This is a genomic window from Microbacterium croceum (assembly GCF_023091245.1).
Lineage (GTDB): Bacteria > Actinomycetota > Actinomycetes > Actinomycetales > Microbacteriaceae > Microbacterium > Microbacterium croceum.
On record NZ_JAHWXN010000001.1, the window covers coordinates 1,923,158 to 2,153,843 of the forward strand.

208 protein-coding genes and 2 tRNA genes (2 of these 210 cut by a window edge) are annotated in these 230,686 nt (G+C 68.1%); 135 read left to right on the top strand and 75 right to left on the bottom strand.

Annotation, left to right across the window (positions count from 1 at the left end; all coding sequences use genetic code 11):
* Positions 1-1,092: the 3' portion of an ATP-dependent helicase gene (locus KZC51_RS09090; RefSeq protein ID WP_247629662.1), read on the top strand. Its footprint begins 630 nt before the window's first position; only the last 1,092 of its 1,722 coding nucleotides appear in the window; its start codon lies off the left edge, out of view; it ends in the stop codon at positions 1,090-1,092.
* Between the two features lie 818 nt (positions 1,093-1,910).
* On the opposite strand, the gene KZC51_RS09095 is transcribed toward KZC51_RS09090, so the two are convergent.
* A complete protein-coding gene (locus KZC51_RS09095; protein WP_247629663.1) occupies positions 1,911-3,329 on the bottom strand; it encodes a zinc-dependent metalloprotease in 1,419 nt (472 codons plus the stop codon).
* Between the two features lie 119 nt (positions 3,330-3,448).
* Between KZC51_RS09095 and KZC51_RS09100 the strand changes: the two genes are divergently transcribed.
* Both KZC51_RS09100 and KZC51_RS09105 read left to right on the top strand, forming a co-directional pair.
* Positions 3,449-4,534, top strand: a complete 1,086-nt coding sequence (locus KZC51_RS09100) for a YlbL family protein (protein ID WP_247629664.1) — start codon at positions 3,449-3,451, stop codon at positions 4,532-4,534.
* 57 nt (positions 4,535-4,591) lie between these two features.
* Complete coding sequence (locus KZC51_RS09105) at positions 4,592-7,513, top strand: UPF0182 family membrane protein (RefSeq protein WP_247629665.1); 2,922 nt, start codon at positions 4,592-4,594, stop codon at positions 7,511-7,513.
* A 250-nt stretch (positions 7,514-7,763) separates the two neighbouring features.
* Here KZC51_RS09105 and KZC51_RS09110 read toward each other — a convergent pair.
* Positions 7,764-7,837, bottom strand: a tRNA-Met gene (locus KZC51_RS09110).
* Between the two features lie 79 nt (positions 7,838-7,916).
* Between KZC51_RS09110 and KZC51_RS09115 the strand changes: the two genes are divergently transcribed.
* Positions 7,917-8,726, top strand: coding sequence for a carbon-nitrogen hydrolase family protein (locus tag KZC51_RS09115; RefSeq protein WP_247629666.1), 810 nt, complete (start codon positions 7,917-7,919; stop codon positions 8,724-8,726).
* A 9-nt stretch (positions 8,727-8,735) separates the two neighbouring features.
* Here the strand turns inward: KZC51_RS09115 and KZC51_RS09120 are convergent, their stop codons facing one another.
* On the bottom strand, positions 8,736-9,938 hold the full coding sequence (locus tag KZC51_RS09120; RefSeq protein ID WP_247629667.1) for an aminotransferase class I/II-fold pyridoxal phosphate-dependent enzyme: 1,203 nt from the start codon (positions 9,936-9,938) through the stop codon (positions 8,736-8,738).
* 100 nt (positions 9,939-10,038) lie between these two features.
* On the opposite strand from KZC51_RS09120, the gene KZC51_RS09125 reads away from it, so the two are divergent.
* Genes KZC51_RS09125 through KZC51_RS09135 form a run of 3 tightly spaced genes read left to right on the top strand, consistent with a single transcriptional unit; the run spans position 10,039 to position 14,371 of the window.
* Positions 10,039-11,637, top strand: a complete 1,599-nt coding sequence (locus KZC51_RS09125; RefSeq protein ID WP_247629668.1) for a S1C family serine protease — start codon at positions 10,039-10,041, stop codon at positions 11,635-11,637.
* 47 nt (positions 11,638-11,684) lie between these two features.
* Positions 11,685-12,938 carry a CDP-glycerol glycerophosphotransferase family protein gene (locus KZC51_RS09130; RefSeq protein ID WP_247629669.1) on the top strand — a complete coding sequence of 418 codons (1,254 nt, stop codon included), beginning with the start codon at positions 11,685-11,687 and terminating at the stop codon, positions 12,936-12,938.
* Positions 12,935-14,371, top strand: coding sequence for a CDP-glycerol glycerophosphotransferase family protein (locus KZC51_RS09135; RefSeq protein WP_247629670.1), 1,437 nt, complete (start codon positions 12,935-12,937; stop codon positions 14,369-14,371). The genes KZC51_RS09130 and KZC51_RS09135 overlap by 4 nt, the downstream gene beginning before the upstream one ends.
* A 44-nt stretch (positions 14,372-14,415) precedes the next feature.
* Here KZC51_RS09135 and KZC51_RS09140 read toward each other — a convergent pair whose 3' ends face one another.
* Positions 14,416-15,438 (bottom strand): glycosyltransferase family 2 protein, encoded by a 1,023-nt coding sequence (locus tag KZC51_RS09140; RefSeq protein WP_247629671.1) that lies wholly within the window; start codon positions 15,436-15,438, stop codon positions 14,416-14,418.
* A 115-nt stretch (positions 15,439-15,553) separates the two neighbouring features.
* Between KZC51_RS09140 and KZC51_RS09145 the strand changes: the two genes are divergently transcribed.
* From KZC51_RS09145 to KZC51_RS09170, 6 genes are all read left to right on the top strand, one after another.
* Complete coding sequence (locus tag KZC51_RS09145; protein ID WP_247629672.1) at positions 15,554-16,837, top strand: CDP-glycerol glycerophosphotransferase family protein; 1,284 nt, start codon at positions 15,554-15,556, stop codon at positions 16,835-16,837.
* Positions 16,837-17,604, top strand: a complete 768-nt coding sequence (locus KZC51_RS09150) for a biotin--[acetyl-CoA-carboxylase] ligase (RefSeq protein ID WP_247629673.1) — start codon at positions 16,837-16,839, stop codon at positions 17,602-17,604. Before KZC51_RS09145 ends, KZC51_RS09150 begins: the two co-directional genes overlap by 1 nt.
* Positions 17,605-17,660: 56 nt before the next feature.
* Positions 17,661-18,215, top strand: a complete 555-nt coding sequence (locus KZC51_RS09155) for a PH domain-containing protein (RefSeq protein WP_372491766.1) — start codon at positions 17,661-17,663, stop codon at positions 18,213-18,215.
* Between the two features lie 78 nt (positions 18,216-18,293).
* Entirely contained in the window at positions 18,294-19,418 is a 1,125-nt protein-coding gene (locus KZC51_RS09160) for a 5-(carboxyamino)imidazole ribonucleotide synthase (protein ID WP_247629674.1), read from the top strand.
* A gap of 118 nt (positions 19,419-19,536) precedes the next feature.
* Positions 19,537-20,004, top strand: coding sequence for a 5-(carboxyamino)imidazole ribonucleotide mutase (purE, locus tag KZC51_RS09165; RefSeq protein WP_247630624.1), 468 nt, complete (start codon positions 19,537-19,539; stop codon positions 20,002-20,004).
* Positions 20,001-21,455: an LCP family protein gene (locus KZC51_RS09170; RefSeq protein ID WP_247629675.1), complete on the top strand. Its 1,455-nt coding sequence runs from the start codon at positions 20,001-20,003 to the stop codon at positions 21,453-21,455. Before purE ends, KZC51_RS09170 begins: the two co-directional genes overlap by 4 nt.
* 254 nt (positions 21,456-21,709) lie before the next feature.
* Here the strand turns inward: KZC51_RS09170 and KZC51_RS09175 are convergent, their stop codons facing one another.
* Entirely contained in the window at positions 21,710-22,282 is a 573-nt protein-coding gene (locus tag KZC51_RS09175; protein ID WP_247629676.1) for a hypothetical protein, read from the bottom strand.
* Positions 22,283-22,435: 153 nt separating this feature from the next.
* Positions 22,436-24,199, bottom strand: coding sequence for a DUF4012 domain-containing protein (locus KZC51_RS09180; protein ID WP_247629677.1), 1,764 nt, complete (start codon positions 24,197-24,199; stop codon positions 22,436-22,438).
* A 121-nt stretch (positions 24,200-24,320) separates the two neighbouring features.
* Here KZC51_RS09180 and KZC51_RS09185 point away from each other — a divergent pair, with 121 nt between their 5' ends.
* The 17 genes from KZC51_RS09185 (at position 24,321) to KZC51_RS09265 (ending at position 43,868) form a co-directional block, all read left to right on the top strand.
* Positions 24,321-25,394: a glycosyltransferase gene (locus KZC51_RS09185; protein WP_247629678.1), complete on the top strand. Its 1,074-nt coding sequence runs from the start codon at positions 24,321-24,323 to the stop codon at positions 25,392-25,394.
* Positions 25,395-25,495: 101 nt separating this feature from the next.
* On the top strand, positions 25,496-27,943 hold the full coding sequence (locus KZC51_RS09190; protein ID WP_247629679.1) for an FG-GAP repeat domain-containing protein: 2,448 nt from the start codon (positions 25,496-25,498) through the stop codon (positions 27,941-27,943).
* A 119-nt stretch (positions 27,944-28,062) separates the two neighbouring features.
* Positions 28,063-29,208 carry a glycosyltransferase gene (locus KZC51_RS09195; RefSeq protein ID WP_247629680.1) on the top strand — a complete coding sequence of 382 codons (1,146 nt, stop codon included), beginning with the start codon at positions 28,063-28,065 and terminating at the stop codon, positions 29,206-29,208.
* 86 nt (positions 29,209-29,294) lie between these two features.
* Positions 29,295-30,212: an ABC transporter permease gene (locus tag KZC51_RS09200; protein WP_372491767.1), complete on the top strand. Its 918-nt coding sequence runs from the start codon at positions 29,295-29,297 to the stop codon at positions 30,210-30,212.
* Entirely contained in the window at positions 30,209-30,946 is a 738-nt protein-coding gene (locus KZC51_RS09205) for an ABC transporter ATP-binding protein (protein WP_247629682.1), read from the top strand. Before KZC51_RS09200 ends, KZC51_RS09205 begins: the two co-directional genes overlap by 4 nt.
* Positions 30,943-32,883 carry a DUF6541 family protein gene (locus KZC51_RS09210; protein ID WP_247629683.1) on the top strand — a complete coding sequence of 647 codons (1,941 nt, stop codon included), beginning with the start codon at positions 30,943-30,945 and terminating at the stop codon, positions 32,881-32,883. Before KZC51_RS09205 ends, KZC51_RS09210 begins: the two co-directional genes overlap by 4 nt.
* Before the next feature lie 32 nt (positions 32,884-32,915).
* Positions 32,916-33,644, top strand: a complete 729-nt coding sequence (locus tag KZC51_RS09215) for a glycosyltransferase family 2 protein (protein WP_247629684.1) — start codon at positions 32,916-32,918, stop codon at positions 33,642-33,644.
* Positions 33,641-34,072 (top strand): DUF2304 domain-containing protein, encoded by a 432-nt coding sequence (locus KZC51_RS09220; RefSeq protein ID WP_247629685.1) that lies wholly within the window; start codon positions 33,641-33,643, stop codon positions 34,070-34,072. Before KZC51_RS09215 ends, KZC51_RS09220 begins: the two co-directional genes overlap by 4 nt.
* Positions 34,069-35,301 carry a glycosyltransferase family 4 protein gene (locus KZC51_RS09225; RefSeq protein WP_247629686.1) on the top strand — a complete coding sequence of 411 codons (1,233 nt, stop codon included), beginning with the start codon at positions 34,069-34,071 and terminating at the stop codon, positions 35,299-35,301. Before KZC51_RS09220 ends, KZC51_RS09225 begins: the two co-directional genes overlap by 4 nt.
* Positions 35,298-35,909, top strand: coding sequence for an acyltransferase (locus tag KZC51_RS09230; protein WP_247629687.1), 612 nt, complete (start codon positions 35,298-35,300; stop codon positions 35,907-35,909). Before KZC51_RS09225 ends, KZC51_RS09230 begins: the two co-directional genes overlap by 4 nt.
* Positions 35,906-37,003 (top strand): DegT/DnrJ/EryC1/StrS family aminotransferase, encoded by a 1,098-nt coding sequence (locus KZC51_RS09235; protein WP_247629688.1) that lies wholly within the window; start codon positions 35,906-35,908, stop codon positions 37,001-37,003. The genes KZC51_RS09230 and KZC51_RS09235 overlap by 4 nt, the downstream gene beginning before the upstream one ends.
* Positions 37,000-37,986: a Gfo/Idh/MocA family protein gene (locus KZC51_RS09240; protein WP_247630625.1), complete on the top strand. Its 987-nt coding sequence runs from the start codon at positions 37,000-37,002 to the stop codon at positions 37,984-37,986. Before KZC51_RS09235 ends, KZC51_RS09240 begins: the two co-directional genes overlap by 4 nt.
* 28 nt (positions 37,987-38,014) lie before the next feature.
* Positions 38,015-39,235 (top strand): glycosyltransferase family protein, encoded by a 1,221-nt coding sequence (locus KZC51_RS09245; protein WP_247629689.1) that lies wholly within the window; start codon positions 38,015-38,017, stop codon positions 39,233-39,235.
* Complete coding sequence (locus tag KZC51_RS09250) at positions 39,232-41,046, top strand: ABC transporter ATP-binding protein (RefSeq protein ID WP_247629690.1); 1,815 nt, start codon at positions 39,232-39,234, stop codon at positions 41,044-41,046. The genes KZC51_RS09245 and KZC51_RS09250 overlap by 4 nt, the downstream gene beginning before the upstream one ends.
* Positions 41,036-42,160 (top strand): glycosyltransferase family 2 protein, encoded by a 1,125-nt coding sequence (locus tag KZC51_RS09255; RefSeq protein ID WP_247629691.1) that lies wholly within the window; start codon positions 41,036-41,038, stop codon positions 42,158-42,160. Before KZC51_RS09250 ends, KZC51_RS09255 begins: the two co-directional genes overlap by 11 nt.
* On the top strand, positions 42,157-42,561 hold the full coding sequence (locus KZC51_RS09260; protein WP_247629692.1) for a hypothetical protein: 405 nt from the start codon (positions 42,157-42,159) through the stop codon (positions 42,559-42,561). The genes KZC51_RS09255 and KZC51_RS09260 overlap by 4 nt, the downstream gene beginning before the upstream one ends.
* Positions 42,558-43,868 carry a glycosyltransferase gene (locus KZC51_RS09265; protein ID WP_247629693.1) on the top strand — a complete coding sequence of 437 codons (1,311 nt, stop codon included), beginning with the start codon at positions 42,558-42,560 and terminating at the stop codon, positions 43,866-43,868. Before KZC51_RS09260 ends, KZC51_RS09265 begins: the two co-directional genes overlap by 4 nt.
* Here KZC51_RS09265 and KZC51_RS09270 read toward each other — a convergent pair.
* From KZC51_RS09270 to KZC51_RS09280, 3 genes are read right to left on the bottom strand one after another with little or no spacing between them, the layout of a single operon-like run.
* The gene (locus KZC51_RS09270; RefSeq protein WP_247629694.1) at positions 43,865-44,998 is read right to left on the bottom strand and encodes a glycosyltransferase family protein; all 1,134 of its coding nucleotides are present in this window, start codon (positions 44,996-44,998) and stop codon (positions 43,865-43,867) included. The two genes, KZC51_RS09265 and KZC51_RS09270, sit on opposite strands and share 4 nt — an antisense overlap.
* 1 nt (position 44,999) lies before the next feature.
* Positions 45,000-46,166: a glycosyltransferase family protein gene (locus tag KZC51_RS09275; protein ID WP_247629695.1), complete on the bottom strand. Its 1,167-nt coding sequence runs from the start codon at positions 46,164-46,166 to the stop codon at positions 45,000-45,002.
* Positions 46,163-47,266 (bottom strand): glycosyltransferase family 4 protein, encoded by a 1,104-nt coding sequence (locus KZC51_RS09280; protein WP_247629696.1) that lies wholly within the window; start codon positions 47,264-47,266, stop codon positions 46,163-46,165. Before KZC51_RS09280 ends, KZC51_RS09275 begins: the two co-directional genes overlap by 4 nt.
* A 57-nt stretch (positions 47,267-47,323) precedes the next feature.
* On the opposite strand from KZC51_RS09280, the gene wecB reads away from it, so the two are divergent.
* From wecB to KZC51_RS09310, 6 genes are read left to right on the top strand one after another with little or no spacing between them, the layout of a single operon-like run.
* A complete protein-coding gene (gene wecB, locus KZC51_RS09285; RefSeq protein ID WP_247629697.1) occupies positions 47,324-48,406 on the top strand; it encodes a non-hydrolyzing UDP-N-acetylglucosamine 2-epimerase in 1,083 nt (360 codons plus the stop codon).
* 2 nt (positions 48,407-48,408) lie between these two features.
* On the top strand, positions 48,409-50,469 hold the full coding sequence (locus KZC51_RS17855) for an acyltransferase family protein (protein WP_247629698.1): 2,061 nt from the start codon (positions 48,409-48,411) through the stop codon (positions 50,467-50,469).
* A 10-nt stretch (positions 50,470-50,479) separates the two neighbouring features.
* Entirely contained in the window at positions 50,480-51,775 is a 1,296-nt protein-coding gene (locus tag KZC51_RS09295; RefSeq protein ID WP_247629699.1) for a nucleotide sugar dehydrogenase, read from the top strand.
* The gene (gene glf, locus KZC51_RS09300; RefSeq protein WP_247629700.1) at positions 51,775-52,911 is read left to right on the top strand and encodes a UDP-galactopyranose mutase; all 1,137 of its coding nucleotides are present in this window, start codon (positions 51,775-51,777) and stop codon (positions 52,909-52,911) included. The genes KZC51_RS09295 and glf overlap by 1 nt, the downstream gene beginning before the upstream one ends.
* Positions 52,912-52,921: 10 nt before the next feature.
* On the top strand, positions 52,922-53,740 hold the full coding sequence (locus tag KZC51_RS09305; RefSeq protein ID WP_247629701.1) for an ABC transporter permease: 819 nt from the start codon (positions 52,922-52,924) through the stop codon (positions 53,738-53,740).
* Positions 53,740-54,474: an ABC transporter ATP-binding protein gene (locus tag KZC51_RS09310; RefSeq protein ID WP_247629702.1), complete on the top strand. Its 735-nt coding sequence runs from the start codon at positions 53,740-53,742 to the stop codon at positions 54,472-54,474. Before KZC51_RS09305 ends, KZC51_RS09310 begins: the two co-directional genes overlap by 1 nt.
* Before the next feature lie 33 nt (positions 54,475-54,507).
* Here the strand turns inward: KZC51_RS09310 and KZC51_RS09315 are convergent, their stop codons facing one another.
* The 3 genes from KZC51_RS09315 to KZC51_RS09325 are packed head-to-tail and all read right to left on the bottom strand — an operon-like array spanning position 54,508 to position 57,967.
* Positions 54,508-55,095 (bottom strand): hypothetical protein, encoded by a 588-nt coding sequence (locus KZC51_RS09315; protein ID WP_247629703.1) that lies wholly within the window; start codon positions 55,093-55,095, stop codon positions 54,508-54,510.
* A 2-nt stretch (positions 55,096-55,097) separates the two neighbouring features.
* Complete coding sequence (locus tag KZC51_RS09320; protein WP_247629704.1) at positions 55,098-56,060, bottom strand: glycosyltransferase; 963 nt, start codon at positions 56,058-56,060, stop codon at positions 55,098-55,100.
* On the bottom strand, positions 56,057-57,967 hold the full coding sequence (locus tag KZC51_RS09325; protein ID WP_247629705.1) for a glycosyltransferase: 1,911 nt from the start codon (positions 57,965-57,967) through the stop codon (positions 56,057-56,059). The genes KZC51_RS09320 and KZC51_RS09325 overlap by 4 nt, the downstream gene beginning before the upstream one ends.
* A 153-nt stretch (positions 57,968-58,120) precedes the next feature.
* Between KZC51_RS09325 and galE the strand changes: the two genes are divergently transcribed.
* Positions 58,121-59,110 (top strand): UDP-glucose 4-epimerase GalE, encoded by a 990-nt coding sequence (gene galE / locus KZC51_RS09330; protein WP_247629706.1) that lies wholly within the window; start codon positions 58,121-58,123, stop codon positions 59,108-59,110.
* Positions 59,111-59,144: 34 nt separating this feature from the next.
* Here the strand turns inward: galE and KZC51_RS09335 are convergent, their stop codons facing one another.
* Complete coding sequence (locus tag KZC51_RS09335; protein ID WP_247629707.1) at positions 59,145-60,443, bottom strand: O-antigen ligase family protein; 1,299 nt, start codon at positions 60,441-60,443, stop codon at positions 59,145-59,147.
* Positions 60,440-61,855 (bottom strand): O-antigen ligase family protein, encoded by a 1,416-nt coding sequence (locus KZC51_RS09340; protein ID WP_247629708.1) that lies wholly within the window; start codon positions 61,853-61,855, stop codon positions 60,440-60,442. The genes KZC51_RS09335 and KZC51_RS09340 overlap by 4 nt, the downstream gene beginning before the upstream one ends.
* Before the next feature lie 68 nt (positions 61,856-61,923).
* Between KZC51_RS09340 and manA the strand changes: the two genes are divergently transcribed.
* The 4 genes from manA (at position 61,924) to KZC51_RS09360 (ending at position 68,198) form a co-directional block, all read left to right on the top strand.
* A complete protein-coding gene (gene manA / locus KZC51_RS09345) occupies positions 61,924-63,054 on the top strand; it encodes a mannose-6-phosphate isomerase, class I (protein WP_247629709.1) in 1,131 nt (376 codons plus the stop codon).
* 183 nt (positions 63,055-63,237) lie between these two features.
* Positions 63,238-63,555: a WhiB family transcriptional regulator gene (locus tag KZC51_RS09350; RefSeq protein ID WP_247629710.1), complete on the top strand. Its 318-nt coding sequence runs from the start codon at positions 63,238-63,240 to the stop codon at positions 63,553-63,555.
* A gap of 114 nt (positions 63,556-63,669) precedes the next feature.
* The gene (locus KZC51_RS09355) at positions 63,670-66,819 is read left to right on the top strand and encodes a glycosyltransferase (RefSeq protein ID WP_247629711.1); all 3,150 of its coding nucleotides are present in this window, start codon (positions 63,670-63,672) and stop codon (positions 66,817-66,819) included.
* On the top strand, positions 66,816-68,198 hold the full coding sequence (locus KZC51_RS09360; RefSeq protein ID WP_247629712.1) for a DUF5719 family protein: 1,383 nt from the start codon (positions 66,816-66,818) through the stop codon (positions 68,196-68,198). Before KZC51_RS09355 ends, KZC51_RS09360 begins: the two co-directional genes overlap by 4 nt.
* 25 nt (positions 68,199-68,223) lie before the next feature.
* On the opposite strand, the gene KZC51_RS09365 is transcribed toward KZC51_RS09360, so the two are convergent.
* Positions 68,224-68,649 carry a hypothetical protein gene (locus KZC51_RS09365; protein ID WP_247629713.1) on the bottom strand — a complete coding sequence of 142 codons (426 nt, stop codon included), beginning with the start codon at positions 68,647-68,649 and terminating at the stop codon, positions 68,224-68,226.
* Positions 68,650-68,729: 80 nt separating this feature from the next.
* On the opposite strand from KZC51_RS09365, the gene KZC51_RS09370 reads away from it, so the two are divergent.
* The 4 genes from KZC51_RS09370 (at position 68,730) to KZC51_RS09385 (ending at position 71,971) form a co-directional block, all read left to right on the top strand.
* Positions 68,730-68,936, top strand: a complete 207-nt coding sequence (locus KZC51_RS09370; RefSeq protein ID WP_247629714.1) for a DUF3499 family protein — start codon at positions 68,730-68,732, stop codon at positions 68,934-68,936.
* 100 nt (positions 68,937-69,036) lie between these two features.
* Positions 69,037-69,963 (top strand): efflux RND transporter periplasmic adaptor subunit, encoded by a 927-nt coding sequence (locus KZC51_RS09375; RefSeq protein WP_247629715.1) that lies wholly within the window; start codon positions 69,037-69,039, stop codon positions 69,961-69,963.
* Complete coding sequence (locus KZC51_RS09380) at positions 69,960-70,760, top strand: ABC transporter ATP-binding protein (RefSeq protein ID WP_247629716.1); 801 nt, start codon at positions 69,960-69,962, stop codon at positions 70,758-70,760. The genes KZC51_RS09375 and KZC51_RS09380 overlap by 4 nt, the downstream gene beginning before the upstream one ends.
* Positions 70,757-71,971 carry an ABC transporter permease gene (locus KZC51_RS09385; RefSeq protein ID WP_247629717.1) on the top strand — a complete coding sequence of 405 codons (1,215 nt, stop codon included), beginning with the start codon at positions 70,757-70,759 and terminating at the stop codon, positions 71,969-71,971. The genes KZC51_RS09380 and KZC51_RS09385 overlap by 4 nt, the downstream gene beginning before the upstream one ends.
* Positions 71,972-72,006: 35 nt before the next feature.
* Here KZC51_RS09385 and KZC51_RS09390 read toward each other — a convergent pair whose 3' ends face one another.
* Positions 72,007-72,816: an RDD family protein gene (locus KZC51_RS09390; RefSeq protein WP_247629718.1), complete on the bottom strand. Its 810-nt coding sequence runs from the start codon at positions 72,814-72,816 to the stop codon at positions 72,007-72,009.
* Between the two features lie 16 nt (positions 72,817-72,832).
* Here KZC51_RS09390 and KZC51_RS09395 point away from each other — a divergent pair, with 16 nt between their 5' ends.
* Entirely contained in the window at positions 72,833-73,825 is a 993-nt protein-coding gene (locus KZC51_RS09395) for a stage II sporulation protein M (protein WP_247629719.1), read from the top strand.
* A gap of 28 nt (positions 73,826-73,853) precedes the next feature.
* Here the strand turns inward: KZC51_RS09395 and KZC51_RS09400 are convergent, their stop codons facing one another.
* The 5 genes from KZC51_RS09400 to KZC51_RS09420 all read right to left on the bottom strand — a co-directional run bounded on the left by KZC51_RS09400 (position 73,854) and on the right by KZC51_RS09420 (position 79,425).
* Positions 73,854-75,161: a DUF58 domain-containing protein gene (locus KZC51_RS09400; protein WP_247629720.1), complete on the bottom strand. Its 1,308-nt coding sequence runs from the start codon at positions 75,159-75,161 to the stop codon at positions 73,854-73,856.
* Between the two features lies 1 nt (position 75,162).
* A complete protein-coding gene (locus KZC51_RS09405; protein ID WP_247630626.1) occupies positions 75,163-76,086 on the bottom strand; it encodes an AAA family ATPase in 924 nt (307 codons plus the stop codon).
* Between the two features lie 98 nt (positions 76,087-76,184).
* Positions 76,185-77,372, bottom strand: a complete 1,188-nt coding sequence (locus tag KZC51_RS09410) for a DUF4350 domain-containing protein (RefSeq protein WP_247629721.1) — start codon at positions 77,370-77,372, stop codon at positions 76,185-76,187.
* Entirely contained in the window at positions 77,369-78,007 is a 639-nt protein-coding gene (locus tag KZC51_RS09415; protein WP_247629722.1) for a DUF4129 domain-containing protein, read from the bottom strand. The genes KZC51_RS09410 and KZC51_RS09415 overlap by 4 nt, the downstream gene beginning before the upstream one ends.
* The gene (locus tag KZC51_RS09420; protein ID WP_247629723.1) at positions 78,004-79,425 is read right to left on the bottom strand and encodes a DUF7847 domain-containing protein; all 1,422 of its coding nucleotides are present in this window, start codon (positions 79,423-79,425) and stop codon (positions 78,004-78,006) included. Before KZC51_RS09420 ends, KZC51_RS09415 begins: the two co-directional genes overlap by 4 nt.
* A 96-nt stretch (positions 79,426-79,521) precedes the next feature.
* On the opposite strand from KZC51_RS09420, the gene mtrA reads away from it, so the two are divergent.
* The 5 genes from mtrA to hpf all read left to right on the top strand — a co-directional run bounded on the left by mtrA (position 79,522) and on the right by hpf (position 85,160).
* Entirely contained in the window at positions 79,522-80,202 is a 681-nt protein-coding gene (mtrA, locus tag KZC51_RS09425; protein WP_247629724.1) for an MtrAB system response regulator MtrA, read from the top strand.
* Positions 80,203-80,208: 6 nt separating this feature from the next.
* Positions 80,209-81,894 (top strand): MtrAB system histidine kinase MtrB, encoded by a 1,686-nt coding sequence (mtrB, locus tag KZC51_RS09430; RefSeq protein ID WP_247629725.1) that lies wholly within the window; start codon positions 80,209-80,211, stop codon positions 81,892-81,894.
* Positions 81,891-83,618, top strand: coding sequence for an LpqB family beta-propeller domain-containing protein (locus KZC51_RS09435; protein ID WP_247629726.1), 1,728 nt, complete (start codon positions 81,891-81,893; stop codon positions 83,616-83,618). The genes mtrB and KZC51_RS09435 overlap by 4 nt, the downstream gene beginning before the upstream one ends.
* A gap of 104 nt (positions 83,619-83,722) precedes the next feature.
* On the top strand, positions 83,723-84,409 hold the full coding sequence (locus tag KZC51_RS09440) for a ComF family protein (RefSeq protein ID WP_247629727.1): 687 nt from the start codon (positions 83,723-83,725) through the stop codon (positions 84,407-84,409).
* Positions 84,410-84,503: 94 nt separating this feature from the next.
* Positions 84,504-85,160, top strand: coding sequence for a ribosome hibernation-promoting factor, HPF/YfiA family (gene hpf, locus KZC51_RS09445; protein WP_247629728.1), 657 nt, complete (start codon positions 84,504-84,506; stop codon positions 85,158-85,160).
* 65 nt (positions 85,161-85,225) lie between these two features.
* On the opposite strand, the gene KZC51_RS09450 is transcribed toward hpf, so the two are convergent.
* Together KZC51_RS09450 and KZC51_RS09455 are read right to left on the bottom strand one after the other, a co-directional pair.
* Entirely contained in the window at positions 85,226-86,548 is a 1,323-nt protein-coding gene (locus tag KZC51_RS09450; protein ID WP_247629729.1) for a hypothetical protein, read from the bottom strand.
* 71 nt (positions 86,549-86,619) lie between these two features.
* The gene (locus KZC51_RS09455; protein WP_247629730.1) at positions 86,620-87,210 is read right to left on the bottom strand and encodes a PadR family transcriptional regulator; all 591 of its coding nucleotides are present in this window, start codon (positions 87,208-87,210) and stop codon (positions 86,620-86,622) included.
* A gap of 183 nt (positions 87,211-87,393) precedes the next feature.
* Here KZC51_RS09455 and secA point away from each other — a divergent pair, with 183 nt between their 5' ends.
* From secA to KZC51_RS09470, 3 genes are all read left to right on the top strand, one after another.
* Positions 87,394-90,204, top strand: coding sequence for a preprotein translocase subunit SecA (secA, locus tag KZC51_RS09460; RefSeq protein WP_247629731.1), 2,811 nt, complete (start codon positions 87,394-87,396; stop codon positions 90,202-90,204).
* An 80-nt stretch (positions 90,205-90,284) separates the two neighbouring features.
* Positions 90,285-90,980, top strand: a complete 696-nt coding sequence (locus KZC51_RS09465; protein WP_247629732.1) for a GntR family transcriptional regulator — start codon at positions 90,285-90,287, stop codon at positions 90,978-90,980.
* Positions 90,981-90,989: 9 nt separating this feature from the next.
* Entirely contained in the window at positions 90,990-92,216 is a 1,227-nt protein-coding gene (locus KZC51_RS09470; RefSeq protein WP_247629733.1) for a pyridoxal phosphate-dependent aminotransferase, read from the top strand.
* Here KZC51_RS09470 and KZC51_RS09475 read toward each other — a convergent pair.
* Complete coding sequence (locus KZC51_RS09475; protein ID WP_247629734.1) at positions 92,140-93,390, bottom strand: CpaE/TadZ family protein; 1,251 nt, start codon at positions 93,388-93,390, stop codon at positions 92,140-92,142. The two genes, KZC51_RS09470 and KZC51_RS09475, sit on opposite strands and share 77 nt — an antisense overlap.
* Complete coding sequence (locus KZC51_RS09480) at positions 93,387-94,007, bottom strand: SAF domain-containing protein (RefSeq protein WP_247629735.1); 621 nt, start codon at positions 94,005-94,007, stop codon at positions 93,387-93,389. The genes KZC51_RS09475 and KZC51_RS09480 overlap by 4 nt, the downstream gene beginning before the upstream one ends.
* A gap of 98 nt (positions 94,008-94,105) precedes the next feature.
* Between KZC51_RS09480 and KZC51_RS09485 the strand changes: the two genes are divergently transcribed.
* The gene (locus KZC51_RS09485) at positions 94,106-94,384 is read left to right on the top strand and encodes a helix-turn-helix domain-containing protein (RefSeq protein ID WP_247629736.1); all 279 of its coding nucleotides are present in this window, start codon (positions 94,106-94,108) and stop codon (positions 94,382-94,384) included.
* Here the strand turns inward: KZC51_RS09485 and KZC51_RS09490 are convergent.
* On the bottom strand, positions 94,372-94,983 hold the full coding sequence (locus KZC51_RS09490) for a hypothetical protein (protein WP_247629737.1): 612 nt from the start codon (positions 94,981-94,983) through the stop codon (positions 94,372-94,374). The two genes, KZC51_RS09485 and KZC51_RS09490, sit on opposite strands and share 13 nt — an antisense overlap.
* 126 nt (positions 94,984-95,109) lie before the next feature.
* On the opposite strand from KZC51_RS09490, the gene KZC51_RS09495 reads away from it, so the two are divergent.
* Entirely contained in the window at positions 95,110-95,496 is a 387-nt protein-coding gene (locus tag KZC51_RS09495) for an Rv3235 family protein (RefSeq protein WP_247630627.1), read from the top strand.
* 24 nt (positions 95,497-95,520) lie between these two features.
* The gene (locus KZC51_RS09500) at positions 95,521-97,008 is read left to right on the top strand and encodes a sensor histidine kinase (RefSeq protein WP_247629738.1); all 1,488 of its coding nucleotides are present in this window, start codon (positions 95,521-95,523) and stop codon (positions 97,006-97,008) included.
* A gap of 112 nt (positions 97,009-97,120) precedes the next feature.
* Here the strand turns inward: KZC51_RS09500 and KZC51_RS09505 are convergent, their stop codons facing one another.
* Entirely contained in the window at positions 97,121-97,369 is a 249-nt protein-coding gene (locus tag KZC51_RS09505) for a WhiB family transcriptional regulator (protein WP_136055103.1), read from the bottom strand.
* A 232-nt stretch (positions 97,370-97,601) separates the two neighbouring features.
* On the opposite strand from KZC51_RS09505, the gene KZC51_RS09510 reads away from it, so the two are divergent.
* Complete coding sequence (locus tag KZC51_RS09510; RefSeq protein ID WP_247629739.1) at positions 97,602-97,988, top strand: hypothetical protein; 387 nt, start codon at positions 97,602-97,604, stop codon at positions 97,986-97,988.
* Positions 97,989-98,000: 12 nt separating this feature from the next.
* Here KZC51_RS09510 and bcp read toward each other — a convergent pair whose 3' ends face one another.
* From bcp to aroA, 3 genes are read right to left on the bottom strand one after another with little or no spacing between them, the layout of a single operon-like run.
* Positions 98,001-98,474, bottom strand: coding sequence for a thioredoxin-dependent thiol peroxidase (bcp, locus tag KZC51_RS09515; protein WP_247629740.1), 474 nt, complete (start codon positions 98,472-98,474; stop codon positions 98,001-98,003).
* A 9-nt stretch (positions 98,475-98,483) separates the two neighbouring features.
* The gene (gene rsgA, locus KZC51_RS09520; protein ID WP_247629741.1) at positions 98,484-99,554 is read right to left on the bottom strand and encodes a ribosome small subunit-dependent GTPase A; all 1,071 of its coding nucleotides are present in this window, start codon (positions 99,552-99,554) and stop codon (positions 98,484-98,486) included.
* Positions 99,551-100,876: a 3-phosphoshikimate 1-carboxyvinyltransferase gene (gene aroA / locus KZC51_RS09525; protein ID WP_247629742.1), complete on the bottom strand. Its 1,326-nt coding sequence runs from the start codon at positions 100,874-100,876 to the stop codon at positions 99,551-99,553. Before aroA ends, rsgA begins: the two co-directional genes overlap by 4 nt.
* A gap of 49 nt (positions 100,877-100,925) precedes the next feature.
* Between aroA and KZC51_RS09530 the strand changes: the two genes are divergently transcribed.
* From KZC51_RS09530 to KZC51_RS09540, 3 genes are read left to right on the top strand one after another with little or no spacing between them, the layout of a single operon-like run.
* Entirely contained in the window at positions 100,926-101,588 is a 663-nt protein-coding gene (locus KZC51_RS09530) for a sigma-70 family RNA polymerase sigma factor (protein ID WP_141872449.1), read from the top strand.
* On the top strand, positions 101,585-101,830 hold the full coding sequence (locus KZC51_RS09535; protein ID WP_247629743.1) for a zf-HC2 domain-containing protein: 246 nt from the start codon (positions 101,585-101,587) through the stop codon (positions 101,828-101,830). Before KZC51_RS09530 ends, KZC51_RS09535 begins: the two co-directional genes overlap by 4 nt.
* A 33-nt stretch (positions 101,831-101,863) precedes the next feature.
* Complete coding sequence (locus KZC51_RS09540) at positions 101,864-103,165, top strand: GNAT family N-acetyltransferase (protein WP_247629744.1); 1,302 nt, start codon at positions 101,864-101,866, stop codon at positions 103,163-103,165.
* A gap of 72 nt (positions 103,166-103,237) precedes the next feature.
* On the opposite strand, the gene KZC51_RS09545 is transcribed toward KZC51_RS09540, so the two are convergent.
* A complete protein-coding gene (locus KZC51_RS09545) occupies positions 103,238-106,906 on the bottom strand; it encodes a multifunctional oxoglutarate decarboxylase/oxoglutarate dehydrogenase thiamine pyrophosphate-binding subunit/dihydrolipoyllysine-residue succinyltransferase subunit (RefSeq protein ID WP_247629745.1) in 3,669 nt (1,222 codons plus the stop codon).
* A 160-nt stretch (positions 106,907-107,066) separates the two neighbouring features.
* On the opposite strand from KZC51_RS09545, the gene guaB1 reads away from it, so the two are divergent.
* From guaB1 to KZC51_RS09560, 3 genes are all read left to right on the top strand, one after another.
* Entirely contained in the window at positions 107,067-108,521 is a 1,455-nt protein-coding gene (gene guaB1, locus KZC51_RS09550) for a GMP reductase (protein WP_247629746.1), read from the top strand.
* A 112-nt stretch (positions 108,522-108,633) separates the two neighbouring features.
* The gene (locus KZC51_RS09555; RefSeq protein WP_247629747.1) at positions 108,634-109,950 is read left to right on the top strand and encodes a hemolysin family protein; all 1,317 of its coding nucleotides are present in this window, start codon (positions 108,634-108,636) and stop codon (positions 109,948-109,950) included.
* Positions 109,947-111,008 carry a hemolysin family protein gene (locus tag KZC51_RS09560; RefSeq protein WP_247629748.1) on the top strand — a complete coding sequence of 354 codons (1,062 nt, stop codon included), beginning with the start codon at positions 109,947-109,949 and terminating at the stop codon, positions 111,006-111,008. Before KZC51_RS09555 ends, KZC51_RS09560 begins: the two co-directional genes overlap by 4 nt.
* Positions 111,009-111,074: 66 nt before the next feature.
* Here the strand turns inward: KZC51_RS09560 and KZC51_RS09565 are convergent, their stop codons facing one another.
* Complete coding sequence (locus tag KZC51_RS09565) at positions 111,075-112,142, bottom strand: NADH:flavin oxidoreductase/NADH oxidase (RefSeq protein WP_247629749.1); 1,068 nt, start codon at positions 112,140-112,142, stop codon at positions 111,075-111,077.
* 56 nt (positions 112,143-112,198) lie between these two features.
* Between KZC51_RS09565 and KZC51_RS09570 the strand changes: the two genes are divergently transcribed.
* Genes KZC51_RS09570 through KZC51_RS09580 form a run of 3 tightly spaced genes read left to right on the top strand, consistent with a single transcriptional unit; the run spans position 112,199 to position 114,634 of the window.
* Positions 112,199-113,047 (top strand): NAD(P)H-hydrate dehydratase, encoded by an 849-nt coding sequence (locus KZC51_RS09570; protein ID WP_247629750.1) that lies wholly within the window; start codon positions 112,199-112,201, stop codon positions 113,045-113,047.
* On the top strand, positions 113,044-114,282 hold the full coding sequence (locus KZC51_RS09575; protein ID WP_247629751.1) for a glycosyltransferase family protein: 1,239 nt from the start codon (positions 113,044-113,046) through the stop codon (positions 114,280-114,282). Before KZC51_RS09570 ends, KZC51_RS09575 begins: the two co-directional genes overlap by 4 nt.
* A 4-nt stretch (positions 114,283-114,286) precedes the next feature.
* Positions 114,287-114,634 carry a thiamine-binding protein gene (locus KZC51_RS09580; RefSeq protein WP_247629752.1) on the top strand — a complete coding sequence of 116 codons (348 nt, stop codon included), beginning with the start codon at positions 114,287-114,289 and terminating at the stop codon, positions 114,632-114,634.
* A 5-nt stretch (positions 114,635-114,639) separates the two neighbouring features.
* Here the strand turns inward: KZC51_RS09580 and KZC51_RS09585 are convergent, their stop codons facing one another.
* Entirely contained in the window at positions 114,640-115,524 is an 885-nt protein-coding gene (locus tag KZC51_RS09585; RefSeq protein WP_247629753.1) for a hypothetical protein, read from the bottom strand.
* 152 nt (positions 115,525-115,676) lie between these two features.
* Here KZC51_RS09585 and KZC51_RS09590 point away from each other — a divergent pair, with 152 nt between their 5' ends.
* Positions 115,677-116,906, top strand: coding sequence for an MFS transporter (locus KZC51_RS09590; RefSeq protein ID WP_247629754.1), 1,230 nt, complete (start codon positions 115,677-115,679; stop codon positions 116,904-116,906).
* A gap of 9 nt (positions 116,907-116,915) precedes the next feature.
* The gene (locus tag KZC51_RS09595; RefSeq protein ID WP_247629755.1) at positions 116,916-117,521 is read left to right on the top strand and encodes an NUDIX hydrolase; all 606 of its coding nucleotides are present in this window, start codon (positions 116,916-116,918) and stop codon (positions 117,519-117,521) included.
* A 14-nt stretch (positions 117,522-117,535) separates the two neighbouring features.
* On the opposite strand, the gene metX is transcribed toward KZC51_RS09595, so the two are convergent.
* Both metX and KZC51_RS09605 read right to left on the bottom strand, forming a co-directional pair.
* Complete coding sequence (gene metX / locus KZC51_RS09600) at positions 117,536-118,744, bottom strand: homoserine O-acetyltransferase MetX (RefSeq protein ID WP_247629756.1); 1,209 nt, start codon at positions 118,742-118,744, stop codon at positions 117,536-117,538.
* 280 nt (positions 118,745-119,024) lie between these two features.
* The gene (locus KZC51_RS09605) at positions 119,025-120,347 is read right to left on the bottom strand and encodes a bifunctional o-acetylhomoserine/o-acetylserine sulfhydrylase (RefSeq protein ID WP_247629757.1); all 1,323 of its coding nucleotides are present in this window, start codon (positions 120,345-120,347) and stop codon (positions 119,025-119,027) included.
* A gap of 147 nt (positions 120,348-120,494) precedes the next feature.
* Between KZC51_RS09605 and KZC51_RS09610 the strand changes: the two genes are divergently transcribed.
* From KZC51_RS09610 to KZC51_RS09620, 3 genes are read left to right on the top strand one after another with little or no spacing between them, the layout of a single operon-like run.
* The gene (locus KZC51_RS09610) at positions 120,495-121,277 is read left to right on the top strand and encodes an SDR family oxidoreductase (protein ID WP_247629758.1); all 783 of its coding nucleotides are present in this window, start codon (positions 120,495-120,497) and stop codon (positions 121,275-121,277) included.
* Between the two features lie 2 nt (positions 121,278-121,279).
* The gene (locus KZC51_RS09615) at positions 121,280-122,005 is read left to right on the top strand and encodes a uracil-DNA glycosylase (protein WP_247629759.1); all 726 of its coding nucleotides are present in this window, start codon (positions 121,280-121,282) and stop codon (positions 122,003-122,005) included.
* 9 nt (positions 122,006-122,014) lie between these two features.
* Positions 122,015-122,635, top strand: coding sequence for a GNAT family N-acetyltransferase (locus KZC51_RS09620; RefSeq protein WP_247629760.1), 621 nt, complete (start codon positions 122,015-122,017; stop codon positions 122,633-122,635).
* On the opposite strand, the gene KZC51_RS09625 is transcribed toward KZC51_RS09620, so the two are convergent.
* The 6 genes from KZC51_RS09625 to KZC51_RS09650 form a co-directional block, all read right to left on the bottom strand.
* Positions 122,632-123,441: an ABC transporter ATP-binding protein gene (locus KZC51_RS09625; protein WP_247629761.1), complete on the bottom strand. Its 810-nt coding sequence runs from the start codon at positions 123,439-123,441 to the stop codon at positions 122,632-122,634. The two genes, KZC51_RS09620 and KZC51_RS09625, sit on opposite strands and share 4 nt — an antisense overlap.
* Positions 123,438-124,229, bottom strand: a complete 792-nt coding sequence (locus KZC51_RS09630) for an ABC transporter ATP-binding protein (RefSeq protein ID WP_247629762.1) — start codon at positions 124,227-124,229, stop codon at positions 123,438-123,440. Before KZC51_RS09630 ends, KZC51_RS09625 begins: the two co-directional genes overlap by 4 nt.
* Positions 124,226-125,095, bottom strand: a complete 870-nt coding sequence (locus KZC51_RS09635) for an ABC transporter permease (RefSeq protein WP_247629763.1) — start codon at positions 125,093-125,095, stop codon at positions 124,226-124,228. Before KZC51_RS09635 ends, KZC51_RS09630 begins: the two co-directional genes overlap by 4 nt.
* A complete protein-coding gene (locus KZC51_RS09640) occupies positions 125,092-126,042 on the bottom strand; it encodes an ABC transporter permease (protein ID WP_247629764.1) in 951 nt (316 codons plus the stop codon). The genes KZC51_RS09635 and KZC51_RS09640 overlap by 4 nt, the downstream gene beginning before the upstream one ends.
* A 17-nt stretch (positions 126,043-126,059) precedes the next feature.
* Positions 126,060-127,571 (bottom strand): ABC transporter substrate-binding protein, encoded by a 1,512-nt coding sequence (locus KZC51_RS09645; protein WP_247629765.1) that lies wholly within the window; start codon positions 127,569-127,571, stop codon positions 126,060-126,062.
* 93 nt (positions 127,572-127,664) lie between these two features.
* Positions 127,665-128,591: an alpha/beta fold hydrolase gene (locus KZC51_RS09650; RefSeq protein ID WP_247630628.1), complete on the bottom strand. Its 927-nt coding sequence runs from the start codon at positions 128,589-128,591 to the stop codon at positions 127,665-127,667.
* A 171-nt stretch (positions 128,592-128,762) separates the two neighbouring features.
* On the opposite strand from KZC51_RS09650, the gene KZC51_RS09655 reads away from it, so the two are divergent.
* From KZC51_RS09655 to KZC51_RS09665, 3 genes are read left to right on the top strand one after another with little or no spacing between them, the layout of a single operon-like run.
* Positions 128,763-129,239: a carboxymuconolactone decarboxylase family protein gene (locus tag KZC51_RS09655; RefSeq protein ID WP_247629766.1), complete on the top strand. Its 477-nt coding sequence runs from the start codon at positions 128,763-128,765 to the stop codon at positions 129,237-129,239.
* The gene (locus tag KZC51_RS09660) at positions 129,236-129,961 is read left to right on the top strand and encodes a tyrosine-protein phosphatase (protein WP_247629767.1); all 726 of its coding nucleotides are present in this window, start codon (positions 129,236-129,238) and stop codon (positions 129,959-129,961) included. The genes KZC51_RS09655 and KZC51_RS09660 overlap by 4 nt, the downstream gene beginning before the upstream one ends.
* Positions 129,962-130,013: 52 nt before the next feature.
* On the top strand, positions 130,014-130,490 hold the full coding sequence (locus KZC51_RS09665) for an SIP domain-containing protein (protein WP_247629768.1): 477 nt from the start codon (positions 130,014-130,016) through the stop codon (positions 130,488-130,490).
* Between the two features lie 3 nt (positions 130,491-130,493).
* Here the strand turns inward: KZC51_RS09665 and KZC51_RS09670 are convergent, their stop codons facing one another.
* From KZC51_RS09670 to KZC51_RS09685, 4 genes are all read right to left on the bottom strand, one after another.
* Positions 130,494-130,931, bottom strand: a complete 438-nt coding sequence (locus KZC51_RS09670; protein WP_247629769.1) for a Fe-S oxidoreductase — start codon at positions 130,929-130,931, stop codon at positions 130,494-130,496.
* Positions 130,928-131,731 (bottom strand): arginase family protein, encoded by an 804-nt coding sequence (locus KZC51_RS09675; RefSeq protein WP_247629770.1) that lies wholly within the window; start codon positions 131,729-131,731, stop codon positions 130,928-130,930. The genes KZC51_RS09670 and KZC51_RS09675 overlap by 4 nt, the downstream gene beginning before the upstream one ends.
* A 63-nt stretch (positions 131,732-131,794) precedes the next feature.
* Positions 131,795-132,538: a PspA/IM30 family protein gene (locus KZC51_RS09680; RefSeq protein WP_247629771.1), complete on the bottom strand. Its 744-nt coding sequence runs from the start codon at positions 132,536-132,538 to the stop codon at positions 131,795-131,797.
* Positions 132,539-132,593: 55 nt separating this feature from the next.
* Positions 132,594-134,636 (bottom strand): TPM domain-containing protein, encoded by a 2,043-nt coding sequence (locus tag KZC51_RS09685; RefSeq protein WP_247629772.1) that lies wholly within the window; start codon positions 134,634-134,636, stop codon positions 132,594-132,596.
* A 122-nt stretch (positions 134,637-134,758) separates the two neighbouring features.
* On the opposite strand from KZC51_RS09685, the gene KZC51_RS09690 reads away from it, so the two are divergent.
* The 4 genes from KZC51_RS09690 to KZC51_RS09705 all read left to right on the top strand — a co-directional run bounded on the left by KZC51_RS09690 (position 134,759) and on the right by KZC51_RS09705 (position 137,666).
* Positions 134,759-135,598: a DUF3097 domain-containing protein gene (locus tag KZC51_RS09690; protein WP_247629773.1), complete on the top strand. Its 840-nt coding sequence runs from the start codon at positions 134,759-134,761 to the stop codon at positions 135,596-135,598.
* 46 nt (positions 135,599-135,644) lie between these two features.
* A complete protein-coding gene (trmB, locus tag KZC51_RS09695; protein WP_247629774.1) occupies positions 135,645-136,370 on the top strand; it encodes a tRNA (guanosine(46)-N7)-methyltransferase TrmB in 726 nt (241 codons plus the stop codon).
* The gene (locus KZC51_RS09700) at positions 136,367-137,200 is read left to right on the top strand and encodes a CPBP family intramembrane glutamic endopeptidase (RefSeq protein ID WP_247629775.1); all 834 of its coding nucleotides are present in this window, start codon (positions 136,367-136,369) and stop codon (positions 137,198-137,200) included. The genes trmB and KZC51_RS09700 overlap by 4 nt, the downstream gene beginning before the upstream one ends.
* A gap of 73 nt (positions 137,201-137,273) precedes the next feature.
* Positions 137,274-137,666, top strand: a complete 393-nt coding sequence (locus tag KZC51_RS09705) for a DUF1304 domain-containing protein (RefSeq protein WP_247629776.1) — start codon at positions 137,274-137,276, stop codon at positions 137,664-137,666.
* 13 nt (positions 137,667-137,679) lie between these two features.
* On the opposite strand, the gene KZC51_RS09710 is transcribed toward KZC51_RS09705, so the two are convergent.
* The 4 genes from KZC51_RS09710 to KZC51_RS09725 all read right to left on the bottom strand — a co-directional run bounded on the left by KZC51_RS09710 (position 137,680) and on the right by KZC51_RS09725 (position 140,113).
* Complete coding sequence (locus tag KZC51_RS09710) at positions 137,680-138,081, bottom strand: RidA family protein (protein WP_247629777.1); 402 nt, start codon at positions 138,079-138,081, stop codon at positions 137,680-137,682.
* A 109-nt stretch (positions 138,082-138,190) separates the two neighbouring features.
* Positions 138,191-139,168, bottom strand: coding sequence for a zinc-binding dehydrogenase (locus KZC51_RS09715; protein WP_247629778.1), 978 nt, complete (start codon positions 139,166-139,168; stop codon positions 138,191-138,193).
* 25 nt (positions 139,169-139,193) lie between these two features.
* A complete protein-coding gene (locus KZC51_RS09720) occupies positions 139,194-139,616 on the bottom strand; it encodes an organic hydroperoxide resistance protein (protein ID WP_247629779.1) in 423 nt (140 codons plus the stop codon).
* A 26-nt stretch (positions 139,617-139,642) separates the two neighbouring features.
* Positions 139,643-140,113: a MarR family winged helix-turn-helix transcriptional regulator gene (locus tag KZC51_RS09725; protein ID WP_247629780.1), complete on the bottom strand. Its 471-nt coding sequence runs from the start codon at positions 140,111-140,113 to the stop codon at positions 139,643-139,645.
* A 100-nt stretch (positions 140,114-140,213) separates the two neighbouring features.
* Here KZC51_RS09725 and KZC51_RS09730 point away from each other — a divergent pair, with 100 nt between their 5' ends.
* Complete coding sequence (locus KZC51_RS09730; RefSeq protein ID WP_247629781.1) at positions 140,214-142,652, top strand: HAD-IC family P-type ATPase; 2,439 nt, start codon at positions 140,214-140,216, stop codon at positions 142,650-142,652.
* On the opposite strand, the gene KZC51_RS09735 is transcribed toward KZC51_RS09730, so the two are convergent.
* Positions 142,629-143,033: a hypothetical protein gene (locus tag KZC51_RS09735; protein WP_247629782.1), complete on the bottom strand. Its 405-nt coding sequence runs from the start codon at positions 143,031-143,033 to the stop codon at positions 142,629-142,631. The genes KZC51_RS09730 and KZC51_RS09735 overlap by 24 nt on opposite strands.
* Before the next feature lie 98 nt (positions 143,034-143,131).
* Between KZC51_RS09735 and KZC51_RS09740 the strand changes: the two genes are divergently transcribed.
* Together KZC51_RS09740 and KZC51_RS09745 are read left to right on the top strand one after the other, a co-directional pair.
* Positions 143,132-144,733, top strand: a complete 1,602-nt coding sequence (locus KZC51_RS09740; protein WP_247629783.1) for a DHA2 family efflux MFS transporter permease subunit — start codon at positions 143,132-143,134, stop codon at positions 144,731-144,733.
* 62 nt (positions 144,734-144,795) lie between these two features.
* A complete protein-coding gene (locus tag KZC51_RS09745) occupies positions 144,796-147,360 on the top strand; it encodes an excinuclease ABC subunit UvrA (protein ID WP_247629784.1) in 2,565 nt (854 codons plus the stop codon).
* A gap of 61 nt (positions 147,361-147,421) precedes the next feature.
* On the opposite strand, the gene KZC51_RS09750 is transcribed toward KZC51_RS09745, so the two are convergent.
* Together KZC51_RS09750 and KZC51_RS09755 are read right to left on the bottom strand one after the other, a co-directional pair.
* A tRNA-Arg gene (locus tag KZC51_RS09750) sits at positions 147,422-147,494 on the bottom strand.
* A 16-nt stretch (positions 147,495-147,510) separates the two neighbouring features.
* Complete coding sequence (locus KZC51_RS09755) at positions 147,511-148,326, bottom strand: SGNH/GDSL hydrolase family protein (protein ID WP_247629785.1); 816 nt, start codon at positions 148,324-148,326, stop codon at positions 147,511-147,513.
* A 70-nt stretch (positions 148,327-148,396) separates the two neighbouring features.
* On the opposite strand from KZC51_RS09755, the gene argS reads away from it, so the two are divergent.
* Together argS and KZC51_RS09765 are read left to right on the top strand one after the other, a co-directional pair.
* Positions 148,397-150,061, top strand: a complete 1,665-nt coding sequence (gene argS / locus KZC51_RS09760; RefSeq protein WP_247629786.1) for an arginine--tRNA ligase — start codon at positions 148,397-148,399, stop codon at positions 150,059-150,061.
* A 40-nt stretch (positions 150,062-150,101) separates the two neighbouring features.
* Positions 150,102-150,956 (top strand): LmeA family phospholipid-binding protein, encoded by an 855-nt coding sequence (locus tag KZC51_RS09765; RefSeq protein WP_247629787.1) that lies wholly within the window; start codon positions 150,102-150,104, stop codon positions 150,954-150,956.
* Between the two features lie 17 nt (positions 150,957-150,973).
* Here the strand turns inward: KZC51_RS09765 and KZC51_RS09770 are convergent, their stop codons facing one another.
* A complete protein-coding gene (locus KZC51_RS09770) occupies positions 150,974-151,705 on the bottom strand; it encodes an alpha/beta fold hydrolase (RefSeq protein WP_247629788.1) in 732 nt (243 codons plus the stop codon).
* 17 nt (positions 151,706-151,722) lie between these two features.
* A complete protein-coding gene (locus KZC51_RS09775; protein WP_247629789.1) occupies positions 151,723-152,772 on the bottom strand; it encodes a YihY/virulence factor BrkB family protein in 1,050 nt (349 codons plus the stop codon).
* A 148-nt stretch (positions 152,773-152,920) separates the two neighbouring features.
* Here KZC51_RS09775 and lysA point away from each other — a divergent pair, with 148 nt between their 5' ends.
* The 5 genes from lysA (at position 152,921) to prfA (ending at position 159,808) form a co-directional block, all read left to right on the top strand.
* Positions 152,921-154,363: a diaminopimelate decarboxylase gene (gene lysA / locus KZC51_RS09780; RefSeq protein WP_247629790.1), complete on the top strand. Its 1,443-nt coding sequence runs from the start codon at positions 152,921-152,923 to the stop codon at positions 154,361-154,363.
* Positions 154,360-155,664, top strand: a complete 1,305-nt coding sequence (locus KZC51_RS09785; RefSeq protein ID WP_247629791.1) for a homoserine dehydrogenase — start codon at positions 154,360-154,362, stop codon at positions 155,662-155,664. Before lysA ends, KZC51_RS09785 begins: the two co-directional genes overlap by 4 nt.
* Positions 155,665-155,666: 2 nt before the next feature.
* On the top strand, positions 155,667-156,605 hold the full coding sequence (gene thrB, locus KZC51_RS09790) for a homoserine kinase (RefSeq protein ID WP_247629792.1): 939 nt from the start codon (positions 155,667-155,669) through the stop codon (positions 156,603-156,605).
* 153 nt (positions 156,606-156,758) lie between these two features.
* Positions 156,759-158,717, top strand: a complete 1,959-nt coding sequence (gene rho / locus KZC51_RS09795; RefSeq protein WP_247629793.1) for a transcription termination factor Rho — start codon at positions 156,759-156,761, stop codon at positions 158,715-158,717.
* 11 nt (positions 158,718-158,728) lie between these two features.
* Positions 158,729-159,808: a peptide chain release factor 1 gene (gene prfA, locus KZC51_RS09800; RefSeq protein WP_247629794.1), complete on the top strand. Its 1,080-nt coding sequence runs from the start codon at positions 158,729-158,731 to the stop codon at positions 159,806-159,808.
* A 22-nt stretch (positions 159,809-159,830) separates the two neighbouring features.
* Here the strand turns inward: prfA and KZC51_RS09805 are convergent, their stop codons facing one another.
* Together KZC51_RS09805 and KZC51_RS09810 are read right to left on the bottom strand one after the other, a co-directional pair.
* Positions 159,831-160,484 (bottom strand): response regulator, encoded by a 654-nt coding sequence (locus tag KZC51_RS09805; RefSeq protein WP_247629795.1) that lies wholly within the window; start codon positions 160,482-160,484, stop codon positions 159,831-159,833.
* Entirely contained in the window at positions 160,481-162,172 is a 1,692-nt protein-coding gene (locus tag KZC51_RS09810; RefSeq protein ID WP_247629796.1) for a sensor histidine kinase, read from the bottom strand. The genes KZC51_RS09805 and KZC51_RS09810 overlap by 4 nt, the downstream gene beginning before the upstream one ends.
* A gap of 145 nt (positions 162,173-162,317) precedes the next feature.
* Here KZC51_RS09810 and KZC51_RS09815 point away from each other — a divergent pair, with 145 nt between their 5' ends.
* Positions 162,318-163,862: a CitMHS family transporter gene (locus KZC51_RS09815; protein WP_247629797.1), complete on the top strand. Its 1,545-nt coding sequence runs from the start codon at positions 162,318-162,320 to the stop codon at positions 163,860-163,862.
* Positions 163,863-163,922: 60 nt separating this feature from the next.
* Positions 163,923-164,327: a phage holin family protein gene (locus KZC51_RS09820; protein WP_247629798.1), complete on the top strand. Its 405-nt coding sequence runs from the start codon at positions 163,923-163,925 to the stop codon at positions 164,325-164,327.
* Between the two features lie 16 nt (positions 164,328-164,343).
* On the opposite strand, the gene epsC is transcribed toward KZC51_RS09820, so the two are convergent.
* Together epsC and cysK are read right to left on the bottom strand one after the other, a co-directional pair.
* A complete protein-coding gene (epsC, locus tag KZC51_RS09825; protein ID WP_247629799.1) occupies positions 164,344-164,907 on the bottom strand; it encodes a serine O-acetyltransferase EpsC in 564 nt (187 codons plus the stop codon).
* A 15-nt stretch (positions 164,908-164,922) separates the two neighbouring features.
* Complete coding sequence (gene cysK / locus KZC51_RS09830) at positions 164,923-165,861, bottom strand: cysteine synthase A (protein ID WP_247629800.1); 939 nt, start codon at positions 165,859-165,861, stop codon at positions 164,923-164,925.
* A gap of 100 nt (positions 165,862-165,961) precedes the next feature.
* On the opposite strand from cysK, the gene prmC reads away from it, so the two are divergent.
* From prmC to KZC51_RS09915, 17 genes are all read left to right on the top strand, one after another.
* Positions 165,962-166,822, top strand: a complete 861-nt coding sequence (gene prmC, locus KZC51_RS09835) for a peptide chain release factor N(5)-glutamine methyltransferase (protein WP_247629801.1) — start codon at positions 165,962-165,964, stop codon at positions 166,820-166,822.
* A 52-nt stretch (positions 166,823-166,874) separates the two neighbouring features.
* On the top strand, positions 166,875-167,609 hold the full coding sequence (locus KZC51_RS09840; RefSeq protein ID WP_247629802.1) for an L-threonylcarbamoyladenylate synthase: 735 nt from the start codon (positions 166,875-166,877) through the stop codon (positions 167,607-167,609).
* Positions 167,606-168,775, top strand: a complete 1,170-nt coding sequence (locus KZC51_RS09845) for an MraY family glycosyltransferase (RefSeq protein WP_247629803.1) — start codon at positions 167,606-167,608, stop codon at positions 168,773-168,775. Before KZC51_RS09840 ends, KZC51_RS09845 begins: the two co-directional genes overlap by 4 nt.
* The gene (locus tag KZC51_RS09850) at positions 168,775-169,347 is read left to right on the top strand and encodes a Cg1360 family ATP-synthase-associated protein (RefSeq protein ID WP_247629804.1); all 573 of its coding nucleotides are present in this window, start codon (positions 168,775-168,777) and stop codon (positions 169,345-169,347) included. The genes KZC51_RS09845 and KZC51_RS09850 overlap by 1 nt, the downstream gene beginning before the upstream one ends.
* Before the next feature lie 111 nt (positions 169,348-169,458).
* Complete coding sequence (atpB, locus tag KZC51_RS09855) at positions 169,459-170,268, top strand: F0F1 ATP synthase subunit A (protein ID WP_247630629.1); 810 nt, start codon at positions 169,459-169,461, stop codon at positions 170,266-170,268.
* 43 nt (positions 170,269-170,311) lie between these two features.
* The gene (gene atpE, locus KZC51_RS09860) at positions 170,312-170,548 is read left to right on the top strand and encodes an ATP synthase F0 subunit C (protein ID WP_042541851.1); all 237 of its coding nucleotides are present in this window, start codon (positions 170,312-170,314) and stop codon (positions 170,546-170,548) included.
* 27 nt (positions 170,549-170,575) lie between these two features.
* On the top strand, positions 170,576-171,133 hold the full coding sequence (locus tag KZC51_RS09865) for a F0F1 ATP synthase subunit B (RefSeq protein ID WP_247629805.1): 558 nt from the start codon (positions 170,576-170,578) through the stop codon (positions 171,131-171,133).
* The gene (locus KZC51_RS09870) at positions 171,133-171,921 is read left to right on the top strand and encodes a F0F1 ATP synthase subunit delta (protein ID WP_247629806.1); all 789 of its coding nucleotides are present in this window, start codon (positions 171,133-171,135) and stop codon (positions 171,919-171,921) included. Before KZC51_RS09865 ends, KZC51_RS09870 begins: the two co-directional genes overlap by 1 nt.
* A 47-nt stretch (positions 171,922-171,968) precedes the next feature.
* Positions 171,969-173,609, top strand: coding sequence for a F0F1 ATP synthase subunit alpha (atpA, locus tag KZC51_RS09875; RefSeq protein ID WP_247629807.1), 1,641 nt, complete (start codon positions 171,969-171,971; stop codon positions 173,607-173,609).
* Positions 173,610-173,629: 20 nt separating this feature from the next.
* Positions 173,630-174,529 (top strand): F0F1 ATP synthase subunit gamma, encoded by a 900-nt coding sequence (locus KZC51_RS09880; protein ID WP_247629808.1) that lies wholly within the window; start codon positions 173,630-173,632, stop codon positions 174,527-174,529.
* Positions 174,530-174,550: 21 nt separating this feature from the next.
* Positions 174,551-176,005: a F0F1 ATP synthase subunit beta gene (atpD, locus tag KZC51_RS09885; protein WP_247629809.1), complete on the top strand. Its 1,455-nt coding sequence runs from the start codon at positions 174,551-174,553 to the stop codon at positions 176,003-176,005.
* A 2-nt stretch (positions 176,006-176,007) separates the two neighbouring features.
* A complete protein-coding gene (locus tag KZC51_RS09890; protein WP_247629810.1) occupies positions 176,008-176,268 on the top strand; it encodes a F0F1 ATP synthase subunit epsilon in 261 nt (86 codons plus the stop codon).
* A 79-nt stretch (positions 176,269-176,347) separates the two neighbouring features.
* Positions 176,348-177,103, top strand: a complete 756-nt coding sequence (locus KZC51_RS09895; RefSeq protein WP_247629811.1) for a YaaA family protein — start codon at positions 176,348-176,350, stop codon at positions 177,101-177,103.
* A 126-nt stretch (positions 177,104-177,229) separates the two neighbouring features.
* The gene (locus tag KZC51_RS09900) at positions 177,230-178,042 is read left to right on the top strand and encodes a large exoprotein (protein WP_247629812.1); all 813 of its coding nucleotides are present in this window, start codon (positions 177,230-177,232) and stop codon (positions 178,040-178,042) included.
* A gap of 90 nt (positions 178,043-178,132) precedes the next feature.
* Positions 178,133-179,116 carry an aldo/keto reductase gene (locus KZC51_RS09905; RefSeq protein ID WP_247629813.1) on the top strand — a complete coding sequence of 328 codons (984 nt, stop codon included), beginning with the start codon at positions 178,133-178,135 and terminating at the stop codon, positions 179,114-179,116.
* A 79-nt stretch (positions 179,117-179,195) separates the two neighbouring features.
* Positions 179,196-179,999, top strand: a complete 804-nt coding sequence (locus tag KZC51_RS09910) for a PP2C family protein-serine/threonine phosphatase (protein ID WP_247629814.1) — start codon at positions 179,196-179,198, stop codon at positions 179,997-179,999.
* Between the two features lie 57 nt (positions 180,000-180,056).
* Entirely contained in the window at positions 180,057-182,912 is a 2,856-nt protein-coding gene (locus KZC51_RS09915; protein ID WP_247629815.1) for an FtsK/SpoIIIE domain-containing protein, read from the top strand.
* Positions 182,913-182,939: 27 nt separating this feature from the next.
* Here the strand turns inward: KZC51_RS09915 and KZC51_RS09920 are convergent, their stop codons facing one another.
* The gene (locus KZC51_RS09920; protein WP_247629816.1) at positions 182,940-183,935 is read right to left on the bottom strand and encodes an asparaginase; all 996 of its coding nucleotides are present in this window, start codon (positions 183,933-183,935) and stop codon (positions 182,940-182,942) included.
* Positions 183,936-184,020: 85 nt separating this feature from the next.
* Here KZC51_RS09920 and KZC51_RS09925 point away from each other — a divergent pair, with 85 nt between their 5' ends.
* Entirely contained in the window at positions 184,021-184,518 is a 498-nt protein-coding gene (locus tag KZC51_RS09925) for an OsmC family protein (RefSeq protein ID WP_247629817.1), read from the top strand.
* A 31-nt stretch (positions 184,519-184,549) separates the two neighbouring features.
* Here KZC51_RS09925 and KZC51_RS09930 read toward each other — a convergent pair whose 3' ends face one another.
* A complete protein-coding gene (locus KZC51_RS09930; RefSeq protein WP_247629818.1) occupies positions 184,550-185,329 on the bottom strand; it encodes a lysophospholipid acyltransferase family protein in 780 nt (259 codons plus the stop codon).
* Between the two features lie 123 nt (positions 185,330-185,452).
* Between KZC51_RS09930 and KZC51_RS09935 the strand changes: the two genes are divergently transcribed.
* Both KZC51_RS09935 and dxr read left to right on the top strand, forming a co-directional pair.
* Positions 185,453-186,409, top strand: coding sequence for an FKBP-type peptidyl-prolyl cis-trans isomerase (locus KZC51_RS09935; RefSeq protein ID WP_247629819.1), 957 nt, complete (start codon positions 185,453-185,455; stop codon positions 186,407-186,409).
* A gap of 37 nt (positions 186,410-186,446) precedes the next feature.
* Positions 186,447-187,532, top strand: a complete 1,086-nt coding sequence (gene dxr / locus KZC51_RS09940; protein ID WP_247629820.1) for a 1-deoxy-D-xylulose-5-phosphate reductoisomerase — start codon at positions 186,447-186,449, stop codon at positions 187,530-187,532.
* 7 nt (positions 187,533-187,539) lie between these two features.
* Here dxr and KZC51_RS09945 read toward each other — a convergent pair whose 3' ends face one another.
* The 3 genes from KZC51_RS09945 to KZC51_RS09955 form a co-directional block, all read right to left on the bottom strand.
* Entirely contained in the window at positions 187,540-189,162 is a 1,623-nt protein-coding gene (locus KZC51_RS09945; RefSeq protein WP_247629821.1) for a Mur ligase family protein, read from the bottom strand.
* A gap of 89 nt (positions 189,163-189,251) precedes the next feature.
* Positions 189,252-189,941, bottom strand: coding sequence for a YcnI family copper-binding membrane protein (locus KZC51_RS09950; RefSeq protein WP_247629822.1), 690 nt, complete (start codon positions 189,939-189,941; stop codon positions 189,252-189,254).
* 95 nt (positions 189,942-190,036) lie between these two features.
* Positions 190,037-190,621 (bottom strand): hypothetical protein, encoded by a 585-nt coding sequence (locus tag KZC51_RS09955; RefSeq protein WP_247629823.1) that lies wholly within the window; start codon positions 190,619-190,621, stop codon positions 190,037-190,039.
* Between the two features lie 57 nt (positions 190,622-190,678).
* On the opposite strand from KZC51_RS09955, the gene KZC51_RS09960 reads away from it, so the two are divergent.
* Positions 190,679-191,992, top strand: coding sequence for a M50 family metallopeptidase (locus tag KZC51_RS09960; RefSeq protein ID WP_247629824.1), 1,314 nt, complete (start codon positions 190,679-190,681; stop codon positions 191,990-191,992).
* 23 nt (positions 191,993-192,015) lie between these two features.
* Here KZC51_RS09960 and KZC51_RS09965 read toward each other — a convergent pair whose 3' ends face one another.
* Complete coding sequence (locus KZC51_RS09965) at positions 192,016-193,899, bottom strand: chorismate-binding protein (RefSeq protein ID WP_247629825.1); 1,884 nt, start codon at positions 193,897-193,899, stop codon at positions 192,016-192,018.
* Positions 193,900-194,127: 228 nt separating this feature from the next.
* On the opposite strand from KZC51_RS09965, the gene ispG reads away from it, so the two are divergent.
* Together ispG and KZC51_RS09975 are read left to right on the top strand one after the other, a co-directional pair.
* Entirely contained in the window at positions 194,128-195,279 is a 1,152-nt protein-coding gene (ispG, locus tag KZC51_RS09970; protein WP_247629826.1) for a flavodoxin-dependent (E)-4-hydroxy-3-methylbut-2-enyl-diphosphate synthase, read from the top strand.
* 64 nt (positions 195,280-195,343) lie between these two features.
* Positions 195,344-196,207 (top strand): alanyl-tRNA editing protein, encoded by an 864-nt coding sequence (locus KZC51_RS09975; protein ID WP_247629827.1) that lies wholly within the window; start codon positions 195,344-195,346, stop codon positions 196,205-196,207.
* Between the two features lie 9 nt (positions 196,208-196,216).
* Here KZC51_RS09975 and KZC51_RS09980 read toward each other — a convergent pair whose 3' ends face one another.
* The 3 genes from KZC51_RS09980 to KZC51_RS09990 all read right to left on the bottom strand — a co-directional run bounded on the left by KZC51_RS09980 (position 196,217) and on the right by KZC51_RS09990 (position 198,975).
* On the bottom strand, positions 196,217-196,564 hold the full coding sequence (locus KZC51_RS09980) for a GntR family transcriptional regulator (protein ID WP_247629828.1): 348 nt from the start codon (positions 196,562-196,564) through the stop codon (positions 196,217-196,219).
* Positions 196,561-197,469, bottom strand: a complete 909-nt coding sequence (locus KZC51_RS09985; protein WP_247629829.1) for a hypothetical protein — start codon at positions 197,467-197,469, stop codon at positions 196,561-196,563. Before KZC51_RS09985 ends, KZC51_RS09980 begins: the two co-directional genes overlap by 4 nt.
* 90 nt (positions 197,470-197,559) lie before the next feature.
* Positions 197,560-198,975 carry an RNB domain-containing ribonuclease gene (locus tag KZC51_RS09990; RefSeq protein WP_247629830.1) on the bottom strand — a complete coding sequence of 472 codons (1,416 nt, stop codon included), beginning with the start codon at positions 198,973-198,975 and terminating at the stop codon, positions 197,560-197,562.
* 61 nt (positions 198,976-199,036) lie between these two features.
* Between KZC51_RS09990 and KZC51_RS09995 the strand changes: the two genes are divergently transcribed.
* From KZC51_RS09995 to KZC51_RS10005, 3 genes are all read left to right on the top strand, one after another.
* Entirely contained in the window at positions 199,037-199,810 is a 774-nt protein-coding gene (locus KZC51_RS09995) for an isocitrate lyase/PEP mutase family protein (RefSeq protein ID WP_247629831.1), read from the top strand.
* Between the two features lie 47 nt (positions 199,811-199,857).
* A complete protein-coding gene (locus tag KZC51_RS10000) occupies positions 199,858-201,615 on the top strand; it encodes a proline--tRNA ligase (RefSeq protein ID WP_247629832.1) in 1,758 nt (585 codons plus the stop codon).
* Positions 201,616-201,748: 133 nt separating this feature from the next.
* Entirely contained in the window at positions 201,749-202,792 is a 1,044-nt protein-coding gene (locus tag KZC51_RS10005; RefSeq protein WP_247629833.1) for an LOG family protein, read from the top strand.
* On the opposite strand, the gene KZC51_RS10010 is transcribed toward KZC51_RS10005, so the two are convergent.
* Entirely contained in the window at positions 202,758-204,116 is a 1,359-nt protein-coding gene (locus KZC51_RS10010) for a flavin monoamine oxidase family protein (RefSeq protein WP_247629834.1), read from the bottom strand. The two genes, KZC51_RS10005 and KZC51_RS10010, sit on opposite strands and share 35 nt — an antisense overlap.
* 132 nt (positions 204,117-204,248) lie before the next feature.
* On the opposite strand from KZC51_RS10010, the gene nusA reads away from it, so the two are divergent.
* The 5 genes from nusA to KZC51_RS17860 all read left to right on the top strand — a co-directional run bounded on the left by nusA (position 204,249) and on the right by KZC51_RS17860 (position 211,236).
* A complete protein-coding gene (gene nusA / locus KZC51_RS10015) occupies positions 204,249-205,232 on the top strand; it encodes a transcription termination factor NusA (RefSeq protein WP_247629835.1) in 984 nt (327 codons plus the stop codon).
* Positions 205,233-205,295: 63 nt separating this feature from the next.
* Entirely contained in the window at positions 205,296-205,550 is a 255-nt protein-coding gene (locus KZC51_RS10020) for a YlxR family protein (protein WP_247629836.1), read from the top strand.
* A 94-nt stretch (positions 205,551-205,644) separates the two neighbouring features.
* On the top strand, positions 205,645-208,392 hold the full coding sequence (gene infB / locus KZC51_RS10025) for a translation initiation factor IF-2 (protein WP_247629837.1): 2,748 nt from the start codon (positions 205,645-205,647) through the stop codon (positions 208,390-208,392).
* Between the two features lie 95 nt (positions 208,393-208,487).
* Positions 208,488-208,925, top strand: a complete 438-nt coding sequence (gene rbfA / locus KZC51_RS10030) for a 30S ribosome-binding factor RbfA (protein ID WP_247629838.1) — start codon at positions 208,488-208,490, stop codon at positions 208,923-208,925.
* Positions 208,926-209,139: 214 nt separating this feature from the next.
* Positions 209,140-211,236, top strand: a complete 2,097-nt coding sequence (locus KZC51_RS17860; RefSeq protein ID WP_247629839.1) for a helix-turn-helix transcriptional regulator — start codon at positions 209,140-209,142, stop codon at positions 211,234-211,236.
* Between the two features lie 7 nt (positions 211,237-211,243).
* Here the strand turns inward: KZC51_RS17860 and KZC51_RS10040 are convergent, their stop codons facing one another.
* Positions 211,244-212,146 (bottom strand): HhH-GPD family protein, encoded by a 903-nt coding sequence (locus KZC51_RS10040; RefSeq protein WP_308194295.1) that lies wholly within the window; start codon positions 212,144-212,146, stop codon positions 211,244-211,246.
* Between the two features lie 55 nt (positions 212,147-212,201).
* Between KZC51_RS10040 and truB the strand changes: the two genes are divergently transcribed.
* The 6 genes from truB (at position 212,202) to KZC51_RS10070 (ending at position 218,495) form a co-directional block, all read left to right on the top strand.
* Complete coding sequence (gene truB, locus KZC51_RS10045) at positions 212,202-213,095, top strand: tRNA pseudouridine(55) synthase TruB (RefSeq protein ID WP_247629840.1); 894 nt, start codon at positions 212,202-212,204, stop codon at positions 213,093-213,095.
* Complete coding sequence (locus KZC51_RS10050) at positions 213,092-213,460, top strand: hypothetical protein (protein WP_247629841.1); 369 nt, start codon at positions 213,092-213,094, stop codon at positions 213,458-213,460. The genes truB and KZC51_RS10050 overlap by 4 nt, the downstream gene beginning before the upstream one ends.
* Positions 213,461-213,542: 82 nt before the next feature.
* Complete coding sequence (locus tag KZC51_RS10055) at positions 213,543-213,956, top strand: hypothetical protein (RefSeq protein ID WP_247630631.1); 414 nt, start codon at positions 213,543-213,545, stop codon at positions 213,954-213,956.
* Positions 213,953-214,903: a bifunctional riboflavin kinase/FAD synthetase gene (locus KZC51_RS10060; protein WP_247629842.1), complete on the top strand. Its 951-nt coding sequence runs from the start codon at positions 213,953-213,955 to the stop codon at positions 214,901-214,903. The genes KZC51_RS10055 and KZC51_RS10060 overlap by 4 nt, the downstream gene beginning before the upstream one ends.
* A 211-nt stretch (positions 214,904-215,114) precedes the next feature.
* Positions 215,115-217,259: a DEAD/DEAH box helicase gene (locus tag KZC51_RS10065; RefSeq protein ID WP_247629843.1), complete on the top strand. Its 2,145-nt coding sequence runs from the start codon at positions 215,115-215,117 to the stop codon at positions 217,257-217,259.
* A gap of 207 nt (positions 217,260-217,466) precedes the next feature.
* Positions 217,467-218,495 carry an ATP-dependent 6-phosphofructokinase gene (locus KZC51_RS10070; protein ID WP_247629844.1) on the top strand — a complete coding sequence of 343 codons (1,029 nt, stop codon included), beginning with the start codon at positions 217,467-217,469 and terminating at the stop codon, positions 218,493-218,495.
* A 78-nt stretch (positions 218,496-218,573) separates the two neighbouring features.
* Here the strand turns inward: KZC51_RS10070 and KZC51_RS17865 are convergent, their stop codons facing one another.
* The 3 genes from KZC51_RS17865 to KZC51_RS10085 form a co-directional block, all read right to left on the bottom strand.
* Positions 218,574-219,167: an endonuclease domain-containing protein gene (locus KZC51_RS17865; protein ID WP_247629845.1), complete on the bottom strand. Its 594-nt coding sequence runs from the start codon at positions 219,165-219,167 to the stop codon at positions 218,574-218,576.
* An 81-nt stretch (positions 219,168-219,248) separates the two neighbouring features.
* Positions 219,249-219,431, bottom strand: coding sequence for a type IV toxin-antitoxin system AbiEi family antitoxin domain-containing protein (locus KZC51_RS10080; RefSeq protein WP_247629846.1), 183 nt, complete (start codon positions 219,429-219,431; stop codon positions 219,249-219,251).
* 189 nt (positions 219,432-219,620) lie between these two features.
* Positions 219,621-221,717, bottom strand: coding sequence for a S9 family peptidase (locus tag KZC51_RS10085; RefSeq protein ID WP_247629847.1), 2,097 nt, complete (start codon positions 221,715-221,717; stop codon positions 219,621-219,623).
* Positions 221,718-221,873: 156 nt separating this feature from the next.
* Between KZC51_RS10085 and KZC51_RS10090 the strand changes: the two genes are divergently transcribed.
* A complete protein-coding gene (locus tag KZC51_RS10090; RefSeq protein WP_247629848.1) occupies positions 221,874-223,220 on the top strand; it encodes an inorganic phosphate transporter in 1,347 nt (448 codons plus the stop codon).
* A complete protein-coding gene (locus KZC51_RS10095; RefSeq protein WP_247629849.1) occupies positions 223,217-223,552 on the top strand; it encodes a peptidase in 336 nt (111 codons plus the stop codon). The genes KZC51_RS10090 and KZC51_RS10095 overlap by 4 nt, the downstream gene beginning before the upstream one ends.
* 21 nt (positions 223,553-223,573) lie before the next feature.
* Here KZC51_RS10095 and KZC51_RS10100 read toward each other — a convergent pair whose 3' ends face one another.
* Entirely contained in the window at positions 223,574-224,140 is a 567-nt protein-coding gene (locus KZC51_RS10100; protein ID WP_247629850.1) for a TetR/AcrR family transcriptional regulator, read from the bottom strand.
* A 108-nt stretch (positions 224,141-224,248) separates the two neighbouring features.
* Here KZC51_RS10100 and KZC51_RS10105 point away from each other — a divergent pair, with 108 nt between their 5' ends.
* Both KZC51_RS10105 and KZC51_RS10110 read left to right on the top strand, forming a co-directional pair.
* Positions 224,249-225,169, top strand: coding sequence for a metallophosphoesterase (locus KZC51_RS10105; protein ID WP_247629851.1), 921 nt, complete (start codon positions 224,249-224,251; stop codon positions 225,167-225,169).
* Between the two features lie 88 nt (positions 225,170-225,257).
* On the top strand, positions 225,258-226,718 hold the full coding sequence (locus KZC51_RS10110) for an aspartate ammonia-lyase (protein ID WP_247629852.1): 1,461 nt from the start codon (positions 225,258-225,260) through the stop codon (positions 226,716-226,718).
* Between the two features lie 77 nt (positions 226,719-226,795).
* Here KZC51_RS10110 and KZC51_RS10115 read toward each other — a convergent pair whose 3' ends face one another.
* Complete coding sequence (locus tag KZC51_RS10115; protein WP_247629853.1) at positions 226,796-227,665, bottom strand: fumarylacetoacetate hydrolase family protein; 870 nt, start codon at positions 227,663-227,665, stop codon at positions 226,796-226,798.
* 89 nt (positions 227,666-227,754) lie between these two features.
* Between KZC51_RS10115 and KZC51_RS10120 the strand changes: the two genes are divergently transcribed.
* The 3 genes from KZC51_RS10120 (at position 227,755) to KZC51_RS10130 (ending at position 230,393) form a co-directional block, all read left to right on the top strand.
* Entirely contained in the window at positions 227,755-229,047 is a 1,293-nt protein-coding gene (locus KZC51_RS10120) for a PrsW family intramembrane metalloprotease (RefSeq protein ID WP_247629854.1), read from the top strand.
* Positions 229,048-229,307: 260 nt separating this feature from the next.
* Positions 229,308-229,676, top strand: coding sequence for an FKBP-type peptidyl-prolyl cis-trans isomerase (locus KZC51_RS10125; RefSeq protein ID WP_247629855.1), 369 nt, complete (start codon positions 229,308-229,310; stop codon positions 229,674-229,676).
* Positions 229,677-229,838: 162 nt separating this feature from the next.
* Positions 229,839-230,393 carry a YceI family protein gene (locus KZC51_RS10130; RefSeq protein WP_247629856.1) on the top strand — a complete coding sequence of 185 codons (555 nt, stop codon included), beginning with the start codon at positions 229,839-229,841 and terminating at the stop codon, positions 230,391-230,393.
* Positions 230,394-230,421: 28 nt separating this feature from the next.
* On the opposite strand, the gene KZC51_RS10135 is transcribed toward KZC51_RS10130, so the two are convergent.
* Positions 230,422-230,686: the 3' end of an MFS transporter gene (locus KZC51_RS10135; RefSeq protein WP_247629857.1), read on the bottom strand. It continues 1,028 nt past the right edge of the window; only the last 265 of its 1,293 coding nucleotides appear in the window; its start codon lies off the right edge, out of view; the stop codon is at positions 230,422-230,424.

A 230,686-nucleotide genomic window follows, 5' to 3' on the forward strand; every position in this document is an offset into this window, starting at 1 on the left:
CGTCACTTCACCGTCGACGAGTTCCAGGACGTGTCCCCGTTGCAGAACCGTCTCCTGGAGCTCTGGCTCGGCGATCGGCACGACATCTGCGTGGTCGGCGACGCCAGCCAGACCATCTACTCGTTCGCGGGAGCCGACCAGCGCTATCTGCTCGAGTTCGAACGTGCCCATCCCGACGCGACAGTTGTCCGACTCGAGACGAACTATCGCTCGCAGGCGCCCATCCTCGCGGCGGCGAACGCCTTGATGCGCGGACGACCCGGTGCGCTCGAGCTGGCCCCTGCGCGCGAACAGTTCGCTGCGGACGCTCCCACGGTCACCGCCTACGACACAGAGACCGAAGAGGCTCAGGGCATCGCCGCGGCCATCTCGGCGCAGATATCGGCGGGCGCGTCTCCTTCGGAGATCGCGGTGCTGTACCGAGCCCACGCGCAGTCCGGAGTGCTGCAGCAGGCGCTCGCCGCCGAGGGGATCGCGACGACGGTGCTCGGCGGCACGCGGTTCTTCGCGATGCCGGAGGTCCGACAAGCCATCCTGGCGTTGCGTGCTGCCGCGATCGCCCCCACCGAGCAGGGATTCCTTCTCGGCGTGCAGCGGGTGCTGCGGGAGCTCGGTCTCACGGATGAGCCCCCACAGGCAGGAGGCGCGCAGCGGGACGGTTGGGAAGCGCGCAGGGCGATCCTGCGGTTGGCCGAAGAAGCGGGGCCCGACGCGGATCTGCGCTCCTTCAGCGACGCTCTGATGGCGCGCGCGAAGGACCAGCACGAACCGACCATGCGCACCGTCACCCTCTCGACGTTGCATGCCGCGAAGGGTCTGGAATGGCCTCACGTGCACCTGGCCGGGTGGGCCGAAGGCGCGCTGCCGATTTCTTACGCGACGACCTTCGAGTCGATCGATGAAGAGCGTCGCCTGGCCTACGTCGGGGTCACGCGCGCAGCGCGAACCCTGTCTCTGAGCTGGTCTCGATCCGCGGGACGAGGGGAACGGGCTCCGTCTCGTTTCCTGGCAGAGATGGGGACGACAGCGCGCGGCACCGGCATTCTGCGTGAAACGTCACCACACGCCACTCGCGGGACCCGTCAGCGCTGAGGCGGACGAGCTCGCCCGCCCGTGCATCGGCCCGTAGCAGCCGCGCGGCCAGCGCGGCGGCTTGGCACACCAGGGCAGCTCGCAGCGGTCCGGCGTCGCGATCGATCAGTTGCGCGTGCAGCCGCGGCCAGGCGGTGTCGCGGTCGCGCTCCTGTCCGTCGCGGCAGGCGAGGCAAGGCGATGTGCCCGGCCGGACGAGCGGGCCGACCGTCACCGAGCCCCGCTCGAACGCGACCGGGAGGTGCGGGGTGTCGTCTCGGAGGTAGCGGGCGAACTGCATGGCTGCCGCGACGCCCTGCACCAGCACGACGGCGACATCGTCCGGACACGCGCGGCCCCCTGACGCGACGTGCTCATCGGTGAGGGCCTCCCGCATCCGATGGGCCGCGCGCCCGTCGGTGATGTTCAAGGTCTCGACCCACGCCGCCTGGGGTGGTGGAGCATCGTCGACGAGGTACGCGTCCACCTGCGCGAGCAGCCTCCTGGCTTGGTCTCGGGGCGCGCCGACCCCGTGCGCGACGACGTCGAATGCGGCACGGCGGAAACCGGCGCGCATCCGCCCGAGGAGAAGCTCGACCCACGGCGCAGAGACCGGGATGCGCACATCGCCGGCCACGCCGAACTGGAGGGTGCTGTCATCCCTCCACAGCAGAGGGACGTCAGGGGCCAGACGCGTCAGGGTCGTGGGGGAGAGCGGTGACATCCTTCGATTCTGAGGACGCGCTTCGGGGCATGGGGCGTCGATCATGCATCGGTGGACAAATGAGCCCTCCTCCCGCTCGGGGGAGGAGGGCTCATCGTCGCGCTCTCCGCGGCGCTCAGACCGGCCGGTCGCCCTCGGGGCGCTCCTGATCGGTCTCGCCTCGGTCATCGCCGCCCTCGGATGCCGTGTCGGCGGAACCCGAGCCGGAGAAGTCGTCGCCGTCGAGGAGGCGAGCCAGGGCCTCATCGAACTCATCGGCCGCGGGCTGCTCGCCGCGGGCCGTGGCCTGCAACCGGGCCACGAGTGCGCTCGGGTCGTCGATGTCCTCCGCCGTGGGCATCAGATCGGGGTAATCCCACAGCGAATCGCGTCCGGCGATGCCGACGGCGTCGGTGACGGCCTTCCACATCGCGGACGCCTCGCGGATACGGCGGGGGCGCAGCTTGAGTCCGACCAGCGCGCCGAGCGCGTCCTCCGCCGGACCGCCCACTGCCCGACGACGCCGTGCCGCCTCTGCGATGCGTGTGCTCTCGGGGAGGCGCGAGGTCGCCTCGGCGGTGACCACGTCCACCCAGCCGTCGATCGTGGCGATCAGGTTCTCGAGTCGCGTGAGCGATTCGCGTTGTGACTCGGTCTGCGCCGGCAGTAGGGCACCGCCCTCGATCGCCGCACGCAGCTCCTCCGGATCGGAGGGGTCGAGTCGGCTCGCGACGTCCTCCAGCGCATCCATATCGACCGTGACACCCCGGGCGAAGTCGGTGATCTGGGCCATCACGTGCAGGTGGAGCCACTTCGCGTGGCGGTAGAGACGCGCGTAGGCGAGCTCGCGGGTCGCCAGGTACAGAGCGATCTGGTCTTCCGGGATCTCGAGTCCCTCGCCGAAGGCCGTGAGGTTCTGCGGGATGACCGCGGCGACACCGGCGGGCAGCACCGGGATGCCGACGTCGCCGCCCGAGACCACCTCGAGCGCCAGGTTGCCGAGCACCTGGCCGAACTGGGCTGCGAACACCGATCCGCCCACGCCGCGCATGAGCTTTCCGGCTCCCTGCACGACGCCGCGCATCTCCTCGGGGACCTGCGTGTCCAGTGCACTGGTGAGCGCATCGGCGATGCTGGTCGATACCGGGCCTGCGATCTCCTTCCACACCGGAAGCGTCTTCTCGACCCATTCGCCACGGGTCATCGCGGTCGGGCTCTCTGCCAGCTCGGAGATCGTGGTCGCCTCGCCGAGCCAGAGGTTCGCGAGCGCGAAGGAGTCCACCAGCGAGGTGCGGGATCCGTCGGTGATGCCCTGGCCGTCGCGGTTGGCGATGTGGAGCGCCTGACGCAGCGCGTTGTCCCAGGGGTCGCCGCCGAACGCGCCCTGCAGTTGCGACATGATCGTCTGCATCATCGCGGGGTCGAACTGCATGCCCTCCATGCCGTCGAAGGCGCCGCGCAGAGCCTCCGGGTCGATGTCGCCGCCGCCCTGGCCGGAGAGCATCTTCCGCAGGAACTCCTGGAAGTCCTCGGGTGTGGGGTCGTTGTCCGCCATGTCGATCGCCCTCTCAGTACGTCATAAGCCTGCGGGATCTACGCTAGTCACAGGTTTCTGCAGGTGACCCCGACATGGGCGAATCGCTGTACGCCGCTCGCGAACGACGGAGGAATGCTGTGGATCGAACGCGGTCTGTGAAGCTCGGGCTGGGAGTCTGGGCGCTGATCGTCGCGCTCATCGCGCTGGTGGTTCTCACGTTCCTGCCGACGCCGTATGTGATCCAGCGTCCGGGCCCGGTGTACGACACGCTCGGGACCGCGCCGGGAGCCGACGGTGAGAAGGTGCCGCTGATCCGCATCGACGGCGCGGAGACGTTCGACACCGCCGGCACGCTCGACCTCACCACGGTCCAGGTGGTCGGCAACCGCGAGCGCACGCCCAGCTGGTTCGAGCTCGCGCTGGCGTGGACGGATTCCTCCCGCGCGGTCGTGCCGCTCGACTCGGTGTTCCCCGAGGGCGTCACCAGCGAGCAGCGCGATGAGCGCAACGCCTCGCTGATGGTGGACTCGCAGCACGAGGCGACGGCTGCGGCGCTGAACGAGCTCGGCTACGACACAGGGGCGAAAGTCGTGGTCGTCGAGGCGGTCGACGACACCCCGGCCGCCGGCCTGCTCGAGCCGGACGACGTCATCACGGGCATCGATGGCACCGAGGTCACCTCGGCCAAGCAGCTCCGGCAGACGATCCAGGATGCCGGGGGAGACACGATCGCCCTCACAGTGCTCCGTGACGGCGAGGAGAAGAGTGTCTCCCTCACCCCGGAGAAGCACACCCAGGGTGACGTCACGACATGGCTGATCGGCATCACGCTGCGCACCGACTACGACTTCCCGATAGACGTGACCATCCAGCTCGACAACGTCGGCGGGCCGAGCGCGGGGATGATGTTCGCGCTCGGGATCATCGACACCCTCACCGAGGGTGAGCTCAACGGCGGTCAGAACATCGCGGGGACGGGCACGATCGAGGCGGACGGCACCGTCGGGCCGATCGGCGGAATCCGACAGAAGCTCTACGGGGCGCGGGATGCCGGAGCGCAGTACTTCCTGGCGCCGGCGTCGAACTGCGATGAGGTCGTCGGGCACGTCCCCGATGGGTTGCAGGTGATCCGTACCTCCACGCTCGAGGAGTCCCTCGACGCGCTCGAGGTGATCGCGGACGATGGCGACATCGCCGCACTGCCGACGTGCGACGTGTCGTGATCTCCCCGTGACCGGGATGACAGCCCCCGTCCAGTGAGGCATGCCTAGGATGGAGAGGTGACCTCGACCTCAGCTCAGACCCCGGCCACGCCTCGAACGTCCCGACGTATTCTCGGCATCTCACTGGTGATCATCGCCGCGTTGATCGCGGTGTTCTTCGTCTTCGCTTCGCTGTACACGGAATACCTCTGGTTCGACCAGGTCGGGTTCACCGGCGTTCTGACGACGCAGTGGTTCGCGACGGCTGTGATGTTCGTCGTCGGATTCCTCGGGATGGCTGTTCCGCTGTTCGTGGTGATCCAGCTCGCCTACCGTATGCGTCCGGTCTATGTGCGGCTGAGCTCTCAGCTCGACCGTTATCAGGAGGTCATCGAGCCCTTGCGGCGCCTGGCCATGTGGGGCATGCCCATCTTCTTCGGTCTCTTCGCAGGCTTCGCCGCGGCGGGGAACTGGAAGACCGTCTGGCTGTGGGCCAATGGCGTCGCGACCTCCACGGTCGACCCGCAGTTCGGCATCGACACCGGTTTCTACATGTTCGCGATGCCGTTCTACTCGATGCTCCTCGCGTTTGTCTCCGCTGTCCTGCTGCTGAGCCTGCTGGTCACCGCACTGGTCTCCTACCTCTACGGCGCCGTGCAGATCGGACAGGGAGAACTTCGCATCTCGAAGTCCGCGCGCATCCAGCTCGCCGTCATCGCCGGTCTCTACCTGCTCGTGCAGGCCGTCAGCCTCTGGCTCGACCGGTATAAGACGCTCGTCGCCCCGGATGACCGCATCACGGGTGCCGCGTACACCGGAGTGAACGCGACCATTCCCGGTCTCGCGATCATCGCCATCATCGCCGCGCTCGTGGCCGTGCTGTTCTTCGTCACCGCGATCATCGGTCGCTGGCGGTTCCCGCTCGCAGCGACCGCGCTGCTGATTGTGGCATCGCTCGTCGTCGGCGTCGGCTATCCGTGGGTCGTCACGACCTTCCAGGTGAAGCCGAACCAGAACGCCTACCAGGCCGAGTACTACCAGCGGAACATCGACGGCACCAAAGAGGCATACGACGTCGCGAACCTCGAGACCACGTCGTTCCAGGCCGAGACGGATGCCGAGGCCGGTCAGCTGCGCGAGGATGCCGACACCACTGCCTCGATCCGCATCATGGACCCGAAGGTCATCAGTCCGACCGTGCGTCAGCTCGAGCAGTACCGCGCGTACTACCAGTTCGAGGAGACGCTCGACGTCGACCGCTACGAGATCAACGGCGAGATGCAGGACACCGTCGTGGCCGTTCGCGACCTCGACATTACCAAGCTCGGCGACGGCGACAACTGGAACAACCGCGTCGCGGTCTACACGCACGGCTACGGCCTCGTTGCGGCAGCGGGCAACCAGCGCACGACAGATGGCGAGCCGGTCTTCCTCGAGCGCGGCATCCCCTCTGCAGGCTTCCTGACCGACCGGGAGAACTTCGAGCCGCGCGTCTACTTCGGAGAGAACTCCCCGGAGTACTCGATCGTCGGCGCGCCGGAATCATCCGCCCCGGCCGAGATCGACTACCCGCGCGGCAAGGACGGCTCCAACGAGACCAAGACGACCTTCAACGGCGACGGCGGTCCGAAGATCGGAGACACGTTCACGAAGCTGCTGTACGCGTTGAAGTTCCAGTCGGAGCAGATCCTGTTCTCGAACCTCGTGAACGAGGACTCGCAGATCCTGTACGACCGCGATCCGAAGACCCGTGTGCAGAAGGTCGCGCCGTACCTCGAGCTCGACAGCGACCCGTACCCGAGCGTCGTGGATGGTCGCATCGTCTGGATCGTCGACGGCTACACGACCAGCTCGACCTACCCGTACTCGACCAGCGTCAGCCTCTCCGAGGCGATCGCCGACTCGAACGTGCCGTCTCCGACTCTCGCGATCGACGACATCAACTACATCCGCAACTCGGTCAAGGCGACCGTGGATGCGTACGACGGATCGGTGACGCTGTACGCGTGGGACGACAAGGACCCGGTGCTCAAGACCTGGCAGAACGTCTACCCGTCGACGCTGAAGCCGATCAGCGAGATGTCCGGCGAGCTGATGAGTCACGTCCGTTACCCCACCGACCTGTTCAAGGTGCAGCGCGACGTGCTCGGGATCTACCACATCGACAACGCGAACTCCTTCGCACAGCAGGACAACCGGTGGCAGACCCCGAACGACCCGCGCAGCGACGCGATGCTGCAGCCGCCGTACTACCTGACCATGAAGATGCCGGGCCAGGACTCCGCGCGGTTCTCGATGTTCTCGACCTTCATCCCGGCCTCTCAGGGCGCGGGCAGCACACGTGACGTGCTCATGGGTTACCTCGCGGTCGACTCCGATGCGGGGTCGGAGAAGGGCGTGAAGGGCGAGGGCTACGGTCAACTGCGCCTGCTCGAGATCAACGACGACACCACGGTGCCAGGACCGGGGCAGGTGCAGAACACCTACAACTCGGACACGTCGGTCGTGCCACAGCTCAACCTGCTCCAGCAGGGTGAGTCGGAAGTGATCTACGGAAACCTCCTGACCCTCCCCGTCGGTGGCGGTCTGCTCTACGTGCAGCCGGTGTATGTGCAGTCCTCCGAGGGAACGCAGTTGCCTCGTCTGCAGAAGGTGCTCGTCGCCTTCGGCGACCGGGTCGCCTTCGAGAGCACGCTCACGGATGCCCTCGACACCCTGTTCGGCGGCGATTCCGGAGCGACGGGCGGCGATGAGGAGATCGATCCGTCCGATCCCGCCACGGATCCCGGCACGGATCCCGGAACCGATCCGAACGCGGGTCAGACGCCTTCGCAGCCGACGGACGAGCAGGCAGCCGCCCTCTCCGCCGCGCAGCAGGCCCTCCTCGATCGTGACGCGGCCCTCAAGGCCGGCGACCTGGAGAAGTTCGGCGAGGCGGACAAGCGTCTCACCGCAGCCGTCCAGAAGCTCCTGGAGCTGGAAGCCGCCGCCAGTAAGTGACCCTTCTACGGCCATGACGAATGGGCGCCCCTTCGGGGGCGCCCATTCGTGTACACGCACGTCGCACGTCGCACGTCGCACGTCGCGGGTCTCCAGGTCGTGAGGAGTCAGGACGCGCCGTGCCGACGGGCTGGCACAGGGCGTGTCGTGACCCCTCGCCGATGGGCTGCTCGTGCCGGCCGGGACCCCAGCGGGCAAAGCAGAAGGCCCGGATCCTTGCGGATCCGGGCCTTCTTGTGTCGCATTCTCGTTGCGGGGACAGGATTTGAACCTGCGACCTCCGGGTTATGAGCCCGGCGAGCTACCGAACTGCTCCACCCCGCGGCACAAGAGATAACCTAACACGGATTTCGGGAGTGCGCGAATCGAGAGGTCGGCGCGGGGATGGGGGAGGATGAGGAGCATGTCCGAGCGCTCCGCCGTCCCCGTAGCCGTCTGCCAGTTCGCGCCGTCCGCCTCGCGAGCCGACAATCTGGAGCGCATCACCGTCCTCGCCGCGGAGGCAGCGGGGCGCGGTGCACGACTGATCGTCTTCCCCGAGTACGCGAGCTATTTCGTCGATCCGATGGATGACAGTCTCGCGGCGAACGCCGAGACACTCGACGGCGACTTCGTGGCGACGCTCACCGCCGTGGCGGGGGAGTACGGGGTCGTGATCGTCGCGGGACTCGTGGAGCGGGCATCCGACGATCACCGCGTCCGCAACGCCGTCGTCGCCGTGCGCGGAGACGGGATGCTCGCGGTGTACCGCAAGCAGCACCTGTACGACGCGTTCGGCCAGGCCGAGTCGGAGTGGGTCGAACCCGGCGACGTCGGCACCGCGGTGACGTTCGAGCTGGGCGGCGTGCGGTTCGGACTGATGACGTGCTACGACCTGCGATTCCCCGAGGTCGCCCGCACGCTGATGGATGCGGGGGCCGATGTGCTCGTGGTTCCGGCGGAGTGGGTCAGGGGTCCGCTCAAGGAGCACCACTGGACCACGCTGCTCGCCGCGCGGGCGATCGAGAACACCGCATATGTCGTCGCAGCCGACCACCCGGCACCGATCGGCGTGGGGCACTCGCAGATCATCGATCCGCAGGGTGTCGTGCTCGCCGGTGTCGGCGTGGCGGAGGGCATCGCGATCGGGGTCGTCGACCGCGAGGCGATCACACGTGTGCGTGCGACGAACCCATCGCTGCGGGTCCGCAGATACGCCGTCGTGCCGCGCTGAGGGCCGCCCTCAGCGTCCCAGTACCGCGAGGCGGGATACGGCCTCTTCGAGCACCTCGACGCGCTTGCACGCGGCGAATCGGATGAGCCCGGAGTACTCGTCGCGGCGTGCTTCCGAGACGAAGGCCGTCAGCGGGATCGCGACGACGCCCACCCGGTCCGGCAGAGCCCTGCAGAAGGCTGCGGCGTCCGCGCCACCGACTGGCGTCGCGTCGGCGACGGTGAAGTAGCCGCCTTCCGGGGCGATCACGCCGAATCCTGCGGCACGGAGCCCCGCGCCGAGGAGCTCGTGCTTGCGGGCCAGCGCGGCGGAGGCGCCATCGAAGAACGAATCGTCCAGGCGCAGTCCCACCGTGATCGCGGGCTGGAACGGCGAGCCGTTGACGTACGTCAGGTACTGCTTGATCGTCAGCACCGCCGTGATCAGGTCGGCCGGGCCGTGCACCCACCCGATCTTCCAGCCGGTCGCCGAGAACGTCTTGCCGGCCGACGAGATCGTCAGCGTGCGGGCGGCCGCTCCGGGGAGAGTGGCGATCGGCGTGTGCGGGGCGCGGAACGCCAGATGCTCATAGACCTCATCGGTCACGATGATCGCGTCGTGCTGATTCGCCAGCCGCACGATCTCCGCGAGCACCTCTGTTCGGAACACCGCGCCCGTGGGGTTGTGCGGGTCGTTGATCAGGATGATCCGGGTGCGATCCGTCACCGTTGCGGCGAGCTGATCCAGGTCGGGCTGGAAATCCGGTGCGCGCAGCGGCACGGTCCGCAGCGTCGCGCCCGCGAGGGCCGCCGCAGCAGCATAGGAGTCGTAGTAGGGCTCGAAGACGACCACTTCGTCATCCGGGCCGTCGATGAGGGCGAGGAGCGTCGCGGTCAGAGCCTCCGTCGCTCCGGCGGTGACGATGATCTCGCGCTCCGGGTCGACCTGCAGCCCGTAGAAACGCTGCTGGTGCTCGCTGATCGCCGCAAGAAGATCGGGGATGCCGCGCCCCGGCGGGTACTGATTCGCACCGTTCGCGATCGCCGCCCGCGCCGCTTCGAGCACTTCGGCGGGGCCATCCTCATCGGGGAACCCCTGACCGAGGTTGATGGCCCCGGTTCTGGCCGCTGCCGCAGACATCTCTGCGAAGATGGTGGGTGCGACTGCTCCGTCGCTCGAGAGCAGGCCGGCGCCCGCTGCGGTGCGGCGCCATGCGCCCGGGACGACACTCATGAACAACAGGCTAAGGCCATAGGGGAAACTCACCTTCGCCATAAGAAACGCACAGACATGGGGAGCAGTCTGAGGGAGCGTTGTTGAAGGAGCACACACCATGAACGAAGACAACACCCACGACCACTCGGCACCCGACGTGCCGCCCACCGAGGTCGCAGGGGTCGCCGGCACACCGGCGTCCGATGCGTCCGCTGACATCACCGTCGATCCGGTCGCATCGGTCCAGGAGCCGACATCCGCTCCGGCCGCCGCCGGGCATGAGGTCCCGTCGACGTTCACGTCCCCGGCAGCAGCCCCCGTGCCGCTGCCCCCGGTCCCGTCGACGCCCCAGCCGTTCACGGCGCCGGCATCCACCGCGACGTCGTCCGGCGCTGCCTTCGGCATCCACAACGATGCATCGGCGACTCACCCCACCCAGCCGTTCGCGGGCACGCTCCCGCTCGGTGCCTCCTTTACGGCCGGAGATGCGGCACCCGGTGCCTCGAAGGTCAAAGACGCGAAGCCCCGTGGCGGTGTGAAGATCGCGGCACTCGTCGTGGCCGCCGCTCTGGTCGGCGGTGTCGCCGGATTCGGCGGAGGCGCGATCTGGAACGCCGTCGGGAACTCGCCGTCGACGGGAGTCGCCGCCGGCCCGGAGACGGTCACCGTCAACAACCCCGGATCCGTCAACGAGACCACGGCGGTCGCCAGCAAGGCGCTGCCGTCGGTCGTCACGATCGAGGTGGCGGGCTCCAACGAGGCGGGTAGCGGCTCGGGCGTCATCATCAGCGATGACGGCTACGTGCTCACGAACACGCACGTCGTGACCCTCGGCGGTGCGGTGGCTGATCCCACGATCCGCGTCACCACCTCGGACGGACACATCTACGAGGCGACGGTCGTCGGCACGGACCCGATCTACGACCTCGCCGTCATCAAGCTCAAGGACGCCAAGGGCCTCACGCCGATCGATTTCGCGGACTCGTCGAAGCTCAACGTCGGTGACACCGCCGTCGCTCTCGGCGCGCCTCTCGGACTCGCGAATTCCGTGACGACCGGAATCGTCAGTGCGCTGAACCGCAGCATCCAGATCGCCTCCTCGGCTCTGCCCGACTCCAGTTCCCAGGACGCCCCGCAGGAGCAGGCTCCCGGAGAGGGCGAGCAGGGCCCGTTCCAGTTCGATCTCCCCGGCTCCGGCCAGCAGCAGAGCAGCGACTCGATCTCGATCGCCGTGATACAGACAGATGCCGCGATCAACCACGGCAACTCGGGTGGAGCGCTCGTCAACAGCAAGGGCGAATTGATCGGCATCAACGTCGCGATCGCCAGCTCCGGCAACTCCGAGGAGTCCGGCTCGATCGGTGTCGGATTCTCGATCCCGTCGAACATCGCCAAGCGCGTCTCGGACGAGATCATCGCCGACGGCGCCGCGACGCACGGCCTGCTCGGAGCCTCGGTGCGTGATGCGTCCTCGGTCGAAGGTGCCGTCGTCTCCGGCGCCTACATCGCCGAGGTCACGGACGGCGGTGCGGCGAAGCAGGGTGGATTGAAGGCGGATGACGTCGTGACCGCCTTCAACGGAGTGCCGATCACGAGCGCCACCGACCTCACCGCGCAGGTGCGGGCCGCGGCGGCCGGCAGCCAGGCCACTGTCACGTACAACCGCGGGGGCAAGGAGTTCGAGGCGGAGGTCACGCTCGGCGAACTCGCCGGCTGACGCCTCGGAGAACAGAGATGGACGCCACCCCGCGATAGGCTCGCGGGGTGGCGTCCTTCTCTTTCGGCACCGGCAATGCGGCCAAGCTGCTCCGGATCCCGTTGTATGCCGTCGGACGCATGGGCACGATCCTCGTTCCCCGAGGCCAGCGCTGGGTCTTCGGCTGCGGCGCGGGTGTCGGCGATGGGGCTCTGGCACTGCAGCGACATGCGGCGGCGGCTGGGCATGACACGCTCTGGCTCACATCGTCGGAACGCGAGGATCTCGATGCCGCCGCCCTCGGGATCCGTACTGTGCGCAAGAGCGGACTGCGGGGCTGGTGGGCGACGGCACGCGCCGGCGTGATCGTGGTGACGCACGGGCTCGGCGACGTCAACCGGTACGCCGATTCGGGAGCGTTCGTGGTGCAGCTGTGGCACGGCATCCCTCTCAAGCGCATCGGGCTGGACTCGCCTGCCACGACGCAGGTGCCGCCCGTGCCCGGCGCACCGTTGCTGCGACGACTGGTCGCCTTCCTGTATCGCAACGCGGCGCGGCGCATTCGTGTGCTCCCCGCTGCCTCGCACCGCTCTCGGGGCCGCCTGGAGTCGGCCTTCGACCTGCACGATGATCGCGTGATCGTGACGGGAGAGCCGCGTGTCGACGTCCTCTCCGCAGGGTCGGCCGAAGCGCGGCGCGAACGTGCCGACGAGATCCTCCGCGACCGTCTGGAGGGAACCGCCGGCGCATCGCGCACGATCCTCTACGCACCCACCTGGCGCGATGGTGCGGCTGACCCTGCGGTGCCCACCGCCGAGGAGTGGGTCCAGATCATCCGCGTGCTCGAGCAGTACGACGCTCTGCTCCTCGTCAGATCGCACCCGCTGGGAGAGGGGGGCTATGCGCCCGCGCTGCCGAGCCGCCGAGTGCGGATGCTGGGCGCATCCGTGCTCTCTGACGTCACCCCGGTGCTGCCGGCCGTCGACATTCTGATCACCGACTACTCGTCGCTCGCCTTCGACGTCGGGCTCCTGGCGATGCCCGTGCTGTTCCTGGCGCCCGACGCCGTGGAGTATGCGCGCACCAGAGGCTTCTACGGCAGGTTCGAGGACGTCGCCGGTGACGATGCGGCCGAGACCTGGGGCGGACTGCTCTCACAGCTGGAGGAACTCCTCACCAGCACGGACGCGTTCGCGTCGCGATCCGCCCGTTCCGCTACGCTCAGCGCGGAGATGCACGCGTACCGCGACGGACGCAACACCCGCCGGGTGTATCAGGCAATCCGTGCGCGGGGCATCCCGGCGCCGAAGGGAGCAGCATGACAACGGCCCGAATCGATGAGGCGGCGGAGTCGCTGGTCATCGCAGGCATCGGGCAGCGTCCGTCCGGCGCACTTCTGGTCGGTCCCCGCGCCCGTGTGGAGGCGCGCGTCACCGGGGGCGGCAAGACCTGGAAGGCCTCGTTCCCGCTCGAGGCTGCGCGCTGGGGCGGGCCGGCGCTCCCGTTGCCCGCGGGAGAGTACGAACTGCGCATCGACGATCTCTCCTTGGACGAGGTCGCGGTGCCCCCGACATTGCTCCCCGGTGTTCGTGTCACGGTCGACGGCCCGCGGGTGAGCATCGCCGCTCCGATCGACCCTGTCTATGAGACGCCCGAAGGACAGTCGACGCTCGAGGAGCGCTACGTCGCCCAAGCCGGCGGCACAGAGAACGCGGTGTTCTTCGAGAGCTTCTACGGACGCAGTGTCGGGTGCAATCCGCAGGCGATCGATCGTGAGATCGCCGCGCGCGCCCCCGGTGTACGCCGTTACTGGAGTGTTGTGGACCTGTCCGTAGCCGTCCCCGATGGCGCGATCGCCGTGGTCGAAGGTAGTCCGGAGTGGTGGCGCGCACGCGGTGCGGCTCGACTGCTCGTCGTCAACGACTGGCTACGCCGTCGCTTCTCGCGCAAGCCGGGGCAGAAGGTGGTGCAGACCTGGCACGGAACGCCGCTCAAGCGCCTCGCACTGCATCGGCCGGGGTTCGACCTGCGGCGGATGGCAGCAGTGATCAAGGAGTCCCGCCGCTGGGATGTGCTGCTCGCGCAGAACCCGTACTCGGCTCGCATCCTGAAGAAGGCCTACGCGTTCTTCGGACGCCCGATCTGGGTCGAGGGCTATCCGCGCAACGACGCGCTCGTGACGGGAGATGGCGCCGCGATCCGCGCGGCGCTGGGCATCGCAGAGGGCGAACGAGTTCTCCTCTACGCCCCCACATGGCGAGACGATCGCCGCGAGATGGTCGATTTCATCGACCCGGAGCTCCTGGCGGTGCAGGCCGACGCCGTCGTGCTCGTGCGCGGACATTCCCGTACGCTCTCGCAGGGGCACGATCATGACGGCGCACGGGTGATCGATGTCACGGGGTACCCCGAGACCGCGCAGTTGCTCCTGGCGGCTGATGCCCTGATCACCGACTACTCCTCGGTGATGTTCGACTTCAGCGTCACCGGTAAGCCCATGTACTTCCTGGTGCCCGACCTCGCGCACTACCGCGGCGAGCTTCGGGGTTTCTACTTCGACCTCGCAGAACGAGCACCGGGACCGCTCGTCAGCACTCAGGACGAACTCGCCGCCGCGCTCTCAGATCCGGAGCACGAGAGCACCTATCAGGCGCAGTACGGAGCCTGGACGGCGAAGTTCAATGCACGCGACGACGGTCACGCGGCACGGCGCGTCGTCGACCGCATCCTGGATCAGGGATTCCTGACGCGCTGACGGCGCAAACGGCGATGCCGTCCTCAGCTGAGGCGGTTCCGGGATCAGGGAAGAGGCGTGTTCCGCGAGCCGAGCCGCGAGGCATCCACCGTGTCGCGCGCGCCGCGCAGCACGCCGCCAAGGAACCCGAAACCCCACGCCAGATGCATGGTCGGGAGCACGAGCAGCGTCCAGAGGCGCTGGCGTACCCCGCCACCGCCGGGGGCGAGGGCGACCGCGAACACGAGCAGCGCATAGGCGACGAGCGGGAGGTAGATCGCGGCAGCGACCAGCGCGGCCGTCCCGGAGAGCACGCCCGTCAGCTGCAACACGCCGATCACGATCGCGACCGCGACGATGAGCACGAGCGCAGGCGGCGCGAAGAAGCGCAGGCCGTTGCGCCGGCCGAAGCGGCGCACCAGTTCGCCGCGCCACGCGCCGGTCGCTCGGAACTGGCGCGCCAGCCGCAGCCAACTCTCGCGGGGCCAATAGGTGACGGAGAGAGCGGGATCGAACCAGACCAGGTGGCCGGCCTGGCGGATGCGGAGATTCAGCTCCCAATCCTCCCCGCGGCGGATGGTCTCGTCGAACAGTCCGACCTCGTCGAGCACGTCGCGACGCATCACGCCGAGGTATGCCGATTCGGCCTCGCTCTCGCGCGCGCCACCGTGGTACGCCCCTCCACCCAGGCCGACGGGGGAGTTGTAGAGACGGGCGACGGCCTTCTGGAACGGCGTCCGTCCTTCCGCGTGCATGACTCCGCCCACGTTGGCGGCGCCGGTGCGGTCGAGGGTGCGCAGCGCACGGGCGGCGTACCCCGGCGATAGCTCGGAGTGGGCGTCCACCCGGATGATCGTCGGGTACCGGCTGGCGCGGATGGCTGCATTCAAGCCGACAGGGATGTGGGCGGCCGGGTTGTCCACGAGCCGGATGCGGTCGTCGACGGCGGCGAGGGACCGGGCGAGCTCGGTGGTGCCGTCTGTCGAGGGCCCGAGCGCGAGAACCAGCTCCGCGGGACCGTCGAGATCCTGCGCGAGCACGGACTCCACGGCATGCTGCAGGTAGGCGCGTTCGTTGAGGACAGGCATGACGAAGGACACTCCCGTCACCGTCCCTCTGGGTTCACTGTCCTGCACCTCTCGATCATGTCACGGAGGGGGTACCGCTGCCTGGCACTTCCATGGGCCGACGTATCCTGGAGGGATGGGTGCAATGTCAGACGCGAAGAAGGCGTACCGGCTGCTGAGGCGCGCTCTGGCCTCGCGCGCGGCAGTCCAGAGGGTGCGGCGTCGGCTCGCCGAGGAGCCTCCGCACCCCGAGGGGCATTATCAGGTCGCGGTCTACTTCGCCGACGGGGCCGTGAACATGTACCAGATGCGCCAGTGGTATCGGCCGCTGGCCGCGCTGGCGCAGCATCGCCCCGTCGTGATCCTCGCACGGCACGCGGCAGGGGCGGAGCGGCTGCTCGAAGAGGATGCTCCGCCGGTGGCTTTCGTGCCGACCGTGCGCGACCTCGAGAGGTTCATCGCGAAGCAGGACATCCGTGTCGTGCTCTATGTGAATCAGAACACCCGCAACTTCCAGATGTTCCGCTACGGCCGCCGCTGGCACGTGTTCATCAATCACGGCGAGTCCGACAAGATGTACATGACCACCAATCAGTACAAGGCCTACGACTATGCGCTGGTTGCCGGCCAGGCCGCCAGGGATCGCCTCTCGCGCACCCTGTGGGACTACGACGTCGACGAGCGGACCATCGAGATCGGGCGTCCTCAGGCGGATCACTACTCGGGCACGCTTCCGTACACTCCGGATGACCGTATCGTCGTGCTCTACGCACCGACCTGGGAGGGTGACCGCCCCAGCGCGCACTACGGTTCGATCGCCTCGCACGGGGAGACCCTGGTGAACGCGCTGCTCGCGACGGGGCGGCACCGCGTCATCTACCGTCCGCATCCGCGCAGCGGCGTCGTCGACGCCGGCTACGGCGCGGCCCACAAGCGCATCGTGGCGGCGATCGCGGCGGCGAACGCGGCCGATTCCACCGCACAGCACGTATACGACCATGGCGCCGATCTCGGATGGCAGCTCTCGGCAGCCGACGTCGCCGTCGTCGACATCTCGGCGATGGTCTACGACCGCCTCGCTGCCGGCCGTCCCCTGATGATCACGCGCCCGAGCGACGAGCGCGCCTCGATCGACACGAAGGGCTACCTGGCGGACTGCGAATGGTTGACCGTGGAGGGTGCCCGCGAGATCGTCGCGGAGGTGGAGCGCGTGCGGGCGGACGAAGCCGCCGTCGCGCGCCTCACCATGTGGGTGCAGCACTACTTCGGCGACACGAGTCCCGGCGTCGCGACCGCCAAGTTCCACGACGCCATCGAACGGTTGTTCGCGGAATGGGACCGCTGGCACGCGCATGAGATGGGCGCGATCGTCGTAGACGAGAACGACGACGATGACGAGGGCGACGAGGAGGAGATGTGATGAAGGACCTTCGCCAGGCGCGAGAGCTCGCAACGCGCCTCGAAGTCGTCACCGAGTCGGGTTCCACCAATGCCGAGCTCCGGTCGCACGGCGCTGACACCGACGGGTGGCCTCATCTGTCGGTGCTGCTGACCGACAACCAGACGGCAGGCCGCGGGCGTCTCGATCGCACCTGGCTCGCGCCGGCCGGTTCGGCCCTGGCGATCTCGGTGCTGCTGCGCGTGCTTCCGACGAACCTGACAGCACACGGCTGGATCCCGCTGCTCGCTGGCGTGGCGATGGCAGATGCGATCGCCTCCCAGCTCCCGGCACGGCACGTCGCGGTCAAGTGGCCCAACGACGTTCTCGTCGAGGATCGCAAGATCTGCGGCATCCTTGCCGAGGCCGGCGGCGATGCCGTCGTCGTCGGAGCGGGCGTCAACACCGCCATGACGGCGGAGCAGTTGCCGGTTCCGACGGCGACATCGTTCGCGCTCGCAGGCGTCCGGGTCGACGAGGACCGCCTTGTCGCCGACTATCTGAGGGCGCTGGACTCCCAGCTCACGGCGCTCATCGACACGGGCGACGCGATCGCGAGCGGGCTGCACTCGACGGCGACAGCGCGGTGCTCGACCATCGGTCGTCATGTGCGGGTGTCGTTGCCGGGGGATCAGACGCTCGACGGCGTCGCCACGGGACTCGACGCCGATGGTCGTCTTCTCGTGGATGCCGCCGGCACGGAGCACGCGATCTCGGCCGGCGACGTGGTGCACGTGCGCTCCACCTGACTCTGACACGCCGCAGCGCGCACGGAGTTGTCGGAGATCGCAGGCACAATGGTGGGGTGACTCACCCCGTGACGCTCGGCGGTCGGCCGATGATGCCGCCGCCCGGTGTGCCCACCGAGGAACTGCTGATCGCTCGGTTCCGCAGTCACGCACGACGGCTCTTCTGGTCGGCGCTCGTGCTGATCGCGACCTTCGGGGCCACCGCGTACTTCTACGGGAACCTCCCCGCTCCCTTCGAGAACTGGATGCTGTTGTCCGCCGCAGGACTCGTCGTGCTGCTTCTGGTCGTGCTTCCGTTCCTCATCTGGTATTCGCGGAGCACCACCGTCACCACTCGGCGCGTGATCGCTCATCGCGGCGTCGGCGCACGGCAGCGGCGCGAGATGTCGCATGCGCGCGGATACACGATCTCCGTGCGACGCGGTCCGCTCCAGCGGATGTGGGGGTCGGGAACCATCACGCTGTCCAACGGAGTGGACGCTCCGCTGAGGCTCCAGAACGTTCCCACCGTCACGTTGGTGCACGAGACGCTGGCCGACCAGATCGAAGTCAGCCAGATCCTGGCGCATCGTGATGCGCAGGCCGGTTCCGAGCCCAGCACCACGTTCTGATCGCCTTTCGCTTCCTGGAGCGTGTGCTCGGATCGACCGGGGATGCGCCAGAATGGTGACGACGAATGGAGGCGGCACATGGCGCTGCGTGTGGGCGTGATCGGCGGAGGACAGCTGGCCCGGATGATGATCGCTCCGGCGGTCGAGCTCGGACTCGATCTGCAGGTGCTGGCGGAGGCCGAAGGCATGTCAGCACAGCTCGCCGCCTCGGCGGTGGGGGACTACCGCGACCTCGACGCGGTTCGCGCGTTCGCCGCCGACGTCGACGTCATCACGTTCGATCACGAGCACGTGCCGCAGGAGGTCCTGCGCGCGCTCGTCGCCGAGGGCGTCGTCGTGCACCCTGGGCCCGATGCATTGCAGTTCGCGCAGGACAAGCTGGTCATGCGCGCGAAGCTGGCGGAACTCGAGGTGCCGCAGCCCGAATGGGCAGCCGTCCGCACGGTCGATGAGCTCCAGGTGTTCCTAGACGCCCATCACGGTGCCGGCGTGGTCAAGACGCCGCGTGGCGGGTACGACGGCAAGGGCGTCCGCGTCGTCCGCAGTGCCGCCGAGGCCCAGGACTGGCTCGATGGCCTGGTCGCCGAGGATGCGCTGCTGGTCGAGGAGCTCGTACCTTTCGTCCGTGAGCTCGCCCAGCAGGTCGCGCGGCGATCCGGGGGCGAGATCGTGGCGTACCCGGTCGTCGAGACCGTGCAGCGTGACGGCGTTTGCGCCGAGGTCATCGCGCCGGCTCCGGCTGCATCGGAGCGCCTCTCGCAGGTCGCCGAGGACATCGGCCGCCGTATCGCTGACGGCCTCGGTGTCACCGGCATGCTGGCTGTCGAGCTGTTCGAGACCGACGACGATCGGATCCTGGTCAACGAACTCGCGATGAGGCCGCACAACAGCGGGCATTGGAGTCAGGACGGCGCCGTCACCGGGCAGTTCGAGCAGCACCTTCGTGCCGTGGCCGATCTGCCGCTGGGCAGCACCGCCTTGCGCCAACCGTGGTCGGTCATGGTCAACATCCTGGGCGGCCCGGAGGAGGGGGCGCTCGACGAGCGCTTCGGAGGCGCGATGGCCGACTACCCCGCCGCCAAGATCCACACCTATGGCAAGGCGCCGCGTCCCGGACGCAAGGTCGGTCATGTCAATGTCGTCAGCGATGACCTCGACGACGCGGTGTACATCGCCCGCGCTGCGGCGGCACATTTCCTCTGAGCACACAGTTCTGCGCGGTGCGCCGCGTGCCGTGGGGCGAATCTCCAGCGCCAGACCGTACCCTGAGCTAGTGACTGAGCCACTTCACTCCTCCGCCGCGCCGCTCGTCGGCGTCGTCATGGGATCCGACTCCGACTGGCGTGTGATGAGCGACGCCTCCCAAGCGCTGACCGACTTCGGGATCCCTCATGAGGTCGAGGTGGTCTCCGCCCACCGCACTCCCGACAAGCTGATGAGCTATGCCCGCGAGGCCCGTGCCCGCGGCATCCGCGTCATCATCGCCGGCGCCGGGGGAGCCGCGCATCTGCCTGGAATGCTCGCCTCGATGACGCCGCTGCCCGTCGTCGGTGTTCCTGTGCCGCTCGCATATCTCGACGGCATGGACTCGCTGCTCTCGATCGTCCAGATGCCCGCGGGCATCCCGGTCGCCACCGTTTCCATCGGCGGAGCACGCAACGCGGGCCTGCTCGCCGCGCGCATGCTGGGTGTCGCGGACCCGGCGCTGGCAGATCGGATGGAGGCATTTTCCCGTGACCTCGAGGCGCAGGTAGAGGCGAAGAACGAACGGCTGAAGGAGTCGCTGTGACCCTGGCGCCGCCTCGCGGCGCTGCCCGGCCTCTCATCGAGCCCCGGCCGTTGCGGCATCCGAATCCGGCCGACGCCGGGACGATGGCGAAGCGGGGCTGGTGGCTCGTCATCGTGAACCTTCTCGTGCCCGGGTCAGCCCAGGTGCTCGCCGGGAATCGGCGTCTCGGACGCTTCGGGTTGGGTGCCACGCTTCTCGCCTGGTTCCTGCTCATCGTGGCAGCCGGTTTGGCTCTCTTCGCGCGCCCGGCCCTGTTGTGGCTGACGATCGGCGGCGGCTTCTTCTCGGCGGCCGTCCTCACCCTCGTCCAGATCCTGCTCGTCGCCTACGCGGTGCTCTGGGTCGTGCTGACCTTCGACACCCTCCGACTGGTGCGTCTTGTGAAGGTGCCCACGGCCCACCGACTCGCCATCCCGGTCATCGCGCTCGTGCTTCTCGGGCTCGTCGGCGGTGCCGCGGGATACGCGGCGACCGTGGTCGGATCGACGCGGAACACCATCGGCTCGATCTTCGGTCAGAGCGGACCGAGCCTCGCCCCCAGCGACGGTTATTACAACATCCTGCTGCTCGGCGCGGACAGCGGGGACGGCCGCGATTCGATGCGCTTCGACAGCATCTCCGTGGTGTCGATCAACGCTGACAGCGGCGCGGTGACGATCACCGGGATCCCGCGTGAGCTGCCGAACGCGCCGTTCAGCGCGGGGAGCCCGATGCTCGAGCTCTACCCGAACGGTTTCGAGGGTCATGGCTCCTCCACGTGCGGCTGGAACGGCTGGATGAATCACGTCCGCAATGCCGCGGAGATCTGCCGCGAGGACCAGGGCACCGGCCTGTATCCGGATGCCGCTGCTCACGGATCGACCCCGGGGATCGAAGCGACCAAGGACGCCGCAGAGGGAGTGCTCGGAATCGAGATCCCGTACTACGTCTTCGTCGACATGCATGGCTTCGCTGAACTCGTCGATGCTCTCGGAGGCGTCGACATCGACGTCACAGAGCGGTTGCCCAAGGGCGGACCGCCGGAGGGCTGGACCGGCACGGATGCCAACGAGTGGGCGATCGGCTGGATCGAGGTCGGCCCCCAGCACATGGACGGGGATACCGCGCAGTGGTACGCACGGTCGCGGTACACCACGAGCGACTGGGATCGCATGAAGCGTCAACGCGAGTTGCAGGAGGCGATCCTCGACCAGTTCACCCCGCAGACGGTGTTGACCCGCTTCAACGAGGTCGCCGCGGCCGGTACGGCCCTGATCGATACGGATCTGCCGCAGGACAAGCTGCCGGAGTTCTTCGACCTCATGCTGAAGGCCAAGGAGCAGAAGGTGCAGACGATCGAGCTCACGCCGGAGAACGGTGTGGATGAGCACCATCCGGACTATGGACACATCCACGAGATGATCCAGCAGGCGCTGCACCCGCCGACGGAGACTCCGACGCCCGCCCCTTGATCAGCGCCTGATGATCGAAGGCGAGCCGACGCTTCCCCGCGTATCCGGCGCGCATCGTCGGCGAAAAGCCCTTGCGAGGCGCCGGGCGAGGCGGGTCTCGCTGTGATCCGCACGCAGAGCAGCCCACGACAGCCACCGGAGTTCGGTGACGGTCGTGCGCTTCCGGTTGTTCACCGGGCTCGCCAGACGACGGTGATCGGAGGGGGAGGGATCACCGTCGTCCAGCCGACCACCGCGCGCGGCGGTGATCTGACCTAGGCGCGCTTGCGTCGAGCGGCACCTGCAGCGACCAGGGCGCCGCCGGCGACGAGCGCCGCAGCCCCGCCTCCGAGGATCCACGGCGACACGCTGCCACCGGTGAGAGCGAGCTCGATCGCACCGCCCGTCAGCGGTAGCTCCGTCCCGGCCGCAGCAACGACGGGATCGTGGTCGCAGCTGCTGGCGGCGTCATGCCCGTGCGACACGGTGATCGTCGCAGTGTACGAACGCGAGCCGTTGAAGGTGATCCCGTAGGAGCCCTCTCCGTCTGTCGGCGGACGGAACGTGAGGGTCAGACTGCCGTCGGCGCCGGCGGTGTTCCCCGACACCGCGGAGTCGGCAGCCTTCAGGCCGGAAACGGACACTCCCACGTTCTCTGATGGCAGGAAGTACCCGGGGCCGAAGACGATGGTCGAGACCTCGCAGATGTCGATGATCGGGTCGTTGACCCGCACATCAGGCGTCTCCGCGTAGGAATCAGACGTCGCGGCCGGTACAGACGGCGCAGCGGTGGCGGCAGTCGGTGCGATGAGCACGAGTGCGCCGACGGTAAGGCTGATGGCAGCCATTTTCTTCAGCATGATTCTCCCCAGATTTCACGCGGAATCGCCTCCGGACACACCCCTGCGTCCGACTGCGTGGGTTCTTCCTGCCCCCACGGCAGGATGGCAGAACCCATATATTCCCCAGTGAGTAGACACTACCCCATCAATGGGGGAAAGTCACGACGCGCAGTCGAGCTTTTCGCGAGTCGTCTTCGGGGTGTCGATCATCGGCGTGTGCAGCACCTGAGTCAGCCGCTCACCCGCCCCCGTTCCCTGGAAGTCGATCGTGATCGTGGTCGACTCCCCAGGAGCGAGGAGAACCTCGTGCTGGACGACCGCGCGTCCCTCGAGCACCGCGGTCTGCACTCCATCCTCCGTGCCGTCCCGGTCGATGTGGGAGGCAGTAGCGCCCTCCGGACCGTACAGGGCGATGAGTGTGCGGACAGATCCTGCGGGCACGCCGTACCACCCGTTGGCCGTGACGTACGCGGGCAAGGCGGTCGCCGCATCTGCCGGGGCGTCGTTCTTCCAGGTCACGCGAAGCTGCGTCGTCGGCTCGCCCTCGCAAGTACCGATCGCTGTTGAGATCGATGCGCGGGTGTAGTAGTCCATCTTCCCGCCCGTGCTGTCGTTGATCAGTACTCCGACATACGTCGCGTCCGACGAGTCCGCGGGGATCGTTCCACCCAGGGTGGATGCGGCGAGGACCTTCTGCTCGTCCTCATGGGCGCTCCAGATGCGAATGCGATGCTCGTCGGCGGACTCGGAGAGTGCTCCGATCAGTGCCTTCGGTTCGCCGCCCGAGAGTGCGGCTCCGAACAGCGCGCTCGCTGCCTGAGCGAACACCTTGTCCTGCACGCGGGGATCGGGGATCGTCGCGTAGATCTCCGAGAGCAGGATGCTGACGATCGTGTCGGGAGTGGCCGTGAACGAGCCGAACGAGAGATCGCCCGTCGCCTTCATGAGGTTCGCCGCGACGACGGTGTCCACGGCGATGACCCCGTCGACCTCTCCGCCGAAACGTCCCTCCCAACGTGCCGCTATCGTCGGGCCCGCTTCCGAGAAGTCCGGGATGCTCGTGATGTTCTGCATATAGCGCCCCGGTCGGTCCTCGAACAGCGCGACGGTTGCGTCGCTGACAGGGAGAGGGGTGTCCAGGGCGGGGAAGTCAGGGGTGGACGCCTGCTTCTGCAGCGTGATCTTGCCGTTCTCCGCGTGCAGGAGTGCGCTCGACCCGATGATGCCGCCTGAAGAACGCAGCTCCGCGTTGTTCTGCATGGCCAGTACGTAGTTGCGGGGGCCTTCACCGCCGAGCATCGTGGGCAGCAGGACGGCGGCGCCGTGCAGCGCACCGACGACGTTCGCCGCCTGCGTCACCGTGGTGCGCATCTCGCGCACCGCGTCGGCGAGGGGCCCGACGGTCGCGTCCTCGTCGATGTGCTGCGCCTGCAGTTGAGCGGCGGTGAGCGCGGCGCTCGCCTCGCCGAGGGGCGCCTCGATCGCGGCGAAGGGTTCCAGATCGATCGCACCGCCCGTGAAGCCGAGACCGGCCAGATCGAAATCCTCCGCGACGTCGAGCATCGGGGTGAGTGCCTTCTGCGCGACGTCGTCAGCGACCTCGGCGACCTCACTCACTGCGCGGAAGTTCGGACCGATCCAGGGGATCACGCCGAACGCCTGCCAGACCGGATCCGATGTCAGCTCGCGTGCGGACTGCGCGTGATGCGCGATCCTCTCCGCGATCGGTTCGGCGCTCGTGATGTCGGCGGCGGTGATCGCCGTCTTCAGGCGTGAGGAGTCCTTCGCCACCTGCTGGAGGTCGTTCACCGCGCCGATCCCGCGCACGATCACCCACCCGAGGGCGATGATGAGCAGCGCCAGAAGAATGCCGATGGTCCATCCCACCCACCGGCGCCGCACGGGAAGTCGACCGTCGCTCATCTGAGCATTCAAGCACGAACCCGTTCGACGGCGGTGGGCGGATGCTGAGGGATGGCTGACAGTCGCTCGGCGCGGGGCGGCGCTCCACGATCGAATGACGTTGCGCGGTTAACCTGATCGCATGGGTGCTCGACTGCGTGTGGTTCTGGATCAGCTGGTGCATATCGTCGACCCGGATCACGCGGCGGCTGCCATCGACCTGACAGCCGGCCTCGTGGCGACCGCGCCGTCGGGGTGCTCCGTCGACGCGATCGTGCCGGCGGGAGCGGAGGTCGACATCCCCGGTATCGGAGACGTGCGCACCCTCCCCCTTTCGCGGCGGGAGCTCGTGGCATCGTGGCAGCTGGGCTTCACCCCTGGCGTCGGCGGCGGGCTCATCCATGCGCCGAGCATGATGGCGCCTCTCGTCCGCCACGACAGGGTGCACGATAACGATCAGACGACCCTGACGCTCTGGGATCTCTGTGCCTGGGACTCGCCGGACGTACTCTCCAAGACGTCGGTGGCCTGGCAACGGGGAATGCTCCGACGCGCGCTGAAGCACGCGGATGCCGTGGTGGTGCCATCGCACGCGATCGCACGCCGTCTGTCCGAGCTCACCAAGCTGGGAGACCGCATCAGGGTCATCGCCGGCGCTGCGCCGAGAGGGTTCGCGACGCCGGGAGACGCGCGTGAGCGTAGAGCGGCCCTCTCACTGCCGGAGCGATACCTGGTGTTGACGGGTTCGGCGGCGACGCTCGCGGAGGGATTCCGGGGTGCGGTGGCGGCAGACGTCGACGCCGTCGTGGTCGATGCGGCAGAGGGGGCGGAACCGCAGTTGGCGGAGATCGCGTCGGCGGCGGGGCTCCCTGAACGGCGCGCACACATCCGGGGCACGCTGGGGGCAGCGGATCGCGCCGCCGTCCTCGCCGGTGCAGACGTGTTCGTCGCCACGAATCCGGTGGCGGCGTGGCCATGGCGCGCCGTGGAGGCGCTGAGCGCAGGGGTCCCGGTGGTCGCGGTCGACAGCGGAACGCATCACGATGTGATCGCGGATGGCGGACGGCTCGTCGGCGCGACAGAACTCGCCGACGCGATCGCGGATGCTGCCGGCTCGGCGGGGGAGCGGCTGCGGGTGCTCGCCGCCGACCGCTCGCGGGCGTTCTCCTGGGCAAGCTCGGCGGAGCGCGTCTGGGGCCTGCACGCAGACCTGTAGACAGCTGAGTGCGGGCTGCGCATTCGGCCGACACGCCGTAAGTGTGTCGGGGAATCCGCGCAACAGTGGCATCATCCTGCAACTTCCGTCACACTGGTCACATGTCTCGACGTGCCCCACGCTCTCGAAACACACTGAAGGGTCCCCAGCTCTTCACCTGTTTCCTCGCTGCCTTCGCTGTTGTCCTGAGCACCGTGATCCCCGCCGGTGCGGCCACAGCATCCGTTTCGTCGACCGCGGTCAGCGCAGCGCGTGCCGCCTCCGATCCTGTCTCGACGGGGCTCGCCAAGACGACTCTCGCGGGATTCACTCCGGGGAACATCATCAGCAACGCCGTGTTCACCAACAAGAACACGATGACCGAGGCGCAGATCCAGACCTTCTTCAACAGCAAGGTCGCCAAGTGCCAGAGCGGTTACGTCTGTCTCAAGGACTTCAAGATCACGTCGGTGACGCGGCCGGCCGACGCATACTGCAGCGGCTACACGGGAGCCGCGAACGAGTCCGCTGCGCGCATCATCTACCGTGTCGCCCAGTCGTGCAACATCAACCCCCGCGTGCTGATCGTGATGCTCCAGAAGGAGCAGGGCCTTGTGACGCACACCTGGCCGAGCGCCTGGCGTTACAACATCGCGCTGGGGCAGGGCTGCCCCGACACCGCGCCGTGCGATCCGAACTACGTGGGTTTCTTCCACCAGATCTACGGCGCCGCCCGCCAGATGCAGATCTACATGGAGGGGAAGTGGTTCCAGTGGTATGCCCCGGGCAACACCTGGAACATTCTCTACAACCCGAACGCCTCCTGCGGGTCGGCGCCGGTGTACGTCGCGAACGCCGCCACGGCAGCGCTCTACTACTACACGCCCTATCAGCCCAACGCCGCTGCACTCCGCGCGGGATACGGCGAGGGCAACTCGTGCTCGGCATATGGAAACCGCAACTTCTACAACTACTTCACGGACTGGTTCGGATCCACGCAGTCGCAGCAGCCAGCCGTCACACCGCCCGTGCTGAAGTCGGTGAATACCACCAACTACATCGTCGGTGTCGATGAGTCCGGGAGCGTCTGGGGCTATCCCTACACAAAGACCACCTGGGGAGCGCGGGTGCAGCTGGCATCGGGTCTGACGAACACCACCAACATCATCAACGTGGGTGACTTCGACGGAGATGGGAACCGGGACTTCATCGCGCTCGACAAGGACTCGCGCGCCAGCCTGGTGCGCAGTGACGGGGGGACCAAGCTGTCCGCGCCCGAGGCGCTGCCCGGTGACTGGTCGGGTGTCGTGGCTGCCTACGCCGCGGGTGATTTCGACGGTGACGGCTACCCGGACCTATTCACAACAAACGCTCAGGGCGATCTCTTCCTGCGTTCCGGGACTGGTTTCGGCGGCTACCGAGCTCCGATGAAGGTCGGTTCAGGCTGGCACAAGATGAGCCAGGTCTCCGGGGGGATCGACATCAACGGCGACGGTCGACCGGATGTCGTCGCGCGAGACGCTGCGGGAAACCTCTATCTCTACCCGGGCAACGGCCGTGGTGGCTGGGGCACGCGTGTGCTCATGGGGCACGGCTGGTCCAACATGACCAGTATCTTCAGCCCGGGAGACTTCGACGGCGACGGACGTCCGGATCTGCTCGCACACGCGGCAGACGGCAAACTCGTGCTGTACCGAGGCCTGGCGAGCGGCAAAGTCACCAGCGCCGGCATCATCGGGAGCGGCTGGCACACATTGGTCGGCAAGGGCTCTGCAGCCGGAGCCATCAGCGGCCCGCGTACCTTCCCCGGCGGAATGGGCAACGTCGACGGTGTCCCGGGGAACGACGTCGTCGCGGTAACGACGACAGGTGAGGCCTACATCTACGGCGGCAGCGGCACCGGGAAGTTCGGCGCGCGATCGAACCTGGCGACGGGGTGGAACGCGAACGACAAGGTCATCTCGCTCGGCGACTTCAATGGGGATGGATACCCCGACCTCGGTCGCATCGACGCTGCAGGCGCGTTCCAGTTCTACGCGGGGAAAGCGGGCGGCGGCTTCGCCGCACCGCAGCAGATCGGCCACGGATGGGGTGGCTTCACCCGGGCCATCGGCGGTCTTGACTACGACGGAGACCGCTTCACTGACGTCGCCGTGCTCACAGACGACGGTCGCATGCTGCTCTATCGCGGAAACGGTCGTGGTGGGTGGAGCCCTGGCGGCGGAACGCAGATCAGCCACGGCTGGACGATCGCTGATGAGGTCTTCTACGCGGGAGACTTCGACGGAGACGGGCGAGGCGACATCATCGCTCGTCTGACGGACGGCACATTGCGTCAGTATCCCCTGACCGGGCGCGGGGCGTTCGGCGCGGCTACCCAGATCGGGCACGGCTGGGATGTGTTCTCTACCGTGTTCAGCCCTGGAGACTTCACGAGCGACGGCAAGAGCGACATCGTCGCTGTCGACACGGACGGCGTGATGTATCTGTACGCGGGCACGGGCACGGGCAAGATGCAGGCACGCGTCAAGATCGGCACTGGATGGAAGATGATGAGCGTTATCGGCTGATCGATCCCGAGCGAGCGGACCGCGGCGCTGAGCCGCTCGCCCTTAGACTTCTCAGTCGGGACATCAGTTAGGAGACCTCGTTGGCTCATCCGTCCGATTCAGGTTCGCAGCGCCCCAGAATGCTCATCCTCGCGTTCTCCGAGCTGCGTCGCGACCCCCGCGTCAAGCGGCAGTTGCTCACGCTGCGTGACAGCTACGACATCACCGTGGTCGGACGGGGAGACCCGGGCATCGAGGGCGTTCGCGTGCTGTCGCTCCCGAGCGACGACCGAACTCCCGTCTTGCAACGGCGGATCCGCTATGCCGTACGGAAGGCGGCTTTCCGAGTAAGAGCCTACGAACTCGCCTACTGGAGGTTCCCGCACATCCGTTGGAGTTGGAATCAGCTCTCGATCGAGAGCTGGGACATCGTGCTCGCGAACGATGTCGACACCGTGCCACTCGCCAACCGACTCGCACCCCGTCGTGGCGTCGTGGTCGATCTGCATGAGTTCGCGCCACGTCAGTATGACAACCGCCCGGAGTGGATGAAGACCGTCGCCCCTTACTACGACTGGTTGGTGCGTCGTCATGTGACCATGGCGGCGGCGACCATGACGGTCAGCGAAGGCGTGGCCGCCGCGTATCGCGAGTACGGGCTCGATCCGGCGATCGTGCGAAGCGCCGCGATGTTCGCGGACGTCTCACCCGCACCGGTCGGTGACGTCATCCGACTCGTGCACAGCGGCGGTGCCGCGCGGTCACGGCTGCTCGAAGTGATGATCGAGGCCGCCGTACGCACGACATCGAACGTGACCTTGGACTTCTACCTCGTCGCTGACCACGATCGCGCCTATGTGAGAGAACTCGAGCAGCTCGCGAAGGGCAGCGATCGCGTCCGCATCAATGATGCCGTGACTTTCGAGGAGCTTGTGCCGACGCTGAGCCGCTACGACGTCGGTCTCTGCATGATCCCTCCGACGACGTTCAATCACATGTGGTGTCTGCCGAACAAGTTCTTCGACTTCCTGCAAGCCAGGCTCGGCATCGTCACTGGGCCATCGCCCGAGATGGCACGGATCGTCGAGCAGGAGGGCCTCGGTGTCGTAACCGAGGATTTCAGCGTGGAATCGCTGACCTCGACCCTCGACGCACTCGACCCTGCAGTGATCGACGGGTGGAAGCAAGCATCCGATGCGGCCGCAGGCGAATATTCCGGAGAGCAGGAGCTCACCCGCTTGGTCGATGTCCTGGACCGGCTCCAGCCGGGGCGCGGCGCCGCATAGCACCGCGTCGTATGTGTCGCTCGGCGGACACGGAGATACGTCGAATACACTGGACGAGTCTGCGGCGATGGTTTCGCCGATCACGAATGAGTGGGCCTGTGACTGATACCCGAGATCTTTTCGCCGCCGTCCCGCGTTCCGCGTTCGACACCCCCGGCACGAGTCGGGGGCTGATCGATGTGGTGCGCTGGCGCTATCTGCTGAACCTCCTGGTGAGGACCGGCGTCACGACGCGGTACCGCAACTCGGTTCTGGGCTGGACCTGGTCCTACGTGCGCCCTGCCGCACAGTTCCTGGTGTTCTGGGTGGTGCTCGGGCTCTTCATGAACCTCGACCACGGCATCCCGAACTACGCCGTATATCTGTTCTCGGGCATCGTCGTCATCAATCTCTTCTCCGAGGCCTTCAAGAACGCGACGACCTCGATAGTCGGCAACGCCCCCCTCGTGCGGAAGGTCTTCCTGCCGCGCCAGCTGTTCGCGGTGTCGGCGGTGATCGTCGCCTTCGTGCACTTCCTGCCACAGGTGGGACTTCTGCTGATCGTCTGCCTTCTGCTGGGGTGGATCGCGAACATCTCGATCCTCTCGATCCTCGCGATCGTCGCCGGCATGCTCATCGTCATGCTGTTCGCGCTCGGGCTGGGGTTGTTCTTCGGCGCTCTCAACGTGCGGTTCCGGGATGCAGAGAACATCGTGGAGCTCTTGCTCCTGCTCGCCACCTGGGCCTCGCCCGTGCTCTATGCGTGGACGCAGGTGCAGGACGCCGTGGTCGACAGGCTCGGCTGGCCGCAGTGGGTGGTCGAGCTCTACATGCTCAACCCGATCACGCAGGGGGTGGAGCTGTTCCATTACGCCTTCTGGCGTCCGGTGACCGAGTCGGCCTTCGCGCTGCCGCCCGACCTCGCGTGGAACACACTCTGGACGTTCCTGATCTCCGTCGGGACCCTGTTGATCGGGCAGACCGTTTTCCGGCGTCTCGAAGGAAGGTTCGCACAAGACCTATGAGCGAACAGATGGCCATCAAGCCCAGCATCATCATCGATGACGTCCGCAAGCGCTTCACCCTCAACCACGCGTTTTCGCTCAAGGACACCGTGGTGGCGTGGATCAAGCGACGCAAGCTCACCAGCGAGTTCGAAGCGCTCAAGGGCGTGGACCTCACGATCGGGGAAGGGGAGTCGGTCGCGATCCTCGGCTTCAACGGATCCGGGAAGTCCACGCTGCTCAAGCTCATCTCGGGCGTCATGGAGCCGGATGACGGTCAAGTGCTCACGCGCGGTCGTGTGGCCGGTCTCATCGAGGTCGGAGCCGGATTCCATCCGGAACTGTCCGGGCGCGAGAACGTCTTCCTCAATGCGGCGATCCTCGGCATGAAGAAGCACGAGATCGAAGCGCGCTACGACGAGATCATCGCGTTCAGTGAGATCGAGGAGTTCATCGACCAGGAGGTCAAGCACTACTCCTCCGGAATGTTCATGCGGCTCGCCTTCTCGGTCGCGATCCACGTCGAACTCGACGTGCTTCTCGTGGATGAGATCCTCTCCGTGGGTGACGCGCCGTTCCGCGAGAAGTGCCGCCTGAAGTTCGAGGAGCTCATCGCGGAGGGCAAGACGCTCGTCGTGGTCAGCCATGACATGGAGATGGTCCGAGAGCTCTGCACGCGCGGCGTCGTCATCAACAAGGGTGAAGTGGTCTACGACGGCGAGGTCGAGGGGGCGATCGCCCTGGTGGACGCGTGATCGTGGACTGGTTGACGCAGACGCCGGTGCTGCTCGTCGCCGCGATCGTCATCATCGCCCCCGGTGCGGCTGCTCTGTATCTCGTCGGCATGCGCGGTCTGGCACTGCTGGCGACGGCGCCCTTGTTCAGCACCCTGGCGACGGCGGTGATCGCCCTGGTCCTCGGTCTCGTCGGAGTGCCGTGGTCGCCGCTCAGCTGGGGTATCGCGATGCTCCTCGTTATCGTGGTGGCTGCCCTGCTGGGGCGGGCGATCGGCGGCAGGATCGAGGGGCGCGACGGCGGCGCACCACGATGGCTGATTCCCTCCGCGCTCGCGATCGGCATCCTGATCGGGCTCTGGCGTCTCGCCGCCTACATCACGGATCCTGCGGGTATCTCCCAGACCAACGATGCCGTCTTCCACATGAACGCCGTGCGCTTCATCCTGGAGACGGCGGACGCGTCATCGCTGCACGTCAACGCCGTGATCGGCGGAAGCTCGTTCTACCCCGCCGCGTGGCATGCGCTCACCTCGCTCGTCGTCGCCATCACAGGAACCAGCATCCCGATCGCTGCGAATATGGTGACGCTGGTGATCGGCGCGCTCATCTGGCCGCTCGGTATCGCCTGGCTCACTCGCGTCGTGACCGCTTCCGGCACGATCGCGGCTTACGCGGCGGTGCTCTCGGGTGCGCTGCAGACGTTCCCGCTGCTGATGTTCCAGTGGGGGGTCCTGTTCCCCAACGCCCTGTCGACCGCGATGATCCCGGCGGCCATCGCCGTCGTCATCTCGCTGCCGGCGTGGACCGGCGAGCGTACGCGCTGGCGCGTGATCGCCCGGGCCTGCCTGCTCATCCTCATGGTGGCAGGTGCGCTCGCCCTCTCCCAGCCAGCCGCCCTCCTGCCCTGGGCGGCGATCGTGCTCGTCTGGGGCACTGCGAAGGTGCTGCGAGAGAAGCCGATCGCCTCACGCGCCGGGCGGTGGGCACTCGTCGGGGCCTCCTGGGCGTTGCTCGCGGTGATCTGGGTCGCCCTGGCCCGCGGCACGAGTGGATCCCACTGGCCGCCGTTCCGGGGGAAGCTCGAGGTGTTCCTCGATGTCCTCTTCAACGGTCAGCTGCGTATCCCGTTCGCGATCGGGGTGAGCATCCTCATGCTCGCCGGCATCGTCTTCGCGTGGCGGAACGGACGAACCCGGTGGTTCGTCTTCGCGTGGGTCGGCATCTCCGCGCTGTACGTGCTCGTGGCCGCGATCGGTGCGCCCCTCGTGCGGGTCAACATCCTCGGGGCCTGGTACGCCGATCCGTATCGGATCGCCGCGCTCGCACCCATCGTCGTGATCCCGCTCGCCGCGATCGGCGTGAACGGCATCGTCGTATCGCTCGCACGGTTGCGTGGCCGCTCGATCGATGTCCGGCGCTCTTCCGTGCCCTCCGGGGGAGTCGGGATGATCGCCCTGACGGTCTTCATGATCGTGCTGGTGCTCGTGCGTCCTGTCGCCATGCCGGCGTTCCTCGAGGGGACGTACGATCGCGAGTCCCGCTACCTCTCGGATGACGACACCTACCTCTCGCCGGATGAGCGCGAGCTGCTGGAGTCCCTGGACGACCTCGTCGAGCCCGGCGCGCGGGTCATCAGCAATCCGTCGACGGGGGCCGGATTCGGTTACATGCTCAGCGGTGTGGACGTCTACCCTCGCACCTGGTCTTCCCCGAGGACCGACGAGTGGCAGGTGCTCGCCAACGGTCTGCGAGACGCGGGCACCGACAGTGCGGTCTGCGATGCCCTGCACGCGTACTCCGATCCCGAATACGTCCTCGACTTCGGACCGGGCGAATCCGCCCCCGGTCGGTACAAGATGCCGGGCATGACCGACTTCGACGGTCAGCCCGGTTTCGAGGAGGTCGCCGCGGTCGGCGACGTGTCACTCTGGCGGATCACAGCGTGCGCGCGGTGATCACAGAGTCGGCATCGGTAAGATCGCATGCGATGCGTCCGATCGATCTGTCCGTTCTCGTCGTCATCCCGGCGCTGAACGAAGAAGATTCCGTCGGAGAGGTCATCCGCGCAGTCGTCGCGGCAGTCCCCTCCGCTCGGTGTCTCGTCGTCGACGACGGGTCGTCCGACCGCACGGCGGCGTGTGCGCGCGAAGCCGGCGCGATCGTGCTCTCCCTGCCCTACAACCTCGGCGTCGGCGGCGCGATGCGTGCCGGATTCCGGTACGCCCGCGACAACGGTCACGGAGTGGTCGTGCAGGTCGATGCAGACGGCCAGCATGATCCGGCCGCGATCCTTCAGCTTCTCGAGGCGCTCGGCGATGCCGACCTGGTCATCGGTGCCCGCTTCGCGGGGATCGGAGACTATGGCGTACGTGGGCCACGCCGGTGGGCCATGCGTGCGCTCGCGACGATCATGAGCCGTGTGGCGCACACCCGCCTGACGGACGTGACGAGCGGGTTCAAGGCGGCGGGCCCTCGAGCCGTCGCTCTCTTCGCGGAAAATTTCCCCGCCGAGTACCTCGGCGACACGATCGAAGCCCTCGTGATCGGTGCCCGTGCGGGACTCGCCATCCGGCAGGTTCCGGTGGCGATGCGCCAGCGACAGGGCGGAGAACCGTCGCACGGGCCGTGGAAAGCTGCGGTCTATCTGACACGGGCATGCGCCGCTTTCCTGCTGGCGATGATGCGCCCCCGTACGCGGATCGAGGACGTGCGATGAACCCGATCACGTACGCGTTCGGTATCCTTGCCGCGCTTCTGGCGCTCTTTGCCATCATCGAGCTGATGCGCCGGGGGACGCTCCGCGAGCGTCATGCGGTGTGGTGGTTCGTCGGCGGTCTCCTCGCGCTCGTGATCGCCGTGTTCCCGCAGACTCTGACCTGGGCGGCGAGCGTGGTGGGGGTCGCTCTCCCTATCAACCTCGTGTTCTTCGTCGCGATCGGGCTCCTCTTCCTGGTGAGTCTCCAGTACGGCGCCGAGCTCACCCGTACGGAGGAGAAGATGCGGGTGCTCGCCGAGCAGTCGGCATTCCACCGCCAGCGCATCGAGATCCTCGAGACTCGTCTCGCGGAACTGGTTGAGCGCGACGTCGAAGAGCCCGAGATCGGTTCCGCGGCAGCGGATGCTGATGCCGAGGGTGAGCGGTGAGCCGCCCGGCCCGGGCCGTCATCGCCTCGCGGCTGTTCCCGCCGGAGGTGAGCGCCGGCGCCTTCCGGCTCGGTGCGCTCGCCACCGCTCTGCGGGAGCAGGGCGATGTCGTGGTGCTCACGACGACGCCCCCTCCGCACGCGCCGAAGACGCCTGATGCCACCGGCGTCGAGGTGCGCAGGTGGCCGGTGCTCCGGGACCGCGGCGGGAACGTCCGCGGGTACGTCCAGTACATGAGCTACGACGCGCCGCTGTTGCTGCGTCTGCTGTTCGCGCGGTTCGACGTGGTCGTGGCGGAGTCCCCTCCGACCACCGGGATCATCGCTTCGCTCGTCGCCGCCGTCCGTCGGAAACCGGTCGTCTACTACGCAGCGGACGTCTGGACCGATGGCGTCATCTCGATGGGCGCGTCGAAGCCCGTCATCAGCTTGATGCGCTGGATGGAGCGCATGGTGCTGCGTCATGCCGCGGCCATCATCTCCGTGTCCGACGAGGTCACCGAACGGCTGCTCGTGCTCGATGCGGACCCCGATCGGATCGCGACGGTGGGCAACGGCATCGACACCACCGTCTTCACACCGGAGGTCGCCGTTCCCGCCGGGGAAGCGCGCTACTTCGTCTACACCGGGACGATGTCGGAGTGGCAGCGCCCTGATGTCTTCATCCGCGCTTTCGCGCAGATCGCCGAGGAAGCGCCCGATGTGCGCATCAAGTTCTTCGGCCAGGGAGCCGTGGAGCACGAGCTCCGCGCCCTCGCAGAGGAGCTGGTCCCTGGCCGTGTCGACTTCGGCGGTGTGGTCAGTCCTGCGCAGTCGGCGGGGTGGATCCGCGGTGCTGTCGCATCGCTGGTGAGCATCGTGCCCGGTATCGGATACGACTTCGCGCGCCCGACCAAGACCTATGCCGCGGCGGCGGTCGGGACGCCTGTGCTGTTCGCCGGACCCGAGACCGGATCGCGGCTCGTGGAAGAGGCGGGGCTCGGCGTGGCCGTGGCGTTCGAGGTCGAGCCGATCGCGCTGGCGATGCGCGATCTTCTCGAGGACGCGCAGACAGGCCGGACCGCGCAGAGGCGCGAGGCGCGCGCATCATGGGCTAAGGAGAACGTCTCGCTGACCGCCGTCGCTGCGCGGGTGGCGGGGGTGGTCTCGCAGGTTCGCGAAAGGCGGACGACTAAGATCGGGGGTGCGCAACACGCGTATCCCCGCCCCGATGAAAGGCCTGCTTCGTGACCTCCAACGGCAACGTGCGGATCGTCGACTCCGCCGATGTGTCCGCAGATGCGTCCATCGGCGATGGATCCTCCATCTGGCATCTCGCGCAGGTACGGGAGAATGCGCAGCTCGGTGAGAACTGCATCGTCGGGCGCGGCGCCTACATCGGCACCGGCGTGATCATGGGTGACAACTGCAAGGTGCAGAACTACGCGCTCGTGTACGAGCCGGCGAAGCTCGCAGACGGCGTCTTCATCGGTCCAGCGGTCGTTCTGACCAACGACACGTACCCCCGTGCCATCAACGCCGACGGCACGATCAAGAGTGCGCACGACTGGGAGCCGGTCGGCGTGACCATCGAGACCGGTGCTGCGATCGGGGCGCGCGCGACGTGCGTCGCTCCTGTGACGATCGGCGCCTGGGCGACCGTCGCGGCCGGGGCCGTCGTCGTCAAGGACGTCCCCGCCTACGCATTGGTCGCCGGAGTTCCTGCCCGCCGTATCGGCTGGGTAGGGGAGTCCGGCGTGCCGCTGACCCCTGGCGATGCCGCGGGCACCTGGGTGTGCCCGACTACCGCAGAGCGCTACATCGAGACTGACGGAAAACTGATCAAGGAGACCGTGTGAGCGAGTTCATTCCCCCCGCAAAGCCCATCATCGGCGAGGAGGAGCGCGAGGCTGTCGATCGTGTGATGCGCAGCGGAATCGTCGCACAGGGCCCCGAGGTCGCCGCCTTCGAGAAGGAGTTCTCCGAGCACTTCGTCCCCGGGCGTCCGTCCGTGGCCGTCAACTCCGGCACGGCCGGCCTGCACCTGGGCCTGCTGGCCGCGGGCGTCGGCGCCGGCGACGAGGTCATCGTGCCGTCGTTCACCTTCGCGGCGACCGGAAACTCCGTCGCACTCACGGGCGGCACGCCGGTCTTCGTCGATATCGAGCCGGAGACGTTCACTCTCGACTCCGAGGCGGTCGCTGCCGCGATCACGCCACGGACGAAGGGCATCCTCCCCGTCCACCTCTACGGCCACCCGGCGCGGATGCGCGAGCTCGAGGCGCTGGCCGCGGAGCGCGGTGTCGCGCTGTACGAGGACGCCGCACAGGCGCACGGCGCATCGCTCGACGGTCGTCCGGTCGGATCCTTCGGCGAGTTCGCGATGTTCAGCCTCTACCCGACGAAGAACATGACCAGCGGCGAGGGCGGCATGGTCACGACGGCGACCGACGAGATCGCCCGCCAGGTGAAGCTCCTGCGCAACCAGGGCATGGAGCGCCAGTACGAGAACGAGGTCATCGGGTTCAACGCCCGCATGACCGACATCCACGCCGCCATCGGTCGCGTGCAGCTGACCAAGGTCGACGCGTGGACGAAGACCCGCCAGGCCAACGCCGCGTTCCTCGATGCGAACCTCGAGGGCGTCGTCGTCCCCCCGGTCGCCGAGGGAGCCGTGCATGTGTACCACCAGTACACGATCCGTGTTCCCGAGGATCGTGACGGTTTCGTCGCCGCGCTGAAGAGCGAGCACAACGTCGGAGCGGGTGTCTACTATCCGATCCCGAACCACCGGCTGCCTTCGCTGACGCACTTCGCTCCGGGTCTCGATCTTCCCGTGACAGAGCGCGCCGCGCGCGAGGTCGCCTCGCTTCCGGTGCACCCTTCGCTCAGCCAGAACGACCTGGAGCGCATCGTCGCCGCGGTCAACGCCGTCGCGAAGGCGGGCGCCTGATGGTGCTGCGCGCGGGTCTCCTCGGTGTGGGGATGATGGGCCGTCATCACGCTCGTGTGCTCCGCGAGATCGATGGTGTCGACCTCGTCGCGATCGCTGACCCGGGTGGCGACCCGCATGGGGTGGCCGGGGATCTCGACATCCTCCCGGACATCGACGCGCTGATCGCCGCGGGTATCGACACCGCGGTCGTCGCTGTCCCGACCCGTTTCCACGAGGATGCCGCGCTCAAGCTGGCGGCCGCCGGTGTGCATACGCTCGTCGAGAAGCCGATCGCGCACGATGTGGCGGCAGGGCAGCGAATGGTCGAGGCGTTCGATGCCGCCGGTCTCGTCGGCGCTGTCGGACACATCGAGCGGTTCAACCCGGCTCTGCAGGAGCTGAGGCGCCGCATCGAGGCGGACGAGCTCGGAGCCGTGTACCAGGTCACGACCCGTCGCCAGGGTCCGTTTCCGTCGCGCATCGCCGATGTGGGAGTCGCGAAGGACCTGGCTTCGCACGATGTCGACCTCACGGCCTGGGTCGTGCAGAGCGACTATGAGCGCGTCTTCGCACAGACCGCCTTCAAGAGCGGTCGCGAGCACGAGGACATGATCACGATCACGGGGCGCACGGCATCCGGTGTCATCGTGAACAACATCGTCAACTGGCTCAGCCCGATGAAGGAGCGCGTCACCGTCGTCACGGGGGAGAAGGGAGCCTTCGTCGCGGATACGTCGACCGGCGACCTCACCTTCTACGCGAACGGCACGATCCCCCTCGAGTGGGAGTCCGTGTCGTCGTTCCGCGGGGTCTCCGAGGGAGACGTCACACGCTATGCGTTCGCGAAGCGCGAGCCGCTGCGTGTCGAGCATGAGGCCTTCCGCGATGCCGTGCTCGGGCAGAAGACCGACGTCGTGACCATGGAGCAGGGACTTCGGACTCTCGCTGTCGTGGAGGCTGCTCTGGAATCGGCGAGCACCGGCGCCTCCATCATCCTCTGATTCCCGGCACATTCCCTTCCTGTGAGATATGACCTCTGATTCGATCGCTTCCGACCGGCGCCGCACGGCGCTGGTGCTCTCTTACTCCCGCATCGCCACGGACCCCCGTGTTCGCCGGGAGATCGATTGGCTCCGCGGTGACGGGTGGACCGTCGACACGCTCGGCCTGGGGGAGCACCCGACGGAAGCGGTTCGCGACCATTTCGCCCTGAAGGAGCCCTTGTCGTGGACCGTCGGGCGCCTGGGCACGCTCGCCACCCACTATCTTCTGGCGGCTCGCACGCGATTCCGACTCCTGGTCACCCGCCGCGTGCCGCGCGAACTCCGGGAGCGCATCAGGAACGGCGCGTACGACCTTGTCGTCTTCAACGAGTACGAGTTCGTGCCATGGGTGGAGGACCGCCGCGATTTCACCGCCTCGGCGCTTCGCGGGAAGCGTCATCTGGACCTTCATGAGTATCGTGATCCGGACGTCCGCCGCCGCAACTTCGGCGGGCGGCTCACCGGCCCCCACTATCGCTGGGTGAGGCGGCACATCGGGTCGCGGTTGTTCACGAGTCGTTCTGTGGTGAATACGCCCATCGGCGTGCTCTACGCGGAAGAGTTCGGAATTCCCGTTCCCGCGGAAGTGCGGAACGCGCCGCCGTTCGTGCCCGGACTGGAACCGAGCACCGTCGACCCCTCGAACATCCGGATGCTCTTCCACGGCCTGCCCAGCTGGGCGCGGGGTTTCACGGAGATCCTGGCTGCGATGCGGGATCTGCCCGATCACTTCTCGATGACCTTCATGCTGACGGACAACCCGGCCGTGCATGCGAAGCTGCGACAGGAGATCGCGGATCATCCCGCGAAGGACCGTATCCACATCGTTCCGCCCGCACCGATGCGAGAGATCGCGGAACGCATCAACGAGTACGACCTCGAGATCGTCTTCTACCGTCCCAACGGCTCGTACAACATCCAGTACGCGATGCCGAACAAGTTCTTCGAGGCCGCGCAGGGCCGACTCGCGCTCGTGGTCGGAGAGACGCCGACCATGGCGCCGCTGGTGCGAGAGTTCGGCCATGGGGTCGTGGTTCCGGAATTCACGTGGGAGTCCTTGCGTGACACTGTCGCGGCACTCGACGCGGACCAGGTCGCGCACATGAAGGAGAGAGCGAGTACGGTGGCTGCCGAACTCAACTCCGCGTCGGAGGGCCGGGCGTTCCTCGCAGCCATCAGTGAGTCAGCGGGCGGGAGTTCACGATGAAGGCGAACTGGGCGCTGTACAAGGAGACGCTGGGTGTTCTTCCGCGGAGCGCGGCCCGTTTCCTCGCGTTCTATGCGGCCGTCATGGGCGCGTTGGCTCTGATGGACGGCTTCGCTCTCGGAATGCTCGCCGTGGTGATCGCGCCTCTCGTGAGCAGACAGCCCATCACCCTGCCCATCGTGGGCACCTTGGAGGGCGCGCAGGTTCTGATCCCGCTCGGCCTGGTATGCGTGCTGATCGTGCTCAAGGGCGTCTTCGCGCTCATCCTCCAGTGGTACGCCACACGACGCTTCGCCGCCTACGAGCTCCAGCTCGGCGTACGCGTGTTCGACGGGTACATCCGTGCTCCATGGATCGAACGTCTGCGCCGCAATTCCTCGGACCTCGTGCGGATCAGCGATTCCAGTGTGAGCACGACGATCTCCGGTTTCCTTCTTCCCGGTGCGTCGGTCATCGGCGAGTTCATGAGCTTCTTCTCTCTCATCCTCGTGCTGGGGATCGCGCAGCCCTTCGTCGGTCTGGTGACGCTCGTCTACCTCGGAGCTATCGCACTGGTGCTCCAACTCCAGATCTCCCGTCGCTCGAAGCAGGCGGGGCAGGTGGCGCTGCGGTATTCGTTGCGCTCCTCTCGCCTGATCACGGAGATGATCGGTGCGCTGAAGGAGGTCACGCTGCGTGGCAGCGCCTCCGAGGTCGCCGGGGTCGTACGGGAGAACCGCGCGCATGCGACCCAGGCGCGTGCCAACTCCCAGTTCCTCGCTCAGGTCCCGCGCTACGTGCTCGATGTGGCGCTGATCGGTGGAATCGTCGTCGTCGGTGCGACCGGGTTCCTGACGGACGGGACCGTGGATGGCGCAATCGGATCGATCGCGCTGTTCGGCCTCGCCGGGTTCCGTCTCGCCCCCTCGCTCATCAGATTCCAGAGCGTCCTCCAGCAGCTGAACGTCAGTGCGCCGCACGCACGCGCGGTTCTGGAAGAGGTCCGCCGCTCGGATCGCTACATGGAGGCGGCCAGCATCGGGGATACCGCCGTGCTCCCGCCTCAGCCCAGAGCACTGCGTCTCGTGGACGTGGGATTCCGCTACTCGCCCGACTCGGCCGAAGCCGTTCGGGGCGTCGACATCGAGATCCCCTTCGGATCCCAGGTGGCGTTCGTGGGTGCATCCGGAGCGGGCAAGTCGACGATGATCGATCTGCTTCTGGGATTGATCGAGCCGACGCACGGTGCCATCACGGTCGACGACGTGCCCCTCGGAGGGGTGCTCAACGCGTGGCGGGCGCAGATCTCCTACGTGCCGCAGGAGGTCTCGCTCTTCGACGCGACCGTGGCGCAGAACGTCGCCCTGAGCTGGCGCACAGATTTCGATCGCGATCGAGTGCGGGAGGCGCTGCGCCGTGCGCAGGTGCTTCCGCTCATCGAGGGGCGCGAGGGCGGAATCGACAGCAGGATCGGAGAACGCGGACTGTCGCTCTCCGGAGGCCAGCGACAGCGTCTCGGGATCGCTCGTGCGCTCTACACCGATCCGCTCGTCCTGGTGATGGATGAGGCCACCAGTGCGTTGGACACGGCCACCGAAGCGGCGGTGACGAGCGCGATCGAAGAGCTTCGCGGCTCGGTCACCACGATCACCGTCGCTCACCGTCTGTCGACGATCCGTAACGCCGACATCGTCTTCTTCATGCGTGACGGACAGGTCGCCGCCGCAGGAACCTTCAACGAGGTCGTTGCGGCTGAGCCCGAGTTCGCACTGCAAGCGGCGCTGGCGGGGCTGATCGAAGCGGAAGACCCTCATGCCGACAATGGCCTCTGACGTTCCCGCAGTCGATGTCATCGTCGGAGTGCACAACGGCGACAGGCCTATCGAGCGCGCAGTGCGTTCGGTGCTCGCGTCGACCGTTCACGTGCGGGTGAGCGTCGTCGCACACAACGTCGGCACGGATGTGATCGCCCGGCGCCTGGGGGAGCTGGTCGACGACCCGCGGGTGCGCATCCTCTCTCTTCAGGACGGCGTCAGATCCCCGGCGAACGCGTTCAATCGCGGTCTGGACGCGGCGACAGGGACGTACGTCGCCATCGTCGGTTCTGATGACTCACTCGAAGCCGGAGCGCTCGACGCGTGGGTCGCGCTCGCGGAACGACACGCTGCCGATGCCGTGATCGCACCGATCATCCGGGACGGCGATCATGCGGTCCCGACTCCACGGATACGCGATCGCCGCCGCGTCCGCGTGCTGGACGCAGATCGCGACCGCGTGTTCGAACGCACAGCCGCGTTGGGCATTCAACGCAGGAAGACGACGGACTCGCTGCGCTATGCGACGGGTCTGCCCCGCGGAGTCGACCAGGAGTTCGGACTCCGTCTGTGGACCACGAAGAGGATCGTGTTCGACCCGGCGACTCCGGTCTACCGTGAACATGCGGATCAGAACGATCGGGTCACGCATGCATTCGGACCGCTGATCGAGGACTTCGCCTTCCTCGACGGGATCGAATCGGCAGTCGCCGGACTGGCGCTCCCTCTCCGTCGCGCGGTGGTCGCCAAGCTCGTTCGGGTGCATCTCGTTCCCGCCGTCAGCAACCGAGCCAGAGCGAAGAGTCTCGATACCGCTGATCTGGACGCGGCGGACGACATCCTGCGCCGGTTGAGCGCTCTCGCGCCTGGAATGCAACGCCTGTTGCCGCGCGCCCTTCGCGGCGACCTCGCGGCGATCAGACACCGGTCGGTTGCGGAGGCGGTCGACGTCACCCGCCGCTCGCGCTCGCGTCTCACGGAGGTGCTTCCCGATGATCCGTGGCTGTTCTTGCATCGCCACGCGCCGCTGCGCAGTCTGAGCGCAGGACGTTCGGTGATGCGTCGGACGCAGATCGCGTACGCTGCACGCCGGCCGCAGACAACCGCTCCAGACGATGGAGGTCCCCGATGAAGGTCGTCGTTCTTGCGCCTCGGGGCGCGACAGCAGTCGACGCCATCCGGGCCACCGGTGATGTCGAGACGATCGGCTGGGCGCCATCGGGTTCCGACGTCGTCGTGCGTCGCCCCGCTCCGTGGGCAGCAGGTCTTCAACGTCGGCTGGGCTCGGGCATCCCGGTGCGCATCCTGCTTCGGTTCCTGGGAGCGGACGACGCGACGCAGTTCGCCAGGGCTGTCGCTTCAGACCCGTCCGCGCAGCGCGTGCTGGCATCCGCGGATCTCGTGGTCGCCGCCGAGGAGGATGCGACCTATGCCGCGTGGCGCGCCGCCCGGTCCTCCTCTCGCCCCCGCGCGGTCTACGGATTTGCGGCTGCCAGGGCGATCCTGGAGTCGGGTTCCGAGGAGACCTCATGAATCGTCCGCATCTGCTGTACACCGCGTGGAGCTTCCCGCCGAGCCGTGCAGGTGGTGTCTACCGTGCTGTCGCGACCGTGAACGCGTTCGCGAACGCCGGATGGGACGTGACGGTGCTCACCGTACCGGAGGCACTGTTCCGCACCTCGACCGGATCCGACGAGGAACTGGCCAGACAGATCGCCCCGGGTGTTCGGGTGGTGCGCGAGGACCCTCATGTTCCGGCGTTCCAGAACGACATCGCCCGGTGGTCGTTCGGGCGTGCGCGCTTCCCCGAGGTGCACAAGCTGCTGGACCTCCGCAAGGACTTCGTCCACTTTCCCGAGCCCAATTACGGCCGTTGGCGTCCGGGGCTCGAAGCGATGGCCGAGCGCGTCCACGGTGAGCATCCGGTCGACCTCGCGATCGGAACCGCGAATCCGCACGTGGACTTCATCCCTGGCTGGCATCTGAATCGGCGACACGGCGTTCCCTACGTCATGGACTACCGCGACGCATGGCAACTCGACGTGTTCTCGGGTCGACGGCTGATCACCGCGACACGTGGCGTGCGCAGATGGGAACGTCGTCTGATGGAGTCCGCGACAGAGATCTGGTTCGTCAACGACGCGATCAGGTCGTGGCATGCGAACGAGTACGCGGGCGAGGTCGATCGCATGCGCGTCGTCGCCAATGGTTTCGACGAGTATCGAGAGTCCCTGCAGATCCCGGTTCGAGAGGAACGCACGGACGGCCTGGTGTTCGGCTACATCGGCACGATCACCCCCAACGTTCCCCTCGCGGTGCTCATCGACGGGTGGAGACGCGCGCGTGAGCGCGAGCAGCATCTTGCCGGAGCCCGGCTCGTGCTGCGCGGATACATCGGGCATTTCGGAGCCGGTGACGCCGCGGCTTCGCAGGCCATCGAGGCCGCAGCGCCGGATGGCGTGAGCTACGAGGGCCCCGTGGGCAAGTCCGACATCGCAGCCGCCTACCGAGGGTTCGACGCGCTCGTGTTGGCGCTCGGGACGGGCAGGTACGTGACCAGTGGCAAGGTGTTCGAGTACGCGGCCACCGGAATCCCCGTCGTCTCGGTGCACGATCCGGGTAACGCAGCGACGGATGTCATGAAGGATTCTCCAGCCTGGGTACCGGCGGCCGCGCTGACGACGGAAGGCGTCGCCGACGCGTTCAGCCGCGCAGCGCGGATGGCGGCGTCTCAGACCGCAGCGGATCGCGCGACGGCGCAGCGGTGGGGGGCGCAGTACTCCCGCTCAGGCCAGCTCGACCCCCGCATCGCCGCCCTGACCGCCGCGGTCGGGCACTAGTTCGCGGCAAGTCGCGCGATCGCCCGTACCCAGGTCCCGACCTGGTGCTCGGCGGAGATCTCGGTGGCCGCGAGGTCCGAGGCGCGCTTCCACGCGCTGACCGCCTCCGGAGAGAGAGCGTCGAGGGCCTCGGCGACATCGCGAGCCTCGAATCCGGAGGTCACGACACCGAAGCCGTAGCGTTCCGTCATGCCCGCCATGGCGGGCGTCGGTCCCACGATCACGCCCAAGCGCGCCTGCACGAAATCGAAGAACTTGTTGGGGAGCGCGAGACGGTGGTTCGTCGACGTGGCCGGCAGGATATGGATCCCGACATCGTGTTGCGCGAGGGTGTCGATCAGATCCGCGTGGGGAACTCCATCGAGCACACGGACGTTCGGCAGCTCCGCCGCACGAGCGCGCAGCCGGTCGATGTACGCGCGATCGTTCGGCATCAGGTGGAGGGTGAACTCGATGTCGGCTCGGCTCAGAGCCACGCCTTCGATCATGGTCTCCAGATGGCGTCCCGCCAGGGCAGCACCGGTGTGGACCACGCGAATCGGGGAACCGACGGGACGCACGGGACGATCCTCGAAGTCCGACGCGTTCGTGACGACCTCGGCGGTCAGGCCGAAGGCACGATAGCGCTCGGCGATCTCGGCGGCGACGGTGGTGGTCGATGCCGCCGGAGCGGCGAAGGTGCGAACCTGCCACCCGTTGTACGGGCCGCGGTGGGCGGCCCAGGCGGGATTGTCATCGTGCAGGCCGGGGAAGAACTCGTGGAGATCGACATGAACGCGATCCGCGGAGACGAGATCGTAGGCGAGGGGAGCCGCGTCGATATCGTTGGCGAGGACCAGGTCGACAGCCGTGCCCTTCAGCGCCTCCCGCGCGGCACGCAGCAACGGTGAAGTCCGATGGATGAGACCGTAGGCCCGCAAGCGCAGGAGCACCGATTCGAGACGCATGCGACGGGTGCGCGCGACACCGCTCGGCGGCAGGGGCAGCGTGATGTGTTGAGCGGATCCGGCGGGGCGCGATCCGAAGCCGGCCGTGATGATGTCGTACGAGCCGGAGAGAGCCGCGATCTGTCGCTGCAGGCGCGCGTCGGAGTTCAGGTCGGAGAAGGAGATGATCAGCAGTCGGGTCATGTCAGGCGGCACTCCGGGGTGAGTCGGGGGAGATCCATGTGTGAGCGAGGATGTCGGCGCTGAGCCGGCCGTCGTGCACGGCGCCGGTGAAAGCGGATCCGGCCTCCGCGATGCGCGCCCGTTCCGCGGGATCGGCGGCCAGACGGCGCAGCACAGAGGACAAGGTGGCAGGGGTCGCCTCCACGATCGGAAGATCTCGTCCGGTCGCCGCGCGCACGCGGTCGCGGACGACGGGGGTCACATGGCCGACGACGACGCAGCCGGCAGCCATCGCCTCGCACGCGGCGACCCCGTAGCTGCCCAGGACGAACTGATCCAGCACCACGTCGGCGCGGCTGAGCTCGCCGGGCATCCGATCGTGGCGGACGCCCGAGGCCGTGCGATAGTCGATCACTCCCTCGGCGTGCAGCAGCTGTGCGACCGGATCCACCATCGCGGTTCCCTTCAGCGCAGAGCTGCTCGGGATGTGCACCACGCGCATCCCAGGAACGACGGTTCGTGCGTGGGCGCGCCAGCGCTCCACATCGATGACGACCGGGAGCCAGGTGGCGTCGGGGACATCGTCGAGGAGGTCCGGTGTCGTGACGAACACGGGACCCGAGAGCTGGGCGAGGAGCGACCTGTTCCGCCGTGCGATGCGGTCTGCCTGCCGCTCGGCAGAAGTGAGTTCCTCGTGCGGGCGTCCGGCTGATCGCACGTCTGTGCCGTGACAGACGAAGGCCACCGATATCCCCGTGCCGAGCCGGGCAAGCTGACGACGCAGGTCGCGTCGGGCCAATCGGCCGAACGGTGGGATCAGTGATTCGACGAGGAGGTGTGAGAAGCCCTCTGCTGCCGTGGACTGCGCGCGTTGCCACCGCGGGGAGTTCTGGAAGACACGTCGCGAGACCCGCGCGTCCGCAGGGAAGCCGAACGCGGATTCCACGGCGAGCGATCTCGCGCCGAGGTGAGCCACGGCCTGCTCGAGAGCGCGTGCCCATTGCGTGGCCTGCCCCGCGTAGTTCGCCGGCGCGATGAGCACGCGTGTCAGCGTCGGAGGTGCCGTCGCGATCTCCCGCAGATCGGTCCGCCGGGGTAGTCCGATCCGCAGTGCGGCGAGCCGACCGATCGGGCTGGCAGGGTGCCTGGCGATCCAGTCGGCGAGACGCTCTCCTGCCGAGGTCGTCACATCGGCCTCCGCGCGCGGTCGACAGCGCGTTCGTAGATGCCGGTCAACGCGGCGGCCACGGTCGAGGGGAGGAATCGACGGGAGACCGTCTCCGCGACATCCTCAGCAGACAGATGGCGGGAGGTCTCGACCAGACTCTGCACGGCATCCGCATAGGCTGGGCCGTCTTGGACGGAGACGAATCGGCTCACGGCGGGGTCGGCGTAGTCGACCGCACCGGTCGCGACTCCGCTCACGATCGGGCGTCCGTGCACCAGCGCCTCTGCCGTCACCACGCAGAAATTGTCGCCCTGAGTGGGGAGCAGGAACATGGCGGCAGCGGCGAGCTCGCGAGAGACGCCGTCGTCGTCGAGTCGCCCCGGCAGGCGGAGCCGATCGGAGACGCCACGGCGACGGGCTTCGGCGCGCATCTCCTCGCCCAGCGGGCCTTCTCCGACCCACGTGAGAGAGGCGTCCACACCTCGCTCCACGAGAGTCGCCATCGCATCGAGTGCGAGAAGCGGTCCTTTTCGGGGGATGAGACCTCCGACGGAGAGGAGCGGCACCCCCGCGGTCGGACGGGGAGCGAGAGCGGCGGGAGCATCCACGACGCACGGGACGATGTCGATCGGCGCGCTGCGGAACCGACGGATCGCGTCCGCAAGCCGTGTGCTCTCCGCGATGACCGCGTCGGCGTGGTCGAGTCGGGGGCCGAGGATCCGCAACGCGGCGCGCTCGCCGGTGCCCAACGTCTCCGGAGCGCTGATACCTGACCAGTGCTCCGAATGCACCCATGCGCGTCCCTGCCCGGGGCGACCGGTGAGCCAGGGGAGGAGTCCCGTGAGCGCGTGCGTATGCACCACATCATGATCGAGCGCCGCCTGGGAGACGACACGTCGCGCTCTCGTATAGGAACGCGGATCGGATCTTCTCAGGCTCTCGTGACGATAGCCGTATCCGTGGCCTGGGGCGGGGGGAGAGGGGGTGCCGCGCTGCCAGTCCAGATGCAGGACGGTGACCTCGTGCCGGTCTGCCAGTGCTTCCACCTCGCGACGGACGAAGACCCCGGACACCGGGGACTCCGCGGTCGGGAACCACGGAGTCACGACGAGGATGCGCACCGGTCCAGGTTATCGCGGATGCCTGATCGCTCAGGTTCGCCGATCTAGACTGTCTCCGTGAAGATCGTCAGCGTCGTGGGCGCTCGCCCCCAGTTCGTCAAGCTCGCCCCCATCCACAAGGCCGCGCTCGCCGCAGGCGTGGAGCACGTGATCGTGCACACCGGGCAGCACTATGACCCGATGCTGTCTGATGTCTTCTTCGAGGACCTCGGCATCGGCGCGCCCGACGTGCACCTCGGAGTCGGCAGCGGTTCCCATGGCGTGCAGACCGGCTCGATGCTGGCTGCTCTCGACGCGGTATTCGACGAGCATCGTCCCGATTGGGTGCTCGTGTACGGCGACACCAACTCCACGGTCGCTGCGGCTCTGAGCGCGGTGAAGATGCACATTCCCGTCGCCCATCTCGAGGCGGGACTGCGCAGCTTCAACCGTCGGATGCCGGAGGAGCACAACCGCGTGATGACCGATCATGCCGCCGATCTCCTGCTCGCTCCCACGCAGGTCGCCGTCGAGCATCTCTCCGACGAGGGGCTCGCCGCGCGCACCGTGCTGGTGGGGGACGTGATGACCGATGTGCTGCTCGAAGTGCGCGACGAGGTCGGTGCCCGCCCGTCGCCGCTGCTCGACGAGCTCGATCTCGTGCCGGGCGAGTACTACGTCGCAACCATCCACCGCGCGGAGAACACCGACGATCCGGAGCGCCTCGCCGAAGTCGCAACTGCGCTCGGGGGTCTCGACAAGCCCGTCGTCCTCCTCGCCCATCCCCGTGTCGTCGCGAAGGCGGCCGCACACGGGATCGCCCTGACTCAGGGGGCGCTCATCGCCCATGCACCCCTCGCCTATCCCGAGCTGATCGCCGCGGCGCTCTCCAGTGCGGGTGTCGTGACGGATTCAGGTGGATTGCAGAAGGAGGCATTCCTCCTCGGCATCCCCTGCACTACCGTGCGTACCGAGACAGAGTGGGTGGAGACGGTCGAACTCGGTTGGAACGTGCTCGCGAATACGGCCTCCGAGATCACGGCAGCTGTCACACGTCCCCGCCCGGCCGACACGGGTGACGCACCCTACGGCGACGGTCATGCGGCTGAGCGTGTCATCGCCGAGCTGATCAGGGCAGCCGGGGAGACGTCTGGCACGTGAGCGTGGCTGCGACTGCCACGCGGACGCGTCGCAGCTTCCGGACTGACGTCCAAGGACTGCGCGCGATCGCCGTCGGCCTGGTGCTGCTCTACCACGCGGGCGTGCCGTTCATCACCGGTGGCTATGTCGGCGTCGACGTCTTCTTCGTGATCTCCGGGTTCCTGATCTCCAGTCATCTCCTGGAGTCCTTGGAACGGGACGGGAAGATCCGTTTCGCGGAGTTCTATGCGCGCCGTATCCGCCGCATCCTTCCGGCCTCGCTGGTGGTCGCGGTGCTGACGGCGCTCGCCGCGATCATCTTCTACCCGCCTCTGGCCCTCGAGCGGGTGCTGCGCGACGCCCTCGCGACGATCCTCTACGTGCCCAACGTCTGGTTCGCGATTCAGAACACCGACTATCTCGCGGATCATGCGGCGTCGCCCTATCAGCACTACTGGTCGCTGGGAGTCGAAGAGCAGTTCTATCTGCTGTGGCCGCTGATCCTGTTGTCCCTCGCGCTTCTCGTGAGGCGGCGCCGTGGCCTGCTCATCGCAGGGATCGCGGTACTGGCCGCTGCCAGCCTGATCGGCGGCATCCTGATGACCCCGATCAACCAACCTGCCGCCTTCTTCCTCCTGCCGACGCGTGCCTGGGAGCTTCTGATCGGAGCACTCGTCGGAGCCGTGCTGCTGCACGGCGCACCGCACGTCCCCCGATGGGTCGACGCGATCGGCGGCTGGATCGGGATCGGGATGATCCTCGGGGCCGCCGTGCTGTACGACGATGGCACCGTCTTTCCCGGCACCGCAGCGATGCTTCCGACGTTCGGTACCGCGCTGGTCATCCTGTTCGGCGCCCGTGCCGTCTCCCTGGGACCGACGCGCGCGCTCTCGATCCGTCCGATGCAGTTCATCGGTCTGATCTCATACTCGCTGTACCTCGTGCATTGGCCGCTGCTGATCGTCACACAGGCGGCGGTGGGCGAGCAGAACCCGCTCCGCCTGACGATCAAGGTGCTGCTGGGAGTCGTGCTCGCGCTACCGCTCGCCTGGCTGCTGTTCCGTTTCGTGGAGACGCCGCTCCGTGCTCCCCGCGCTCTCGTACATCGGCCCGCCCAGGTCACGCTCTGGGGCACGTTGGGACTGACCGCCGTGCTCGTCATCGCGACGGTGGGGGCCGTGCAATGGTCGGCGACCCGCGACGCCGGCACCGGCGGCGTCGTGGCCGCGGCGCCCGACTTCCCCACCATGCCGCCGCAGGCCACCACTTTCGTCCCGCGCAACATGACGCCCTCGCTCGAGGCTGTCTCCGATGACGTCGCGCCCATGTACGGCGACGGCTGCCACTACGACGTCACACGCGAAGACGTGCAGGACTGCCATTACGGCAACACCGACGGCGACCTCACCGTCGCGGTGTTCGGCGACTCGCACTCCGCTCAGTGGTTCCCCGCGGTCGACGATTTCGCGGAGTCCGCAGGGAACGTCCGGATCGACACCTACACGAAGTCGTCGTGCCCCGCCGTCGATGTCACGGTGCTGGACAAGGACGTTCCGTACGCCTCGTGCGACCGCTGGCGCGACGCGGTACTCGCATCCCTCGTCGCCGACCCGCCCGACCTCGTAGTCATCTCCAGCTACGCCGGCTACGGGCTCGCCGACGCCTCGGGCGCTCAGGCCATCGCGGACGCGTGGGCGCGCGGAGTCGAGAGCACGGTGACACACCTCCGTGAGGCTGGGAGCGAAGTTCTGGTGATCGCCGACACGCCCCGATTCGCCTCTGCCCCGGCGACATGCGCATCGGCGAACGTCCTGGATGTCACGGTGTGCGCGGGGGAGCGGGCATCCGTTCTCGATGCGGACTTCACCGCCCAGGAGCGCGCCGCGGTCGAAGCCGCCGGCGGGACCTACGCGGACCTGACCGACTTCATCTGCGACGCGGAGACGTGCCCCGTGATCATCGACGACATGTTCGTGTATCGCGATGTCAACCACATGACCTCGACGTTCGTCTCCTACCTCGCCCCCGCCCTCGAACCGACGCTCGCCTCGCTGCTCGGCATCGACGCAGGAACGGACCCGTAGACTGGATCCCATGCGTATCGCCGTCGTGGCCCTCGGAAAGATCGGGCTCCCTCTCGCCGTCCAGTTCGCCTCCTCCGGTCACGACGTGATCGGCGTCGACGTCAACCAGAAGGCTGTCGACATCATCAATCAGGGACGTGAGCCCTTCCCCGGCGAGGCGCACCTCGAAGAGCGTCTTGCGGAGCTGATCCCCGCCGGTCGCCTGCGCGCGACGACGAACTACGCCGAGGCCATTCCCGGCGCCGACGCCGTCGTGCTGGTCGCGCCGGTCTTCGTCAACGACGAGACGTGGGAGCCCGACTTCAAGTACATGGACTCGGCGACGAAGTCGCTCGCCGAGCACCTGACCCCCGGGACCCTCGTCTCCTACGAGACCACATTGCCCGTCGGCACCACCCGCAACCGCTGGAAGCCGATGCTCGAGGAGGGCTCCGGCCTGGTGGAGGGTACGGACTTCTTCCTCGCCTACTCGCCCGAGCGCGTGCTCACGGGTCGCGTGTTCGCCGACCTCCGCAAGTACCCGAAGCTCATCGGGGCGCTCTCCGACGAGGGCAACCGTCGCGCCCGCGAGTTCTACGAGGCCGTACTGCAGTTCGACGAGCGCACCGACCTGCCGCGACCCAACGGAGTCTGGGACCTCGGCACGACCGAGGCATCCGAGATGGCGAAGCTCGCAGAGACGACATACCGCGATGTCAACATCGGCCTCGCCAACCAGTTCGGTCTCTTCGCCGCGTCGCACGGCATCGATGTCTACAAGGTGATCGAAGCCTGCAACTCCCAGCCATACAGCCACATCCACCGCCCGGGTATCGCCGTCGGCGGTCACTGCATCCCCGTCTACCCGCGCCTGTATCTGTCGACCGACCCCGACGCCGACATCGTCCGTGTCGCACGCCAGCTGAACGCCTCGATGCCGGAGCGCCTCGTCGCGCAGGCGGAGGGCATCCTCGGCGATCTCAGCGGCCAGCGCGCCGTGGTTCTCGGCGCCGCGTACCGCGGTGGAGTGAAAGAGACCGCGTTCTCCGGCGTGTTCCCGACCGTCAAGGCGCTCAAGGAGCGTGGCGCCGAGGTCGTCGTGCATGACCCTCTGTACACCGATGAGGAACTTCGCGGCCTCGGCTTCGAGCCGTACGCGATCGGCGGACAGGTCGACCTCGCGGTTCTGCAGACGGACCACGCCGACTACAAGGAGCTCACGCCTGCGCAGCTGCCCGGCATCAAGCTCATCGTCGACGGTCGGGCGACGACCGACCCCGCACTCTGGGTCGGAACGCCGCGCATCGTCGTGGGAACGGCCGCCTGATGGATCTGCTCGTCGTCGGGTCGGGTTTCTTCGGCCTCACCATTGCCGAGCGCGCTGCAGAAGCGGGCCGCAAAGTCACCGTCATCGACCGCCGCCACCACATCGGCGGCAACGCCTACAGCGAGGCGGAGCCCGAGACGGGCATCGAGGTGCACCGATACGGCGCCCACCTCTTCCACACATCCAACGCGACCGTGTGGGAGTACGTGAACCGCTTCACGTCGTTCACGAACTACGTCCACCGCGTCTACACGACGCACAAGGGCACCGTCTTCCCGATGCCGGTGAACCTCGGCACGATCAACCAGTTCTTCCAGTCCGCCTACACGCCGGACCAGGCACGCGCGCTCGTCAAGGAGCAGGCGGGGGAGTTCGACGCGAAGACGGCGGCGAACTTCGAGGAGAAGGGCATCGCGCTCGTCGGGCGTCCGTTGTTCGAGGCGTTCTTCCGCGATTACACGGCGAAGCAGTGGCAGACCGACCCGCACAAGCTCTCCGGCGACATCATCAGCCGTCTGCCCGTGCGCTATACGTACGACAACCGCTACTTCAACGACACCTGGGAAGGTCTGCCGATCGACGGGTACACCGCCTGGATCGAGCGGATGGCCGATCACCCGAACATCGACGTCAAGCTCGACGTGGACTATTTCGATGAGGCGCAGCCGCTCAACAAGAAGGCGACCGTCGGACAGCTGCCTGTCGTGTACACCGGTCCCGTGGATCGGTATTTCGACTACACCGAGGGAGCGCTGAGCTGGCGCACGCTGGACTTCGAGCAGGAAGTGCTGAACGTCGGCGACTTCCAAGGCACCAGCGTCATGAACTACCCGGACATGGACGTGCCGTACACGCGCATCCACGAGTTCAAGCACTTCCACCCGGAGCGCAAGGACATCTACGAGTCGGACAAGACCGTGATCATGCGCGAGTTCTCGCGCTTCGCAACTCGCGAGGACGAGCCGTACTACCCCGTGAACACCCCCACCGACCGCGAGGGCCTGCTGGCCTACCGCGAGCTCGCGAAGGGTGAGAAGGATGTGCACTTCGGTGGGCGTCTCGGCACGTACCAGTACCTCGACATGCACATGGCCATCGGCTCGGCGCTGTCGCTCTGGAACAACACACTCTCGTAGACTCGACACTGTGAGTCGCACTGCGGTCGGGGCACCGGGGACGCCCCGGAGATACCTGCATTCGTTGTGGCTGCTGTCCGCGCGTGACCTCAAGGTTCGCTACGCGACCAGCATGCTGGGCTACGTCTGGTCGGTGCTCGACCCGCTGGTGATGAGCCTGATCTACTGGTTCGTCTTCACGCAGGTCTTCCACCGCGATGTGGGCGAGGAGCCGTACATCGTATTCCTCATCAGCGCCCTGCTGCCGTGGGTGTGGTTCAACTCGTCGGTGAGCGACTTCACGCGCGCTTTCAAGAAGGACGCGCGGTTGGTGCGGTCGACGGCGATCCCGCGGACGATCTGGGTCAACCGCATCGTGCTGAGCAAGGGCATCGAGTATCTGTTCTCGCTCCCCGTGCTCGTGCTCTTCATCGTGATCAGCCTGCTGGTGGAGACGGACCCGAGCAAGGTCGTGCAGATCGGCTGGGGCGTGCTCTGGATGCCGGTGGCGATGCTCTTGCAGACGATCCTGCTCGTCGGACTGGGACTGCTCATCGCGCCGCTGTGCGTGATGTACGTCGATCTCGAGCGGACCACGGCGTTGATCCTGCGGGCGATGTTCTATGCGACCCCGATCATCTACAACGTGACGGACCTGCCGGGTATCGCGCAGACGCTGGGGGCGTTCAACCCGCTCGCCGGAATCTTCATGCTCTACCGGATGGCCTTCTTCCCCGATCAGTGGAACCTGTTCACGCTGGTGATCAGTGTGGTGATGAGTCTGGCGATCCTCGCACTCGGCGTGTGGGCTTTCCGGCGGCTCGAGCGTCCTGTGTTGAAGGAGCTGTGATGCCGGCCGCGATCGAAGTACAGGGGCTCGGCGTGCATTTCCGACGGAACCGGCGGGGGAACCGGACCTTCAAGGACCTGTTCGCCGGCGCGTCCCGTCGCTCGCGCCCCGGAGAATTCTGGGCCCTGCGTGATGTCTCGTTCTCCGTGCAGCAGGGGGAGTCGATCGGCGTCGTAGGACGCAACGGTCAGGGGAAGTCCACGCTGCTGCGTCTCGTTGCCAAGGTGCTGCTGCCCGACGAAGGCACTGTCGCCGTCAACGGCGGCGTCGCGCCGCTGATCGAGATCACCGGTGGTTTCGTCGGTGACCTCACGGTGCGCGAGAACGTCCGGCTCACGGCCGGTCTGCACGGTATGTCACGCGACGAGGTGTCGCGCCGCTACGACAGCATCATCGCCTTCGCCGAACTCCACGGGTTCGAGGAGACGCCGTACAAGCACCTCTCCAATGGTATGAAGGTGCGGCTCGCTTTCTCGGTCGTGTCGCAGCTCGACGAGCCGATCCTCCTCGTCGACGAGGTGCTCGCTGTCGGCGACAAGGCCTTCAGGGAGAAGTGCTACACGCGCATCGACGAGCTGCTCGCCGAAGGCCGCACACTCTTCTTCGTGAGCCACAACGAGCGTGACCTCCGCCGTTTCTGCACGCGGGGGCTCTACCTCGACAAGGGCGCGCTTGTGTTGGATGCGCCGATCGCAGAGGTCCTCGATCGGTACAACGCGGACTACAACGTCTAGCCGCAGGCTCGCGGGCGTCGACGGAGTACCGGATCAGAGCCCTACGAGGCCCCGGACCACCTGCAGGGAACGCGTGGCGGCGTCCAGTTGCGCGCTCGTCGAACTCGCGTTGTCGATCGCCGCTCTCAGGGCGACGAGCTTGGATGCGTAGTCGGCCACCGCGGTGGACCATTCGGAGGCGATGGAACTCGGTGCGACGGAGTCCGCCAGACGCTCGGCGTCCTGCTGCAGCTGGTCCACGATCTGCGCCGCCTCCTGGCCTGCCATGCCCGGGAGGAAGCCGAGACCGGTGACGGCGTCGTCGAGGCGCGGCTGCACGAGCCCAGTGAACGTCGCCAGATCGGGGTCGCCTACAGGCGGAGGAGACACCTCCGGTGTGCGTGTCGGGGTCGGCTCGGGGGACGGCGTCGCGGAGGCGGAAGCGCTCGGCGACGGTGATGCGGAATCCGTCGGCGACGCGGTGGGCTCGGGGGAGCCGCCGCGCGGGAGGAAGACGACCAGCAACGTGACGACGATCGCGGCCGCCAGCACAGAGAGCCCGACGATCAGCCAGATCCGGCCGCGGCGCTTCGGTGGCGGGGGGATCGGCGCCCACCGGAGTTCGGGCTGCTGCTCGCTCATGTTCAGTCCTCCAGAGGGGCCATCGGCTGCCAGCTCCGGTCGCGGCCGAGTCGTCCGCCATCTTTGAGCCCGCGGAACAGGTTGCTGGTGCCGCGTACCGTCCGCTCGACGAAGACCAGGCGGATCAGCTCCTTGAAGAAAGTGGCCGTCGTGCCGAGTCCGAAGAGCACGGGGTTGTAGACGCCGTGCGCGCGGTAGTACTGCTTGATGAACGCGCGGTTTCGCATGATGTAGTAGCGGTAGGCGTTGCTCGACGCGTTCATGTGGCGCACACCCATGTCCCACTGCTTGATCTCGCGGGTGCGGCGGAGCACGAATTCGTCGACGATGACGGCTGTCGTCTTGCGTGACGCCAGCCAGCCGTACATCTGGTCATCCCAGTAGATGAAGAAACGCGGGTCGGGGAGTCCGATCTGCTGCACGATCGAACGGTGGATGAACATGCCCTCGAAGCAACCGCTGTTCATCTCCTTGTACCCCGACGCGTCGAAACCGGCGGGGGCGAAAGGGATCGGGATGCCCATGCGTTCGGCGATGCGGTACTGCCAATAGAACTCGCTGCCGTCGTAGTCATAGCGTCGCCCCTGGATGCTCTTGAACCGGGGGGCCCACTTGCCCATCCTGGCCAGGCCGTCGGAGAGCACCTCGACGTCGTCGTCCATCATCCAGATCCACTCGGATCCGAGCTCGTACGCGGTGCGCATACCCTCGCTGAAGCCACCGGAGCCGCCGGTGTTGGTCTCGAGCCGCCGATAGACGATCTCGGTGCCCAGGCGCTCCCGGAACGACTCCACGACGTCCGTGGTGTCGTCCACCGAGGCGTTGTCGATGATCACGACGTGGCCCGGCTTCGGATCCATGGCAGTGATGCTCGTCAGCAGCCCGGTGAGGAGATGAGACCGGTTGAAGGTGACGATCACGATGGTCGCTGCGGCCGGGTCGAATGCAGCGGGTGCCGCGGTCATGCCTTCTCCTCGAAGATCTGCTGCCAGGACTGGGGGGAGACGAGCTCGGGAAGCGCATCGCGATACTGACGCTGGAGTTCAGGCCAGCGGCGACGGAGCTCGGCGTGCAGTCGGATCGTATCTCGTAGCAGCTGTCGGTACTTCCGGCGATCGCGGGTGTAGATGTTCTTCCCGGAGCCGTCTGCAGCGCTGACCAATGCGCTGTCGAAGGCGGGAACGCGCCACCAGTGCGCGTCTTCCTTGCCGAACTCGACCTCGGGCTGAGCGACGTTCGCGGGGTGCGGAGCATGCACCCAGTGCGACACCAGGGTTGACAGCGTGAACCAGCGCAACTGCAGGCCGGACGGGCTGTCCAGATTGTTCTTGTTCAGTTGCTTGTAGACCCTGCGGCCGTGTCGCGAGTGGAGGACGGTGGCGGGGTCCTTATGGACGACCGTCTCCGGGTGCTTCGCTGCGAGGGCCCGGGCCGCCGGCATGGCCGTTGCGAGGTTCTTCTTCATGTGGTCGGGTCCGGAGAGCACGTCACGCAGAGCCTGTGCGCGGAGCGCGACGGGGTAGTACTGCATCATCATCAGATGCTTGAGGTCGACCCTTCGGCTGTGGGTCAGGAGCCGCCCACCGCGGGGGACGTTCGAGTGCAGGAGGCCGGCCACGATGCGGTTGCGGGCGTGGAAGTACGCCTGCCAGTCGATCGTGTCGTCCTTGTTGACCCACGACACGTGCCAGAGCGCCACTCCCGGCATCGACACCGTGGGGAACCCGGCGTTGCCCGCGCGCAGGCAGAATTCGGCGTCATCCCACTTGATGAATGCGGGCAGGGAGAGGCCCACTTCGCGGATCGCTTCGAGCGGAATCAGACACATCCACCAGCCGTTGTAGTCGGAATCCATCCGCATGTGCAGCAGCTTCGACTGGCGCAGGTTCGCGACGCCGAAGTCGTGCGGCATCTTGTCCTGGTAGAGGTTGCGCCACATGAAGGGACCTTCGTCTACGACCTCGGCCCAGCCGTGCAGCTTCGGACGGTCGAGCAGGTCGAACATGTGTCCGCCGACGAGCACCGGGGTTGTCGCGTATTGGCCGAAGACGATGGAGCGACGGAGAGACTCGGGCTCGAGGCGCACGTCATCGTCGAGCAACTGCACGAAATCGCTCTCCGGGCGTTGAAGGGTCTCGTGCATGGCCCGCGCGAACCCGCCGGAGCCGCCGAGGTTCGCCTGGCGGATGACCTGCAGGGTCTCGCCGAGCTGTGCGGCGACCTCGTCATAGCCGTCCTGTTCGGCGACGAGCTGTGTGCCCTGGTCGATCAGGAAGATCCGGTCGACGAACTCCAGCGCGTCGGGGGAAGCGGCCAGTGCCCGTAGGGTCTCGACGCAGTAGTCCGGCTTGTTGTATGTCGTGATTCCCAGCGATGCCTTGCCGGTACGTGCGGGCTCGTGCTCGGTCGTCCACTCCGCACCCTCGAGCACCGCGTGCTTCTCGTCGGCGACGATGTCGAACCAGATCCAGCCGCCGTCGCTGTACTGAGTCAGGTCGAGGTCGAACGAGGTCGAGGACTCGCCGGTCACCTCACGGGTCGCGACGCGTTGGCGGGTCCCTGAGCCGTTCGACCGATAGACCAGGATCGTGGCCGGTCCTGTCGTGCGCACGGTGAGCTGGACCTCGCGAACGCTGGTCCAGTGCTGCCAGTAGGAGGCGGGGAACGCGTTGAAGTAGGCTCCCAGCGACACGCGTCGCCCGGCGACGATCCGCGCGCGGTGACGCCCCAGGATGTTTCCGAGATGTGCACGGTTGGAGACACGGACGGGTTCATCTTCGATCACGGACCAGGTCTCCGGATCCGCGTACAGGGGGAGGAGGTCGGGATCGCGATCGAGCGGGAATACGACGTTCTGCAGGACGTGGGCCACGGGGGAGTTTCTCCGATGTTGTTGCGCCGACTGCCACCCTCGCAGGGGGCAGTGGACTCGACGAGCAGAGAGTAGCCTACCTCCCGTCACCTTCGGATCTGCGGGGAACCGGGCGCCCGGGATGCGAGAGAGCGCCGCGATAGGATGGCCGCGATGAAGGTATTGATCACCGGCGGCGCCGGCTACATCGGGTCGACCGTTGCGACGGCATGCATCGAAGCCGGCATCGACACCGTGCTGATCGACGATCTCTCCACCGGTCGGCGCGACTTCGGTGAAGGCCGGGGGCTGTACGTCGGTGATATCGCGGACCGCGACTTCGTGGCCGGCGTTCTTGCTGATCACCCGGACATCACCGCGGTCATCCACTGCGCCGCACGCATCGTCGTGCCGGAATCGGTCGCTGATCCGCTCGGCTACTACGACTCCAACGTGGGAAAGACGATCGTGCTGCTGCAGAGCCTGCGCGACGCCGGGATCGCCCGGATCGTTTTCAGTTCTTCTGCCGCGGTCTACGCGGGGGAGAGCGGCGCGGGAGTCGACGAGTCGGGTGTCCTCGCCCCGTCGAGCCCATATGCCATGACCAAGGCGATGGTGGAGAAGATTCTCGAAGACGCGGCGACCGCGGGGGACTTCCGCGCGATCGCACTGCGCTACTTCAATCCGATCGGCGCGGACCCCCGGCTGCGCACAGGGCTGCAGAACCCGACGCCCTCTCACGCTCTCGGCATGATCATGCGAGCGAAGGCAGCCGGTGAACCCTTCTCCATCACCGGAACCGACTGGGCGACCAGAGACGGCTCAGGACTGCGTGACTACATCCACGTCTGGGACCTCGCACTCGCGCACGTCGCCGCGGTACAGCGATTCGACGAGGTCCTATCCGAGGACATCCCCTACCAGGTCATCAATCTCGGCACCGGCGAGGGTGTGACGGTACGTGAGCTCGTCGCGGCGTTCGAACGCGTGACCGGTGAGGTACTGCCCGTCGTCGAGACCGCGCGCCGGCCGGGCGATCAGGCCGGTGCCTTCGCGATCGTGCATCGGGCGAACGCGGTGCTCGGGTGGCGCGCCGAGCGATCCGTCGACGACGGCGTCCGCGATGCGCTCGCCTGGGCCGCCACGCTGCGCACGCTCGACTGAGCGCTTCCTGCGGGGAGGAGCTCGACCTGCCGTATCACCCCTGCGGGCGCAGCGTCGGAATCGCCCCGGTCTGCGCCGCGTCGATGTTCTCCCGCCACGACCGCGACTGACCGGCGCGCAGTGCGCACAGCACGAGCAGGAACCATCCCGCCCCCACCAGCGTGAAGCTCTCGAACATCGAATCGACGGCGAGCGTGACCAGGGTGATGGGCGTCCACGCGTAGACGACCGATCGGCGGACGCTCGCCACGAGCCAGGAGCGGATCAGGGCGACGCCGCCGAGCAACAGGAACAGTACGAGGCCGGCGGCTCCCAACTGCAGCAGCACGTCGAAGAACGCGTTCAGTGCGCTCTGATGATGGTCATCGAGCTGGAAGTTGATGTAGGTGAAGGGGTACTCGCCGCGTGCCCATGCTCCGAACCACCCCCATCCCTGGATGGGCTTCAGGGCGACGAAGTCGAGGATCGTGTTCCACAGGTCGCCGCGGATCGAGAAGTCCGAGCCGGCGTCCAGAAGCGCGATGATCTGATGACGCAGTGCGAAGGCCACGGTGAGCGCGATCGCCACCAGGATGCCGAGCGTCCATTGCACGACGTTTCGCCGCTCGGCGGAGGCATGACGCACGAGGGTGAGTGCGACGGTGACGACGCCGACGGCGGCGGCGAGCACGAGCACCGTCGGCGAGGACGACAGGAAGGCCAACGACCCGGCGAGAGCGATCGAGGCGACCGCTCGGGGTGCGTTGACAGACTGCGTGCGCCACTCGATCACGAAGGTGATCAGGGCGATCACCGCGATGAATCCCAGCATGTTCCGGCTGCCGAAGATGCCCTGGATAGGGCCTCCCTCCGCAAGGTTGCCCTGGATTCCGAGGAAGGTGAACGGCACGTCGAGGAGGATGCCCGAGAGGATCTCGACACCGAGCGAGACGGCGAGCAGGACGCGCAACGTGTCGCCGATCGCGCGGACGGTCTGCAGAGTGTCTCTGACGTGACCGACGGCGAGCGCGAGGAACGCGAATCCAAACAGCGACATCCAGCCGAAGAGCGTCTCCGATCTGTCGGTGGTCCACACCAGGCTCACCAGCGCCCAGCCGAGGAAGGCGAGGAGTGATGACGGTGCGATCCGCAGCGGAGAGAGCTCCTCGCGCCTCACCCAGAGGATCGCCGCTCCCAACAGGCACAAGACCGCGATGATCGTGGAGAGGGTGACCGCCGAGGTCATCTGCTCGATCGCGTAGGCACCGAACACCGCACTCAGCACCGCGAGGGTGAAGGCGCGTGCCATCTCCACGGAGCCGAGCAACCGGGCGAGGCGATGCGCCGGCGTCACGGCACCCGCCGTGGTCGTGTGCCGCGCTCGAACACGAGATCGCGTTCGCCGACGCCCACGAGTGGGACGGACTTGAGCTTGAAGGAGAGAAGCACCAGCAGCATCCAGCCCCACAGCATGATCGGAGTGGACTCCGACAAACCCTGCACGAGCAGGACGACTGTGAACAGGCTCGGCAGAAGGGTGAGCGGCGAATAGGGGCGGTGAGCGTCGAGGTCCCATCGAGGACGGTCGACTGCGAAGAACCAGGAACGCCAGAGCAGGCTCAGGTATGCGACGGCCATCAGCACCACCCCGACCACGCCGAGCTGCATGAGCACGTCCAGCCACATGTTGTGCGCGTGGAAGACCGTGATGCCGTGGTCTGTGATCCAGTGATCGAAGGCCGGGTCGGTGGGGATCCACGGGCTGGAGAAGCCGTTGCCGAAGAGCGGATGCTCGCCGGCGCGCTCGAGAACCTTGGTCCAGATCTTCTCGGAACGGCCGGTGAGGTCGGCACTGCGCCCCAGCAGGGCGAAGAGGGGATCGCGGAGCACCCAGACCGCCGCTCCGCCGAGCGCCGCGGTGCCGATCGCGATCGCGTAGATCCTGGTGCGCGCCCCGGGAGTGCGTGCGCGCCGCATGGCGAGTGCCACCACGAGAACGACGGCGACGGCCGCGGCGCAGACGAACGCTGTCGCTGATGACGTGCGGATGAGGAAGTACGCCGCCAGCAGCATCCAGAGAGCGAGCGTCGTGCGCCACCGGGCCCGTGCGGCGAACAGCACTCCGAAGGTGATGATCGCGAAGAGGGAGATGATGGCGAGCAGATTCGCGTTGCCGACGATGCCCTGGATGCGCCCGCCGTCGAGCAGGTTGTCGCGCACCCAGTACCACTGCGGATCGATCTTGCCGTCCGGGAGGGTGAGGAAGTTCGGCAGGAGCGGCCCGTGCAGGACCAGCGACACCCAGAGCTCGAGCGCGAGCGAGAGCCCCAGGATCCACTTGAATGCCGAGGAGAGCGCGCGGATGATCTCGTTCCAGGTGAGAACGTGCACGAGGAAGAGGGCGTTCAGCGTCACCGCGGCCAGCAGCCCCCAGGTGATCAGGGTGGGTCCGCGCCATTGCGACCACGCCACGGAGACCAGCGCGAGGGTCGTGTAGCCGAGCGCGGTCCACGGCAGACGCCGCCACCGGAAGGGTTGCGGGCGGTTCTTGGCGATCATCGGCACGCCGATGGCGATCGTGGCGAGGGTGAAGAGGGCGAGCACGACCGCCGCGCCCACGAACCCGAGGAGGTTGTACACGGCGGAGTGGGCGAACGTCACGATCAGGACGAGGATCGCGTAGCCGCGCAGCAAGAGATGCCCCGTCGACTCACGCTCTGGTGCGGTGGGCCGGGCCGCGACCGGGTGCTTTGTGTACTGAGCCATCGCGTTCAGGCTACCGCGCCGCACCCGGCGCGTCGCTGAACGTCGCTGAGCGGCTCTACGCTGGGGGCATGCTGCTGAGTCTGACCAACACTCCCCGTGATTACGCCTGGGGTTCGACCTCGTTCCTGGCCGAGCTGGAAGGGCGTTCACCATCGGGGGCTCCGGAGGCCGAGGTCTGGTTCGGCGATCACCCCGGTGACCCGGCGGATGTCGACGGTGACGGCACTCTGGATGAGATCACCGGCGGCCGGCTCCCGTACCTGCTCAAGCTGCTCGCCGCAGCGCGGCCGCTGTCCATCCAGGTCCACCCGACGTTGGCCCAGGCGCAGCAGGGCTGGGCAGCGGAGAGTGGCAAGGCTCTCGATGACCCGACACGCAACTACCGGGACGACAACCACAAGCCGGAGCTGATCGTTGCGTTGAGCGAGACGTTCCAGTCGTTGAGCGGGCTGCGTCCCGTCTCCGACACGTTGGTCCTGATCGACGCGCTCGGGGAGGGGGCGGGTGTGTCGGCACTCCGTGCGCGCCTGTCCGGTGATGCCGATGTGCTCCGCGACACGATCAGCTGGCTGCTCAGCGGTGACGCGCAGTCAGAGGTGGACGAGATCATCGCGGCGGTGACCGCGGCAGCCGAGGGCGCGGATGCGGGGGAGTGGAACGCCGCGATCCAGGCGATCGCCGGAGTCGCTCAGACGTATCCGGGAGACCCCGGGGTCGTGGTCGCCCTCCTCATGAACCACGTCGTCCTCCGCCGGGGCGAGGGGCTCTTCCTCCGTGCGGGACTGCTGCACGCATACCTCGAGGGACTCGGGGTGGAGATCATGGCGGCGAGCGACAACGTCCTGCGCGGCGGACTCACTCCCAAGCGCATCGATGTTCCTGAACTGCTCACGATCCTGGACTCGGCGCCCGCTGAGGTGCCCGTGCTGCGCCCCGCCGCCGATGGTGCCGTCACGTCCTACCCGGTGCCGGTCGCGGACTTCGCGCTCGACCGAGTGACGCTGACGGGGGGCGCCGTCGCGCGAGCGGTCGCTGGCGACACGATGGTGCTCGCGACCGCCGGTGACGTTGCGATCGAGACCGTGTCGGGCGAGGTGCGGACGGTGCCGGTGGGGAGCGCCGCCTTCGTGTCGGCCGACGAACCCGAGCTGCGCCTCAGCGGGGTGGGTGAGGCGTTCATCGCCGCGCCCGGTCGCTGACAGTCGTTCTCGTCGTCGGCGTGTCGTCGCAAGACGGATTGCCGCGACACGCCGACATATCGTCAAGAACCTTCAAGAGGTGATTGAGGGTTTACTATCTGCGACTTGACCGGAGCGAATCACACGGGTGTAATTAGGTATGCACGGCCCGCCGGGGGGCGGAGACAGGGTTGGGAGATCGAGATGACGGGATACCGTTCCGACGTACCGGAGAACTGGTTCGTCGATCCGATCAACCTCGGAGTGCCCGGCGTCCGCAAGCCGGGCTCCGACGACGACACCGCTCTCGGCTGGCAGAGCGAAGCGCTCTGCTCGCAGACCGATCCCGAGGCATTCTTCCCCGAGAAGGGTGGCTCCACGCGGGACGCCAAGCGCATCTGCACGTCCTGCGATGTCCGGGGCGAGTGCCTCGAATACGCGCTGAACAACGATGAGCGCTTCGGCATCTGGGGCGGTCTCTCCGAGCGCGAGCGCCGTAAGCTCAAGCGCCGCGCCAGCTGAACCGGATCGTGGGCGACCGCCGCGGACCCTCTGAGCATCCGCGGGGACGGCTTCGCAGGCGCGCCGCAGGCGGTGCCTCAGCGTCAGCCGCCTCACGCATAGGCTGACCACGTCATGCCAGCCCGAGTTCACGCCATCATCGTCGCCCGCGCCGGATCCTCGTCCCGCGCGCAGCTTCTCCGCACGCTGGAAGCCTTGCGCTCTCAGACCACTCCCGTCGCCGCCGTCACCCTCGTGGTGTGCGGAGATGCGGGTTCGGCTCGGGAGAGCGACGCGGTCGCACGCACCGTCGAGGGGATCATCGAGGCGCGTAGCACCACGTCTTTCGCGGAGGCGATCGAGCTCGCTCGTCCTCGGGTGGCGGAGGACGCGGCGATCTGGCTGCTGGCGCAGGACACCGCTCCGCACTCCCGAGCGCTGGAGCGTCTGACCGGCATGCTGGAACGTTCCCCGTCCGCGGCGATCATCGCCCCCAAGCTGGTGGCCACCGACAACGATCGCGAGATCGTCTCGCTGGGTGTGAGCATGACCGCGCTGGGGCGCTCGGTCGAACTCGCCGCCGGCGAACTCGACCAGGGCCAGCACGACGGCGTGGACGACGCGCTCGGCGCCGACATCCGTGGGATGCTGATCCGCGCCGAGGTCCGCGACGCGCTACGTCCTGACCCGGCTCTGGCCGGGGCAGATGAGGGACTCGACCTCGGGGTGCGTGCGCGCCTCATCGGCGGTCGGGTCGTGCTGGCGCCGAGTGCACGCGTCGCCGTCTCACCCGGCGGCCCCGCTGCACTTCCCGCGGGATCCGCGCGTCGCGCCTTCGTCACTCGACTCGCGCAGCTGCATCGCCGATTGGCGTACGCTCCCGCGATCACCGTGCCGCTGCACTGGCTCAGCCTGCTGCCGCTCGCACTGTGGAGATCCACGACCCATCTGATCGGCAAGCGTCCGGAGTCCGTCCTTCCCGAATGGGGCGCCGCGCTGACGGCGATGGCGCGCTTCGGCGCGGTCGCCCGTTCCCGCGGACGGATCCGTTCGTCGCGGACGTCGTCCTGGGCGAGCATCGCCCCGTTGCGCGTCACCGGCTCGCAACTACGTCGACGTCTCGACGACGGGCACGGCAGCGAAGGGGGAGCGGTCAGCGAGCTGCGGTTCTTCTCCGGCGGCGGCGCGTGGGCGGTCCTCGCCGCTCTGGTCGTCAGCATCACGGCGTTCACCACCGTCCTCGCCTGGCCCGCGATCGGCGGCGGGGGACTGCTCCCGCTGCGCGAGACGGTCGCGGCGTTGTGGACGGACGCGGCCTGGGGTCTGCGCGGTGTCGGGGTCGACGTCGTGGGCCCCGCCGACCCGTTCGCGGCGATCATCGCGATCCTCGGCTCGTTGTGGCCGACGGCTCCCACGTTCTCCCTCATCCTGCTCTGGATCCTCGCGCTGCCGCTCGCCGTCCTGGGAGGGTGGTTCGCGGCAACCCGGGTGACCGACCGCGCCGGCCTGCGCATCTTCGCCGGTGTCGCCTGGGCTCTGGCGCCAACGTTCCTGACCGCGCTCGTGGAGGGGCGTCCCGCCGCAGTGCTCGTCCATCTGCTGTTGCCGTGGCTGTTCCACACGGCGGTCGTCGCTCATCGCTCATGGGGAGCGGCAGGCGCGGCATCGCTGCTGTTCGCCGCCGTCGTCGCCTGCGCCCCTTCACTGGCCCCCGCGCTTGCGCTGCTCTTCGTGATCGCGCTCGGAATCACGCTGGGGACCGCGCAGTTCCGCGGCGCGGTTCGCCTGCTCTGGCTTCCGATCCCGACCATCGCGCTGTTTGCGCCGCTGGCGTTCTGGCAGCTGTCGCACGGCAGCCCGCTCGCGCTACTGGCTGATCCAGGGTTCGTCACGGGGAGCAACGTGACAGCGGACGCCACGGGTCGACTCGCGATCGCCACGGGTTTCCCTACGGCGGATCTCGCCGGATGGGCGCAGTTCTCACTGCTGCCGCTGGGAGCCTGGGCTGCCGTGCTCTGCGCGCCGCTGGCGCTGCTCTCCCTCGCCGCGGCGATCGCACCGCGATGGCGGGCGGGCATCACTCTGTTGGTGGTGGCCGCTGCGGGCCTGGCCACCGCGTTCCTCGTCGTGGGGATCACCGTGAGCTTCGCCCAGGGCGAGCCCATCGCCATCTGGCCGGGCACCGGATTGAGTCTCGCCTGGATCGGAGTCGTGGGGGCGGCGCTCGTCACGCTGGACACGGCGCTGACTGCGTCACGGGTGCGCGTCTTCGCCGCAACGGTCGCGGCGCTCGCGTTGATCCTCTGCGCGACGCCTGCGCTGACGGCATTTCACGCCGATCGATCGGCGCTCACCAACGGCCCGCAGTCGACCCTGCCCGCGTACGTCGCCGCGCAGGCCGCCGCGGACGCGCCCGTCGGGACGCTGGTGCTCACGCCCCAGAACGACGGCGGCCTTGCCGTCGACGTGGTCTGGGGGGCAAGCGAGACGCTCGGATCGCAGACGACCATGATCTCCACCGCCACCGAACCGCAGGGGACCGATATCTCGACGCTCTCGGTCGATCTCCTCTCGGCGCGTGACTTCGACGCGCCGTCAGAGTTGGCGGCGCAGGGCATCGCCTACGTATTGCTCGCACAGAAGGACGGAGGCGAAGGCGACAAGGCCCGCGCCCTGCGCACTTCCGCCACCGCATCGATCGACCAGCGCGCGGGGTTCGTCCACGCCGGCACGACCGAACGCGGAGTGCTCTGGCGTGTCGAGTCGGATGTCGGTCCGCGCGCGCCGTTGAGCGCTGCGCAGCAGGGGACCGCTCGGCTGGTGATCACGGTGCAGTTGCTCGTCATGCTCGCCGCGCTGCTGCTCTCGGTGCCGACCAGAGCTTCACGCCGCGCCGCGCGCGCGCAGTCGCGTATCGTCGGCCGCGCCTCTGAGGAGCCGTTGATCCTGCCGCGTCACGCGGAGGAGTTCCCGGACGAGGCACCGTTCTCCACGGACGCGGACGCAGACGCACCGGCGGAGTCGGTCGTTCACGTGGGCCCAGAGGGCGGTGCAGATGGAGATACACCGGCAGACGCGGACACGGTGAGAGCGGCTGAGCCACGAACACAGGACGATGCCGATGCCGAGCCGGGCGTGAGTGAGGCTGCGGCGTCTTCGGTACCGACCGACGGCGAGCCGGACGCAACTGTCGGGGAGCTCGAAGCTGACCGGCAGCCGACGCAGCCGGGTGCGGATGCTGACGACCCTGTGGTGCACGACCGTGAGGCGGAGGACGGCCGATGAGCAGCAACCGAGGAGTCCGCGTCGTCGCGACCGGCGCCCGTGTGGTCGTCGGCGCGGCCGTCGCCGTGGCCTGCGTTGTCGGAGTCGTCACCGCGATCCATGCGCCCTGGCCGGAGGTGCGTCACGATCCGGCGCAGGTGCGGGTGACGCCACTGCCGGGCGACAGTGTGCTGGTCTGCAACGGCGACCTGCGGGCACTCGGGCGGGACACCGCCAACCCTCTGGGGATGTGGTCCGCCGCATCGCCCACGCTCACCGTCGATGGCACGTCCGGTGCGCCTCAGATCGGGACCCTGCAGGTGCCCGATCTCGTGGGTGCGGGCGAGGTACGCACCGTCACCGGCGCCGTCGAGGGGCGGACCGCACCGCTGATCGCCGCGACGGAGTCCGCCACGGTGGAGGCGGACGACCTGCGTGGGTTCGCCGTGCTGCCCTGCGGCACACCGAGACTGGAGTCCTGGCTCGTCGGGGGCACCGTCGACACGGGCGCTTCCGACCTCATCGTCTTGACGAACGCCGCACAGGTGCCGTCCACCGTGACCTTGTCCGTCTACGGCACGAGCCGCAGCACGCGGACCGTCATCGTCCCCGCGGGGACGCAGGTGGCGCTCCCGCTCACATCGATCGCCGCGGGCAATTCGCTCCCCGTGGTGGAGGTCGCCGCCGATGGTGCGCCGGTGCGCGCCGTGCTGCAGTCGTCGCTGGTGCGCACCCTGGATCCGGCGGGGGTCGACCTGCAGGAAGCGGTCGCAGGTCCGCAACTGCATCCTGTGTTCGCCGGCGTGCAGTCGTTCGCCGCCGACGGAGACGATGCCGACATGACGGTGCTGCGCATGCTGTCGCCGGCGGATGCCGCGCAGGCGCGCGTGACCGTCCGTGCCTCGGGATCGAGCGGCATCGCGAACGAGTTCACCGTGTCGCTGTCGGCAGGGGAACCTGCCGAAGTATCGCTGAGCGGGCTGGCACCGGGCACGTACAGTGTGCAGATCGACGCCGACGCCCCGATCGTCTCGGCGGTCAGACAGCAGGATGCTCTCGTCCGCGGCTCCGATTTCTCCTGGATGACTCCTGCGCCGGAGATCGACTCCGATGCCCTCCTGGCGGTGCCCGCAGGGCCGAGCCCCCGACTTCATCTGGTGAACGAGACCGATGCGGACGCCACCGTCACCCTCGAGCCGACGAATGGGAGACCGGCGACCGAGGTCACCGTTCCGGCGAAGGGATCGATCGACACCGCGGTCGCGCAGCGGACGGCGTATCTGCTGAGCACTACCGGCACCGTACATGCGGCGATCACCATGAGCGCAGAGGGCGAGCTCGCGGGGTGGCCCGTGCAGCCCAGCGCCGGGGCGGCGGAGAGCATCACGGTCTATCCGTGACCGGGGCCGCCGTCCTCGGGAGCGATCAGTGGTCGTGTCCGAGATCCCACGGCTCGCGTCCGACGTATTCGGCTGCGGCACGGAAGACGGCGCTCTCGATGGCCATCCGTCGGTGAGCGTTGTCGTCGTGACCGGGAGGGAGCATCCGCTCGATCGGCAGGCGGAAGAGCACGATGCGGCGCTGGTCGCGGTCGAGGTACCACCGGGGCACCTCCTCCGTCACCTCGAAGCCGGGCATGGCGCCGATCTCGAAGCGCACGTCCTGCAGCTCCGGCCAGGTGCCGCGGAGGAACTCCACGGCGGTCCCGACAGTCAGATCGAAACGGTCGATCCGCCCGTCCAGCGGTGCCAGCGGCGGCCTCACGACCTCACTGCGGCCGAGTCGGCCATGACGGCCATGGCGCGCGCCGCGCCGCGGAGCGGCGGAGGAGGCACTGCGACGACGAGGCATGTCGAAAGTCTAGGCGCTGGAGCCGTGCGTCGCGGCGCGGCATCGTCTCGCTCGCCCGGTCAGGACGTACGCTGATCGTGATGAACGGACGACTCTGCTCGAAGGTCGGATGCGCGCGGGAAGCCGTGGCGACCCTCACCTACGATTACGGCGATCAGATGGCCGCGCTCGGGCCGCTGGGCCTCGCGGATCACCCGCACGCGCACGATCTCTGTGGCCCGCATGCCGATCGACTCTCGGTACCGGCCGGGTGGCTCGTGGTGCGTCACGAGGCGCTGCGCGCCTGAGCAGTTTCCTCGACACGCGATCACGGCGGGCCTGGGGCGGATGACGGTCTGGATATCCTGACGGCGGACGTGCCACGGCGGCGCGCCAGGAAAGGCTGTCGTGATCGTCTGGCGTCGCTGGATCTTCCCCCTGCTCCTTGTCATCGTCCTCGGGGCGAGTGCTGCCGCTCTGGTGAAGATCGCGTTCTTCCCCGACCGGGCAGAGAGCATGGTGAGCCCGGAGGCGAACATCGTCGATCCCGTGGTCGCGGTCGAGCGCGGCTCCGTGGTCAACGCTCTGACCTTGAACGGCAACATCGCCCGGGACGAGGCGTATACGGTGCGTAGCGAGAACGACGGCACGGTGATCGCGGTGGAGGTTCGTGAAGGAGCCACTGTCGCCAAGGGGCAGAAGCTCTTCACGGTCCGGCAGGAGTACCCGCGCAAGGACTTCGACGTGCTGGCGCCCGAGGCCGGCGAGGTCTCCGAACTCGCCCTGGTCAAGGGGCAGATGACGACCGTGGGGTCCGAGGTCTACACGCTTACTCCGAGCCGCTACCACCTGCTCGCGACGGTGGAGCCTGTGCAGCTCTACCGACTGGTCAACGCCCCGAAGGAAGGCACGGTCACCGTGACGGGCGGCCCTGCGCCGTTCGCCTGCACCGGCGTGCGGGTGCAGGTCACCGCCGAGGGCACGGCGAGTGTGCGCTGCGCGATCCCGACGGATCAGACCGTGTTCGCCGGTCTTCCCGCCACCATGGATCTGGCGCTCGGAGAGGTCGATGATGCCCTCGTCATTCCTGTGACCGCCGTGCAGGGCGGCGCAGAATCCGGGAACGTCTGGGTCGACGCGGGCGACGGTGCGGAGCCGGAGATGCGGGCGGTCGTGCTCGGAGTGAACGACGGCACGATGGTCGAGGTCACCGAGGGGCTCGAGGAGGGCGACAGCATCCGTCAGTTCGTCCCTGGATTCGTGGCCCCGGTGGAGGAGTTCTGCTACGAGGTATCCCCGGGCGTCGAGCAGTGCGACAGCGGGACGAGCTGGTGACGCTCGTCGCTCTGGAGGACGTCGAGAAGAGCGTCCTCCTCGCCGATGACTCGCGCCTGGACATCCTTCGGGGGATCACGCTCTCCGTCGCCGCCGGCGATCACGTCTCGATCGTCGGGCGCTCGGGTTCGGGCAAGTCCACGCTGCTGAACATCCTCGGAATGCTGGATTCGCCCACATCCGGCACCGTCGCCTTCGAAGGCCGAGAGGTGCGCAAGATGCGTTCCGGACGCCTCGATCGGGTGCGCGGAGACAATGTCGGGTTCGTGTTCCAGCAGTTCAACCTGTTGCCTGGCCGCACGGCGCTCGACAACGTCATGATGCCTCTCGGGCATGCCAGGGGGCGTCTGTTCTGGAACCGTCGTCAGATCGCGGCCGACATGTTGGAGCGGGTCGGACTCGGCCACCGGATCGAACAGATCGCCGACCGGCTCTCCGGCGGCGAGCAGCAACGCGTGGCCATCGCCCGTGCTCTCGTGCGCAAGCCTGTGCTGATCCTCGCCGACGAGCCGACCGGAGCTCTCGACATCGAGACGGGTGCGTCGGTGATGTCGCTGCTCGACGAGGTCGCGACAGAGACGGATGCGGCATTGGTGACCATCACGCACGACCTCCACGTCGCCGCCAGGGCACGAAGGCACTATCGGCTCGACGCGGGACGACTGGAAGAAGCGGATCTGCGTCGCGCCTTCGAGGCATCGACGCTGTCGGAACCCGTGCCGTCCGAGGGCACCACCGCGCCACCCGCACCGGCGCCCCTGCCGCCGCTGCCCGCGGCGAACGGTGTGGGCGCATGAGCGGCTTCCTCGGCGCGTTGTCGGATGCGTGGGCGGAGATCCGTGTCCACAAGCTCCGGGTGCTGCTGAGCCTGATCGGGATCGCTGTGTCGGTCGGAGCCCTGACAGCGGTCGTCGCGATCTCGGAGTATCAGAAGCAGTTCCAAACCGAGCAGTCCGACCGCTTCGGCGGGCGGGCAGCGACGATCGTGGTCAACGTCAGCAACGACGACGGCACGCCTGTCGACTTCGATGACTTCGACGAGCGGTTCGCCCGTGTCTCCGAGCGATTCGGATTCAGTCACACGGCACGCATCGTCGGGAGCATGACGCAGGGCGTGCAGCTGCCTGACGGCGTCACCGATGTCGGTGCGCGGCTGATCGATCCCCTGTACCCGCAGATCCATCGTGAGGTCCTGCTGGACGGACGCTGGTTCGTGGATTCGGACCTCGAGGCGCTCGCGCCGCCAGCCGTGATCACGGAGGCGCTGTGGGACCGGATCGGAAGGGTGCCACTCGCTCAGCACCCGACGCTGTCCCTCACCGGTGGGGCAGGAGGCACGTATCAGGTGGTCGGAGTCGTGGCGAGGCAGGGACTCGGCGACGAGGAGCTCCGGATCGATCTGCTCTACGACGCCTATCGCTCGCGAGTCGATGCGCTGCCGGAGGGTGTGTGGCCGCAGTACGAGGTCTGGGTCGGCGAGGACCAGGCCGACGAGATCGGCCCGGTGCTGGCGATGGACCTGCGTGCAGGGCTGCCGGAGGGGCAGACGGTGTCGGTGAGTCGTTCGGACTGGGCCGCGCAGCAGGGTGCCCTCGACGTGCAGGCGACGTTCGAGATGATCACCGGCGGCATCGCGGCCCTGATCCTCGCACTCGGGGCCCTCAGCCTCATCAACATCCAGCTGGTCGCGATGCGGCAGCGCGTGCGCGAGATCGGCGTGCGTCGCGCCTTCGGTGCGACGTCAGGGCGCGTCTTCTTCTCGGTCTTCCTGGAGAGCCTCGTCGCCACGACGGTGGCGGGAGTGGTCGGGATCGCGATCGTCGTGGCGATCCTCCGCTCCGACTGGGTGGTGACGTCGCTGTTCTACGGCATCCAGGACGTCCCGCCGTTCCCGATGCGGGCGGCACTCGTCGGCCTGGTCGCGTCCGTGATCGTGGGAGCCCTCTCGGGATTCATCCCCGCACTCGTCGCCCTGCGCGTGAAGGTGATCGACGCGATCAGATTCTGATCCGGCGGGCCCGCGAGCGAAAGGCGGGCCCCGGTTCAGACGCCGACGCGACGACCCGTGAGCTTCTCGGCGCGGCGGTCGGCGTTCTCGAGCGCCCGACGCTCGCGCTCGCGACGCAGCACCGTGATCCCCACCAGTACCTGCTCGGGCGGGGCTGCAGGCAGAGGGGAGACGAAGGGCGCGGCTTCGGCGAGCAGATCCGTCGCCACGCGATCACGGGCGGTCGGCACCATGCGCGACGCGCTCTGCAGGAACTGGGAGATGCGGCGCGCGAGGCGATCGGGCAGGCGCGCGACATCGGCGATCTGCGCCCATGCCTGCAGCCCTGCCGGCAGCACCGGCACGTGCGGGACCAGCTGTGGAGTGCGCACGCGCTGGCTGTAGGTGCCGGCGACCAGATCTCCGAGTCGCTGCGAGCGGGCGTTGAACGCACCGGTGAGCACAGCGAGGCCGCCGAAGGTCATGTAGATCTCCAGCACCCCGAGCAGCGCGCGGATGAAGGCGTGGCGGAAGCCGGCTGCCCCGCCGTCGACGCGCACGATGCGGCCGCCCACGGCGAGCTTGCCGAGGCTGCGCCCCTTCAAGGCGACCTCCATCGTGATCGGCAGCACCACGAAACTCACCACGATCGCGGAGACGGTCGCGATACGATCGGTCGCCTCATCGAGCACTCCGGCGTCGGTCAGCCAGATGCGCAGGAAGATCCACAGGAGGAAGACGGCGAAGCCGAGCAGCATATCGATGAGGGCGCCCAGCGCGCGCAGCAGGAAGCCGATGGGCTGCACATCGATCGCGACGGCTTCTCCGGACAGCACCTCGTCGGAGGCATCGATCGGCGTGGACATGAGTACAGTAAATCAGGTGGATGCTGATGCGCTGACGGATGCACGCCGCGCCGAGTGGCAGCGGCTGGATGAGCTCAGCCGCGCGCGGCTGGACGGCCGGGGCGTCGACGAGCTCATCGTTCGGTACCGTGCGGCGTCAGCGGATCTCGCCGAGCTGAAGACCTCCGTAGGCGATTCACCGCAGGGGGCGTACCTGTCGACCATCCTCGTGCGCGCGAGGCTGCGACTCACGGGCGCGTCCGACAACATCCTCACGCAGATCGGGCGATTCTTCGCCCTGCAGCTGCCGGCAGCGCTGTATCGGCTGCGGTGGCTCACGCTCATCATCGCACTGAGCTTCATCGCGGTCGCGGTCGGCACGGCCGCCTGGATCGCGAGCGACCCCGCCCTCATCGCGACGCTCGGGCCGCCGGACGCCCTCGAGCAGTATGCCGACGAGAGCTTCACCGGCTACTACACCGAGAACCCGGCAGCGGTGTTCATGGGCATGGTGTGGACCAACAACGCCTGGATCGCCATGCAGTGCGTGCTCTTCGGCGTGACCGGGATCTGGCCGATCTACATGCTCGTGCAGAATGCGATGGGTCTGGGGGTGTCTGGTGCCGTGATGGTGGCACACGACCGTGCAGATGTCATGGTGCTCTACATCCTCCCGCACGGGATGCTCGAGATGACCTGCATCTTCGTGGCCGCCGCTGCCGGACTCAGGGTCTTCTGGGCCTGGGTGGCCCCGGGCCACCGCTCGCGCGGCGACGCATTGGCGACGGAAGGACGCGCCCTGGCGACGGTGGCGATCGGACTCGTCTTCGCACTGTTCCTCGCAGGGCTCGTCGAAGGATTCGTGACCGGCTGGGCGCTGCCCTGGCCGCTGAAGATCGGCATCGGAGGCGCCGCGCTCGCGATCTTCCTGATCTACATGGTGGTGATCGGCGGTCGGGCGCATCGGCGTGGCGAGACCGGCGACCTGATCGAGTACGAGGCGGGGACGCCGCGACTGGTCGCGGGCTGATGGCGAGTGCGCCGGCGGCGCCGCCGCGTCAGAGCCGTCCCGCGGCTTTCAGCTCGAGGTAGCGGTCGGCGATGCGCGGCGGCAGCTCTTCGGGATCCGCGGCGATCGCCTCTCCACCGGCACGGCGGATCGCATCGGCCACGTTCTCCGCGTCGCGCAGCGTCCGTTCCGCGGCGGCGGCCAGGTAGACCTCTTCCCGAGAGCCGCGTTGCTGTGCGAGCGCGGCGACGTCGTCGTCCGTGACCGAGCCGACCAGGATGGTCGTCGCGCGGGACGCGTTCGGGAATGCGCCCAGGAACCCCCGCGCGGACTCTGCGGCATCTTGAGCAGTCAGGACCACGATCAGTGAAGGACGGGTGGTCAGCGTGCGCACGGCGGCGAACGCACCGTGCCAATCGGTGTCGACCAGCCGCGCATGCACGGGCGCCATGGCATCGGTCAGGGCGGGGAGCAGCGCCGCGCCGTCGACCCCGGTCACCCTGCCGCGCACGACGCGGTCGTACATGAGCAGGTGCACATGGTCGCCGGCACGGGAGGCGAGTGCAGCCAGCAGGAGGGCGGCCTCGAGGGCGGCATCCACGCGTGTGCCGTCACCGACGCGGGCGGCGGCCGTGCGCCCCGTGTCGATGATGATCACGACGTGCCGGTCGCGCTCCGGTCGCCAGGTCCGCAGCATCGTCGTGCCGGCCCTGGCGGTGGCGCGCCAGTCGATCGAGCGGACGTCGTCGCCGCGTACATATTCACGGAGCGAGTCGAACTCGGTGCCCTGCCCGCGCACCTGGATGCTGGTGTTGCCATCGAGCTCGCGCAGCCGGGCCAGTCGCGACGGGAGATGCTTGCGCGACGTGAACGCCGGCAGCACGCGGATGGCGCCGCGCACCGCATGACGGGCCTGTCGGCCCGCGAGGCCGAGGGGGCCGCGCGAGCGCAGCATCACGAACTCGCTCACCAGCTCGCCACGACGACGGGGGAGCAGCGGGATCGCGACACGTGCGCGCTCGCCCGGCGGGATGAGCAGCGTCTGCCTGGCGGGCTCTGCGCCTGCCGTCGGCTGCCATGCGTCACGGAGGAGTCCGTGCAGGTTCCGCGGGCCGTGGTTGTGCACGGCGACGCTCACCGGCACCGGTTCGCCCAGGCGAGCGCGGGCGGGAACGCGACGCGACACCGTCACCGTCCGCGGGCTCGCCGCCAGCGCGACGTCGAGGCCGGTGAGCACGGCGCACAGCGCGACCCACCCGCCCGCCACGGCATACGGCGGATACCCCGCGAGTCCTGCGAGGACCAGCGGGATGACGCCGAGGGAGAGAGCGACGGCGAGGCGGCCGGTGACGAACACCTTAGATCGGCACCCGGGTCTGCTGTACGACCGAGGTCAGCACGGCATCGGCGGAGACACCCTCCATCTGCGCGTCCGGTCGCAGCTGCAGCCGATGGCGCCACACGGGCACCAGCATCGTCTGTACGTGGTCGGGCGTCACCGCCGAGGAGGCGTTGAGCCAGGCCCAGGCCTTCGCCGCCGCCAGCAGACCGGTCGAGGCGCGGGGGCTCGCGCCGAGCTCGACCGACGGCGACTGGCGGGTGGCGCGGGCGAGGTCGACGACGTAGCCGAGCACGTCGTCGGTGACCTCCACGCGCCCCGCGGCCACCTGCGCCGCGCGGATCTCGTCGGCGCTGACGACGGCTTCGACGCCGGTCAGCTCACGGGGAGAGAAGCCCTCGGCGTGGCGGCGGAGCACGGACACCTCCGCATCGCGCTCCGGCATCCCCACGACCAGCTTCATCAAGAAGCGGTCGAGCTGAGCCTCCGGGAGCGAGTAGGTGCCCTCGTGCTCGATCGGGTTCTGCGTGGCTGCGACCAGGAACGGCTCCGGCAGCACGCGGCTCACGCCGTCGGCCGACACCTGGCGCTCCTCCATCGCCTCCAGCAGTGCTGCCTGAGTCTTCGGAGGTGTGCGGTTGATCTCGTCCGCGAGCAGGATCTGCGTGAAGACGGGGCCGGCGCGGAAGTCGAACTCGCCGGTGCGCGCGTCGTACACGAGCGATCCGGTCACATCGCCCGGCATGAGGTCGGGGGTGAACTGCACGCGCTTGGTGTCAAGCCCCAGCGCCCGGGCGAACGAGCGCACGACCAGCGTCTTCGCGACCCCGGGCACGCCCTCCAGGAGCACATGGCCGCGGGCGAGAAGCGACACGAGCAGTCCGGTGACGGTGCCGGCCTGGCCCACGACGGCCTTGTCGACCTCGGTGCGCACACGGTGCATCGCCTGGCGCAGTGCGGCGTCGTCGGCGGGAATGTTCTCAGCGGTCACGTGATGCCCTCGGCTTCCGTCGGGATGGGTGGATGCGGCGTCGGATGATGTCATCCGTCGTCCCTGGTCGTGTGAGTGGTGGCTTCGACGGCGGTCTCGAGGTCGCTGAGTCGTCGCGCGAGTTCGATCAGCGCGGCGTCGTCGGTGGGAAGAGGGCCGGCGAGCAGCGCCTGAAGCGTTCCGCGAGGAATGCGCAGGCGATCGGACGCGGCATCGGCGACGTCGTCCACCCCCGCGTGCGCGGCCAATCCGAGGCGACGCGCGAGCCGGCGCTGGGCCCCGTCGCGGAGTGTCTCCGCGGCGTGCGCGGAATCGGCTGCCTTCGCCGTCAGGCGCGCACGCCCGTGCATCGTCTCGGAGGCGCGCACGGTGACGGGGAGGGTCTCGGCGACCAGCGGCCCGAAACGCCGGCCCCGCCAGACCGCCGCGGCGACACCGGCGAGGAGCAGCAGCAGGATCGCCGGGGTGAGCCAGTCGGGCGTGAGCGAGCCGAGGGTGTCCTCCGACTGTCCTTCGATGTCCGAGTCCCCGAACGTCGGGACGTACCAGACGACCCGATCGGTCTGTCCGAGCAAGGCGAGCGCCAGGGCCGCATTGCCGTCCTCGGCCAGATACGCGTTGCTGAAGAGCTTCGACCCCTCCACGACGACGTGCCGTCCGCCCCTCCGGTCATCAACGAGCACGGCGGCGCCGGTCGCATCGCCGAAGCAGGCGGCGACGCCATCCGCCGGAGTGAAGAGCCGGTCGGGGCGGATGGCGCCGACACGGGCGAACTCGGGGAGGGCGCACTCCGCCGCCACGGCGGGCGAGGTCCCCGGTGCATCCTCACCGATGCGCAACAGACTGAGGAGCCGGCTGCCTGTCGACAGGAACACCACATGGTCCGCCGGCTCCATGAGCGCGGTCAGACCGTCGTCGCTGAGCGTGTACGGGTTCGCCATCACCAGCGTCGTGTGCTCATCGATCGCTGCACGGGCGTCCGTGCGCGATCGGGTCACGATCACCTCGATGCCCTGATCACGCAGGATCTCCGCCAGCGCGAGTGCTCCGGCATCGTTGCGCCCCTCAGGATCCAGCCCACCGTGCCTGCCGGGGGCGCTCGCGCTCACACGCAGGGCGATGAAGGCGACGCCGATGACCAGCGCGGCGATGATCAGCCATCCGATCAGCGTGCGCCAGCGCAGAGGCCGACGCTCCGCCGTCGACGGCGGCGAGGTCTGGTCAGCGGCGAGGGTCATGCGAGCACCGCCTCCGGGCGACGGGCGCGGAGTCGGTCGTCCGTGTCCGCCAGCTCACGGTAGCTCTCCGCGTTCGCCGGATGGCGCAGGTAACGGACATCGTCGAACGACACCGCCGCACGCCGCACGGCGCTGCTCTCGTCGGCGAACACCGTGCTCGCCTCACGGGCGATGGCCTGCGCCGTGGCTCCGGGCGCGGGGTCGATCAGGTCGCGTTCCAGCAGCCCGCGAGCGAGCGCGCGGAACCGCAGGATCGTCGCCGTGTCCCAGTCGCCATCGCGTGCGCTGCGGTCGGCATCCGAACGCAGCTGCGCGGCGCTCCGATCGTCAGCGGCACCCAGAAGATCGCCACGCGCGGAGCGGACGCTCCTGGCGCGGCGTGGCCTGCCCCAGATGATGAGGGCGATGACCAGCGCCGCGACGATGATGACGCTGACGATGATGAGAGCGGCCGGACCGACGTTCGCGCCGTTCTCCGAGGTGAACAGGTCGCGCAGGAAGCGTCCGATGTCGCGTGCGAAGAGGTCGAACCAGGTCGGCTTCGCGTCGGCGTAGCGAGGGTTCGCGAGTTCTTCCTGGGCCCAGCGCCGCGCCTCGTCGCCGTCGGGTACGTAGACATCGAACGATCGGCTCATGCCGAACCGTCACCATCGGCGCCGGGAGCCGTCCAGGCGCCGTCGGCCGGAGGCGCCCACGTGCGTCCGCTCGGTGCTGGCGGCATCGCGGGAGGCAGGGTGCCGGCAGTGGAGATCGGCGGTGGGGCCGGCGCGAACGCCGGAGGCTGCGTCGCCGTCCCGGGGTATTGATAAGAGGGGTCTTGCTGACCGGGGTACTGCTGCGAAGGGTGTTGCTGCCCCGCGTATGGCGGCGCGGAGGGAGCCGCCTGCTGCGGGCCGGGATAGGCAGGAGCCGCGTACTGCGGCGGATATGCGTATCCGGTCGACATCATGACGTGCTCCGGAACCTGCCGCGGCGGCGGCGCCTGTGAGACGGCTCGGCTCGGATCCACGACGTACGGGTCGCCGAGCTGCTCGTCGGTCCACCCGAGATCGCGCCGCTCCACATGGGAGATCAGCGTCTGGTCCAGACCCTCGTACCTCATCCGGCAGTCGAGGTAGACCAGCGCGGAGCCGGTGCTCTGCACGACGAGCGTGATCGCCTGGAGGACGAGGAGGAGGATCTGGGGTGCGATCAATGTGAACACGTAGCCGACGATCGCGCTGGGCTCCGTGGCCCCCGTCGGCGCGACGACCGATCCGAGCAGAGAGCTGAGCAGGGTGACGGGCACGCTCACGACCTGCATGGCGAGTCCCATGATCGCGCTGATCAGGAACGTCACACCCCAGGCGACCCAGAAGCGGCCGCGGGTCAGACGCCACGAACGCACGAGCGCCTCGCGGAAACGCGCGCCCTCGAGCACCAGGACCGAGGGGACGAGGAGGAGCTTGGTCGACAGCCATACCACGAGCGGGACGCACGCGAGCGCGATCAGGATCACGACGACCACCAGCACACCGATGAGCTCCGCACTCCCGCCGAGACCGCCGGCGATGAACGCGCCGATGATCACCGCGACGACCGCGAGGAGCCCGAACACGGCGATCACCGACAACGACGAGAAGCCGGCGAGGCGCCAGAAGGCGGGTGTCATCTTCTTCCACAGCATCCGCAGCGTCGCCTTCACCCCGATCGCCGCGTAGCCGATGTCCGCGGCGACGACGCCCTGCATGATCGCGGTGAAAGCGATCGAGGCGAGACCGACGACGAGGCCGGCCACGATGTTGACCGCGATGGTTCCCGCCAGCACCGCCTCGAAGTCGGGAGAGCCGACCGGGACCGTCTCCAACCGGGCGAAGCTGGTGAACAGGACGACACCCATGACCCCGGCTGTGGCCAGTACGACGATCAGCTGGATGACGACCGCGAAGCCGAACAGCACTTTCGGGTTGTGTCGCAGCGCTGCGAACGCCTTTCCCAGCAGCATCCCGAATGTCAGCGGATGAAGGGGGATGATGCCCTTCTTCGGGGCAGGGGTCCACATCTGACCGCTCACAGGCATTCCCTCCGTCGTGCGCTCCCATCGTGTCATATCCCTCGCCTGGTGCGCAGACCTGGGGACCCCGGGACTGGGTGCCATAAGGTAACAGTTATGACCTCACGCATTCTTGTGGTCGACGACGACACCGCGCTCGCCGAGATGATCGGCATCGTGCTGCGCACGGAGGGTTTCGAGCCGGTGTTCTGCGCCGACGGAGCACGGGCCGTCGACGAGTGGCGCGCCCAGCGCCCTGACCTCGTCCTGCTCGACCTCATGCTCCCGGGGATGGACGGGATCGAGATCTGCACCCGCATCCGCGCAGAGTCCGGCGTCCCCATCCTCATGCTCACAGCCCGGAGCGACACGGCCGATGTGGTGCGCGGCCTGGAGGTCGGAGCGGACGACTACATGGTCAAGCCCTTCAACCCGAAGGAACTGGTCGCCCGGATCCGTACCCGGTTGCGCCCGACGCCCCAGGCCACGATCGAACAGCTCCGAGTGGGTGATCTCACTGTCGACGTCGATGCGCATGAGGTGCGCAGAGGCACCACGCCGATCGCCCTCACCCCGCTCGAGTTCCAGCTGCTGGTCGCGCTCGCGTCGAAGCCCCAGCAGGTCTTCTCGCGGGAGATGCTGTTGGAGCAGGTGTGGGGGTATCACTACAAGGCCGACACCCGGCTGGTGAACGTGCATGTGCAGCGTCTGCGAGCCAAGGTGGAGCTCGACCCGGATAACCCCAAGATCGTGATGACGGTGCGGGGCGTCGGCTACCGTGCCGGGAGCGTCGGCTAGGCAGCCATGGCCGTGACGACGACGACCACCACGGCGGTCGCCGTACTCCGCGACTGGCGCAGCTGGCCGACGGTGCTCTCGGCCCTCTGGCGCCGGTCGCTGCGGTTCCGCACGCTGACCATCACCCTCCTCGCGACGTCATTGGCCATCCTCGTCACGTGCGTGACCATGGCGCTCGTGATCCAGAACGACCTGTTCGTATCGCGCAAGAACGTCGTGCTCGAAGACGCCAGACGCGCCATCGACGATGCGCAGCGCAAGCTCGACGTCGCAGAAGTCGGCGATGACCCCGCCGCGCTGCAAGACCTCTGGCGGAGCATCACCGAGGGCTTGGCCCGGAACTCGAGCGCCGAGCAGCTGGCGGGGTTCCGCATCGACAAGGGGCCGAACGCACCTGGGGTGAACGGTTTCACCCTCAGGGGTCTGACGGCGAATCAGCTGAGCGATGGACTGCGCAACCGGGTGACGGAATTCGACTATCTCCAGGCGTGGCAGTCGCTCGCGCTGGTGAGCGAAGCGGGGAGGGAGGTACCGGGGATCGTCGTCGGTCAGCAGCTCCAGGTCCCGCAGGCCGGTCCTTTCGAGATCTACCTCGCGTACGACCTCGACGATGCCGATCAGACACTCGTCTTCGTGCAGCGCACGCTATGGATCGCCGGGATCGGTCTGGTGGCGATCGTGGCGGCCATCTCGTGGATCGTGCTGCGAACGGTGTCGACACCGATCATCCAAGCAGCAGAGACGAGTGCTCGGCTGGCGTCGGGCGACCTCGGCGTGCGGCTGGAGGTGCACGGCGAGGACGAGCTGGCCACCCTCGGCAGGTCCTTCAACGCCATGGCTGACAGCATCGAGGCGCAGATCAAGGAACTCGGCGAACTCTCGATGGTCCAGCAGCGGTTCGTCTCGGATGTCTCGCACGAGCTGCGCACGCCGCTGACGACCATCCGCTTGGCGGCGGACATGCTGAACGACCAGCGGGACGAGTTCGCCCCGACCACTGCACGCACAGCGGAGCTGCTGTACACGCAGGTGCAGCGGTTCGACATCCTGCTGTCCGACCTGCTCGAGATCAGCCGCTACGACGCAGGGTCGGTGCAGCTCGAGCTGGAGGCGACGAGTCTCGCTCACGTCGCGGAGGACGTGATCGAGCAGATGCGCCCACTGGCTGAGGGCCGCGGCACCGAGCTCAGGCTCGTCGCGCCTGGCGGGTACTCGCCGGTCGACATGGACCCGCGTCGTGTGCGCCGGGTGCTGCGCAACCTGATCGGCAACGCGATCGAGCACGGCGAGGGGCGACCGATCGTCATCACCGTCGACAGCAATCAGCACGCGGTGGCGGCCGGCGTCCGCGACTTCGGCATGGGTATGGAACCGGGCGATGCGGAGCGCGTGTTCGACAGGTTCTGGCGCGCAGATCCTTCGCGACAACGCACGATCGGCGGCACCGGGCTGGGGCTCTCGATCGCTCTGGGCGACGCGACGCTGCATGGCGGAACGCTCGAGGTGTGGTCGAAGCTCGGAGACGGGACCAACTTCGTGCTCACGCTGCCGCGCCATGGCGCCGTGCTGGAGGGGGCGAGCCCGATCCCACTCGAGCCGCAGGAGCCGTTGGCCGAGATCGGCGATGCGACGCAGCCGATCTCGCTCGCCGATCTCGCGAGAGAGCTTCTCGATCGAGAGGATGAGTCATGATCCATCGCCGTGACAGACGGATGCTGCGGGTCCTCGCCCTGGCGGCTGCCGCGTTGCTGCTCCCTGCGTGCGCGGGGCTGCCGACGAGCGGCGACGTGAACGTCGGACTCGAACTGGGCGAGGCGCCGGAGGACAACGACATCCTCTTCATCGCATCGGGGCCGGCGCCGGGCGCGAGCCCGCAGGAGATCGTGGAGGGTTTCCTGGAAGCAGCGATCACCCCCGCGGAGAACTGGAGCATTGCTCGCACCTTCCTCACCCCGGAGCTGCAGCCGACCTGGCGTCCGGGCGTCGGAGTGTCGGTCGACACCGCCGTGGGGGCCCGCACCATGACCTCGACGATCCCTGACGAGGGCGATGAAGGTGCCGAGGATGCGACATCGGGCGACGTGACGGTGCAGTTCGATCTCGTCGCGAACGTCGACGAGTCCGGCGCGTACTCCGAATCCGTGGGGGCGTCCACCGCGACGTTCACCGTCGAGCGACTCGACGACGGCGAATGGCGCATCGCGAAAGCACCGGACGGCATCGTGATCGATGAATCACGGTTCTCCTTGGTGTTCGACGGCTATCCGCTGCAGTATTTCGATCACGATTGGTCGCATCTCGTTCCGGACGTGCGTTGGTTCCCGCGGCGCACCAGCATCGCGACGACCGTCACGCAGGCGCTCATCAACGGGAGCGCCAGTCCCTGGCTCGAGCAGTCGGTGCAGTCGGCGTTCCCCGCCGACGTGCAGCTCGCGGAGGATGCTGTTCCGATCGGTCCTGAGCAGGTGGCGGAGGTCGCGTTGACCGGACCTGACACGCGCCTGAACCAGACCACCCTCGCGCGTATGCGTACCCAGCTCCAGGCGACGTTCGAGGCCTCCGGGGTGCACGTGTCGCAGGTGCGCTTCACTCTTGACGGTCGTCCGCTCAACGCGGGCATCGTGAAACTGAGCGAGGAGACCATCGACCCCGGTTCGCTCGTCCTCACCGACGACGCGTTCGGCGCGATCGTCGGAGACCAGATCGCGCCGATACCCGGGATCAGCGACGAGATCCTCGGCCTCTCGCAGGAGATCACCGCGATCGACGTCGCCGCCGACTCCTCGCACGCCGCCGTGCATCTCGCCGACGGGCGCATCTACCTCGCTGGAAACGGCCGGATGGACGAGCTCGACACCCCGGCCACGACCGTGTCGCCGTCGATCGATCCGTTCGGCTACACCTGGACCGTGCCCTCGAACGACCCGGGTGCGGTGCAGGCATGGGGGAGCGATGCCAGCCCCAACGCGGTGGCCACGGCCTGGTCCAACGCATCGGCGATCTCCGCGATGCGTGTGTCCTCCGATGGTTCGCGCGTCGCCGCCGTCGTCACCGTGGGCGGTCAGTACTGGGTCGTCGTCGCAGCGATCGTCAGGGAGAACGGCGTCCCCGTCGAACTCGGACCCGTCAAGCAGCTGACCAGGATCGATGGCGCCGCGGATGACCTGGTATGGCTGGGACCCACGCGTCTGGGTGTGCTGATCCCCGGGGAGGGCTCGCCCTTGCTCACCCAGATGGTCGGCGGGCCGGGGACGGCGGAGGCTGCCCCTGCCGATGCGGTCTCGCTCGCAGGATCTCGCACGATCGGCGGAGTGCGCGTGCTGAACGCCGAGTCGACGCTGTTCGCGCACGCCGGATCCGCGTGGCGGGAGATCGCCTCGGACGTTCGGGTCCTGGCGACACGCGCCGGCGAGTGAGGCCACGCTGTCACTCCGACTGCACCGGGGTCATGTCTGCGCCGTTCTCCTCGAGGAGCGGTCGCCGTTGCCTCGCGCTGTGCGTGAGCGCGGATGATCGACGCATGCATTCTCAGTCGCGTCTCGGGACGGTGCTGCGGGGTATCGGTGCGGAGATGGCGGCGCTCCTTCTCGCAGCGTCGTGCGCAGGCTGCGATGAGCCAGGCGAGCTGCTCTGCGCTGCGTGCCGCGTCGGGCTCATGCCGCGCCCGGTGGAGATACGCACGCCGCAGGGGCTCGCCGTGCGCGCAGCGCTCCCGTTCGAGGGAGTGCCAGCCCGTTGCATCCGTCGGCTCAAGGATTCCGGCGAGTCGTCGCTCGTGCGCCCACTGGGCCGAGTCCTGAGCGCAGTTCTCGATGGGGCTTCGTCGCCCGACGCGCTGATCGTCCCGGTGCCCACCAGTCGTGCAGCATTTCGTCGGCGCGGCTACCGCGTGCCCGAACTGCTCGCACGCTGCGCGGGCGCCTCGCCGCATCGGCTGCTCGCGGTCGCCTCTCGGAGGGCCGATCAGCGCGGCCTCGACGCCCGTTCACGCCGGGACAACGTGCAGGGCAGCATGCACGCCCGCAGACGCGGTCATGCGGAGCGGGTCATCCTCGTCGATGACGTCGTCACGACAGGAGCCACCCTCGACGAAGCGGCGAACGCCCTCACCGACGCAGGATTCGACGTGCTCTTCGCCGTCGCGCTCGCCGCCACTCCGCGTCACCGGAGACTCATCGAGGACTCATCGGCGACACGGAGGAAATGACCCGTGACATCCGCCCACAGGCAGACTACGGTTGGGGGTCACAAGGCGACCACGGTCCGCCCTTGGCCGGGAGGACCGGGACAAGGAGGCAGCAATGGAAACGAGCATCGTTGGCGTCGGGGTGGGTATCACTGACCGATTCCGCACCGTTGTCGAAGAGAAGATCGCCAAGATCCAGACGTTTGCCGGACGAGCGCAACGACTGGACGTGAAAGTCACGCATCGCGCGTATCGCAACGGCCGAGTTCCGGATGAAACCGTCGAGCTCACGCTGATCGGCAAGGGGCCGGTGGTGCGAGCGGAGGCGACCGACGGCGACAAGTTCGTCGCCCTCGATCTGGCAGTCGACAAGATGTCCGAGCAGCTGCGACGCGCGAAGGAGAAGCGAGTCGACGGCCGACAGCACCCGCGTGGCGCGCACTTCGAGAAGGGCAGCGGTGCCCTGGAAGGGATCGATGTTCAGCCGGCATCCGTGGAGGTTCTCCACGCTGTCGCGACGGGCAATGTTCCAGTGCAGAACACCGACGACGAGGTCTACTCGCCCGTCGTCATCCGCACCAAGAGCTTCGAGGCGGAGTGGATGACTGTCGAGGAGGCCGTCGACCGCATGGAGCTCGTGGGACACGACTTCTTCCTGTTCGTCGACGTCCGCAGCGATCACCCCAGTGTCGTGTATCGACGCAAGGGGTGGGATTACGGCGTGATCGCATTGAGCACCCAGGCGCCGCCGACGGAGGCCCTCGCGTCCTGAGCTGAGACCTGAGACGAAGAGCGGCCCGGTTCCGAGAGGAACCGGGCCGCTGTGATGTCCGGGCGTCAGTCGAAGATGCCGTCGAGCAGGCTGCCGATCACGAGACCGCCGAGGATGCCGGACGCGATGTCGCCGCCGCCTCCGCCGCGTCGTCCGCCGCCGCCCCAGCCGCCGCCGCCCCAGCCGTCGTCCTGGGGGCGCGAGGAGTCGATGTCGCGCTGGGCTAGTTGGAGGGCCTCCGAGGCGAGGTGAGCGACACGGCGGGCAGCGGCGAGTGCCGCCTCACGGGTCTCCTCGGCAGGGAGCATGTCGGACAGATCGATGCGCAGCCGTTCGGCCTCAGCGAGACGCGTGCGCGCGTCGGCGCCGATCCACCCGCGATGGCCGGCGATCAGGCCGCGTGCGACACCCAGCTGCCGGTCGGCATCGTCGATCGCGTGCTGCACCACCTGCAAGGAAGGCAACGGGTTGGCCGCGCGGTGCTTGGCCGTCGCGATCGCCTCGTCGAGGGCCGTGTTGGCATCGCGGAGCTGTGAGAGCTCGGCGAACGGATCGTTCCGCGCTCCGGACGGGGCGAGCGCAGCCAGTGCGGACTGCAGTGCGGACATGGCCGACGTGACGGCGGGCACCTGCGGCGCGGTGCGCGCCGCGATCAGATCGCTGCGGGAGTCCGCCACCACCTCGGCGAGCGTCGACTCCGCGCGCAGCGCCTCGATCTCGAAGTCCTCGACCGCATCGAGCAACGCCGAGGCCCGTCGAGTCGCTTCCGTGGCTGTCTCCAGCGCGACGTTCGCCTCTTCGTTCTGCTTCGCAGCCCTGCGGCGCTCCGATACGGAGGCGCCATGGACGGCGAAGGCGATGAGCTGTTCTGCTTCCGCTGCGCTCGCGGCGATCTGCGTCATGGCGGAATCGGCGTAGCGGCTGGAGAGACGTTCGACAGCGGCTTTCGTCTGGGGGATCCGTGCGCTGAGCGATTCGGCTTCGGCGCGTACCTGCGCGATGATCTCGGGTGCCCGGCGCACCTTCGCGACCGACGCGGCGAGCACATCCGTCTTCTCGTCGAGCAGATCCTGGGCCCAATCGCAGAGCTGGACGATGCGCGCATTGCGTGTGCGCAGCTCCTCCGGCGTATCCGGGATCTCATCGTGGTTCAGCTGGTGCATCTGGAACGCCTCGCGCAGGTGTGTGCGGACTGCGGCGAGAGCCGTGCGCAGATCGGCGGTCAGCGACTCGCCCAGCTCCGCCTCGGCGAACGACAGCTCATCGGATGTGGTCCGGATGCGCTCGTCCGCCGCGACCAGTGCCTGTTCCGCACGCCGTGCGAGATCGGCGTCCTGAGCGGCGAGTGCTTCCTGCTCGCGCTTGCGTCTGCCCCAAATTCCAGCCATGAGCCGATCCTACTTTCCGCGGGCGTTGCGATGGCTGAGCATCCGCTCCAGGCGAACGCCGGAGTGGTGCGTCAGGCCCCGCCGACCCGGGCCGGTCTGCCTCGTCTCGGGCGCTCCGTCGCGAGGGGGAGTGCGGTTCCGGAGTGCTCAGACAGGCGCTGCTCGACATGATCGAGCCATCGGGTCTCGGCCTCTGCGGCAGAGAGCATCGAGTCCATCACCAGCGACCAGGCGAGCTCTTCCGGCCCGCCCGCCGTCTCGCCGCTGTAACTGGTCTGCTGCAGCGTGCGCAATCGGGCGAGCGACTCAGCGCGCTGAGCGCGGATGACCGCCGCGACGTCGATTCCGGGGAGCGTGGCCGCGATGGCGAGCTTGACGGCGAGCTCATCCCGAGTGGTGGTGCTGCGGACAACGGGCGAGGCCAGCCAGCGGGCGACCTCGAGGGAACCGTCGTCGGTGATCTGCCAGTAGACATGACCGCGTTCGTCGGCCTCGCCCCGCCGGACGAGCCCGTCCCGTTCGAGGCGTTCGAGGGTGTTGTAGATCTGCCCCACGTTGAGCGACGACGTCGCTCCCGTCCGTCTGTCGTACTCGTGCTTCAGCTGATAGCCGTAGCACGGGCCCTGATCCAGGATGGCGAGCAGGCTCTGGCGCACAGACATGGTGATCTCCTGTCGGGACGAATGCGATACCGAGTATATGCATACTCGACATGCACCTATCGATGATCGGGAGAGTCGCGTGCAGGCGACGTGCAGGTCACGGGCCGGTAACATGACAACATATGCCTGGCGATCGTCTGCACGTCCGCCGGCTTTCGACCCACCAACAGGGAGATGACATCCGTGGCCAATCCTCTTGAGAAGCTGCTGCGCGCCGGTGAGGGACGGATCATCCGTCGCTTGAACCAGGTGGTCAAGGCCGTGGGAGCGCTGGAAGAGGACATCTCCAAGCTCACGGACGACGAGCTTCGCAACGAGACCGCAGAGTTGCGCGCCCGGTTCGAGAAGGGGGAGTCCCTCGATCAGTTGATGCCGGAGGCCTTCGCCGCGGTGCGTGAGGCCGCCAAGCGCACGCTCGGCATGCGCGCCTACGACGTGCAGATCATGGGTGGTGCTGCGCTCCACCTCGGGAACATCGCCGAGATGAAGACCGGTGAGGGAAAGACGCTCGTCGCGACCTTCCCTGCCTACCTGAACGCGATCGCCGGCAAGGGCGTCCACATCATCACGGTCAACGACTTCCTCGCCAGTTACCAGGCGGAGCTCATGGGGCGTGTGTTCCGTGCGCTGGGTATGACCACGGGCATCATCGTGTCCGGCCAGACACCGGCAGTGCGCCGCGAGCAGTATGCGGCCGACATCACTTACGGAACCAACAACGAGTTCGGCTTCGACTACCTGCGTGACAACATGGCGTGGCGCAAGGAAGACCTCGTGCAGCGCGAACACTTCTTCGCGATCGTCGACGAGGTCGACTCGATCCTCATCGACGAGGCGCGCACGCCCCTGATCATCTCCGGCCCGTCGTCGGGCGAGGCCAACCGCTGGTTCGCCGAATTCGCGAAGATCGCTCGGACTCTCGAGGTCGGCGAGGACTACGAGGTCGATGAGAAGAAGCGCACGGTCGGTGTGCTCGAACCCGGCATCGAGAAGGTCGAGGACTACCTCGGCATCGACAACCTGTACGAATCAGCGAACACCCCGTTGATCTCGTTCCTGAACAACTCGATCAAGGCACTCGCTCTGTTCAAGAAGGACACCGACTACGTCGTGATGAACGACGAGGTCATGATCGTCGATGAGCACACGGGACGCATCCTGGTCGGACGCCGATACAACGAGGGCATCCACCAGGCGATCGAAGCCAAGGAAGGCGTGCCGGTCAAGGCGGAGAATCAGACTCTCGCGACCGTGACGCTTCAGAACTACTTCCGCCTCTACGACAAGCTCGCCGGTATGACGGGTACGGCCGAAACCGAAGCCGCCGAGTTCATGTCGACCTACAAGCTCGGCGTGATCCCGATCCCGACGAACAAGCCGATGATCCGCAAGGACCAGTCCGACCTCGTCTACAAGAACGAGACAGCCAAGTTCGCCCAGGTGGTCGAGGATATCGCCGAGCGCCATGCCGAGGGGCAGCCGGTGCTCGTCGGAACCGTCAGCGTCGAGAAGAGCGAGTACCTCTCGCGTCTGCTGGCGAAGAAGGGCGTCAAGCACGAGGTCCTCAACGCGAAGAACCACGCGCGCGAAGCAGAGATCGTCGCCAGGGCAGGGCGCCTCGGCGCCGTCACCGTGGCGACCAACATGGCCGGTCGAGGCACCGACATCATGCTCGGCGGAAACGCGGAATTCCTAGCCGTCCAGGAGCTCAAGGCGAGGGGGCTCGACCCCGTCGAGACGCCCGAGGAGTACGAGGTCGCCTGGGACGAGACGTACGAGGCCATGAAGGCCACGGTCGCCAGCGAGGCCGAGAAGGTCATCGAGGCCGGGGGGCTCTACGTCCTCGGCACGGAGCGTCACGAATCGCGTCGTATCGACAATCAGCTGCGCGGTCGTTCGGGCCGTCAGGGCGACCCCGGCGAGAGCCGCTTCTACCTGAGCCTCACCGACGATCTCATGCGGCTGTTCCAGTCCGGCGCCGCTGAGGCGATCCTGTCCCGCACCAATTTCCCCGATGACGTGCCGATCGAGTCGGGGCTCGTGTCACGGGCCATCCGCAGCGCGCAGTCGCAGGTCGAATCGCGCAACGCCGAGATGCGCAAGAACGTGCTCAAGTACGATGACGTGCTCAACCGTCAGCGCGAGGCGATCTACGCCGACCGTCGTCACATCCTGCACGGTGACGACATCGCTGACCGCGTCCAGCACTTCATCGAGGACGCGATCACGGGTGTCGTGAACGATCACACGGGCGAGGGCCACAACGAGAGCTGGGATTTCGATGCTCTGTGGACCGAGCTGAAGACTCTCTACCCTGTCGGTGTCACCATCGACGAGGTCGTCGCCGAAGCGGGCGGACGCAAGGGCGGTATCTCGGCTGAAGGGCTCACGCGTGAGCTCCTCTCAGACGCGAAGATCGCGTACGAGAAGCGTGAGGAGTCGCTCGGCGACGCGGCGACCCGCGAGCTCGAGCGGCGCGTGGTGCTCCAGGTGCTGGACCGCCGCTGGCGCGACCACCTGTACGAGATGGACTACCTCAAGGACGGCATCGGGCTTCGTGCGATGGCCCAGCGCGATCCGCTGATCGAGTATCAGCGCGAGGGCTACGCGATGTTCCAATCGATGATGGGCCAGATCAAGGAGGAGTCGGTCGGCTACCTCTACAACCTCGAGGTCGAGGTGCGTCGCGCCGGTGATGCGGAGACCACGGAGGTCGAGGCCAAGGGGCTGGCCACCGATGGAGGCGATCAGCGTCTCGAGTACTCGGCTGCCAACGATGCGGGCGAGGTCGAGGTACGCAACGACCGCGGTCAGGTGCAGCAGGCGGCGACCGATCGCCTGCGCAAGGCAGCCGCGGCACGAGAGGCTGCAGAGCCTGCGGCTGAGCCGGAGCAGGCACCGCGAGGGGCGTTCGGTCAGCGGACGGATGCGCCGGTGCAGCCGGCCGCTGGCAACCGCGAGCAGCGCCGCGCACAGGGCAAGAAGAAGAAGTAGGAACACGCTGTGAGATGGGGTCGGTCCAGAAGGATCGGCCCCTTCTCGTTACCGGTGCACGCAGATGGGAGGATGAGGCCGTGACCAGTGCCGATGCGGTCGTCCTCGAATCCACGAAGGTGGCTGGCCGGCTTCGCGATGCCATTCTCGACGGGATCCGTTCTCCCGGCAGCCGCCTGATCGAACGGGACTTGGCCGCCGAGTTCGGCGTCAGCCGGGTTCCGGTGCGCGATGCCCTCAAGATCCTCGAGGCGGAGGGACTGGTGACGCTTCGACCGCGGACCTGGGCGATCGTGCGCGAGTTCACCGACTCGGACATGACCGATCTCGACGAGGTCCGTTCGGTTCTGGAGCCGCTCGCCTTCCGTCTGGCGGCGGAGCGGCATCGTCCCGATGGCCTGGAGAAGTTGCGGCGGGCTCTCGATGAGCAGACGATCAGTGCTGCCGCGGGTGATCCGGTCGCGGCGCGCCGGGCAGCGAACGACTTCCACGAGCAGGTGACGGTCCTCGCCGAGAACCGTCTTCTCAGCGACCTCATGCAGGGCATGCGCAGCACGTTGCGCTGGGGTCTGGCGCAGCACGACGATCTCGCCGACATCACCGAACAGCACCGAGTGCTCTTCCAGGCGATCAGTGAGCGTGACGGCGATCGTGTGGAGGCGCTCGCGCTGGAGCACATCGACAGCAGCCGGCGTGCGCGCGAGGCGCACCTGCACGCCTCGAGGAGTGCAGGCTCGTCCTCAGCGGTGCACGAGGGCTCCTCGGGACGGTTGTAGGCTTGCTCGATGACACCATCGCGCACCTTCGACCAGTCGTCGAAGCTCAAGAACGTCCTGTACGAGATTCGCGGAAACGCCCTCGTCGAGGCGGCGCGTCTGGAGGCAGAGGGACATAAGATCCTCAAGCTGAACACCGGGAACCCGGCGATCTTCGGATTCGATGCGCCGCACCAGATCGTCCATGACATGCTGGCCGCGCTGCCCACGGCGCACGGCTACAGCGACAGCAAGGGGATCATCTCCGCGCGTCGTGCGGTGGTCAGCCGCTACGAGGAGATCGAGGACTTCCCGCGCTTCGGACCGGACGACGTCTACCTCGGCAACGGAGTGTCCGAGCTGATCACGATGACCATGCAGGCGCTCCTCGACGAGGGGGACGAGGTCCTGATCCCCGCGCCGGACTACCCCCTGTGGACGGCGATGACGAGCCTCGCCGGCGGCACGCCGGTGCACTACATCTGCGACGAGCAGGATGCCTGGCAGCCCGATCTCGAGGACATCCGCGCCAAGATCACTCCGCGCACCAAGGCGCTCGTGATCATCAACCCCAACAATCCGACGGGAGTGGTCTACTCCCGGGAGATCCTCGAAGGGCTGGTCCAGATCGCACGGGAGCACCAGCTCCTGCTGCTCTCGGACGAGATCTACGATCGCATCCTCTTCGACGGCGCAGTCCACATCCCGACGGCCACGTTGGCGCCCGATCTGCTGTGCCTGACGTTCAACGGCTTGTCCAAGACGTACCGCGTCGCCGGATATCGTTCCGGATGGCTCGTGATCACCGGGCCGCAATCGCACGCCAAGGGCTTCATCGAGGGGATCACGCTGCTGGCGTCGACACGCCTGTGCCCGAACGTGCCCTCACAGCACGCGCTGCAGGCTGCGCTGTCGGGCGTGCAGTCGATCGATGCCCTCATCGCCCCCACGGGGCGTCTGCGTGAGCAGCGAGACATCGCATGGGAGGGACTGGAGCGGATTCCGGGGGTGTCCTGCGTCAAGCCGGAGGGGGCGTTGTACGCCTTCCCGCGGCTCGACCCCGATGTGCACGAGATCCGCGACGACGCGAAGCTCGTCTACGACCTGCTGGTCTCCGAGCACATGCTGCTGGTACAGGGAACCGGTTTCAATTGGCCGACCCCTGATCACCTCCGCCTGGTCACGCTCCCTGAGCCGCGCGTGCTGAGCGAAGCCGTCGAGCGACTCGGGAACTTCCTCGCGAGCTACCGCCAGTAGCGTCAGGCGCGGGCGTCGGCCCGAGAGACGCGACGACCCCGCGGATCGATGCCACGAACGCCGACCGCGGAGTCACATCCGACATCGGACGTGCGTGGAGCAGCGCAGCATCCGCCGCGCGCTGATCGAACGGGAGGAAGGCGACGTCCGTGATGCCGGCGAACCGCTCGAGCGTGCGCCGGATCTGACCGCGTGCATCGAGGCCGAGAGGTCCTGATCGCATGCGGTTGATGACGACGCTGGTGGGGGTCGTCCCGGCAAGGCGGCGCAGTTCGGCATGGTCGCGGAGAAGACGGCTGATGCCGACCGGATCCGCGGCGGCGACGGCGATGATCGCGTCGGCTTCCCGCACCGACGCCGTCGTCGCTGCATGCCGACGAGGGCCTGCCATGTCGTAGGTCGCCTCATCGTCGGCGTCGAATGCGCCGCTCACGTCGACGATGGTCTCGTCCGCCCAGAGGCGGCACGCCTGCAGCGTGGTCGTGAGGCGTGACGCCGACAGCTCGGGCCACCGTGTCGGCCGGTTGATCCCCGGGAGCACATCGAGATCGCCGCCGCTGGTCTCGATGGTGCTCGCGAGCCGCGTGAGCTCGCGCGCATCGAGTCCGCCGAGTTCTGCCCGCCGGCAGGCCGCCGCGATCCCCGGGGCGTCGTCGCTGATCCCGAGCAGCAGCGCGAGCGACGGCGCGACGGTATCGGCATCGATGAGGGCGGTCCGCCGCCCGGCTCGCGCGAGTTCGACGGAGAGTTGCACAGCGACGGTCGAACGCCCTGGGGCGCCATGCGGTCCCCACACCGCGATCACCCGGGGTGCCCGCTGCGACTCCTTCGGGTGAGGTGATGCGGGCAGATCGCGGAGCAGTGCGGCGGCGACCTCCCAGCCACTCGCATCGGCCGGAAGCGGGGCGATGATCCCGAGCCGGCCGAGCGCGCGGCTGCCGGTCTCGCCCACGGGCAGGATGCGGACCCCCGCACGATCGCAGGCCGCGATCAGATCGGAGGTCAGGACCGAGCGCACCGCCGGCACCACGAGAGCTTCGACGTCGGCGAGGAGTGGGCGGATGGCGTCGATCGCCGGTGCAGCGGTCGCGACCACGGTGAGACCCTCCCACTCCAGTTCCACGCTCAGCTCCCGTGCACGTGGCTCGGCGATCGCGATCAGGACCCTCGTCACGAGCCCGATCCCACCGGAACCACCGAGAGGGCGGAGCCGCCGGTGACGGCGCCGAGCACGTCCGCGACGTCTGCGCGGTCGATCACCACCTCCACGGCGACTCCCGACTGCGCGAGCACGCCGTCCGGCTCCCGCACATCGCGCACGATCACGTCCGCGACCAGGATGCGCGGCACGTCGAATGTACGCCCGTCTTCGCGCGGCGGGGCATGCCAGAGCTCGACGACGGCTCCGGCCATCACCTCATCGGGCACCGCGGTCGCGCTCTCCACCACGATGGTGGTGGTGCGGTTGTCGTCGGCGTCGCCGACGGCCGAGACCGGAATCAGCTCGCCCGCGACGACAGTCCGCGCCGCGACACGTCCTGGCGCCAGATCCTGCGGCGTCACGTAGTCGTCGCCGAGCGGGCCGAGCCCCACCTCGACCACCTGGAAGTCTCCTGACACGAGTGCTTCACCCTGCGTGATCGTCCTGGTCGCCTGCAGTGCGGGAGCGGTGCGATCCGAGGACGAGACGATGAGCCAGACACCGGAGATGGACAGGACGATCAGGGCGATGCCGATGAGGAACCGGACGTCTCCCCAGAAGGCGCGCCGCGGACGAGAGGGAGTGGTCATGGCGAACATCGTCACAGAGATCAGGGCACTGGCGGTCGAGTTATCCACAGGAGCGCAGGGGAGTGGGGCTGTGCAGGCCCGTGGGGGAGAATGGGCTCATGCCTGAATCGTTGCCCGTCGTCCCGCGCTTTCTCGCGCCCGCGCAAGTCGCGGAGCTGCTGCAGATCGGCGTCGGCGAGGTCATCGACCTCGTGCAGGAGGGCGAGCTCCGAGGCGTGCAGGTCGGAGCACCGGCGCGCTGGCGGGTCGAGGAGGTGAGCGTGGAGGAGTACCTCGCGGCGCAGGTGGAGCACTCCCGGCGGATGGCGCTGTGGAGACAGTCGCAGGTCGCGAGTTTTCCCGAGGTCTGGGGGGCGTCGACGGTTCAAAGGACCTGATCGCTCCCCGTGCGCAGCGCGATGAGCGCCGCGAACGGGATGATTCGGAACCCTTGCACCGCGGCTGCGATCCGTGCGGTGCCGGCGTCATGGACCGCCAGGTCGAGATGGTCGGAACCTGCACGATCGATCGTCCCGTGCACATCGTCGCCGATCGCCAGGCTCAGGTGCACGGGAACACGTCGGCGGGCGAGATCCCGGAGAACGAATCCGAGGCTCATTCGCTCGCGGAGTGGGCTTCCGGGCTCGGAGACATCTTCCAGGCTCGTCAACACACTGCCGTGATCCGCACGGATCGCGCGGATCGCGTCCAGCGGCATGATCCGGGTCGACCGCCCCAGGAGCAGGTCGTCTCCCGGCGCGGATTCCGCGGCCACCCAGTCGGCACCGAGCGCGCGCATCGTCACGGGGAGGCGACGTCCGTCCGCGAGCTCCAGCGTCACGGTCGCTCGTGCCTGACACAGATGCCGTAGGCGGGCGCGGAGATCAAGGCGCGAGATGCGCAGCCGTTCGGACTCGGCGCTGAGCACCGCGCGCTCCGTCTCCCACTCCGCAGCCAGCTGACCTTCGAGGTCTTCGAATAGGCGATCCCAATGCACGGATTCGAGCGTAGGTGAGCTGCCGGTTCCATATACGAGTTATCCACATACCTTCGCTGCGCACCCCTCAGAGGTACCGCGCTCGTGCTCGACTGGCCGTCCGTCTTCCCCAGGAGAGAACCGATGATGAGCGTGCACGAGTACTTCGCCCCCCAGCCCACCTCGACGGCCGAGCTGCCGGATCCCGCGCCGCTCTTGCGCAGTCTCACGCAGGGGGTGCTGGAGGCACTGGCCGGGGTGAGGGAGGTCGACCAGCTCGCGCGCTGGTTCAGCGAGGATGCGTATCGCAATCTCGTGAGCCGGGCGAACCTTTCTGCCAGAGCGCGCAGCGCACGGGGCGTTGCGCCGGCTCGCCCGACGTTCGAGGTCCGCTCGATCAGGGTGTCCGAGCCGCTCGACGGCATCATCGAGGCGGTGGCCGTCGTGGCAGGGCCGGGGCGTACTCGCGCAGTCGCGATCCGTCTGGAAGGACTGGACCGTCGGTGGCGGGCGACCTCGCTGGCGGTGCTCTGATCGAAGTCGCCGTAGGCTGGGGGAGTGTCAACGCTTAGTGATCTCGCCCATGCGCAGGGCCGTCTGACCGACAACGACGTCGAATGGCTTCACCGCCTCGCGGGGGACGGGCAGTTGCTCGCCGACCTCGCATCGGCCGATATCGTCGTGTGGATCCAGACCGATGACGGCTCGTTCATCGCTGTCGCGCACGCGCGGCCGAGCGGGGCGGCGACGCTCTTCTACCGCGACATCGTCGGCGAGCGTGTACGGCCGCAGTGGCGCACGCAGGTTCAGGGTGCATTCGACTCCGCCGAGATCGTCGACTCCTCCTCGCCCGACTGGTTCGAGGAGACGCCGACCAGGGTCCGAGCCGTGCCCATCGTGGTCGGCCGACAAGGAGGAGGCGGGACGGCCGCGACGGCCATCGGTGTCGTCACGCGCCACACGAACCTGGGCGAGGTGCGGACGCCGTCACGCCAGCAGATCACGTTCGACGAGTGCGCGAACGACCTGTTCCGCATGATCGCCGACGGCAGCTTCCCCGATCTGGCAGCTCCCACGTCGCCTCGGCGCGGCGCGCCTCGCGCCTCGGACGGGCTCATCCGCATCGACGTTGATGGCATCACGACCTTCGCGAGCCCCAACGCTCTCTCTGCCTTCAACCGCATGGGCTTCGACGACGAGTTGGAGGGGGAGTCTCTCGCCGAGGTCACCACACGTCTGGTGCCTCCGTCTCGCCAGGTCGATGAGTCTCTCCCCGTCGTGGTGACGGGCCGCGCGCCCTGGCGCACCGACATTGAAGCGCGCGGGGTCACCGTGTCGTTGCGTGCCATCCCGCTGAAGGATCACGGCACCCGAATCGGCGCGATCGTGCTCTGCCGCGACGTCTCCGAGCTGCGCCATCAGGAGCAGGAGCTCATCACCAAGGACGCGACGATCCGCGAGATCCATCATCGCGTGAAGAACAACCTGCAGACGGTCGCCTCCCTGCTGCGGATCCAGGCTCGCCGGACCCACTCCGATGAGGCTCGCGACGCGCTCACGCAGGCCATGCGCCGGGTGGACTCGATCGCCGTCGTGCACGACACGCTCGCGCAGGGGCTGACGCAGAAGGTCGACTTCGACGAGGTCTTCCATCGCGTGCTCAAACTCGTGGCCGAGGTCGCCTCTGCCCCCAACACGCGGGCGCGGACTCAGCTCACCGGACGCTTCGGCGTGCTGCCGAGCGAGTACGCCACTCCTCTCGCGCTCGCTCTCACCGAGGTCGTCACGAACGCGGTCGAGCACGGTCTCGCAGGCCAGGGGGGCAGCATCGCTATCGACGCGGCCCGCACCGATGAGAGCCTTCGGGTGACGGTGAAAGACACCGGACACGGTCTTCCCGAGGGGCGCATTGGGCAGGGACTGGGGACTCAGATCATCCGCACGCTCATCCAAGGCGAGCTCGGGGGGACGATCGAGTGGCACGGCAGCGAGGGCGATGGCACTGAGGTGATCATCGACATCCCGCTGCGCTGGCTGACCAAATGACAAAAGCCGGACGAGGTCGCGATGCGACATCGTCCGGCGGCATCAGGGGAAAGAACCCGCCATGGCCTCCGTGGAGGTCAGCAGGCCCGTTGTGCGTCGGCGCGTGCCTCGGTCAGGAGGCGCGGCGGGCGCGAGCGGCGCGGCGCTTCAGCGCGCGGCGCTCGTCTTCGGAGAGGCCTCCCCAGACACCCGAATCCTGGCTGGACTCGAGGGCGTACTGGAGGCAGATCTCAGTGACCGTGCAGGTGGCGCAGACAGCCTTCGCCTTCTCGATCTGATCGACGGCCGGACCGGTGTTCCCGACGGGGAAGAACAGTTCGGGGTCGACGGTCAAGCAGGCGGCCTTGTCGCGCCAGTCCATGGGAGCTCCTCGGTGTGGGATTTCAAGAGATGTCGCGACGCGACGACTCGATTCGGGTGGCGGCTCGGGTTCCGCTACCCTGTTCAGATGCGGACGGATGTCCGCGAATTGTGATGCGAGCGAATCGCCCGCCCCACGCCGCTGTGGGAGCACATGACGCTGTCTATTCTGTTACATGAAACCTGCGAAATCAAGGGTTTTCATCCTTCTCATTCGATTCTCAGGAGACATCGTGCGTGCACCAGGACTCGCTACCGCGGCCGCAGCCGTACTCGCCCTCGAGGGGGCGGCCCTCGTCGTATTCGCGATCATCGAGCTCATGGGGCTGGGGGCAGGAGATGCCGCCTCGCTGCCGACTGCCATCGCTCTCATCGTGCTGACGTTGATCGGGGCGGCGGCGCTGCTCGCCTTCGCCGTCGGCGCCCGCAAGGGACGATCCTGGGCTCGGTCCGGAGGCGTCGTCTTCCAGGTCCTGGCCGTCGCCCTCGCTCTGGCCTCCTTCACGTTGCAGCCCATCCCCTGGGCGTTCACGGTGGGAGTCGGCGCGCCGGGCATCGTCGGCTTCGTGCTGCTCATCGCCAGCGCTCGTCGTGAGAGCGAGAGCTCCGCAGCGGAGTGAGCACCTCGCTCGTCAGGCGTCGATGCCGAGGAGCTTGCGGAGTCGTGCGACGTGTCCGGTCGCCTTGACGTTGTACTGCGCGAGCGTGATGACGCCGTTCTCATCGAGAACGAATGTCGAGCGGAGGACGCCCTCGACGACCTTGCCGTAGTTCATCTTCTCGCCCCACGCGCCGTAGGCGTCGTGCACCGCGTGGTCGGGGTCACTCAGCAGCGTGAAGGTGAGACCGTCACGCTCACGGAACTCCGCGAGCGTGGCCGGCTCGTCGCGAGAGATGCCGATGACCCGGTAGCCGGCCCCCTGCAGCGAGGAGATGCTGTCGCGGAAGTCGCAGGCCTGTGTGGTGCACCCCGGCGTCATCGCGGCGGGGTAGAAGTACAGGACCGTCTTCTGGCCGTGGAGGTCGGACAGGCGCACGGTCGCGCCGTCCTGGTCCAGCAGGGCGAAGTCGGGGGCGGGGGATCCGGTTTCGAGGCGCTCAGTCACCCGCCCAGCCTATCGTCCTGGTGACTGCTCGGCCTTGTCGGCGAAGGTCTGCAGAAGGCGCTGGAGCGAGTCCAACCGAGCGCTCTCGGCCTCGCTGAGCTCTCCGCGTTCCTCGGCCTCGATCAGGGCGCAGTCCGGGGCGTCGGCGAGATGTGTGCAGCCGCGGGGGCAGTTCTCGGCGATGAGGGCGAGCTCCGTGAAGGCCGCCAGGATGTTGGCGGGCTCTACGTGGCCGAGCCCGAACGAGCGCACACCGGGGGTGTCGATGACCCAACCCGAGCCCTCGGCTCCCTCGTAGCGGAGTGATACCGTCGAGGAGGAGGTGTGGCGTCCGCGACCGGTGACCTGGTTCACGTGGCCGGTGGCTCGCTTCGCGCTGGGGACGAGCTCGTTGACGAGGGTCGACTTGCCGACTCCGGAGTGGCCGACGAAGACGGTCGAGTGGCCGACGAGAGCGGTGCCGATCTCCTCGGTGGGCATCTCTTCGCGGGCACTGGTGAAGACACGCAGGTCCAGTCCGTCGAAGTGCGAGAGGAACGTCGTCGGATCGGCGAGATCGGTCTTGGTGACCACGAGCAGCGGCCGGATGCCGGCGTCGAGCGCGGCCACGAGATAACGGTCGACCAGGCGCGCGCGGGGCTCCGGATCGGCGGCGGCGACGACGATCAGCATCTGGTCGGCGTTCGCGACGATCACGCGTTCCACCTGGTCGGTGTCGTCGGCGCTGCGGCGGAGGAGGGAAGTGCGCTCGACGATGCCGACGATGCGGCTGAGCGTTCCCTCAGCGCCCGAGGTGTCGCCGACGACCCGCGCCTGGTCTCCGGTGACGATCGGCATGCGTCGGAGTTCTCTGGCCCTGGTCGCCGAGATGAGGTGCTCATCATCGGTTCCCTCTTCCAGCAGGACGGTGTAACGCCCGCGGTCGACACCGAGAACGCGGCCGATGACGGCGTCTTCGTGCGCGGGGCGACGCTTGGTCCGTGGGCGGTTGGCCTTGGGGTTCGGTCGCGTGCGGATCGTGCTCTCGTCGTAGTCCTCGAAATCGTCATCGAGGTCGTCGGAGTCGCTGAGCCAGCTCACGCGCCAGCGCCTCGCAGCATCCGTTCCCAGAGCAGGGTGAACTCGGGGAGGGTCTTGGCCGTGGTTCCGATGTCGTCGATCTCGACGCCGGGGACGCGCAGACCGATCAGGGCGCCGGTGGTCGCCATGCGGTGGTCGTGATGCGCTGCCCATCCGCCGCCGTGCAACGGCCGGGGGATGATGCGCAAACCGTCGGAGAGTTCCTCCGCCTCGCCGCCGAGGGCCCGGATGTTGCCGATGAGTGCGGCGATGCGATCGGTCTCGTGCAGACGGATGTGACCGATGCCGCGGATCGTGGTCGGCGACTCGGCGAAGGCCGCGAGTCCCACGATCGTGGGCGTCAGCTCACTCGCCGCCGATAGATCGAGGTCCAGTCCGCGGATGCCGTTTCCGGCGCGCACGGTGAGCGCACCGCCGTGGCGGCTGGCGTGGGCGCCCATCGCCTGGAGGATCTCGGGGAGCAGCGCACCAGGCTGCGTCGAGTGCGAGGGCCAGCCGGTGATCGACACGGATCCGCCCGTGATGAGCGCCGCCGCGAGGAACGGCGCGGCGTTGGAGAGATCGGGCTCGATCGCGATCTCCTTGGCCCGGGGCACGCCGGCCTCGACGAGCCATTCGCCCACTGCGGGACGTTCGATCCGGATGCCGCGTCGGCTCAGCGACTCGATCGTCATGTCGATGTGCGGCAGGCTCGGCAGATGCTCACCGGTGTGGACGAGGTGGAGCCCGACGTCGAAGCGGGGTGCAGCCAGGAGGAGCCCGGAGACGAACTGGCTCGAGGCGGAGGCGTCGATCTCGACGCGGCCCCCGCGGATGCGGCCGTGACCGCGGATCGTGAACGGCAGCGACCAGGTCCCTTCGTCGTCGATATCGACGCCGAGGTCGCGCAGGGCGCTGATGAGCCCGCCCATCGGTCGGTGCAGTGCGGTCTCGTGCGCGGTCAGATGCACGTCCTGCGCGGCGAGCCCGGCCAGCGGGGCGATGAATCGCATGACCGTTCCGGCCTGACCGCAGTCGACGGTCACTCCGCCGGTGAGCTTCGCGGGGGTCACGGCGAGGTCGGGACCGAACTCGCCGCCGGCATCCACCTCCTCGATTCCGACCCCGATCGCCCGCAGGGCGTCGACCATACGGCGGGAGTCGTCGGAGTGCAGCGGCGCCACCAGGCGTCCGGGTCCATCGGCGATGGCCGCGATGATCAGCTCGCGGTTCGTCAGCGATTTCGAACCCGGGATGGTGAGTGCGGCGTGCACCGCATCGTCGACGGTGGGCGCGATGTAAGCGCCCCGGACAGGGGGAGGGGAATACCTGTTGACGCTCATCGGTTTCCACCTTAGTGAACGGCGACGCACACGCCGAGAAGGAGAGAGCATGATCGCGACGTTGGAGCGCGGATCTGTGGACATCAGCGGCCTAGACTGGCCGGTGATGGATGACACCGCAACCGCAGACATCGTCGGCGACCCTCGACGCGAGTTCGAGGAGCAGGCGATCCCTTTCATGGATCAGCTCTACGCCGCAGCGATGCGTATGACGCGCAATCCCGCCGACGCCGCAGACCTCGTGCAGGAGACCTTCGTGAAGGCGTACGGCTCCTGGTCGACCTTCTCTCAGGGCACGAACCTCAAGGCCTGGTTGTACCGGATCCTGACCAACACATACATCAACATCTATCGCAAGAAGCAGCGTGAGCCGTTCCAAGGAACGATCGACGAGCTCGAGGACTGGCAGCTCGGCGGTGCGGAGTCGACCACGGCGTCGCACAGCCGTTCCGCGGAGGCTGAGGCGATCGACCGCATGCCGGCATCGGTGGTCAAGGATGCTTTGCAGGCCGTGCCGGAGGACTTCCGGCTGGCGGTGTACCTCGCTGATGTCGAGGGGTTCGCCTACCAGGAGATCGCGGACATCATGAAGACGCCCATCGGCACCGTGATGAGTCGTCTGCACCGGGGCAGGCGCATGTTGCGGGAGCTGCTGGCAGATTACGCCGCGGAGCGGGGCATCGCCGCGGCCGACACGAGGAGCAGGAAATGAGCGACTGCGGCTGCGACAAAGCCCGTCAGGATCTGGAGGAGTACCTCCGCAACGAGGTCTGTAAAACCGAGCACACCGAGATCCGTGAGCACCTGGAGAACTGCCCGTCCTGCCGGGACGAGGCGTTGGTCGCCACCACGCTCACCGAAGTGGTGGCGCGAGCGTGCAAGGAGACAGCACCGGAGGAACTGCGCGACCAGGTCTTCGCGCGGCTGCGTGAGGTTCAGGCCAGCCAGCACTGATCGCGCGGGCGGCCCCCTGAGTAGTGTGGTCGGATGAGCTCCATCGATGCGCGGGATGTGCCCGCAGATACCACTTCGGCTGAACGGCTGGCCGCCACCGGACTCGAATACCGCGTCGTCGACTTCGCAGACGATGCGAGCTCCGCAGGGTTCCAGCGTGCTGTCGATCGCGGGTTCCTCGGGGCTGAGCCGACGGGCGACATGATCACCCAGGTCGCCAAGACCTTCGGCGCACGTCGGAACATCGGCGTGTTCGAGAAGAAGGCGCCGGACACGACGCTTCCGATAGCGACCATCAACTCGTGGGTGACTCCGCTGACGCTTCCTGGCGGTGGAGAGATCGACATGTGGGCGATCAGCGTCGTCACGGTCGCGGCGACACACCGACGCCGGGGCATCGCTCGCGCCCTGCTGGAAGGCGAGCTACGGGCCGCGGCATCCGCCGGTGTTCCCGTTGCCGGTCTCACGGTATCGGAGGCGACCATCTACGGCCGCTACGGCTTCGGCTCCGCGATCCCGGTCGCGCGACTGACCGTCGATACTCGACGAGCCGGTTGGGGCGGTGCGAATCCTCCCGGACGCCTGGAGTATGTGGACCGTGACGCGCTCGCCGCCGACCTCGGGGCCGTGCACGAGCGTGCGCGCTCTGGCGTCTCCGGGCAGATCCCGGGCTGGCGTGGCCGCTGGGAAGGCTACGCGGGCGTCGCTCCGACGACGGATCGAGACCACGCGCGGGGGGTGCGTTATCTCGACGAAGACGGAGTGCTCCGCGGAGTCCTCGCATACACCGTGACTGAGGCGAGCGGCACGTTCCGATTCCGGCTGGACGTGCGCCTGCTGGTCGCCGAGACGTCGGACGCGCGCGCTGCCCTGTGGCGATTCGCGTTGCAGCACGATCTCGTCGATGAGGTCGTCGCCGATCTCCGCCCCCTGGACGACCCGCTGCCGTGGCTCGTCGCCGATCCGCGCGGAGTGAAGCAGGAGGTGCACGACCACGGATGGCTGCGGGTGCTCGACGTTCCCGCGGCACTCAGCGCGCGACGGTTCTCCGCACCGCTCGACATCGTGATCGGTATCGACGACCCGCTCGGCTACACCGAAGGGCAGTGGCGGCTGCAGGTCGACCAGGAGGGCGTCGCCACCGTGGACCGCGCAGAGGGGGCGTCGGTCGATGCGCGCCTGGGCGTCGCCGCACTCTCCTCGCTCTACGCCGGCGGAGTGCGTGCGTCCTCGCTGCGCGGCGCTGGCCTGATCGACGCCGACGCAGCGACGGTCGAGAAGCTCGACCGGGCGTTCGTCGCGTTCCCTGCTCCTTCGCTCGACATCTGGTACTGACCGGTCGGCGATAGCACACGCAGGACGGGCCCCGGCGATCGCCGGGGCCCGTCCTGCGTTCCGTCCTGCTGATCAGTCGATAGTGAGTGCCTCGCGCAGCAGGGTCGCCTGCTCGGCGGCATGCACCTTCGAGGAACCGGTGGCGGGCGACGCCGACGCCGTGCGGGCGACCGGACGGAAGGAGCGGTCGCCGGGCACGTCGGCGAAAGCCAGCGCCAGGAACGGCCAGGCGCCCTGGTTCTCCGGCTCCTCCTGCACCCACACCAGCTCGGCGTTCGGGTAGGAGTCCGTGATCGCCTTGAGCTCATCGATCGGCGTCGGGTACAGCTGCTCGATCCGGACGAGCGCGATCTCGGGGTTCGGCTTCTTCTCGAGCTCGGCTCGCAGGTCCCAATGCACCTTGCCCGAGTGCACGAGTACGCGCTTGACGGCGCTGCGGTCGAGGCCGCGGTCGTCGTCGAGCACCGGCTCGAAGCGACCCTGCGTGAAGGCCTCGACGGGGCTCGTCGCGCCGCGCAGTCGCAGCATGGCCTTCGGTGTGAAGACGATCAGCGGCTTCCGGGGGCGTGCATAGGCCTGGCGGCGCAGCAGATGGAAGTACGACGCCGGCGTCGACGGACGCGACACGATCATGTTCTCCTGGGCGCACAGCTGCAGGAAGCGCTCGATGCGTGCCGAGGAGTGATCCGGTCCCTGACCTTCGTAGCCGTGGGGGAGCAGCAGCGTCACGCTCGACTGCTGGCCCCACTTCTGCTCTGCGGCGGAGATGTACTCGTCGATCACGGACTGGGCGCCGTTGACGAAGTCGCCGAACTGCGCCTCCCAGAGCACGAGCGCCTCAGGCGCCTCGACGGAGTAGCCGTACTCGAAGCCCAGAGCCGCGTACTCGCTCAGCAGGGAGTCGTAGATGAAGAAGCGGCCCTGCGCATCGGACAGGTTCGACAGCGGCAGCCACTCCTGGCCGTTCGCGCGATCGTGCAGGGTGGCGTGACGCTGCACGAAGGTTCCTCGTCGCGCATCCTGACCGGCGAAGCGTACCGGGGTGCCCTCGACCAGCAGCGATCCGAACGCCAGCAGTTCGCCGAAGCCCCAGTCGATGTTGCCGTTGCGGCTCATGTCGAGGCGCTTCTCGAGCAGCTGCTGGATCTTCGGGTGCACCGTGAAGCCCTCTGGCTTGTTCACGAACGCATCGCCGATGAGCCGGATGACCTCGCTCGGTACACCGGTGACCTCGGGGGCTCCGACCTGGTCCTCGACGGGGAGGGCCTCGGGAGCGACCGGCAGGGCGCCGGTCTCGGCGGCGTGTGTCTCGGCGAACGCGATCTCCAGACGGTTCTGGAAGTCGGCCTTCGCCTCGTCGTATTCCTGCTCGGTGATGTCACCGCGGCCGACGAGCGACTCGGTGTAGAGCCGGCGGACCGAACGCTTGGCCTGGATCAGATCCGTCATCAGCGGCTGCGTCATCGAGGGGTCGTCTCCCTCGTTGTGTCCGCGGCGGCGGTAGCAGACGAGGTCGATCACGACGTCGCGGTGGAAGCGCTCGCGGTACTCGAACGCGAGCTGCGCGACGTGGATGACGGCCTCGGGGTCGTCGCCGTTCACGTGGAAGACCGGAGCCTGAATGGTCTTGGCGACGTCGGTGGAATACACCGAGGTGCGACCGTCGTTCGGCGTGGTGGTGAATCCGACCTGGTTGTTCACGACCACGTGGATCGTGCCACCGGTGCGGTAGCCGCGCAGCTGCGACATCTGCAGCGTCTCGACCACGACGCCCTGGCCGGCGAAGGCCGCGTCGCCATGCACGAGGATGGGCAGCCAGGCGAAGGTGCCGATCGGCTTGCGGTCCTGCTTGGCGCGGACGATACCCTCGAGCACGCCGTCGACCGTCTCCAGGTGCGAGGGGTTCGCCGCGAGGTAGACCGGAAGCTCCGACTTGTCGTCGGCGACGAACGTGCCCTCGGTGCCGAGGTGGTACTTCACATCGCCGGAGCCGCGCTGGTTGCCCGGCATCTGGGTTCCCTCGAATTCGCGGAACACCTGGCCGTACGTCTTGCCGGCGATGTTGGTGAGCACATTCAGGCGGCCGCGGTGGGCCATGCCGATCGCAGCGCCTTCGAGGCCGGCGGTCGCCGCGCCCTGGAGGATCTCGTCGAGGAGAGGGATCAGCGACTCGCCGCCCTCGAGCGAGAAGCGCTTCTGGCCGACGAACTTCGTCTGCAGGAACGTCTCGAACGCCTCGGCCTCGTTCAGCTTGCGCAGCACGCGCAGCTGCTCGTCGTGGCCGGGCTTCTGGTACTTGAGCTCGACCTTCTCCTGGAACCAGCGGCGCTGTTCCGGGTCCTGGATGTGCATGTACTCGATGCCGAGCGTGCGGCAGTAGGAGTCACGGAGCACACCGAGGATGTCGCGAAGCTTGGCGACGCGACGCCCGCCGAATCCGCCGGTGACGAACTCGCGGTCGAGGTCCCAGAACGTCAGTCCGTGGCTCTCGATCTCGAGGTCGGGGTGCGAGCGCTGGACGTACTCGAGCGGGTCGATGTCGGCCATGAGGTGACCGCGCACGCGGAAGGAGTTGATGAGCTCCTGCACGCGGGACTGCTTGTCGACACGCTCGGCGAGGTCGACCGCGATGTCGGGGTTCCAGCGGATCGGGGCGTACGGGATGCGGAGAGCGGCGAAGATGTCGTCGTAGAAGCCGCGCTGCCCGATGAGCAGCTCGTGCACCTTCTTGAGGAACTCGCCGGAGCCGGCGCCCTGGATCACGCGGTGGTCGTAGGTGCTGGTGAGGGTGATCGTCTTGCCGATCGCCAGCTCGTTCAGCGTCTTCTCGCTCGCGCCCTGGAACTCGGCCGGGTACTCGAGGGCGCCGGCGCCGATGATGCAGCCCTGGCCCTTCATCAGACGGGGGACCGAGTGCACCGTTCCGATGCCGCCGGGGTTCGTCAGCGACACCGTGGTGCCTTGGAAGTCGGCGGCGGTCAGCTTGTTGTTGCGTGCGCGGGTGACGAGGTCCTCGTAGGCGACCAGGTACTCCGTGAACGTCATGGTGTCGGCGCGCTTGATGCTGGGCACCATGAGCGCGCGGGTGCCGTCGGGCTTGGGGAGGTCGATCGCGATGCCGAGGTTCACGTGGGCCGGGGCGACGACCGATGCCTTCCCGTCGATCTCGGCGTAGAACACGTTCTGGCTGCGGAACTCGTCGAGCGTGCGGATGAGCGCCCAGCCGATGAGGTGGGTGAAGCTGACCTTGCCACCGCGCGTGCGCGCCATGTGGTTGTTGATGACGATGCGGTTGTCGATCATCAGCTTCGCCGGCACCGTGCGCACGCTGGTCGCCGTCGGGACGGTCAGCGACTCGTCCATGTTCGCGGCGAGGGTCTTGGGGAGACCACGCAGCGGGGTGACCTTGTCTTCCTCAGCGGACTCGGCGGCTTCCTTCGCACTGGGCTTCGGCGCCTGCGCGGGGATGGGAGCGGCAGCGGCCGGCTTGGTGGTCGTGCGTGCGACGGGCTGTGAGCCGATCACGGGAATGGGAGCGGTGACCGGGTGCGCGGGCTGCCCCGTCGGCTCCGCAGGAGCAGCTGCGCCGGTGGTGTCGGAGTGGTACTTCTCGAGGATCGGCCACCACTCCTTGTCCACGGAGTCGCGGTCCGCCTTGAACTGCTCGTAGAGCTCGTCGACGAGCCAGGAATTGGCTCCGAACCCCCCGTCGCCCCCGACGCCGGTCACCTGGTTCGACACGCTCGATCGCCCTCTTTCATCGATGAATCTCACTGTGTGGGCACGCGGCGCAAAGATGCGCTCGGGCTCGCACACTCTCGATCCACAAGCCTAACGTGTTTCCCTCTGGGAATCGTCGAACCATACGCCCAGATCCCCACGATCTGAGTAGCGTGGAGACATGGAGTTCTCTGGTGAGCAGCCGACCGTCGATCTGACCTACTCGGATGTGTTCCTGGTGCCGCGCAGGTCCGCGGTCACCAGCCGTCTGCAGGTCGATCTCGCCCCGCAGGACGGCACGCCGGCGACCCTGCCGCTGGTGGCTTCCAACATGAACTCCGTGACAGGCCCGCGCTTGGCAGCCGTGCTCGCCCGCCGCGGAGGCATCGGTGTGCTGCCGCAGGACATGCCGCTGCAGGATCTCGATCAGGCGATTCGAGACGTGAAGGCGCAGCCGGTGCTGTGGGACACGCCTCTCGTGCTCTCGCCCGATGCTCCCGTCGCCGATGCTCTCCGGCTCCTGCCGGCGACGGCCGGCCATGGCATCGTCGTCGCCCACGGCAGGGGAGAGATCGAGGTCGATCAGATCCTCGGCATCCTGCCGGCGACCCGCCTGGCCACCGCATTGCCCGACGCGCAGCTGGGCGACCTGGTCCGCACCGGTACCCCGTCGCTCGACGCGGACGACATCGGATCCGAGCGGCACGCGTTCGACGTCATCACCGACGCCGGGGTCGAGATGGTCACCGTCATCCACCACGGACACCTGGTCGGCACGCTGAGCGCACGCAGCGCTCTGCGGTCGACGCTGTACGGCCCGGCTCTCGACCGCGACGGCCGTCTCGCCGTCGCCGCGGCCGTCGGGATCAACGGCGACGTCGCGTCGAAGGCCAGGGCGCTCGCCGCCGCCGGGGTCGACGTGCTCGTGGTCGACACCGCGCACGGCCACCAGGAGGGGATGCTGCGTGCCCTGCGCGCTGTCGCCGAGCTCGGCCTCGACATCCCCATCGTCGCGGGCAACATCGTCACCGCCGATGGCGTGAACGACCTCGTGGACGCCGGAGCGACGATCCTCAAGGTCGGAGTCGGGCCGGGAGCGATGTGCACGACGCGCATGATGACGGCGGTCGGCCGACCGCAGTTCTCCGCGGTCCTCGAGACCGCGCAGGCTGCGCGGGAGCTCGGCGCCCATGTCTGGGCGGACGGGGGAGTGCGCTACCCGCGCGACGTGGCCCTCGCGCTCGCCGCGGGCGCGGCATCCGTCATGATCGGCTCGTGGTTCGCCGGCACGATCGAGGCGCCGGGCGCGCTCCAGCGCGACAGCGATGGGCGCATCTTCAAGGAATCGTGGGGGATGGCGTCGACCAAGGCCGTCCAGGCCCGCTTCGAGCGGCTCGACGCCTATGAGCGGGCACGCAAGGAGCTCTTCGCCGAGGGGATCTCGTCGTCGAAGATCTACCTCGACCCGCTGCGCCCCGGCGTGGAGGATCTGCTCGACATGATCACCTCCGGCGTGCGGTCCTCGTTCACCTACGCGGGAGCCGCATCGGTTCCCGAGTTCCACGAGCGCGCACTGGTCGGCCTCCAGTCGGCCGCGGGATACGAGGAGGGGAAGGCCCTGCCCGTCAGCTGGTGAGCCGCGTCGCGATCTCAGAGGATTTCGGTAGAATCGTCGTCACCATGGACGACCCTCCCAGTTGCAGTACCTCGCCCCACCGTCCGCCTCTCTCATCGGAGAGGAACCACTGATGGACTACATCATGTTGGGCGTGGGGCTCCTGCTCACGGTCGGCACCGGCCTCTTCGTCGCGAGCGAGTTCGCACTGGTCAATCTCGACCGCGCGGAACTCGAGGCGCGGCAGTCGCGCGGGGAATCCCGACTCGCGCTCACCATCAGCGCACTCAAGCACACCTCCACGCACCTGTCGTCGGCGCAGCTCGGCATCACGCTGACCACGCTGCTGACCGGTTACACGATGGAGCCCGCGCTGTCGAACCTCCTGGGCCCGACGCTGATCGCCTGGAACATCCCGGAGGCGGCGGTCTCACCCATCGCGACGATCGTGGCGATGCTGGTCGCGACCGTGCTGTCGATGATCCTCGGAGAGCTCGTCCCGAAGAACTTCGCCCTCGCGCTGCCTCTGGCCACCGCGAAGCTGGTCATCCCGTTCCAGATCGCCTTCACCACGATCTTCAAGCCGGCCGTGGTCGTGCTCAACGGGAGCGCCAACGGCGTGTTGCGCAGCATGGGCATCGAACCGAAGGAGGAGCTCTCCGGCGCGCGCAGTGCCGAGGAGCTGTCCTCGCTGGTGCGCCGCTCGGCGAACGCCGGGCTGCTCGAGGCCGATACGGCCACGCTGCTGGACCGCACGCTGACCTTCGCCCGGCTCACCGCGGCCGATGTCATGACCGCCCGCCCGAGCATGCATGCGATCGCGGCGGGCGACTCCGCCGATGACGTCATCCAGCTCGCCCGGCGTACCGGTCACAGCCGCTTCCCGGTGTACGACGACGACCTCGACGACATCACCGGAGTCGTGCATCTGAAGGCAGCCATCTCGGTGCCGCGCGAGCGCCGCACCGAGGTGCCAGTCGGTGCTCTGTCCACCGAGCCGCTGCGCGTGCCGGAGACGGTGCACGTCGACGCCCTCATCTCGGAGCTCCGGGCTCGCGGCTATCAACTGGCCGTCGTCGTCGACGAGTACGGGGGAACCGCCGGTCTGGTGACCCTGGAGGACCTGATCGAAGAGCTCGTGGGCGAGGTCGCCGACGAGCACGACCGTACGCGCGCCGGCGTGATCCGCGGACGTGACGGTGTCACGTTCCCCGGCGAGCTGCGCCCGGACGAGTTGCGCCAGCGGGCTGGGGTCGATGTGCCGGAGGGCGAGGTCTACGACACGGTCGGCGGCTACGTCATGAGTGTCCTGGAGCGCGTCCCCGCCGTCGGCGACGAGGTCTCCGTCGACAGCGGCGTGCTGCAGGTCGTCCGCATGGACGGCAGGCGGGTCGACCGCATCCGCTATGTCCCGAGTCCGAATCAGCCAGGAGAGGTGGCCCCCCGATGAGCGATTGGGGAGGACTCGCCTGGTTGGTCGTGCTGCTCGTGGCCAACGCCTTCTTCGTCGGCGCCGAGTTCGCAGTGATCTCCGCGCGGCGTTCGCAGATCGAACCGCGCGCCGAGCAGGGCTCGCGTGCGGCCAAGACCGCCCTGTACGCGATGGAGCATGCGACGCTCATGCTCGCGACCTCCCAGCTGGGCATCACGATCTGCTCTCTGCTGATCCTGAACGTCTCCGAACCCGCGATCCATCACCTGCTCGCCGTGCCGCTGCACGCATTCGGCTGGCCGGACGGCGCGGTGGATGCCGTGTCGTTCGTGATCGCTCTGCTGATCGTCTCGTTCCTGCACGTGGTGTTCGGCGAGATGGTGCCGAAGAACCTCGCGTTCTCGGTGCCCGACCGCGCCGTGCTGATCCTCGCGACACCGCTCGTGTGGGTGTCGAAGGTGTTCATGCCGGTGATCTGGGCGCTCAACGCGGCGGCGAACGGCGTGCTGCGACTGTTCCGCGTGGAGCCGAAGAACGAGGCGGCGTCGACGTTCACGCTCGATGAGGTGGCGACCATCGTGAACCAGTCCCGGCGGGAGGGTGTGCTGATGGACACCGCCGGCACGGTGGCGGCGGCCGTCGAGTTCACCGACAAGAAGGCGCGGGATGTCGCGGTGCCGCTGAGCGACCTCGTGACGCTGCCGCAGTCGACCACGCCGGACGATATCGAGAAGGCGGTCGCGCGGTACGGGTTCTCGCGCTACGTGATCGTCGACGACGATGCGGTCCCGATCGGCTACGTGCATCTGAAGGACATCCTGCGCGCCTCCGAGGGGCCGGACGTCGAGACCAAGATGATCGAGCCGATCCCCTCGAAGCGCATCCACCACATGGTGCCCGTCCAGGAGGACACGGACCTGGAGGATGCGCTCGCGGTCATGCGCCGGGCCGGACGCCACTTGGCGAAGGTGCGCGATGCCGCGGGTCAGACGACGGCTGTGCTGTTCCTCGAGGACATCCTGGAGGAGCTCGTCGGAGAGGTGCAGGACGCGACGCGTCGCGTGCGCGGACACTGACCTTCTTCCGCGCGACAGGCCGTCGGCTCCCTGCGGGTCGGCGGCCCGTCGCGGTGTGGAGCGAGGTCAGCGCCAGTGCGCGCGCTCGTACTGCGGCGGCCAGGCCACCTCGGCGCCGAGCTCGTGCGCGGCGCGGAGCGCGAAGTGCGGGTCGCGCAACCACTCGCGCCCCGCGAAGATCGCATCCGCCGCTCCGTCTGCCAGCACCTGCTCGGCCTGGGCCGCTGCGGTGATCAGGCCGACGGCAGACACCGGGATCCTGCCGCCCTGGCGCACGGTCGCGGCGAGCGGCACCTGGTAGCCGGGGAACACGCTGATCTGCTGGTGCGCGACCAGACCTCCACTGGAGACGTCGATGAGGTCGGCGCCGTGCTCCTCGGCCCATGTGCCGACGGTCGCGGCTTCCTCGGGCGTGAAGCCGCCCTCGGCATGGTCGGTGGCGGAGATGCGCACGAACAGGGGTACGTCGTCGCCGGCTGTCGCGCGCACGGCATCCACGACACGCAGAAGCAGTCGGGCGCGGTTCTCGAGGGGGCCGCCGTACTCGTCCTCGCGGAGGTTCGACAGCGGAGAGAGGAACTGGTGCAGGAGGTACCCGTGCGCGCCGTGCAGCTCGAGCACGTCGAACCCGGCGTCGAGGGCGCGGCGGGCGGCGGCGGCGAACGCGTCGACGATCCGCTCGATGCCGTCGGCGTCGAGCGCGACCGGTGCGGCGAAGCCCTCGTAGGCGATGTCGGAGGGAGCGGTCGTCGTCCAGCCGCCCTCGGCAGCGGGCACCGAACCCGAGCCCTCAGCCCAGGGCCACCATGTCGACGCCTTGCGGCCGGCATGAGCGAGTTGCACGCCGGCGACCGCGCCGCGGTCGTGGATCGCCTGCACGATCGGAACCCACGCGTCGCGCTGCTCGTCGTTCCACAGACCGACGTCTCGCGGGGAGATCCGCCCGTCCGGCACGACGGCCGTCGCCTCGGCGATGATCAGCCCGGCGCCGCCCGAGGCGAACTGGGCGAGGTGGGTGTGATGCCACTCCTGCACGACGCCGTCCACGGCGCTGTACATGCACATGGGGGAGACCCACAGGCGGTTGCGGAAGGTGACGGATCGGATGCGCAGCGGGGAGAAGAGGATGCTCACCGTTCGACGGTACTCCGCGGTGAGTGTCACGAGGGCCGTCCGGCTAACGTGGAGTCATGGTCGAGGTGCGCGAGTGGTCCCGCAGCGATACCGCACGATTCCTGCGGGTGCCGTCGTCGGGTGATGACAAGTACTCGCGCGGTGTCGTGGCCCTGCGCACGGGGTCGGCGATGTACCCGGGAGCTGCCGTGCTCGGCACCGAGGCGGCCTGGCGGGCGGGCTCCGGATTCGTCCGCTACGTGGGCGAGGGGCGTGCGGCGGATGCCGTGATCGCGCGGCGCCCGGAGACGGTCGTCGCCGCCGACACAGGGCGCACGCGGATCGACGCCTGGGTGATCGGCTCCGGCACGGACGCCGCGACCCGCACCGACGAGGAGACCGCGGCGCTGCGGCAGATCCTCGCCGGGACCGCACGCGTCGTCGTGGATGCCGGCGCGCTCGACCTCGCCGCCGGAAGCGCAGCGCCATTCGTGGTGACCCCGCACGCGGGGGAGTTCGCACGATTGCGGGCGCAGCTGCGCCTCACACCATCGGACGATGCACAGCGCGCAGAGGCTGCTGTCGAGGTCGCTGCGCGGCTGGGCGGTGCGGTGCTCCTCAAGGGGGCGCGCACACTGGTCGCCGATACCGAGGGACGCGTGATCGAGGTCTCCGCCGGCACCGGCTGGCTGGCGACCGCCGGAAGCGGTGACGTGCTCGGCGGGGTGCTCGGTGCGCTGCTGGCCGCGAACCTCGACGCACCGCTCGCCGAGGCGGCGGCCGCTGCGGCCTGGCTCCACGGGTATGCCGGTCGTCTGGCGGCTGATGCGATCGGAGCCGGAGAACGCCAGGGACCAGGCCACCCGATCGTCGCCATGGACGTCGCGGAAGCCCTCCCGACGGCGATCGCGGACCTGCTCGCATGACGCGCCGGCACACTGCACGGCTCGCGGCGCTGTGGATCGTCTTCCTCGCCGCGCACCTGCTCACCGCCTGGGTCGGATGGATCTACCCCAGTCAGCCCATGGGCGATGTCGTGCTGGTCTACGAGCCCTGGGCGTCGTCGGCGCTGGGCGGCGGCGCGATCGTGGGGGTCACCGAGACCTGGGTGTATCCGCAGCTCGCTCTCGTGCCGATGCTGCTCACCAAGGCGCTGTCCATGCCTCTCGTGCCTCTGCTCGGGGCGTCCGGCGCCTACCTGATCGCCTGGGCTGTTCTGGTCACCGCGCTCGACGCGCTCGCCTTCGCCGCGCTGCTCGGGCGGTCTCCGTCACGGCCGCGCATCACGGCCGGGTGGTTCTGGTGTGCCGCGCTCCTGTTCCTCGGGCCGATCGCCCTGTACCGGATCGATGCGATCACCGTGCCGATCGCCGTCGTCGGCGGACTCTGGCTGTCGACGCGGCCGGCGCTCGCCGCCGCTCTGCTGACGGTCGGAGCATGGATCAAGATCTGGCCCGGCGCCCTGGTCATCGCCGCCGCGGTCGCGGTGCGGGCGCGCCTGCAGGTGCTGATCGCCGCCGCCGCGGTGACGGCGGGCATGATGGTGCTGCTCGTGCTGCTGGGCGCCGATAACGAGATCCTCGGCTTCCTCACCGAGCAGACCGGCCGAGGTCTGCAGATCGAGGCCGTCGCGGCGACGCCTTTCCTCTGGCTCGCGGTGGCCGGCAGCGCGCGCATCGAGTACAGCTTCGAGATCCTCACCTTCCAGATCTCGGCGGACGGCGTGGATGGTGTGCAGGCGTTGCTCACCCCGCTGATGGTGGTCGCGGTGATCGCGATCACGGCGCTCGGAGCGGTCAAGACGCTGGGCGGCGCCTCGTTCCACCGACTGTTCCCGCCGCTGGCGCTGGCGCTTGTCGCGGTGCTCATCGTCACGAACAAGGTCGGCTCCCCGCAATTCCAGACTTGGCTGATCGCACCGGTGGTGATCTGGCTGGTGTCGGATTCGGCCAGAGCACGGGTGCCCGCCCTGCTGGTGCTCGTGCTCTGCGCCCTCACCTGCCTCGTGTACCCGCTCAGTTACGACGCACTGCTTGCCGCGGACCTGCTGCCCGTCCTCGTCCTCACACTGCGCAACCTGCTGCTCATCGTCCTTCTCATCGTCGGCATCCGCGCCTTGGTGCGGGTGCCCGCCGTCCGCTCATCGAACCATCAGGAGTGAAACCATGCTGATCGCCTTCTCCGTCGCCCCCAGTGGAACCCCCGCCGAAGGACAGGAACGTGCAGGGGACTCCGTGCATGACGCGGTCGCCGCCGCCGTCAAGGTCGTGCGTGAGTCGGGTCTGGCTCATCGCACCACGAGCATGTTCACCGAGATCGAGGGCCCGGACTGGGACACCGTGATGAACGTGGTCAAGCGTGCGACCGAGGCCGTCATGCCGTTCGGTTCGCGGGTGTCGCTGGTGCTCAAGGCCGATATCCGTCCCGGGTACACGGGCGAGCTCGACGCGAAGATCGAGCGGCTGGAGGCGGCGCTCGACGGGGGTGTGGCGGGTGCCGTGGACCCGGCATAGTCTGCTCAGCGACAATCCACAGGTTCGGTCTGCAGTCCCGGCGTGAACGCCCCGACGGTGATCGCGTCGCCGTTCACGATCGTCTCGGCTGTGTAGACGTTCACACCGTCCGCGCCTTCCCAATAGGTGTCCGGCGCGACTCGATACGTTTCGGCGCTGTGCAATGCTCGCATGCCCTGATCTGTGGCTTCGTACGCGTAGGACACGATGGCGCCTGGCTCGGTGGAGGGCTGAGCGGATCGGTGCGTGCCTTCCGAGACAGTGTCGTGCAGCTCGATCGAGTACAGCGACCCGCTCGCCCCTTTGAGATACCACTGGCCCGACGGCGCCTGGAGCGCGAGGTGAAGCTCCTCGACATCCGGTTCGTCGTGGAAGAAGATCGAAAATTCCTCGCCTTCGCCGGTGTCAGGCTTCGCCGTCTCCAAGAAGTCCCAGGGAATGGTGATCCGCGAGCAGGCGGCGATGCCGGCGATGCCTCCCTCGACCTCGTCCAACCATCCGTCGGTCGACTGCAAGAACCAGTACGCCGTCGACGACAGTGGGCTCAACGCAGAGTTCTTGATCACGATCCCCTCGGCGGCGATGTCGAGTGTCACGGATGCAAGAAACTCATGGTCGTTCGCTCGCAGCTGGGCGTTGAGGGTCTGGGTCGCTGCGGCAGCCTGGTCTGCTGCCGCCTGCGCGGCGTCCAGCGCGGCGACGGACTGCACGCCGATGAAGATGAGTGAGCCTGCTGTCGCCACGCAGGTGGCTGTGAGGAGAGTCTTCTCTCCCCAACGCTGCCAGTGCGATTGCGCCGCATCCGCAAGGTAGTCCTTGGCCTGTCTGGCCGCGGCAGCGCCCTCCTGATAGAAGGTCAATTCGGCGGCACGGCGGGAACGGCGGGACATCTTTCTCCTGATCGCTCTGGTCTGGGGATCACTCGATCGGATCCTATTCGGCGACTGGCTCTCCGCTCCGCAGACGTCGCGGGCATCGCCCCGAACACAGCCACACGACCGAGGCCGAGATCGAGCGCGCCGGTGACCGCTAGCATGGTCAGGTGAATCCCTCGACTCAATCGAGGGGTGCGGCGAAGAGGGCGCTCCTCTCTCTCGCCATCGGCAGCTTCGGAATCGGCATGACCGAGTTCGTGATCATGGGCCTGCTGCCCAACATCTCCTCCGACCTGCTCCCGTCGCTCTGGGCGACCAGCCAGGAGGACGCGCTGAGCCAGGCCGGCTGGTTGATTTCGCTGTACGCGCTCGGTGTTGTCATCGGCGCACCGACGATCGCCGGTTTCGTGGCCCGCTATCCGCGGCACCGAGTGATGATCGTGCTCGCCCTCGCACTGACCATCTTCAACGCGCTCACCGTGGTCCTCCCGACGTTCGAGCTGGTCGGGATCTCTCGCTTCCTCGCGGGCCTCCCACATGGCGCCTACTTCGGCATCGGCGCGCTGGTCGCGGCCGATGTGATGGGCCCGGGCAACCGTGCTAAGGGAGTGGCGTTCATCCTCACCGGGCTCACGGTCGCGAACGTGGTCGGGGTGCCGTTGGGCACCTATCTCGGCCAGCAGTTCGGATGGCGGGCGGCGTTCGCCGTCGTCGCCCTCGTCTTCGCCCTCGCCACGCTCTGCATCACGTTCTTCGTGCCGAAGCGCCCCGGTGAACCCGGACGCACGATGCGCCAGGAGCTCGGGGTGTTCCGCATCCGCCAGGTGTGGTTCACCCTTGGCGTCGGTGCGATCGGCTTCGGGGGTTTCTTCGCGGTCTACAGCTACGTCGCACCGCTGGTCACCGAGGTCGCCGGAGCGCCGGACTGGTTCGTGCCGATCGTGCTCGTGCTCATGGGCCTCGGGATGACGGCGGGAAACCTGGTCGGTGGGCACCTGGCCGACATCGACCTGCGCCGCACGCTCCTCTACGGACTCGCGGCGATGGCAGTGGTGTTCGCGATGCTGGCGCTGCTGGCTTTCTGGATCGTGAGCCTGAGCCTCCTCGTCTTCGTCGTCGGATTCGTGTCGTCGGTGCTCAGCCCGACGATCCAGACGAGGCTCATGGACGTCGCCGGCGACAACCAGTCGATCGCCGCGGCGATGAACCATTCTGCACTCAACATCGGCAACAGTCTCGGGGCGTTCTTGGGTGGCGTCGTGATCGCCCTCGGATGGGGTTTCACCGCTCCGGCCTGGACCGGCGCGGCTCTGGCGATCGCGGGACTGCTGATCGCGCTGGTGTCGTACCGGATCGAAGCGCGTCGACCCGCGGCTCCGGTACGGGTCGCGTCGTAGAGTGACGGGGTGAGCGACCCCGAAGAGTCCCTGCCCGTCGCCGGCACCGTCGTGCTGCTGCGCCCCGCTGCGGCCGGGTTCGAGGTGCTGCTGATCCGACGCCCCGATCGCGGATCGTTCGCGGGCGCATGGGTCTTCCCCGGTGGGAAGGTCGAGGAGATCGACCGGCGACCCGGTGGATCAGAGCGAGAGGATGCCCGCCGTGCCGGTATCCGCGAAACTCTCGAAGAGGTCGGCCTCGAGATCGGCGAGCTCGTGGTCCTGTCGCAGTGGCAGCCGCCGCGCGAGGCGCCGACCCGCATCCGCACCTGGTTCTTCCTGGCTGCGGCCCCGGATCAGCAGCCATCGCCCTCGGCCGATGAGGTGAGCGAGATCGCGTGGGTCAGCCCGGCGTCCGCCCTCGAGCGACACGGCGCCGGCGCGTGGACACTGTTCCCGCCGACCTGGATGACCTTGCACAGGCTCACGGCGTTCGATGACATCGCATCCGTTCTCGCCGCTGCCGGCACCGCCGACGTGTTCCAGACGCGTGTGCACGACGAGGGCCGCGCGTTCGAATGGGCGCAGGGGCGGCTTGACGCCTCACGCCTGCCCTGGACGTTCGGCCCCGCCTGAGCCGAGTCCCGTGGTCAGCTCTCGAGCAGTCGCCGCAGATGCGTGCCGACCGCTTCGCTCTCGATCAGGAAGCCGTCGTGGCCGAAGTCGCTCGCGAGCACCACGGCCTCGTTGCCGTCGAGAGTGTTCGGGACGCTGCGGGCGATCCGGTGCTGCCCGTCGACGGGGAAGAGCCGGTCGCTGTCGATGCCGAGCACGAGCGTGGTCGCGGTGACCGCGTGCAGAGCCTCTTCGACGCCACCGCGGTCGCGGCCGACATCATGCGAGTTCATCGCCTCGACGAGCGTGATGTAGCTGTTCGCATCGAAGCGGCGCGTGAACTTGTTGCCGTGGAAATCGAGGTACGACTCGACGGCGAATCGTCCACCGTGGCCGAGCGGCGACACATCCGACTGCCAGGAGCGCTGGAAGCGCTGGTTGAGCTCGATCGGACTGCGGTAGTTCAGCAGGGCCATGCGTCGGGCGAGGGCCAGGCCGCGGTGCGGACCGTCTCCGTCGCTCAGGTCGTAGTACTCGCCGCCTTGGAACCGGGGGTCCATGCGGATCGTGCCGATCTGCACGGTGTTCAGCGCGATCTGGTCAGCGGTGGTCACCGGGGGAGAGGAGAGCACCGCCAGACGCTCGACGCGTTCCGGATGCGTGATCGCCCACTCCAGGGCGTGCATACCGCCCATCGAGCCGCCGACGACCGCCGCCCAGCGGTCGATCCCCAGGGCGTCGGCGAGACGTACCTGCGCCGCCACCTGGTCACGGATCGTCAGGTAGGGGAACCGTGAGGCCCACTCGTAGCCGTCGGGGGCGACGCTCGCCGGTCCGGTGGACCCCTGGCATCCGCCCAACATGTTGGGGGCGATCAGGAACCAGCGGTCGGTGTCGAGGGGGGCGCCGGGACCGGTGAGGTCCTCCCACCAGCCGGCCGTGGGGTGCCCGGCACCGGCGGGGCCGCGCACATGGCTGTCGCCGGTGAGGGCGTGCAGCACGAGCACGGCGTTGTCGCGTGCCTTGTTCAGCTCGCCCCAGGTCTCGTAGGCGAGGCGGATGCCGGGCAGCTCGCTCCCGCTCTCGGTGCGGAACGCCCCGAACGAGGCGAACCGTCGCCCGCCGACCGGGTCGCCATCACGCCAGGCTCCCGTGGCGGGAGGGCGCGCGCGCAGCAGGCGCACATCGGCCTCCGTCACGGGCGCCGATGGCACCGTGTCCTCGGAGGTCGTCTGCCAGTCCATGGCTCCATTCTCGCCTGGCTGGACGACTGTCCGCCGAAAGTTACGGTGCGGGTGCCCGCGATGCCGCGGAGTTGCCCGGGTCAGAGGCCCAAATGGTCGCGTGTTCCGCATCCTCCCCGGGCGTTTCCCGTGGCGGGTGAGGCGTGCGCGGTACTCGATCGAGCTGGACAGTTGAGCGACAGTCGCACGGGCGGGCATCGAGCGGCGCGCAGAACGGCCGTGACGCAGAGATGCCCCGGACCTTCCGGTCCGGGGCATCTCTGTTCTCTGAGGAGGAGACTCAGGCGCGAGCGGCCTCCGTGACGCGGCGAGCCGCGGCGAGGGCCTGGTCGAGGTCGGCCTTGAGGTCTTCGATGTTCTCGATACCCACCGAGAGACGCACGAGACCGGGGGTGACGCCCGCGGTGAGCTGCTGCTCCGGAGTCAGCTGGGCGTGCGTGGTGGACGCCGGGTGGATGACGAGCGAGCGCACGTCGCCGATGTTGGCGAGGTGGCTGAACAGCGAGAGGCTGTTCACGAACTCGCGACCGGCCTCCACGCCGCCCTTGAGCTCGAAGGACAGCACGGCACCGACACCCTTGGGGGCGTACTCGTTCGCCTTCGCGTACCAGGGAGAGGAAGGCAGACCCGAGTAGTTGACCGTCGCGACGTCGTCACGGTTGTCGAGCCACTCGGCGATCTCCTGCGCGTTCTGCACGTGGCGCTCGATACGCAGCGACAGCGTCTCGATGCCCTGGATGAGGTTCCAGGCGCTCTGCGGAGCGATCGCGGAGCCCAGGTCGCGCAGCAGCTGCACGCGCGCCTTGATGATGTACGCGAGCGCGTCGCCGACCGCGGCCGTGTAGCTCGCGCCGTGGTAAGAGGGGTCCGGAACCGTGAGGCCCGGGAACTTCTCGACGTTCTTCGACCACTCGAACGAGCCCCCGTCGATGATCGCGCCGCCGATGGTGGTGCCGTGGCCGCCGAGGAACTTGGTGACCGAGTGGACGACGATGTCGGCGCCGAACTCGAACGGACGGATCAGGTATGGCGTCGCGATCGTGTTGTCGACGATGAGCGGCACGCCGGACTCGTGCGCGACGTCGGCGACCGTGCGGATGTCGAGGATGTTGATCTGGGGGTTGCCGATGGTCTCCGCGAAGAACAGCTTGGTGTTCGGGCGGACGGCGCGACGCCATTCCTCGGGGTCGTCCTGGTTCTCGACGAATGTGACCTCGATGCCGAGCTTCGCGAGCGTGTACTTGAACAGGTTGTAGGTGCCGCCGTAGATGGAGCTCGAGGCGACGAAGTGGTCGCCGGCTTCGGCGATGTTCAGCACGGCGAAGGTCGAGGCGGCCTGACCGCTGGCGAGGACGAGAGCGCCGGTGCCCCCCTCCAGAGCGGCGAGGCGCTGCTCCAGCACATCCTGCGTCGGGTTCTGGATACGGGTGTAGATGTTGCCGAACTCCGCGAGGGCGAAGAGGTTCGCCGCGTGGTCCGCGCTGTCGAAGACGTAGGAGGTGGTCTGGTAGATCGGCGTGGCGCGAGCCTTCGTGACCGGGTCGGGAGCGGCGCCCGAGTGAATCTGCTTGGTCTCGAAACGCCAGGTCTCGGGTGCGGACATGTTGTTCCCCCTGGAACTCGTGGAAGGTCGATGGCAGATGCCGTTTCAGCGAGAGTACGGAACTTCGGGTCGTGTCAACAACGGGTGGGAAATGTGACGTAACAGTGGGAGCCGCCGAAAAGACACGGAACATCGTACGGTGGAGGCATGGCCAACAGACGTGCAGTGGTGACAGGTGCGAGCTCGGGAATCGGTGCGGCGACGGTGCGCGCTCTCCGATCCAGCGGATGGGACGTCGTCGGCGTCGCGCGACGAGAGGATCGTCTCTCGGCGCTCGCCGCGGAGACCGGCGCATCGGCGATCGCCTGCGACCTGACCAACCCCGATGCCGTCGACGCGCTCGTCGCGGAGCTCGAGAAGTCCGGCCCCGTGCATGCGCTCGTGCAGGTCGCCGGTGGTGCCCGCGGGACCGATCGTGTCGAGGATGCATCGATCGAGGACTGGCAGTGGATGTTCGACGCCAACGTGCTCGCCACTCAGCGTCTCGTGGCCGGTCTCTTGCCGTCGCTGCGTCGTGCCGCGGCGGCCGACGGCCACGCCGACACGATCTTCGTCACCTCGACCGCCGCGCAGACCGCCTATGCAGGTGGGGCCGGATACAACGCCGCGAAGGCGGCGGAGGCGATGTTGGTGCGTGTGCTCAGACAGGAGCTGAACGGCGAGCCGATCCGCGTCGTCGAGGTCGCCCCCGGCATGGTGCACACCGAGGAGTTCACGCTCAACCGCCTGGGTGGTGACGCAGTGGCGGCCGAGGCCGTCTACTCCGGGGTGGAGGCTCCGCTTCTTGCCGACGACGTGGCCGACGTCATCCGTTACGCGCTGGAGTCGCCCGGCCACGTGAACCTCGACCAGATCACGATGCGTCCGGTCGCACAGTCCGCCCAGCACCTCCTCGCGCGCGGGCCGCTGCGCGTGCGTTCCATCGACTGACGATGGCGCGGACTCTCTCCGAGCTCGCCGCCGACGGCCAGATCGACGACGGATGGGCGCAGGCGCTCGCTCCGGCACAGGACGACATCACCGCGTTGGGGGAGCGGTTGAGGTCCGAGCAGGAGGCGGGCCGCGGGTATCTGCCCGAGGGGCGCAATGTGCTGCGCGTGTTCCAGCGGCCGCTCGCCGATGTGCGGGTGCTCATCACCGGTCAGGACCCGTACCCCACGCCAGGGCATCCGATCGGTCTGTCCTTCGCCGTCGACCGAGAGGTCCGCCCGCTGCCGCGCAGTCTCGGCAACATCTACAAGGAGCGCGAGACCGACCTCGGCATTCCGCCTGCCCCGCACGGCGACCTCACGGCGTGGAGCGACCAGGGCGTGCTCCTGCTGAACCGCGTGCTCACGGTGCAGCCCGGCGCCGCGGGCTCTCACCGCGGCTGGGGATGGGAGAAGGTGACCGAGTTGGCGATCCGCACGCTCGTGGCGCGCGAGCAACCGCTGGTCGCGATCCTGTGGGGCAAGGATGCTGCGAACCTGCAGCCGCTTCTCGGTGAGACTCCGGTGATCGCCTCGGCGCATCCGTCTCCGCTGTCGGCCCGCCGAGGCTTCTTCGGCTCCCGTCCGTTCTCGCGCGCGAATGCGGTGCTTGCGGGCATGGGCGCGGCACCGGTGGACTGGCGGGTGGAGGGCGAGCCCCTCGTTCCCTCAGCGCCCCCCTTTCCCTAAGCTGGGCGCATGCAGTTCGAACCGGGGGACCGACGCCGTGTCCTTCCTCGTCATCTGCGCCCCGCCGTTCCGGTCGAGGTCTTCTCTTACACCATCCGGCCGGTCAGGGCCGTAGACCTCCCGCACGTGCGCGAGATCTACAACCACTTCGTGAGCAACTCCGCCGTGACTCTCGACGAACGGCGCAGCAGCATTCCGTACTGGCGGGAGAAGTTCGCACTGCTCACGAAGTTGAATCTGCCATTCCTCGTCGCGGTCTCACCGGCCGGCGTGGTGCTCGGCTATGCGCTCGCGCAGCCGTGGGCGGGGAAGAACGCCTACCGCTACACCGTCGAAGATTCGATCTACCTCGGCCCTGGCGCTGGAGGGAAGGGTCTGGGAGCCGCGCTGCTGCAGGCGCTGATCGACGCGTGTGAACAGATCGGCATCCGCGAGATGGTCGCCGTGATCAGCGACAGCGGCGCGGAGGCATCGATCCGCCTGCACGCAAAGCTCGGTTTCGAGGAGGCCGGGCGCATGGGCCGCGTCGGCTACAAGTTCGGTCGCGAACTCGGCACGGTCTACATGCGGCGTGCACTGCGTCCGAGCGGCCGGCGCCGCGGACTCTTCTCGTCGAGCCGCGGCCGCTAGAGCGCGGCGGTGCCGGAGTCGCCCGCGGGGATCACCGGGATCGCCGCGAGCAGCGCCTTCGTGTAGCCGTGCTGGGGGTGCAGCAGCACGTCGGGTGTCGAGCCTCGCTCGACGATCGCCCCGTCCTTCATGACGACGATCGTGTCGCAGAGGTTCTGGACCACACCGATGTCGTGCGACACGAGCACAAGGGTGAGGTCCGTGGTGCGGCGCAGCTCGATCAGCAGCTCGAGGATCTGCGCGCGCACCGTGACGTCGAGCGCCGAGAGTGGTTCGTCGCCGATCAGGATCCGCGGGCGGTGCACGATGGCGCGGGCGAGCGCGATCCGCTGGCGCTGCCCGCCGGAGAACTCGTGCGGGTAGCGATCCGCCATGTCGGGTTCGAGCCCGACCTGCGCGAGCACCTCGCGCACGCGGGCACGGCGGTCGCCCTCGATGTCGAGGGCCCACAGGGGCTCGCCGACGATCTGTCCCGCCGACATGCGGGGGTCGAGGGACGCATAGGGATCCTGGAATACCAGCCCCGTCTCTCGGCGCAGCCAACGCAGCGACTTCGCGGAGGCGGATGCATCCACCGTGCGCCCTTCGACGCGCACGGTGCCGCTCGTCGGCCGGTCGAGGCCGAGCAGCAGACGGATCAGCGTGGACTTGCCGGATCCGGATTCGCCGATGATGCCCAGGGCCGACCCCTCGGCGACGTCGAGGTCGGTCGCGGCGAGCGCGGTCTGCGTGCGGGAGCGCTCGAAGGTCGACCGCTTCGGCACGAAGAAGTCGCGGCGCAGTCCGCGTGCTTCGATCAGACTCACTGCGCGCCTCCATCCGGACGCCAGAGCGTCGCCGTCGCATCGCGCAGCAGCCCCTGTGTGATCGGCGACGTGGGAGCCGTGAGCAGGTGCTGCACAGAGGCGGCTTCGACCACCCGTCCGTGCTCCAGCACCACGCCCTCGGTCGCGACCTGGGCGAGCACGGCGAGATCGTGCGTGATGAACACCAGCGACATCCCCTCCTCCTCGACGAGGGAGAGCAGCAACGAGAGGATCTCCGCCTGGATCGTCACATCGAGCGCCGTGGTCGGCTCATCGGCGATCAGCAGTTTCGGGCGGCACGCGAGTGCCATCGCGATCGCCACGCGCTGACGTTGTCCTCCGGAGAGCTGGTGGGGGTAGCGATCCACGATCGATGCGGGATCGGGGAGGCGCACGCGGGCGGCCTCGGCGATCGCGCGTGCACGGGCCTCTCGTCGACCGATCCGCTCGTGGATGCGGATGGACTCTGCGATCTGACGGCCCACCGTCCGGATCGGGTTGAGGGCGGTTCGCGGCTCCTGGAACACGATGCCGATGTCGTCACCGCGCAGTCGGGCCAGTTCCCGGTCGGGCCGGCCGATCAGCTCGGTGCCGTTCCAGCGGATGCTCCCGCTCGTGGTCGCGCCGTCGGGCAGCAGGCCGAGCACGGCCAATGCCGTGAGCGACTTGCCCGATCCGGATTCGCCGATCAGGCCGAGGCGGGCACCGTCAGGCACGTCGAAGGAGATGCCGTCGACGACCCGGCGTCCGTCGATCTCGACGACCAGGTCCTGCACGGAGAGCGTCATGCGACCACCGCCGGGATGTGGGTCTCGGCGGCGCGGTGGCGCAGCGTCGGGTCGGTCGCCTCTCGCAGTCCGTCGCCGAGCAGATTCAGTGCGAGCACTGTGATCGTGATCGTGAGGCCGGGCCAGATCACCGATAGCGGATGCACGCCGACATAGCGCTGCAGGTCGGCGAGCAGGATTCCCCAGCTCGGCTCGACCACGGAGGCTCCGAAGCCGAGGTATGACAGACCCGCCTCGGCCAGCACGGCCACCGCCATCGACCATGACAGCTGCACGATGAACACGGGGGCCACGTTGGGCAGCAGGTGCCGCACGAGGCTCTGTGCAGGGGTGAGCCCCGAGGCCTTGGCCGCCAGCACGAAGTCGCTCTGCTGCACGCGGCGCAGCTCGGGGCGCGTGACACGGGCGATGTTCACGCCGAACCCGATGCCGACCGCCCAGATGACGACCCACAGCGATCCGCCCCAGACCGAGGAGATCATCATGGCGATCAGCAGGACGGGGAAGGCGATGAGGAGGTCGACGAAGACCGCGACCGTCTCACGGATCCACCGGGTGGTGAGGGCGCCGAGCGCGGCCAGGGCGATGCCGATCACGGTGGCGACGATGCCGGCGCCGACGCTGACGAACACGGCCGTGCGAGAGCCGGCCATGATGAGGCTGAGGATGTCGCGCCCGGTGTCATCGGTGCCCAGCAGATGTGGCCAGCTCGGCGGGAGCCAACGGTCGCCGATGTCGGAGGACTGCGGATCGAACGGCGTCCAGAACGCCGACACGATCGCGGTCACCGCGATCACGGCGACGACGATGAGACCGAATCGGCCGGTGGCGGTCTGCCAGAGCCGGCGGAGCCAGAGCGGGGTCATGCCGCCTCCCGCTGTCGGGGGTCGATCGTCCGGTGCAGCAGATCCACGAGGAATCCCACCACGAGGACGAAGCCGGTGAGTACGAGCAGCTCGCTCTGCACCTTGATCAGATCACGGGTGCCGACATCGGCTACCAGCATGCGTCCGATGCCCGGAAGCGTGAACAGCTGCTCGATCACGACGGATCCGACGATGATGCCGGCGACCTGGAGCCCCAGCACCGTGATGATGGAGAGTCCCACCGCGGGGATGCCGTGCTGGATGAGTGCGCGTGTGCGGGTGAGTCCCTTCGCGGCGGCGGTGCGCACGAAGTCCTGCCCTGCCGCCTGCAGCGTGGCGCTGCGCACGAAGCGCATGAGCATGGCGCCCTCGACGATGCCGATGGTCAGCGCCGGGAGCAGCAGCGATTCGATGGCCTTGCCCGGAGTCGACCATCCGGTGCGCGGGAACCCCTGCGGCGGCAACCAGCCCAGCCAGACGGAGAACACGACGATCAGCATCATTCCCGCCCAGACGACCGGTACGGCGGCCAGTGCCTGCGCACCGATGCTGAGGGCTGTACCCCCGCGACGGCCGCGCAGAATCGCGGCGAGGATGCCGAACGGCACCGCGATCAGTACGGCGATGAGCAGCGACATGATGCCGAGCGGCACTGTGACCTGCGCTTTGAGGAACAGCTCCTCGCCGACGGACGCGCCGGAGAGGAGCGAGGTGCCGAGGTCACCGCGGAAGATGCCGCCGATCCAGTCGGTGTACTGCGCGAGCAGAGGTTGGTTCAATCCCAGCGATTCCCGCAGCGCCTCGACTTCGGCGGGGGAGGCCTGTGTGCCGGCGATCAGCTGAGCGACATCGCCGGGGAACACACGCAGGGTGAGGAAGATGAGCACGCTCGACACGAGGAGCCCTGCAATGAGCAGGGCTCCTCGGACGAGCGCGTAGCGGATCACGAGGTGGCGACCGCCGCTTACTTCTCGGCCGACACGGTGACGTCGGCGAGGTTGATGCGCGAGTTGATCGAGTCCTCCGGGAATCCGGAGACCGTGGGGTCGACGGCCGTGATGGTCTCGCCGTTGTACAGCCAGTCGGCGGCGTGGTCCTCGGAGACGATGCGAGCGGCCTTCGCGAGCAGCGCGGCGGACTTGTCGGGGTCCACCTCCGCCTGCGCCTGCGAGTACAGGTCCTGCACCTCGGCGTTGTCGTATCCGAAGTAGTAGTCCGGGTTGGCGAAGTTGCCGAAGTCGCGCGGCTCGACGTGCAGCACGAAGCTCAGGTCGTAGTCGTGGTTGGTGTAGACGTCTTCGAGCCAGGTCGGGAACTCCACCGAGTCGACCTTGAGCGTCACGCCGACCTTGTTGAAGTCGGAGATGAGCACCTTCGGCACGGTCGTCCCGTAGAACGACGGGATCGTCAGGGTGAGCTCGAGGTTTTCCTGTCCGGCCTCGGCCAGCAGTTCCTTGGCCTTCTCGGGGTCGTAGGAGATGACATCGGAGAGGTCCTCGTAGCCTGGGTCGAGCTCGGGGATCGGACCGTACAGCGTCGTTCCCGCGCCCACGGCTTCGATCAGCGCGTCGTGGTCGATCGCCAGTCGCAGCGCTTCACGAACGCGGACGTCGTCGAGGGGAGCCTTCTTGTTGTTGAAGGCCAGCGTCGCCTTGTCGGTGGTGCGGCCCTTGGTCAGCGTGAAGTCGCCCTCGAGCTGGGAGGCCAGGTTCGGGTCGACGGCGGTGAGCACCTGCACGTCTCCGGCCAGAGCCGCGTTCACACCGGCCGTGAAGTCCGGGATGTACTGGAACTCGACCTCGGCCAGGCCGGCCTTCTCGCCCCAGTAGTCGTCGTTGCGGGCGAAGGTGATCGTACTGCCCTTGTTCCAGCGCGTCAGAGTGAACGGGCCGGTACCGTTCTCCGCCGTCTTGAGGTCGGTGGTGTCGTCTGCCTTGAACACGAGACCGGCCGGGCCGGTCAGCGCGAACAGGAAGTTCTGGTTCGGCTCGGAGAGCTTGATCTCGACCGTCTTTCCATCCGGCGCCGTGATCGAGGTGACGGGGGCGAACTCCGCATTGCCCTGCACGGTCTCATCCGTGCGTACGGTCTCGTACGACGCGACCACATCGGCGGATGTCAGTGCGGTGCCGTCGTGGAAGGTGATGCCGTCGTTCAGGGTGAAGGTATAGGTGAGACCATCGTCGGAGACCGTGTAGTCCGAGGCCAGGCGGCCCTCGATCTCGTTCTCCTGCGTGCGGGTGACCAGGCCCTCATAGATGTTGTCGATCAAGATCTGTTCGATCGCTGCGCCGCTGGTGTGGCGGATGTCGAGGTTGGTGGGCTCGAGCACGAGGCCGACCTGCAGGGTGGCGTCGGGGTCGGGGGTGCCGGTCGAGGTCGCTGCCGGCTCGGGGGTGCCGGAGCAGGCGCTCAGGATCACGGCTGTAGCCGCGAGCGCGGAGATCAGCGCGAGACGACGGGTGCGTCGGAACATGGACATTTCCTCTCGGTGCGGCAGGTGCTGTGTGCCGGTGGGTCGAGCCTAGGGATCAGTGGTCGGGGGGAGAGCAGACGATGGAATGGAACGTCACAAAGCGGAGCGCGCTGACGCGGTTGCGATGAGTGCGGCCAGCTCCCGCGGGGCGGTCTCCTGTACGTTGTGCGTCGCGTCGACGACGACGACGCGAGCGGCGGGCAGACGCTGCTGCAGCTCCGCGGCATCCGCCTCGCTCACGAAGCCTCGCGCGGCGCGAACCAGGGTGAGCGGAGCACTGACTCCGGCGAGATCGTCCCAGCCGGTCTCGTGCAGTGCGGACGGAGCAGCCTCGGAACCGGGGGCGTGCGCGGAGAGCGCCTGGGCCGCGAGGTGGGCGAAGTGGTGCTTCCACTCCACTCGGCCGTCGGGGCGCACACGGGTGTTCAGGAAGACGCCGCGCTCGGTGTCCGGCCGGGTCCCCCCGAAGCCGAGCGAGATGGCCCGGTCGACGAGCTCATCACGCGTCGCGAAGTCGGTCGGACCGGCGTAGAACTCGCGCAGTGCAGCGGGTCCGGCCGAGGTATCGATGCCCGGGGTGATGTCGACGACCACGAGCTCCGCGACGAGGTCAGGGCGGGCGGAGGCGAGGGCGGCGCCGGTGAGTCCGCCCAGGGACTGTCCGACGACGAGCTGCGGCTCGGTCGTCCACGTGTCGAGAGCGAGCGCGACGTCGGCCGCCAGCGTGCGCGGCGTGTAGTCGAGGTCGTCGCGCCATGAGGAGTCGCCGTGGCCCGCGAGATCGATCGCGAGGAGCGGCTGCTGCGCCGCGAGTGCCGTGGTGTCCCAGGTATGGGCGTTGAGGCCCGCTCCGTGGAGGAGCGTGACGCGCGGCGACTCCGAGCCGAAGCGCAGAGCGCTCAGAGTCCGTCCATCCGGGAGGGAGAGAGTCAGCCGCTCGACCGGGGGCACGGGAACGCCCAACGCGTCGGCCTGTGCGGGAAGATAGCTGAACTCAGTGATGTCGATCGCCACGTGGATATTCTGCGCCCGTTTCCCGCCGGGTCGGAAATGCGAGAGCAATGTGACAATTGATTACCACTTGTTTCTTTGCGTGATGATTAACAAAGAGTGGCTTGAGGCAGCATTCTGCATTTTCCTGCAACGGGCGCATCCGCCGCAGCGGGCCGACGCGTTGAATATCATGGAGACATGAGCGAGACGCGAGTGCACCTGTCCAAGACCGAGCCGGCCGCGTACCAGGCGCTCGACGCCTTCGCTCGCACCGTCGGCGAGATCTGCGCGGCGAATGGAATCGACGAGCGTCTCAAGGAGCTGGTCATGATCCACTGCTCCCAGCTGAACGGCTGCGCGTTCTGCGCGCGGATCCATGTGGATCGCGCGCTCGCCGCGGGCGTCGACACTGACACCCTCACCCAGATCCCCACGTGGCGTGAGAGCGGGGTGTTCAGCGAGCGCGAGCGCGCGGCGCTCGAGCTTGCCGAGGCGTTCACGTTCATCGCCGATGAGGGTGTCTCCGACGAGGTGTACGACAGGGTCGGGAGCGTCTTCACCGAGAAGGAGTACGCGGCGCTGAGCTGGGCCTGCGTCTCGATCAACGCGTTCAACCGCATCGTCATCGCAGGACGGTACCCGGTGCCCGCGCGCACGCCACAGGCGCAGGCATGACGATCCTCGATGTCGGCGGCGTCAACAACGTCCGCGATGTCGGGGGGATTCCTGCGGCAGGCGGGCGCATCCGTCCCGGAGTGCTGTTGCGCTCCGGCCAGCTCTCCGGTGCGACGACGGCCGGCGCCGCCGAGCTGCGCACGCGCGTGCGCCACATCGTCGATCTGCGCGACGGGGAGGAGGTCGCTGCCGAGCCTTCGGAGATCGAAGGCCCCGACACCACCCACCTGCCGCTGTTCCTCGGATCGGTCCGGTCGTTCTTCGAGTCGGATACGAGCCTCGATGAGCTCTACCTGCACCTGCTCGAGGAGAGCAGCGAGCGCCTCGTCGATGCGATCCGCATCATCGCGGCGGGGGAGCCGACCCTCGTGCACTGCACGGTGGGCAAGGATCGCACCGGCGTGACCGTCGCGCTGGCCCTCTCGGCAGTGGGTGCTGATCGGGAAGCGGTCGTCGCGGACTACGCTCTGACCGAATCGCAGCTCCCCGCGCAGCGGTCGCAGCGCATCGTCGAGTACCTCCGGGCGCAGCATCCGGAAGCCGTTCATGCTGTCGCGCTCGCGACGCAGTCACCTGCTCCGGTGATGCGACGCCTGCTGGAGCAGGTCGATGAGCGATGGGGATCGGCCGCCGGCTACCTGCTCGCGCACGGGCTGCGTCAGGACGAGCTGGATGCCCTCATCCGCACCCTGGTCGAGCAGACAGATGATTCTCGGGACTGAGGGGTCGTAGTCAGGTTAGGCAAGCCTTCACTTGGTGTACGATGGATGCACCATGGAAACCTCTCTCGATGTCCGCAGCACGCGCGCTGAGCGCCGTGCCGCTCGTCGACGTGCTCACCACCTGGTGACGGCCGATGAGCAGTCGCTCGCCGAGCTCGAGGTCTTTCTGACCACTCTGCCGTTGTGCGCATCGGGACGGATCTTCATCGAGGTTCCCGAGGCCGGCGACATCGGCGTGATCGACGCGCCGGGCCGCATGACGGTGACCTGGCTCGCTCGCTCAGCCCGGAGCGGAGCTCCGGGCTCCGGTCGTTCCTGCGCACCGGGAGAGGCTCTCGCCCGGGCGACCTGCGCCTGGGCCGACGAGATGCTGTGCGACGACGAAGAGGGCACCGAGACGCACGTCACGCTCCTGGGCGGTTACCTGGGAACGGCCGACATCGTCGACCATCTGACCGCGACGCTCGGCATCGAGGCCGGGATGATCCACGCCCCGGAACGCTTCGGGCTGCTGCCGTCGGAGCGCTGAGCCTCAGCGCGTGCGTCGCACGTAGTTGCCGTCCTCCAGTCCCGCTTCGATCTCGAAACGGTTGCGCAGCGGGTCGCGTCCCGCGAACAGGTACAGCACCGGCATCAGGAATCCATAACGCAGCCACTGCGCCTTGTGCACGGCCTCGTGGCGCAGCACCGCATCGGTCGGTCGCGCATCGCCGGTGAGGAAGCAGCCGCCGACGCAGACGCCTCCGCGATTGAAGGTCCACTCGGGCATGCCGCGGAACACCCAGAGCCCCGCCCGGCGCTCCACCGGACCGGTGGACCAGATCGCGCCCCAGATCCATCCGACGGACGTTCCCCACCAGTAGCCGACGCGGCTGAGGGGCGAGCGCAGCAGGAAGGACGGGATGCGGCGGTCGAACCGTCGACCGCGCGCCAGGGCCTCGTCGGCCGCGGGGCGCCAGTCCACGCTCACGCGACAGCCCCGACGAGGCGCAGGAGCGCGCCGAGGTCGTCCACCGCGTCGACGGGCGAACGCGGGGCGAAACCGGCGATCGTGGCGCCGGCGAGCGGGACGTGTTCGCGCAGACGTCGGATGGCGGCGCTCAGAGCCGACGGGGAGAGGCCGAAGGGTGCCGGGGATGAGACCCCCGAGAAGTCGGCGGGATCGAGCACATCGACGTCGATGTGCACCCAGACACGGCTCGCTCCGGTCGCGCGTACGGCTGCGACGAGGGAGTCCGGTTCATCGAGGTCGCTGACCGAGAGGTTTGCGAAGGGGGCGATCTGCTCGACTTCGGCATCGTCGAGGGTGCGCATGCCCACCGTCACAATACGCTCACGCGCGATCCCCGGCGAGAGCGCGAGCTGCCCTTCACCGTCGCCGAGGAGAGCGCGCAGTGCCATCCCGGAGAAGGCACCGGACGGCGAGGTGTCCGGGGTGTGCATGTCGGCGTGGGCATCGCACCACACCACCGCCATGTCGTCGGTGCCGCCCGGGAGCGCCTCGAGCGCCGCAACCGTCACACTGCAGTCGCCGCCGATGACGATCGTGTCGTTCGTGATGTGAGACGCGATCTCCTCCCGCGTGCGCAGCAACGCGCTGAGTCGGCGCACACCGGTGCCGAGCGATTCTCCGGCCTCGACCGGCACATCGAGCACGGTCGTGGCGGCGCGGGGGAGATCTCCGGCGATGGCTGAAGCGCCGTCGACGAGGAGCATCGCTCGCGGTGCCGGCGAGCCCTGCCATTGCGGGACGACGAGGAATCGCACCATGGGTGCCTCCGGGAATTGAAGTGCTGATGCCCCGGGCGCGGGGCCCGGGGCATCAGAGGGGTGTCAGGAGCCTTCGATGGCCGTGCGCGGTGCGGTGCTGCCGGCCTTCAGCTCGGCGAGGCGAGCCTCGACCTCGGTCAGCTCCCCCAGGTCTTCCAGGCTCTCGAACTGGGCGTCGAGGCTCGACGCCGCGAGCTCGATCTTGCCCTGGGCGATGGCCTCCTGGCGACGGACCTTGTCTTCGAAACGGCCCAGTTCGCTCGTGGGGTCGAGCACGTTGATCGAGCTGACAGCATCCTGCACCTTGGTCTGCGCCTCGGCCACCTTGGCGCGTGCGAGGAGTTCGCTGCGCTTGTTCTTGAGCTCGACCAGCTTGTCCTTCATGCCGTTGAGGCCGCTCTTGAGCTTGTCGACGATCTCGGTCTGCGCGGCGATCTGCGGCTCGGCGCTGGTCGCCTCGCGCTCAGCGCTGATCTGGCGCTGCAGAGCGATCTTGGCGAGGTTGTCGAACTTGTCCGCGTCGACGGTGTCGCCGCTCTTGCGCATCTCGTCGGCCTTACGGCTGGCGGCCAGCGCCTTGTTGCCCCATTCGGTCGCGGACTGCACGTCTTCCTCATGGTCGCGCTCGAGCAGACGCAGGTTTCCGATCGTCTCGGCGATCGCGGACTCCGCGTCGGCGATGCTGTTCGTGTAGTCGCGAACGAGCTGGTCGATCATCTTCTGCGGATCTTCCGCGGAGTCCAGGAGGGAGTTGATGTTCGCGCGGACGAGGGTCGAGATACGTCCGAAGATGGACTGCTTGGTCATGGGTGATTCCTTTCAGATGGTCTGAGTCGAAGTCTGCGTGATGTGTCTATGAAGTTCAGAAGCGTCCCCCTCCGGAACGGCCGCTGCGGCCACCTCCGGACCGGCCCCCTCCTCCGAAACCGGAGCTGCGGAAACCGCCGCCACCGCTCGAACGCCAGCTGCTGCTGCGCGACGAGGAGCGACCGCCACCTCCGCCGCCGGAGAGAAGTCCGCCGATGATGCCGCCCAGGATGTCGCCGGCGATCCCGGAGCCGCCCGAGCCGGACCCTCCGCCGAACGGTCCGGTGCCCCAGCCGCTGTCGTCATAGCCCCGCGAGTTGTACGCGGAGACGTCTGCGGACGCGGAAGCGATCGCCTGCCGGGCGAGGTCGAGTGCTCTGGTCGCCTCGGTCAGAGCGGCCTCGGGGGAGGTCTCACGCAGGCTCAGAGCCTGGGTGAGACTCGCGTCGGCCTGGGAGAGACGCGTGCGGGCAGTCGACCCGACCGTGCCGCGGCGGGTCTCGATGAACTCTCGTCCTGTGCGGATCTCGGATCCCGCCTGGGCCAAGGTCTGCTCGAGCATCTGCTGCGCCCGGCGCGCCCGTTCGACACTCTCACGCCCCTGGGCGATGGCCCCATCGATCTGGGTGTTGGCCGCGGTCAGGGCCTCGAACGCCCGCTGCGGGTTCCGGGGAGGCACGGTGAGGTCGGACTGCGCCCGCTGGAGCTGCTGGAGCGTCGACGACGCGGCGGCGGCCACGGCGCCCTGCGGGTCGGGAAGCTGCTGCGCCGTCGCGACATCGTTCTGAAGTTCGGCGACGAGCGCCTGAGCCTGTGTCTCGATGGCGGCCAAGTCCGCCCCGAGCCCGGAGATCGCCTGCACGAGCTGCGCCGCCTGGGCGACCGACTGCTCCGCCGTGCGGATCGCGAACGCGGCCTCACCGGACTTCCCCTCGGCGATGGCCAGCGCTGCGGCGTCGATCGACCGATCCGCGAGGGCCGCGCGCTCCTGAGCCTGGGCGGGGTTCTCTGCCACAGTGGCCAGGACTGCGGGATCGTAGGTGGCGACCAGCGCCGCGAACGTGGCGGGTGCGCTGGCGAGGAGGAGCTGCAGTGCTGCGCGCTCCGCCCGCACCCGCTCCAGTTCGTCCGGTGCGTTCTGCTCCAGCTTGCGGAGCTCGTCGAAGGCCTCGGTGTTGTCATCGAGCAGATCGTCGATCTCATCGGCGATCTTGATGATGCGGATGTTCCAGGCGCGACGATCCTGGACCGTGTCCTCGATCTCGTCGTCGAGCTTCTGCTTGAGGTCGAACGCCTCCGTCATCTTGGTCTTCGCCGCTTCCACGACATGCGTGAACTCGGCGGTGGCTGCGTCGCCGAACTGGGCGACCGCGAACCCGAGCTCCTCGCGGCTGGACGTGATCGCGTCGTCGGCCTGCACGAGCGCCAGAGCCGCCTGGTTCGCCACCTGGTCGTCGGTGAGTGTGGAGAACGGGTCGTTCGGATCGGGGGTCTCGGGCATGGCCCCGCGCTTGCGGATCGCGGCCGCGCGACGTCGGCGGCGCACAAGAGCGATGATCGCCCAGAGCAGGGCTGCGACGGCGATGATCGCGAGGATGATGAGGAACACCTGTAAGGCACCGGCGCCCCCATCTCCCTGGATCTCATCCGCCGCGAGGATGATCGCCCCTGACCAGTCGTTCTGCGCGAGCAGCGGCTGGATCTTCTGCTCGACGTCGTCGAGCTTGCTCCCGCTGAGCGGACCGTCCGCCGCCGCGGAGATGTAGTAGCTGCGCTGATCGACCGCGATGGCCAGCAGATACTGCTCGGGGCCGAGATTATTGTTCTCCGCGACCGTGTCGGCCCACTCGATCCGATCGCTCGGGGACGTGAACTCGTCGACGAGCACCACGAACAGGTCCGATGTGGAGTTCGCGGTGAGCTCCTGAAGCCGTGCCTCCACGGCGGTCGACTGGTCGGCGCTCAGGACGCCCGCGCTGTCGGTGACGTATCCGGAGTCGAGTGTCAGCGGGTCCGTTGCCGATGCGGTGGTGGCGCTCATCATTCCCGCGAAAACTGCCGTCACGACCGCAGCCGCTGCCAGCCACCGAGACCTCATCGTGTTCCCTCCGACTGACCGCCGTACCCCATGTGCCGAGTCTATGCACAGACCCCGACACGCGACAGCTTCCCGCGGCGGATCGCCGTTCGCCCTCAGCGGAGGCACATACGCTGGAAGGCATGGACGACAGGTACGGATCGGATGTGCTGGCAGCGGGATGGCGCGAGCGCGCCGCGAAGCCGGTGCCGGAGGTGCCCGCAGAGATCGATCTCGTGGTGGAGGTCGCGGACGACGGCTTCTGTGGAGCGGTGACGCGGGTGCAGGGCGGCACCGTGGAACTTGAGGACCGCCTCGGCCGCAAGCGCCTCTTCCCCCTCGGCGGCGGTTTCCTGATCGACGGTGGCGCCGTGCGTCTCACCGTTCCGGCCGCGGCACCGCAGGGCACGCGGCGCACGGCTTCCGGATCGTTCGCCGTTGCGGATCAGCGCGCTCGCGTAGCGCTGCCCAGCCGCATCCTGGTCGAGGGCAAGCACGATGCGGAGCTCGTCGAGAAGGTGTGGGGTGCGGACCTGCGCGTCGAGGGCGTCGTCGTCGAGTTCCTGCAGGGCGTCGATCTGCTCGATGAACTGCTCGATGCCGAACCCCCGAGTGCGAAACGGCGCTACGGGGTGCTGGTCGATCACCTCGTTCCCGGATCGAAGGAGTCGCGCATCGCCGAGGCCGTCGCGCGCGGACGGCACGGGAAGCACGTGCTCATCGTCGGGCATCCGTTCGTCGACGTCTGGCAGTGCGTCACCCCGCGGGCACTCGGGGTCGCACGGTGGCCGGAGATCCCGCGCGGAACGGACTGGAAGACCGGGATCTGCCAGGCCTTCGGCTGGCCGCACGAGACGACGGCCGACACCGGTCGCGCATGGCAGCACATCCTGAGCAAGGTGCACACGTACCGCGATCTGGAGCCCGCGCTGCTCGGCCGTGTCGAGGAGCTCATCGACTTCGTGACGCCACCGCAGGCCTGACCAGCGGTGGCGCGGACGTTGCAGCGTCCCCGGCTACCCTGGAGGCATGCCTGAACCCCGCACCTTCCGTGACGAGCCGGTGTCCTTCGTGCGCCGGAGCGGCCGGATGTCCGAGGCGCAGGAGCGCGCCTTCTCCGAGCTGGCCCCGCACTACCTCCTCGACGTGCCGCGCGACGTCGCCTGGACATCGGTGCACCCGGAGGCACGACTCGATCCTGCCGCGGAGTATGCCCGCGACGCCGACCTGTACGTCGAGATCGGCTCCGGCCAAGGACACGCCATCGTGGCCGCCGCGACCTCACGGCCGGATGACGACTTCCTCGCGGTCGAGGTCTTCCGTGCGGGGCTCGCCCGCACGATGCTCGATGCCGATCGCGAAGGAGCACGCAATCTGCGCGTGGTCGAGGCGAACGCCCCTGAGGTGCTCTCGTCGTATCTGCCGGAGGCTGGGGCCCGCGAAGTCTGGATCTTCTTCCCCGATCCGTGGCACAAGAAGAAGCACACCAAGCGTCGTCTCGTCCGGTCCGGCTTCGGGGCCACCGCCGCGCGGGCGTTGCGCGACGGCGGGCTGCTGCGCCTCGCCACCGACTGGGAAGACTACGCGCTGCAGATGCGCGACGTGCTCGACGCGGATCCGCTGTTCGAGCGGGCCTTCGAGGGCGAATGGGCGGAGCGGTTCGACGGGCGCGTGATGACGGCGTTCGAGCGCAAGGGCATCGCGAAGGGTCGAGACATCCGTGATCTGACCTACCGGCGCCGCCCGCGCGCATGAACGACGTGCACAGCGCGACGAGGGTCTGGCCGGGCATCGCCCCCGCGATCCTCGTGTGCGCCGCGGCGCCCGCATTCTTCGTGCTCGAGATCCCCTGGCTGGGGTGGATGCTGCTGGCGCTCGGTCTCGCGGCGGCGTGGTGCATGGAGCGCGGACGCGTGGCGGCGCCTGGTCCTTCGCTCACCCGCGATCTCTCGTTGATCGCCGTCGGCTTGCTGATCGTGAGCGTGATCCCGTTGGCAGCAGAGCTCGACAACCTGGCGATGCTGCGCTTCACGCTCGCGCTCGGAGGAGCGGTCGCCGTGCCGTATGTGGTCTCCCGCTACCTGTACCGTGACCGCGCCATCGCCTTCCCATGGCGCACGCATCGTCGCTGGGGGCGGCTGCAATGGGGATGGCTGGTGGCCGTCCTGGTGCTGGGCTGGTTGATCCTGCCCTTCTACTTCATCACCAGCGGGGTTTATCAGAACTGGCCCGTCGTCGACACCCCGGACCTGATCGCCCGGCTGTTCGTCGGGGTGGGCGCCGTCGGCATCTGGGATGAGCTGTTCTTCATCTGCACCGTCTTCGCGCTACTGCGTCGGCACTTCCCGGATGCGCTCGCGAACATCCTGCAGGCGATCGTGTTCGTGTCGTTCCTCTGGGAGCTCGGCTACCGGGAGTGGGGACCGTTGCTGACGATCCCGTTCGCGCTGCTGCAGGGATTCATCTTCCTGCGCACACACTCGTTGGCCTACGTGGTCACCGTGCATCTGCTGTTCGATGCCGTCGTCTTCGCCGTGCTGGTGCACGCCCACAATCCCGGCCTGCTGCCGATCTTCCTCGTCTAGAGGTCGGCCGCCCGGACTCGCCGCGCGCACCCCAGGTTTGCTGCGCAGCACCCCGGCGCGGGACAATCAGCACATGCTCATCGTCGGTCTGGTCCTCGCCGCGGCTGCTGCCGCTTTCCACGTGTTCATCTTCGCGCTCGAGTCGCTGAAGTGGACCGAGCCCGAGACGAGGAAGATCTTCGGCGTCGCGACGGAAGCGGATGCCATCACGATGAAAGGCCTTGCGTTCAACCAGGGCTTCTACAACCTGTTCCTCGCACTCACCGCGCTCCTGGGCATCGGGCTGACGATCGTCGGGTTCTCGACCGTCGGTCTGACCCTCGTCTTCGCCGGCACCGGCATGATGGTCGCGGCGGCACTGGTGCTCGTGCTCTCTGACCGCACCAAGCTTCGCGCCGCCGCGATGCAGGGAACGCTGCCGCTGCTCGCGGTCATCGCGACCGCTGTCGGCGTCGCGATCGGCTGAACGGTCCGGGCGCTCAGCCGCGGATCACCGCGGCGACCGCGCTCACCTCGATCAGCGCGCCCGGCACGCCCAGCCCGGCGACGAGGGCGGCCGTCACCAGCGGCGGCGCTCCTTCGCGGGCGAGCGTCGACGCCACCGCGCCGTATGCCGCACGCAGGTCGGCATCCTGGTGGATCAGCACCGTCCAGCTGATCACGTCGTCGAGCCCCGCCCCGACGGCCTCGAGTGCGACTCTGGCGTTGTCGACGGCGCGAAGCGACTGCTCCGCCGCATCGTCGGAGACGAGGGCGCCGGTGTCATCGACGCCGTTCTGCCCGCCGACGTAGATGGTGGTGGCGCCGGGGGGAACGACCGCGACGTGGCTGAACGCGGGACTGACGACGAGCCCTGGCGGCTGCATGAGTGTGATGTCCATGCGGAGAGTGTGCGCCGGGCCTCGGACATCGGCAAGGGGCCGCGTGTGCCCCGCCGAGCGCGCAGAAGAAAGGGCCGCCCGCGTACGGACGGCCCTTCCGATCACACGATCAGAACCGCACGAGCACCTTGCCGACGCGACCAGGCGTCTTGCTGAGACGCACGGCGTCGGCGATGTCTGCGGCGTCGAACACTCCGGCGACCGGTAGCGTCAGCGTCCCGTCGGTGACGCGCTGGATCAGTTCGCCGAACAGGGCTCCCCGCGTGGCGGCATCGAGCTGCTGGATGACCTTGCTGCCCCAGAAGCCCTTGACGATGGCCTGCTTGAAGATCACATCGGAGGAGGCGATCTCCATGACGGGAGAGTTCATCGCTCCGAAGGCGACGAGTGTGCCACCCTCGCTGAGCAGCGAGAGCACGTCGCCGGAGGCCGAGCCGCCGACCGAGTCCACGCCGGCGACGATCGGTGCGCCGCCGGTGAGACGAGCGGCCTGCTCGCGCCAGTCGTCCTGATCGGTGGAGATGACGTTCTCGATGCCCTGGGCGCGCAGCTCTTCGACGCCCTCGGCGCGGCGTACCAGTCCGAGCACGTGAACACCGCGGGCGGCGCCGAGCTGCGCGAGCATACGTCCGACCGCCCCGTTCGCTGCGTTCTGGACGATCCAGTCGCCCTCGTTCACGTCGAGGAACTGCAGCAGGCTGATCGTGCTGAACGGCATCGAGACGAGCTGGGCAGCGCTCTCATCGGAGAGCGCGTCCGGGACCGGGATGAGTCCGGCAGCGTTCGCCACGATGTACTCAGCCCAGGCGCCGAAGGTGCCGCCGGTCGCGACGCGCTGCCCGACGGTGAGGTGTTCGACGCCCTCGCCGAGCGCGTCGACGATGCCGAGCGCCTCGGTGCCGGAGGCCGCCGGGAGCTCGGGCTTGTAGCCGTAGGTGCCGCGGACGGTCCAGATGTCATGGTTGTGGATGGGGGAGAGGACGATACGCAGGCGGACCTGCCCTGCTCCGGGTTCCGGAACGGGGCGCTCCTCGACCGCAAGGACGTCTTCGGCTTCGCCGAACCGGGAATGGATGAGTGCACGCATGATGAGGTTCCTATCCTTCGCGAGATCAGTCGTCTGACACGGTGATCGCGACGTCGATGTTGCCGCGCGTCGCGTTCGAGTACGGGCACACCTGGTGCGCGGCGTCGGCGAGCGCCTGCGCCTGCTCGTGCGGAAGCTCGGGGATGACCACCTCGAGCTCGACCGCGAGTCCGAATCCGCCGGCGCCGTTCGACCCGATCTGCACGCGGGCACCGACCGAGCTGTGGCCGATCTTCACCTTCTGTGCGCGCGCGACGGACTGCAGCGCGGAGTGGAAGCATGCGGCATACCCGGCGGCGAAGAGCTGCTCGGGATTCGCCCCGTCGCCGCTGCCGCCCATCGCCTTCGGGATCGCGAGATCGAACTCGACGCGACCGTCGTCCGTGGCGACGTGTCCGTTGCGGCCGGCGCCGGTGGCGAGGGCTTCTGCGGTGTAGAGAGCTTCCATTGAGGGGTTTCCTTCCGGGAGGGTGGTCATTCGCCGGCGCGCGGCGCGGTGGCGCCGGCGACGGACGTCGAGGTGCCGCTCTGGAGCAGAGCGGTCAGTTCGTGGAGTTCTGAGATGAGCCGTCGGCGGTGCGCATCATCGCGGATGCCGGAGAGTTGTGCGATCTGCGCGGGGATCTTCGCCAGGTCGGTGCGGAGCGCCTGGCCGGCGGCCGTGAGCTGCACCATGACGACCCGCTCATCCTGTGGGCTGCGCGTCTTGGCCACCAGGCCCGCCTGCTCGAGGCGGCGCACGAGAGGGGAGAGTGTTCCGGAGTCGAGCTGCATGGCGTCTCCCAGAGAGCCGATCGTCTGCTCGCCCTCGTGCCACAGGATGGCGAGCACCAGGTACTGCGGATACGTCAGCCCCCAGGGGGCGAGCAAGGCGCGATACGCCTGCGTGGTGGCGCGGGCGGCGGAGTACAACGAGAAACACACCATCTCATCGGTCACGGCCATAGCTCAAGTATTGCACGCGATTGAGTTGTGCACAATTCAATCGCGTTCTTCGGCGTGGCCCTGCTGGTGCGCCAGCCGGACGCGTCGATACAGTGAGCGCATGGAGGCCACAGTGTCGGTGACGGATGCAGACGAGACGGACGCCGACCCCTGCACCGGGCTCTCCTCCGCGCAGGTCGCTCGACTGACCGCGGCGGGCGAGACGAACGCATTCACGGGCGACTCCAGCAGAAGCGCCTGGAACATCGTCCGCGCGAACGTCTTCACCCTCTTCAACGGCATCGTCGGTGCCTGTTTCCTGGTGCTGTTGCTCCTGGGGCGCTGGCAGGATGCCCTGTTCGGTCTCGCCGCATTCGGCAACGCGATCATCGGATGCTGGCAGGAGTTCCGCGCCAAGGCGTCCCTCGACCGCCTCGCGTTGCTGAACGCCCCTCGCGCACGAGTGCGGCGAGAGGGACAGGAGGTCGAGATCGCCCCGGCGGAGGTCGTGCGCGGCGACATCCTGATCCTGCGGGCCGGGGACCAGGTGACCGCCGACGCCGTGGTGCTGGAGCACCGCGCCCTCCAGATCGACGAGTCGATGCTCACCGGTGAATCGGACGCTGTCGACAAGCAGGAGGGCGCTGACGCGCTGTCCGGCTCGATCGTCGTGGCGGGCGATGGCGTCGCCCGGGCGATCCGGGTCGGTGCGGACTCGTACGCCAACACGTTCGCGGCGGAGGCGAAGCGGTTCTCACTGGTGGCCTCGGAACTGCGCACCTCGGTCGACCGCGTGCTGAAGTGGGTCGGCTGGGGGATCGGTCCGATCGGCTTCCTCGTGCTCAACGCGCAGGTGATGGTCGCGGGCGGGTGGGTGTCGGCCTGGCGGAGCGGCACCTGGCCCCAGGCGATCGTCAACACGATCTCGGCCCTGACGGCGATGATCCCGCTTGGGCTCGTACTGATGACCTCGATCGCGTTCGCGGTCGGTGCCGCACGTCTCGCCGGCAGGCAAGTGCTCGTGAATGAGCTGCCCGCGGTCGAAGGGCTCGCGCGCGTCGACGTCATCTGTCTCGACAAGACGGGTACTCTCACCGAGGGCGAGCTGGCCTATCGTGACCTCGAGCGTCTCGATCCGGAAGCCGCCGGATGGGACGATGCGCTCGCGTGGTTCGGCGCTGCTCCCGATGCGAATGCCACAGCCCGGTGTCTGCGCTCGCCGTATCCGGTCTCGGCACCGTCCGAGGCATCCGTCTACATCTCGTTCTCGTCCGCGCGGAAGTGGAGCGCCCTCGCGCTCGAGGAGGGCCCCGGCGAGGTCTGGGTGCTCGGCGCGCCGGAGATGGTGCTGGGCGACGTCGCGACGGATGCCGGTACCGCGGTCGGAGAGGCGGTCACACGGCTCGCGGCGGAGGGGCTGCGCACGCTCGTGCTCGCCGTCAGCCGAGCGCCGTACTCGCTGGCCGCTCAGAAGGCGGAATCCCTGCCGGACGATCTCGCGCCGGTCGCCGTGATCACCTTCAGCGAGAAGGTGCGACCCGACGCGGCCCAGACGCTCTCGTACTTCCGGGATCAGGGCGTGGGGGTGCGGGTGATCTCCGGGGACAACCCGCGCACGGTCGCCGCGATCGCGCGCCAGGTGGGCCTCGACGTCAGCGACGGGTATGACGCCCGCCGTCTCCCCGAAGACGATGCCGAGCTGAGCGACGTCCTGGAATCGCACACGGTGTTCGGCAGGGTGACACCGGAGCAGAAGAAGCGGATGGTGATCGCCCTGCAGGGCCGCGGGCACACGGTCGCGATGACCGGTGACGGCGTGAACGACGCGCTCGCGATCAAGACAGCCGACATCGGCATCGCGATGAACTCAGGCTCTCCCGCGACGAAGGCCGTCGCCCGGCTCGTGCTGCTGGACGGGCAGTTCTCCCACCTGCCCGATGTTGTCGCGGAGGGACGACAGGTGATCGCGAACATCGAGCGGGTCTCGATGCTGTTCCTCACCAAGACGATCTACGCGACGACGCTCGCGGTGCTGTTCGGCATCATGGTGCTGGAGTTCCCGTTCCTGCCGAGGCAGCTCTCGATCACCGACGGGCTGACGATCGGCATCCCAGCCTTCTTCCTCGCGCTGATGCCCAACACCCAGCGCTACATGCCGGGGTTCCTCCGCCGTTCGCTGACATTCGCGATCCCGGCTGGCCTGGTGATCGCCATCGCTCTCACGGTGTACACGCGGTCCGCGATGTCGCTCGGCGTCAGCGAGCCGCAGTTGCGGACCGGCTCCACGATCATCCTCGCTATCGTCGGGATCTGGGTGCTCGCGGTGCTGGCACGTCCACTCAACCGCTACAAGGTGCTGGTGGTGGGGGCGATGTTCATCGCGCTGGCGACGCTGTTCACGGTGCCGCTCTCGACCGCGTTCTTCCAGCTCATCGATCCGGGCGAAGAGGCCGCCTACCTGATCGCGATCATCACCGTCCTCACGGTGCTGGCGATCGAGGTCGTGCGGCTGGTTCACCGCCGCGTGCTCGCGAAGTCAGCGGTCGGCGAAGTGGCGTGAGCCCGGCGGCGCCCACAGCGCCACCAGCAGCAGGACCTCGACCGCTGCCTGTGCGAAGACCGCCCAATCCCAGTCGGTCGTGGCGGCCGTCACGGCGTGCAGTACGAGCTGGACCGCGAGGTAGATCGTCAGCAGCAGCCGGGCCAGACGACTGCCTCGACCGACCGCGGCGGCGACGGCGAGCGTGAGCAGCCCGAACAGGATCACGGCGGCGCCGATGAGCGAGACGGGCAGGACATCCGCATCGGGGACCTGGTAGCGGCTCAGGAGCACGGCGATGCCGAGCAGGGTGTTCGACAGGCCGCTGAGCACGACCAGGATCACGACGACCGTGACGACCACGGGCCGTCTTCGCATGCGGTGCTGGGGCGACTGGTCCACGCGCTCACTGTACAAGGAAGGGGGAGCGGTGGCCGAGTGCATGAAACCCTGGGACCGCGGTATGGAAACCTGGCTATTACCTAGCTAATCTAGCAAACATGGATCGCTATCTTCGTTTGCGCTGGGTGGGGCTGGTCTTCATCAGCATCGCGGTGTCGTTGATCATCGTCGACTCGACCATCGTCAACGTCGCCATTCCGGCGATCGTGGAGGACCTGGGCATCACCTCGACCGAGGTGCAGTGGGTGCAGGAGGCGTACACGCTGGTGTTCGCCGCGCTGCTGCTCGTCTTCGGAAGCCTGGCCGACCGGTTCGGGCGTCGGCGCGTGATGCTCACGGGCGTCATCCTCTTCGGCGCATCCTCCGTGCTCGCGGCACTCGCGCCCGACGGCGGCATGCTCATCCTCGCGCGCCTCGCGCAGGGTGTCGGAGGCGCCATGATCCTGCCGACGACGCTGTCGATCATCAACGCGACCTTCCGCGGACGCGAGCGCGGCATCGCGTTCGCCGTCTGGGGATCGACGATCGGCGGAATGGCGGCCGTCGGTCCCTTGCTCGGCGGATGGCTGACGACCGCCTTCTCCTGGCGATGGGCCTTCGGCATCAACATCCCGCTCGGCATCATCATCGTGATCGGGGTGCTGCTGACCGTCGCCGAGTCCCGCAGCGACCGCACGGACCGAATCGACGGCGTCGGTGCGCTTCTCTCCGTCGTGACGATGGGAAGCCTGGTGTTCGGGCTCATCGAGGGGCGCACTTATGGATGGTGGCTCGTCGACCAGCGTCCGCAGATCGGCGACTGGACCTGGCCGGGGGATCTGTCGCCCATCCCGTTCGCGTTCGCCGTGGCGGTCGCGGGGCTCGTCGCCTTCATCGGCTGGGGAGTGCGCCGCCAACGCAGAGGACAGTCGACGCTGCTCGCGCTGCGACTCTTCTCGATCCGTTCGTTCCGCAACGGCAACATCGCGGCCGGTGTCGTCTCGCTGGGGGAGTTCGGCATCATCCTCGCGCTGCCGCTCTGGCTCCAGTTCGTCCTCGGCTTCGATGCGTTGCAGACCGGACTTCTGCTGCTCGCTCTCGCAGGCGGCTCCTTCGTCGCCAGCGGTGCTGCCGGTGCGTCCAGCGGAAAGATCGCGCCGGTCTGGATCGTCCGTGTCGGCCTCCTCGCGGAGATCGTCGGCGTGGCCGGCATCGGCTTCCTGATCGCCCCCGATGCATCGTGGGTGCCGATCGCTCCGTTCCTCTTCATCTATGGTCTCGGCGTGGGACTCGCCACCGCGCAGCTCACCGGCGTCGTGTTGGCGGATGTGCCGGTCGCCGACAGCGGTGCGGCGTCTGGTACCCAGTCCACCTCCCGGCAGCTGGGAGCCGCGCTCGGCGTCGCGATCCTCGGCACCGTGCTGTTCAGCAGCACGGCCGGCATCCTCTCCTCGTCGCTCGACGAACGCGGTCTCCCCGCCGCGCAGCGGGATCAGGTCGTCTCGGCCGTGGTCGACAGCGCCGGGGCAGCGATCTCGGGACTGGAAGCCAAACCGGAGACGGCAGACATCGCCGCCTACGCGAAGGCCGCCTTCTCGGACGGCACCCGTTACGCCGCGTGGACGGCCGCCGGCTTCCTGGCGCTCGGCCTGCTCTCGACCATTTCGCTCGGTGCGACCGCGAGTGTTCGCCGCGAGGAGGACACCCCGAGCGCGACGTGAGATCGCGAGGCGCAGCCCGCGTACCCGGCCGAGCCTCAGCAGCCGGCGGCTACACTCGACCGATGCCTGCCACCCCGAGCGATGTGACCGACCCGTTCGTCCGCGTTCGTGGCGCCAAGGAGAACAACCTCCGCAACGTGGACGTCGACGTGCCGCGCGACAGCATCGTCGCGTTCACCGGAGTCTCCGGGTCGGGAAAGTCGTCGCTCGCCTTCGGCACCATCTTCACCGAGGCGCAGCGTCGCTACCTCGAATCCGTCGCGCCGTACGCGCGGCGTCTCATCCAGCAGGGCCACGATCCGCATGTCGACTCGATTACCGGCCTCCCGCCGGCGGTCGCGCTGCAGCAGCGGCGCGGTGCCCCCAGCGCCCGGTCGAGCGTCGGTACGGTCACCACGCTCTCGAACTCCCTGCGGATGCTGTTCTCGCGCGCCGGAACCTTCCCTGAGGGCTTCACGACGCGGCTGGACTCCGACGCGTTCTCGCCGAACACGGCAGCCGGTGCATGCCCGGAATGTCACGGAATCGGTGTCGCGCACAGCGTCACCGAGGACTCCCTCGTTCCCGACCCGTCTCTCAGCATCCGCGACGGGGCGATCGCCGCCTGGCCGGGAGCCTGGCAGGCCAAGAACCTGCGCGACATCACCATCAAGCTCGGCTACGACGTCGATCGTCCGTGGCGGGATCTGCCGCAGGAGGACCGGGAGTGGCTGCTGTTCACGGATGAACAACCGGTCGTCGAGATCACCCCGCAGCGGGACCGCGTCGCCAAGCCGTACAAAGGACGGTTCTGGAGCGCGAAGAAGTACGTCTTCCACACGCTCGCCGACTCCCAGAGCGCGACGATGCGCGCGAAGGTGCTGCCGTTCGTCCGGTCTGGACGCTGCCCGCTCTGCCACGGCACCGGTCTTCGCCGCGAAGCGCTGGCTGTGACGTTCGCCGGCCGGACGATCGCTGAGCTCAACGCGCTCCCGATGACCGAGCTCGCCGAGGTGCTGCGGCCGACCACACTGCTCACCGACGCCGCCCCCGCACTGCCGACGACTCTCTCCGGTGAGCGCACCGATGTCGCGGTCGCGCTCACCACAGACCTCCTGGAACGCATCACCGTTCTCACAGACCTCGGACTCGGCTACCTCGGGCTCGGTCGCGTGACGACGACGCTCTCACCCGGCGAGATGCAACGACTGCGGCTCGCGACGCAGCTGAGGTCGGGACTCTTCGGCGTCATCTACGTGCTCGACGAACCGTCCGCCGGTCTGCATCCTGCCGATGCGGAGCCCCTGCTCGAGGTCCTGGAGCAGCTCAAGCGCTCGGGCAACTCCGTCTTCGTGGTCGAGCACAACATGGACATCGTCCGACATGCCGATTGGATCGTCGATGTCGGTCCCGGGGCCGGCGAGGGCGGCGGTGAGGTGCTCTACAGCGGTGCGGTCGAGGGACTCGCGTCCGTCGAGTCGTCCGTGACCCGCCCGTTCCTGTTCTCCGAGCACAGCGAGGTGGCCGAGATCCGTCGCGCCGTGCGCGCCCCGAAGGACTGGCTCACCATCGAGGGCATCACGGTGCACAACCTCACCGACGTCGACGTCTCCGTCCCCGTGGGCGCTTTCGTCGCCGTCACCGGGGTCTCGGGGTCGGGCAAGTCGACGCTCGTGAGCCGGGTGCTCCGCGATGTCGTGCGCGATCATCTACGTGCGGACGGCGACGGCTTCACCGAGGACACTGACGACGATGCGACGTCGACCGCTGTTCCCGGAGACGGCGCGGGAATCGCCGAGGCGACGATCGCCGATACCGGCGTCGACGCGCTCTTCTTCCGACGTGCGACGGGTCTGGAGCACGTCGATCGGCTGGTGCGCGTCGACCAGAAGCCCATCGGACGCACACCACGCTCGAACCTCGCGACCTACACGGGCATGTTCGACGCGGTCCGCGCGGAGTTCGCCCGCACCGACCTCGCCAGGGAGCGCGGCTACACGGCCGGACGGTTCTCGTTCAACGTCGCCGGCGGACGCTGCGAGACCTGCCTGGGTGAGGGGTTCGTGTCGGTGGAGCTGCTGTTCCTCCCCGGCAGCTACGGACGTTGCCCCACCTGCCACGGCGCACGGTACAACGCGGAGACGCTCGAGATCAGGTTCGAGGGCAAGACGATCGCCGACGTCCTCGCGTTGACGGTCGAGCAGGCGTCGGAGTTCCTCGCCGGCGTTCCCGCGGCAGCGCGCAGCCTTCGCGCTCTCCTCGACGTCGGACTCGGCTACCTGCGCCTCGGCCAGCCGGCGACGGAGCTGTCGGGCGGCGAGGCGCAACGGATCAAGCTGGCGACCGAGCTGCAGCGGGTGCAGCGCGGTCACACGCTCTATCTGCTGGATGAGCCGACGACAGGTCTGCATCCCGCCGACGTGCGACTGCTGCTCGCGCAACTGCAGTCGCTCGTCGATGCCGGCAACACGGTCGTGGTCGTCGAGCATGAGATGGATGTGGTCGCGGCCGCCGACTGGGTGATCGACCTCGGCCCTTCCGGGGGCGACGCCGGAGGCCGCATCGTCGCCGCGGGGACTCCGGACGCGATCGCGAGTGATCCCGCCAGCCGCACCGGTCCGTATCTGGCCGCGCGACTCCCGCGGTGACGACGCCCCGGATGTGAAGAAGGACCGCCCTCACGGACGGTCCTTCTTCATATGTGTGTTGTGCCCCCGACAGGAGTCGAACCTGCGACCTACGGTACCGGAAACCGGCGCTCTATCCACTGAGCTACGGAGGCGTACCGATCGACAATATCACTGCTCGGGGGTGGTCTCCGACCCGCCGGCCTCGGTGACGGGCGCGCCGGTCAGTTCGGTCAACGCCGCAGCGACCTTCTCTGCCAGATAACGGTGCCCTGCGGTGGAGGGGTGCTTGCGTCCCAGGTCGACGTCGATCACGTCGAGGTAGTTCTCCTCGGTGATCCAGTCCTGCGCGATGGGGGAGATGTACCACCAGCCGCGGGCAGCGGCGAGCTCGGCGAGGTCGGCGTCGATGCGCGTCGTCGCGGCTCCGACGGGAAGCTCGTGCGGCGCCGGCCCGAGCACGACGATCGTGGCCTCCGGGTACTTGGCAGTCAGCGCATCCCAGGCGGAGGTGACGGCCTCACGGTAGCCGGCCTCGCCCTGTGCCCGATCATTGATCGACCCCTGCACGATGACGAGGTCGGGGGTCAGGGCGGGGTCGAGGGCGGCGATGCGCTCGCCGAACGTGGGGCCGTCGAGTCCCGGCTTGAGGTAGCCGCTGCCGCGAACACCGTCGACGATGGTCTCGCCGTCGAGGAGTCCTGCCAACTGGTACGCGTATCCCTCGGTGCGGACGGTCGCCGCGGACCCGTACGTCCAGGAGTCGCCGAACACGAGGACGGTGGGGTGCTCAGGGAGCACGAGAGGCGCCGGGGCGATCGCCGCCGGTGCTGCTCCATCGCCCTGTGCAGCGGCGCCGATCGGAGCGGCGGAGGGAAGTGCAGCCCACGGTCGCCACATGCCGAGCGCGACTGCCGCGAGCACGAGGAGCAGCGCGACGGCGACCCCTGCGGATCGCAGCGGGTGGCGGGTGACACGGGCCTTCATGGGATGAGAGTAGATCAGGAATCCCCGGGCGCAAATTCCGGCCCGCCACGCGCCGTAAACTGGGGAGCCTATGAACCCTGAAACGCTCGCCCACGCCCTTCTCGCCGTCCTCACGCCCCTCGCAGACGAGCGACGCCCGGGCGAGCCGCTCGGACTGACCGCCGCCGACCTCGTCTTCGAGCGTCCGCGCAACCGCGACCACGGTGACTGGGCGTCGAACATCGCCATGCGTCTGGCCAAGCAGTTCGGTACGAACCCGCGCGAGCTCGCGCAGCAGATCGCCGACGGGCTCGCCGCGGTCGACGGTGTCGCCAGCGCCGAGGTCGCCGGACCCGGGTTCATCAACATCCGCCTCGATGCGGCAGCTGCCGGTGCGCTCGCGCAGACGATCGTCGATGCCGGCCCCGCCTACGGCACGAACGACTCCCAGCAGGGGGTCAGCGTGAACGTGGAGTTCGTCTCGGCGAACCCCACCGGTCCTCTGCACATCGCCCACACGCGCTGGGCGGCGCTCGGCGACTCGATCGTCCGGCTGCTGCTCGCCAGCGGGGCCCACGCCGTCCGTGAGTACTACATCAACGACGCCGGTGCGCAGATGGAGCGTTTCGCGACCTCGGTGCTCGCGGCGGCCAAGGGCGAGCCGACGCCGGAAGGCGGATACCCGGGGCAGTACATCACCACCCTCGCGCAGCGGGTGCTCGCCGCGCATCCAGATCTGCTCGAGCTTCCGCACGACGAGCAGCTCGTGGTCGCCCGGGACCAGGCATACGAGTACCAGCTCGCCGAGATCAAGAGCTCGCTCGATCGCTTCAATGTGCCCTTCGACGTCTGGTTCTCCGAGCGCACGCTGCACGCGAAGGACGCCTCGGGCACGAGCCTGATCGACCGGGCCGTCGACCGTCTGCGCGAGCAGGGGCACGTCTTCGACCTCGACGGCGCCGTCTGGGTGCGCACCACCGACTTCGGCGACGACAAGGACCGCGTGATCCGCCGCTCGAACGGCGAGTACACGTACTTCGCCGCCGACGCCGCCTACTACCTCAACAAGGGCGACCGGGGCTTCCAGAACAAGATCTACCTCCTGGGCGCCGACCACCACGGCTACGTGCACCGCCTCAAGGCCGTCGCCGGCGCTGCGGGGGAGGATCCGGAGAAGAACGTCCAGGTGCTGATCGGTCAGATGGTGTCGATCAACGGCGCCCGCCTCAGCAAGCGCGCCGGCAACATCATCGAGATGGACGATCTGCTCGACTGGCTCGGCACCGATGCGCTGCGCTATTCGCTCGAGCGCTCGCCGGCGGACTCCCCGCTCGACCTCGACCCCGAACTGCTGCAGAAGCGCACCAACGACAACCCGGTCTTCTACGTGCAGTACGCCCACGCGCGCACCCACAACGTGGCGCGCAACGCCGGCGACTCCGGCGTCGACCGGTCCGAGTTCGCACCGGAGACGCTCACGCACGAGTCCGAGGCCGCACTGCTCGGCGCGCTGCAGGAGTTCCCCCGCATCGTGGCGTTCGCCGCGGAGGTGCGCGAGCCGCACCGCGTCGCGCGCTACCTGGAGGAGCTGGCGGGGCTGTACCACCGCTGGTACGACAACTGCCGCGTCATCCCGCAGGGCGACGACCCGATCGAGAGCGTGCACCGCACGCGCCTCTGGCTGAACGACGCCGCCGGGCAGGTCTTCCGCAACGGTCTCGATCTGCTGGGCGTGTCCGCACCCGAACGCATGTGACGCGCCGGGGCGATCGGGCGCGGTAGGGCAGGATGTCAGCATGAGCGACGACAACCAGACCCTGCCGTACCCGGACGCCGCCGCCGCGCACGAGACCCTCGTCATCCCCGGGCAGAACGCCTCGGAGCCGGCCGAGGTCGCCGCGCGGCCGAAGCGGCGCCGGTGGCCCTGGGTGCTGCTGATCGTGGTCGTGGTGCTGGGACTGCTGGTCGTCGCCGCGGAGTTCATCGCCCGCGCGGTGCTCCCCGGAGTCGTGCGCTCACTCGTGGTCGACGAGCTGGACCTGCCGGCCGATCAGCAGCTCGACGTCGAGGCCGACGGCATCCTGCTGCCGCAGCTGATCGGCGGCACGCTCGACAGCCTGCACCTGTCGACCGACTCCGTCACGCTGGAGGGGATCACCGGGGCCGCGGATGTCACTGCGACCGGCGTCCCGCTGCGCGGCGGTGACCTCGGCGGGGCCTCCGGAACGATCCGCATCGATCAGACCCAGTTCACCGCGCTCCTCGCCGACACGGACCTGCCCGTCGACGCGGTCGCCTTCGACGCACCGAACGCCACGGTCTCCGGCACGATCCCGGTGCTCGGCATCGACATCCCCGTCTCGCTCACCGTCACCCCCGGGGCGGTGGAGGGCGATCTCGAACTCACCCCGGTCGAGCTGAGCGTGGGAGGTCTCGTGATCGATGCCGGTCAGGTCGGGTCGACGTTGGGCTCATTGGGCGAGACCCTCACCCAGACGCAGCAGATCTGCATCGCCGATCAGCTCCCCGCCGGCCTCACGCTCACGGGGCTTGAGATCGTCGGCAGCGAGGCGGTCATCGACATCGACGTGAACGGTGCGATCGTCACGGACGAGGCTCTGCTGGAGAAGGGCGTCTGCCCGACCTCCTGAGCGCCGGCGCGCCGCGGTCAGCCGAGCCAGGCCTCGATCCGTCGGGCGAACCACGCGGGCTGCTGCAGAGGGATGCCGTGACCGCACCCCTCGACGATCTCCAGGATGCTCTGTGGGAGCGCTTCGTGCAGGAGCGCGGCCGAGATCTTCATGAGCTGCTTCTCCCGCGCACCGGCGAGGATCAGCGCGGGGCCGGGGAAGGCACTCCAGCCCGCGGGCACGCGGAAGGCGATGTTGTCGCCCACGGCGTGCAGCAGGGTGTCGCGGGAGATGCCGGCTGACGTCTGCACGTATCGGGGCAGCAGGTCGTCCGGCACGAACAGCGCCGAGGCCTGCATCCTGGCGAACCATTCGTGTTTCGCGAGGCCGGCGGTGACGCGCAGGAGGGCGAGCATCGGACCGGGCGCACGGAGCGGGACCGTCTGGGCGCTGACGACGGCCACGCGGTCTACGAGGTCGGGGCGTCGCGCCGCCAACAGCACGGCGAGCTGCGCGCCGAGCGAGAAGCCCGCCACCGCGACCGGACGCTCCTCTCGCTCGAGGACGGCAGCCAGCTGGTGCACCGTGTCGTCATGAGAGACATAGTCCTGGTCGGCGCTGCGCCCATGACCGGGCAGATCGGGGATCAGGAGACGGCGGTCGTCGGTGAGGTGTCGACGCGTCGGCTCCCACATCCAACCAGCGACCCCGCCTCCGTGCAGGAGCAGCAGGGGAGGTGCGCCGGGACTCCCGACCCGGTCGACGTGCATCGGGTTCCCTTCGAGTGTCACGATCCGGGAGCGCTGTCGGCCAGCGCCTCCTGGGCAGCACGCAACTCGGCGGTCGCGACGCGCACATCGACTTCCGCCCGCTGGACGCGACGCTGCGGGAACGTCGTGGCGCCGAAGCGGGCGTGCACGCGATCCTTCGCCTCCTCATGGGCGGTCACGACATAGGCGCACGCGATCAGGATCACCTGCGCCGAGAAGTTCAGCCAGATCAGCAGGGCGAGCAGCGAGGCGAACGACGCGAGGAGCGGATTGCTCGTCGCGCCTCCGACGAAGAGCCCGGAGAGCTCCTGCAGCACGAGGAGGCCGACGGCGCCGAGGAGCGCGCCGACCCACAGCGACCGTGCAGACGCCCGCACGCCGGACAGGACGCGGAAGATGCCGGCGATGAGCACCGCATCGAGCGCGAAGACCACCAGGACCGACAGCAGACGAACGCCCCACAGCACCAGCGGCGAATCGTCGGGCAGTCCGAGCAGACCGCTGAACCAGGTGACTCCGAGCTGCCCGGCGAAGGTGAGCAAGGCCGCGGCGATGAACAGGAGACCGATCGCGAGCGCCAGGCCGAGGTTGCGCAGCAGTACCCAGATCCAGAGGATGTCGTCGTGCGCGGTGCCGGCGAGGACGCGGACCGCCGTGCGCAGCGATCCGATCGCCCCGAGCGCCGAACCCAGGAGGGCGACAAGCGAGATCACTCCGGCGATCGACAGGGTGGCCGGTGCTTTCAGTGCGTCGGTGTCGATCACCCCGCCTTCGCCGATCAGCCCGGGCACGACGGACTGCACCGCGTCGATGATCGCCTGCCATGCCACCGGGTTCCCCGCCAGCCAGAGCGCGGCGATGGAGAATCCCAGGAGCACTCCGGCGAAGACGCTGAACAGTGCGCGATAGGTGACGCTGTCTGCGAGCATCGGTCCGCGGCGCTCCGAGTAGAGCAGGACGGCTCGCACCAAGCGGCGCCCGAGGGCCCAGGCGATGATCGGGCCGGTCGCGCGCTCGACGATGCCGGGACGGGCGGGGGATTCGGATCGCGATTCGGTGTTCACCACGCCCCCACCCTATGAGGCCGAGGGGGAGAGTCCCAGGGGCTTGACGCCGCACGACACCATGACGGAAGGGCAGGTGCCGGTGCCCTAGAATCGGGGGCAACCTCGATGTGCGCGTTCAGCCCGAGATCCATCCCACGATTGGTGCTCCTTGCTTTCCCCTGCCGACTCGCTCGCCCCGGAGTGGCTCGTCGAGCCCGACGACGCGAATGACCTCGCCGACGGCGTCTGGCCGGCCTCCGCAGCCCGCGACGCCGATGGCGCGCTGGTGTTCGCGGGCCTCAGCGCGACTGCTCTGGCCCAGACCTATGGCACGCCCCTCCTCGTGATCGACGAGGACGAGGTGCGCACGCGCGCGCGAGCCTTCCGCAGCGCCTTCGACCAGGCCGCCGCCGACCACGGGACCACCGCGCAGGTGTACTACGCCGGAAAGGCGTTCCTGTGCACCACGGTCGCCCGCTGGGTCGTCGACGAAGGCCTCCGCGTGGACGTGTGTACCGGAGGGGAACTCGAAGTCGCGCTCGCCGCGGGCGTCGCCCCCGCCGCGATCGGGTTCCACGGCAACAACAAGTCGACGGCGGAGCTGCAACGCGCCGTCGACGTCGGTGTGGGGTCGATCATCGTCGACAGCGATATCGAGATCGAGCGGCTGTCGGCCATCACCGCCCGCACCGGAGCCGTCCAGCGGGTCTTCGTGCGCGTCATCAGCGGTGTGCACGCCGAGACGCACGATTTCCTCGCCACGGCGCACGAGGACCAGAAGTTCGGCTTCCCGCTGCCGGAGGCCGAGAAGGCCGTCGCGCGGATCCGCGAGATACCCGGTCTCGAGTTCGCCGGATTGCACTGCCACATCGGCTCGCAGATCTTCGGGGTCGCCGGGTTCCGCGAATCCGCGTCCCGCGTGCTCGAACTGCACGCGACCCTGCTCGAGAGCGGCCCCGTCCCTCAGCTGAATCTCGGGGGCGGCTTCGGCATCGCCTACACCCGCGTCGACGACCCGACTCCGATCCACGAGCTCGCGGCCGAGATCGTCGCCGCCGTCGCGCAGGGATGCGATGCCCGCGGTATCGCGGTACCCGCACTGTCGTTCGAACCGGGCAGGGCCATCGTCGGCACTGCGGGTGTGACGCTGTACGAGGTCGGCACCACCAAGGACGTTACGATCGAGTCCGGCGCGGTCCGCCGCTACATCAGCGTCGACGGCGGCATGAGCGACAACGCGCGTCCTGCCCTGTATGGCGCGCAGTTCTCCGCCCGGCTGGCCTCGCGCGTCGGCGACGGCGCTGCACAGCTCAGCCGCGTCGTCGGCAAGCACTGCGAATCCGGCGATATCGTCGTCGACCACGAGTACCTCCCGGCCGATCTCGTCCCGGGCGACCTGCTCGCTGTGCCGGCCACCGGCGCCTATTGCGTCTCGCTGGCGAGCAACTACAACCATGTTCCGCGTCCTCCCGTGATCGCCGTGCGCGACGGGGAGTCCCGAGTGATCGTTCGAGGCGAGACCATCGACGATCTGCTCGCGCGGGATGCGGGCATCGACGGCGGAGGCGTGTCCGAGCGATCGCGTCCGTCCACCTCAGAAGGAGCAAGATGACAGAGTACCGACGACTTCGTGTGGCGCTTCTCGGAGCCGGGGCCGTCGGCTCCCAGGTCGCAGCACTCCTGCTGCGCCACGGAGACGAGCTCGCCGATCGCGCCGGAGCATCCCTGGAGCTGGCCGGCATCGCCGTACGCGACCTCGACGCGCCGCGCGACGTCGACCTGCCGCGCGAGCTGTTCACGACCGACGCCGAGTCCCTGATCCTCGGTGCCGACATCGTGATCGAGCTGATCGGCGGCATCGAACCGGCCCGCACCAACATCCTGCAGGCGATCGGATCCGGCGCCGACGTGGTGACCGCCAACAAGGCACTCCTCGCCACTCACGGCCCTGAGCTCTTCGAAGCCGCCGATCGCGTCGGCGCCTCCGTGTACTACGAGGCCGCTGCCGCTGGCGCGATCCCGATCATCCGTCCGCTGCGCGACTCGCTCGCCGGTGACCGCGTGGTGCGGATCATGGGCATCGTCAACGGCACCACGAACTACATCCTCGACCGGATGGACACCGAGGGCGCGGACTTCGCCGACGTGCTCGCCGACGCACAACGCCTGGGCTACGCCGAGGCGGACCCGACCGCGGACGTCGAGGGCTACGACGCGGCGCAGAAGGCCGCGATCCTGGCGAGCCTGGCCTTCCACACCGCGGTTCCGCTCGAGGCCGTGCACCGCGAGGGCATCTCCTCCATCACGGCATCGATGATCGAGGAAGCACGTTCCGCGGGCTTCGTCATCAAGCTGCTCGCGGTCTGCGAGCGCATCGAAGCCAATGGCGACGAGTCGATCTCGGTGCGCGTGTACCCGGCACTCGTGCCGCAGTCGCACCCGCTCGCCTCCGTCCACGGCGCCAACAACGCCGTCTTCGTCGAGGCCGAGGCCGCGGGGTCGCTGATGTTCTACGGCGCGGGTGCCGGCGGAGTGCAGACCGCATCCGCTGTGCTCGGCGACGTCGTGTCGGCCGCCCGCCGCCACATCGCCGGCGGTGTCGGGGTGGGGGAGTCGACCAGGGCCAACATGCCCATCGTTCCGATCGGTCACGTCACCACGCGCTACCAGATCACCCTCGAGGTGGCGGATGCGCCCGGCGTGCTCGCCACCGTCGCAGGCATCCTCAGCGACGGGGGAGTCTCCGTCGCCACGGTCGTGCAGACCGTCGAAGGCGAGGCCGAGCCGACGGCGCGCCTGATCATCGGCACGCACCGCGCCGCCGAGAGCGCGCTCAGTGCGACCGTCGATGCCCTGGCGGACAGCTCCGTGGTCGAGCGCGTGGTCTCCGTGCTGCGCGTGGAAGGCGAGTGACGATGGCGCAGGGCCGCACCGTCGAGGTGCGCGTCCCCGCCACCAGTGCGAACCTCGGGCCCGGGTTCGACACACTCGGCCTGGCGCTCAGCATCTACGACACGCTGCACATCACCGCGTTGCCGGCCGGAGCACTGGAGATCGAGGTATCCGGGTCTGGTGCTGCGGAGATCCCGCGGGACGAGACCAACCTGATCGTGCGCACGATCGCGCACGTGTACGCCGACGCAGCGCGTCCGCTGCCGGGGCTGCGGATCGTCGCCGAGAACGGAGTGCCGCACGGGCGCGGTCTCGGCTCCTCCGGTGCCGCCGTGGCCGCCGGGGTGCTTGCTGCCAAGGGCCTGCTCGCCGGTGACGTCGAGATCGGCGACGAGGATCTGCTGCGGCTGGCGACGGAGATCGAGGGACACCCCGACAACGTCGCGCCCGCACTGTTCGGCGGCCTGACGATCGCCTGGATGGGCGAGCGCGGCCCGCAGCACAAGAAGCTCCTGGTGCACCGCGGGGTGTCGCCGCTCGTGCTCGTGCCGGCGTACACGATGTCGACCTCGCAGGCCCGTTCCCTGCAGCCGCCGCAGGTCTCCACGGCGGATGCCGTGTTCAACGTCTCCCGCTCGGCGCTGCTCATCGCGGCACTGATGCAGAGCCCGGAGCTGCTGCTGGATGCGACGGCCGACCGCCTGCATCAGGACTACCGCGCCGAGGCGATGCCCGAGACGCAGCGTCTGGTGCAGGCACTGCGGGCGGCGGGATTCGCCGCCGTCGTGTCGGGCGCGGGACCGAGCGTCCTGGTGCTCGCAGACGGCCCCGGCAGCCGTCAGGACGCGGTCGAGGTGGCGAACGCCGTGACCGACACCCCGTGGGAGGCGCTCCTGCTGGCGGTCGACGTTCGTGGTGGTACAGTGGGGGATCGAGCGGAGGGCTTCCACGAAGCTTCGTGAATCTGGCCCCATTGCAATCTGCAAGACCCGCACGCGAATCCCTCGGCACATGTGCCAAGGCCGGCCGGCGCCGAGCGTCAGCCCGTGCGATCGCGCGCAGCACCCGTTGTGCGCGTACAACGCTCTTTTCCCATGACATATGAGGGAGTACTCGTGGAGAATTTCTCCGAGACCCAGAACGACCAGTCCGCTCCGGTCGTCGAAGCCCCGGCTGCGGCCGCGAGCGGTGACGTGACCACGGACGCCGCCCCGGCGCGCAAGCGCGCCCCCCGCCGTGCAACCAGCGCGACCGCGGCAGCGAAGGCCGAGAAGGCCGCTGCGGCGAAGGCCGAGGGGGCAGACGCCGCGCCGGCCGCGCCCGCATCCGCTGCGGCGGCTGAAGGCGACACCGCCGAGGCTGCTCCGAAAGCGAAAGCACCTCGCCGCAGTCGCGCCAAGAAGGCAGACGTGGCCGCGTCGGCCGAGGCATCGGCTGCGCCCGGAGACGCTGCGCCGGCTGAGGCCGCGCCCGCAGACAAGCCCGCAGACGCGCAGCCGGACAAGACTGCAGACAAGCCGGCGGACAAGAACGCCGACAAGAACGCGACCGAGGCGCCGGCCGAGGCCGCCCCCAAGTCCAGCGGCCGTGGCCGTCGCGGTGCACAGAAGCCCGCGGCCGAAGCTCCCGCAGCCGAGCAGCCCGCCGAGGCGGCCCCCGCCGACGCGCCGCAGGCGTCCGACGGTTCGTCCGACCCCTCCGATGGTGAAGAGCAGGGCGGCCGCAACCGCAACCGCAACCGCAGCCGCAACCGTGGTCGTGGCCAGGGCGGTGCCGCCCAGGACCAGCAGCAGGCTCAGCCGGCCGCTGACGACGACCAGTCCGGCAACGGTCGCAACCGCCAGCGCAACAAGCGCCGCAGCGGCGCCCCGACCGATGAGTTCGACACCGAGATCGGCGAGGACGATGTTCTGATCCCGATCGCGGGTATCCTCGACGTGCTCGACAACTACGCCTTCGTCCGCACGACCGGCTACCTCGCCGGCCCCAGCGACGTCTACGTCTCGCTCGGCCAGGTCAAGAAGTACAACCTGCGCAAGGGCGATGCGATCGTCGGCGCGATCAAGCAGCCGCGCGAGGGCGAGCAGCCCGGTCGCCAGAAGTACAACGCGTTGGTCAAGGTCGACTCGATCAACGGCCTGTCGATCGACGATGCCGCCACTCGCGTCGAGTTCGGCAAGCTCACCCCGCTCTACCCGCAGGAGCGCCTGCGCCTGGAGACGGCTCCCGAGAAGCTGACGCAGCGCATCATCGATCTGGTCGCCCCGATCGGCAAGGGTCAGCGCGGCCTCATCGTCGCGCCGCCCAAGGCCGGCAAGACGATCGTGCTGCAGCAGATCGCGAATGCGATCGCGCAGAACAACCCCGAGGTCCACCTCATGGTCGTGCTCGTCGACGAGCGCCCCGAAGAGGTCACCGACATGGAGCGCACGGTGAAGGGCGAGGTCATCGCCTCGACCTTCGACCGCCCCGCCGAAGATCACACCACGGTCGCCGAGCTCGCGATCGAGCGCGCCAAGCGCCTGGTCGAGCTGGGGCGCGACGTCGTCGTGCTGCTCGACTCGATCACCCGTCTCGGACGCGCCTACAACCTCGCCGCTCCGGCGTCCGGTCGTGTGCTGACCGGTGGTGTCGACGCATCGGCCCTCTACCCGCCCAAGCGCTTCTTCGGCGCCGCGCGCAACATCGAGAACGGTGGTTCGCTCACCATCCTCGCGACGGCACTCGTCGAGACCGGTTCCAAGATGGACGAGGTCATCTTCGAGGAGTTCAAGGGCACCGGCAACAGCGAGCTGCGTCTGTCGCGTTCTCTCGCTGACAAGCGCATCTTCCCTGCGGTCGACGTCAATGCGTCGAGCACCCGCCGTGAAGAGATGCTGCTCTCGGCCGACGAGGTCAAGATCACGTGGAAGCTGCGTCGCGCCCTCGCCGGCCTCGACCAGCAGCAGGCGCTCGAGGTCGTGCTGGGCAAGCTCAAGGAGACGAACTCGAACGTCGAGTTCCTGGTGCAGATGCAGAAGTCGATCCCCACGCTGCCCTCCGGCGGTCACGGGCACGACAACAACATCCGCTGAGCGGGCCGACCGTGTTCGAGTCCGTTCAGGCGTTGATCGACGAGCATCGCCGGGTGCAGGAGGAACTCTCCGACCCGGCGGTGCACGCCGACGCCGCACGGGCGAAGCGCGTCAACCGCCGGTACGCCGAGCTGTCGCGGATCGTCGCGGCGCATGAGGCGTGGGTCGCCGCCTCCGACGATCTCGACGCTGCACGCGAGTTCGCCCGTGAGGACGAGACGTTCGCTGCCGAGGTGCCCGTGCTCGAAGAGGGGCTGCAGGCGGCGCAGGAGAAGCTCCGGCGCCTGCTGATCCCTCGCGACCCCGACGATGCGCGAGATGTGATCATGGAGATCAAGGCGGGGGAGGGCGGTGCCGAATCGGCGCTGTTCGCCGCCGATCTGCTGCGCATGTACATCCAGTACGCCGCGTCGAAGGGCTGGAAGACCGAGCTCCTCGAGCGCAACGAGTCCGACCTCGGCGGCTACAAGGACGTGCAGGTCGCGATCAAGGGTTCGTCCTCCGATCCGGCGCAAGGCGTCTGGGCTCATCTCAAGTACGAAGGTGGTGTGCACCGCGTACAGCGCGTGCCTGCGACCGAGTCCCAGGGACGCATCCACACCTCGACCACCGGTGTGCTGGTGTTCCCCGAGGTCGACGAACCCGACGAGATCGCGATCAACCAGAACGACCTCAAGATCGACGTGTTCCGCTCGTCGGGCCCCGGTGGGCAGTCGGTGAACACGACGGACTCCGCCGTGCGCATCACCCATCTGCCCAGCGGGATCGTCGTGTCGATGCAGAACGAGAAGTCGCAGCTGCAGAACCGTGAAGCGGCGATGCGGGTGCTGCGTGCGCGCCTGCTCGCCAAGCAGCAGGAGGAGCTCGACGCCGCGGCGTCCGATGCCCGCAAGTCGCAGATCCGCGGGATGGGCCGCTCCGAACGCATCCGCACCTACAACTTCCCGGAAAACCGCATCGCGGATCACCGCACGGGGTTCAAGGCGTACAACCTCGACCAGGTCATGGACGGCGCCCTCGAACCGCTGATCGCGTCCGCGATCTCCGCTGACGAAGAAGCACGTCTGGCGGCCGTCGGCTCCGAGTCCTGACTCCGCGCGTCCCTACGCGGCGTCAACTCCGCGCCGCGTACCGATGCTCTGGTCGACCGGTGGCGCCGTAGCGGAGCCTCACCTCGACCACGGTCCTGGCAGCGAGGGCGGCGAGGTGCCGCTGAGCGGTGGCCCGTGAGATGCCCACACGTTCGCCGATCTCCGCTGCCGATGCCTCGCCGTCGCCGAGCGCGGCGAGCACGAGCTGTTCTGTCGCCGAGCGCGAGAGCGACACGGGTTCGCCCGCACCGTACAGGATGGCGAGGGCCCGGTCGACGTCCTCCTGACGCATGACACGGTCGCCCGCCAGGAGGTTGCGGTAGCGGGAGTAGCGATCGAGCAGCCCGGACAGGGCCCGCCGTTCGAACGGCTTCACGAGGTAGCCGACTGCTCCTGATCTGAGGGCGCGGCGGACGGTCGGCGCGTCATCGGCTGCGGAGATCAGGATCGCGTCGATTCCCGATTCCCTCACGAGAGCGATGCCGTCCCCATCGGGGAGGAAGACGTCGGCCAGCAGCAGGTCAGGGCGAGAGGCACGGATGCTGTCACGCGCCTCGGCCAGGGAGCGCGCGGTCTGCGACACCGTGAACCCGGGGTGGTCGTCCACGATGCCCTGATGCAGCTGACCGACCCGGAAGTCGTCGTCGAGGATGAGGACCCGGAGGGGATCGGTCATGGCTTCTCCTTGTTCTCGGGGCGAGTGCGGTGGTCGGTCGCCGAGCCGTCCGAGAGCGGGGCGCCGCCCACGGCGCCACCGATTCGAGCGGCGAACACGGCCCCGTGGTCGCCGTCTCCGGCATCGATGACCCAGAGGTCGCCGCCGCTGCGGCGCGCGATCTCGGTCGACAGGGAGAGGCCGATCCCGTGACCGTGCACGCTGTCGGTGGTGTTCTCGTCGCGAGGCCGCGCAGACATCGGGTCGACACCGCGCAGACCCCCGCCAGAGTCGGCCACCGTGCACACGAGGGCATCGCCGTCGTCCAGCACGGCGACCTCCACCCAGCGCGGCGTCCGCTCGCCTGACGCGGCCGCAGTGACGGCGTTGTCGATGAGGTTCCCGAGCACGGCCGCAACGTCCTCCGCCGCGACCACACTGCCGATCAGCTGCGTATCATCCGCGACGCGCAGCGCGACTCCGCGTTCCCCGGCCTCCACGCCTTTGGCGCCGAGGAAGGAGTGCAGGAACGGATCGCCGAGCAGCTCGAGGCCCGCGACAGGGAAGGCCACAGCACCGCGCTCGACGAGTTCGCCGAGGAAGGCCCGGGCTTCTGACACCCGCTCGGCGTCGATCAGACCTGCAGCGACGTGCATCCGGTTCGCGAACTCATGTCGCTGCACGCGCAGTGCAGCGGTCATCGTCCTGACGGTCTCGAGCCGCTCCGCCAGTGCGATGAGGTCGGTGCGGTCACGCACGATCAGCACATCTCCGAGCGCTCGTCCGTCACGCACGACGGGGCGCGAGTCGAGATACAGCATCCGGTCGCCGACGACGGCGCTCGACCTGGCGTGGCCGCCCGTCATCGTCGCGGTGACCGAGGACGGAAGGCCCAGCGACTCGAACGCTCGTCCGACGGGGGAGTCGAGTCCCAGGAGACGGTTCGCGGCGGCGTTGCTCACCCGGACGATTCCCTGCGGATCGATCGCGAGCACGCCGTCGTCGACGCCGTTCAGCACGGCGGTCTGGTTCTGCACGAGGGCGACGAGCTCTTCCGGTTGCACGCCGAGGGTCAGCCGCTCCCAGCGCCACCGAAGCAGGAGGAACGCGAGCATCGCGAGCCCGAGCGCACCTGCGGCCGTGAGGGCGATCACCGCCAGCAGCGGCGGTAGGTCGTCGAAGACACCTCCCCGCTCGAAGCCGACGCTGATCTCGCCGACCGGTGTGCCGTCGGCGTCGCGCACAGGCACCTTGGCGCGCGCGGATTCACCGAGCGTGCCCTTCTGCCAGTCGACGATCTCCCTGCCCTGCAGCACCTCTTCGTACGGCGTGCTGACCTCCTCGCCGATGCGCGACGGGTTCGGATGCGCGAGGCGGATGCCGTTGTCGTCGGTGACCACGACGAACAGCGCTCCCGTCCGGGCAGCGACATCGGAGGCGAGGCGCTGCAGCTCGCCGAGGCGGAGCTCCTCAGCGTCCGGTTCGTGCTCGGATGCCGAGATCCGGGTGACTTCGGCATGCACCTGCGGGTCCTCGGCCAGGGTTCTCGCGATGCCGAGCGCGGTCGTCTCCGCTTCAGCCCGCAGCTGCTGGACGGTGAGCAGAAGGTACACACCGGTGCACAGCACCACCACGAGGCCGACGGTGGCGAGACTCAGCAGCAGCGCGCGCGTCGCGAAGCGCGGTCTGGTGAACGTCGTCCTGGGCATCGGGCTCCTCCCGCGCAATATGCGCAGAACTCACGCTACGCGCACAACCGGCGGGAATGCGGGATACCGCACCCTGTGCGCATGGTTTCCCTAATCTCATGAGGATCCGTCGCCGCAGACGGAATCACGACGAAGGAGTCACCGCATGTCCCACGCACTCACCGGTCTGTTCGCAGCCGCCGAAGAGGCACCCACGTACGACGTGGCGTTCGTGCCGCCCGAGTGGGTGCTCGTGCTGCTCGGATTCACGATGGTGTTGGCGTTCATGACGCTCATCATGACCAAGCGGCTCACGCCCATGGTCGCCCTGATCCTGGTGCCGACCGTCTTCGGTCTGTTCGCGGGGGCCGGGCTCGGCCTCGGCGACATGATCCTCGACGCGGTCGGCAAGATGGCGCCCACCGCGGCGCTGCTCATGTTCGCGATCATGTTCTTCGGCATCATGATCGACGTCGGGCTGTTCGACCCGCTCATCCGGGTCATCACCCGCGTGCTGGGCGACGACCCGGCGAAGGTGGTGCTCGGTACGGCGATCCTCGCCGGTGCGGTCTCGCTCGACGGCGACGGCTCCACGACCTTCATCATCACGACCTCGGCGATGCTGCCGATCTACCTGCGGCTTGGGATGAGCCCGGTCGTGCTCACCTGCGTCGCCGGGCTCATGAACGGCACGCTGAACATCGTGCCGTGGGGCGGGCCGACCGTCCGCGCGGCGACCGCACTCGGACTGCAGCCGACCGACATCTTCGTGCCCATGCTGCCCGCGCTCGGAGCCGGCCTCATCGTGACGCTCGGCTTCGCGTGGATCCTGGGTCTTCAGGAGCGTCGTCGCCTCGGACGACTGGACTCCGACGGACTGCTCCCCGGCTCCGACGGCGGCGCCCTCGCCACCGTGCCGCGCATCTTCCGCGGCGCCGGTCCTCAGCCCGGTGCCCGCGCGGCGCTCCGTACCGGCAACATCGTGGTCGTCGCCGGCGGCCACGGACCCGTTCCCGCTGCGCACGTCGACCCTGCCGACACCGCGATGGCCGACACCATGCTGGACCCGGCCAGGGCGACCCTCCGCCCGAAGCTCATCTGGTTCAACCTGGCGCTCACGCTCGCCGTGATGGTGCTGCTCGTGCTCGACATCCTGCCGCTGCCTTATGTGTTCATGGTCGGAGCGGGTATCGCACTCGTCGCCAACTTCCGCGGCATCAAGGATCAGGCCTCGGAGATCGTCGCGCACGCCCCCAGCATCGTCGGTGTGGTGTCCATGGTCATCGCCGCCGGTGTCCTCGTCGGTGTGCTCACAGGCACGGGGATGGTCGATGCGATGGCGACCTGGATCACGAACGTCCTGCCCCCGGCGCTCGGCCCGTTCCTCGCCCCGATCACCGGCATCCTCTCGATCCCGTTCACCTTCTTCATGTCGAACGACGCGTTCTACTTCGGCATCCTGCCGGTGCTCGCCCAGAGCGCTGCGAGTTTCGGCATCGACCCGGTGGAGATGGCCAGGGCGTCGATCACCGGACAGCCGGTCCATCTGCAGAGCCCTCTCGTGCCGGCGATCCTGCTGCTCGTCTCGTTGGCCGGCGTCAACCTGGGAGACCATCACCGCAAGGTGTTGTGGCGTGCGGCGATCGTGTCGCTGGTGATGCTCGGCGTCGGCATCCTGTCGGGCGCCATTCCGTTCTTCGTCGCGCAGTGAGGAGCCGCTGTCGGGAGCGCGGGTGTCGTGCACCCGACGGCGGGGCGCTAGGCTCGGCGCGTGATCACTTTCCTGTTCCGCACGGCCATCTACATCCTCTCGGCCGGTATCGGGCTCATCGTCGCCGACCTCGTCCTGGACGGCTTTCGGATCGACTGGTCCCAGTGGTGGGGTTTCGTGCTCTGCATCCTGATCTTCGCGCTGCTGCAGAGCATCCTCTCGCCGTGGATCAGCAAGCTCGCCGATCGGTACGCCCCTGTGCTGCTCGGCGGGATCGGGATCTTCTCCACCCTCATCGCGCTGCTCGTCGTGGTGCTGCTGCCGGTCGGCGGTCTGCGCATCACCGACGCCGCCGGTTGGATCCTGGGCTCCGTGATCGTCTGGCTCGTGACGGCGCTCGGAACCGTGCTGCTCCCGTTGCTCTTCGTCAAGCGCAAGGTGAAGGACGCCCGCGGCCGACGTTGAGGTCGCGAGCTGTGCGTCAGATCGAGTAGTCGGGTGCGGTGAGCAGGGCGCGTGTGTCCTCGCCCACCAGACGATGCCGAGGCTTGGCGGGGACTCCGATGAGGATGCTGTCGTCGGGAGCGTCACGCGTGACCACGGCATTGGCGCCGACCACGGAACCGGCGCCGATCGTGATCGGCCCGAGGATCTTCGCACCGGCGCCGACCGCGACCCCGTCGCCGAGGGTGGGGTGCCGCTTGCCCGATTCGCGGGTGCGACCGCCGAGCGTCACGCCGTGGTACAGCATCACGTCGTCGCCGATCTCCGCGGTCTCACCGATCACGACGCCCATGCCGTGATCGATGAAGAACCGACGGCCGATCTGCGCCCCCGGGTGGATCTCGACGCCGGTCAGCCAGCGTGAGATCTGCGATCCTGTTCTGGCGAGCAGGCGAAACCCGCGCCGCCAGAGTGCGTGGGACACGCGGTGGGCCCAGATGGCGTGGAGGCCGGGGTAGAGCAGTGCGACCTCGACGCCGCTGCGCGCCGCCGGGTCGCGGAGCCGCGCCGCCGCGATGTCCTCGCGCATTCGACCGATCATGGTGGTGCGTTCCCGTCAGTCTTCGCGAAGGTCCTCGAAGAGCGCGGTCGACAGGTAGCGCTCCCCGGTGTCGGGGAGGATGACGACGATCGTCTTGCCGGCGTTCTCAGGCCGCGCCGCGACCTTGAGCGCCGCGGACACTGCGGCGCCGCACGACATCCCGACGAGCAGACCCTCCTCGGCCATCAGTCGGCGTGCCACCTGGATCGATTCCTCGAACTCGGCGGTGATGACCTCGTCGATCACATCGCGGTCGAGGATCGCCGGAACGAAGTTCGGGCCGATGCCCTGGATCTTGTGCGGGCCGGGGTGGCCCTCGCTCAGGACGGGGGAGTCCTTGGGCTCGACCGCGATGACCTGCACATCGGGCTTGGCCGCCTTCAGCGCCTGGCCGGTGCCGGTCACCGTGCCGCCGGTGCCGACGCCGGCGATGAAGATGTCGATGTTCCCGTCGGTGTCCCTCAGGATCTCCGGTGCAGTCGTCTCGCGGTGGATCTGCGGGTTCGCGGCGTTCTCGAACTGCCGGATCCAGATGGCGCCGGGGGTGTCTGCCACGATCTGCTTCGTGACCTCGATCGCACCGCTCATGCCCTTGGTGGGGTCGGTCAGCACGATCTCGGCGCCGAACGCCTTCAGCAGGAGGCGTCGTTCCTTCGACATCGATGCGGGCATGGTCAGGATGACCTTGTAGCCGCGGGCGGCTCCCACCATGGCGAGAGCGATGCCGGTGTTGCCGCTGGTGGACTCCACGATCGTGCCGCCGGGCTTGAGCTCACCGGAGGCCTCGGCCGCGTTGATCATCGCGATGCCGATGCGGTCCTTCACGCTCGAAGCGGGGTTGTAGTACTCGAGCTTGGCGAGCACGGTCGCGCCCAGGCCCTCCGTGACGCTGTTCAGCCGGACGAGCGGGGTGTTGCCGAATGCGGTCGTGATGTCGGAATGGATGCCGGGCATGGGAGAGCCTTCCTGATGCGGGTCAGTGCGGCACCAGCCTATTCGAGGTCGGATGAGGGGGAGGCATTGTGACACCTTCCGGCGCTCTACGCTGGAAGCCATGTCCGAGAACACTCTCGCCGCACTCGTCCGCGGCGCGGCGCAGCGCCTTGCCGACGCCGGCGTCTCCGATCCGCTGGTCGACGCTGAACTCCTCGCCGGTCACGTGCTCGGTCTCCGCCGTGGCGAGGTGCAGGCCGCCCTGATCCGCGGTGATGCGGTGGATACGACGGACGCGGAGCGGATCCACGCGCTCGTGGCGCGTCGTGCCGGCAGGGAGCCGCTCCAGCACCTCACGGGGACCGCGCCGTTCCGGCACCTCGAGCTGCAGGTCGGGCCCGGCGTGTTCGTCCCACGGCCCGAGACAGAGACCGTCGCGCAGTTCGCGATCGACGCGCTGCTGAACTCTCCGGAGCCCGCGCCGATCGGCATCGACCTCGGCGCGGGGAGCGGAGCGATCGCGCTGGCGATGGCGACGGAGGTCCCGCACGCGCGGATCTTCGCCGCGGAGCTGTCTCCCGAAGCACACGTCTGGGCGAGCCGCAACACGAGCGGCGTGGAGAACCTCTCCCTGGTGCTCGCGGACATGGTGGACGCGTTCCCCGAGCTCGACGGCACTGCATCCGTCGTGATCTCCAACCCTCCGTACGTGCCGGACGACGCGCTCCCGCGTGATCCCGAGGTCCGGCTGTTCGACCCGGCGATGGCACTCTACGGCGGGTCTGACGGTCTCGACCTCGTGCGGGTGCTGAGCACGAGAGCGGCTGCGCTGCTCCGTCCCGGCGGTCTTCTGGTGATCGAGCACGGCGAGCTGCAGGGAGCGGCGATCCGCGAGATCCTCACCGCCGACGGCTGGCGCGCCGCCGCGACCCACCGCGATCTGACGCTCCGCGATCGCGCCACCACCGCCGTGCGCGCCTGATCAGGACTCTCCGAGCGTCCGTCCTGCCGTCCCCGGATAGAATCGAACCGTCATGTCCTCCATCTTCGACTGCCACGACGAGGCGCAGCTGCTTGCCGGAATGCGGCACGCACGCCAGGCCATCGGCCGCGGCGAGCTCATCGTCATGCCCACCGACACCGTGTACGGCGTCGCGGCCGACGCATTCTCGCCCTCCGCGGTGCAGCGTCTGCTCGACGCGAAGGGGAGAGGACGCGATCAGCCGCCGCCCGTGCTGATCGGTTCCGTCGACACGCTCGCGGCCCTCGCGGAGTCGGTCCCGGAGCCGGTGCAGCGACTGGTCGACGCGTTCTGGCCCGGGGGGCTGACCATCGTCCTCCCCGCGCAGCCCTCGCTCGTGTGGGACCTGGGGGAGACCATGGGGACCGTGGCCGTGCGCATGCCGGAAGGGCGCGTAGCGCTCGAACTGCTCGCCGAGACCGGACCGCTCGCGGTGTCGAGTGCGAACCTCACGGGCCACGATGCCGCGATCTCGGCCCTGGATGCCGAGAAGATGCTGGGCGACAGCGTCGCGGTCTACCTGGCCGATGGGCTCAGCAAGGACGCCATCGCCTCGACCATCGTGGACGCCACCTCCCTCGTGCGCCGCAGCGCGGACGACGCGGGCGCCGTCGTACGGATCCTGCGTCATGGCGCGGTCACCCGCGAGCAGCTGCACGAGGTGCTCGGCGACCTGCTCGAATCGGAGGATCAGCCGGAGCAGCCGGCCGATCCCGCGCAGGAGGAGCACCAGGACGAGAATTCGTGAAGCAGTATCTCTTCACGATCCTCCTCACCGCCGCGATCACGTTCACACTGACCTGGGCGGTCTGGCGGTTGAGCCTGCGGTACAAGCTCTATCCGGGTATCCGTGAGCGCGATGTGCACACCACCCCCACGCCGCGTCTCGGCGGCGTCGCGATCTTCCTGGGCATCGTGGCCGCCTTCGGATTCTCCGCGCTCAACCCGTTCTTCCAGAGCATCTGGACGCCGCCGCAGACGATATGGTCGATCCTCGCCGCCGCGCTGCTGATCGCCGTCATCGGGGTCGTGGACGATCTCTGGGACATCGATTGGATGATCAAGCTCGGCGCGCAGTTCCTGGCGGCAGGCATCATCACCGTGGGTGGGGGACTGCAGATCCTGTCCCTGCCCTTCGGTGACCTGATCGTCGTCTCGAGCTGGCTGAGCATCACGATCACCATGTTCGCGATCGTGATCGTGATGAACGCGGTCAACTTCATCGACGGCCTCGACGGGCTCGTCGCCGGTGTCTGCCTGATCTCGAACGGCGTCTTCTTCGCCTACTCCTACATCTTCACCCGCGACTCCGGCGCCTCCAGCAACTTCAACCTCTCGACGTTCATCGCCGCCGTGCTGATCGGTGCGTGCCTCGGGTTCCTGCCTTTGAACTGGAGTCCGGCGAAGCTCTTCATGGGGGATTCCGGTGCGCTCGTCATCGGTCTGCTGATGGCCACCTCCGCGATCTCGATCACCGGGCAGATGGATCCTTCTTCGCTCGACCCTGAGCGTCTCGGTCGCTCCCAGCTGGTCGGCGCCTTCCTGCCGATCCTGCTGCCGCTGCTGGTCGTGCTGCTGCCGCTGCTGGATTTCGGGCTCGCGGTGCTGCGCCGGATGAGTGCCGGACGCTCACCGTTCTCGCCTGATCGCAAGCACCTGCACCACCGGATGCTCGACCTCGGGCACCGCGACCGCGACGCGGTCCTCATCTTCTACGCATGGTCGGCCGTGATCTCTCTCGCGGTGCTGCTCATGTACGTCGGCGCGCGCGAGGACTGGCCCGGCCAGTATCTTCCCGGCGTCGGTTTCGGCGTGGTGGGCATCGTCGCCTGCCTGCTGATCACCCTCATGCCCTCCCGCCCCAAGAAGCCGGCGACGGCACCAGAGCCCGACCCGACATCCCTGGAGTCCTGATGAGCCCGAACCCCGTGTCCAGCAATCCGATCCTGCGCCGCACTCTGATGTGGTCCGCCGTCGCGACGGTGATCCTCGCCGTGGTGGCCGGAGTGGTCGGCTTCCTGGTCGGCAGTGTCGAGGGGCTGGTGAGCGGACTCCTCGGCGTGCTTCTCGCGATGCTCTTCCTCGCGATCACCGGCATCAGCATCCTGATCGCGAACCGCTGGTTCGGTGACCCGCTGTACGTGCAGCTGTTCTTCGCGATCGTGCTCGGCGGCTGGCTCCTCAAGCTCGGTGTCTTCGTCGTGGTGATGATCGTGCTGAGCGGTCAGCCGTGGATCCACCCCATGGTGTTCTTCCTCTCGATCGTCGCCGGTGTCATCATGTCGCTCGTGATCGACGTGCTGGTTCTCACGAAGATGCGCCTCCCGAACGTCAGCGACGCGACCCTGCCCACCGAGGTCCCCGAGGATCGCGCCCCGGGCGTGTCCCTGCCCACCGAGGTGCCGGAGGACCGTGCTCCCGGACGGCACCACATCGTGCCGGAGAAGCCTGTAGACGAGGGCCCAGCGGACTCGCGCACCATCTGACTCTGATAGTGTTGACATGTGCCCGCCGCTCTCTCGCGAGCGCTTGCGCAGTGAAGCACACCGACCATCGTCGCCCCGGTTCTGACCGGTGCCCCGAAGCTGGAGCCCGCGCTGTTTAATCTTGCTGCGACCCTGACCCCACGACTCGCCTCTGATGGTGAGTTCCACGGTCCGTCGATCGACGAATTCTTCCCGGAAACGCTCTTCAATCTGTTCGGCGTGATCCCGGTCAACCGGATCCACCTGATCCAGCTGCTCTCGGTCATCGCTGTGGTCCTCATCCTCTGGCTCGGCACGCGCCGCATGAAGATGATCCCCGGTCGTGGCCAGAGCCTCGTCGAGATGGGTCTCGGATTCGTCCGCACCAACATCGCGCACGACCTGCTCGGACGCAAGGACGGCGATCGCTTCCTGCCGATCCTGACGACCATCTTCTTCATGGTCCTCTTCATGAACGTCACCGGAATCATCCCGTTCCTGAACATGCCGGGTACCGCGATCATCGCCGTCCCGCTCACGCTGGCCCTCGTCAGCTACGTGACCTTCATCTACGCCGGTATCAAGAAGAGCCCCAAGAACTTCTTCAAGAACGCGCTGTTCCCCTCGGGCGTGCCGTGGCCGGTGTACATCATCGTCACGCCGATCGAGCTGATCTCGACCTTCATCATCCGCCCGGTCACGCTGACCCTGCGACTGCTGATGAACCTCGTGGTCGGACACATGATCCTGGTGCTGTGCTTCGCAGCCACCCAGTTCTTCTTCTTCACCGCTGGTGGGGGATGGGCGGCGCTCGGCATCGGAACCCTGGCCTTCGGCGGCGCCTTCACGCTGTTCGAGATCCTGGTCACGGTTCTCCAGGCATACGTCTTCACCGTCCTCACCGCGGTCTACATCCAGCTCGCGGTCGCAGAAGAGCACTGAGCGGGTCGGCGAAAGCCACCCACCCAACGAAAGGAAAAACCCCGTGGACGCAACTACGGTTCTCGCAGACATCAACGGTCACCTCGCATCGGTCGGCTACGGCCTCGCTGCCATCGGTCCGGCCATCGGTGTGGGCATCGTCGTCGGCAAGACCATCGAGGGCGTCGCCCGTCAGCCCGAGCTGGCCGGTCGTCTTCAGGTCCTCATGTGGATCGGTATCGCCTTCACCGAGGCGCTTGCATTCGTCGGCATCGCCGTCGGATTCATCCCCTTCCCGTAATCCACACCGACTTCAGAAGGAGACAGGATGCTCAACGCTCTTGTCACGAACCTCGCGGCTGAGGGTGAGGCGGCCAACAACCCGCTTCTCCCCGCGTGGTACGACATCATCTGGTCTGGCCTGTGGTTCCTCATCATTCTCCTCGTCGTCTGGAAGGTCGCCCTTCCCAAGCTGACGAAGATGCTCGACGAGCGGTCCGCCGCCATCGAGGGGAACATCGCCAAGGCTGACGAGGCTCAGAAGCAGGCCGAGGCCGCGCTCGAGGAGTACACGCGTCAGCTGGCCGAGGCACGCACCGAAGCCGGTGAGATCCGTGAGGCCGCCCGTGAGGATGGCAAGAAGATCGTCGCCGAGGCCAAGGAAGCCGCGAGCAGCGAAGCTGCCCGTATCACCGCCACCGCGCACACGCAGATCGAGGCCGAGCGTCAGACCGCTCTCGTCTCGCTCCGCAGCGAGGTCGGAACGCTCGCCATCGACCTCGCCGGTGGCGTGGTCGGGGAGACGCTGTCCGATGACGCACGTGCGACGGCTGTGGTCGACCGCTTCCTCGCCGACCTCGAAGCATCCGAGAAGGCGGCCCAGTAATGGGCAGCGCGACCACTCAGGCGCTTGCGGCATCCGTTCAGGCGCTTGCCGCGGCATCCGGCGTGACCCTCGACACCTCGCGGGAGCTCTTCGCCGCGGCGCATGCCGTGGGCGAATCGTCGCATCTGAGCGGCGCGCTTGCTGACGCCTCGGCTCCGGCCGAGGCACGGCAGAACGTCGTCGCCTCGGTCTTCGGCGACTTCTCGCAGATCACGCGAGACGTGCTGAAGGCCGTCGTCTCCGAGCGCTGGTCCGACGCGAGCGAGCTCGTCGACGGCATCGAGGAGCTCGCGATCCGCGCAGCGGCGATCTCCGACAGCGGCGCCGACATCGAGGCGGAGCTCTTCGGCTTCTCCCGCGTCATCGCCGCGAACTCGGAGCTCGAACTCGCCCTGGGCAGCCGCCTCGGGGGAGGAGCGGCCAAGGTCGAGCTCGTCGAGCGTCTGCTGACCGGCTCCGTCAGCGCCCCCGCGGCACTGATCGTGTCGTCGCTCGTGCGTCAGCCGCGCGATCGTCGCATCCGCCAGCTGCTCAACCGCGCCATGCGCATCGTCTCGAGCCAGCACGGTCGAGTCGTCGCGACGGTCCACACGGCTTCCGAGCTGAACGAAGCTCAGCGCACCCGTCTCAGCGATGCGCTCTCGCGTCGGTACGACGGCAAGGTCTCGCTCAACGTCGTCATCGACCCTGCCGTTCTCGGAGGCCTGCGCGTGCAGATCGCCGATGACGTCATCGACGGCAGCATCTCCGCTCGACTCGCCGACCTTCGCCAGAAGCTCGCGGGCTAACACGACTTCGCGCGGGGAACCGCGCACCCAGATACAAAGGGAAGACAATGGCAGAACTATCGATCAGCCCCGACGTCATCCGTGACGCGCTGAAGGACTTCGCCGCCGCCTACGAGCCCACCGGGGCAGCGGCGACCGAGGTCGGCACCGTCATCGACGCCGCGGATGGAATCGCGCATGTCGAGGGCCTGCCCGGCGTCATGGCCAACGAGCTCGTGACCTTCGGCGACGGCACCAAGGGCCTCGCGCTGAGCCTCGACCAGAACCAGATCGGTGTCGTCGTCCTCGGTGACTTCACCGGCGTCGAGGCCGGTCAGGAAGTCACCCGCACGGGTGAGGTCCTCTCGGTCCCCGTCGGCGACGGCTACCTGGGTCGCGTCGTCGACCCGCTCGGCAACCCGATCGACGGCCTCGGCTCGATCGCGACCGAGGGAAGCCGCGAGCTCGAGCTGCAGGCGCCCGGCGTCATGCAGCGCAAGTCGGTCCACGAGCCGATGCAGACCGGCATCAAGGCCATCGACGCGATGATCCCGGTCGGCCGTGGCCAGCGTCAGCTGATCATCGGCGACCGCCAGACCGGTAAGACGGCGATCGCGATCGACACGATCATCAATCAGAAGGACAACTGGGAGTCCGGCGACGTCAACAAGCAGGTCCGCTGCATCTACGTCGCCATCGGCCAGAAGGGCTCGACCATCGCTTCGGTGAAGGGCGCGCTCGAAGAGGCCGGTGCCCTGGAGTACACCACGATCGTGGCCGCTCCGGCATCCGACCCCGCCGGTTTCAAGTACCTCGCGCCCTACACCGGTTCGGCCATCGGCCAGCACTGGATGTACGGCGGCAAGCACGTCCTCATCATCTTCGACGACCTGTCGAAGCAGGCTGAGGCCTACCGCGCCGTGTCGCTGCTCCTGCGTCGTCCGCCGGGCCGCGAGGCCTACCCGGGTGACGTCTTCTACCTGCACTCCCGTCTGCTGGAGCGTTGCGCGAAGCTGTCCGACGAGCTCGGCGCCGGCTCGATGACGGGTCTCCCGATCATCGAGACCAAGGCCAACGACGTCTCGGCGTACATCCCGACCAACGTGATCTCGATCACCGACGGCCAGATCTTCCTGCAGTCCGACCTCTTCAACGCCAACCAGCGTCCGGCGGTCGACGTGGGTATCTCGGTGTCGCGAGTCGGTGGTGACGCACAGGTCAAGTCGATCAAGAAGGTATCGGGTACGTTGAAGCTCGAGCTGGCTCAGTACCGCTCGCTCGAGGCGTTCGCGATGTTCGCATCCGACCTCGACCAGGCGTCGCGCCGTCAGCTCTCACGTGGTGCGCGTCTGACCGAGCTGCTCAAGCAGCCGCAGTACTCGCCCTACCCCGTCGAGGAGCAGGTCGTCTCGATCTGGGCCGGAACCAAGGGCAAGCTCGACACGATCGAGGTCTCGGACGTCCTGCGCTTCGAGCGCGAGCTCCTGGACTACCTGCGTCGCAACACCTCGGTGCTCGACACCCTGCGCGAGACCAACGTCCTCGATGACGACACGGTCGCAGAGCTCGACAAGCACACCGACGCTTTCATCCTGGAGTTCCAGGGTGGCAAGGGCACCAGCATCGGTGCTCCCGGCCACGAGGAGCACGCGGCTGCGGAGGCGGACGACGTCAACCAGGAGAAGATCGTCAAGGGCCGTCGCGCGTAATCGCGTGAGGAACTGAACTCATGGGCGCTCAACTCAGGGTCTACAAGCAGAAGATCTCTTCTGCTCAGACGACCAAGAAGATCACGAAGGCGATGGAACTCATCGCGGCTTCGCGCATCCAGAAGGCGATGGCACGCGTCAAGGCGTCCAGCCCCTTCGCGCGAGCCGTGACGAGGGCCGTATCTGCCGTCGCGACGCACTCGAACGTCGACCACCCGCTCACCCGCGAGCCCGAGACGATCCACCGTTCTGCGGTCGTGATCTTCTCCTCGGATCGCGGTCTCGCCGGAGCCTTCAACTCGCAGATCCTCCGTGAGGGTCTCGAGGTGGCGGAGCTCCTGCGCGAGCAGGGCAAGGAGCCGGTGTTCTACCTCATCGGTCGCAAGGCCGTCGGCTACTTCCAGTTCCGTCGCATCCAGGCGGCCGCGGAGTGGACCGGAGACACCGACACCCCGTCGTTCCACACGGCAGAGGAGATCTCGCAGAAGCTTCTCGAGGACTTCTCTCGCGGTGGCGTCGAGGGTGGCGTGGACGAGATCCACCTCGTGTACAACCGTTTCGTCAGCATGATGACGCAGACGCCGGAATCGGTGCGTCTGCTCCCGCTGGAGATCACGGAAGCCGACGAGTCGGAAGCGGGGAACACCATCTACCCGCTCTACGAATTCGAGCCGGATGCCGAGACCGTGCTGGACGCGATCCTGCCGGTGTACATCCAGAGCCGCGTCTTCAACGCACTCCTGCAGTCGTCTGCCGCCAAGCAGGCTGCGACGCAGAAGGCGATGAAGTCGGCCAGCGACAACGCCGACAAGCTCATCACCGACTACACCCGTCTGCGCAACAACGCGCGCCAGGCGGAGATCACGCAGCAGATCGCAGAGATCGTCGGCGGCGCCGACGCGCTCTCATCGAGCAAATAGACCATCAGGAGAGAGACGAAAATGACCCCCACCGCTACGGCTGACCAGCCGGCGACCGCGGTCGTCGGGCGCGTCGCACGCGTCAACGGTCCGGTTGTCGACATCGAGTTCCCGCACGACTCGATCCCCGACATCTACAACGCGCTGAAGACGACGATCGTGATCGGCGACTCTTCCGTCGAGATCACGCTCGAAGTCGCGCAGCACCTCGGTGACGACCTCGTTCGCGCCATCGCCCTGAAGCCGACCGACGGCATCGTCCGCGGCCAGGAGGTTCGCGACACCGGTGAGGCCATCTCGGTCCCCGTCGGTGACGTCACCAAGGGCAAGGTCTTCAACGTGATCGGCGAGGTGCTCAACCTCGAGCCCGGCGAGACCATCGAGGTCACCGAGCGCTGGCCGATCCACCGCAAGGCTCCGAACTTCGACCAGCTCGAGTCGAAGACCACCATGTTCGAGACCGGCATCAAGTCGATCGACCTCCTGACGCCGTACGTGCTCGGTGGAAAGATCGGTCTGTTCGGTGGAGCCGGTGTCGGAAAGACGGTCCTCATCCAGGAGATGATCCAGCGCGTCGCGCAGGACCACGGTGGTGTGTCGGTGTTCGCCGGTGTCGGCGAGCGTACCCGTGAGGGCAACGACCTGATCCACGAGATGGAAGAGGCGGGTGTCTTCGACAAGACGGCCCTCGTGTTCGGCCAGATGGACGAGCCGCCGGGAACGCGTCTGCGCGTCGCCCTGTCTGCTCTGACGATGGCGGAGTACTTCCGTGACGTGCAGAAGCAGGACGTGCTGCTCTTCATCGACAACATCTTCCGCTTCACGCAGGCTGGTTCTGAGGTCTCCACGCTGCTCGGCCGCATGCCGTCCGCGGTGGGCTACCAGCCCAACCTGGCCGACGAGATGGGGCTCCTCCAGGAGCGCATCACCTCGACCCGTGGCCACTCGATCACCTCGCTGCAGGCGATCTACGTGCCCGCCGACGACTACACCGACCCGGCTCCGGCGACCACCTTCGCCCACCTCGACGCCACGACCGAGCTCTCTCGTGAGATCGCGTCGAAGGGTCTGTACCCGGCCATCGACCCGCTGACCTCCACGTCGCGGATCATGGACCCCCGGTACTTGGGTGAGGACCACTACCGCGTCGCCACTACCGTCAAGCAGATCCTCCAGAAGAACAAGGAGCTGCAGGAGATCATCGCGATCCTCGGCGTCGATGAGCTCTCCGAAGAGGACAAGATCGTCGTGTCGCGTGCGCGTCGCATCCAGCAGTTCCTCTCGCAGAACACCTACATGGCGAAGAAGTTCACCGGCGTGGAGGGGTCGACCGTCCCGCTCAAGGAGACCATCGAGTCGTTCGATGCCATCGCCCGCGGTGACTTCGACCACGTGGCCGAGCAGGCCTTCTTCAACGTCGGAGGCATCTCTGACGTCGAAGAGCAGTGGGCGAAGATCCAGAAGGAGAACGGCTGACGATGGCGCTCAACGTCAGCCTCGTCTCCGCCGACGCGGAGGTCTGGACGGGAGAGGCGAGCCTCGTGGTCGCAAAGACCGTCGAGGGTGAGATCGGCTTCATGTCCGGCCACGAGCCGGTGCTGGCCATCCTCGCCGAAGGCCAGGTCCGGATCACCCAGACGGATGGCACCAAGGTGCTGGCCAACGCGCAGGATGGGTTCCTCTCCATGGAGGGCGACACCCTGACGATCGTTGCCGGCAACGCGGCCCTCATCGCCTGAGTAGTTCACCTCGACGCGTCCGCCTTGGGCTCCCATCACCGGGACCTGAGGCGGACGCGTCTGTCTGTATCGAGGCTTCATGAAGATCCTGCTTCCACCGTCCGAGACCAAACGACCGGGTGGTTCGGGTTCCCCCCTGGACCTGGAGGCGCTCGCACTTCCCGGCCTGCACGCCGAGCGCTCCGCCGTCATCGATGCGCTGGTCGATCTCTCTGCCGACGAAGAAGCTGCGCGTTCGGTGCTGAAGCTCAGCGCCCGACAGCTGGGCGACATCGAGCACAATCGCACGCTGCGGCACGCGGCGACCATGCCTGCTGTCGACCGCTACACCGGCGTGCTCTTCGATGCGTTGGACGCCGCCACGCTGTCGTCCGCGTCTCGTCGGTGGCTGGACGCGCACGTCTGGATCCACAGCGCGCCGTTCGGCCCCGTCGGTGCGTTGGATCCGATCCCCGCGTATCGGCTCGCGGCCGGTACGTCGCTTCCCGGAGTCGCGCCGTTGCGCCGGCACTGGGCGGATGCGACAACCGACGCGATTGTGGAGGATGCACCTGCATTCGTGCTCGATCTGCGCAGTGAGGCGTATGTCGCGCTCGGGCCGGTCCGCGATCACCTCCCCTCGGCGTACGTGCGTGTCGTCACCGACGACGACGGCGGACCGCGCGCGCTCAACCACTTCAACAAGAAATCCAAGGGGCTCCTCGTGCGCCAGCTCGCCGAGACACGCCCGACGCTGGGTTCGCTCCGGTCGCTGCGCAGATGGGCGGAGAGACGCGGGATCGTGCTCCGCGACGGTGCCGATCCCGGCACTCTGGAGCTCGTCGTCTCGGAGTGACGCGCGGCGGCAGCCTTCGTCACATGGGGAGTTCTCCCCGTGTAGGTCGTTGCCCGCTGACAGAGCGACCGATATTGTTGTGTCTCGGCGCGGAGAGCGCTCGCTCATTCCCATCCGGAGGGGATCATGGACTCTTACTACTACGACGCAGGGGCTGCCGCGTTCATCGGCATCATCGTGCTCATCAGCTTCATCGTCGGCATCGCCGGCTACGTGCTCGGATCGCTGTTCCTCATGAAGATCTTCGACAAGGCAGGCGTGCAGGGCAAGTGGCGTGCGTGGGTGCCCGTCTACAACACGATGATCTTCTTCAAGCTCGGCGACCTGAGCCCGTGGCTCGTGCTGTACGGCCTCGGCGGCACGATCCTGTTGTCTTGGATCGGCATCGGCGCGATCTTCTCGATCGCTCTCGCCGTGCTGTCGCTTCTGGCCGCCTGGCGCATCGGGCTGAAGCTGCAGAAGGACGCCGTCTGGGTCGTGCTGTACTTCTTCCTCGCGATCGTGTGGCTCGGTATCAACGCCTTCGACAAGTCGCGCTGGAACCCGAACATCGTCCCGGCTTCCTGGGCTTCGAACGGCTTCCTCGGCGACCGCACGGTCTGGGACGGTATCCCCGTTCAGCCTTCTGGCGCTGCTCCGCAGGGCTATGGCGCAGCGCCGCAGGGCTACGCACCGCCCGCTCCGCAGGGGTACGCACCGCCCGCTCCGCAGGGGTACGCACCGCCCGCTCCGCAGGGGTACGCACCCCCGGCGCAGCCCGGATACGCGGCGCCCGCTGCGCCGTCGACCGGAGCTCCGGTGCCGCCGGCCTCGCCTTCCACGCCGCCGGCTCCGCCCGCAGCGCCGCCGGCTGCTCCGACCACGCCGCCAGCTCCGCCCGCAGCGCCGCCGGCTGCTCCGACCACGCCGCCGGCAGACCCCACTCAGCCTCCGGCCTGAGAGACGTGACAGAGAGCCCCCGACTACAGTCGGGGGCTCTCCGCGTTGTGCATCGGATGACAGACGCCGGCCTCGACTAACGTGGACGTCATGGTCATGTCGCAGCGCCGTGTGGGCGCCTCCGGTCTCCTCGTGTCTCCCACCGGCCTCGGCTGCAACAATTTCGGCCGCGCGGGTACCGCCACGGAGACGCTCACCGGTACCCGTGAGGTGATCGATGCAGCGATCGCGAACGGCATCACATTGCTCGACACCGCCGACATGTACGGTGCCGAGGCCGGGACGAGCGAGCTGCTGATGGGCGAAGCGCTGGAGGGCCGCCGCGATCGCATCGTGCTCGCGACGAAGTTCGGCCACGAGCGCGACATGGGCTACGACTTCCCGGCAGGGCGTGGTTCCCGTCGCTACGTGCGCCGTGCGGTCGAGGAGTCCTTGCGCCGGCTGCGTACCGACTGGATCGACCTCTACCAGCTGCATCTGCCGGACCCCGAGACGCCGATCGCCGAGACGACCGACGCGCTGGACGAACTGGTCAGGGAGGGGAAGATCCGCTACTACGGCCACTCCAACTTCACAGGCTGGCAGATCGCCGAAGCCGAGTTCGTCTCTCGCCAGCGCTCGACAGGACGATTCATCTCCGCACAGAACCACTACTCCTTGCTGGCGCGCGCCGCCGAGCGCGAAGTACTGCCCGCGGTGGAGCGGTATGGCCTCGGCTTCTTCCCCTTCTTCCCGCTGCACAACGGTCTCCTCACGGGCAAGTTCACCCGCGATGGCGGGCCTGCCGAGAGTCGGATCATGTCGAGCCGCCGTCACGTCTGGGAGATGGCGCCCTGGGACGCCATCGAGGAGTTCCGCACCTTCTGCGCCGACCGCGACATCACCATGCTGCAGGCGGCGTTCGGATGGCTGCTCGCGAATCCGCTGGTCTCGAGCGTGATCGCCGGCGCCACGTCCGCCGCGCAGATCGAGGCGAATGCGCAGGCAGGGGAGGCCTGGCGACCCGACGCCGACGAGCTCGCGGCGATCGATCGGCTCTTCCCGCTGCCGGAGGACCCGGGCGCCCGGGTATGAGTGCGGCACGGGAGTTCCACTACGATGTGTGAGTATGCTGCGACCGCCCGACTGGTCGCAGATCCATCGGAGGCAGCACGTGGCTGAGACGACGACGACGACGCGCAGCGTCACGGTTGCGCAGCGCCGTCTGCTGCTCTCGTGGGCGGGGGTCACCGATCAAGGGCGCCGTCGGGACAACAATCAGGATGCGTTCCTCGCGGACTTTCCGCTGTTCATCGTCGCGGATGGAATGGGTGGACACGCGGGTGGCGAAATCGCCAGCCAGAGCACCGTCTCCCGGCTGCAGGCCGTGGTATCGGACGGTCCGGTGACGCGTCCGGCCATCGAGTCCGCGCTCGAGCGAGCGGTGGCCGACATCGCCGAGCATCCGGAGACGACGGATGAGGGCACGGGGACCACGCTCACCGGGGTCTTCCTCGATCTCGCTGACGATGAGCCGCGGTGGGTCGCGCTCAACATCGGCGACTCGCGCGTGTATCTGCTCCGCGACGACCGGCTGATCCAGGTCACCACCGACCACTCGGTCGTGCAGGAACTGATCACCGCGGGCAAACTGAGCCCGGAAGAGGCCGAGGGACATCCGTACAGCAACGTGATCACGCGCGCAGTCGGTGCGAGCGAGTTGGCCGCCCCGGATTACACGACGATCGATGTCCGAGCCGGAGACCGTTTCGTGATCTGCTCGGACGGGCTCACCAAGGAGCTCACCGACTACGGCATCCAGCACTTCCTCCGCAAGAACGCGGAGCCGGGGCCGGCTGTCGATGCCATGCTCGCCGCTGCGCTCGAGAACGGCGGTCGTGACAACGTGACGCTCATCATCGTGCAGGTCGGTGACCCCGACGAGTCTTCCTCCACAGTCGCCGACACTGCCGAATAGCCCTTCAGCATTGTGGAAGATCGGGATCCGAGGTGATTGACGCGGTCGAATGAGGGCATGGATGCTCCACCGATCGTGCTCCCTTCCGCGCCTGCCTCTGTCCGGCGTGCTCCCTTGCCGTTCGCCGCGGCGATCATCCCTGTCGCCGCAGGTGTCGTGTTGTGGCTGGTCTCCGGATCGCTGTACGCCCTCTGCTTCGCTGCACTCGGTCCGCTGATGCTCGCCGCGTCTGCCTTCGACGCCGCCCGTATCCGGCGGCGAGACCGGCGCAGAGATGAGGCGGAGTCGGCTGCCGTGTGGGCATCTGCGGAGGAAGACCTCTCGTCGCGGCAGCAGGCGGAGCGCGCCGCTCTGTGGCACCGCCATCCCGATGTCGCCCGGTGTCTCGCGCAGCCACCCCTGCGGGGGACGGATGCGCCTGGTATCGCAACGGAAGTCGTGATCGGGAGCGGACCCGTTCCGAGCGCCGTTCGGTGCAGCGGAGGTACAGGCCAACGGGCGCGGGAGTTCCAGAGGAGGTGCGGGATCCTCACGGAGGCCCCGGTGCGGGTGAAGCTCGGTGCGGGGATCTGTGTTCGCGGATGCGCACCGCAGAGCGCCGCGGTTGCTCGTGCCCTCGTGGCACAGCTCTGTCTCCGCTTCAGCCCGGCGCAGCTCGTGCTGCTCGGCGATCATCTTGAAGAGAACGGCCTCTCAGCGCTGCCCCACGCCCGGTCTGCGCGACGCGGTGGGCTTCGTCTTGGATTCCTCATGGCGGGGGACGCACGGGTGCCCCTCGATGCCGCGGTCTGGGCGGTGCCGCCGGGCGCCGAAGTCCCGGAGGGGATCACTACCGTCATCGATGTCACCGAACCGAGCCGTGCGATGGTCCGCACACCCGAGGGATCGCACGACATCTCGCTGGAGGCACTCTCTGTCGATCAGGTCGTTCAGCTCGGCCATGACAGCGGGGAGGACATCGAAGACTCCTGCGGCGTCCCTGCGTTCGTGGCACTCCACGACCTTGAGCAGGGACGCGGTGAGACGGGGCTGCCCGCCGTGATCGGCCGCTCCGCACAAGAGGACGTCGTGATCGACATCGTGACGGACGGTCCTCATGCGATCGTGACAGGCACGACGGGTACGGGCAAGAGCGAGCTGCTGGTGACCTGGGTGACCGCCATGGCGACCGCGCACGGCCCTGATCGAGTGTCGTTCGTGCTCGCGGACTTCAAGGGCGGCACAGCGTTCGAGCCGTTGCGGGAGCTGCGCCAGGTCGCAGCAGTGATCACCGATCTCGATCAGGAGGGCGCGCGTCGTGGCGTGTCCAGCCTGACGGCGGAGATCCGTCGGCGCGAGTCCGTGCTCGCCGCCGCGGGAGCACGCGATGCCGGTGAGATCTCGATGCCGCGACTGGTGATCGTGATCGACGAGTTCGCCGCTCTGATACAGGAGCATCCCGACCTCGGCCAGGTCTTCACCGACGTTGCCGCACGCGGTCGCGCGCTCGGCATGCATCTGATCCTGGGCACTCAACGCGCGTCCGGGGTCGTTCGAGACGCCCTGGCCGCGAACTGTCCTCTGCGGCTCAGCTTGCGCGTCGCCGACGCTGCCGACAGCCGGCTCGTGATTGGCACGACGGATGCGGCTGAGCTTCCCGGTGGCGCCGAGTCTCGGGGTCTGGGTTTCGTGCGCCGACCGCAGGACCTCGGGCCGCAGATCGTCCGTATGGCACGCGCAGCGGCGGCGGATGTGAGTCGCGTCGCGAGCGACTGGCGGACTGCCACGCGACCGCGTAGCCCCTGGAGACCCGCGCTTCCTGCGCTGCTTCCTCTCGACGAGCTGCGGCCGGAGGCTGTCGCCCTCACCGATGCACTCGTCCTCGGACGAGCCGATGTGCCTGAGCAGCAGTCACAGCCACTGGAATCACTGCGTCCGGGGATCGATCGTGGACTTGCGATCCTCGGCGCAGCGGCATCGGGGCGGACGTCGGTGCTGCGGCTGCTGGCCGCGCAGCATCCGCAGGCGGTGTGGATGCCCGGGGACCTGGAGGCCGCGTGGGACGTCATCAGTTCGTGGCGGGACGGATCGGTCGCGCTGCCGAGCGTCGTCCTGTGTGATGACCTCGATCGGCTCGCGGGCGCGTGGCCTCCCGAGTACGCGCACGAGTGGCTGAACCGGGTGGAACAGCTTCTGGGAACCGCACACGAGACGATGTTCGTGATCACGGCGACGCGTGTCGCCGGTGGAGTCGGACGCCTGCTGGAGGCGCTGCCGCGACGTGCGCTGCTGCGGATGACGAGTCGGGTGGAGCATCTGGCCGCCGGGGGAGAGGCATCGGGGTTCCGCAGAGACCGTCCACCGGGGCGTGCGCGCATCGACGATCGCGAAGTGCAGCTCGCCTGGGTCGACGCCGTCGCACCCGTGGCATCGGTATCGACCACCCCTCGGTGGCGTCCGGGAGAACAAGGCTCCGCCGTCGTGAGCGCGGCTCCCGTACGTGTCGTCGAGCGTCTCCAGGCCGACTATCCCGAACATGATGTCCTCCTGCTCGAGCCGGGCGTGCGCGCGGAGAGGAGCGGCGCCATCCTGGTGGCCGATGCGGAGACCTGGCAGCGGAATCCGTCGGTGTGGCGACAGCGGCGCGCGGAGGGTGAGGTGTTGTTCCGCGCCGAGCACCCGGTGGAGCTGCGGCAGTTGGCCGGCCTGCGTGACCTACCCCCGTATGCGCACGCACGTTCGGGCAGGGCATGGTCGGTGCGAGGGGAGGAAGCCGTGCGCCGGGTCATCCTCCCCTCGTTCGCCCCCACGAACAGACAGACCGTGGGTCAGGCGGCGGACGAGACGGCTGATGAGACGTCGGGGCCGGCGACGGCACAGCTCACGCGGAGACAGAGACGTGCAGACCGGGAGGCTGGCACGAGCGGGCTGTGAGCGAGAGGTGCCGCGCGGGCGAGTGGGTCAGATCCCGGCGCCGGGGCGGATGACGCCGACCTCCGCACCACCGCCGCGCACAGAGAGCGGAAGGGCAGCGGCCAGGGCAGCGACGTCGGCCTCGCTGACGGCGCCGGCGCGGGCGAGGAGAGTCGCAGCGACGATCGTGGATGCACGTGAGGCGCCGTCGAGCATCTTGAGTCCGACGGTCGTGCCGTCCGGTGCGACCATCACCATCACGCCTTCGGCGCCACCCTTGGCGAACACGCCGAGCTTCTCGATGGCGACAGTGTCAGGGCGGCTCGGCCCTTCGATGGTCCACGGGTTCTCGCGCACGGCACGCACCAGGGACCCGGCCACTCGGTGCAAGGCGAACGGGGAGCGGTCGGACGCGGTGCCGATGCGGTGGATGGAGCGGGTGAGGCCGGTGAGCGTCAACGCATACACGGGAGCGCCGCATCCGTCGATGGCCGTGTGAGCGACCTTCTCGCCGGTCAGCCGCTCGATCACCTCGCGGATGTGCGCCTGCAAGGGGTGGGTCACGGCGAGGTAGTCGTCTGTCGCCCAGCCGGTAGCGACACAGGCGCGCAGCATCGCGGCGTGCTTGCCAGAGCAGTTCATCCGAACGCGTGCGGGCTGGCCATGCTCGCGCACCATCTCGTCGCGGGTGGCGGTGTCGCTCGGCCATGCGGGCGGGCAGCCGAGGTCGTCCTCGGTGAGACCGCCTTCGGTGAGCATGTCGCGCACCGTGCTCGCGTGTCGATCGGTTCCGGTATGGCTGGCCGTCGAGAGAGCGAGCTGCTCGCCCTCCAACACGGCGCCGGCCGTGATGCAGGCGACGGCCTGCAGCGGCTTGAGGATGGAGCGCGGGAGGATCAGCGCGTCGGCATTGCCGTGGCGGGCGATCACCTCGCCGTCTGCGGAGAGGACGATGGCCGCGCCCGCGTGGCGTGACTCGATGAAGCCGCTGCGTTCGACGACGGCGAGCTCGACGGATTCCTGAACGGTGAGAGTCTCCAGCACCGAACCAGCCTACCGTCGGCCACCCCCGCGACCAGGCCGATGCACGTGTGCGCCCGGGGTCTTGTGCCGATGGCAGACTGGGCGCATGGCTGCACACTCCACCTCTCTCACCCTCGGCGACCACCACTACGCCCTCACGTCCACGTGGACGGGGAACAGCGGGTCGGGCACCAGCGGGTATCGCGACTACCGGCGTGATGTGACGATCGAGGTACACGGGAAGCCCGAGCTGTTGGCCTCGGCAGACAAGCCGTTCCGAGGGGATCCCGCCAGATGGAACCCGGAAGATCTGCTGCTCGCGTCGCTCTCGGAGTGCCATCTGCTCTCGTATCTGCACGCCTGCGTCACCGCGGGTGTCGTGGTGGTGTCGTATCTCGACCGCGCGACCGGGCTCATGCGCGAGAACGGAGCAGGCGGGGGTGCCTTCGTGGAGGTGATGCTGCGACCCGAGGTCGTCGTTGCGGAGGCGTCGATGATCGAGGCGGCGGAGCGCGCGCACACGCAGGCGAACGAGTGGTGCTTCATCGCGAACTCGATGAACTTCCCGGTGCGTCACGAGGCGACCGTGACAGCGCGGGCCTGAGCGCCGCACCGGATTCAGCCATCTGCTTGGGTCAGCGGCGCTCGTGCGGGAGCGCCTGGATGATCTTCTCGATCGTTCCCTGCGCAGGCGCCTCGTTGTAGGCGCCGGCGAGCTCCTGACCGGAGAGCGCGTGGATCGCTGCCATGATCTCGTCGGTCGCGAGGCGCCGAGCCCGTCCGCTGGTCGCCGGACCGTGCGGCGAGAGATCGAGCGGCTCGCCGAACCGCACAGTGATGCGCTCCTTCAGCGTCGGCATCTTCGCGCCGACCGGCATCACCTTGTCGGTGCCGATGAGGCCCACCGGGACGACCGGCGCACCGGTCTGCAGCGCGAGGAAGGCGACACCGGTGCGCCCTTTGTAGAGGCGTCCGTCTGTGGAGCGGGTGCCCTCGGGATACAGCGCCACCGTCAAACCTTCATCGAGGAGCTGGCGTTGCAGATCGAGCGCGTCGAGTGCGGCCTGACCAGCGCCGCGCCGCACCGGAATGGCTCCGATCGACTCGAAGAAGGTCTTGCTCATCCATCCGCGAAAGCCGGTGCCCTCGAAGTAGCTCGACTTCGCGAGGAAATGCACGGGACGCGGAGCAGCCACAGGGATCGCGATCGAGTCGATGAACGAGAGGTGATTGCTTGCGAAGATCACGGGGCCGGTGGGCGGCACGTTGTCACGGCCTTCGATGCGCGGTCGGTACACAAGGCGTGCCAGCGGCGTGATCAGGCTGCGTCCGAGCCGATAGGTGAATCCGGCGTGACGAGGCTTTGCAGTCTCTTCTGACGAGGATTCGGGCTCGACGGACTGCTCAGAGGTCATCAGAGCAGGTTACTCCGGGATTCATGCCTTCGCTGGAATGAAGAATCGCGCCGCGTCTCCCAGCGCGAGCAAAGGGGAATAGGGGAGGATGGAGTGTCCCGATCGCGATCCAGAGGTCTCACTGTGCGCAAGCGTCCGCTCATCGTCCTGTCCACCGTCGCTGCGGCGACCCTTCTGCTGGCAGGATGCTCCGGCACGTCCTCGCCCGAGAGCTCGAGCACGCCCGAGCCCACGGCATCGAGCAGCTGCGCTCTCGACGCCCAGGCCGGCGATACCTCCAATGCCGTCGTCGTCGACGGTGAGGGTGCGGACGCCAAGGTGACGGTCCCGTCCGATGCCCCGTTCGCAGGTGTCGAGCGCACGATCGTGGCGGAGGGCAAGGGCGAAGACATCGGCGTCGGCGATCTGGTCTCTGTGCAGTACCAGATCGTCGACGCGAAATCGGGCGAGGTGCTGGACTCCTCAGCTCGTGGCGAAGGCGGACTGCTTCCCGTCCTGCTCGACACGAACCAGTCGTCGCTGTTCGTCGCGGCACTCGAGTGCGAGCCGGTCGGCTCTCAGGTCGTGCTGACGCTCCCGGGCAGCGTTCTCGGCGAGGGGGCGAGCAACGTCATCGTGTATGCCGAAGCAGTCGAGCAGCTTCCCGAGGTCGCCACCGGCACCCCGGTCGACCCGACTCCCGGGTTCCCGACGGTGAAGCTCGACGATGACGGCGCTCCCACCATCACGATCCCCAAGGGCGACGCGCCCGCGAAGACCGAGGTCGCCGTGCTCAAACAGGGTGACGGCGCGACGGTCGGCGCTGGTGACCTCGTCGTGGTGCAGTACCGCGGCGTCAAGTGGTCCGACGGTAAGGAGTTCGACTCCAGCTGGAGCCGTGACGCGACCCCCTCGCAGTTCCAGACCAGCGGCGTCGTGACCGGCTTCCGCCTCGCGCTCGAAGGCCAGAAGGTCGGCTCGCAGGTGATCGTCGTGATGCCCCCGTCGGACGGCTACGGAGCCACCGAGGGTCACGAGCTCCAGAAGGAGAGCCTCGTGTTCGTGGTCGACATCCTCGCCACGACACCCGTCCAGCAGTAGCGGGAGCGGAGCCGAGGACGTGCCATAGGCTGGCGGCATGCGTCGAATCATCGTCCTCGGCTCCACCGGCTCCATAGGCACACAGGCGCTCGACGTCATCCGAGCGAACCCCCGTCGCTTCGAACTCGTCGGCCTCGCCGCGGGAAGCAACCGCCAGATGCTCGACGAGCAGGCGGAACAGTTCGGCGTCGAGAGCACAGCGCTCGGGGCTGCGGAGGCCGAACAGCTCGTGCGCGACGTCGAGGCGGACGTCGTGCTCAACGCGATCACGGGCTCGATCGGGCTCGGCTCCACACTGGCTGCTCTGAAAGCCGGTCGCACGCTGGCCCTGGCGAACAAGGAATCCCTGATCGTCGGCGGGCAGCTGGTGCTGGCCGCGGCCGCCCCCGGTCAGATCGTGCCGGTCGATTCCGAGCACTCCGCGCTGGCGCAGGCGCTGCGCAGCGGCAGACACGAGGAGGTGCGCCGCCTGGTCGTCACGGCGTCCGGCGGACCGTTCCGGGGGCGCTCCAGGGCGGACATGGAGTCGGTCACTCCCGCGGAGGCCCTGGCGCATCCGACCTGGGACATGGGCCGTATGGTCACCACGAACTCCTCGACCCTCGTCAACAAGGGGCTCGAGGTCATCGAGGCCCATCTGCTCTTCGACATCCCCTACGAGGACATCGAGGTGGTCGTGCACCCGCAGTCGGTGATCCACTCCATGGTCGAGTTCATCGACGGGTCGACCATCGCGCAGGCGTCGCCGCCGGACATGCGCCTGCCGATCTCGCTGGGCCTGGACTGGCCGAACCGCGTCGGAGGTGTCGGCCGGCCGCTCGACTGGACGACGGCGACATCCTGGACGTTCGAACCACTCGACAATGAGGCGTTCCCCTCGGTCGCGCTCGCGAAGGCCGTCGGCCGCGCGGGGGCGACCTTCCCCGCCGTCTACAATGCCGCGAACGAGCAGGCCGTCGACGCGTTCCATGAAGGGCGTCTGACATTCCTCGGGATCGTCGACACGATCGCCCGGGTGGTCGATGCGCACGAGCCCCCGGACACGCTCACCGTCGAGACGTTGGCTGCGGCCGAGCTCTGGGCGCGACAGAAGGCCGACCAGCTGATCGTCGCCGGAGCCTGAGCGCCGCTCAGTCCTGGTCGGGATAGGGGACGGGCCAGCGGGATTCCGGCACGGGCCACCCAGCTGCCCGCAGCGCGCGACGGGCGAGCTCACGGGCGGAGTACGGTGTGCGCACGCCGCGGATGTCGCGGTAGTCCTGATGCCCGGGGCCCGCCCACAGGATCGCGTCGCCCTCGCCGACGAGTCCCACCGCCGCCACGATCGCGCGCTCCGGCGGCGAGTACTCGTGGATCTCTGCGTCAGGGCGTGCCGTGCGCGCACCGGCGATGAGCGTCGCCCTGATCGACTCCGGGTCCTCGAAACGGGGGTGGTGGTCGGTGACGACGAGTATGTCGCTGCCCTCCACGGCGGTGCGCGCCATGTCGAAGCGCTTGCTCGCGTCGCGGTCGCCGTCGGCTCCGAACAGCATCAGCACGCGTCCGGGAGTGACGCGGCGCACGGCGGCGAGAGTCTTCTCGAACGCGTCGGGGGAGTGACCGAAGTCCACGAAGACCGCGGGGCCGGTGTCGCCCGAGACGAGCTGCGTCCGTCCAGGCAAGTACGCCCGGATGCCTCCGTCGCGCTCGAGGGCCTCGGTGATGCGCTCCCAGGCGTATCCGCCCTCGAGCAGCATCACGATCGCGAGGGCCGCGTTGGCCGCCATGTGCGGTCCGATGACGGGCACCGTCGTGGTGAGCGAGCCGAGCGGACCGGTCATCGTGAAGGTCGTGCCTGCTGCGCGCTCGTCGTCGATCACGACGACCCAGTCGGCCTTCTCGGCACCGGCAGGGTCGGCGGCGATCGATGGGGTGCCGACGGTCACCACGGGGATCTCGGCGCGGTCCACGACGATCGCGCCGGACGGGGAGTCCAGGCAGATGACGCCGCGCGTGGAACGATCTGGGCGGAACAGGGGAAGCTTCGCCTCGAAGTACTCCTCCATGTCGGCGTAGTCGTCGAGGTGGTCGTGGCTGAGGTTCGTGAATCCGGCCACATCGAAGTGCATGCCGTCGACGCGGTGACGAGACAGCGCCTGGGCGCTCACCTCGACGGCGACGGCCTCGACATCCCGCTCGCGCATCAGCGCGAGGAGCGCGTGGAACTCAGACGCCTCCGGTGTGGTGAGTCTCGATACGATCACCTCGCCCGCGATGTGACGCTCGGCTGTCGAGGAGAGACCGGTGACCACCCCGATCTGGTCGAGGATCCCTTCGAGCAGGTGCGAGACGCTCGTCTTGCCGTTCGTGCCGGTGGTCGCGAACAGCAAAGGCAGCGGATCGTCGGCACCGGTGCCGTACACCCAGGCGCTGAGATCTCCGAGGATTCCGCGCGGGTCGTCCACGACGAGGATCGGAAGCCCGGCGTCCTGAGCTATCGTGGCACCCGCGTCATCCGTGATGATCGCGACGGCGCCCTTCTCGGCTGCAGCGATGGCGAAGTCGGCTCCATGGCGGTTGACGCCCTGGATCGCGACGAACGCCTCGCCGGCGCGGAGATCCGCCGTGGCGAGGGTGATGCCGGTGACGGTGATCCCCGTCGTATCGCCGCGTACCTCGCGTGCGAATCGGGAGACGAGTTCGGACAGCTCACGCCGGGGCGGGTTCGCGGGGCGGAGCACGGGAGGCAGGCTCGGTTGTTGTTCAATCGACATGTCGCATCCATGATCTCATGTCGTCGCTGCGATCCCGGTGCGGCACGTCCCCTCATCCGACAGAACCGGAGAGGAGACGTGCCGGGTGGTCAGGGCTTGCGTCGGTAGGCGAGGACGGACACGACCAGAGCAGCGAGGCCTGCCACGAGGCCACCGGCGCCCAGGATCGTGCCCCCGGCGCTCTCCGCAGCGGGAGCGGCGGGAGACTCGCCGTCCGCAGCGTCCGGGTGATCGCCGTGGCCGCTTCCGGTCGCGGCGTCCACCGTCACCACCGGAGCGGGCGCGTCCAGGCTGTGCGGGTCTTCGCCGTTCTCGGCGATCTGGGTCCATTCGGTCGCGCCGTCGACGCACCGCTGCTCGACGGGGAACGCCAGCGATGCCGGGGACTCCTCGTCCAGGCCGACGCCCATGCTGACCGCACCGCGGAGATCGGTCGGAACCGGCGAGAGGGCGGTGTAGGTGACCGCCGAGACCAGGCCGTCGTCGCCACGCTCCACGTCGATCGTCCAGTCTCCGTCCAGCGTCGGCGACACGGAGGCGAGCCCCTCGGGCATCGTGATGCGCAGCGAGGTCGTGGGGGAGTTCTCGCAGCCGTGCGAGAACGAGAACGTCAGCACACCGTGATCTCCCGCGATGAGTTCGTCGGGACTGACGGTGACGTGGGCGCTGGCCATCGCAGGCACGGCGACGGCCAGCAGAGCTCCTCCGGCGATGGCGGCCGCGAGACGGGCGGCTCGGTGCGAGCGCGCGGGGGTGGGGGACATGGTGGAACGGGACATGTGGTTCTCTCCTGCAGAGGTGTGGCGGGCGCGCCGATGGCACGCTTCCGCGGGGATGGCGCGCTCGGGAGCGAGGGCGCCGCTCGTGCGGCCGATCAGCCGCGCAGGAGAGCAGGAGGGCCGCGCCGCGAGACGCCGGCCGTGAGGGCGGCGGCTGTCAGGGCGACGAGCGTCGAGACGAGGAGGGGCGGCCGGCGATGTTCCGGCGGTGTGGGAGACGGCACCGGTCGCAGGAGCGTCTGCACCCAGTCGACGATCGACTGCAGCAGCGACTCGGCGTGCCAGAGCAGGAACAGGGTCAGGACCGCGGCGACGACGTGTGCTCCGAGCATCGCGAGGCTCGGAGCCGGAAGAGCCGATACCGCGCCGAGCTGCGAGAGCTCCAGATGATGCGCGTGACCAGGGGGCGCGATCGCTCCGTCGACGGTCGGGGCACCGAGCATCTGGAACACGACATGGAATGCCGCCTGCGCGAACAGCACGGTCGCGGTGGTTCGCACCCGAGAGCGGCGCACGCCGATCACCAGTGCAGACAGTGGGGTGATCAGAGCCGAGACGGCGAGGATGAGCAGCGGATGTGGCGCTGCCCCGCCGCCGATCGTGTGCGACACGGCGGCGATCAGAGTGGCCGCAGCGGAGACGACGACGGCACGCATCAGTCGCAGCTGCCGGGAGGTCACAAGACAAGACTACGGGTGCCGGGCAGATTCCTAGACGGGGCGCTGTAGCGTGAGCAGGTGGAAATCCTGCTCTATGTGGGTGGCATCCTGTTCATGCTGATCGGCCTCGGCCTTTCGATCGGCCTGCACGAGGTCGGCCATCTCGTCCCCGCGAAGCTCTTCGGCGTGCGCGTCGGCCAGTACATGATCGGCTTCGGTCCGCGTCTGTGGTCGAAGCGCATCGGGGAGACCGAGTACGGGTTCAAGATGCTCCCTGTGGGCGGTTTCATCTCGATGTCGGGCATGTACCCGGCTTCCCGCACGACCGGGCCCGCCAAGGGGGTCTTCCGCGCGCTCATCCAGGACGCCCGTTCCGCGAACGACGAGACGATCGCGGAGGGTGCGGAGGATCGCGTCTTCTACCGGCTGCCGGTCTGGAAGCGCGTGGTCGTGATGCTCGGCGGACCGTTGATGAACCTGATCCTCGCGGTCGTCATCTTCACCGTGATGCTCTCCGGTATCGGACTCCAGCAGGGGACGACCACCATCGCCTCCGTGAGCGAATGCGTCGTGCCGTCCGGCTCCACACAGACCGAGTGCGGGGCGGATGACCCCGCCACCCCTGCGGCCCAAGCCGGAATCATGCCGGGCGACGTCCTGGTGTCGATCGACGGCACGCCGGTGTCGACCTTCGCCGAGGCGACTGCGATCGTGCAGGCGGCGCCGGGGAAGACACTCGACCTCGTCGTCGAGCGCGATGGTGCACCGCAGACTCTGAGCATCACCCCCGTCGTCGCGGAGCGCACCCTCACCGACGCGAGTGGCCAGCCGCTGCTCGACGAGCAGGGCCAACCCGTCGTGAAGGAGGTGGGCTACGTCGGCATGGCGGCCCAGATGGGCTTTGTGCCGCAGCCGTTGACCGCAGGCGTGGAGATGACCGGCGATACCGTCGCCCGCGTCGGGTCGCTGATCGTCACGCTCCCCGTCCGTCTCTGGGACGTCGGGGTGGCGCTCGTCACCGGAGGGGAGCGCGACCCCAACGGACCGTTGAGTGTCGTCGGTGTCGGCAGGCTCGCCGGCGAAGTGGCGGCGACCGAAGCTCCGGTGCTGAACCGGCTCTTCGGGCTGCTCGGTCTGCTCGGATCGCTGAACATCGCACTGTTCGTGTTCAACCTGATCCCGCTGCTCCCGCTGGATGGCGGTCACATCGTCGTCGCGCTCTGGGAGGGGATCAAACGGGCCTGGGCCACGCTCTTCCGTCGTCCTCCGCCCGCTCCCGTCGACGCCACCCGGCTGGTGCCGCTCACGGTGATCGTCGCGACCCTGCTCATCGCGATGGGAGCGCTGCTGATCATCGCCGACCTGTTGCGCCCGATCGACATCCTGGGCTGACCCTCGATCGCTCTCCCGGGCGCTCAGGCGAGCGCGTGCGCGACCAGACGCTCCAGGGTGCGGATGCCGTCGCGTGACAGGATCGACTCCAGGTGACCCTGCACGGATGCGAAGTGCTCGCCGCGGAGGGCGTAGACGTCTCCGGATACGGCGTCGGCGGAGACCTCGGCGCCGTCCACCGAGGTCGTCCCCGGCGTCACGCGGGCCGTGAACGTGTTGTAGAAGCCGATCGACGCGTCCTCACCGAACACAGGGACCGACTTCTGCAGTCCCTGGTGCGGAGAGTCCAGCGGAGCGAGCCCGATGCCGAACCGGTCGCTCAGGATCTGGTGGCTCAGACAGACGGCGAGCAACGGCTGCCGGGCATCGGCTCGACGGGCGACGACGGCACGCATGCGTGCGATGCGGGGGTTGTCGATATCGCGCGGGTCACCGGGGCCGGGGCCGGCGACGACGAGGTCGGCCGCGTCGAGCTCCGCATCCGTCACCTCGTTCCATCCGGCGATCGTGACATCGAGTCCCAGATGCCGCAGCTGGTGCGCGAGCATCGTCGTGAAGCGGTCCTCGGCATCCACGACGACGGCGGTCTGCCCGCGGAAGGGGCCGGTCACGTCGTCGCCTTGCGGATTCAACCAGAAGTCCGCCAGGCGCGAGTTGCGCGACGACAGCAGCGTGGCGATGGTCGGGTCCTCAGCCAGGGCGACCTCGGCGGCGGGGGCGTCCGCGTCGCTGCGTGCCTCGGCTGCGCGGTCGCGGTCGATGGCACCGATGGCGCCGAGCACGCCGGCAGCCTTGCCGTGCGTCTCGCTCACCTCGCCGTGCGGGTCGGAGTGGCGCACGAGCGTCGCCCCGACCGGCACGCGCAACGCGCCGTCCTGCACGTAGACGGTGCGGATGAGGATCGGAGCGTCGAGGTCGTGCCCGCCGTCGGCGTTCGGGGTGAAGAGAGCGGCCACGCCGGAGTAGTACCCGCGCGGCTCGCGCTCGTGCCGACGGATGACGGCACAGGCGTTCTGCATGGGGGAGCCCGTGACGGTGGGGGCGAACATCGTCTCGCGCAGGATGTCGCGCGGATCGAGCCTGCTGCGGCCGCGCAGCATGTACTCGGTGTGGGTGAGTCGCGACATCTCCTTGAGGTGCGGGCCTGTGATCCGGCCTCCGTCGGAGCAGACCGCACTCATCATCTTGAGCTCTTCGTCGACCACCATGAACAGCTCCTCGGTCTCTTTGGTGGAGGAGAGGAACTCGACCAGCGTTTCACGCGTCGAGCCGCCGGCCGGGTGGCGGAAGGTGCCGGAGATCGGGTTCATCGTGACGACGCCTCCGCGCGCGACGACGTGCGCCTCGGGGCTCGCTCCGACCGCGATGTGGCCGGGGGTGAAGACGGCGAAGGTCCAGTACGCACCGCGCTCGTGGGTGAGCAGGGCGCGGAACCAGGTCAGCGCCGCGGTGCGATCCTCGACGTCGATCCGTGCGGTGAAATCGCGGCGGATCACGAAGTTTGCACCCTCGCCACGGCCGATCTCGTCGGCGATGACCCGCTCGACGATCGCGGCGTACTCCTCGTCGGCAATGTCGAAGCCGGCATCCTGCAGTGGCACCGGAGTGGAGGGCAGCGCGTCCTCCACCATGGACGTCGGTAGTGTCAGATGCTCGTCGACCACGATGCAGCGCAGGGGGGCGCCATCGTCCTGGGCGACGAAGCCGCGCTCACGGACCTGGCGGTACGGCACCAGCGCGAAGACCTCGCGGGGTGAGCCGTCGATCGTCAACGGGATGTCGGCGAGGAGATCGACGTCCACGACCTCTCCCGTGAGGAGCTCGACGGATTCCGCGCCGTCGCGTGCGATCAGCACGAAGGAAGAGCTCGGGTCAGCGCTGAGCTCGGCGAGTCGTGAGAGGGTCATCGATGTCTCCTGTGCAGGGCTCCGGCTCGGCTCAACGAAAAGACCGCCCCGGAGGCGGTCTGGATTCGTGGGAACGCGAACACACCGCCTAGGAGGCGGGCCACCAGGTCTGGTTCGCGAGCATGGGGCGAAACTACCACATGGCGCAGGGTCAGCCCTGGCGCATGACGCCGCACGAGTGTGCCCGACATCCAGCCGGTGTGCATCCAGGCGGCGTAGTCTGGAGGAGTGCCAGCAGTGAATCTTGGGATGCCGAAGATCCCCGAAGTCCTCGCCCCTCGCCGTAAGTCCCGCCAGATCAAGGTGGGCAAGGTGCTCGTGGGCGGCAACGCCCCCGTCAGCGTGCAGTCCATGACGACCACGAAGACGACGGACATCAACGGCACTCTGCAGCAGATCGCCGAGCTCACGGCTTCGGGCTGCGAGATCGTCCGTGTGGCCGTGCCGCACCAGGACGACGCGGACGCGCTCAAGATCATCGCGAAGAAGAGCCAGATCCCCGTGATCGCCGACATCCACTTCCAGCCCCGGTACATCTACACCGCGATCGATGCCGGCTGCGGTGCCGTCCGCGTGAACCCGGGCAATATCCGCGAGTTCGACGGCAACGTCGGCAAGATCGCCGCGGCGGCCAAAGCGGCGGGCGTCTCGCTGCGCATCGGCGTGAACGCGGGTTCCCTCGACCGGCGCATCCTCGAGAAGCACGGCAAGGCCACCGCCGAGGCACTCGTGGAGAGCGCGGTCTGGGAGGCGTCGCTGTTCGAGGAGCACGACTTCCACGACTTCAAGATCTCGGTCAAGCACAACGACCCGATCGTCATGGTCAAGGCCTACCGCCAGCTCGCCGAGCGGGGCGACTGGCCGCTGCACCTCGGCGTCACCGAGGCCGGCCCCGCCTTCCAGGGAACGATCAAGAGCGCCACGGCGTTCGGCATCCTGCTCGGCGAGGGTATCGGCGACACGATCCGCGTGTCCCTCTCCGCACCTCCCGCCGAAGAGGTGAAGGTCGGTCACCAGATCCTGCAGTCGCTCAACCTGCGTGAGCGCAAGCTCGAGATCGTGTCGTGCCCCTCGTGCGGTCGTGCGCAGGTCGACGTCTACACGCTGGCCGAAGACGTGACCGAGGGGCTCAAGGACATGACCGTCCCGCTGCGCGTCGCCGTGATGGGCTGCGTCGTGAACGGGCCGGGAGAGGCGCGCGAGGCCGACCTCGGCGTCGCTTCCGGCAACGGCAAGGGACAGATCTTCGTCAAGGGCGAGGTCATCAAGACCGTTCCCGAGGCCGAGATCGTCGCCACCCTGATCGAAGAGGCGAATCGCATCGCTGCGGAGATGGGCCCCGACGCATCGGTCGGCACCGCGCAGGTCATCACGGTCTGACGCACGTGCCGGCTCGTTCTGTGCCGCTGCCGGACAGCCGCCGCGGCGACCCCCGAGGAGTTCCATGCCTGCCACTCTCGTGACCTTCGCCGATGGATCGGCCATCGGCGACGGCACCGTCACCCATGTCGAGGCCTCGTCTGAGGGGGTGATCGTCGTGGTCGACACCACGCCCTTCCACCCGGTCGACCACACCTGGCCCGACCAGCCGGGCGACTCCGGCGCGCTCATCCTCGGAGACGCCCGCGTGGTCGTGGCGGAGGCGGTCATGGCGGCGGTCAGCGACGAGGGAGACTTCGCGGTCGGTGCGGACATCCCGGTCAAGCGGGGAGCCGAGGGGTGGACCTGGCTCGTCGGTCACCGGATCGACGGGGAGACCCCGTCGGCGCTTGTCGAGGGGGCTGCCGTGCGCCTCGAGGTCGACGCTGTCCATCGCGCCGGCCTGAGCCGTGGGCATACGGCGTGCCACCTCGCCTCGCTCGCGCTCGATCTCGCCGTCGCCGACCTGTGGCGCAAAGACCCCGGCTCCGATGCGCTCGGAACGCCCGATTTCGAGGGTCGAGCGAATCAGTCCAGCCGCATCCACGAAGACGGCAGCGTCGACGAGTACCGTCTGGGCAAGAGCCTGCGGCGCGCGGGTTTCGACACCGAGACCTTCGCCGCGACTCTGGCCGCGCGCGAGGCTTCCATCAACGCGCGTCTCTCGGAGTGGGTGGCTGCGGCCGCGACCAGTCGGGTCGTGACCGAGGGGCCGACCATCGTGGACCGCCGTCGCTGGCACTGTGATCTGCCCGAAGGGGAAGCCGTCATCCTCTGCGGAGGGACGCATGTCGCCTCGCTCGCGGATTTCGCCTCGATCTCGGTGGCTCTCGACCTCCGCGACCCGCAACTCCTGGTGATGACGACGACGGTTCTCCCCTCCGCCTGAGCAGGGGCGTCACCACATCGCGCGCAGCACTCGTTCCGCATCTGCCGCGGTCAGACCGCTGCGTCGGGCGGCCTCGGCAAGTGCGCGGGCCGCGTCTGCGACCTCCTGGGAGACCGCGGTGGCCGCGCGGCTCACGCGCGTGCCTGCACCGGTGCGCGAGACGACGAGTCCGTCGTCTTCGAGCTGGCGGTAGGCCTTCGCGACCGTTCCCGGGGCGATCCCCAGATCGGAGGCGAGCTGACGCACGGAGGGCAGTCGTTCATCAGCGGCGAGTCGACCTGTCGTGATGAGACCCCGGAGCTGGCTGTGCACCTGCTCCGCCGGTGTGCCGCCGGTCGGCGTGAGCGCGATGATCATGAGGCGGACGTGGTGACGGGAGTGAGCTGCCGTGCGGGGCTCGGGATCGCGGTCAGCGCGATGACGATCCACATCGCGAGTCCGGCGGTGAGCGCGATCACGCCGCACCAGTCCAGCGTCGGACCGAGCGCCGCGAAGGGCGGAGTGACCGATACGGCGCCGAGCTCCGTCGTCGTCGTGCTGCCGATCAACGATGCGGTGCCGGCCAATGACCGGAGCACGACCGCGAGATGGATGAGCAGCGCACCGCACGCGGCCCGGCCGGTGTTCGCGGCGCGGAGTCGGCGTACCGCACTGTCGTGCGCGATGTCATCGCTCCAGGCGGGACGAGGCAGGAGCGCCCAGGCTCCGGCGGTCGCGACCAGGAGCACGGTGACGCCGGCGAGTGCCGGAACCGAGTAATGCCACCCGTAGATCCCCGTGCCCATCTCGGTCCCTGTGGTGCCGATCGAGATCGTGTAGGTCGTGTAGCGCCCGTTCTCGTCGCGTCCGGATGCATTGCCGGCGGCCACCGAGAGCGCCACGATGATCGCCGCGACCGCCAGTGCCGTGATGATCCAGCGCACAGAGACGAAGGACATGATCGTGCGTCGGGAGATCTGCGCGACCGCTCCGCGATGCCGCGTGACCGGGGGGATGGCGAGGACGACCACGGCCGCGATCCCGAGCGCCAGTGGAGCCATCGACCGGACGTCGAGGTCGAAGAACCCGAGGGGCGGGACGACGAACGGGAACCACACCAGGGCAGCCATCGTGAGTGCGGGGATACCGCCCGCTGCGGCCGTGAGCCACGAGGCCGGAGTGCCGATGCGCGGCAGCGGGGGCAGATTGATCAGGCGGATGCCGATGGCCACGATCGCGGCGACCGCGATCGGAGCGGAGGCGAGCAGCAGGATGGTGAGCATCGCTTCTCCCAAGTGTGTCGATTGATTGATACAAAATGTATCAGTCAATCGATACATATGGCGAGGGCCATCCTCATGACACCGCGAGGCTCAGATCTCGAAATCGACCTCACCGCGCCCGATGTCGGCGCGGACGACCTTGAGTCGGACCACGTCTCCGGGTTTCGCCCCGGTGGGAAGGGGAGCGGAGGCCGTCACGGCGGGAGCCGCGATCTGGATCGTCGCCCGCTCGCCACGAGACTCGATCACGGTCGCGTCGATCATCGATCCGACGAACGGGGTGAGCAGGGCGGCTTCGACTGCATTGACGGTCGCCGAGTTCAGGCGGGAGGCGCGCTGGCCGGACTCCTGCATCAGGGCGGGCAGCGTCGCGAGCGAGTCCCGCGCCCAAGCGGGCACCTCTTCTCCCCGCGACACCGCGAGGCAGATGGCGAGTGTCCAGCGGTCGACCAGTCGTCGCAGCGGCGCGGTCGCATGCGCGTAGGGTGCGCCGATCGCCGCCTGCATCGTGCTATCTGGGGTCTCCCCGTCGAACGCGACGTAGCCCGCGCCGCGGAACAGCATCGATGCCGCTTCGAGCACCGGGAGGGTGAGTGGGTCTTCCCTGTCCAGCCCGCGCAGATATTCGCCGTACTCGCCCGAGATCCACGGACGCCCGAGTGCCTCGGTCTGCAGGCGGAACGCGTCGAAGGACTTCTCATCCGGCTGCGGCATCGTGCGCAGGATGCCGGTACGGGCATCCAGCATCAACGACGCGGCGGCCATGCCGGTCATCAGTGACAACTGCGCGTTCCACTCCTCGACGGGAAGGGGGCGGCGCCGCTCGATGGCGTACGTGCCGTCCTCTGCGCGCACGACCTCCTCATCCGGGAGGTTCAGGCTCGCTCCTCCGCGCAGCCGCTCCTGCTCGATGCGCAGCGCCCCTACCTCGGGCAGCAGCGCCCAGAGACCGTCCTCGCCGCGATCCAGCGCCGCCTGGGTCGAGACGTAGTCGAGCTGCGCGCGGGAGCGGATCAGCGCCCGTTCGACACGGAAATCCGACACCGTGCCGGCGTCGTCCAGCGCGAACGTCCAGACCAGCGCGGGGCGATCCACGCCCGCCAGGAGGGACGCGCGATCCTCGCTGAGCATGCGCGGATGCAGGGGGATCGATCCGTCCGCCGCGTACAGCGTCTGACCTCGACGCCGTGCCTCCGCATCCACCGCTCCTCCCGGCTCGATGAAGCCGGGGACATCGGCGATCGCGTAGCGCACCGTGTACCCGCCCGCTCGCCGCTCCAACTGGAACGCCTGGTCGAGATCCCGCGAGCCCTGCGGGTCGAGCGTGGCGAAGGCGATGTCGCGCAGGTCGCGCTCGGGTGCGGCGGCGTGTGCCTCCTCCGCTTCCGCGATGACCTCCGCGGGGAACTCCACCGGGGCATCGAGGGACTCGCGCAGGGCGGTCAGGGCGACGGCGAGTTCGGTCTGCGCAGCTGACGGCGCGACATGCGAGCGGCGCTGGGGCATGTCTCCCAGACTAGGGGCGCAGGACGGCCCGTTCGCCGACGTGGCGCGTTAGCGTGGTGTCATGACCACTGCAGCTGCCAAGGCCCAGACCCTCGTCGGACTCTATGACGCTCCGGAGATCCTCCGTGTCGTGAACGTGTGGGACGTCGTATCCGCCCGCGCCGTCGCGGCCCTCCCCGAGACCCATGCGATCGCCACGGCTGGGCACGGCATCGCCGCCTCGTTCGGCTACGAGGACGGCGCCACGCCCCGCGACCTCATGATCGACATGGTCGGTCGCATTGCCGCCTCGGTGCGCATTCCCGTCAGTGCCGATCTCGATGACGGCTATGGAGACGCGGGGGAGACGACGCGTCTCGCGATCGGCGTCGGCGTCGTCGGCGCGAACATCGAAGACCGGCTCAAGCCGTTCGACGAGTCCGTCGCGGCCGTCGAGGCGATCGTGAAGGCCGCAGAGGCCGAGGGCGTGCCGTTCGCCCTCAACGCCCGCACCGACGCGTTCGTGCGCGCCGGCGGACGCCCGGTGCAGGAGAGCATCGCCGACGCGATCCAGCGTGGACGCGCGTACATCGACGCCGGCGCGACCGCGGTCTTCGTTCCCGGCCTCCTCGATGCGAACGTGACCCGCCAGCTCGTCGAGGGGATCGGGGAGCGAAAGGTCAGCGTGATCGGCGTTCCCGGTGCCCTGGCAGCCTCCGAGTACGAGAAGATCGGTGTCGCCCGAATCTCCTACGGCCCGCTCCCGCAGCGCGTGGCGCTGACGGCGCTCCAGGAACTCGCCGCGAGTCTGTACAAGGGCGGCGTCGTCCCCTCCGGACTCCCCGCGCTCAACTGATCGCGACCGACGAAAGATGAGTGACCGCGGATCAGTAGACTTGCTCCGTGGTCACTCGTCTCTCGAACTTCTTCCTCCGTACGCTCCGTGAGGACCCCGCTGAAGCGGAGGTCGTCGGGCACAAGCTCCTGATCCGTGCCGGATACATCCGCCGTCAGGCCGCCGGTATCTTCGCCTGGCTGCCGCTGGGACTTCGGGTCAGGTCCAAGATCGAGACCGTCGTGCGCGAGGAGATGGCCGCCGCTGGTGCCCAGGAGGTCCACTTCCCGGCTCTGATGCCGCGCGAGGCCTATGAGGCGACCGGTCGGTGGGACGAGTACGGCGACCTGCTTTTCCGTCTGCAGGACCGCAAGGGCGGCGACTACCTGCTGGCCCCGACCCACGAAGAGGCCTTCACGCTGCTCGTGAAGGATCTGTACTCCTCGTACAAGGATCTTCCCCTGACGATCTATCAGATCCAGGACAAGTACCGTGACGAGGCGCGTCCGCGCGCCGGGCTGCTCCGCGGACGAGAGTTCACGATGAAGGACGCCTACTCCTTCGACTCCTCCGACGAGGGCCTCGAGGCCAGCTATCAGGCACAGCGTGACGCGTACGAGCGCATCTTCCAGCGCCTGGGCCTCGAGTACGTGATCGTGCAGGCAGATGCCGGAGCCATGGGCGGCTCGCGCAGCGAGGAGTTCCTGCACCCGACCCCGGTCGGTGAGGACACCTTCGTGCGCAGTGCCGGCGGCTACGCGGCGAACGTCGAGGCGTTCACGACCGCCGTGCCCGAACCGATCGCATTCGACGCCGACGCCGCGCCCGTGATCTTCGACTCTCCGAACACCCCGACGATCGAGACGCTCGTCACTCACGTCAATGCGCACCTCGACGGGGAGTACACGGCGGCCGACACGCTGAAGAACGTCGTGCTCGCGCTCACGCACCTCGATGGGTCGCGGGAGCTGGTCGTCGTGGGCATGCCCGGCGACCGCGAGGTCGACGAGAAGCGTGCAGAGGTCGCGTTCGCGCCGGCCGCGGTCGAGACGGCTACGGCCGATGACTTCGAGAAGAACCCGCTGCTCGTGAAAGGCTACATCGGCCCCTGGTCGCCCACCGGTGCCGTGCTGGGCGAGGAGTCGGCGACCGGCATCCGCTACCTGGTCGACCCGCGCGTCAGCCAAGGCTCGAGCTGGATCACGGGCGCGAACATGGATGAGAAGCACGCGCACTCCGTGGTGGCAGGCCGGGACTTCTTCGCCGACGGCATCGTCGAGATCGCGAACGTCCGTGCCGGCGATCCTGCGCCCGACGGCTCCGGCCCGGTCGAACTCGCCCGCGGTATGGAGATCGGACACGTCTTCCAGCTCGGTCGCAAGTACGCCGAGGCCCTGGGCCTCAAGGTGCTGAACGAGAACGGCAAGCTGGTCACGGTCACCATGGGCTCCTACGGCATCGGGGTGACCCGGATCTTGGCGATCATCGCCGAGCTGAACAACGACGACAAGGGTCTGATCTGGCCGGCGTCGGTCGCGCCGTTCGACGTGCAGGTGGTGGCCGCCGGCCGTGACCAGGTTGCTTTCGACGTGGCCCAGGACCTGGCCGAGCAGCTCGAGTCCGCCGGCCTCGACGTGCTCTACGACGACCGCCCCAAGGTCTCGCCGGGGGTGAAGTTCGGCGACGCCGAGCTGGTCGGCGTGCCGAAGATCGTGATCGTGGGTCGCGGTGCTGTCGATGGCCAGGTCGAGCTGTGGGATCGTGCATCCGGGGACCGCGACGCGGTGTCCGTGACGGAGGCCATCCAGCGGCTCTCTCGCCGCTGAGCCCCGACGCACCGAACGCCGCGCCCGCCTCGAGCGAGCGCGGCGTTCCTCGTCCTGTCGACGTTCCGATGAACGGCGACTGACCTCGGCGTTGCGTCGACTGCGGTCTGCGCGCGGCTGCCACGCTGGAGTCATGACCGACGAACCGCTTCCCGAAGCTCTCAGCGCCGAGATCAACGCCGTCCTCGACGATGCGGGAGTTCACTCCGACCGGCGGCTCGTGATGCGGATGCTGCGCACGGCCATCCTCCTGGGGGAGGACGGCGCTGATCGACTGGATCTGAAGATCGCTTCCGCGGCCCTGGCCGAGATGCGTGATGCGTTCCGCCTGTTCGCACCGTTCCGCGGTGCGTCCAAGGTGACCGTCTTCGGCTCGGCGCGCACACGCCAGGATGATCCGCTGTACCTGCAGGCGCGTGATGTCGCGGCGGTGCTGGCGCAGGACGGCTGGATGGTCGTCACGGGCGCGGGGCCGGGCATCATGCAAGCGGCTGCCGAAGGCGCCGGACCGGAGCGCTCACTCGGCGTCTCCATCCGCCTCCCGTTCGAGGAGAAGGCGAATGGTCTCGTCGCCGGCCAAGATCACGTCGTGGCGATGAAGTACTTCTTCACCCGCAAGCTGATGCTCATCAAGGAGTCACGCGGCTTCATCTGCCTGCCTGGCGGCTTCGGAACGCTCGACGAGATGTTCGAGCTGTTGACCCTGCAGCAGACGGGGAAGGCCGAACCGATGCCGATCGTGCTGCTCGATGAACCCGGTGGCACCTTCTGGCACGGGCTGCGTCGTTTCATCGATCAGGAGCTCGCCCCGGCCGGCGTCATCTCCGAGGGGGACTTCGATCGCGTCGTGATCACGGATTCCGTCGAGGCTGCCCGTGACGAGATCACCGGCTTCTGGCGGAACTACGACTCCCTGCGGTGGATCGGCGACGAGTTAGTGCTGCGACTGCGCATCGCGCCGACCGACGCCGAGATCGCCGACCTCAACGAGCGGTTCGCTTCGATGATCGCATCCGGGAGCATCACGCGCGCCGAGCCTCGACAGCCCGAGATCGCGGATGGCGACCTGCTCGAGCTGCCGCGCCTGGCCCTGCACCTGGAACAGCGTCAGGTCGGCAACCTGTTCCGGCTGATCGGTGCGATCAACCAGCTGCCGTCTGCTGCTCCCGCTCGGTGATCCCGGCCGCGAACGCCGCCAGATCGACGGGCCGTCCGAGGATCCGCTCTGCAGCACGGTGACCGGAGTAGTAGGCGGCGCCGACGGTGGCCGGCTCATCGCCCCAGGTCGCTTCTCCGGCGAAGTGCAGCACCCCGTCGACCGGGCCGGAGAGGGTGTCGTGGTCGTGATGCGACGACCCCGTCGCGAGGTGTGAGTAGGAGCCGAACGAGAACTCATCGTCACCCCAGTGCGTGATCCAGTGCGCGATCGGGTCGCCCACGGCGTCTCCGTAGAGCCGGCGCAGCGCCACGAGCACGTCGGCGACGACCTCCTGGTCCGGCAAGGCCTGCATGCGGCGCCCGAAGGGGCCAGCCGCGAACGTCAAGAGCGTGGGGATGCCGCTGACGGCGGAGACGTCGTACCAGGAGTGCCAGTGCTCACCGGCCTCGCCCAGCGCCCGCAGCACATAGCTCCCCTCGTTCCAGAACCGCTCGGGGAACTGCAGGAAGATCTTGTTGAACACGCCCATGCCCAGGCGGTCGATCGGGCCGGTCACCTCCTCGGGCAACGCGGGCTCGAAGGTGATGCGGCCGGCCTTGAGCACGCCCAGCGGCACAGTGACGATCACTCGCTCGGCCGTGACGTCTCCGTGCGCGGTCGACACCGTCACGCCGTCCGCGGTGCGGCGGACCGCGGTGACGGTGTGATCGAGGCGGATGTCCAGCCCGGCGCCGATGCGGCGGGGGAGTTCGTCGTAGCCGCCGGGGAAGATGACTTCGTCTCCGTCGATCGCGTCCTCGTCGAGTCCGTGGGCATCGAGGTCGCCGATCCAGGCGCCGCACTGCTCTTCGACCCGGTGGCGGAAGAACTCGCGGAGCTCGTCGATGCGCTCGGGGGAGAATCCGCTGCGGTCGAGAGCGCGCTCGGTGACGTCCAGATACGTGTCACCGGGCGACGACGCGGCGATCTCCTCAGCGAGGGCGGAATCGGCGGCATCCACGTCGGCGATCCACTGCGCGGTCGCGGCATCGTCCATGCGACGCCCGTCGCTGTCGAAGTTCTCGATCGGCCGGCCGCCAGCCTGGAAGCTCCCGACGGTGTACTCCAGGGTGGGGATGTCCAACGCCTGCACAAGGTCCCACAGCGGAGAACCCTCGATTCCATGGATCCAGGAGGCTCCACGGTCGACCGAGAAGCCCGCTGAGCGATCCGTGTGCATCCGGCCGCCGACCCGGTCCCGCCCCTCGAGGACGACGACTCGCTGTCCGGCATCCGCCAGCATGCGCGCGCTCGTGGTTCCGGACATGCCGGCGCCGATCACGATCGTGTCGAACTCGGTCACTGGGATCCTCCTGCGGCGTCTCTGCTCGTCTTCGGGGTGGCCGCCGTGACATGCGGCGGTGGGCACAGGGTATCGTGGTACGGATGTCGCGTGTGCACACAGACGCGACGAGAGCTGAATAGGGAGGCCGTCATGGACATCGAATTGAGTCTGCTGCGAGGGATCGAGAAGGAGAAGGCGATCCCCTTCGATGAGCTCGTCTCGATCATCGAACAGGCGATCATGACGGCGTACTCGAAGCACGTCGCTCCCGAAGGGCCGACACCTGAAGGAGTCCGCGTCCACCTCGACCGCAAGACCGGTCATGTCGCCGTTCTGCAGGTCGTCCGCGACGAAGAGGGCGCCATCATCGGCGAAGAGGACGCGACACCGGACGACTTCGGCCGCATCGCCGCCTTCGCGGCGAAGCAGGTCATCAGCCAGCGTCTGCGTGACATCGCCGACGACGTCGTGCTGGGCGACTTCAAGGACAAGGAAGGCGACATCGTCGCCGGTGTGATCCAACAGGGTCCCAACCCGCGCATGATCCACGTCGACCTCGGTACCGTCGAAGCGATCCTCCCTCCTGAGGAGCAGGTGCCCGGTGAGGTCTACACGCACGGCTCGCGTCTGCGCGTCTACGTGACCAGCGTCGCCAAGGGGCTCAAGGGGCCGCAGATCACCGTGTCCCGTACGCACCCCGGCCTGGTGCGCAAGCTCTTCGCGCTGGAGGTCCCCGAGATCGCCGCCGGGTTGGTGGAGATCGTCGCCCTCGCTCGCGAAGCAGGCCACCGCACGAAGATCGCCGTCGTCGCGAACGACCCGTCGATCAACGCCAAGGGGGCATGCATCGGCGAGCTCGGACGACGTGTGCGCGCCGTCACCGAGGAACTCGCGGGCGAGAAGATCGACATCGTCGACTACAACCCGGAACTCGCCGCATTCGTTGCGAACGCGCTCTCTCCGGCCAAGGTCACCAGCGCGTTCATCCTGGACGCGAACACCAAGGCGGTTCGTGCTCTCGTCCCCGATTACCAGCTGTCGCTCGCGATCGGCAAGGAGGGGCAGAACGCCCGCCTGGCCGCCAAGCTCACGGGAGCGAAGATCGACATCCAGCCGGACAGCGTGCTCGACTGAGCGGGCCGGATCCGGCCGACTCGGTCGCCGAGCGCGCGAAGCGAGACGGAACGCAGGTGTAAGATGGAACCCGTACGAACGTGCGTCGGCTGTCGCACGCGTGCTCCCCGCACCGCTCTGCTCAGGGTGGTGTCCCAGAACGACATCCTCGTCCCCGACGAGCGTGCGGTTCTGCCGGGGCGCGGCGCGTGGGTGCATCCGACACCCGAATGCGTGGAAGCTGCTCTGCGGCGACGCGCCTTCGGACGAGCACTGCGTGTGACCACTCAGCTGGACACACGGACCTTCGAACAGAACCCACCAAGAAACAAAGGCTGAACAGCTATGGAAACAAAGTGAACGGCTCGAAATGAGACCCGTCCGCGACTAGTGGTCTGCCCTGTCTGGGTGGACCAACTCAGACAGGAGAATTGTGGCTGGTAAACCACGCGTACATGAGATCGCCGCCGAACTCGGCGTCGACAGCAAGATCGCACTTGCAAAGCTCAAAGAACTCGGCGAGTTCGTGAAGAGCCCATCGTCAACCATCGAACCGCCCGTCGCGCGCAAGCTGCGCGCGGCGATCGAGGCCGATGCGTCCCTCAAGCCTGCCGCTGATGCGGCACCGGCTGCGGCAAAGCCGGCGGCGAAGCCCGCCGGCAAGCCCGCTCCCACCCCCGGCCCCAAGCCGGGTCCCAAGCCTGCTCCGGAGGCTCCGGCCCCCGTCGAGGCTGCTCCGGCTCCTGCGGCGCCCGCTCCTTCCGCGCCAGCGCCTGCTGCCCCCGAGGCTGCCAAGCCGGCCGAGGACGCGGCGGCGAAGCCCGCTGACAGCGGTGCGCCCAAGCCCGGTGCTCCGCGTCCGGGGAACAACCCGTTCTCCTCCGCGCAGGGCATGGGTCAGCGTCCCGCGGGGCCGCGCCCCGGCAACAATCCCTTCGCTTCGGCGCAGGGCATGGGACAGCGTCCGACTCCTGGCAACATCCCCCGTCCGCAGGCACCGCGTCCCGGTGCACCGCGTCCGGGCGCTCCTCGTCCCGGTTCCCCTCGCCCCGGCGCTCCGCGCGGTGGACAGGGTGGTCGTCCCGGCGGCGCTCCCTTCCAGCAGCGCCCAGGCGGCCCCGGTCGTCCCGGCGGTGCCGGTGGACCCGGTGCTGGACCCGGCGCACGTCCGGGCGGCGGCTTCGCCGGTCGTCCCGGTGGCGGCGGCGGTCGTGGCCGTGGTCCCGGTGGAGGTACCGCTGGTGCCTTCGGCAAGGGCGGCGGCAAGAGCAAGCAGCGCAAGTCGCGGCGGGCGAAGCGGCAAGAGTTCGAGATGCGGAGCGCCCCGGTCGTCGGTGGCGTCAACGTCACCCGCGGCAACGGGGAGACCATCCGCATGCGTCGCGGCGCTTCCATCGCGGACTTCGCCGACAAGATCGAGACACTGACCGGCTACACGGTGCAGCCGGGAACCCTGGTCACGATCCTCTTCAACCTCGGCGAGATGGCCACGGCCACCGAGTCGCTGGATGAGGCGACGTTCGAGGTCCTGGGCGCCGAGCTCGGCTACAAGATCCAGATGGTCTCGCCGGAAGACGAGGATAAGGAGCTCCTGGAGGGCTTCGGTCTCAACCTCGAGCAGGAGCTCGAGGAGGAGAGCGAGGACGACCTCGAGATCCGTCCGCCCGTCGTCACCGTCATGGGTCACGTCGATCACGGTAAGACCCGTCTTCTCGACGCGATCCGTCAGACCAACGTCATCGAGGGCGAAGCCGGTGGCATCACCCAGCACATCGGTGCCTACCAGGTCTGGACCGAGCACGAGGGCATCGAGCGCGCCATCACGTTCATCGACACACCGGGTCACGAGGCGTTCACCGCCATGCGTGCCCGTGGTGCCCAGGTCACCGACCTCGCGATCCTCGTGGTCGCAGCCGACGACGGCATCATGCCGCAGACGGTGGAGGCGCTGAACCACGCCCAGGCGGCGAACGTGCCGATCGTGGTCGCGGTGAACAAGGTCGACAAGCCCGACGCCAACCCCTCCAAGGTTCGTCAGCAGCTGACCGAGTACGGTCTGGTCGCTGAGGAGTTCGGTGGGGACGTCATGTTCGTCGACGTCTCGGCTCGTGCCGGCACGGGGATCCAGGAGCTTCTGGACGCCGTGTTGCTCACGGCCGACGCCGGTCTCGACCTCACCGCCAACCCGAACAAGGGTGCTCGCGGTGTCGCCATCGAGGCGAAGCTCGACAAGGGTCGCGGTTCTGTGGCCACGGTGCTCATCCAGTCCGGAACGCTCCGGATCGGTGACGCGATCGTCGCCGGCACCGCCTACGGCCGCGTGCGTGCCATGGCTGACGAGAACGGCGAGCAGGTCCTCGAGGCCTACCCGTCGCGTCCGGTGCAGGTGCAGGGTCTGAACTCCGTGCCCCGAGCCGGTGACGTCTTCATCGTCACCGAGGAGGACCGCATGGCCCGCCAGATCGCTGAGAAGCGTGAGGCAGTCGAGCGCAACGCCCAGCTGGCCAAGGCGCGCAAGCGCATCTCGCTCGAGGACTTCACCCGTGCTCTCGAAGACGGCAAGGTCGAGTCGCTCAACCTCATCATCAAGGGTGACGTCTCCGGTGCCGTCGAGGCGCTGGAGGAGTCGCTCCTCAAGATCGAGGTCGACGATTCGGTGCAGCTGCGCATCATCCACCGGGGTGTGGGTGCGATCACCGAGTCCGACGTGAACTTGGCGACGATCGACAACGCGATCATCGTCGGCTTCAACGTCCGCCCCGACACGAAGGCGCGCGAGCGTGCCTCCCGTGAAGGTGTCGACATCCGGTTCTACTCGGTCATCTACAACGCGATCGACGAGATCGAGAACTCCCTCAAGGGAATGCTCAAGCCGGAGTACGAAGAGGTCCAGTCGGGCGTCGCCGAGATCCGCGAGGTGTTCCGCTCCTCCAAGTTCGGCAACATCGCCGGTGTCATCGTGCGGTCGGGAACGATCACGCGAAATGCCAAGGCTCGCGTCATCCGCGACGGTGTCGTGCTCGCCGATGGTCTCGCCATCGAGTCGCTGCGCCGCTTCAAGGACGACGTCACCGAGGTCCGCACGGACTACGAGGCGGGTATCGGCCTCGGCAAGTACAACGACATCCAGATCGGCGATGAGATCGAAACCACCGAGCTCATCGAGAAGCCGCGAGGCTAATAGTCACATCGAGATCTTCGGGCGCTCTTCGCGCTGGCTCCTCAGGAGCGCAGCGAGGAAGGGCGCCCGAAGGCTTCGCCCGGAAGGAGAGAACAATGGCTGGTGAACGACAGGCCCGTCTCGCGGACCGCATCCGTGTGATCCTCGCTGAACGCCTCGAGAAGGGGCTGCGCGATCCGCGGCTCGGCTTCGTGACGCTGACCGACTGCCGCGTGAGCGGCGACCTCCAGCACGCCTCGGTGTTCTACACCGTCCTGGGCACAGAGGAAGAGCGCATCGCCAGCGGTGCCGCCCTCGCCTCGGCGACCGGGATGCTGCGCAGCGAAGTCGGACGTCAGCTCAACACACGTCTCGTGCCGACCCTCGAGTTCATCCCGGATGCGCTCCCGGAGAACGCGGATCACATCTCCGCGCTGCTTCGCGAGGCGCAGCAGCGTGATGCCGAGGTCGCGAAGCTGGCATCCTCCGCGTCGCATGCGGGAGATGCCGACCCGTACGTCCGCAACGAGGACGAGAACGAGGACGACCGCTAGCAGCTCACACCTTGCTGCTCGGCATCGCGCCGTGCCACCACTCCTAGGGGTTGTTGTCCTGCGTCGCTGGCGTCGTTGCTACTCTCTGCAAGGCGAGCCGGACGGTTCGTGACGCTGAGGGGGGATCGGCATCGACGTTTCGTGCGCGCAATCCGGGATTCACATCGTTCCTGCGATGCTGGATCCGCTGCTGGATCTCTTGCGAGAACAACGCGTGAGCTGCGCTCCGCACGTCGTGACGCGGCTGGTGAGGCAGATCGGTGAGCACTCTGCCACGATTCGCGAGGTCGCCGAACGCCTGGCGCCCGCACAGCGCTACGGTGCTGCCTCCCTGCCGACCCTGCTGCCGCTCGTGCCCACGATCGTCGAGGCATACCGTTCTCTGCGACTGACGGCAATCGACCGAGACCTGATCCTGGCGGTGTCGCTCTGCCTGGATGACCAGCTGGAGCCCGTTCTCGATCTCGACGGACGCAGCGCCGACGAGATCGCGGGGGGACCGGTCGGTGAGCACGTCCGTCTGCACGCCGGACGCATCACGCTCGTCGATCCCCGTCTCGCGATCTGGATCCGCCACGCCAGCGGCGCCGGCGCCGTGGCTGCGATACACGAACGGCTCGGCGTCATCTTCGCCCGACGGGCGGATCCGTTGAACGCAGCGTGGCATCGTGTCCGCTCATCTCTGCGGGGACAGCCGTCCGCCGTGCCGGTGCTCATCCCGCTCGCCCGTGAGCTGTCGGAGCAGGGACATTCGACGAGGGCCCTGGAACTTGCGAGCGAGGCCGAGAAGCACGCCGACGAGCTCGATCGGGATGAGGCGAAGGTGGTCGCCGGCGCCGCCGCACTCGGCGCGGGCTTCGTGTCGGACGCGGTGAACCACCTCGACGCGTTGTTTCCCGACGGCGCCGAGAGCCAGCGTCTGCAGGCGCTGGCAGCGCTCCTCATCGCGCAGTCCACGATGAGAGGCTCTGTGCCGGACGTGGCGCCTGCGGACTTCCGTCCGCGATCCGACGACGCAGCTGACTGGCATGCCTGGACCAGGGCCTCGGCGCTGACTGCCGGCCTGTGCGCGGAGCGCGGCGATCGTCGACGTATGCGCGTCTGGCTCGACGCGGTGCGCGAAGGGAGTGCGCGTCTCGGCACGGAGAGAGCGCTGCGTGATCCTGCGGTCGCGCTCAGCTGGCTGGTCGCGGGCGACGTGGACACGGACGACGTCGCCGGTGCCGGGCCGTTGAGCGGCGGGATGCTGCGAGCATTGCGCACGGCGGTCGAAGGGGATATCGATCTCGGCCTCCGCATCCTCGCCACCGGTGACTCGTCGATGGGCGCGCAGGCTGATCCCTTCGTCGCCGGCTTCGAGAACAGCGCGCTCGTGCGGGCGTATCGAGCCATCGTGGAAGTGCTGCTGCTGAGCTGGCGCGGCGATATCGGCATGGCGCGCGACAAGCTGGTCGCAGCGGCCCGGGAGCTTCCCGTCGCCTTGCCCTTCGCGGGGTTGGGAGTTGTGCTGGCTCGTCGTCTCGACCTCGCGGTGCTGGGTGAGCTCGGACCGTACGCCCTGGCGCTCACCGACGCTCTTCCGCCCGGTGTGAAGATCGATCGTCTGGTGGATCGCAGTGTCCGTTCGTATCTCGACGGGGACTTCGAGGACGCTGCCGCCGCCGCGCGCCTCTGGCTCGACATGGGAGCCCCGCAGACGACGCTTGCGGTGCCCGGGCTCGACGAGGTGCTCGGTGCTGCGGGCCCGGTGCATCGCACTCCGCGGCTGGTGCGCCCTCCGGACCTCGAACTCGCGTCCGTTCTTCGGCTGCGCCTTCAGGGGGCGTCAGAGGGGAGTTGGAGGGGGGAGCACGAGCAGGTGCATCGCATCGCGCGTACGTTGCGTTCGCCGTTCGAGCGCGCACGCGTGGAGGCGATGATCGGTGCGCAGGCGGCGATCAGGGATGATCGCGTCGCGGCCACGGCGCACCTGCGTGCCGCCGCGAGCCTGTTCGAGGTGGCGGGAGCAGCCGCGTGGAGTCGGGCCATGCACGGCAGGCTCGCGCGCTTGGACCAACCGGACGGTGGCGGAGCCCGCGTGCTCGATCCCTTGGGGGTCTGCCGGCGTGCCTGGACGCAATACCTCACGGCGCGCGAGCTCGATGTGGCGATGCTCGCCAGCACGGGGGCATCGAATCGCGAGATCGCCGATGCTCTCGTGATCTCGGTCCGCACGGTGGAAGTGCATCTGGGACGAGCGTTCACGAAGCTCGATGTGCGTACGCGTGTTGAACTCACGGTGCTCGCACACCGCACCAATCGGTATCTCTAGGTGGACGTCAGCCGGGCAGAGCGAGAAGTCCGTCGCGCGCTTCCGCGAGTCCATCGGCGATCAGGGAATCGATCGCGCGGTCGCGCTGCGTCGCATCGGGCCAGTCCGCGAGCACCAGCTCCAGAGGAACAGCAGCCTCGGGGGCGCCACGGAGTGCACGCAGCACCGCACCGCGTGCCTGCCGATCCGAGCCTTCATACGCGGCCTGCCGTCGTCGCGTGTCACCGGTGTCGGGCCGGCCGGCGTCGAGCCACGCGCAGTCGATGGCGATCGGACAGTCCTGGCAGCGGGGCGCGCGGGCGGTGCAGATCGTGGCGCCGAGTTCCATCGCTGCGGCGTTGACCACGGCGGCGTCCTGCCGCGAGGCAGGCAGCAGCGACGCCATCAGGGGCAGGTCGCGGCGGGAGGGCGGGGAGGGTTGGGAGCGCCCCTCGATCGCACGCGCCAGAACCCGGCGAGTGTTCGTGTCGACGACGGGGTGGCGGTCGCCGTAGGAGAACACCGCGACCGCGCGCGCCGTGTAGTCGCCGACGCCGGACAGCGCCAGCAACGCATCGACCTCACGCGGCACGATGCCCCCGTGGCGATCCACGACCTCGACAGCCGCCCGGTGCAGCCAGAGCGCACGCCGCGGGTAGCCGAGGTTGGCCCACTGCTGCACGACTTCGGCCGGCGTGGCCGCGGACATCGCGGTCGGGGTGGGCCAGCGGGCCAGCCACGCCTCCAGATGGGGGATGACGCGCGTGACGGGCGTCTGCTGCAGCATGAACTCGCTGACGAGCACGCCCCAGGCGCCGAACTCCCCGTGGAACTCCGGTCGGCGCCACGGCAGATCGCGTGCGCTGGTCCGGTACCACTCCGCGAGGCGCAGAGCGAGTCCCTGGGAGGGAGCGGGGGCTGTCACTGGCACTCCGACAGCCTACGAGGTGCGCGGCCCGCGACGGTGCGCCGCGTAGGCTGGATGCATGGTTTCGCCCGGCATCCTTCTCGTTGACAAGCCCGCTGGGCTGACCAGTCATGACGTCGTCGCCCGCACCCGTCGGGCCTTCGGAACACGCAAGGTCGGGCACGCAGGCACGCTGGACCCGATGGCGACCGGACTTCTGGTGATCGGCATCGAGGGGGCGACCCGCCTGCTCACCTACGTCGTGGGCGCCGACAAGACCTATCACGCCACGATCCGGCTCGGACAGACGACGGGCACGGATGACGCGGACGGAGACATCACCGCGCAGGCTGCGCCGGAGGCCTGGTCCGCCGTCACGCCGGAGGCCGTCGCTGCAGGCATCGCCGCGCTCACCGGCGACATCTCCCAGGTGCCCAGTGCCGTCTCGGCCATCAAGGTCGACGGACAGCGCGCGTACGACCGCGTTCGCGCCGGTGAGGAAGTGGTGCTCGCTGCGCGAGACGTCGTGGTCTCACGCTTCGACATCGTCGCCGAGAGGGTGGGCGAGGGGACGCGCGACCTCGACGTCATCGTCGATTGCTCGTCCGGAACCTACATCCGCGCGCTCGCCCGCGACCTCGGCGCGGCTCTGGGTGTGGGAGGACACCTCACCGCGCTGCGGCGCACCAGGGTCGGCCCTTTCTCCGTGTCGGATTCCGTGGGCATCGACGCGCTCGAGGGCGCGCCGACGCTCACTGCCGCCGAAGCTGCTGGTCGTATTCTGCAGCCCCTTCCGGTCACTGACGATGAGTCGCGGGACCTCCGCCACGGCAAGCGTCTGGCCGGCCAGGCCGCCCGGATCCACGGCTCACTCGCCGCGGCGATCGACACAGACGGCGTGCTGGTGGGGATCGTCGAGAAGCGCGGGGCGGACCTAAAGAGCGCCATGAACATGCCGCAGGTCGCGTCATGATCCTGTGGCTGACCATCGTCCAGATCATCGTGGCGGTAGCGGCCGGCGCGTTCTGCCTTGTCGCTGGGCTCGCCGGGCGACGACCGAGCGACTTCAGCGTCGGAGCGCTCGCGCTGGTGGAACTGCTGCTCGTGGTGCAGGTGGTCGTGGCGATCGTCGCTCCGCTGACCGGCAATCCGCCGACCGGCGACCTGCTGGAGTTCTGGGTCTATCTGGTCTCTGCGGTGTTGCTGCCCGTGGGCGCCGTGCTGTGGGCGTTGATGGAACGCAGTCGCTGGAGCACGGTGATCCTCGGGGTCGCTGCGCTCGCGATCGGCGTCATGCTGTGGCGCATGCAGGTCATCTGGACCGTCCAGGTCGCGTAGCCGTGCGTCGTCACGGAATCCGCCCGTCCCTGGCGGCTCTAGGATGGAATGCGCTATGAGCCCCACCGCACCCTCCTCCCGGATGACCGGAATCGGTCGCGTCCTGGTGATCGTCTACGCCGTCATGGCGCTCGCCGCGACCGGACGCAGCTTCGTGCAGATCGTCCGCCGGTTCGACGAGGCGCCGCTGGCGTACTCGTTGTCCGCTCTCGCAGCCGTCGTGTACATCCTCGCGACGCTCGCCCTCGTCCTCGCGCGACGCCGCGGGTGGTACACGGTCGCCTGGCTGGCGATCGTGTTCGAACTGACCGGCGTGCTGGTGGTCGGGCTACTCAGCATTCTGCTTCCCGCGCTGTTCCAGCATGAGACGGTGTGGTCGCTGTTCGGCCGGGGGTACCTGTTCATCCCGCTCGTCCTCCCGATCTTCGGTATCTGGTGGTTGCGGACGCATCGACCTGCGGCTGTCGAGCAGCCGCGTGTCGAGGTCTCCGCGTGATCGTCTTCAGAGACCCCGAGGAGATCCCGGCCGATTTCGGCCCGAGCGCGGTGGCGATCGGCAAGTTCGACGGAGTGCACGCCGGCCATCGTGCGGTGATCGCCCGCCTGAACGAGCGCGCGTCCGCCAGCGGTGCACGCGCGATCGCCGTGACCTTCGACCGGAACCCGCTCGCCATCCTCCGACCGGACCTATGCCCCGAGAACGTCGTCACGGTCGACCGCAAGCTGGAGCTGCTCGGCGAACTCGGCCTCGACGCCACGCTCGTGCTCACCTTCGACGAGGAGCTCGCCGCACGCAGCGCCGAGGACTTCGTCGTCGACATCCTGGTGACCGCGTTGCGAGTGTCGACCGTGCTGGTGGGGGAGGACTTCCGGTTCGGGCGGGGCGGCGCGGGGACGCCCGAACTGCTGCGCCAACTCGGCCCGCAGTACGGCTTCGATGTGGAGGTCGTCGACGAGGTGTACCTGCCAGGTTCCCCGCGCCGCGTCTCCTCGACCTGGATCCGCGAGCTGTTGATGGAGGGCGACGTCTCCGGGGCGTCGCGTGTGCTCGGGCGCAACCCGGATGTGCGCGGAGTGGTCGTCCACGGGCTGAAGCGGGGCCGCGAGCTCGGCTTCCCGACCGCGAACCTCTCGCCCATCGTGGATGCCTTCGTGCCGGCGGACGGCGTGTACGCGGGGTGGCTCGTCGATCACGACACCGGCATCCGGCATCCGTCCGCGATCTCGGTCGGGACGAACCCGACGTTCGACGACGTGCTCGTCCGTCAGGTCGAGGCGCATGTGCTCGGGCAGACCGGGCTGGATCTGTACGGGCATGACGTGTCCGTGGAGTTCGTCGAGCGGCTGCGCGGCATGGTGGCATTCGAGGGCATGGAGAAGCTGTCCGAGCAGATGGCGGACGATGTGCGCGTCGCTGCACGCGTGCTCGCCGAAGAGGCGTAGCCGGCTTCCCACGACCGCGCGGACCGATATCCTCGCAGGCAGATCGCGATGGCGTAGACTGGGCGGCGGTTCTCTCTGATCCTCACGTTTCATACGTGCATCGGCGAGAACGAGATCTACTGTTCGTACGGTCCTGGCTCACGCCACACGCGGACATCGAGAACGGCTGCGGCATCCACACGATGCTCAGGCCTTCACGCTCAGGAGGAGCATGCCGACTACGGCAACCGCCGCCACGCGGCGAAAGAAGACGTCTCGTCGTGACGATGAGGCACCGCTGATCCCGATCCTCGCGCGCAAGGTGCGCGAGATCGAGGCGAAGTCCCAACGGGGCAAGCTGGGGCCGACCAACCGCGTCAAGTTCCAGGTGATCGCCTTCCTGGTGCGCGAGGAGCGTGCGCGGGTGAAGTCGGATGCCGAGATCGGCGATCCGGCGCGCGCCGAGCTGCTCAAGCGCCTCGACGGCGTCGCGACGATTCTGGCCAAGACCGCCGCGCGGGACACCTCGCTCATCCAGCTCCTCGAGGCTGACCAGGCCACTTCGCCGGTCGCCAAGCGCATGCGCAGGGACTGGCTGCTCGAGTCCGGCGCGGAACTCGCGCCGGAGGAGCTCATCATCGCCGACGTCGCGCCGGTCCAGGCACCTGTGGTCCCGGCCGCGATCGCCGAACGCCAGGTGACTCCGGCCTCGGTCGAGGCCCGCCAGCTGTCCAACCCGTTCCTCGCGCCCGACCTCACGCCGCGCGCCACCACCACCCCGCGTCGCCGACTCGACGGCTGGGAGCTGATGGGTCCGCTCTACAAGGCGTTCGAGACCGGTGCCGGCGGCGCCGCTGCCAGCATGGAGCTGCCCCCGGCGCCCGAGTACGACCATCTGTCGCCCAAGGGCCTCGAGGTGATGGTGCACCAGTCGCGCTTCCTCGAGTCCGTGCGTGCGGGGCATCGCAGCTTCCTGCTCGCCGACGAGCCGGGACTCGGCAAGACGGCGCAGTCGCTGCTCGCCGCCTCCGTGGCCGGCGCCTACCCGCTGCTGGTCGTCGTCCCCAACGTCGTCAAGATGAACTGGGCGCGCGAGGTCGAGCGGTGGACGCCGCAGCGCCGGGCGACCGTCATCCAGGGCGACGGCGACGACATCGATGCCTTCGCCGATATCTTCATCGTGAACTACGAGATCCTCGACCGTCACCTCTCGTGGCTGTCGTCGATCGGTCTGCGCGGCATGGTCGTGGATGAGGCCCATTTCATCAAGAACCTGTCGTCGCAGCGTTCGCAGAACGTGCTCTCGCTGGCATCCCGTGTGCGTGAGCGCACCCCCGGGGGCAAGCCGCTCCTGCTCGCCCTCACCGGTACCCCGCTCATCAACGACGTCGAGGACTTCGACGCGATCTGGCGGTTCCTCGGCTGGACGACCGGAGAGAAGCCGGGGCCCGAACTCATGGAGAAGCTCGACGCCACCGGATACACCCCGGCGGACAAGGCGTTCTATCCCGAGGCGCGCGACGCCGTGATCTCGATGGGCATCGTCCGGCGCAAGAAGAAGGACGTCGCGGCCGATCTGCCGGACAAGCTCGTCGCCGATCTTCCCGTGCAGCTTGACGACGAGTTCGGCCGCAGCATCCGCCAGGCCGAGCGCGAATTGGGGGAGCGGCTGGCCGCGAAGTACCGCCGCATCATCGAGGCGCGGGGTGACCGTGGTCTGGCCCCTGGCGAGATCGACGAGGACATCGTCCGCATGGTCGCGCACAACGAGCTCGAGGAGTCGAAGGCGTCGGGCACCGGCGGCGACAACGTCTTCACGATGGTGCGTCGCATCGGACAGGCGAAGGCGCAGCTCGCGGCCGACTATGCCGCGCAGCTGCAGCGGTCCGTAGGCAAGGTGGTGTTCTTCGCGAAGCACATCGACGTGATGGACCGGGCGGAGGCACACTTCGCCTCGGTGGGCATCCGTTCGGTGTCCATCCGCGGTGACCAGAGCACCGCTGCGCGCCAGCAGGCGATCGACGACTTCAATGGCGACTCCGAGGTGGGGATCGCGGTGTGCTCCCTGACCGCGGCCGGTGTCGGCCTCAACCTCCAGGCGGCATCCAACGTCGTGCTCGCAGAGCTCTCGTGGACGGCAGCGGAGCAGACGCAGGCGATCGACCGCGTGCACCGGATCGGCCAGGACGAGCCCGTGACCGCGTGGCGCATCATCGCCGCTCACACGATCGACACCAAGATCGCCGAGCTCATCGACCAGAAGCAAGGTCTCGCAGCCCGCGCGCTCGACGGCGAGGCCCTCGACGAGGTCGCCGGCGAGCCCGTGCAGTTGGCGGCTCTCATGCACCTGCTCCGGCAGGCGCTCGGATCCGCCTGAGAGTCTCGTTAAGAATCGACCTTCTTGTCGCCGGTTGCGGCGCCTGAAGGTCGATTCTTGGGAAGATCAGCGATTCGGCGCAGAGGTCGTGTCAAGATCAGCGATTTTCATCCACCTCGAATGGCGCCCGGCCGCGCGCTGGCACTAGTGTCGATCGAAGGCAGCGTCGCCTCTTCCCCCTTTTCCCGAACGTCTGAAGGCAACAGCATGAAGATCGGCATCCTGACGAGCGGCGGCGACTGCCCCGGTCTCAACGCGGTGATCCGCGGCATCGTCCTGAAGGGCACCACGACCTACGACATCGAGTTCGTCGGCATCCGCGACGGCTGGCGCGGCGTGGTCGACGGCGACTTCTTCCCGCTGACCCGTCACGAGGTGAAGGGTCTGTCGAAGGTCGGCGGCACGATCCTCGGGACCAGTCGCACCAACCCCTACGAGGGACCGCGTGGCGGCGCCGAGAACATCGCGAAGACGCTATACGGCCACCGCATCGACGGCATCGTCGCGATCGGCGGAGAAGGCACGCTCGCCGCCGCTGACCGTCTCGCGAAGGACGGCATCAACGTGATCGGCGTGCCCAAGACGATCGACAACGACCTGCACGCGACCGACTACTCCTTCGGCTTCGACACCGCGGTCAACATCGCGACGGACGCGATGGACCGGCTGCGCACCACCGGCGATTCGCACCAGCGCTGCATGGTCGCCGAGGTCATGGGGCGACACGTGGGCTGGATCGCTCTGCACGCCGGCATGGCCGCCGGCGCCCACGTGATCTGCATCCCCGAGGTGCCGATGTCGATCGACGAGATCACCGCACTCGTCAGCAGCGCTCACGACCGTGGCCGTGCACCGCTCGTCGTCGTCTCCGAGGGCTTCACCCTCACGGGGATGGACGAGGCCTACAGCGACAAAGGCCTCGACGCCTTCAACCGTCCGCGCCTGGGCGGCATCAGCGAGATCCTCGCCCCGGAGATCGAGCGGATCACCGGCATCGAGACACGTTCGACGGTGCTCGGACACATCCAGCGCGGCGGATCGCCGTCCGGCTTCGACCGCGTTCTCGCGACCCGCCTGGGACTCCACGCTGCGGATGCGCTCGTCGAGGAGGCCTGGGGGAAGATGGTCTCCCTTCGCGGCACCGAGATCGTGCGCGTCCCCTTCGCCGAAGCCCTGGGTGAGCTGAACACCGTGCCGCGCAGCCGCTACGACGAGGCGGCGGCTCTCTTCGGCTGAGCCTCAGCCTCGCGGAGGTAGGAGAATCCGCGACCGCAGGCAGATCCCGCACGAATCCTCCTACGCCGGTGGGATCACCTACCTCCGGTCCGGTTTCCGTGCCCCTCGGAGGTGTAGCCCCTGCGCCATCGCCATGCGGACAGTGGATTGCACTCCCGCGGGGTCGAACAGCAGCTGCTGGTAGTCGAACCGCAGCACCGTGTAGCCGAGCAGAGTGAGGCGCGCGTCTGCGCTGATATCTCGGCGACGGTCCTTCGCCGTGGAATGATGAGCGAAACCATCGCTCTGGACGACCAGGCGTTCACCGATCACCGCGTCGACAGGGTGCCCGTCGATCCAGATCTGCTGCTTCACTCTGACGCCGATCTCGCGCATGATCCACACGAACCGCGTCTCCAAGCCGGAGTCGGAGAGTGAGGAAGCCACCTCCGCGAGACGGGTGGCACGTTCTGAATGCCAGACGACGCGCTCGAGCTGCCCCGCTGACACCAGGCCGCTGCGCAGCGCCGACTCCCAGATGAGCACCGCCTGCTCGGGTTCCAGGCAGCGCGCCGCGTGGAACAGCACGTTGAGCAACGGTTCCTCGGCGCTGCGAGACGGGACGTCGATCGGCCCTCGTGCCCAATGCACGATCAGTGCGGAGTTCCCGATGCGGGATGCCGTCGCTGGCACCGCGATGTGGGTGCATGCCGTGTCGGGAGTCCAGAGGCCGAGCTCACGCGCCGCAGTGATGCAGCTGACGCGTCCGCCGGCCTACGCCGCCTGACGCCGTTCATCCGAGCACTCGACGTCGACCAACCACGATCGCCGTACGCGGGTGATGGCACCAGAGGCGATCGCCGTCCTGACCGCATGCGCGTCGTAGCCCGCGAGGCGCACCGTGCTGCTGTGAGCGACGCCGTGGTGCTGGCGCATCCATTCGGTGAGGGGGATCATCCGATGAGTGTGCACGGGGCGCTGGCCCCATGGCGGACGGGATGCATGGAGTCTGTGGGTGAGGGGAGATCCTCATTCGGTGTGCAGAAGGAGTGACGGTGCACCGGCGTAGGAGGATGCTCCGGGGGAGGCGGAATCGCCGAGTATCCTCCTACCCCGGAGAGATCGCCTACCCCGGTGCGTGGCGACTCAGTCGGCGAGTCCGAGCGTGTCCAGGAGCCACGCGAGCTCGAAGGCCCGCTCGCGCCAGGAGTTGTAGCGGCCGCTGACGCCGCCGTGACCGGCCACCATCTCGCACTTCAGCAAGACATCCGATGCTCCGGCCTCGCGCAGCCGGGCGACCCACTTCGCGGGCTCGACGTAGAGCACGCGGGTGTCGTTCAGCGAGGTCACCGCGAGGATGCGCGGGTAGTCGACGCCGTCGCGCACGTTCTCGTAGGGGGTGTACGACTTCATGTAGGCGTACACATCCGCATCGTGCAGAGGGTTCCCCCATTCGTCCCACTCGACGACCGTGAGCGGTAGAGAGGGGTCGAGGATGCTGGTGAGTGCATCGACGAACGGCACTCCAGCGAGGATGCCCGCGAACAGCTCGGGGGCCAGGTTCGCCACGGCACCCATGAGGAGTCCTCCTGCACTGCCGCCCTCGGCGACCAGCCGGTCGGGGGAGGTGACGCCGCCGTCGATCAGGTGCCGGGCGCATGCCACGAAGTCGGTGAACGTGTTCTTCTTGTGGAGGAGCTTGCCCTCCTCGTACCACTGACGTCCCATCTCGCCGCCGCCCCGCACGTGCGCCACAGCGAAGATCACTCCCCGGTCGAGGGCGGAGAGGCGCGCGACCGAGAACCCGGGATCGATCGAGTGCTCGTACGAGCCGTACCCGTAGAGGTGCACGGGCCGCGGCGTGTCGCCCGGCGCGCCGAACGAGCGCTTCCAGACCAGTGAGATCGGCACCCGGGTGCCGTCGGACGCGGTCGCCCATGCCCGCTGCTGGCCGTAGTCGCCGGGCTCGTACCCGCCGAGCACGGTGGCACGCTTGCGCAGCAGCAGCTCCCTGGTGGCGAGGTCGAGGTCGTAGACCGTTCCCGGTGTCACGAACGAGGTGTAGCCGAGGCGCAGGTAGGGGGAATGCCACTCCGGGTTCCCGCTGACACCGGCCGAGTAGAGCGGCTCGTCGAACGCGAGCTCGTCGACCGCATGGGAGGAGTAGTCGAGCAGCCCGATCCGCTCGAGACCCTCACTGCGGTACTCGATCGTGGCGAAGTCACGGAACGCATCCATGCCGAGCAGCCGTCGTCCGGCCACATGCGGAACCACGACCTGGACGTCGCCGGTCGGCGCCGAAGCCGCAACCGACACGAGCTCGAAGTCGAGCGCATCCCTGTTATGCAGGATGAAGAGCCGGTCCTCTCCGGAGACGACGGCATGGTCGACCGAGTACTCGACTCCCTCCTCGCGCGGCCACACCAGCTGGGGCGCGGCCGTGAGGTCTCCGGTCAGGTCGACCAGGTACTCCTCGCTCGTGATGCTGGATCCGACGCCGATCACCAGGTAGCGGCGGCTGCGCGTGATGCCCGCGCCGAGCCAGAACTTCTCGTCGGCCTCGTGGAAGAGTGACACGTCGTCGCTGACCGGGGTGCCGATGCGGTGCAACCAGAGCGTGTCCGGGCGCCAGGCGTCGTCCCGCGTCGTGTACAGGATCGAGGTGCCGTCAGGGGTGAAGAAGGCGCTCGCGGTGCCGGGGATCTCGTCGTCGAGCGTCTCTCCGGTGGTGAGGTCGCGTACGTGGACCGTGTACACCTCATCGCCCTCGAAATCGGTCGACCACAGGAGCCGGGAGGAATCATCGCTGGTGTCGAAAGCGCCGAGTGAGAAGAACTCGTGTCCTTCCGCTTCGATGTTCCCGTCGAGCAGCACGACCTCACCGGGAACCGCGACGCCGGGCTCGAGCACCGGAGGGGTCCAGTCGTCGGGCGAGGCCGCGGCTCGGCAGTGGATGCCGTACTGCGCCCCCTCTTCGGTGCGGCTGTAGTACCACCAGTCGCCGCGCCGCGTGGGAACCGAGAGATCGGTCTCCTGCACCCGGCCCTTGATCTCCTGGAAGAGCCGCTCTCGAAGTCCCTCGAGGTGCGCAGTCTGCGCGTCGGTGTAGGCGTTCTCCGCCTCCAGGTGTGCGATGACTTCGGGGGACTCCTTCTCCCGCAGCCACTCATACGCGTCTTCCACGGTGTCTCCGTGGTGGGTGCGTGCAGTCGGGCGGCGGGGGGCGATCGGGGCATCAGTCACCGCTCCACGCTATCCCAGGTGAAGTTGACCGGCGCAGGGGAGGGTGGGAAGATTCATCGGGGCCGGTTAACGGAAGTCAAACCCACGGTGAACTCTTCGTTCGTCACGTCGATCCCGTCGACATCTCCCTCTTCCTCAAACGACCGAAAGCGAACGGTGGAAACCGCAGCCCTCATCGTCGTGCTGGTTATCCTGCTGGCACTCTTCTTCGATTTCACGAACGGCTTTCACGACACGGCGAACGCGATGGCCACGCCGATCGCGACGGGTGCTCTGAAGCCCAAGACCGCCGTCCTCCTTGCAGCCGTCCTTAACCTCGTCGGCGCCTTCCTGTCGACCGAGGTCTCCAAGACCGTGTCCCACGGGATCATCCATGAAGACGGGATCAAGGCGGACATCTTCCTGCCGATGATCTTCGCCGGCCTCATCGGTGCGATCACCTGGAACATGCTCACGTGGCTTCTGGGGCTTCCTTCGAGCTCGTCGCACGCTCTGTTCGGCGGACTCATCGGGGCCACGCTCGTGGGTGTCGGGGTCAGTGGCATCGACTTCGGCATGGTGCTGTCGAAGATCATCCTGCCGGCGCTGATCGCTCCGGTCACCGCGGGGATCATCGCCTTCGCCGCGACCAAGATCGCGTATTCGATCACCCGGCGGTACGACAACAAACCCGACGGACGCGACGGCTTCCGCTGGGGGCAGATCTTCACCTCCTCGCTCGTCGCGCTCGCTCACGGCACGAACGACGCGCAGAAGACCATGGGCGTCATCACTCTGGCCCTCATCACGGTCGGGTGGCAGAGCTCATCGCAGGCCGACCCCTACCTGTGGGTCATCGTCGCGTGTGCCGTGACCATCGCTCTCGGTACCTACCTGGGCGGATGGCGGATCATCCGCACGCTCGGCAAGGGTCTCACCGATGTGAAGCCCGCGCAGGGATTCTCGGCGGAGAGCTCGACGGCCGCGACGATCCTCGCCTCCAGCGCCTTCGGGTTCGCCCTGTCCACGACCCAGGTGGCCTCCGGCTCCGTCATCGGCTCGGGACTCGGACGCCGCGGCTCCAGCGTGCGTTGGAGCACGGCAGGCCGGATCGCCATCGGATGGCTCCTCACGCTCCCCGCCGCCGGCGCCGTGGGCGCGCTGGCAGCCCTGCTGATCAACTGGCTGGGCAACTGGGGGATCTTCATCGATGCCGTTCTCGCGCTCGCCGTGATCATCGGACTGTTCCTCCGCTCTCGTCGTGACGCCGTGACCTCCGCCAACGCGATGAGCGATGTCGCCGAGTCCGGCCTGGCGATCGAGTTGCCCGACACCCCGCCGCCGACGCGTCGTCAGCAGCGCATCGAGAGGGCCAAGGCTGAAGCCAAGGCCCGTGCGCTGGCGCGGGAGAAGGCGAAGGCGGAGGCCAAGCTGAAGGCCACGAAGAAGGCGCGCAGCACGGGCTCCTCGTCGGCTGTGAAAGCCGAAGAACCCGAGGCGACGCGCAGCGAGGAGTCGAAATGAACGTCGAGATCGACTGGTCGGCCTTTCTCCTGGTGTTCGCCGCTGCGCTGATCGGTGCGGCGTCCATCGTCACCTTCTACGCGGTCGGCCTGCGTCTTCTGGTCCGCAGCGGTCGCGCCCCGGTCGTCAGTCCTGCGGAGTTCACGGATGCCATCACGGTGATCACCGAGAAAGATCTCCGCCGTGCCGCGAAGCAGGCGGCGAAGGCGGCGAAGAAGAGTCCGCTCAGCGAGGGGGAGAAGAAGCTGTCGCTGATCGGCGCCTATGTCTGCTTCGGGCTCTGCGCGATCGCGGTCGTCGGCGGCATCCTCATCATCGTCGTCGGCCACTGAGCCGGGTGATGGGCCCGTTCGTCAGCGCAGCAGCCCCGACACCAGAGCATCGATGATCTCGTCGGTCGACGTCTCAGGGTCGAGCGGCGTCGTGAGGCGATCGAGCAGCACTCCGTCGAGCGCGTAGTGGAAGAGCGCGATCTCCTGGCGGCTGCCGGGCAGCCCCGCTGCGGCGTTGAACGACACATCGCCCTCGAAGCCGGCCCGCTGCCAGGCCCCGAGGACGGCGGCGACCTCCGGCCGCCGACTGCTCTCCAGCCTCAGCTCGAACAGTGCGAGGGTCACTTCCCGCTCATCGGTGAGGCGGCGCACGATGTCGCGGAGGTAGTCGGCGAACAGCGAGGGTCCCGGCTCGGCGGATCCGCGTCGCGCGAGGTCATTCTCCGACGGGGCGAGACGTTCGCCGATGCGATCCACGAGACCGGTGACCAGAGCCTCGCGGCTGCGGAAATAGTTCGATGTGGTGCCGGTGGGAACGCCGGCCGCCTCGTCCACCGCGCGGTGGGTGAGTCCGCGTGAGCCTTCGCGGGCGAGTACTGTGAGCCCGGCATCCGCAAGGAGACGTCGTCGTGATTCGTTCTTGGCCATGCCCCTCATGCTAGTGGGAGCACGACAGCCGTCGTGGTCGCGTAGGTGTCCGGGGACACGTTCCGTCGTGGCCGGATGCGATGAGGTGCTCCCGCCTAGGCTGATGGCATGTCTACGACTCTCGATGAGGAGTATGTGTTCGGGCGGCATCAGCCCGCATCGCACGTGCTCATCCATGTCAGCGATCCGCATTTCCTGGCGGGGGGAGAGAGTCTCGGGGGCCGGTACGACGTGGAGGCGAACTTCGCGCGCACCCTCGACGCGATCCGACGGGTGCATCCCCATCCTGCGGCGATCGTCATCACGGGAGACCTCGCCGATCTGGGGGAGCCCGACGCCTATCGCCGCCTCCGTGCCGCGGTCGAGCCGGTCGCGGCCGAGCTCGACACGGTCGTCATCTGGGTCGCGGGAAATCACGATGAGCGCCCGGCTCTGCGCGCCGGCCTCCTCGACCTCGCACCCACCGAGGAACCCGTCACCGGTGTCTGGGATCCCCACGGGCTGCGGTTGATCGCGCTCGACACGACCGTCCCCGGCTGGCATCACGGCGATCTGGACCGCGGGCAGCTCGACTGGCTCGCGCGGATCCTCGAGGAGCCGGCTCCGCACGGCACGCTCCTGGCGATGCACCATCCGCCGTTGCCGAGTCATCTTCCGCTCTTCGACATCCTCGAGCTGCAGCATCAGGACGAGCTGGCCGCGATCATCCGCGGCACGGACGTGCGGGGCATCCTGGCCGGTCATCTCCACTACTCCGCGCACGGCATGTTCGCAGGGGTGCCCGTGAGCGTCTCGTCGGCGACGTGCTACACGATGAACGTGGCCCTTCCCGCTCCCGACGTGAACGGGATGGATGCCGCGCAGGCATTCCAACTGGTCCATGTGCACCCGGACACCATCACGCACACCGTCGTGCCGGTGACGGACGCGCCGACCGGCGCCTACTTCTCCGCCGCATGGCTGGAGCGGATGGCGCGGCTCACCCCGCAGGAGCGCCTCGAGGCGTTCTCCCGCAAACCGGCGCGCTGAGCCCGCACCGAGGGAGGAACCGGTAAGCGGGCGTAGACTGAAGGCATCCCCCACCTTCCTCACTCGCCACGACCCACAAGGATGTGACATGGCTTCTGCCGCGCCTGCCCTTACCCGCATCGAGTCCGATTCGCTCGGAAGCATGGAGATCCCCGCCGACGCGTACTGGGGTATCCACACCGCTCGCGCTGATGCGAACTTCCCGATCACGAAGCGTCCGATCTCGGTGTATCCGGACCTCGTCAGGGCGCTCGCGATGGTCAAGCAGGCGAGCGCACGGGCGAACCGTGAGATCGGTGTGCTGGATCCCGAGCGCGCCGACCTCATCGACCGGGCGGCGCAGCGCGTCATCGACGGCGAGTTCCACGACCAGTTCACCGTCGGTGTCATCCAGGGCGGCGCCGGTACCTCGACCAACATGAACGCGAACGAGGTCATCACCAACATCGCACTCGAGATAGCAGGGCGGGAGAAGGGCGACTATGCCTTCCTGTCGCCGATCGACCACACCAACCGCAGCCAGTCCACGAACGACGTCTACCCGACCGCGGTGAAGATCGGTCTCTCGTTGACGTTGCGTTCGCTGCTCGACGAGCTCGATCTGCTGCGCCGGTCGTTCCTCGGCAAGGCCGGCGAGTTCCACGACATCCTCAAGGTCGGGCGCACGCAGTTGCAGGATGCGGTGCCGATGACGCTCGGCCAGGAGTTCCACGGATTCGCGACCACACTCGGCGAGGACCACAGCCGTCTGACCGAGAACGCATCGCTGATGTTCGAGATCAACATGGGTGCGACCGCGATCGGCACCGGCATCACGACTCATGCCGACTACGCTCCCGCAGTGCTCCGTCACCTGCGCGAGATCACGGCTCTGGACCTGTCCACCGCGACGGATCTCGTCGAATCGACCAGCGACACGGGCGCCTTCATGTCGTTCTCGTCGTCGCTCAAGCGCAATGCGATCAAGCTCTCCAAGATCTGCAACGACCTGCGCCTCCTCTCCTCGGGACCGCAGGCCGGGCTCGGAGAGATCAACCTGCCCGCCATGCAGGCCGGTTCCAGCATCATGCCGGGCAAGGTCAACCCGGTGATCCCCGAGGTCGTCAACCAGGTCGCCTTCGCCGTCGTCGGTGCCGATATGACCGTCACGATGGCGGTGGAGGGCGGGCAGCTGCAGCTCAACGCCTTCGAGCCGGTGATCGCTCACTCGATCTTCCAATCCATCACCTGGATGCGTCAGGCGATGTGGACGCTGCGCGTCAACTGCGTCGACGGCATCACCGCGAACCGCGACCGTCTCGGTGCGATGGTCGGCGCCTCCGTCGGCGTCATCACCGCTCTGACCCCGTTCATCGGCTACGCGGCGGCCGCCGCGCTGGCGAAGACGGCTCTGCTCACCAACCGCAATGTGGCAGACCTCGTGGTCGAGGCCGGGTTGATGTCGCGTGACGAGGTCATGAAGCAGCTGTCTCCCGCGCGGCTGTCCGGGCTCGAAGCGGTCACCGCCGCGATCCCGATCATCGCGCCGGAGGATCTCATCGAGATCTGACCCACGCACGACGAAGGCCCCGACGCGATCTCGCCGGGGCTTTCGTCATGTCGCGGAGCCGATCGGCCCAGGAACGATCAGTCCAGGATGCGGCAGTGCGTGGTGAGTGCGCCGATGCCGTCGATGCCGACGGTGACCGTCGACCGGTCGCGCAGGAAGATCTGCGGGTCGCGCGAGTAGCCGGCCCCACCGGGGCTGCCGGTGGAGATGAGCGTGCCGGGCAGCAGGGTCAGCGACTGAGACAGATGCGTGATGAGCGTGGCGACCGACCGGACCATCTGGTCGGTCGAGGCGTCCTGCACGGTGTGCCCGTCGACGACGGTCCAGATATGCAGGTCTTGCGGGTCCGGGATCTCGTCGGCGGTCACGACGAAGGGGCCCGTGGGGGTGAACCCGTCGAAGGACTTGCATCGCGACCACTGCGCCTCGGAGAACTGGACGTTACGGGCCGTGATGTCGTTGACGACGGTGTAGCCCCAGACATGGGACAGCGCATCGTCGTGCGTGACGTCCTTGGCGGGGGTGCCGATGAGCACGCCGAGCTCGGCCTCGTAGTCCACGGCCTCGCTGAGGGTGCGCGGCCATGAGGTCGTGTGCTCGTGCCCGGTGAGCGAGTTCGGCCACAGCGTGAACACGGTCGGAGCCGTATCGGTCTTCAGACCCAGCTCGCTGGAGTGTGCGGCGTAGTTGAGGCCGACGGCGAGCACAGCCGGCGGTGCGAGAACCGCGGAGTCGAAGGTCCACCCCTCCAGCGGGTACCGCGGCGCGGACCCGTCCGCGAGTGCCGCGCGGAGGGCGACGAGCATCTCGTCTCCTCCCTCGATGAGCTGCTGCAAGGTCGCAGGAGCATCGGCCAGGAGGTCAGAGACGAGGATGGCGTCGGCGTCTTCCACCACGGCGAGAATCGCGCGAGGGGAGTCGGCACGGCGCAGATGAGCGAACCGCATGTCTCTACGCTACCGGGTGGGTGCCTCGATCAGCCTGGAGGTGTCCGCCAGATCCCGGCCGTATCGCTTGTGGCCCATATGCTTTGGCTATGACTTTCGGAGGACCGCCTCAGCCGCCGCAGCCGTCGCCGTACACGCCGCCGCCCGCAGAGCCGTCGCCGTACACGCCGCAGCAATACTCCCAGTCGCCCTATACACCGGCCCGGTTCGCGCAGCAGCCGACGTACGAGTCCGCTCTCGCACAGCCGACGAGCTACACGCCGCCCGCGCCGGTGGCACCGTCGCCCGCCGAGTCCCTGCCGGCGCTGCCGGTGCCGACCACCAAGGGCCGCACGGTATCGATCTGGCTGTTCGGTCTGCTCGGCTTCCTGCTGATCGCACTGATCGGCTACTTCGCGTGGGCGCTCGGCCCTACCGCCTCCGTGATCGGGCTGGTGCTCGCTCTCATCCCGCTCACGATCGTGTTCCTGGGCGTGCGGATGATCGACCGGTGGGAGCCGGAGCCGAAGAGGCTCGTGTTCTTCGCCATCGCGTGGGGAGCGATCGCCGCAGTCGGTCTGACACTGCTGGTCGATGTCGGCCTCACTCTGCTGGTCGGCCCGCGCGACGAGGCGCTCTCGTCCGTGTTCCAGGCACCGATCGTCGAGGAGTTCTGGAAGGGATTCGGCGTCTTCCTGATCTTCCTGGTCGCACGACGAGCGTTCGACGGACCGATCGATGGAGTGGTCTACGGCGCGCTCGTCGGTGCGGGCTTCGCGTTCACCGAGAACATCCAGTACTTCGCGATCAGCCTGATCGAAGGCGGTGGGGAGCAGCTCACCGTCACCTTCGTCGTGCGCGCCTTGCTCTCCCCGTTCGCCCATGCGATGTTCACGGCGCTCACCGGCTTCGCGATCGGTCTCGCTGCACGCCGCCATGCATCGGCAGGGACGGCACTCGGTGCCGGTCTGCTGGGGCTGCTCGGCGCGATCCTGCTGCACGGCCTGTGGAACGGGTCCGCGACGTTCGCCGACTTCTTCGCGCTGTACTTCACGCTGCAGGTGCCGCTCTTCGTAGGCTTCATCCTCGGTATCGTCGCCCTGCGCCGCGAGGAGGCGCGCCTGACACGGATCCGGCTCAGCGAGTACGCCGCCGCCGGCTGGTTCACGCCAGAGGAGGTCACCATGCTCGCGACGCCGGCAGGACGCAAGGTCGGGCTGGCGTGGGCGGCGCAGCTTCGCGGAGACCGTCGTCCCCTCATGCGCGAGTTCATCAAGGATGCGACGGCTCTGGCATCCGTGCGCCAGCGCGCGATCACCGGTCGTGATCCCCTGGCTGCGGAAGACGAGAGGGCGCTACTGATCCGCACGCGCGCGACCAGGGCGGCGCTGCTCGCTTACTGACGGTCTCTCCGGCTGAGAAGCACCAGCCAGGACAAGACTCAGCGCCCGATGCTGCGGCGATGCCTGCATGTCTACCGGGCGCTGAGTTGATCTGTAAACAGGGTGCACCCGGTCGTCGCGGGTGTCAAGGGTCACTTGCTGACACAGTCGATCGGCCGCCCGACGACGATCATGTGCGAGGCGCGCGGGGGTGCGGAATGTTCGCTGTGAGCAGGTGCGCACGCGTTGACCGGTCGGCGGGGCTCCGGTTGGATGGAGTCATGACTGATCGCACAAAGCCTGAGTTCGACGCCCCCACCGGTCCCGCTCCCTCGGAGCTCGTGGTCCGCGACCTCATCGAAGGTGATGGTGCCGAGGCCAAGCCCGGCGACACCGTCACCGTGCACTACGCCGGGGTCGAGTTCGAGTCCGGCGAGGAGTTCGACTCGTCCTGGGGGCGTGGTGAGACCATCCAGTTCCCGCTGCGCGGCCTGATCCAGGGCTGGCAGGATGGCATCCCCGGCATGAAGGTCGGCGGTCGCCGTGAGCTCGTGATCCCGCCGCACCTGGCGTACGGCCCCGCGGGCGGCGGACACTTCTTGTCCGGCAAGTCGCTGATCTTCATCATCGACCTCGTCGCAGTCGGCTGACCGACCTCTGCATGACGCGCCCTTCCCTGCGGGGGAGGGCGCGTTCTGCGTCGCCCTGTGGCTTTTCTCCAGGAGATTCCTATTCGAGGGAATGTATTCTTCTGAATGCGAGTTGACTACTCATATGCCGCAGTTGCGGCCCTTGTCCCGTAAGGAGATCCCATGACCACGATCGACGTTCCCGGCTACCGCCCCGGCACCTGGGTGCTGGACCCCTCGCACAGCGAGGTCACCTTCAGCGTCCGCCACATGATGATCTCCAAGGTGCGCGGCACCTTCGGCGTCAAGAGCGCGACTCTGATCGCTCCCGAGAACCCGCTCGAGGCCAAGGTCGAGGCGAGCGTCGACGTCACCTCGATCGACACCAAGGACGAAGGACGCGACACGCACCTGCGCTCCGCAGACTTCTTCGACACCGAGAACTTCCCGACCATGGAGTTCGTCTCGACCGGTGCGCGCGTCGAGGACGGCGACCTGTTCGTCGACGGCGACCTCACGATCCGCGGCATCACCAAGCCGGTGAGCTTCGAGCTCGACTTCGGCGGCTTCGGCAGCGACCCGTGGGGCAACTACAAGGCCGGCGCTTCGGCGAAGACCGTCATCAACCGCGAGGACTTCGGTCTGACCTGGAATGCCGCACTCGAGACCGGTGGCGTGCTCGTCGGCAAGGACGTCACGATCAGCCTCGACCTGCAGGGTTCCCTGCAGCAGGACTGATCACTGTGCGACGGAGAACCCCGGGCCCTCAGGGCTCGGGGTTCTCTGCGTCGTAGCCGCGGAACCTCGAGCTGCGACGAGCAAGGACCGCGACGAGCGCGATCACGAGGAAGCCGCCCAGCAGGGGAGGGAACCACAGCGCCGTGAACGTCGCGAGCGTGCCGGCGTAGAGCGCGCCGACCCGCGGACCGCCCGCGACCACGACGATGAACACGCCTTGCAGCCGACCGCGCATGGCATCGGGGACCGCGGCCTGCATCATCGTGTTCCGGTAGATCGAGCTGACGTTGTCG

Excerpts from the sequence above, each read along its gene's own strand:
- KZC51_RS09160 (WP_247629674.1), top strand. The coding sequence starts at position 18,294 with ATGGCGCTGCGTGTGGGCGTGATCGGCGGAGGACAGCTGGCCCGGATG.
- KZC51_RS09930 (WP_247629818.1), bottom strand. The coding sequence starts at position 185,329 with ATGACCTCTGAGCAGTCCGTCGAGCCCGAATCCTCGTCAGAAGAGACT.
- KZC51_RS09315 (WP_247629703.1), bottom strand. The coding sequence starts at position 55,095 with ATGAGCGAGCAGCAGCCCGAACTCCGGTGGGCGCCGATCCCCCCGCCA.
- KZC51_RS10105 (WP_247629851.1), top strand. The coding sequence starts at position 224,249 with ATGTCTACGACTCTCGATGAGGAGTATGTGTTCGGGCGGCATCAGCCC.
- KZC51_RS09700 (WP_247629775.1), top strand. The coding sequence starts at position 136,367 with ATGAACGACGTGCACAGCGCGACGAGGGTCTGGCCGGGCATCGCCCCC.
- KZC51_RS09135 (WP_247629670.1), top strand. The coding sequence starts at position 12,935 with ATGACAACGGCCCGAATCGATGAGGCGGCGGAGTCGCTGGTCATCGCA.
- KZC51_RS10070 (WP_247629844.1), top strand. The coding sequence starts at position 217,467 with ATGAAGATCGGCATCCTGACGAGCGGCGGCGACTGCCCCGGTCTCAAC.
- KZC51_RS09145 (WP_247629672.1), top strand. The coding sequence starts at position 15,554 with ATGGGTGCAATGTCAGACGCGAAGAAGGCGTACCGGCTGCTGAGGCGC.
- KZC51_RS09530 (WP_141872449.1), top strand. The coding sequence starts at position 100,926 with ATGATCGCGACGTTGGAGCGCGGATCTGTGGACATCAGCGGCCTAGAC.
- KZC51_RS09260 (WP_247629692.1), top strand. The coding sequence starts at position 42,157 with ATGAAGGTCGTCGTTCTTGCGCCTCGGGGCGCGACAGCAGTCGACGCC.
- KZC51_RS09900 (WP_247629812.1), top strand. The coding sequence starts at position 177,230 with ATGGACTCTTACTACTACGACGCAGGGGCTGCCGCGTTCATCGGCATC.
- guaB1 (WP_247629746.1), top strand. The coding sequence starts at position 107,067 with ATGGAGTTCTCTGGTGAGCAGCCGACCGTCGATCTGACCTACTCGGAT.
- KZC51_RS09805 (WP_247629795.1), bottom strand. The coding sequence starts at position 160,484 with ATGACCGATCCCCTCCGGGTCCTCATCCTCGACGACGACTTCCGGGTC.
- KZC51_RS09980 (WP_247629828.1), bottom strand. The coding sequence starts at position 196,564 with ATGATCATCGCGCTCACGCCGACCGGCGGCACACCGGCGGAGCAGGTG.
- KZC51_RS09630 (WP_247629762.1), bottom strand. The coding sequence starts at position 124,229 with ATGACGCTCTCCGTGCAGGACCTGGTCGTCGAGATCGACGGACGCCGG.
- KZC51_RS10095 (WP_247629849.1), top strand. The coding sequence starts at position 223,217 with ATGAACGTCGAGATCGACTGGTCGGCCTTTCTCCTGGTGTTCGCCGCT.
- KZC51_RS10120 (WP_247629854.1), top strand. The coding sequence starts at position 227,755 with ATGACTTTCGGAGGACCGCCTCAGCCGCCGCAGCCGTCGCCGTACACG.
- KZC51_RS09690 (WP_247629773.1), top strand. The coding sequence starts at position 134,759 with ATGGACGACAGGTACGGATCGGATGTGCTGGCAGCGGGATGGCGCGAG.
- KZC51_RS09140 (WP_247629671.1), bottom strand. The coding sequence starts at position 15,438 with ATGCCTGTCCTCAACGAACGCGCCTACCTGCAGCATGCCGTGGAGTCC.
- KZC51_RS10110 (WP_247629852.1), top strand. The coding sequence starts at position 225,258 with ATGGCTTCTGCCGCGCCTGCCCTTACCCGCATCGAGTCCGATTCGCTC.
- KZC51_RS09205 (WP_247629682.1), top strand. The coding sequence starts at position 30,209 with ATGAGCGAACAGATGGCCATCAAGCCCAGCATCATCATCGATGACGTC.
- KZC51_RS09950 (WP_247629822.1), bottom strand. The coding sequence starts at position 189,941 with ATGTCCCGTTCCACCATGTCCCCCACCCCCGCGCGCTCGCACCGAGCC.
- manA (WP_247629709.1), top strand. The coding sequence starts at position 61,924 with ATGCTGCTGAGTCTGACCAACACTCCCCGTGATTACGCCTGGGGTTCG.
- KZC51_RS09995 (WP_247629831.1), top strand. The coding sequence starts at position 199,037 with ATGACCACTGCAGCTGCCAAGGCCCAGACCCTCGTCGGACTCTATGAC.
- KZC51_RS09355 (WP_247629711.1), top strand. The coding sequence starts at position 63,670 with ATGCCAGCCCGAGTTCACGCCATCATCGTCGCCCGCGCCGGATCCTCG.
- KZC51_RS09220 (WP_247629685.1), top strand. The coding sequence starts at position 33,641 with ATGAACCCGATCACGTACGCGTTCGGTATCCTTGCCGCGCTTCTGGCG.
- aroA (WP_247629742.1), bottom strand. The coding sequence starts at position 100,876 with ATGAGCGTCAACAGGTATTCCCCTCCCCCTGTCCGGGGCGCTTACATC.
- KZC51_RS09150 (WP_247629673.1), top strand. The coding sequence starts at position 16,837 with ATGAAGGACCTTCGCCAGGCGCGAGAGCTCGCAACGCGCCTCGAAGTC.
- KZC51_RS09985 (WP_247629829.1), bottom strand. The coding sequence starts at position 197,469 with ATGCTCACCATCCTGCTGCTCGCCTCCGCTCCGATCGCGGTCGCCGCG.
- rbfA (WP_247629838.1), top strand. The coding sequence starts at position 208,488 with ATGGCTGGTGAACGACAGGCCCGTCTCGCGGACCGCATCCGTGTGATC.
- KZC51_RS09745 (WP_247629784.1), top strand. The coding sequence starts at position 144,796 with ATGCCTGCCACCCCGAGCGATGTGACCGACCCGTTCGTCCGCGTTCGT.
- KZC51_RS09255 (WP_247629691.1), top strand. The coding sequence starts at position 41,036 with ATGGCCTCTGACGTTCCCGCAGTCGATGTCATCGTCGGAGTGCACAAC.
- KZC51_RS09580 (WP_247629752.1), top strand. The coding sequence starts at position 114,287 with ATGCTGATCGCCTTCTCCGTCGCCCCCAGTGGAACCCCCGCCGAAGGA.
- KZC51_RS09890 (WP_247629810.1), top strand. The coding sequence starts at position 176,008 with ATGGCGCTCAACGTCAGCCTCGTCTCCGCCGACGCGGAGGTCTGGACG.
- KZC51_RS09925 (WP_247629817.1), top strand. The coding sequence starts at position 184,021 with ATGGCTGCACACTCCACCTCTCTCACCCTCGGCGACCACCACTACGCC.
- KZC51_RS09635 (WP_247629763.1), bottom strand. The coding sequence starts at position 125,095 with ATGACCCCGCTCTGGCTCCGCCGGCTCTGGCAGACCGCCACCGGCCGA.
- KZC51_RS10130 (WP_247629856.1), top strand. The coding sequence starts at position 229,839 with ATGACCACGATCGACGTTCCCGGCTACCGCCCCGGCACCTGGGTGCTG.
- KZC51_RS10100 (WP_247629850.1), bottom strand. The coding sequence starts at position 224,140 with ATGGCCAAGAACGAATCACGACGACGTCTCCTTGCGGATGCCGGGCTC.
- KZC51_RS09915 (WP_247629815.1), top strand. The coding sequence starts at position 180,057 with ATGGATGCTCCACCGATCGTGCTCCCTTCCGCGCCTGCCTCTGTCCGG.
- KZC51_RS09880 (WP_247629808.1), top strand. The coding sequence starts at position 173,630 with ATGGGCGCTCAACTCAGGGTCTACAAGCAGAAGATCTCTTCTGCTCAG.
- KZC51_RS09740 (WP_247629783.1), top strand. The coding sequence starts at position 143,132 with ATGGATCGCTATCTTCGTTTGCGCTGGGTGGGGCTGGTCTTCATCAGC.
- KZC51_RS09575 (WP_247629751.1), top strand. The coding sequence starts at position 113,044 with ATGACGCGCCGGCACACTGCACGGCTCGCGGCGCTGTGGATCGTCTTC.
- KZC51_RS09180 (WP_247629677.1), bottom strand. The coding sequence starts at position 24,199 with ATGAGCGACGGTCGACTTCCCGTGCGGCGCCGGTGGGTGGGATGGACC.
- KZC51_RS09095 (WP_247629663.1), bottom strand. The coding sequence starts at position 3,329 with ATGGCGGACAACGACCCCACACCCGAGGACTTCCAGGAGTTCCTGCGG.
- KZC51_RS10020 (WP_247629836.1), top strand. The coding sequence starts at position 205,296 with ATGGAACCCGTACGAACGTGCGTCGGCTGTCGCACGCGTGCTCCCCGC.
- KZC51_RS09390 (WP_247629718.1), bottom strand. The coding sequence starts at position 72,816 with ATGTCCACGCCGATCGATGCCTCCGACGAGGTGCTGTCCGGAGAAGCC.
- thrB (WP_247629792.1), top strand. The coding sequence starts at position 155,667 with ATGGCGCAGGGCCGCACCGTCGAGGTGCGCGTCCCCGCCACCAGTGCG.
- KZC51_RS09415 (WP_247629722.1), bottom strand. The coding sequence starts at position 78,007 with ATGAGCCGATCGTTCGATGTCTACGTACCCGACGGCGACGAGGCGCGG.
- KZC51_RS09840 (WP_247629802.1), top strand. The coding sequence starts at position 166,875 with ATGTCCTCCATCTTCGACTGCCACGACGAGGCGCAGCTGCTTGCCGGA.
- KZC51_RS09765 (WP_247629787.1), top strand. The coding sequence starts at position 150,102 with ATGAGCGACGACAACCAGACCCTGCCGTACCCGGACGCCGCCGCCGCG.
- KZC51_RS09270 (WP_247629694.1), bottom strand. The coding sequence starts at position 44,998 with ATGACCCGACTGCTGATCATCTCCTTCTCCGACCTGAACTCCGACGCG.
- KZC51_RS09215 (WP_247629684.1), top strand. The coding sequence starts at position 32,916 with ATGCGTCCGATCGATCTGTCCGTTCTCGTCGTCATCCCGGCGCTGAAC.
- dxr (WP_247629820.1), top strand. The coding sequence starts at position 186,447 with ATGCGTCGAATCATCGTCCTCGGCTCCACCGGCTCCATAGGCACACAG.
- KZC51_RS09715 (WP_247629778.1), bottom strand. The coding sequence starts at position 139,168 with ATGCGTGCACTCATCCATTCCCGGTTCGGCGAAGCCGAAGACGTCCTT.
- KZC51_RS09405 (WP_247630626.1), bottom strand. The coding sequence starts at position 76,086 with ATGCACCGTGTGCGCACCGAGGTCGACAAGGCCGTCGTGGGCCAGGCC.
- glf (WP_247629700.1), top strand. The coding sequence starts at position 51,775 with ATGGATCTGCTCGTCGTCGGGTCGGGTTTCTTCGGCCTCACCATTGCC.
- KZC51_RS09340 (WP_247629708.1), bottom strand. The coding sequence starts at position 61,855 with ATGGCTCAGTACACAAAGCACCCGGTCGCGGCCCGGCCCACCGCACCA.
- KZC51_RS09365 (WP_247629713.1), bottom strand. The coding sequence starts at position 68,649 with ATGCCTCGTCGTCGCAGTGCCTCCTCCGCCGCTCCGCGGCGCGGCGCG.
- truB (WP_247629840.1), top strand. The coding sequence starts at position 212,202 with ATGGTTTCGCCCGGCATCCTTCTCGTTGACAAGCCCGCTGGGCTGACC.
- KZC51_RS09705 (WP_247629776.1), top strand. The coding sequence starts at position 137,274 with ATGCTCATCGTCGGTCTGGTCCTCGCCGCGGCTGCTGCCGCTTTCCAC.
- KZC51_RS09810 (WP_247629796.1), bottom strand. The coding sequence starts at position 162,172 with ATGCCCAGGACGACGTTCACCAGACCGCGCTTCGCGACGCGCGCGCTG.
- KZC51_RS09615 (WP_247629759.1), top strand. The coding sequence starts at position 121,280 with ATGGCGCGGACTCTCTCCGAGCTCGCCGCCGACGGCCAGATCGACGAC.
- KZC51_RS09385 (WP_247629717.1), top strand. The coding sequence starts at position 70,757 with ATGAGCGGCTTCCTCGGCGCGTTGTCGGATGCGTGGGCGGAGATCCGT.
- KZC51_RS09610 (WP_247629758.1), top strand. The coding sequence starts at position 120,495 with ATGGCCAACAGACGTGCAGTGGTGACAGGTGCGAGCTCGGGAATCGGT.
- KZC51_RS09115 (WP_247629666.1), top strand. The coding sequence starts at position 7,917 with ATGTCCGAGCGCTCCGCCGTCCCCGTAGCCGTCTGCCAGTTCGCGCCG.
- KZC51_RS09320 (WP_247629704.1), bottom strand. The coding sequence starts at position 56,060 with ATGACCGCGGCACCCGCTGCATTCGACCCGGCCGCAGCGACCATCGTG.
- KZC51_RS09665 (WP_247629768.1), top strand. The coding sequence starts at position 130,014 with ATGGAAACCTCTCTCGATGTCCGCAGCACGCGCGCTGAGCGCCGTGCC.
- atpA (WP_247629807.1), top strand. The coding sequence starts at position 171,969 with ATGGCAGAACTATCGATCAGCCCCGACGTCATCCGTGACGCGCTGAAG.
- KZC51_RS09245 (WP_247629689.1), top strand. The coding sequence starts at position 38,015 with ATGACCTCTGATTCGATCGCTTCCGACCGGCGCCGCACGGCGCTGGTG.
- KZC51_RS10005 (WP_247629833.1), top strand. The coding sequence starts at position 201,749 with ATGACCGACGAACCGCTTCCCGAAGCTCTCAGCGCCGAGATCAACGCC.
- KZC51_RS09295 (WP_247629699.1), top strand. The coding sequence starts at position 50,480 with ATGCGTATCGCCGTCGTGGCCCTCGGAAAGATCGGGCTCCCTCTCGCC.
- KZC51_RS09570 (WP_247629750.1), top strand. The coding sequence starts at position 112,199 with ATGGTCGAGGTGCGCGAGTGGTCCCGCAGCGATACCGCACGATTCCTG.
- mtrA (WP_247629724.1), top strand. The coding sequence starts at position 79,522 with ATGACCTCACGCATTCTTGTGGTCGACGACGACACCGCGCTCGCCGAG.
- KZC51_RS09660 (WP_247629767.1), top strand. The coding sequence starts at position 129,236 with ATGACGATCCTCGATGTCGGCGGCGTCAACAACGTCCGCGATGTCGGG.
- hpf (WP_247629728.1), top strand. The coding sequence starts at position 84,504 with ATGGAAACGAGCATCGTTGGCGTCGGGGTGGGTATCACTGACCGATTC.
- KZC51_RS09645 (WP_247629765.1), bottom strand. The coding sequence starts at position 127,571 with ATGTTCCGACGCACCCGTCGTCTCGCGCTGATCTCCGCGCTCGCGGCT.
- KZC51_RS09720 (WP_247629779.1), bottom strand. The coding sequence starts at position 139,616 with ATGGAAGCTCTCTACACCGCAGAAGCCCTCGCCACCGGCGCCGGCCGC.
- KZC51_RS09895 (WP_247629811.1), top strand. The coding sequence starts at position 176,348 with ATGAAGATCCTGCTTCCACCGTCCGAGACCAAACGACCGGGTGGTTCG.
- KZC51_RS09815 (WP_247629797.1), top strand. The coding sequence starts at position 162,318 with ATGTCCCACGCACTCACCGGTCTGTTCGCAGCCGCCGAAGAGGCACCC.
- galE (WP_247629706.1), top strand. The coding sequence starts at position 58,121 with ATGAAGGTATTGATCACCGGCGGCGCCGGCTACATCGGGTCGACCGTT.
- argS (WP_247629786.1), top strand. The coding sequence starts at position 148,397 with ATGAACCCTGAAACGCTCGCCCACGCCCTTCTCGCCGTCCTCACGCCC.
- KZC51_RS10065 (WP_247629843.1), top strand. The coding sequence starts at position 215,115 with ATGCCGACTACGGCAACCGCCGCCACGCGGCGAAAGAAGACGTCTCGT.
- trmB (WP_247629774.1), top strand. The coding sequence starts at position 135,645 with ATGCCTGAACCCCGCACCTTCCGTGACGAGCCGGTGTCCTTCGTGCGC.
- KZC51_RS09480 (WP_247629735.1), bottom strand. The coding sequence starts at position 94,007 with ATGACCACTCCCTCTCGTCCGCGGCGCGCCTTCTGGGGAGACGTCCGG.
- KZC51_RS09905 (WP_247629813.1), top strand. The coding sequence starts at position 178,133 with ATGGTCATGTCGCAGCGCCGTGTGGGCGCCTCCGGTCTCCTCGTGTCT.
- KZC51_RS09435 (WP_247629726.1), top strand. The coding sequence starts at position 81,891 with ATGATCCATCGCCGTGACAGACGGATGCTGCGGGTCCTCGCCCTGGCG.
- KZC51_RS09450 (WP_247629729.1), bottom strand. The coding sequence starts at position 86,548 with ATGGCTGGAATTTGGGGCAGACGCAAGCGCGAGCAGGAAGCACTCGCC.
- KZC51_RS10080 (WP_247629846.1), bottom strand. The coding sequence starts at position 219,431 with ATGATCCCCCTCACCGAATGGATGCGCCAGCACCACGGCGTCGCTCAC.
- KZC51_RS09605 (WP_247629757.1), bottom strand. The coding sequence starts at position 120,347 with ATGTCCGCACCCGAGACCTGGCGTTTCGAGACCAAGCAGATTCACTCG.
- KZC51_RS09785 (WP_247629791.1), top strand. The coding sequence starts at position 154,360 with ATGACAGAGTACCGACGACTTCGTGTGGCGCTTCTCGGAGCCGGGGCC.
- epsC (WP_247629799.1), bottom strand. The coding sequence starts at position 164,907 with ATGATCGGTCGAATGCGCGAGGACATCGCGGCGGCGCGGCTCCGCGAC.
- atpD (WP_247629809.1), top strand. The coding sequence starts at position 174,551 with ATGACCCCCACCGCTACGGCTGACCAGCCGGCGACCGCGGTCGTCGGG.
- KZC51_RS09870 (WP_247629806.1), top strand. The coding sequence starts at position 171,133 with ATGGGCAGCGCGACCACTCAGGCGCTTGCGGCATCCGTTCAGGCGCTT.
- KZC51_RS09470 (WP_247629733.1), top strand. The coding sequence starts at position 90,990 with ATGACACCATCGCGCACCTTCGACCAGTCGTCGAAGCTCAAGAACGTC.
- KZC51_RS09200 (WP_372491767.1), top strand. The coding sequence starts at position 29,295 with ATGAGTGGGCCTGTGACTGATACCCGAGATCTTTTCGCCGCCGTCCCG.
- KZC51_RS09495 (WP_247630627.1), top strand. The coding sequence starts at position 95,110 with ATGAGCGTGCACGAGTACTTCGCCCCCCAGCCCACCTCGACGGCCGAG.
- KZC51_RS09965 (WP_247629825.1), bottom strand. The coding sequence starts at position 193,899 with ATGACCCTCTCACGACTCGCCGAGCTCAGCGCTGACCCGAGCTCTTCC.
- KZC51_RS09440 (WP_247629727.1), top strand. The coding sequence starts at position 83,723 with ATGCATTCTCAGTCGCGTCTCGGGACGGTGCTGCGGGGTATCGGTGCG.
- KZC51_RS09850 (WP_247629804.1), top strand. The coding sequence starts at position 168,775 with ATGAGCCCGAACCCCGTGTCCAGCAATCCGATCCTGCGCCGCACTCTG.
- KZC51_RS09655 (WP_247629766.1), top strand. The coding sequence starts at position 128,763 with ATGAGCGAGACGCGAGTGCACCTGTCCAAGACCGAGCCGGCCGCGTAC.
- KZC51_RS09195 (WP_247629680.1), top strand. The coding sequence starts at position 28,063 with ATGCTCATCCTCGCGTTCTCCGAGCTGCGTCGCGACCCCCGCGTCAAG.
- KZC51_RS09120 (WP_247629667.1), bottom strand. The coding sequence starts at position 9,938 with ATGAGTGTCGTCCCGGGCGCATGGCGCCGCACCGCAGCGGGCGCCGGC.
- KZC51_RS09360 (WP_247629712.1), top strand. The coding sequence starts at position 66,816 with ATGAGCAGCAACCGAGGAGTCCGCGTCGTCGCGACCGGCGCCCGTGTG.
- KZC51_RS09755 (WP_247629785.1), bottom strand. The coding sequence starts at position 148,326 with ATGAAGGCCCGTGTCACCCGCCACCCGCTGCGATCCGCAGGGGTCGCC.
- KZC51_RS09990 (WP_247629830.1), bottom strand. The coding sequence starts at position 198,975 with ATGCCCCAGCGCCGCTCGCATGTCGCGCCGTCAGCTGCGCAGACCGAA.
- KZC51_RS09125 (WP_247629668.1), top strand. The coding sequence starts at position 10,039 with ATGAACGAAGACAACACCCACGACCACTCGGCACCCGACGTGCCGCCC.
- KZC51_RS09265 (WP_247629693.1), top strand. The coding sequence starts at position 42,558 with ATGAATCGTCCGCATCTGCTGTACACCGCGTGGAGCTTCCCGCCGAGC.
- KZC51_RS09620 (WP_247629760.1), top strand. The coding sequence starts at position 122,015 with ATGCAGTTCGAACCGGGGGACCGACGCCGTGTCCTTCCTCGTCATCTG.
- nusA (WP_247629835.1), top strand. The coding sequence starts at position 204,249 with ATGGACATCGAATTGAGTCTGCTGCGAGGGATCGAGAAGGAGAAGGCG.
- KZC51_RS09455 (WP_247629730.1), bottom strand. The coding sequence starts at position 87,210 with ATGTCTGTGCGCCAGAGCCTGCTCGCCATCCTGGATCAGGGCCCGTGC.
- KZC51_RS10050 (WP_247629841.1), top strand. The coding sequence starts at position 213,092 with ATGATCCTGTGGCTGACCATCGTCCAGATCATCGTGGCGGTAGCGGCC.
- KZC51_RS09505 (WP_136055103.1), bottom strand. The coding sequence starts at position 97,369 with ATGGACTGGCGCGACAAGGCCGCCTGCTTGACCGTCGACCCCGAACTG.
- KZC51_RS09680 (WP_247629771.1), bottom strand. The coding sequence starts at position 132,538 with ATGACCAAGCAGTCCATCTTCGGACGTATCTCGACCCTCGTCCGCGCG.
- KZC51_RS09975 (WP_247629827.1), top strand. The coding sequence starts at position 195,344 with ATGCCTGCCACTCTCGTGACCTTCGCCGATGGATCGGCCATCGGCGAC.
- KZC51_RS09250 (WP_247629690.1), top strand. The coding sequence starts at position 39,232 with ATGAAGGCGAACTGGGCGCTGTACAAGGAGACGCTGGGTGTTCTTCCG.
- KZC51_RS09185 (WP_247629678.1), top strand. The coding sequence starts at position 24,321 with ATGGGTGCTCGACTGCGTGTGGTTCTGGATCAGCTGGTGCATATCGTC.
- KZC51_RS09725 (WP_247629780.1), bottom strand. The coding sequence starts at position 140,113 with ATGGCCGTGACCGATGAGATGGTGTGTTTCTCGTTGTACTCCGCCGCC.
- KZC51_RS09560 (WP_247629748.1), top strand. The coding sequence starts at position 109,947 with ATGAGCGATTGGGGAGGACTCGCCTGGTTGGTCGTGCTGCTCGTGGCC.
- KZC51_RS09555 (WP_247629747.1), top strand. The coding sequence starts at position 108,634 with ATGGACTACATCATGTTGGGCGTGGGGCTCCTGCTCACGGTCGGCACC.
- KZC51_RS09350 (WP_247629710.1), top strand. The coding sequence starts at position 63,238 with ATGACGGGATACCGTTCCGACGTACCGGAGAACTGGTTCGTCGATCCG.
- KZC51_RS09370 (WP_247629714.1), top strand. The coding sequence starts at position 68,730 with ATGAACGGACGACTCTGCTCGAAGGTCGGATGCGCGCGGGAAGCCGTG.
- prmC (WP_247629801.1), top strand. The coding sequence starts at position 165,962 with ATGTCCGAGAACACTCTCGCCGCACTCGTCCGCGGCGCGGCGCAGCGC.
- KZC51_RS10125 (WP_247629855.1), top strand. The coding sequence starts at position 229,308 with ATGACTGATCGCACAAAGCCTGAGTTCGACGCCCCCACCGGTCCCGCT.
- metX (WP_247629756.1), bottom strand. The coding sequence starts at position 118,744 with ATGGACTGGCAGACGACCTCCGAGGACACGGTGCCATCGGCGCCCGTG.
- KZC51_RS10055 (WP_247630631.1), top strand. The coding sequence starts at position 213,543 with ATGACCGGAATCGGTCGCGTCCTGGTGATCGTCTACGCCGTCATGGCG.
- KZC51_RS10115 (WP_247629853.1), bottom strand. The coding sequence starts at position 227,665 with ATGCGGTTCGCTCATCTGCGCCGTGCCGACTCCCCTCGCGCGATTCTC.
- KZC51_RS09730 (WP_247629781.1), top strand. The coding sequence starts at position 140,214 with ATGGAGGCCACAGTGTCGGTGACGGATGCAGACGAGACGGACGCCGAC.
- KZC51_RS09585 (WP_247629753.1), bottom strand. The coding sequence starts at position 115,524 with ATGTCCCGCCGTTCCCGCCGTGCCGCCGAATTGACCTTCTATCAGGAG.
- KZC51_RS09540 (WP_247629744.1), top strand. The coding sequence starts at position 101,864 with ATGAGCTCCATCGATGCGCGGGATGTGCCCGCAGATACCACTTCGGCT.
- KZC51_RS09175 (WP_247629676.1), bottom strand. The coding sequence starts at position 22,282 with ATGGCTGCCATCAGCCTTACCGTCGGCGCACTCGTGCTCATCGCACCG.
- KZC51_RS09865 (WP_247629805.1), top strand. The coding sequence starts at position 170,576 with ATGCTCAACGCTCTTGTCACGAACCTCGCGGCTGAGGGTGAGGCGGCC.
- KZC51_RS09485 (WP_247629736.1), top strand. The coding sequence starts at position 94,106 with ATGCCTGAATCGTTGCCCGTCGTCCCGCGCTTTCTCGCGCCCGCGCAA.
- KZC51_RS09685 (WP_247629772.1), bottom strand. The coding sequence starts at position 134,636 with ATGAGGTCTCGGTGGCTGGCAGCGGCTGCGGTCGTGACGGCAGTTTTC.
- KZC51_RS09945 (WP_247629821.1), bottom strand. The coding sequence starts at position 189,162 with ATGTCGATTGAACAACAACCGAGCCTGCCTCCCGTGCTCCGCCCCGCG.
- purE (WP_247630624.1), top strand. The coding sequence starts at position 19,537 with ATGGGATCCGACTCCGACTGGCGTGTGATGAGCGACGCCTCCCAAGCG.
- KZC51_RS09190 (WP_247629679.1), top strand. The coding sequence starts at position 25,496 with ATGTCTCGACGTGCCCCACGCTCTCGAAACACACTGAAGGGTCCCCAG.
- mtrB (WP_247629725.1), top strand. The coding sequence starts at position 80,209 with ATGGCCGTGACGACGACGACCACCACGGCGGTCGCCGTACTCCGCGAC.
- cysK (WP_247629800.1), bottom strand. The coding sequence starts at position 165,861 with ATGCCCGGCATCCATTCCGACATCACGACCGCATTCGGCAACACCCCG.
- KZC51_RS09770 (WP_247629788.1), bottom strand. The coding sequence starts at position 151,705 with ATGCACGTCGACCGGGTCGGGAGTCCCGGCGCACCTCCCCTGCTGCTC.
- KZC51_RS09675 (WP_247629770.1), bottom strand. The coding sequence starts at position 131,731 with ATGGTGCGATTCCTCGTCGTCCCGCAATGGCAGGGCTCGCCGGCACCG.
- KZC51_RS09410 (WP_247629721.1), bottom strand. The coding sequence starts at position 77,372 with ATGACCCTCGCCGCTGACCAGACCTCGCCGCCGTCGACGGCGGAGCGT.
- KZC51_RS09310 (WP_247629702.1), top strand. The coding sequence starts at position 53,740 with ATGCCGGCCGCGATCGAAGTACAGGGGCTCGGCGTGCATTTCCGACGG.
- KZC51_RS09710 (WP_247629777.1), bottom strand. The coding sequence starts at position 138,081 with ATGGACATCACACTCATGCAGCCGCCAGGGCTCGTCGTCAGTCCCGCG.
- KZC51_RS09535 (WP_247629743.1), top strand. The coding sequence starts at position 101,585 with ATGAGCGACTGCGGCTGCGACAAAGCCCGTCAGGATCTGGAGGAGTAC.